Raw genomic sequence first — 228,876 nt, forward strand, 5'->3', positions numbered from 1 at the left:
GTTACTTTGTTTGGCATATGGGTCGCCGCCATCTCGGGCATTCTTCTGAAATGCTTCTTCCCCGGGCGGTTCGATCGCCTGACCATCCTGCTTTATCTCGCCATGGGCTGGAGCGGTGTGATGGTGGCAGATCGCCTGTCCTACCATCTGCCGCCCGTCAGCCTGTGGCTCATCGTCATCGGCGGCATCATTTATTCCATGGGCGTCATCTTCCATGTGTGGGAACGCCTGCGGTTCCAGAATGCCATCTGGCACGGCTTCGTCGTGGTGGCCGCCGCCGTGCATTACACCGCCGTCATGACCAGCTTCAGCATGACCCCCATCACGGCCTGACACCTGGTACGACGTAAAACCGCTACACAGTTTCGCGACTTGCTTTATGCTGGCCGTGAAATTGATTTGCAGCGGATATCAAGCATGACCATCGAACTACGCGACGCCACCGTCGACGATCTTCCCGGCATCATGGAGATTTACAACGACGCGGTGCTGAACACGACCGCCATCTGGAACGAGATTCTGGTTGATCTGGACAATCGCAAGGAGTGGTTCAAGGCCCGTAAGGACCGCGGCTTCCCGGTCATCGTCGCTATCAAGGATGAAGCCGTTGCCGGATACGCCTCATACGGAGACTGGCGCGCTTTCGATGGTTACCGCCACACCCGCGAACATTCCATTTATGTCCACAAGAATGCCCGGGGTTCAGGCCTCGGCAGGCAGTTGATGCAGGCGCTGATCGACCATGCCAAAACCAATGACGTCCACGTCCTCATCGGCGCCATCGAATCTGAAAACACCGCCTCCATCCGCCTCCACGAAGCCATGGGCTTCCGCGTCGCAGGCCAGTTTTCCGAGGTTGGAAAGAAGTTCGGTCGTTGGCTCGACCTGACCTGTATGGAACTCAAGCTTCCATCAGCGTGAGGTTTCTCGCCCCAAAGCGTTCGCGGTAGGCCGCAGGCGTGGTGGAAAATTGCTGGCGGAAGTGGTGACGCAGATTGGCGGCACTGCCTAGCCCGCTGGTTTCCGCAATGGCCTCAATGCCGAGTTGGGACGTCTCCAGCAGGTCTTTGGCCTTGGAAAGCCGTTGCAGGAGGAGCCATTTGGCGGGCGTCGTCCCAGTCGCGGCTTCGAACCGGCGCAGGAATGTGCGGCTGCTCATGCCTGCCATGTTCGCCAGCCGCGCAACGGTATAATCCTCCGTCAGTTGTGCTTGCATGGCATCCAGCAGCGGGCCAAGCCGCGCCTTCTCATGCGGTTCGGGAACGGCCTTGTCGATGAATTGTGCCTGCCCGCCATCGCGGTGCGGCACCACGACAAGCCGTCGCGCCACCATATTGGCAGCCTTGGTGCCGAAATCGCGGCGGATCAGATGCAGGCAGAGGTCTATGCCCGCCGCACTTCCAGCCGCCGTCAGCACGGTGCCGCCATCCACGTAGAGCACGTCAGGCAACACTTCGATTTCGCTAAACCGCGCTTTGAGACTGTCGGTATAGCGCCAATGGGTGGTGGCCTGCCTGCCATTCAAGAGACCTGCCGCCGCCAGCACGAAGACGCCGGAACAGAGCGACAGAACCCGCGCGCCGTTGTCATGCGCTTTGCGCAAGGCCATGCACAGAGCCTCCGGTACCGGTTCATGAATGCCACGCCAGCCCGGCACGATGATGGTGCCCGCCTGCTCAAGCAAATCCACCCCGCCATCCGTTACGAAACGCACGCCGCCTGCGGCCCGCATCTCACCCTCATCCACGGCGGCCACGGCAAAGCGATACCAGTCCTCTCCCATTTCCGGGCGCGCCAGACCGAAGATTTCAACGGCAACGCCGAACTCGAACGTGCAAAGCCCGTCATAGGCGAGAGCAACGACAAGACGGTTCGGCGCGGGGGCTTTCTGCGGTTTTGGCATGATGTTTACGATATATGGCAATTGTGCCATCTGCCAGTCTTTTTATGTGCGGCGTAAAGTTCGGCTATAACCCTGAAAGGAAAAGCCCATGAGCTACGTATCGGACATTCCCGCCGCATCGTCACAGGTCGTCATCGACCATTTCACACGTCGGCTCTCGGTCGAGACGGATTGCGCGGATGTATCAGCGTCCATGAAAAAAGGAGAGCAGGATTTCGTTCTCCTGCATGTCGTCGGGTCTGCGGAAGCCTTCGCCCGCAAGCATATTCCCGGCGCCATCTATCTGCGTCACGCGGATATGACCGCAGACTGCATGGCGCGGTGGCCTGATGATACGCTGTTCGTGGTCTATTGCGCCGGACCTCACTGCAATGGTGCCGACCAGGCCGCGTTGAAGCTCGCGCGTTTGGGGCGACCAGTGAAAATCATGATAGGTGGCATCACGGGATGGGAGGATGAGGGATTTGCGTTTGCTTCCGGTGAGGCTGAGGCGGCGTGATCGCATCGCCAACATTAAAAGCCACGCCATCCGTAAGGGTGACGTGGCTCTGTTCATCTGTCTACCAGACGCTCAATCCTGAGCTTCGAACACCATCGAGTGGCCATTGATGCAGTAACGCAGGCCTGTCGGTGGTGGGCCGTCGGGGAAGACGTGGCCAAGGTGGCCGCCGCAGTTGGCGCAGCGAATTTCCGTGCGCACCATGCCGAAAGCGTTGTCGCGATGTTCGGTCACGGCATCGGCTTTCACCGGTTCGAAATAGCTCGGCCAGCCGCACCCGGCATCGAATTTCGTGTCCGAGATGAACAGCGGCTCATCGCAGGCGGCGCAGCGGTAGAGGCCTTTTTCGGTGCTGTTCCAGTATGGACCGGTAAAAGGGCGCTCCGTGCCGTGTTCGCGCAGAATGTGAAACTGCTCGGGCGTCAACTCCTCGCGCCATTGTGCATCGGACTTGGTGATTTTGGGTGATTTGAGATCGCTCATCAGGAGATCCTTTCGTTTGTCCCCAAGATAGTGTCTCAGCTTCCCTGTTAAAAGAGCCTGCGGCTTTAACAGGGGATAAAGACCTTGTTATCGTCTGCGCAATCGAAAAGAGTTGAGGCATATGTCGCCTTGCCCTAATTGAGAAACAACAAAACAAGGCCGCAAAAGCGGCGGGGCTGGGAGACGAGATGATTGCCAATGTCACGCTGTTGACATTTATCGTGCTGTTTTTGCCGTTCATCACGGCATTATGCGCGCCCCTGGTTGTCGCGAAACTGGGCTCCAATGCTGCCTGGCTGCTGGCGCTCGCACCCGCATTGGCCTTCGCCCATTTCCTTGGTTTCATCCCGGCAATCGCGGCAGGTGAGGTCGTCACCGGCGGTTATATCTGGGTGCCCAGCTTCAATCTCAGCTTTTCCTGGTTCATCGACGGTCTGTCTCTCACCTTTGCGCTGCTCATCACCGGCATCGGCACGCTCATCGTGCTCTATGCGGGCGGCTACATGAAGGGCCATCCGCAGCAAGGCCGTTTCATGGCCTTTCTGCTGCTGTTCATGGGCGCGATGCTGGGCGTGGTGGTGTCGGACAGTCTTCTGATGCTGTTCGTCTATTGGGAACTGACCTCGATCACCTCTTTCCTGCTGATCGGCTTCGATCATCGCCGCGAAGCCTCGCGCCGTGCCGCCTTGCAGGCGCTGGTGGTGACGGGTGGCGGCGGGCTGGCGCTTTTGGCAGGCCTCATCTTCATCTGGAACATCAGCGGCACGACACAGCTTTCTCTTTTGGTGCATGGCAATGATGTGCTGCGCCAGAGCCCGTTCTATTTCGCCACGCTGCTATTGGTGCTGGGCGGAGCCTTCACCAAATCGGCGCAGTTTCCGTTCCACTTCTGGCTGCCCAACGCCATGGAAGCGCCGACCCCGGTCTCGGCCTATCTGCATTCCGCCACCATGGTCAAAGCTGGCGTCTACCTGCTGATGCGGCTCAACCCGGTCATGGGTGAAACGGCGGCATGGGAAATCCTGCTGCCTTTCTTCGGCGGGCTGACGATGCTGACCGGCGCATTCCTTGCCATCCGCCAGAGCGATCTCAAGCTGATGCTGGCCTATACGACCGTCTCGTCGCTCGGCCTGCTGGTCATGCTCACGGGCTTCGGCACTGAACATGCCATCGAGGCGGCGGTGCTGTATCTCGTCGCCCATTCGCTTTTCAAGGGCGCACTGTTCATGGTCGCGGGCATCATCGATCACGAGGCGGGAACGCGTGATGTGACGAAGCTCGGCGGTCTGCGCAAGGCCATGCCCATCACCTTCATCGCGGCCATGGCAGCGGCCATTTCCATGGCGGGCCTGCCGCCGTTCCTCGGCTTTCTGGCCAAGGAAGAAATCTATTATGCGCTGGCGCACGCCAATCCGCGCGCCATTCTCTTCACCGGCATCGCCATCATTGGCAATGCGCTGATGCTGGCGATCGCCTTTGCCGTGGCGCTGAAACCCTTTGTCGGGAAGCTGAAGAACACCCCGAAACACGCCCATGAAGGCCCGGTTCTGCTGTGGCTCGGCCCCGCCGTGCTGGCGTTGTGCGGTCTTCTCGCCGCGTTGTTCTCAGGCACGTTCCACGCAGGCATCTCCACACCCATGGCCTCCGCCATCGCGGGCGAAAACCGTGGCGTGGAAATATCGCTGATCCCGCATATCGGCGTTCCCCTGGCGCTCTCGCTCTTTACCGTGGCGCTCGGCGTGATGGCTTATACGAGGCTCGCTACCGCACGCCACCTCATGGCCCGCTCGCTGGCTGCCGCCGGGCCGGGGCCTGACAAGGCCTTCGATGCCGTCATTTCCGGCCTCGTCAAACTGTCCTTCCAGGTCACGCGCATGATCCAGCCGGGCAGGCTGGAGTTTTACGTCACCGCCACCTTCGCCATCATCGCGCTGGTTCTGCTGGTGCCGCTGTTTGCCTATGGTGAGCTACCCGCCATGCCCGCCTGGCCAGCCGATATCCAGCTGCACGAACTCACCTTCATCGCCATTGCCATCATCGGCCTCATTGCGGTGCTGACGGCGGCTAGCCGCCTCACCGCCATCGTCGCGCTCGGCATTCAGGGATTTGCCGTCGCCGTGCTGTTCCTGCTGTTCGGTGCGCCGGATCTGTCCTTCACCCAGTTCATGGTGGAAACGCTCTCCGTCGTCATTTTCACGCTGGTCATGACCCGCCTGCGCCTTTCGCCTTCCGATCACCGGGGTCGGGGCCAGAAACTGCTGGACGGCACCATTGCCCTTGCCTGCGGCACGGGCTTCGCCCTGATGTTGCTAAAGTCCACCCAGCAGCCCTTCGATACCAGCCTCAGCGATTTCTTCGGCGCCTATTCCAAGCTCATCGCCCACGGAAACAACGTGGTGAATGTCATCATCGTGGATTTCCGCGGCACAGATACGCTGGGCGAAATCGCGGTGGTCATGATCACCGGTCTTGCCATTCTGGCGCTGATCCGCATTCGCTCGAAGCCCGCGACGCGTAGTGACAAGGAGGGCAGGGCATGAACACGCTCATCTTCCGCACCGTCGCGCCTGTCATCACCAGCCTCATGCTGCTGTTTTCCATTTTCGTGCTTCTGCGTGGCCATAACGAACCCGGCGGTGGCTTCATTGGTGGGCTGATCGCGGTCTCGGCGCTCGCCGTTTACGGCATTGCCTTCGGGGTGGAAACCGTGCGCCGCGCTATCGTCTTTCACCCGCTGTCGATTGCCGGTTTCGGCCTGCTGCTCGCGATGCTGTCGGGCGTGATATCCGTCTTTTTCGGCGTGCCGTTCATGACCGGGCTTTGGGTCTATCCCAGCCTTGCTGGCGTGGAAGTGCCACTGGCTACCGTCATCTCCTTCGATATCGGCGTCTATCTCGTCGTGGTCGGCGGCTTTACGTCCATTGCCCTGGCATTGGAAGAAAGGGAGCGCGACTGATGGAAGCGGTTTTCTCCGGTCTCGTCGGCATATTCTTTACCGTGGCCATCTATCTCATGCTGTCGCGCCACAGCGTGCGCCTGCTGCTGGGCATTGCCATCCTCGGCAATGCCGTCAATCTGCTGCTGTTTACCGCTGGCAGGCTGACACGCGAGGTGCCGCCCATCATCGGCGCAGGGGAAGATGTGCTGGCGACCAATACGGCCAATCCGCTGCCGCAGGCTCTCATCCTCACGGCCATCGTTATTTCTTTCTGCTTTTTCTGTTTCCTCGCCGTTTTGGTCTGGCGGGCGTTTCAGGAATTGAAAACCGACGACACGAACGAGATGCGCGCAGCAGAACCGCCGCGCGAACCGCTTCCGCCGCTCGGTTATTGAGAAACGGATCAGACACATATGGCCGCCTCCGCTTCTCCTTCCATCGACCTCACCTCCGCACTCGTCATGCAGCCTACGGCGCTTGCCGACTGGCTGATCGTGGCCCCCGTCGCGCTCTGCATCAGCGTCGGCGCGATCCTGATGATGGTGCGTCACTCCACCCGCCTTCACGCTGGCATCGCCATCTTCGGCCTGTTTCTGCTGGTCGTCATCGATGCTGCGCTGCTGTGGAAGGTGGCAACGCATGGCCCCTTCACCATGGTCATGGGTCGCTGGCTTCCGCCCTTCGGCATTGCCTTCACGGCGGATTTGACCGGAGCCGCCCTCGCATTGGCCGGTGCCATCGCCGCCCTTGCCTGCGCCCTGCATGCCAGCGCGGATGTGGACGACAGTGGTAGGCGCTACGGCTTCTACCCGTTTCTGATGCTGCTCATGGCCGGTGTCAGCGGCGCGTTTCTGACTGGCGATATCTTCAACCTCTATGTCTGGTTCGAGGTGCTGCTGATCTCCTCCTTCGGCCTCATCGTGCTGGGCTCTACCAAAGAGCAGATCGATGGTGCGCTGAAATATGCCGTGCTCAACCTCATCGGCACCACGCTGTTTCTGATCGCGGTCGGCTATCTCTATGCCGTCACGGGCACGCTCAACATGGCCGATATCGCCGGACGTGTGACGGCGGCAGACAGCGGAGCGCCGTTGATGACGCTTGCTGCACTCTTCACGCTCGCCTTCGCCATGAAGGCAGCGGCCTTTCCCGTCAATTTCTGGCTACCCGCATCCTATCACACGCCGAAAATCGTCGTGTCCGCCCTGTTCGGCGGTCTCTTGACCAAGGTTGGCATCTACGCACTGCTGCGCGTCATGATCATGCTGTTCCCGGTGCAGCGGGACGAATTGAGCTTTATCATCGCCATTGTCGCGGCGCTGACCATGATCCTGGGTGCCATGGGCGCACTGGCGCAAAACGATCTCAGGCGCATGCTGGGTTATGTCGTCATTTCCGGCATCGGCACCATGCTCGCCGGCGTCGCCATCGGCTCTCCCTCTGCCGTGGGTGGCGTCGTCTTCTACGCACTGAACTCCGTGGTGCTGATGACGGCGCTCTATCTCACTATCGGCCACGCTGCCCGCATTGGCGGTGCCTGGACATTGTCGGATTTGAGCGGCCTTTACACCAGGGGCCCTTGGTTTTCCGCCATGGCGCTGGCGCTGTTTTTCGCAGGCTCCGGCCTGCCGCCGTTTTCCGGCTTTTGGCCCAAGGCCATGCTGACCAAATCCGCCATCGATATCGGCGCATGGTGGCTCGCCGCATCCATTCTGGTTTCCGGCTTTCTCTGCACCATTGCCTTTGCCCGCATCTTCCTGCTCTGCTTCTGGCGGCCATCGCCTGCGGGCATGAAGGCGGTCGTAGCGGTTGCCAACCCGCCGAGCCTTGCACCCATCGTGGCGATGACGGTCCTCATCATCGGTGTCGGCCTGTTTCCCGAACAGGTCATGAAGCTCAGCCAGCAGGCGGCTGATGGTCTGGCCGACCCGACTGCCTATATCCGCTCCGTCTTTCCGGAAGGAGCCACCAGATGAGCCTCTATATCCTCGGCGCACTGTTCATCCTCATCTGGCTCGCCATCTCAGGCAGCTATACAATTCCCAACCTGCTCTTTGGCATGGTGGTCGCGGCCATGTCGCTTGGCGTGATTCGTCATCAGTGGGTGCAAAGCACCACGTCCTTTAGGCGCATCCCGGCCATTCTTTCTCTCGCACTGCTCTTCCTCAAGGAACTGGCGCTTTCCGCCTGGACCGTCGCCATGCTTGTCATCAGGCCGAAGTTGGAACTGAAGCCGGGAATATTCGCCTATCCGCTTGCGGTAAAATCCGATTTCGAGATCGCCCTTCTCGCCAATCTCATCACGCTCACTCCCGGCACGCTGTCAGTGGATGTCTCGCCAGACCGAACAATGCTCTTCGTTCACGCGCTGGATTGCGCTGATGTGGAGGCGACCAAGCGGTCGATTGCCGATGGTTTCGAGCGCAAGATCATGGAGGCGTTTCGCTGATGACACCTGAAACGCTGATTTCCGCCGCCACGATTGTCGCCACCGCGATTCTCTCCGTCGCCTTCCTGCTCACGGTCTATCGCGTAGTGGTTGGGCCGACGCTGCCGGACAGGGTGGTGGCGTTGGATATGCTGGTTGGCATCGCCATCGGCTTTCTTGCCGTCATCGCCATCCGCACTGGCTTTGATCTTTATGTGGATATTGCCATCGCCCTTTGCCTCGTCGGCTTTCTCGCGACGGTTGCGTTCGCACGCTTCATTCTGTCCAGAACAGCTGAGCCGGGACAACGGAAAAAAGAGGTGCTGGACGGTACGGATGTCTTGCCCAAAGCCGCTAAGCCGCAGGGCGTGAAGCCGAAGAAAAAGACAGGGAGGAAATCTCGCAAATGAGCTGGGTCGTCGCCATTCCGGTTGCATTGCTGGTCGTCGCAGGTGCGTTGTTTTCCCTCACCGCCGCCATCGGTATCAACCGTTTCCCCGATCTCTATACTCGCATGCATGCCGCTTCCAAAGCGGGAACAGTGGGGTCGGGACTTCTTCTTCTTGGTGTGGGCCTCAATTCACTTGAGATTTCTATTTTTGCGCGTTCTTTGGCTGGATTTTGTTTTGTTGTTTTGACTGCCCCAGTATCTGCACATTTGCTTGCCAAAGCTGCGCATCAGGTCGGTTATCGCTTGTCGCCGATAAGCGTAATAGATGAGCTGGAAGCAGACCCTAAGTTGAACTGACGTTACTGTACCTTTGTTAACTTATGTAAATTTCCGACATACATTCTTATTTTGTTACCTGTGATTTTTTATAGGTAGAATAAGCTGTCTCTGCTCTGAATTATTCCAAAATAATAATTGGACTTTTTTTGGTTTGGTGCTATCCACGACAGGTAAAGTAGATGATGTTGATTTGCGTCCTGCGTTATTGAAAGTCCGGTTAGGCATTTTACTGATGGCTAATCTAGTTCTGATGTAGAATATCCGGACATCTGTTTCGTTTTACGCAGTTGCTGCAAGAAGTTTCTTCCCCATCTGTATACGTCAGCAAGGGGAGTTGATCTTGCCGCAAACGCAGATCAGTGGGCTTGGGGTTAACTTCGTTTCACTGGCAGACGGGCTGGACCGATGCTGGTGGAGACATGAACAGGAGACATGTAAATGACGGAAACTACATACGGCGGCGCTCAGGATCTGCTTGTCGAGCTGACTGCGGATATCGTTGCTGCCTATGTTAGCCACCACGTCGTTCCGGTTACGGAGCTTCCCGGCCTTATTTCCGATGTGCACACGGCACTCAGCGGTACTTCTGCCCCAGTGGTAGCCGCAGTGAATGTCGAAAAGCAGAAGCCTGCGGTTTCTGTTCGCAAGTCGGTTCAGGATGATCAGATCATCTGCCTGGAATGTGGCGGTTCGTTCAAGTCGCTCAAGCGTCATTTGACAACACATCACAGCATTACTCCGGAAGAATACCGCGAAAAGTGGGATCTGCCGGTGGATTATCCAATGGTTGCCCCTGCCTATGCAGAAGCGCGCTCGCGCCTCGCCAAGGAAATGGGCCTCGGCCAGCGCCGCAAGTCCGGCCGCTGATTGTACCGAACAGAAATGCAAAAAAGCCGGTCCCTGGGGCCGGCTTTTTTATGTCTGTCATCTGGTGGAAACAATCGCTTGCTAGGACTGTAACAGTCCGCAAGATGTGGGGTCAGTGACCCCGTCCAGCCATCAAGCGTTCAGCGCGCGCTGCATGTCGCCAATGCGGCGGTAACGGTCCCGGCGGCTGTTTTCGCCCTTTTGGGAAAGCGAATGCAGCATGAATTCGGTGATCGCCACCAGCTGCAACATGCTGTGCCCACCATTCTGGCCAAGCGGAATCGTCAGACAAATGTCAGCGCTATCAGGACCCCACTCGTAAAAGCGGGTGGTGATAAGAACGGTCTTGTAACCGGCCTTCATCGCCATTTTTGCCAGACGCTGCAAAGCGGCAAGATTGCCACCGCAATCCATCAGAATGAGCAATGTGCCTTCCACCGGCTCATCCATCAGCGCGATATAGCTGGAGCCGTCGCGTTGCAGGTAATGCACGCGTTCGCGACATTCCAGAAGCTTTGTGTAGAAGTAACGGCAGATGCCGAAACCTTCTGCCGAGGATGCGACGAAGACTTCCTTGCTTTCGGCAATGTTGCCCAGCGCGGTCTTCCAGACGGATTGACCGGCCAGATCATAGACCGCCTGAACCGCCTGGATTTGCTGCAACATCAGCGAAGACAAGGGGGTCTGCGGGGCTTCCGGCGCTGCGGCGGGAGCCGCTTCCGGCACCTGTGCTTCGTCGCGCAGATGTTCGCGAATGTCGCTCAGCTGCCGATAACCGAGCGAGCGCAGAAAGCGGCCTACCGTCATCGGGCTAAGGCTCAGTTTCTCGGCCAGTGTGGCTGCAGTCTCAAACGGCAATTCTGCCAGATGTTCGATCAGATATTTCGCGATTCGCCGTTCCGACGGTGTGCCGGTCTTGAGCGAGCGGGTGAGATCAATCAGCAATTTTTCCAACGACGCCTCTTATTTTTGTCTTTAGCGGACGATGGTACTCGAGCGAGGTTTCTCGCTGCCATTCGTGACGACTAGGTTGTACAAAAGGCCAAGTGACATTTCGTTGATCCCCACGACGACGAAAATATACGACTTTTTGCCTGTTTGTTTTTATAGTTTAGTGGTTGCTTTTCTTCAAGCACAAAATAGCCGGTTGTGTTTTTTTCTTGTATTTAACACGGGTCATTTCTTGTTACGGGTCGCAGAACGCCCTATTTGCCAGCTCTGACGGATGCTTTCTCGATCCACGCTAAATTGGCCTAAATGGAGGCGACTCAATGATTTTTGACGCTGCGCGGCATGCTTTCAGCAATCTTTTTGCGCCCGAAACACGCTCGGTGTTCTGGAAGTCTCTTGGGCTGACGATTTTGGTGCTGATTGGGCTCTGGTTTGCCATTCGCAGCGTTTTTATCTGGCTGGCATTGCCCTGGCTTGATTCGCTTGTTCCCGGCATGCCGGAATGGGCGGGTTGGATGAGCTTCGTTTTTGCCATCCTCGCAGGCATCGGGCTGGCGCTGGCGCTCGCCTTGTTGATCTCACCGGTCACGGCCATCATCGCTGGTCTGTTTCTGGACGATGTCGCCGAGGTCGTTGAAAAAAAGGACTACCCCAACGACCCTCGGGGCACCGCCATGCCGCTGACGGAAGCCATCCCGTCATCGCTGAAATTCTTTGGCGTCATCATCGTCGGCAACGTCATTGCGCTGCTGTTATTGCTCGTACCCGGCGTCAACCTCATCGCGTTTTTTCTGGTCAACGGCTATTTGCTGGGTCGGGAATTCTTTGAGTTTGCCGCCATGCGGTTCCGGCCTGTGGCGGAAGCGCGGGCGTTTCGCGCAAAGCATGGCACGAAGGTTTTCATGGCCGGTCTGGTGATTGCGGCTTTCCTCGCCATCCCCTTCCTCAACCTGCTGACGCCGCTCTTTGCCGCATCGCTGATGGTGCATCTGCACAAATCCATCAGCCGTCGCGATCCGTCATTCACCCACCAGCTGGGCCGGTAGTTCCACCAGCGGGGCGGGAATATCCCAGGTCTTTTCCGGGGATTTGCAGATATCGGCAATCACGCAGCGCTCGCATTCCGGCTTGCGCGCCTTGCAGCAGTATCGCCCGTGCAGGATCAGCCAGTGATGCGCGTGGAACAGATATTCGTCGGGAATGATCTTCACCAGCCGCTCTTCCACCTCATCCGGGGTTTTCCCCGGTGCCAGACAGAGCCGGTTGGCAATGCGAAACACATGTGTATCGACCGCCAGCGTCGGAATACCGAAGGCCATGGACATCACCACATTGGCGGTCTTGCGCCCCACGCCCGGCAGCTTGATCAGCTCTTCGCGCGTGCGCGGCACCTCGCCACCGAAATCGTCGATCAGCATCTGCGATAGCGCAATGACGTTTTTTGCCTTGTTGCGGTAAAGGCCGATGGTCTTGATGTAGCCGATCAGCTGCTCCTCGCCCAAATCCAGCATCTTCTGCGGCGTATCGGCCACCGCAAACAGGCCGCGCGTTGCCCGGTTGACGCCAACATCGGTCGCCTGCGCTGAAAGTGCCACGGCAACCACCAGCGTAAACGGGTTGGAATGTTCCAGCTCGCCCTTGGGCTCTGGCCGCTGAATGGAGAAGCGGCGGAAGATTTCCTTCAACTCGTCCTGCGAGTAGAGCGTCTTGACGCGTATCGGCTTGCGACGCGCTGTCGGATTTGACTTTTTCAACGTTTGGGCGCTGGATCGTTTCTTGATGATTGTCATGGTCAAACTGTGTTTCGCGCTATTGAGGACAGCAAGGTGGACAGCGTTAACGAGCAGCCGGTTTTTGCAGCGGAACTTGTTCCCCATCGCTCCCTCGGACGCAAGGGATTTCGTGTTCTCCTAGCGCTTACGGGTGCCGTCTGCCTTCTCTACGGCGTCTTTTTCATGGTCAGTGGCGCATGGCCCATCGGCCTGTTTCTGGGGCTCGATTTCCTCCTGCTCTATATCGCCTTCCGGGTGAACTACCGGGCCGCGAAGGCGCGCGAAGAAGTCACGGTGTCGCGTACCAACCTCTCCATCCGCAAATTTTCGCCGGCTGGCCGTATGGTAGAGCATCGCTTCAACCCGTTCTGGGCACGCTTCCGGGTCAATCGGCACGAGGAAATCGGCATTCTCTCCATGTATGTCTCAGGCGAGGGGCGCACGACGGATATCGGCTCCTTCCTCAACCCGGATGATCGGGAAAGCTTCGCCAAGGCCTTTCGCGGGGCGCTCGCGACGGTGCGGCAAAGAATCTAGCAGCAACAGGCAAGAAACGGGTGGAGATGGACGACGCGGCGTGGTTTCTTGCGTCTTCAAGGAGATACGCCATGAACGCCAATATCATGCTGAAGGAAGACATCACCCCCATCGGCTCGGACTACGAGACCGTGCGACGGGTCATCGAAATCCTGACGGTGGAATACCGCGATCAGCCGTCACTTGAAACCATTGCCGCCAAGCTTTCGCAATCGCCCACGCAGTTGCAAAAGACCTTCACCCGCTGGGCCGGTCTCTCGCCCAAGGCCTTCCTTCAGGCCGTCACGCTCGATCACGCCAAGCGCCTGCTGCGCGATGAGAGCCTGCCGCTTCTAGAAGCTTCCATCGAAGTCGGCATGTCCGGCCCAGGTCGTCTTCACGATCTTTTCGTCACCCATGAAGCCATGTCGCCAGGCGAGTGGAAGGCCAAGGGATCCGGCCTCTCCATCCGCTACGGCTTCCACCCATCGCCCTTCGGTCTGGCTCTGATCATGATCACCGATCGCGGCCTTGCCGGTTGTGCCTTTGCCGATCCGGGCGAAGAAAAAGCCTGTTTCGAAGACATGGCGCGACGCTGGCCCAATGCCGATTACTCGGAGGACAGCGCCGCCACCGCACCCTATGCATCTCGCATTTTCGATGCGGACAAATGGAAAAGCGAACAGCCCCTGCGCGTCGTCCTGCTCGGCACCGATTTTCAGGTCCGAGTCTGGCAGAGCCTATTGAAAATCCCGCTCGGCAAAGCCGTCACCTATTCCCACGTCGCCAAAGACATCGGCCAGCCCACGGCATCGCGCGCTGTCGGCGCCGCCATCGGCGCCAACCCCATCTCCTTCGTGGTGCCTTGCCACCGTGCAGTGGGCAAAAGCGGCGCGCTCACGGGATATCACTGGGGGCTGACCCGCAAACGGGCGATGCTGGGGTGGGAGACGGGGAAGGTTTGATTTCAAGACCGAGCCGCAACGTGATGCCACATTAAATGTAACGCGGTGAAACGAACGAATGAAAAGCAAGATTGATCTGCCTCAGAATTCAAGACGACGCAGTGATAGTCGGTCTATTGCTTGGCAGGAGCAATGGATTGCCGGCGTAAAAGCCGGAATCGAGGATGCAACAGAGGTGATTTCGTCAGCGAAGAGGAGATCACGAGGGTACTGGCGCGATATGATAAGGCGTAGACATTCTTTACCGTCATCCCGCACTTGATGCGGGATCCAGCTCGATCAAGCCCTTGATCGAAAAAGACTCTTTCTCACCGCAGACGCGGTGCTGCTAGACCCCGCATCGAGTGCGGGGTGACGGAGGTTGGGAAGTGCCTCATCCCAATTAAGCGTCCAGTTAGCATCGCCCGCTCGTTCAGTGGCTGCCTTCAGCTTCCCCCATCTCCAACAACGCCCGCGCCGCTGCCTCATCCGTAATCAGCGTATTGCACCCAATGCGTTTGATCGTAGCACGGATGGCCGTAGCGCGGTGGGCGCCGCCGGAGGCCAGCACGATGTGCTTGGCTTTTTTCAGCGTGTCCAAGCCAATCGCCATGGCGCGCTGGTTGATGGGGTGGTCGACGGAGCGTCCATCGGCGTCGATGAAGTTGAACATGGTGTCGCAGACGCAGCCTGCCGCCACCAGCTCGTCATGGGTCTGTTTGGAAATGAAGCCTTCCGACAGCGAGGTGGAATGCGGTCCGATATCGCCGCAGCTGACAATGGCGAGGTCGAGATTTTCGGCGAGTTCGAACAGCGTGTTCAGCCCGCATTTCTCGATCAGCGCGCGGCGGGTCTCTTCGGAATCCACCAGCAGCGGCGCAAGGAACATATAGCATTCTGCTCCCAGCGCGCTCGCCAGCCGCCATGTGTAATCCAGCGGGTTGGTCTGGTGCACGGCGACGATGCCGCCCAGAAGCGAGACGACTTTGCAGTTTTCCCGGCGCGGCGGGCGGAAGCTGGAAAGCGAGGCCGTCATGGTGCGGCCCCAGCCGACGCCGATGGTGGCATTGTCCGGCACGGCCTCTGACAGAAACTGTCCGAGCGCCAGACCCACGGCCTTGGCGATGTCCTCTGCCTTCGATGATGCGGAGGGGATGATGATCGCCTCATCCAGCCCGTAGGCACCCTCCAGCTTGATCGCCAGTTCAACGAGGTCTTCGATGCCCTCATTGATCCAGATCTGCACCTCGGAGCGCTTCATCGCCTCGTCCAAAAGCCGGATGACGGTGGAGCGGCTGATGCCGAGTTTTTCCGCCACATCCTTCTGCGTCATCCCCTGATTGTAGTACAGCCACGCCGCCCGCAGCCGCAGGGATGCCGCTTCCGAATAGGCCGTGTGAGTGTCTCTTCGCAGTTTTGCCACTGTTTTCGCCATAATTTCACTGAAGGGCGAGTATGGCCGCTGTGAAACTTATGTCAATTGCATTGCGCAAATGTCTTGACTTTGCGCTTTGCGCCGCGCGATACTCCCACCATCGAAAACATCCGGTTTCATTGTCGCGCCCGCGTGTGGAACGGAACCCGGCTGAAGCAGTTTTCAAGAGATCACGAGGATCAAACGGCATGACGTCCAAACTTGACCAACTCCGCAAAATCACAACGGTTGTTGCCGATACCGGCGACATCGAGGCGGTCGCACGCCTGAAGCCGGTGGATTGCACCACCAATCCATCGATCATCTTGAAGGCGCTTGGCACGCCGATGTTTGCCGATACGGTCAAGGAAGCCATTTCCTGGGGTAAAAAGCAGGGTGGTGACTCCGATGCCGTGGTTGGCGCGATTGCGGACCGTCTGGCTATTTCTGTCGGCGCAAAGCTCGTAGAACTCGTTCCTGGCCGCGTCTCGACCGAAGTCGATGCCGACCTCTCCTTCGATACCAAGGCATCCATTGCCAAGGCGCATCAGATCATCGCGGCCTATAAGGAACGCGGCATCGAGCGTGATCGCATCCTCATCAAGCTCGCCTCCACCTGGGAAGGCATCAAGGCTGCCGAAGTGCTGCAGGGCGAAGGCATCGATTGCAATCTGACACTGCTGTTCTCGCAGGCTCAGGCCATTGCGTGTGCGGAAGCCAAAGCCTTCCTCATCTCGCCTTTCGTAGGTCGTATTCTGGACTGGTACAAGAAGTCCACGGGCGAAGACTACATAGCGGAAACCGATCCGGGCGTGGTTTCCGTTCGCAAGATTTACAATTACTACAAGGCCAACGGCATCTCTACCGTCGTCATGGGAGCGTCTTTCCGCAATGTCGGCGAGATTGAAGCATTGGCCGGTTGCGACCGCCTGACCATCAGCCCGGCGCTGCTGGAAGAGCTGGACAAGGACACCGGTACGCTGGAGCGCAAGCTCTCTGCCGACGATGCCAAGGCCGAGCCTTTGCAGTCTCTTGATGAGAAGGCCTTCCGCTGGCACCTTAATGAAGATGCCATGGCAACGGAAAAGCTGTCGGAAGGTATTCGCCAGTTCGCCAAGGATCTGGAATCCCTGCGAGGCATCATTCGCAAGCAACTGGCCGCTTAAAGAATTCTGGAACCTTCGCGATAGTTGCTCGTTATTAAATTATAATACCTCCAGTCAAGAAAACGCGATCGGTCCCCTGCCGATCGCGTTTTTTATTGCCCGGCGGCAATTTCGGAGATTTGTCGCGCAGCCTCACTAATGAGTTCGACGCAGTCCTCAGCGCTCGGCGCATCGCTGTTGAGCGGCGTGATGTAGGGGCAGGTGATGGCCGCCAGCGCAGTGCCATCCAGCGTCAGAACCGGCGCAGAAATGTTTCTGATGCCAGCGGTCTGCAAACTGTTCATGCTTTCGAAGCCATTGGCCCTGATCTGCTCCAGACGCTTCAGCAACCCCTCCGGTAGAGATGTCTCGTCGCCACGAAGCTGCTCGGCAATCATGATCTCCCGTTGCGCCTCGGTCTGGAACGCCAGCAGCACATGGCCGGAGCCGGTGTTGAACAGGCTCATCTGCGCCCCGACACGGATCGAAAGAGCCCAGTAAGTGGACGAATCCTGTTGGGCAATCACGGCCACCACGCCGCGATCATAGACAGCCAGATGGCAGGCCTGCCGCGCTTTGTTGGAAAAGTCCCGCATGACGGGGGCGGCGAAGGACACCAGCCTTCGCAATGGTGCATGAAAATGCGCAAGGCCGAAGAGTTTCAGCGTCAGGAAAAACCGGTCGCCATCCTGCCGCTGCACGTAACCGCGCCGCACAAGCCGGTCCAGCATGCGGTAGAATTCGTTCGGGCTTTTGCCGATGGCCTTGGCGATTTCCACCTGCGTCAGGCCGCCATCGGTGCTGGCCAGAAGCTCGAGAATGTCGAGACCCTTGTCGAGCGCGGGCGCGCGGTATTTCTCACTGTCGTCTTCGAGCATCCGGCCTCTGCGTCGGTAGCGGGCGGGCAGGTGGTCTGCCATCCCGTTCAAGTTCACTTGACGTGATATAAATACACTGTTTACATATGAATTGTCGATCCATATTCGATTTTATGGCGCGTTTCACGCCGGGAGGAGCTTAGATATGGCGCAGGATTTCAGCGGCCAGACAGTCGTCATTACTGCCGCGGGGCAGGGCATTGGCCGTGCAACGGCGGAGCGCTTCATCGGCCTCGGCGCACGCGTCATCGCAACCGACATCAACGAGGCGGCCCTCGCCACGCTGAGCAATGCAGAAACCCGCGTGTTGAACGTGCTGGACGGCGATGCGGTAAAAGCCTTGGCGGCAGATATCGGCCGCGCCGATGTGCTGTTCAATTGCGCAGGCTTCGTCCATGCTGGCACCATTCTGGACTGCGAAGAGAAGGACTGGGATTTCTCCTTCGATCTCAACGCCAAGGCCATGTACCGCACCTGCCGCGCCTTCCTCCCCGCCATGCTGGAACACGGCAAGGGCGCCATCGTCAACATGTCCTCGGTCGCGTCAAGCGTGAAAGGCGTGCCCAACCGCTTCGCCTACACCGCCTCGAAAGCCGCCGTCATCGGCCTGACAAAATCAGTAGCCTCGGATTTCGTGACCAAGGGCATTCGCTGCAACGCCATCTGCCCCGGCACGGTCGACAGCCCCTCCCTGCACGACCGCCTGCGTGCCACCGGCAATTACGAGCATGCGCTGGCCGACTTCATCGCCCGCCAACCCATGGGCCGCATTGCGATCCCAGAGGAGATTGCAGCGCTGGTGACGTACCTTGCGTCCGATGAGGCGGGTTTCACGACCGGGCAGATTCATGTGATCGATGGGGGATGGACGGCTTAAGTTCACCACGCCCTCCTTCGTCATCCTCGGGCTCGTCCCGAGAATCTAATCACGTCGAAGAAATTGCAACATCGGCAGATGCTCGGGACAGGCCCGAGCATGACGGAAGTCTTTGGTATAGCACAACAAAAAACGGCGGGCCTTTCGACCCGCCGTTTTCCAATTCTATCAGTCCTATCAGAGGATCGCCTGACCAGCCATCAGTGCAAGCACCAGGAAGATCAGGAATACGACCACGGCGATAAAGAACAGAATACGGGCGATGCCCGCTGTTGCCGCCGAGATTCCCGTAAAGCCGAAAACACCGGCAATCAGTGAGATAACGAAGAATATAAGAGCCCACTTCAACATGGCCGTACCTCTTTGCGTCAATTGATGCGGTCGAGCGCCCACGCTTCAACCTGCATATATGACGCTAAACCAGCGCATGTAGTTCCGCAGATTCTGAAATAATCTTTTCAATTGCGGACAATTGGCTTTTACGCGGCCTTTTCCACCCGGTTGGCGGCACGCGCCTTCACCGTGTTGCGGACAAAGGCCAGAATGAAGAAGCCGCTCATGATGAGAACGATGGTCGGCGCGGGCGCGCTGTCGATCAGGAAACTGGCCCAGATGCCGATGATGGACGACGTCACAGAAACCGCAATGGCGGCGATCATCATGCTAGAAAAGCGGCGCGTCAGCAGAAAGGCGATGGCACCCGGTGCCACCAGCATGGCGACGGATAAAATGATGCCGATGGCCTGCAAGGCGCCCACCACCGTCAGCGATAGCACCGCCAGCAAGCCATAATGCAGCAGGCGTACCGGCAGGCCGATGGCCTTGGCGTGTTGCGCATCGAAGGCATGGACAAGAAGGTCCTTGCGCAGCAGCACCAGAAACAGCGTCGCCGCCAGCGCAATCAGTCCTGTCTCGATGATATCACTGACAGCAACGCCCAGCATGTCGCCGAACAGAATATGGTCCAGATGTACATCACTCTGCACCTTCACATAGAGAACCAGCCCCAGCCCGAACATGCCGGAAAAGACGATGCCGAGAACCGTGTCTTCCTTGATGCGGCTGTTTTCCTTGAGGAAGCCGGTGCCGAGCGCGCAGATCATGCCCGCAATGAAAGCGCCGATGGAAAAGGGAATGCCGACGATATAGGCGATGACAACGCCCGGCAGCACGGCGTGAGAGACGGCATCCCCCATCAGCGACCAGCCCTTCAGCACCAGAATGCAGGAGAGCATCGCCATCGGCACCGCGATCATCAGCGTGATGACGAAGGCATATTGCATGAAAGGCAGTTGGAACGGCAGGATGGCCAGTTGCAGGTTTTCGCTCATTGCGTGGTTTCCAATGCAGCCTTGGCCTTGGCGCGGGAGGCGAGATAGCCATGCTTGGGCGCAAAAACGAAGGCGGTCAGGAAGATCAGCGTCTGCAACACCACGATAATGCCGCCGGTCGCGCCATCCAGGAAGTAGCTGAGGTAAGCGCCGACGAAACTGGTGCCAGCGCCAATGCCGAAACTCATGCCGATCAGCCGTTCGAACCGATCTGTCAGAAGATAGGCCGTGGCACCCGGCGTTACCACCATGGCAACCACCAGAAACGCGCCAACCGTCTGCAAGGCGGCAACGGTGGAGGCGGCGAGCAGGGTGAAGAAGATGATTTTCAGCAGATCGGGATTCAGGCCCACGGTGCGGGCATGGTTTTCATCGAAAAACACCACCATGAAATCCCGCCACTTCACCGCCAGCACCAGCAGACTGATGCCGCCGATCAGCGCCAGCTGGATCGTATCTTCGGTCGTGATCGCCAGAATATTGCCAAGCACAATGGTCTGGATGTTGATGGAGGTCGGCGACAGCGACACCATGAACAGGCCAAGACCGAAAAAGGAGGTGAAGATCAGGCCGATGATCGCGTCTTCCTTCAGCCGGGTCTTCTGGTTCAGAAACAGCATCGAGCCCGCCGCCAGCCCGCCGGAGATGAAGGCGCCGAGCGAAAAGGGCAGGCCCAGCATATAGGCACCCGCCACACCCGGCACGATGGCGTGGGAGAGCGCATCGCCAATCAGCGACCAGCCCTTCAGCATCAGATAGGAGGAGAGAAAGCCGCAGACGCCACCCACCAGTGCACTGACCCAGATGGCGTTCAGCATATAGGAATAGGTGAAAGGTTCGAGAAGAGTCTCAATCATGGCTCTTCGCTTTCGGGGTCGCTGTGGCCGTGCCGTCCTTGCTGTAGATCACGAAAGGACGCTCGTCATCGGTGATGACCTTCAGATGGCGCGGGTCGGCATCGTCATGCAGGTCGGTTCCACCCAGAATGAAGTGACGCAGGCTGCCGCCAAAGGCTTTTTGCAGGTTCTCTTCGGTAAAGGTATCTTCGGTTTTGCCCGACGCAATCACCGTTCCCTTGACGAAAACGGCACGGTCGCAAAACTCCGGCACGCTGCCGAGATTATGGGTGGAAACCAGCATGATGCGGCCTTCGTCGCGCAGCGCTTTCAACAGCGCGACAATCTGCTCTTCGGTGTTCACATCGACGCCGGTAAACGGCTCGTCCAGCAGAATGACCTGACCTTCCTGCGCCAACGCCCGGGCCAGAAACACCCGCTTTTTCTGACCGCCGGAAAGTTCGCCGATCTGGCGCTTGCGGTAGTCCACCATGTTGACGCGGGCCAAGGCTTCATCCACCATCTGGTGGTCGCGTTTGGTCGGAATGCGCAGGAAATTCATGTGGCCATAGCGGCCCATCATCACCACGTCTTCCACCAGAACCGGGAAGCTCCAGTCCACCTCTTCGGCCTGCGGCACATAGGCGACGAGATTCTTTTTCAACGCATCGCGGGCGGGTTGATCGAAGATCGAGACGGCGCCCGCCGCCAACGGTACGAAGCCCATGATGGCCTTGAAGATGGTGGATTTACCCGCACCATTGACGCCGACAAGCGCCGTAATCGTGCCGCGCGGAATGGAAAAACTGGCGCTGCGCAGCGCCGTGTGGCCATTGCGATAGGTCACGGTCACATCATCAACGGTTAGTCCGGTTTCCGTGCCCTTTCGCTTTCCCATCATCATTTGGACAGACCTTTCACGATTGTTTCCGTGGTCACGCGCAGGAGGTCGAGATAGGTCGGCACGGGACCATCCGCTTCGCTGAGTGAATCCACATAAAGAATGCCGCCATAGGCAGCGCCCGTTTCCTTGGCCACCTGCTTGGCCGGGTCAGGAGAAACAGTGCTTTCGCTAAAAATGACCTGAATATTGTGCTCGCGCATCGCATCGATCACGCCGCGCACCTGCTGCGGGGTGCCCTGGCTATCGGCATTGACCGGCCAGAGGAAGAGTTCCTTCAACCCGAAATCACGGGCGAGGTATGAGAAAGCGCCTTCGCTCGTCACCAGCCAGCGCTTGCTCTCCGGCAGGGCAGCGATGGCATCGCGCATCGGCTGTATTTCCTGTTTGATCTTGTCGGAATAGGCCTTGGCATTTGCCGCATAGAGATCGGCATGGGCGGGGTCGATCTGCGCCAAAGCTTTGCGGATGTTTTCGACGTAGATGAGGGCGTTGTCTGGAGACATCCAGGCATGCGGGTTGGGCTTGCCCTGATACGCCCCGCCGCTGATCGACATCGGCTGCACGCCTTCGCTCACTGTCACATTCGGCACGTCAGCAAGGTTGGCCAGAAATTTCTGGAACCACAATTCAAGATTGAGGCCATTCCACAAGACCAGATTAGCATTGCGGGCTTTCAGAATGTCACGCGGGGTGGGCTGGTAATTGTGAATTTCCGCACCGGGCTTGGTGATGCTGTCCACCTCTGCCGCGTCACCCGCCACGTTGCGTGCCATATCCGCGATGATGGTGAAGGTGGTGACGACCTTTGGCTTCTCAGCAGCCGCTGCCGCGAAAGGCAGGAAAAGCGTTGCAACACAGAGGATGGAACGAAGCGCCAGTGATTTCATAAGACTATAAAACTCCTAATGCGATTAATTCGCAATATCAATTTGGGTCGAGATTTGTTTTTTGTCAACGCTATTGCAAATCATTTGCAACAAAGATCGTTCCACCATGCCCAAGCGATTTTTTCGCGGAGTCCAAAAATGGTTCAGTTGAGCATGTGGATTTTAGCGCGAGTTAAATCTTCTTCAACGAGAACACGTCAGAATTGATCTCTGCACGGACGCAGCTTTGCCTGCCCCGCGCTAAGTCATTTCGCAGTTCTGCTGCTTTGGCGATCTGCAGATGACGGGCATTGAACGGGGTAATGGATGTCGGGACGTTTGACTTGAAAGCAGTGTTCAAGAGAATACGGTTTTCTCGCAAGTTCGTATTGATTGGTAGCGGAATCCTCCTTCTCGGGGGAGCATCCGGCGTTGCCGCTATTGTCGTGGGCAAAGAACGCCTGTTCGGCCCCACCTACGCATCCGTAAACGGCCTTGAATGCAAGATGGTGCAGACCGTCAACATCAAGAAAAACGGCGCCGTCTGGATTCGCAAATTCATCCGCACTGATGGCGGTGATGGCACGGAGCGGGTGAAAACCGCGCTGCGCGTGGCCAAAGCCGTTTATGACAAGCAAAAACCCGATCTGGTGCAGGTCTCCGTTCTCGATGAACACGGCCCCACCATGCGCTCGGATATGCGCGGTCGTGCCATTGCCGCACAGGTCGTTTTCATTCCCGACGTGAAGAAGCTGCCGGAAGACGCCGACGCCAAGACCTATTCCGCCTTTTATTATGATGGTGTGCCCAATGGCGATGGCCTCTTTTACGGTTTGAGAATCGATCTGCCGCTTGAAGACACCGAACAGCTCTCCGCCAACCTCAAGGACTTTACAGATTGCAGCGACCCAGCCGCCGAGGCCCCTGCTGACGCGCATGGCTCTGCTGCAAAGGGTCACGAAAAATCCAGTGGGCATGGAGAAAGCGGCGGCCATGGCGACAGCGGTGGTCACGGCGAAGCCGCACCCGCAGAAGCCGAACATGGCAGCCCGGCACCGGAAGCTGCCCATGATGGCGGACATAATGGCGAGCCTTCCGCAGAAGGTGGCCACTCCGCGGCCGATGATCCGCAGCTTCTTACCTCAACGCCTGAGCATGATAGCGGTAGCATATTCAGTTTCTCTTATATTAAGTCGCTGATCTTCGGAAAGGGTTCTACTGTGGCTGTCGCGGCAGAGCCGGTGCACGAAGCACCAGCCAATGCGCCGCCTGCCCATACGCCGGCGGTCACCGAACCGGCAGAGGCTGCCAAGCCCGAACATTGATCATCGAGGCTACCAGCACCGCCTCCATCTTTTCGATTTGGTTGCCTTTTCTCCTATTTTGAACGGCATGAAAAAATTTTAAAATTTTTTCGTCCACACGCTTTTGGTCTGCCGCATAATGCGGGTGCTTTAGAAGCAAAGGGGTGCAACGCGCGGCACTCTTGCGGTTTGAAGGCCGGTATCGACAAGCGGTCACTTAACAAAAGGGCCGTTTCCGCGAACCCACCTCTTGCCACTGGCCAGGCAAGAGACCGGGCGTTCCGATAGATATCGTGAAAGTGCCATTACATCAGGTCCGGCAAATGCAAGACCTTACCCATACCAGCCAATGCAACACGCATTTGCCGGGCATTCATCATCCCTCCGGTTCGCTTTTCGAAAAAAGCGGGCCGGAGAGGATTTCGCGTGGTTACTTCCCTGTGCCTTCTTGTGTGCACCGCAACATGACCTATCTGTGTTGGGTTTTGTGCTGGACCCGGCGCGGCGCATGCGTGCCATGTCCTAGGGTCTGCCCCCAAGGAGATTGCTATGCTGATCGAGAAATTGAACTGGCGTTATGCCACCAAGAAAATGGACCCGTCCAAGTCCGTGTCCCAGGACAAGGTAGACCGCATCGTTGAAGCGGCTCGTCTGGCGCCGACATCGAGCGGCCTTCAGCCCTTCGAAATCATCGTCGTCACCAACCCGGAAACCCGCGCCAAGATTCAGGAAATTTCCTGGAATCAGGCGCAGGTCACGGAAGGTTCGCACCTTCTGGTGTTTGCCGCCTGGGACAACTACACCGCAGACCGCATCAACCACATGTTCGATCTGACCAATGACGAACGCGGCTTCAAGAACGAAGGCTGGGAAAAATATCGCCAGTCGCTGCTATCTTCCTATCCGCAGCGTGACGCACAGGTCAATTTCGAACACGCCGCCCGTCAGGCCTATATCGGCTTCGGAATGGCCGTTGCGCAGGCTGCTTTCGAAGGTGTGGACTCCACGCCGATGGAAGGTTTCGACCCTGCCAAGCTCGATGAAATCCTCGGCCTGCGTGAAAAGGGCCTTCGCTCTGTCACCATCCTGCCTTTGGGTTATCGTCAGGAAGACGGCGACTGGCTGGTCAACCTCAAGAAGGTCCGCCGCCCGCTGAACGAGTTCGTCACCACGGTCGAGTGATTTTGCGATAAAATGAGGTCGATTTTTCCATCGCTCGCCGATAATTGAAAAATCATACCTATAAAATAGTATCGCAGACAGGCATGTTTGCGATACACAAAGGCCGATCCCGGCTTTCACCAAGGAAAGTTCAACGTAATGCTCCGGAACGTCTTCCGTTGTCGAATGTGCCAGTTGGTTGCATGAGCAAACGCGGCTAACCTTGCCGCCGGGTTTTCGACCAAACAGACACAGTCCGAAGAGCATTTTATGACACGTCAAAATTCAGCGGCCAACTCCGTGCCCGCCGGTCAAGCGAGCAGCGACCCGATGGTCGTGTTCGAGGCTGTGACCAAGACTTTTGGCGACCCCAAAAGCCAGACCTCCTTCACCGCCCTTGCCGGTGTAGATTATGTCGTGCCACGCGGCTCGATCTCTGGCATCATCGGTCGCTCCGGCGCAGGAAAATCCACCCTCATCCGCCTCGTCAATGGTCTGGAGCGTCCAAGCGCCGGTAAGGTTGTCGTTGATGGTGTGGATGTCGGCGCGCTGGATCAGGCCGGGCTTCGCACCCTGCGCCGCTCCGTCGGCATGATCTTCCAGCACTTCAATCTTCTGTCTTCGCGCACGGCTTATGACAATGTTGCCCTGCCATTGGAGATCGCTGGCGTATCGCGCGCTGAGATCAGCCGCAAGGTTGGGCCGCTGCTCGATCTGGTCGGGCTGGGTGACAAGGCCAACCGTTATCCTGCAGAGCTTTCCGGCGGTCAGAAGCAGCGCGTCGGCATCGCCCGTGCGCTGGCAACTGAGCCAAAGCTGCTGCTGTCTGACGAAGCCACGTCTGCACTCGACCCGGAGACCACGCAGTCCATTCTGGAACTGCTGAAAAAGATCAATGCCGAGCTCGGCCTGACCGTCCTTCTCATCACCCATGAGATGGAAGTGGTGAAAACCATCGCCAGCCAAGTAGCGGTCATCGACAAGGGACTGATTGTCGAGCAGGGTAGCACCTTCGATATCTTCACAAATCCGCGCCATGAAACGACCCGCAGCCTGCTGTCCTCAGCCGTCGGTGTGAAGCTTCCGCATTGGGTCACCGCCGGTTTGAAGCCGGATGCAGCGCCCGGCGACCGCGTGCTGGTGCGTCTCGTCTTCTTCGGCGATACGGCTTTCCAGCCGCTCACCGCAAGACTGGTCGCGGAAATCGGTCCTGATGTGAACATCCTCGCCGGCACCATCGAGGAAATCTCCGGCCAGCCTTTCGGCTCGCTGGTGGTGTCCTATCCGGCAACGCCAGAGGTCACGGCCCGTGCCAACCGTTTCTATGCCGATACCGGCCTGACCACGGAGGTCCTCGGTTATGTCGCCTGATATGCTTTTTGCTGTTCTCTGGAAGGGTCTGATCCAGACGCTCCACATGGTCGCCGTTTCCGGTCTCGTCGGTTCGGCTCTCGGCCTGCCTATCGGCATTTTCCTCGCCACCAGTGGCAAGGGCGAGCTGTTCGAAGCGCCCATGGTCAACCGTGTCATCGGCCTTATCGTCAACGCCGCCCGCTCCACACCCTTCATCATTCTGGTCGTGGCCATCATCCCGTTTACGCGGCTCGTCGCTGGCACCTCCATCGGTACTTCTGCCGCCATCGTGCCGCTGACGGTGGCGACCGTTCCCTTCGTTGCCCGTCTGGTGGAAGCTGCCATTCGCGAGGTCGACAAGGGCCTGATCGAAGCGGCGCGTGCCATGGGTGCAACCCCGCTTCAGATCGTCACCAAGGTCCTGCTGGCGGAAGCCAAGCCCGGCATCACGCTCGCCCTGACGCTGACGCTCGTCAGCCTCATCGGCTATTCGGCCATGGTCGGCGCTGTCGGCGGCGGAGGTCTCGGGGATCTCGGCATTCGCTATGGCTATCAACGCTTCATGCCTGACGTGATGCTGGTCGTCGTCGTCGTTCTCATCGTGCTTGTCCAGATCGTGCAAAGCGCCGGTGACGCGCTTGCCCGCAGCTTCGACAAGCGCAATCGCAAAAACTAAAAACTAAAAAACTCGTCTAGGTAAAGGAGACATCTCATGAAAAAACTCATCATCGCGGCTTCGCTCGCAGCCCTGTTTGCAGGCAGCGCACTGGCTGAAACCATCAAGATCGGCGTCACGCCTGCCGAACATGCGCAGATCATGGAGCAGGTCAAGAAGGTTGCTGCCACCAAGGGTCTCGACCTCGAAATCCTCGAATTCTCCGATTACGTCGTGCCGAACCAGGCGCTGGCCGATGGCGAGCTTCAGGCCAATTCCTTCCAGCACCAGCCTTACCTCGACAACCAGGTCGCAGACCGCAAGTTCGATCTTGTCAGCGTCGGTACCACCATCACCACCCCGATGGGCGTTTATTCCAAGAAGGTGAAGAGCCTTGACGAGCTGAAGGACGGCGCAACCGTTGGCATTCCGAACGACCCGACCAATGGTGGCCGCGCGCTGCTGGTTCTGGCTTCCAAGGGTGTGCTCAAGGTCAACCCGGATGTTGGCCTCAAGGTCACGCCTGCCGACATCACCGAAAACCCGAAGAACATCCAGATCGTTGAACTCGACGCTGCCCAGCTGCCGCGTTCGCTTGACGATACCGACGCTTCGGTCATCAACACCAATTACGCAACGGCTGCGGGCCTGAACCCGAAGAAGGACGCCATCGCCATCGAAAGCGAAAAGTCCCCTTACGCCAATGTCATCGCTGTGCGTGCGCAGGACAAGGACAAGCCTTGGGTGAAGACGCTGGTCGAATCCTACCACAGCCCGGAAATCAAGACCTTCATCCTTGAGAAGTACAACGGCACGGTCATTCCGTCCTGGTAATCTGACCTTTCGATTGATCGGTTCATTCAAGCCTCTCCCATGATAATGGGGGAGGTTTTTTTACGTCTGGTTAGCCGTAATTGAAAAGCCCGCGGCTTTTGCCATCTGCTCGCCGCGATTGAGAAAAACCGGCCCTGTATCTTAATATCTTTTGAAGATTTCACGCAGAATATGCCATCTTCAGGGGAAAAAAGATGCAGTTCAGCGATGCCGCGTAAAGTTGCCAGGGGACGGTCGATCGGTCAGAGCACCGTCGTTGCCGGCGTTCTCTTTGCGCTTGCGGCCGTGGTCGTCATCGTGACGGTTCTCATCCTGTCCGCGCTTGGCAATGTGGCTGAAAACACCAATGCGCTCGATGAAAAGCGCTCTTTGGAAACGACATCCGGCGCGCTGGCGACATTTCTCAACCAACTCAATTCGACGCTCAACGATTATGCGGCCTGGGACGATGCGGCCCAATATGCCTATGCCGCTGATGGCATGCCTTGGCTGGTCGGCAATTACGGCGACATGACCGTCAACAGCGATCTGTTCGACACCGCTGTTCTCATCGATGCCGACGACCGTGTCCTGTTAGCCTATCGCAACGGTGCCGCCGAAGATTGGCCGCTTCCAAGCTATTTCGGCAATGGCCTCGCCAACCTCATACTCAAGGCCCGCTCGGCGCCATCAGGCCAGGCGCCGGAAGCATCCGGTTTCCTCAAAACGCGGGATGGTATCGCCGCTGTCGGCGTCGCTCTGGTTCGCCAGAAATCCGGCCTGCTAAGTGTTCCAGAAGACGCGAGACGCTACCTGATCTTTGCCCGTCATCTGACGGCTGAGAAGATCGATATGCTGGCCCATACTTACGTCGTCAACGGACTTTCCCTCCAGTCTCCCGATACGCATCCGGCCTATTTCGTCAGCATCATTGATCCGATGGGCGAGGTTCTCGGCCATCTGACCTGGCGTTCGCAGATGCCGGGTGATGTCAGCCTTGAAGAAGTGCGCCCGCTGGTGCTTGGGGCAAATGCCATCACGCTTCTGTTTTTTCTGGCGCTTGTGGCCATCGGCAGCACCGCGCTTAAAAAGCTGAAACGGGATGAGGCGTCTGCCCGCCGCGAATTGCTGCGCGACCGGCTGAGCGGGCTTCGCAACCGGCCCGGTCTGTTCCTTGGATTGAAGCGCCTATTGGCGGATTCGCGGCAGGATAATTCCTACGTCAAACTCATCTATCTCGATCTCGATGGCTTCAAGGAAGTCAATGATTCCTTCGGTCACGGGGCGGGCGACCTTCTGATCAAGGGTGTTGCCGCCGCTTTGCAGGTGCTGGCCGCAGACAGGCTGCTGGCGCGTCTGGGCGGCGATGAATTCGCCATCGCGCTGCAAGGTCCGAATGCCCGCATCGAAGGCCGCAAGCTGTGCGAGGATTTGCTGACCCTGTTTTCCGAACCCTTCATGATCGGCGACCGCGTCGCCTCGATTGGTTGCAGCATCGGTACAGCCGTGGCCAAGGGTGGCGATATCGACGGCGAGGAACTTTTGCGCCGCGCCGATATGGCCATGTATGAGGCCAAGGAGAGCGGTCGCGGGCGGTTCATGGCCTATGAAGCCTATATGGACACGCGTCGCGAAGAGAAGAACCAGCTCGAAGCCGATCTCAAATATGCCATCGAAAACGACGAGATCACGGTCGTCTTCCAGCCGGTGGTCAATACGCTCACTCGCCGTATCACCGGGGTGGAGGCGCTTGCCCGCTGGAACCGTGCCGGTTATGGCCCGGTCTCACCGGATATCTTCATTGCGGCGGCGGAAAGCAGCGGCATGATCGACCGGCTCGGCCTTTCGGTTCTGCGCAAGGCCTGCCACGCCGCAGCGGAATGGCCAGACATCAAGCTCGCCGTCAACATCTCGCCGGTGCAGTTCAGAAATCCGCTCTTTGCCGCTCAAGTCCTGTCCATCCTCGAAGAACACGGCATCGCGCCTGCACGGGTGATGTTGGAGATGACCGAGGGCTATTTCATTCACCACCCGGAACGGGCTGGCACGGCCATCGAAAAACTCAAGCAGATCGGCGTCAGCATCGCACTCGACGATTTCGGCTCCGGCTTTGCCAGCATCGGCTATCTGCGCCGCTTCGGCTTCAACCGCATGAAGATCGACAAATCGCTGGTCGTCGCACTGGACGAGGGCGGTCGCTCACTGGAAATGCTGACCGCCACCGTCGCTCTTGCCCGCTCGCTCGGCATCCCCGTCACGGCAGAGGGCATCGAAACGGAAGACCAAGCCGCCATTCTGCAACTGTGCGGCTGCGACGAATTGCAGGGCTACCTGTTTGCCAAGCCGATGCCTGCGGAACAGGTGTGCGGACTTTTGGCAGAGCAGGATGCGCCGGTAAGGCAGTTGAAGGTTTCTTGAGGTGGGGGTTGGCACGGCTGGATTATCTCTCCCCCTGTGGGAGAGGAAGAAAAATCATGATCTTAGCTGAAAGCTAAGTCATAGATTTTTCAGGTGAGGGGTTTGCCGCTTGCGCCGAGGGGAAACCCCTCACTTGCGATTTCTAACACTTAGCCTTTGGCTAAGGTGTTGAAATCGCTTTCTCTCCCACAGGGGGAGAGATAATCCCTGCGCGCTCACCGACCGATATGCTTCTCACCGCGCTGCTTCGCCAGATCGATCTGCTTCTGGCGATTGCGGAAACGCTGGCGGTCTTCTTCGGTGCGGTCGTCGTAGCAGCTGGGGCAGGAGACGCCTTCCTCGAACTTGGGGGACAGACGAACTTCCGGCGTAATCGGGTTGCGGCAGGCGTGGCAGAGTTTGTGGTCGCCTTCGGCCAGGCCATGAACCACCGACACACGCTCATCAAACACGAAGCAGGCGCCTTCCCACAGGCTTTCTTCTTCCGGCACCTCTTCCAGATATTTCAGGATGCCGCCCTTGAGGTGATAGACCTCATCGAAGCCCTGCTCCTTCATGAAGGCCGTAGCCTTTTCGCAGCGGATGCCGCCGGTGCAATACATGGCGATCTTCGGCTTGTTATGCAGGCCGGGATTGTTCTGCACCCAGCCCGGAAACTCGCGAAACGTCTTGGTCTGCGGATCGACCGCGCCCTTGAAGACGCCGATGGCGGTTTCGTAATCGTTGCGGGTGTCGATGAGAATGGTGTCCGGGTCGGAAATCAGCGCGTTCCAATCCTTCGGATCGACATAGGTGCCGACGATCTGGTTCGGATCGATATCCGGCACGCCCATGGTGACGATTTCCTGCTTCAGCTTCACCTTCATGCGCACGAAGGGCATCTTGGAAGCGCGGCTTTCCTTGTGTTCCAGTGCGGCAAATTCCGGCTGGGCGCGCAGATAGGCAAGCACGTTGGCAATGCCCGCATCGGTTCCGGCAATGGTGCCGTTGATGCCTTCAGCCGCCAGAAGCAGCGTGCCCTTCACGCCATTTTGCTGGCAGAGCGTGAACAGCGGCTCGCGCACGCTTTCGAACCGCGGAAAGCGGGCGAAATGGTAAAGCGCTGCCACGAGGAACTCTCCGGTGGCTTCCGGGCGGGGTAGGGTAGAGGTGTCGGTCATGGCGGCTGAAATACAGCCAGACGGGCCTTTACGCAATCTTATTTCGCTTGGATGCAGACCTTGCCTTGAAGTTTTGAATTTTGTCAAAACCGCCACAGGCCCTAGCTGGCAGCGTCTTTCCACAAAAGCCCGATGATTTTGCTTTCGCTCTTGGCGGATTCGGCAAACACATGGTCGGCCAGATCGAGACATTCCTGACGCGCCGCCTGCTGGCGGTGGATGATCGCTTCCCGCAACGGGGCAAGCGTGTCGCCATCCGCGAAACGCTCCGCCTCGTGGTCGGCGGTGGTGGCCAGAACCGAGAGGTCGTGTTCATGGCCCAGCAGATCGACCAGCCGTTTGGCATCAATCTTCTTGGCGCGCAGAGCCGATGGCCAGAGCCGCCGCATCAGCGCCAGATGGATCCAGTAAACCTGTCCGCTTTTGCGCAGATCGTGGAAATCCTCGTCATGAGCCTGTGCGTGACATTGGCTGAGCGCCTTGAGTGCCTTCCTGCGCTGCTTGCGCCATGTCTGCTTCACCAGCTTTTCAGCCGTTTTTGTGGATGTCGGCAAGGATAGATGCTTCAAGGCGTGCTTGCCCTTTTCGCATTCCATCAAAGCGTCCCGGATACGGGCGGGCAGGTCGCCATCGTCACCAGTCATCGCATCGCGGCGGTTTGCAAGAGCGTCATGGGCAGAGGCGAGCGCCTGGCTTTCGGCGTCCGAACGGCTGAAGTGCTGGAGGTAATGGATGCTTTCCACCAGAGCAGCGGCCTCGCGGGCCTGCGACAGCGAGCGGGCAATATCGCGAAAGCGCTCGTTTTCAGCCTTGCGAAACGCCGGTTCTTCGCTTTCCACGAAGCGGTAAAGGGCGCGCAGCCGCTTGAACTTCTTGCGCGCCTCATGCACGGCCTTGTGCGGACCTTCCGGCTGCTGCGACAGAGCCGCCATGGCATCGTCGATCAGTTCGCTACCGATCCGCTGCAACTCATCGCTAAAGGGCTTTTTCGGGTCAATCCTGAATGACATGGCATAGCTCGGTGCTGAGATCGTCTGTCGCGAGATATTGGTTGGAATATCGACGGTCGCCGGTGACTTCCGGGCCCAGCCATTTCGGCAAAGCCGGCTGGTCGGTTTCGGCAGCCAGTTCCACCTCGGCAACCGTCAGACCGCGATAGATACCATCGAACACATCGACTTCCCACACGAAGCCTTCATGCTCCACGGTGTAGCGAATTTTTTCGATGATGAAGCCGGGGGCGGAGGTCAAAAGTTCTTCGGCATCGGAAACGGGAATGTCATATTCATATTCGTCGCGCACGAGACCGCCGACCCCGATCTTGATGGTCAGGGTCGCGGCATCGTCCCCCTTGATGCGCACGCGCACGGAACGGTCTTCCAGCGAGACGATATAGCCTTGGCGAAACCGCGTTCGCGATGCGATTTCCTCGCGCCAGCTCTCATCTGCCACCAGAAACTTGCGTTCGATTTCTTTTGCCATTCAACAACCTGCCCGATTTCGGCCACCGTAGCCTATGCAACTGTCATGAAAAAGTAATGAAACTGAAATATTTCGTTTTGCCTCGACAGATCAGGCGTTGCGCGCTAATTGAATGCGCAATTCAATCGATTCAATAGAGGAGACACCATCATGGCCCAGGATTCCGAAAAGCTGCTTTCCATCCTGAAACTTCAGCCGGTGGTGCCTGTCCTTATCGTGGAGGATGTCGCCTCTGCCGTGCCGCTGGCCCGCGCGCTGGTGGAAGGTGGCCTGAAGGCCATCGAAATCACCATGCGCACGCCCGTTGCGCTCGATGCCATCCGCGCTGTTGCCGATGAAGTCGAAGGCGCGCATGTGGGTGCTGGCACCATTCTCAATGCCAAGGATTTCGAGGCGGCGGCCAAGGCTGGCTCCACCTTCATCGTCAGCCCCGGCATCAACAAAAGCGTGCTGGAAGCGGCCAAGGGTTCCAAGGTTCCGCTTCTGCCGGGCGCGGCAACGGCCAGCGAAGTCATGCATTTGCGCGACAAGGGCTACAAGGTTCTGAAATTCTTCCCCGCCGAACAGGCCGGTGGTGCGCCTTACCTCAAGGCGCTGTCGTCGCCGATTGCCGATGTCATGTTCTGCCCAACTGGCAGTGTTTCGCTGAAAAACGCCAAGGATTATCTGTCTCTGCCGAACGTCGTTTGCGTTGGCGGTTCCTGGGTTGCGCCGAAGGAATTGATTGCCGCCGGTGACTGGGCTGGCATTACCAAGCTTGCTGCCGAAGCGGCAGCGTTGCGCGGCTGAGTGCGAGCGTTCACGACGCCGTGAACGTTGCGGCCATTTGTATTCGCATCCGGACTTCCTATCTCCTGTTTCACGATTGATTGACACAGGAGATTTGAATGTTCGACGCGAAAAAGCTTCTAGACCAGTTTTTGGGTTCGCAGGTGCCGGGCCTGTCGGGAAGCGTGCGTGACCGGGCCGGACAGGCCACCGAAATCGCGAAGAACAATCCGATGAAGACCGGCGCCATTGCCGCCGCCATTTTCGGCACCAAGACCGGACGCAAGCTGGCAGGTAATGCCGCAGCCGTTGGCGGCATTGCCGCCATCGCAGGTCTTGGCTATCTCGCCTACAAGAACTACCAGTCCGGCAAGACGCCACAGACGGCACCCCAGCCGCAGCCGACGCAGGAACTTCTGCCGCCGCCCACGGACTCGCCGTTTCATCCGCAGTCGGAAACGCTTTCCAACAATTTTGCGCTGACGCTGGTGCAGGCCATGATTGCCGCTGCCAAGGCAGACGGCCATATCGATGAAGCCGAGCGCGCCCGTATCATGGAAAAGGTGCAGGTGTCCGAACTGGATCAGGAAGCGGGTGCCTTCATCGAAAAGGAACTGGCCGATCCGCTGGATATCGACGCACTGGTGGCCGCTGCCAAGACGGAAGAGCAGAAGGTGGAACTCTACACCGCCTCGCGCCTGACCATTGAACCGGACAGCCGCGCCGAGCGTGGATATCTCGATCTGCTGGCTGGTCGTCTCGGCCTGCCGGATGCGCTGGTGGAGCATATCGAAGCGACAGTGTCTGCCGCCAAGGTGTGATGCTGTGCGGGGAGGGGCGCTTTGCCTCTTCCCATAAAGCCGTTGCAGGACGAGCAGGTGATCTCGCGTCGCTTATCGACAGCCCATCACCTGATCGCTTGCAAAGGTTTCAAAAGGGGAGGTTTCTCCCCTTTCGGTTTTTAGACGTAGCGGTTGACCACGTTCTCAAGATATTCCTGACGACCGGACTTTGGCTCAGGGTTGATGTTGTCGCGCTCGACCATCGCCGCGATCTCATCCAGCTTCAGCTCGCCGCGCAGCAGCTTCTGGGCGTCTGCCGAATCCCACTTGGCGTAACGGTCTGCCAGTGGCTGCGACAGGGCCTTGTCCTCGACCATCTTGGCGGCTGCCTTCAGGCCACGGGCGCAGCAATCCATGCCACCGATGTGACCGATCAGCAGGTCGGCTGGATCGAGCGACTGACGGCGCAGCTTGGAATCGAAGTTGGTGCCGCCATTCTTGAAGCCGCCACCTGCCAGCACATGGTAATAGGCCAGCGCCATTTCCGGCACGTTGTTGGGGAACTGGTCGGTATCCCAGCCGGACTGGTAATCGTTGCGGTTCATATCGATGGAGCCGAAAATGCCGAAGGCGTTGGCCATGGCCAGTTCATGCTCGAAGGAGTGACCGGCCAGAATGGCGTGGCCCTGTTCGATATTGACCTTCACTTCCTTGTCCAGTCCGTGCTTTTGCAGGAAGGCGTAGACGGTGGCGACGTCGTAGTCATACTGGTGCTTGGTCGGCTCCTGCGGCTTCGGCTCGATCAGGATCGTGCCTTCGAAACCGATCTTGTACTTGTATTCCACCACCAGATTGAGGAAGCGGCCAAGCTGATCCAGCTCACGCTTCACATCGGTGTTGAGCAGGGTCTCGTAGCCTTCACGACCGCCCCACAGAACATAGTTCGCGCCGCCTAGCGTCTTGGTGGCATCCATGCAGGTCTTCACCGTCGCTGCCGAGTAAGCAAAGACATCCGGGTCCGGGTTGGTGGCGGCACCGGACATGAAGCGGCGGTTGGAGAACAGGTTGGCGGTGCCCCAGAGAAGCTTGACGCCGGTGTCAGCCTGCTTCTGGCCGAAATAATCCACGATCTCGTTCAGGTTCTTCGTGTTCTCGGCGAAGGTCTTGCCTTCCGGGCGCACGTCCGCATCGTGGAAGCAATAAAACGGCGAACCGAGCAGCGAGAAGAATTCGAAGGCGACATCAGCCTTCAGCTTGGCCGCCTGCATGGTGTCTTCAAACCACGGACGCTCGAAAGTCTGACCACCGAACGGGTCGCCGCCCGGCCATGTGAAGGTGTGCCAGTAGGCCACGGCAAAGCGCAGATGATCTTCCATCCGCTTGCCGCCGACGATTTCATCGGGGTTGTAATGGCGGAAGGCCAGCGGATTGGTGCTGTCTGGGCCTTCATATTTGATTTTCTGGATGTCGCCGAAAAAGCCTGTGGTCATGGTTCTCTCCCTAGTTTGCATAGTGGTAAAATGGTGAAGTCGTTTCTGGGTATAGTCGCTTGTGTTGGCGGGTGGGGCTTACCCCCCCTCTGCCCTGCCGGGCATCTCCCCCACAGGTGGGGAGATCGACTCGTGGAGACCTCCCGCCCATCTCAACGGCTGCGGATAAAGCGAGGAGCAAGCGTCTAGCCAATCTCCCTCCTTGTGGGGGAGATGTCCGGCAGGACAGAGGGGGGTAAGCCCCACCCACCGGCCCATCAATGCGACAAACCTCTAATCGCCGGATAAAGCGCCCGATAGCGCCCATAAGCCTCCTCATAGGCATCCCCCAGCGCTGCCACCGGCTCGATCGTCTCCTCCGTTTCCGGCTGCGAGCACACAGCAACCGGGTCTGCCCCCGTTGCCGCAATCAACCCCAGACGCGCTGCGCCAAACGCCGCGCCGAAGTCGCCTTCCGCCGGAATATCGACGGGGACACCGAGTGATGTGGCGATGGAGGCCAGCCAGTAGCGCGAGCGCGAGCCGCCGCCGATGGCGGTGACGCGGTCGATCGAGGTGCCTGCGGATTTGAGCGCTTCGAGATTGTCTCTGATGGCGAAGGTCACGCCTTCCATCACGGCCTGTGTCAGCGCCTTGCGGTCGCTTTCGTGTGACAGGCCAATGAAGGAGCCGCGAATGGCCGCGTCATTGTGTGGGGTGCGTTCGCCCGAGAGGTAAGGCGCGAAGGTGACGCCGGTCGGGGCCTTCAGTTCGTCGCCCAGTTCTGTCGAGAGGTCGGCTGCGGATTTGCCGGTAATGCCGGAATACCAGTTCAGCGCGTCGGTGGCCGAGAGAATGACGCCCATCTGGTGCCAGGTGTTGGGCAAAGCGTGGCAGAAGGCGTGGACGGCGCTTTCGGGCTTTGGCAGATAGGAGGCGTTGGCAGCAAACAACACGCCTGATGTGCCCAACGAAACGAAGGCATGGCCTTCCGACACCGTGCCCATGCCACAGGCGGACGCGGCATTGTCACCCGCGCCACCGGCGACCACGACCTTGCCCGAAATGCCCCAGGCGGAGGCGAGTTCAGAGCGCAGCGTTCCGGCCTCTTCCGTGCCTTCGACAAGCGATGGCATATGTCCTTCCGTCAGGCCGGTGGCCTCCAGCAGCTCGGATGACCACTTGCGCGCGCCGGTATCGAGCCACGAGGTGCCTGCGGAGTCGGACATTTCCGAGATGTATTCCCCCGTCAGCCAAAGGCGCAGATAATCTTTCGGAAGCAGGACCTTGGCGACCTTGGCGAAAATCTCCGGCTCGTTGTTGGCGACCCACACCAGCTTCGGTGCAGTGAAACCCGGAAACACGATGTTGCCGGTGATCTTGCGGAAGCGCGGGTCGGCGTCCAGCTTTGCCGCTTCTGCATAAGAACGGGTGTCGTTCCACAGAATGCAGGGGCGCAGCACATCGCCCGCCGCATCCACCAGCGTTGCGCCGTGCATGTGACCGGAAAGGCCGATACCTTTGACGGCAGCCAATTCCTGAGGGTGCTTCGCCTTCAGACCAGCAATCGCCGTTTCCGTTGCTTTGATCCAGTGTGACGGGTCCTGTTCCGACCAGCCGTGGTGCAGGCGCGAAACGTCCAGCGCGCCATTGGCCGAACCGATGACGTTTTGATCACCATCAATCAGCAGCGCCTTGACGCCGGATGTTCCCAAATCGAGACCGAGATACATGTTTCCTCCAGTGCTATGTCAGTGTCAGGGGAGATTATCCCGCAAGAATATGTCGATACGGATGCGCTCCTGCGCTTCGATGACGGCAAGACCATCGGCACGAGCTTTGAGGACGCGGATGGCGCTGCGCACTTCATGGCCCGCATCCTGGTTCAGCACCGCATCCAGCACGCCCTCGGCCAATCCGTTGGCGGTGTTTTCGGTCAGTTCGTGGGCGATGACGCACGGCGAGGACGGCTGGCGCGATGATTTCAGCGCCTTGATGAGACCGCGATTACCGGCGCCCAGACTGTAGAGGCCGAGAAGATCAGGATTGGCGTTGAGGCATTCCGAAACCAGCTGCTCCACAGTTTCAGGGTCGTCACGTCCTTCTAGAACCGGCAGAAGGCGAAGATCGGGGAATTCCTCGTCTATCACGGAGCGGAACCCGGCCAGCCGCTCACGGTGGTCCTTGACCAGCATGGAGCCTGCCAGAACCGCGACATCACCGCCTTTTTCCGGCAGAAACCGGCCCATCAGGCTGGCAGCGGTTCGCCCGGCGGCGACGTTATCGACGCCCGCAAAGTGGTCGCGCCGGGAGCCGGTGATATCGGAGACGAGAGTAACGGCGGCAATGCCGCTATCGGCCAGCCGATCCGCCGCTTCCACCACATCCTCGGCATCGATGGCGACGAAGGCGACGCCCGAGGGCTTTTCCTGCCGCGCCACATCCAGCGCCTGCGCAAGTGCCGCCGCATCGAAAGGCGGTACTTCGATGATGCGGATGGAAGTGCGCTCCAGATAGGAGCGCGAGGCAGCGGCCCGCACCTCGGCGCGAAGACCGGCCATAAAGGAATTGTCGTTGTTGGGCAGAATGAAGACCAGCGCATAGCTGCGGCCCTTGGCCAGATTGGCAGCCGCCATATCGCGCACATAGCCCAGCTCCAAAATCGCCGCCTCGACCTTGGCACGGGTGACAGCATGCACCCCAGGACGCAGGTTGATCACCCGGTCAACTGTGGCAAGGCTGACGCCCGCTTTCGAGGCAATATCGTGAACTGTCGGCTTCATGCTTCCTCCCGGGAGGATTCCATAAAGAAGTTTTTGAGGTACGTAAATCAGAAAATGACGTACGTACCTCAAAATCGATTTTATACAATCGTTCCTCAGCAACCGGCAATGAAACTATAGAAAAAAACGAGCAGATCGTTTATGGGATTATTGTGACTTTAAACGGAGTAGATGCTGTGAGCATCGTGGCACAAAATTTTGGTGGACGTATTATCTCCTCCGAAAAATTTCCCGAACTGAAAACGTTGCTTGCGCGTATTCAGGACGCCTACGATCCCATCGACGTCGTTCTCTACGGCAGCCAGGCGAGGGGCGAGGCGACTGCGCAAAGCGATTGGGACCTGAAGATCATCGTGTCTGATGAAGCGTCCGAAAACCTTTTTTCACCGATGTTCGGATGGCGCGTCCAGGAAGGGTCAGGCGTTTACGCGGACCTATCCTGCGTGCGCGTGTCAGACTTCCAATCGGATCTGGCCGTTGCGAACTCTGCAGCAAGCCACATTGTTGACGACGGAATTGTGCTCCGTGTCGGCTGAACTGCATATCGCGAATGCCCTGCGTTTGGCTCATGCAGACCTGGAGGCAGCGGAAATGCTGGCTGCCAAACAGAACAGAAACGATGCCTACCATGCCCAGCAGGCAGTGGAGAAAATTCTCTTGTCGCTGTTGACGTCGGAAGGCATCAGGGCGGAAAGACGCGACTCCCATCGTCTCGATGTTCTGCGCGATCTTTTGCCGGACGAAAATCCTTTCAAAGAGAGATTTCGGTCACTGACCTTTCTGACCATCTATGCCACGACTTACCGCTATCCCAAGGATGCCGGCCGTATGCCTGCGAGAGCGGAAAAGGATGATCTCGATTTCGCCATGAAAGCTGTCGGAGAAATATTGGCCGAGGTTGCCGTCCACTTCGGTGTCATGCTCGCTGACTCCGATAAAGTTCCCGCTACGATATCTGCTGCACCTCGAAAGTAAGTCTGTTGGGACGCTATCAAAACAAAGGGCCGCCATTTCTGGCGACCCTTCAGCGCTGCGGTGGAACTTTTTGAACTTAGTGGCCAGCGTCCGGGGGTGGGACGGCTTTGGGTTTGTTGATCAGCAGGGTAAGCAGGATCAGGCCGCTGAACAGGATGGTCAGTGCCAGGAACACATCGGCAAAGGCCTGAAGCCAAGCCTGTTGTGAGACAACGCCGACGAGTTTCTTGACGGCGACGGAGGTACCGTCCATGCCATAGGAATCATAGTTGGCGCCGACGCTGTTCAGCCATTCCAGTGCTGCCGGGTTGCTGAAATTTACATGTTCGGCAATGCGGAAATAGTGGTCGTCCGTGCGCTGGCTGAGCATGGTGTTGATGACCGCAAGACCAACCGCGCCACCGAGGTTACGGGTGAGGTTGAAGAGGCCGGACGCATTCTTCATGCGGGCGGGCGGCAGGGTGCCGAGTGCGATGTTGTTGATCGGCACCATGCACATCATCAGCCCGAATCCGCGCAGGATTTGCGGGATCAGCAGCTCGTAGAAATCCCAGTCTGCGGTGACGTGGGTCATGATCCACGTTCCCGAACCGAAACTGATGAAACCGACGGCCATCATGAAGCGGGGATCGAGTTTGGTGGAGAGCTTGCCCGCAATCGGCGCGGTAAAGAACATGGCCATGCCCGAAACGAACATGGTTTCGCCGATCATCAGCGCATCGTAACCGCGAATGCGCCCCAGATAGAGCGGGTACATGTAGGTCAACCCGTAAAGACCGATGCCCATGACGAAGGAAAACAGCGAGCCGATGGAAAAGTTTCGGTCGGCAAAGGCCTTCAGATCCACCACCGGGAAATCCACCTTGAAGGCACGCCAGAAGAACACGACACCGCCAATGGTCATCGCAACTGCGCCGATGACGATATTGGTGTCGTTGAACCAATCGTTGTTGTTACCCTCTTCCAGGATATATTCCATCGAGCCCAGGAATACGCCCATTGACAGCAGGCCCCACCAGTCGAACCTCTTCCACAGCGAAAGCTCCGGCTTGTCGAAATCGATGAAATTCCACGTCACCAAAGTGACGATGATGCCGGGGATGATGTTGACGAGGAACAGCCAGTGCCAGGAGAAGGCATTGGAAAGATACCCACCGACCGTTGGGCCGATGGTGGGTGCCAGCGTCGCCACAAGACCGATGATGGGCGACACCACCGAGCGCTTGGAGGGTGGGAAAATGGTGAAGGCGGCGGCAAAGACGGATGGGATCATGCCGCCGCCTATGAAGCCCTGAATGCAACGATAGACGATCATCTGGTCGATGTTCGTCGCGGTCGCACACAGGGCGCTGGAAATGGTGAAGCCAGCGGCGCAGGTGGCAAACAGCACCCGCGTCGACAGGATACGCGCCAGCGTTCCCGACAGCGGAATCATGATGACTTCCGCAATCAGATAAGAGGTCTGTACCCAGGCGATTTCATCGGACCCGGCACCCAGACCGGCCTGAATTTCCGCAAGGGATGCCGACACGATCTGGATATCGAGGATCGACATGAACATGCCGAACACCATCGCGAAGAATGCGATGAGGCGTCTGCGATCCATCGGGGGATCGACCGCCGCGGCGTTGCCGCCCGCCATATTGGCTGTTGCCGCCATGATCTTGGTCCTTAGAGCAGTTCCGGCAAAAGCGTGATACGGCTTTGGCTGCGGAACTGCGTGAAAACAACGTTACTTCGACTGGGCCTGCGCCGTTTGGCTATTGTCAGGTGCTGTGCGGGTATCGACATCGACAACCACGCTCAGACCAGCGCGCAGCTTGTGCTTGGCCAGATCTTCCTTGGAGAAGACGATGCGAACCGGCACGCGCTGAATGACCTTGGTGAAGTTGCCTGTGGCATTTTCCGGTGGCAGCAGCGAGAAGACCGAGCCGGAGGCTGGCGAAATCGACTGAACCGTGGCTTGAATGTCGTGGTCACCGAAGGCGTCGACATGGACGCGCACCTTGGAGCCGGGCTCGATCTTGGCGAGCTGCGTTTCCTTGAAGTTGGCGTCGATATAGAGATCATCCATCGGAACCAGCGATGCAAGGCGCTTGCCGACGGAGACGAGATCACCCGTCTGGACGGCGAGATTGCCGATGACGCCATCATAAGGAGCGCGCAGAACGGTGAAGGACAGGTCGCGGGCTGCCTTGTCGCGGGAAATTTCCAGCGACTTGACCGAGCCTTCGGCTTCCTTGCGCTGGGCTCTGAGAAGGTCGATATTGGCCTGCGCGGATACGACGCTGGCTTCACCGGCAACCAGATTGGCCTTGGCCTGTTCCATGGCGATCTGGGCATTGTCCGTCGATGCGACGGTGCCGACAGCCTTGGACTGGAGTTCGCTGGCGCGCTTCAGATTGATGTCTGCGCCGCGCAGGGCGGCATCCAGAGAACCCTTCTGGGCAACGGCTTGCGCAAGAGATGCTTCGGCCCCGGCGATTTGCGCATCGATACGGTTGAGCGAAAGCTGTTGTGTCTGAAGCTGGGCTTCAGCCTGCTCCAGAGCATTGCGATAATCGCCATCATCCAGCGTGACCAGCGTGTCGCCTGCCTTCACTTCCTGGTTGGCGACGACATCGACCTTTGCGACGTAGCCGGAAACCTTGGGCGCGATGACGGCAATGTCACCCTGCACATAGGCATCGTCAGTGGAAATGAGGAAGCGGCCGTCCGTCCAGTATTGATAGCCATACCAGCCACCGGCGGCCAAAAGTGCAACGGCCACCACGGGCAAGACGAAAGATCTGCCCTTCTTCTTTTCAGGCGCGGCGGGCTGAGCGGGCGCAGCAGGCTGCTGGGCCTCTGCTGGCTTTGCCTCGTCAGCCCGGGCTTCGGTTTCATCTGGCGAATTCACTGCGCGGACTGCACCGCTTTTCTGGGCCGACATGGTAACACCACTTACTGTGAAAAAAGAGATAACTTCGAACTGAACCGTTCGGTTCGATTGACTTAATCTTTTTTCTATCACATATCAAGTGACATCGAACCGATTGGTTCGATATATTGAATCGAATCTAAAACCGATTGGCGGATCGACGCGTGACCGAAGATAAGACCATGGAGCACATCTGTCCCGCTTCCCCTGCGGGACGCTTTGCTGCGGGCGAAGACCCGGCCAAGCGCGAGCAGATTCTGGACGGTGCATGGCGGGTGTTCAAGCAAAAGGGCTTCGATGCCGCCAGCATGAACGATATTACCCGCGAAGCCTCTGTTTCCAAAGGCACAATTTACGTCTACTTCCAGAACAAGGACGAACTTTTCGCCGCCCTGATCGACAGGCACCGGGCGGAGTTTGCCCATTCCATGCGCGATATTCTGGCTGGCACCGAAGAGGTGCGCGATGGGCTTTGGCAGTTTGGCGACGCGTTTATTCACAAAGTGACATGCACTGACATGATACCTGCCATGCGCTCCGTGCTTGGCGTGATCGACCGCATGCCGAAGCTTTCACAACGATTCTTCGTGGCGGCACCGAATAATGTGCGTGTGGTGCTGCGCGATTTTCTGCAGCATCATGTCGATCAGGGCACGCTCGTGACCGATGATGTAGACCTTGCAGCGCGCCAGTTCATAGAGCTCGCGACCGGAACATTCTTTAAAATGCGGCTTTTCGGGGAATTGCAGGGCGAAGCGCCGCCCGAAGAAGCCAACCGTGTCCTTTCCAGCGCCATCGACGTTTTTATGGCGGCTTACGGAACCAAGACCTCCTGAAGCCATTCAGCATCCGGGTTTCTCGCAATGCGCGTAATTTCGAGGAAATAAAGCGAAACAGAATTGTCACACGCTTGTTTCTCGCGCATTCGAATATAAATCTACTTTGTTTCGAATTGTCGAAGCCGGATAGCTGAAAAGGAAAACAGGCCCGATGGACTCCATTGTCCCTCTATTGACAGACCCCGCCGCATGGGTGGCGCTCGTCACACTTATCGTCATGGAGGTCGTGCTTGGCATCGACAACCTGATTTTCATCTCCATCCTGACCAACAAGCTGCCTGAAAACCAGCGCGAGAAGGCCCGCAAGATCGGTATCGGTCTGGCGCTGGTCATGCGTCTTGGCTTGCTCGGCACCGTTGCCTGGATCGTTCAGCTCACCGAACCCGTGTTCGAACTCTTCGGCCAGGGCTTCTCCTGGAAGGACATCATCCTGATCGTCGGCGGCCTGTTCCTCGTGTGGAAGGCCACCAAGGAAATCCACCACAATGTCGATCCTGAAGACCACAAGGAAGACATGGTCGGCGGCGCTGCCATCACCAGCTTCTCGGCTGCCATCGTCCAGATCCTGCTGCTCGACCTCGTCTTCTCCGTGGACAGCATCATCACCGCAGTCGGCATGACCCCGCACGTGCCGATCATGGTCGTGGCTGTTGTCTTTGCCGTCACCGTCATGCTTTTGGCTGCAACGCCGCTGGCCAACTTCATCGAGAAGAACCCGACCATCGTCATGCTGGCGCTGGCCTTCCTGCTGATGATCGGTACGACGCTGATTGCCGAAGGCATGGGCTTCCATGTTCCAAAGGGCTACGTCTATGCCGCCATGGCATTCTCGGCTTTGGTGGAAGTGCTGAACATGGTGTCGCGAAATGCGCGGAAGAAGAAAAAGGGCACAGTGCATTAAGTGCGCTGAGCCAATCTGAGACTATGAAAGGCCCGTGTCATGCGGGCCTTTTTGCATTCACGGTGATAGAGTGACTGCGGAGGTGACGCATGGCCTTTGTCATCAAGACGGACATACCAGACTCGAGCGCGAAGACATTCACATTCCCGGCGCAGAAAACCATGTATGGCGGCAAGCATATTGCCAAAGGCGACACGGTGTTTCTGTTCGCGAGCGAGAACGAAGGCGGTCATGGGCTGGTCGCCAAGGGCATCGTTGAGAGTGCAGAACCCGTTGCCAAGCGGCCTGGCGTTGACCGGCAGACACCGCGCGTGAGCATCACCGTGAGGTGCACGGCAAGGGCGACGCAGCCTCTGGGCCGCGCGCAACTCAGGCCGTTCAACGATTGGGACGATGGCAAGCCGGAGACGGAACTGAATTTCAAACTCTATCGGCAGGCGACCAACAAGATCGTCGGGATTTCGGAACAGGCCACCGTTTTGCTCGATGGCTTCTTCGTTGAAAATGCTGCAAAAACCAAAAGATGACGTCGAGAATAAAACATCCCCGCCGAGCAGGAACTGGCGACGAGGTCTTGCGTTCTTGATCTCACATCATGCAAGGGAAGACAGGCTTTTCGTTTTCCGCTTCCGAAAGTAAATCCGCCACATGACCATCGAGCAGATCCTAGCCTTTAGCGTGATCGCCGGAATGATGGTCGCATTCATCATCGACAAGTTCCGATACGACGTGGTGGCATGCAGCGCGCTGTTGATTGCAGTGGCGCTCGGCGTCGTTCCGTTCGACAAGGCATTTTCCGGTTTCTCGGATGATATCGTCATCATCGTTGCCAGTGCGCTGATCGTCAGCACCTCGGTGGCGCGGTCCGGCATCGTCGATACGACGATCAAGAAATACTTCCCGGAAATGCGCTCCAAACACCTGCAACTGGCCTTTCTGATGATCGTGGTCGCCGTGATGTCGGCCTTCATCAAGAATATTGGTGCGCTGGCAATCATGATCCCGGTTGCTTTCCAGTTCGCCCGCAAATCCGGCAGCCCTGTTTCCTATTACCTGATGCCCATGGCGTTTGCCGCTTTGCTGGGCGGGCTGATGACGCAGATCGGCACCTCGCCCAACATCGTGGTGTCGCGCCTTCGCGAGGAAATGACCGGGCAGAGCTTTTCCATGTTCGATTTCACGCCGGTGGGCGCAACGCTGGCCGTGGTTGGCATCGCCTTCCTGACCTTCGGCTACAAGCTGCTTCCGGCCCGCGCCAAGGATGGCACCTCTGTCGAGGATATCATGGAAGAGGCGAGCTATGCCGCGGAAGCCACGCTGCCTGCGGAGAGCCTGATGATCGGCAAGACGCTGGGCGATCTGCTCAAGCAGGCCGATGGTGACGTGATTGCCAATACCATCATTCGCGGCCACCGGCGTGTTTCGCCCTTTCCCGATGTGACGCTGAAAGCAGGCGACACCATTCTTCTGGAGGGGACGTCCGAAGGTCTTGACCGCATCGTTTCCAATGCCAAGCTGACACTCTCCGGCAAACCGATTACCGAAAACGGCCAGAAAACCGTCGATCTCATCGCCATGGAAGCCGTGATCAGCAACGAATCCCTTTTGAGCGGATTGTCGGCCCGCGAACTGGCGCTGTCCTACACGCGCGGCGTCAACCTCATCGCGGTAAGTCGACGCGGCCATCGCGTCAATGAGCGGTTGAGCGACCTGACGCTGAAAGCGGGCGATGTGATCGTGTTGCAGGGATCGCGCAAGACTCTGCCGATGGTGCTGCGCGAGTTTTCGCTTCTGCCCCTGGCGCAGCGTGAAATTCTTCTGGGCGTGCAGCGGCGCGCCTTCATTCCCGTCATCATTCTGGCAGCGGCCATGCTGGCGGCGGCAACCGGTATTGCGCCGGTGGCGGTATCCTTCTTCGCTGCCGCTTTTTTGATGATCCTCGTCGGCGCCATACCACTGACGGAGGTCTATAAATCCATCGACGGGCCGATCCTTGTCATGCTGGCGGCTCTCATTCCCGTCAGCGATTCCCTTCGGTCATCCGGCGCCAGCGACCTGATTGCAGGATGGCTTGGCCATGCCGCGCAGGGCCTGCCGCCCTTCGCAGCACTCGGCATGATCCTGCTGACGGCCATGGCCGTCACGCCGTTCCTCAACAACGCCGCAACCGTGCTGGTCATGGGGCCGATTGCGGCAGGTTTTGCAACGACGCTGGGTTTTCGCCCCGAAGCCTTCCTGATGGCGGTTGCCATCGGCGCTGGCTGCGACTTCCTCACCCCCATCGGCCACCAATGCAACACGCTTGTGATGGGACCGGGCGGTTATAAGTTCAGCGACTATCCGCGCCTTGGGGCTCCGCTGTCGATCATGATCGTCATCGTTTCCATTCCCATGCTGCTCTATGTCTGGCCAGTCTAAAGACCAGTCTAGGGCAGGCCAAAACAACCTAATTTTCTTGACGCATGCGGCTGAATGTGGCCTAAGCCATCACAACAGGAAACTGTGGGATGGCAGCGTCTTCAGCCGTATTTCCGCTTTTTCCATGCATTCAACAACACATCAGTGACACGTGGCTTGCCGCGTATCACGCTGCGTCAGCACGAGTGAATTCAATGACCACTTCCGGCGTCCGCGTCCGTATTGCACCTTCCCCCACCGGCGAGCCGCATGTCGGCACAGCTTACATCGCGCTTTTCAACTACCTGTTTGCCAAAAAACACGGTGGGGAATTCATTCTGCGCATCGAAGATACCGATGCCACGCGCTCCACGCGCGAATATGAAGACAAGGTGCTGGAAGCGCTGAAATGGACCGGGCTGACATGGTCTGAAGGTCCTGACGTGGGCGGCCCTTACGGCCCTTACCGTCAGTCCGACCGCAAGGACATGTACCAGCCTTTCGCCGACGAGCTGCTGGAAAAAGGCCATGCCTTCCGCTGTTTCTGCACGGCCGAGCGCCTGACGGAAATGCGCGAGGCGCAGCGCGCCGCTGGCAAGCCACCGAAATATGATGGTCTGTGCCTGCATCTGAAGGCCGAAGAAGTTACGTCTCGCATGGCGGCTGGCGAAGCCACCGTCGTGCGGATGAAAATCCCGACCGAAGGCTCCTGCGATTTCACCGATGGCGTCTACGGCGATGTTTCGATCCCTTGGGATAGCGTCGATATGCAGGTTCTGATGAAGGCCGATGGCATGCCGACCTATCACATGGCGAACGTCATCGACGACCATCTGATGAAGATCACCCATGTGGCGCGCGGCGAAGAATGGCTGGCATCGGTGCCGAAGCACATTCTGCTGTACCGTTATTTCGGTTGGGACCAGCCGACATTCATGCATCTTTCCTTGATGCGCAATGCCGACAAATCCAAGCTGTCGAAACGCAAGAACCCGACCTCTATCTCGTACTACTCCGCCCTCGGCTATCTGCCGGAAGCGCTGATGAACTTCCTCGGCCTGTTCTTCATCCAGATCGGCGAAGGCGAAGAGCTTTTGACCATGGACGAGCTGGCGGGCAAGTTCGACCCGGAAGCTTTGTCCAAGGCCGGTGCGATCTTCGACATTCAGAAGCTGGATTGGCTGAACGGTCGCTGGCTGCGTGAAAAGCTGACACCGGAAGAGTTCATTGCGCGGACGCTGGAATGGGCGATGGAAAATGCACGCCTGACCGAAGGCCTGAAGCTTTCGCAGAGCCGCATTTCCAAGCTGGGCGATCTGCCGAACCTTGCTGGCTTCCTGCTGTCGAGCGATGTCGGCCTGACACCTGCTTCTTTCGCTGGCCTGAAGAGCAAGCCGGAAGAAATCCACGAAATCCTGACCACGGTTGCCGCTGATCTGGAAAAAATGCCAGACTGGACGCTGGAATCTATCGAAGCGGAATTGCGCGATGTGGCTGAGCGGACCGGCAAAAAGCTGCGCGTGGTGACGCCGCCGCTGTTTGTTGCGATGTCCGGTTCGTCGCGTTCGCTGCCGCTGTTTGACAGCATGGCGGTGCTGGGCCGTTCTGTGGTGCGCCAGCGGTTGAAGGTGGCGATTGCGGTTGCGGCAACAATGGTTGGCGCTGGAAGCTAAAGGCGACGGGCGGTTTCCATTTGGCTCCGCCCACCCCCACGGTCGTCATCCTCGGGCTTGACCCGAGGATCTACGCCGGGTGCTCAGGCATCGACCTTGAGAAAGCCGCACGGTGGTTAGATCCTCAGGTCAAGCCCGAGGATGACGACCGAGAGGCCCAAGGATGACGACGGTGGGCGAATAGCCCAAGATAACGATGCGGAGAGTGTGGGCGCGCAGGCAAAGACGACCGCACCAAACAGAACAACACAGCCCGAAAAAGGCCCCGATGATGACCGACAAGACACCCGAAACGACCGCCCTTTCCTCCGACGTAACCGAAGTACGCCGCCAGAAACTGGCGATGCTGCGCGAGAAGGTTGGCGATGTCTATCCCGCCCATTTTCACCGCACGCTGACCAATGCCGAGCTGGCGGAAAAATATGCCGACATCGAGCCTGATGTCGAAACCGGCGATACGGTAACCGTTGCGGGTCGTGTTTATTCCAACCGCAATTCCGGCATGTTCATGGATATCCATGACGCCTCCGGCAAGGTTCAGATTTTCTCCCACAAGGACACGACGCCGCAAGAGGCCCGTGATCTGCTGCCGATGATCGATATTGGTGACATCATCGGTGTGACCGGCAAGGTGCGTCGCACCAAGCGTGGCGAGCTGACCATCAATGCCGAAGAAATCACCATGCTGACCAAGTCTCTGCTGCCAATGCCGGAGAAGTGGAGCGGGATTTCCGATATCGAAATCCGTTATCGCAAGCGCCACCTGGATATTCTCTCCAACGAGGAATCCAAGCTGCGCTTCCAGCAGCGGTCCAAGATCATTTCCGGCATTCGCCGTTTCATGGAAGAGGAAGCTTTCCTCGAAGTTGAAACGCCGATGTTGCAGACCGTCTATGGCGGCGCGACGGCCGATCCGTTCAAGACCTTCCACAACACGCTGAAAATGGACATGTATCTGCGCATCGCGCCGGAATTGTTCCTGAAGCGCGTTCTGGTGTCGGGCCTGTCGGACAAGGTGTTCGAAATCAACCGTAACTTCCGCAATGAAGGTGTTTCCACCCGGCACAATCCGGAATTCACCATGATGGAATGCTACTGGGCCTATGCCGACTACGAAGACATCATGGGTCTCGTGGAACGCCTGTTCGAAACGCTCGCCATTGCCATCCACGGCACGACCGAGCTTGAATTCCAGGGCAAGATGATTTCCTTCAAGGGTCCGTTCAAGCGCGTGCCGATGCCGGATGCAGTGAAGGAAGCAACAGGCATCGACTTCCTGGCCATCAAGACCGACGAGGAAGCCCGCGCTGCTGCCAAGGCCGCCGGTTTCGAAGTCGAAAAAGATGCGACATGGGGTGAATGCCTGGCCTTCATCTTTGAAGAAAAGGTCGAGGGAACGCTGATCCAGCCAAGCCACGTCACGCATTTCCCGAAAGACATTTCGCCCTTCGCCAAGGAAGTGCCAGGCGAGCCGCGTCTGGTCGAGCGTTTCGAGAGCTATTGCAACGCCTGGGAAGTGGGCAATGCGTTCTCCGAGCTGAACGACCCGGAAGAGCAGCGCAAGCGCATGGTCGAACAGCTGGAGCAGGCTCATGCCCGCGGCGAAAAGGACAAGCAGCTGGACGACGAGTTCCTCGACGCGATCGACCAGGGCATGCCACCCGCCGGTGGCCTCGGCATCGGCGTGGATCGTCTGATCATGCTCTTGACCAACGCACCGTCCATCCGCGACGTCATTCTCTTCCCGGCCCGTCGCCAGAAGGCGGATTGATCAGCTTGTAGGCTTTGCCATTGATGAGGACAGGAATGCGCGATCTTTCTACATTCACCGGATGCCCGGCACCACAGCCAGTGACGCTGGAAGGCCGGTTCGTGACGGCGGTGCCGTTTGATCGCGCGGCCTATCTCGAAAAACTGTGGGACGCCCTTGGCGGGCTCGGCATCAATGATCTGCTGAAATATTTCCCGCAGGATGGCTTTCTCAATTCGCAGGCTTTCGGCGACTGGATCGAAGGTGCGCAGAGCGCCTTCGGCTGGGTAACACTGGTCTTCATCGAAAACGCCACCGGCGATCTGGTGGGCATGGCCAGCTACATGCGGCCAGACCCGAAGAACGGTGTGGTGGAAGTGGGCTCTGTTGCGCATGGCGCAAAGATGAAGCGTTCGCCGCTGGCAACCGAAGCACATTATCTCATGGCGCGCCATGTGTTCGATGATCTCGGTTATCGCCGCTACGAGTGGAAGTGCCACAATGAAAACGAGGCTTCAAAGGCGACTGCCAAGCGTTACGGCTTCCTGTTCGAAGGCGTGTTTCGCCAGCACATGATCTCCAAGGGAGCCAACCGCGATACGGCGTGGTTTTCGATGATCGACAGCGAATGGCCGCTGATCAGACAATCGTTCGAGGCATGGCTGGCGCCTGAGAATTTCGGGCCGGAAGGTCTCCAGAAGCAGAAGCTGGAAGACATCCGCGCAGGGCTTGCGGCATGAACGGTTCCGGTACCAACAAATCCGCCGCCATCGCCGCCATCGCCATCATCCTCGGCTTCGGTCTGCTGTTCTTCATCCTGCCGACCGTGACGCTATGGCTGGCCAACCACTATTCGGTCTGGGTGGCGGCAGTGTTCGATGCGGTTGCCGTGCTGGCATTTTTCCTGATCTTCTGGCTGCGGGCACGGTATCAGCGGCGGCATCGCTAAGACGGCCCCAGGAAATAGCCGAAAAACAACCCATAGAAAAAGCCGGAAGAAAGTGCTCCGCCGATTTTAACGCGGGGATTACGTCCTGCTTGTTTGAATGACATATAGAGCTCGACGACTGTGAGCATGCAATAGACGATTGCGATGGCCGCAATCACCCAAATGCCGATCATGAAAAGCATGGCAAGAATTCCGCAAATGGCGATAAGGACCGCCACGCCTCGTTCGGCCCTTTGATACTCATCATCGGTTCGCTCGCCTCTGAAACGGCTTTCGACAGCTGCGCGGAGCGTCGTGACGACGGGTGGTGTCTGGGGTGAGGGAGATGGCTTCGTGAATATGCCGAGCAGATATTCTGAGATCAATCCAACGACAAAGGCGGCACTGATAAGCGCGGTTATTATAACCCACCGTTGGCCGTAAGTTGACGGTGGTTGAAGGCTTTCATCAAAAAATGCGCTTCCCAGAACGAAACCCAGCGCTGCGCAGGCAATTGCGACAAGGATGAAGCCGCTCTGCTTTATCGAATTACTGCTGACAAACGGCACAGTGCACTCCAGATATCCAATCTGGACACAACCTATGGCTTAATGCGCTCAAATGGTAGAGTGAAGTTGCGCTCAAATCTGCAACGACGCACCCAGCAACGCAAGGCCCATTAGCAGCACGAACAACGCGCCTGCGATCTCTATGCCGTGGGTGATGCGTGATGCCTTGGTGCTGCCGGAGCCGGCGAGGCGAACGGCGACGTCTTTTGCTTTCACGGCCAGAATGGCGAGAGCCGAAACGGTGATGGCGGTGCCGATGGACATGGCCAGCACCGACAGCACGCCGCCCACCAACAGGCCGTTCAACACGGAAAAGCTCATGACAATGATGGCGCCGGAGCAGGGGCGCAGGCCGACGGCGATGATGGCCGACCATGCTTCTGCCAAGCTGAAATTGCGCGATTGCAGCAGCGACGGGTCTGGCGCGTGGGCCTTGCCGCAGGCGTTGCAGATGTCACCGCTGCCGCTCTGTTCGTGATCGGCAAAGACGGGCTGGCCCTGAAAGCGAAGGCCGCTGCCCATTCCGGTTCTCAATGATGCTGTTCTGGCAGGGGCTGCGGTTTCGAGCGCGAGTGCAGGGGCCGGTTCTGCCCTCACCATCAGGCTGCGCAGCTTGCGAAACAGCAGCCATGCGCCAAACAGAGCCACCATGGCAAAGCTTGCGATTTCCATGGCCTGCGTGGCCTTGGTCATGGTGATGGAGGTGCCGCGCAGCACCAGATAGGCCGCGCCGACAAGTGCAATGGCGACAGCGCCTTGCAGTATGGCCGAAATAAACGAAATGACGATGCCGCGTCTCAGCTGCGTCTCATTGGCAATCATATAGGACGAGATGACCGCCTTGCCGTGACCGGGGCCTGCGGCGTGGAAAACGCCATAGGCAAAGGACAGGCCGATCAGCGAGGTCAACGCCCAAGGATCTTCCCGCATCGCCTTCAGCGCGCCGGTTAGCGCCCGGTAGAAGGTCTGCTGGTGGACATTGATCCACTGGAAGAGTGGGGCGAGCGGCCCGCCGATGGAGATGGAGGGTTCTGCCGAGCCGATGCCGAGGGGGGACTGGGCGTGGGCGGTGGAGAGGGTGAGGAAAAATACTGCGCACAGGATGAGAAGAAAGCGAAGGTTCTTAAATTCTTCCCCGGAAACGCGGAGTCCGGAGCTTACCCCCCTCTGCCCTGCCGGGCATCTCCCCCTCAAGGAGGGAGATTGACTCGTGGTAACCCAATTGCCCATCTTAAACGGTGCGGATGACGCGAGGCGCGCGCTTCTTGCCGATTTCCCCACCTGTGGGGGAGATGCCCGGCAGGGCAGAGGGGGGTGGCCATTGGCGCTGACGAACACTTGCGCGCGAAACGCACGTATTACCCTCAGCATGTCAGCTCCAGCCGTGTCGCGAACAGTTTCGTCATGTCGGTGCCGGTGGGGTCGTTGAAGAAGGCGTCGGTGAGGTTGTTCTGGTTCTGGGCGATGATCTCATCCGGGTCGGGGCGCACGACCTTGTGCTTGCAGGCAGCCAGATGCGGGCCCTTGACCACGATGTCGGTGTCCTTGGCGAAGTCGATGGCCGTGTACATGGTCGGGTCCCATGCGCCGAAGGTAAGCGTGCCCTTGACCGGCAAAGGCTTCTGCGGCTTGACGGAGAAGAACATCAGAATCTGATTGTCCTTGTAATCGACATGGATGGCGTCCGGCTTGCCGAAATCCACCGCTTTGCCGTTCTGGGTGATGAAGGTGTAATAGGAAAATTCGGCGAGCGACTCATGGACGGTATTGCCGATTTCGGTCAGCTCTTCCTTGTCCAGCTTGGCATCGCTGTTCTTGTCGTAATCCAGCACCACGCTTGCGGAAAACATTTCATCGAAGCGCCAGATATTGCGCACTTCCTGTATGGTGCCGTCCGATCCCTCGATGATTTCCATGCGGGCTTCGGCAAAGATGTGAGGGTGCGCCATGGCGGAAAAGGGTGCAAGGCAGGCGGACAGGCATGCAGCCAGTGGGAAGATCACGTTTTTCATGGATGTCTGACTGTCTCGACTATCGAATCTGGTTTCTGATTTTAGCGCCAAATGGGACCGAATTTCGGCTTAGCTCAAGATCGGCTCCAAGATCACGCGTTCTTCCGGAACCAGTTGGCGAGATAATCCACGAAGCTGCGCACCTTGGCGGGCAGGTAGCGACGGTGCGGATAGACGGCGTAGATGCCGCGATCGCGGGAGATATAGTCGTCGAACAGGGTCACGAGTTCGCCGGACTGGATATGCGGTTTGGCGATGAAGTCAGGCACGATGGCAATGCCGAGGCCGGAGCGCGCGGCGCGCAGCGTGGCTTGCGGGCTGTTGACTTCTATCGGGCCGGTAATCGCCACCGAATTGGTGCCGCCGCCGGGTTCGAAATAGCGGATGTGGTTCTGGAAGCGGGAATTGGTATCGACTATGCATGGCACCTTGCCCAGATCCTGCGGCGAATTCAGCGGGCCATGGCGATCCACGAAGTCGGGTGTGGCCACCGCATAGACCCGGAAGTCGGCCAGCTTCTTGGCAATCATGCCGGAATCTTCGAGCTTTGTGATGCGGATCGCCATGTCGAAGTTTTCTTCGATCAGGTCCACGAATCGATCCTCCGCGACGATCTCCATCGAAAGCTCCGGGTTCTCCTTGGCGAAATCAATCAGGCTCTGGCCGATTTCCGCATCGATGAAGGTACGTGGCACCGATAGCCGCAGCTTGCCTTTCAGGTCCGCATTGTTCTCGCGCACGAGGTCGGCGAGGTTGTCGATTTCCTTCAAGATGTCTGAGGCGGTGCGATAGTAGGTGTGACCCGCTTCGGTCATGGAAAACTGCCGGGTGGTGCGGTTGAGAAGCAGCGCGCCGAGATCATCCTCAAGTTCCCGCACATATTTCGACAAAAGTGCCTTGGAGCGCCCGGTCTTGCGGGCGGCGGCGGAAAAACCTTCCGCTTCGACAACATCGATAAAGGCTCTGATGCGGGTGAGGGTGTCCATCGAAGTCTCCTGTTTGTTCCACATAATTGAACGCTTGAGCCTCATCGTTCAAGAATAAAATAGTATGCTGAAAAAATCCGCATCATGATGAAAAATTCCCTTGATTATGACTGCGAATATTCTTATCTCCCGGTTGCCCAAAGTCGCACGTGCCCATGTGTGTCCGCCGACCCTCGATGTGGTGAGGAAATCGGTAAGGTACCTGGAATTAACCCCTCCAGTCGCTATTCCGGCCAACCGGAAAATGCGAGGACATACGAAGCAACGACGGTGCGGGCCTTTCTGGTTCTCTGCCGGCTTTCCATCAGCCGGGGTACTGAAGAGGCACACCATCATTGCCGTAAGTGCGGTTGGGAATATTCCCTCCAATCCCATGGCAGACAAAGCCGAATAATGCTCTGGCAGGGCGTTGTTCATATTTGCGCCTTGAGCGTATGCAAATGATTCTGCGCCTCCACCGGCTGAATCGTTCTGCATATCTTGAGCGCCCTTTGTCCTCCGGAATTTCTCCGGAGTCGGAACATTCGAGGGAATATAACGATGACGACTGCACGCATCCTCGACTTCATCAAGACCCGCCGTCCAGAAGGTCCCTGCCTTGTGGTTGACCTCGACGTCGTGCGCGATAACTTCCACGCGTTCCGGCACGCCCTGCCAAACAGTGCGATCTATTATGCCGTCAAGGCAAACCCGGCCCCTGAAATCCTGAAGCTGCTGGCTGGCCTCGGCTCCAACTTCGATTGCGCCTCCGTGGCTGAAATCCAGATGGCGCTCGATGCCGGTGCGACCTCCGACCGTATTTCCTACGGCAACACCATCAAGAAGGAACGCGATGTTGCGCGCGCTTTTGCGCTCGGCATCGATCTCTTCGCCGTGGATAGCCATGAGGAAGTCGAAAAGGTTGCCCGCGCAGCCCCTGGCGCCCGCGTATTCTGCCGCGTTCTGACCGATGGTGAAGGTGCCGAATGGCCGCTGTCGCGCAAGTTCGGCTGCGTACCGCAGATGGCTGTCGATGTTCTGGTCTATGCTCATCAGCTGGGTCTGGAATCCTACGGCGTGTCCTTCCATGTGGGTTCGCAGATGATGAACCTCGACGCATGGGATGCGGCTCTGGCCGATGCCAAGCGCGTGTTCGGCTCGCTGGCCAAGCAGGGCATCCACCTGCAGATGGTCAACATGGGCGGTGGCTTCCCGACGAAATATCTGCGTGACGTTCCTGCTGCCGAAGAATATGGCCATGCCATCGACACGGCGCTGCGCAAGCACTTCGGCAATCAGATTCCGAAGACCATCATCGAGCCCGGCCGCGGCATGGTCGGCAATGCCGGTGTCATCAAGGCGGAAGTCGTGCTTGTTTCGCGCAAGTCCGACAACGACAACCACCGCTGGGTGTTCCTCGACATCGGCAAGTTCGGCGGTCTGGCCGAAACCATGGACGAAGCCATTCGCTACCCGATCCGCACCGAGCGTGACGGCGACGAGATGGAGCCTTGCGTTCTGGCCGGTCCGACCTGCGACAGCGCCGACGTGCTCTATGAGAAGAACATGTACCCGCTGCCGGTTTCGCTGAGCATCGGTGACGAAGTTCTGATCGAAGGAACGGGCGCCTACACGACCACCTATTCGGCGGTCGCCTTCAACGGTTTCGAGCCGCTGAAGTCCTATGTGATCTGAGGAATTGCCGCCTGTCTGGGGCAGGCGGCTTTCGACCAGATCCTCCCGTTCCGGCTTTGCCGATAGCGCTTAGGCGCAAACCCTGCTTGCCGCATCCTCTGTCCAGCCGAGGAAGACGCGTTTAAGCGGGCCGGAACGGTCACATTCATTGTTTATCGCATGTCGTCATTGCAGAAGCGCTCAAGATTTTTGCGCGACGTGTTTTCATTTTAGGGTGCCGCTTTCGTGGGCGGCTTGGTAACGGGAGGCCGGGATGGCCGCTGTTCTCAACACTGTACGTGCATTCTTCACGCCGCAGACATTTCATATCGACGCTGAAAATCCGGGCGATGTCGTGGCCCGCGAAACGCTGCTAGACCGCGTCATGGGTCCGGGCCGTCGCCGCAAATCGTCTGAAAAGCTGCGCGCTGGCCGCGTTCCCGCCGAAGGTCTGGCCCTGGTGGCCCGCGATGAGGACGGCCATGTCATCGGCACCGTGCGCCTGTGGAACGTCCAGGCTGGCGTGACCCGCGAAGGCCGCGCCGTCGATGCGCTGCTGCTCGGCCCGCTTGCCGTCGATTGCGCCCATGAGGGCAAGGGCATCGGCTCTGCACTGATGCGCGCCGCCATCGCAGAAGCCGCCAAGCGCAACCACGGTGCGATCCTGCTGGTTGGCGATGCGCCTTACTACGAGCGCTTCGGCTTCTTCGCCGGCCACACCCAGCACCTCGTCATGCCCGGCCCGTTCGAGCGGTCCCGTTTTCTGGCGCTGGAACTGAAGAAGGACTGGCTGGACGGTGCTGCCGGAATGCTAGTGGCCAACGGGCGCAAGCTTTCCTGAGGCGATGCAGGGTGTGGGGCAGGGTGAGGGGTAATGCCCGTGCCCTCCCGGCCCGGATATCCGGGCAATTTATAATGCTGAAAATATCCCGGTGATGCGCTCTGCGCACGCACCTGTCGCAAAACGGTCGCTTTGATCGGCAATTTTGCGACAGGGCATTGTTCATTGGAGTTGATCTGATGATGACACCGGATGAATTGAAAATCGTGCGGCGCGCTTATGCGAAGCAGATCACGGCTGCTGTGAGAGTTGCCGACGAGCGTATCGAAGCTGCCTTTGCAGAGGTTCCGCGAGAGGATTTCCTCGGTCCCGGCCCGTGGCCAATCTTCCGGATGCGGCAGGCCTATGTTCCGACCCCAACGGCTGATCCGGTCTACCTTTACACCGACGACATCGTTGGCATCGTGCCGGAGCGCCATATCAACAACGGGCAACCGTCCCTTCATGCCTACCTGCTTTCGCAGGCCGCACCGCGAACAGGCGAACATATCGTGCATGTAGGCGCTGGTGCCGGTTACTATTCTGCGATCATGTCGAAGCTCGTTACCCAATCCGGCAGGGTAACGGCCATTGAGTTCGAACCGGATCTGGCTGCTCGGGCACACGAAAATCTTACTTCCTGTCGGAATGTTTCCGTCATTCAGGGTGATGGCAGTTCTGTGGCCGTCGATGCAGCCGATGTGATCTATGTCAACGCTGGCGCAACGCGACCGGCGGATGTCTGGTTGGACCAGCTCAATGATGGTGGAAGGTTGATCCTGCCACTGACGACCGATCTTGGATTTACCGGCAGCAATTGGAGCAACATGCACCGTCGCGGGGCGGTGTTTCTCGTGACGCGCAGAGGTGAGGAATTTCACGCGAAATGGATTTCGCCCGTGTCGATCTTTCCCTGTGAAGGGATGCGTGATGTTGAATCAGAAAAAGCGCTGGCGACGGCATTTGACAGCGGGGAATACAGGAAGGTCACGCGGCTGTATCGTGCCGACGACGTGCCATCCGACCAATGTTGGGTTCGAGCTCCCGGCTGGTGCCTCGCCTATGCTTAAGCGATGGCATTGACTGAGCCGTTTCGTTCTATCTGCCAACAAACTGCCGTTCGATCTCGATGAGTTTCTGCTTCCGCCATAGCCCGCCGCCGTAACCGGTGAGCGAGCCGTCTGCGCCCACCACGCGGTGGCAGGGGATGATGAGGGCAATCTGGTTTGCGCCGTTGGCGCGTGCGACGGCGCGGGTTGCGGATGGTCTGCCGATGGCGCGTGCGATTTCGCTGTAGCTGCGGATTTCGCCAGCCGGAATGGCGCGTAGCACATCCCATACGTTGCGGGAAAAGTCACTTCCATGCAGGGCCAGAGGCACGGTGAAGTCCGCCGATGTGCCGGAGAAATAATCGGCCAGCTGCGCTTCGAGGATCGCGTGCGGGTCAAGCTTGCCCACGCCGAGTTGACCCTTGGACAGGTCGAACAAATTTCTCAATTCGCTGGAAAGTGCCTTGCGATCCGTAAATTCGAGGAGATGGATCGCGCGTTCGTCGGCGACTGCAATCATCGTTCCAAGCGGTGTCAATAGCCAGTGGGCCTGCAACAGGGCATTGTCCGCCAGCCGTCCCGGTGTCTGCCCGATGAGGCGGGAAAAGGCGGTGCGGAAGGCGGATGGGGAGGAGAAGCCCGCATCCTGCTGGGCATCGATCACCCGTCCGCCATCGCCAAGCGTCTCGAAGCCCCGCCGCAGGCGTTCCAGCCGTGCCATTTCCAGAAAGGTCATGCCGAAGTGGCGTTTGAAACTGCGCCTGACAGTGGAGGGGTCGAGGTTCATTTTCTCCACATCCTGCTCGCTCCAGCGCCGCTCGGGCTGCTTTGAGAGGGCGTCCAGAAGCGTTGCTACGGCCGGGTCGGCATTGGCGGCGGGGGCGAGCGGGTGGCACTTCAGGCAGGCGCGAAATCCGGCCTCCATACATTCGGCCACGCTGCAGAAGAAGCGGCAATTTTCCGGCTTCGGCTTTCGTGCGGGGCAGGTGAGGCGGCAGAAAACGCCGGTCGAGGTGACGCCGACATAGGCGCGGCCATCATAGGACTGGTCGCGGGCGAGCAGCGCTTCGTAAAGAGTGGTTGTATCTGGCAGAGCGAACATCATGCCTCTTTCTACAGGCTCCCCTGCGCCAAGGCAGACGGAAATCGGGCGTCTATTGAAATAAATGCCGTATGGTCATGGCTTTTGAAATCACCGATTTGCAATCGTCAAATCCGCCGTGTCGGGCGTGCAACAGTGTGTCTTACAGCGCTTTGATGTTGATCTATCTCAAACCGGTTTTTCCATGAAATCGGATAGTCCGGGCGAAAGACTATTCGATCAAGGAGAGACTATGATGAAAAACTGGAACCGGCATATCGCCACCCTGATGGCAACTGTGGCGTTGATCGTTGCTGGCACGTCTGCCATGGCGGCTGATGTGGCGCCGCTTGCACCCGCACCCACTGCGGAAGAGGCGATTGCGGCGGCCAGCCCCTGGATGATCCGCGTGCGTGGTCTGGGTGTCATCACCCATGATAGCGGCACGATCAATGGTGTGCCGGGTGCGGGGCTTGCCTATTCGGATACGGTCATACCGGAATTCGACGTCAGCTACTTCTTCACCGACAATATTGCCGCCGAACTCATTCTCGGCACCACTTTTTCCAAGATCAAGACGACGGGCGCGCTGGGCGAGATCGATGTGGGCAAGACATGGCTTCTGCCGCCAACTGTTACCCTGCAATATCACTTCACCAATTTCGGTGCCTTCAAGCCTTATGTCGGCGCTGGCTTGAACTACTCGCTGTTCTATCATCAGTCTGAGAAAGCCGGTTTCAGCAATCTCGACGTCAAGAATGATTTCGGTGCCGCCCTTCAGGTGGGTTTCGACTATATGGTGACCAGGAACTGGGGCGTGAACTTCGATGTGAAGAAAATCTTCCTCGAAACCAAGTGGAGCGCCGATATGGGTGGCACGCCGATCAGCGGCAAGGCCAAGCTTGATCCATGGCTGATCGGTGCGGGTGTGACCTATCGCTTCTAAGCGTTGCTAGAAGCTGCCGCTGAAGCGGGTTGAAATCGTGCTGCCGCGATACGCGGCAGTCTCGTCATGTTCATCATGCAACAGGCGCGAGAATTCCACTTCCAGCTTGCGATCATGGCCCGCATCATAGGCCAGCGTCGCGACGAGGCGTCTTTCGCTGCTGTTGTAATCGTAGAAAATCCAGTCCTTGTGGGTCCGCTCGAAAGACAGGTCGAAGCCGAGTTTCGGGGTGAGCTTGGTTTTCATGACCGCTTTCCAGCGACGCTGAAATTCGCCGAGCGAATCGTCCAGATCGTAGAGCGCGTAATCCTGCGAGAAGGCGGCGGCGAAGGCCAGCTTGTCGTTGAGTGCCCATTCGGCTTCGGCGCGCAGATAGGGGCGGGTGCGCTTGACCTTGTCGCCGATCTCATCCCCCGCAATGGTCGTCAGGCCAGCTTCCATCAGGATGGCGAGATTTTTGCCGAACTTGCGGCCATAGGCCAGTGAACCGCGAAGATTGGTAGCGGGGAAGCGGTCATAGATTTGCTGCTGGCTATCGGGAATCAGGCTGGCATTATAGGCAAGTGTTGCCCCCACTTCGCCGCCGCCAAGCGCGCGGACGTGCTCCGCCTTGAGACCGAGCAGTGCTTCATTCGCTTCCAGCCTCCCGGGCAGGAAGTAGGCGGGGCGAAACCGCGCCTTGCCCTTCATGAGGCTGGTGTAGCTTGCCGTCAGCGTATTCTTGCCGCCAAAGGCTTCCAGCGTGGCTGAGGTGGAAAAGTCGAGCTTGTGATCGAGACGGCGATAGCCGATGATCTGATCCGACAGCTTGAGAAATATATCGCCCGCATCGCTGCGCGTGCCACGCATTTGCGCGCTCCATTCCAGCCGGTCGGAGAGTTTCTTCGTGAGCGTGAAGTTCACCCAGCTATTATGCTCGTTGGCAAAGCCATAACGGGGAACGCGCACTTCCTGATGGTTGAAGGAATAGCCGAATTTGGTGCCGTCCCTGTCGATCTCGCCATCGACACCCAGCGTCGTGCGCAGGCTGAAGGCAGCTATTTTATGGGTGTCACTGAAATAGTTGGTGTCATAAGTAGCTTCCGTATTGTAGGTGATGCCGGGGTCCGCAGCCGCGATGCGCGTGCAGGCGCCACAGATGAGCAACGCAACAACGATGCGCAGGACCATATGTATCTCCAATAACTAATTGAGGGATATCTTATAGATAGATGGTTAACAACATGTCGCATCGGTGAGTGAGGAGTGCTGGCGCGTCGTGGCGTTGCCATCGGAAGTCGTTGTGAAGTCTTCATTCCAATCTTCATTAAAATTGAAACTATTAATATTAACGATTTATTATAACATTAGCATATGCTTGCATTAGATAATCCTAATTGTACTGTCTGACCACGCCGGAGGGCGTTGTTTTACAGATCATAGGAGAGAGAAAATGCTAACGAAAATCGCGTGTGCTACCATCGTTCTTACCGTTGCTTCCATGGCTCCTGCCCATGCAGGCGGCCTGCTGGGTGGCCTTCTTTCGGGCAACAGCAACAAGGGTGGCCTGATCAACGTATCGCCCAATGTCGACCTCGGCGTCGGCAACATCTTGTCCGGCAATGGCATTCTGAACGGCAACAAAACCGGCCTGCTGAGCGGCATTCTCAACGGCAACAGAACATCGGTCGATGCCATCGGCAGCGGCAATGACAATGATCGCGGTTATAACAAGAAGAAGCGTCGTCACTAGGACCAACTCAATCTGCCAGCGAAGCGCGCCACGACCTGTCTCGGCACGCTCGGTCTTGTCCCGACCATAGGATGGTCCCTGCCGTCCAATGCAGTCGGGTCCCCGGCAAGAACGAAGGTGACGAAAGAGGGCGTTGTCACGCTCGATGCCAGATGAAAGGAGAGCTGAAAGGCTCTCCTTTTTTCGTGCTAAGCGCTCTAAACCGGTCGTTTGACGAAAACAGGCGGATCGGCTAAAGAATGGCTTCGGGCGAGAGTCCCGGCCGTCCGCAAGTCCTCAAAGGCTCTGGTGAAACTCTCATCATCTATCCGACACGGTCATCCCCCTACGGGCATGTGATACGGCGGCAATGCGGGCTCCCTCCTGAAATGCGCATGCCAGTGACGGAGAACCGCCATGCGGAATCACATAGAATTACCGAGCCTGGACAGTTTGAAAGATCAGGCCAAACGGCTGCGTGCAAGTCTGGCGCAGGAAGGCCAAACGATCAGCCATTCACGCGCACTGGAACTGGTTGCCGTGCAATTCGGCTACCGTGACTGGAACACGCTCCACGCTGCGGTGGGCAACCGACCGCCCTTCAACCCATACATGCTGGGCTCGCGCGTCAGCGGATTTTATCTGGGACAGCCCTTCACGGGTTCGGTTCTGGGTGTGCAGTCGCTGGGTGGCGATCCGGAACGCTACCGACTGACACTGCATTTTGATGATCCCGTCGATGTGGTGACCTTCGACAGCTTTTCTTCCTTCCGGCAACGCGTTCATTGCAATGTCGATACAACTGGATGCACGGCGCAGAAGACATCGAACGGACGTCCGCAGGTGGAACTGGTCTGGTAATGGATAGATGGCGGCGTTTTTGACGCCGCCGTTCCGTCGCTCAGTGCTTAAGCGGAAATATCGATGATGCCGCAATCGCCCGCTTCGGAGGCGAAGGCGAGAAGGCTGCCGCCGGCACTCCAGGACATGGAGGTGATTGCGCCCTTGCCGGGGCGGCGCAGCAGGGCTTCCTTCTGGTCGGCCACGCGCACGCCCAGGATCATGCCATCGGCAAAACCGATGGCCAGCACCTCTTCGATGGGGTGGAAGGCGACATTGGTGACCATGATATTGGCGCGGGTGCCGAGTTCCAGCGGCGCCTTGCCCATCGGGCCATCCTTGCCCGAGAAGGGCCAGACGATGGCGGCAGGCGCACCTGAGGATGCCAGCCATTTGCCCTTGCTGGACCATGAGATGGATTTGACCTTGGCGGGATAACCGGTCATGCGCATGTGGCGCGTTTCCATGCCGCCCTTGGTGGCTTCCATCTTCCAGCCGTGCAGGGCATTTTCCTGCATGGTGGTGACGAGGAATTTTCCGTCTGCCGAGAAGGTGACGCCGGTATGTGCACCCTTCCAGTCGAGATCGATCGGGTCGCCAGCGCTTGCCACCCAATGCAGGGTCACGCCATTATAGCGGGCAGCGGCAATGCGCAGACCCTTGGGCGCAAAGGCAATCGCCTCGACCGTGCGCTCTTCGGTGAATTCCTTGACCGTACCATCGCTCAGCCGCACGAAGCTGGACTTGCCAACGCCGTAAGCCACCGCATTTTGCGGGCCGCCTGCAATGACGCTGATCCACTTGCGCGGCACATGGGCCAGTTCCACGGCAGAGCCATCATGGCTGACGCGCAGAACCTTACCGTCTTCACCGCCGGTCAGAAGCGTGGTGCTGTAGGGGTCGCGAATGCAGGTCAGCAGACCCTGATGCACCTCGGTGACCTTCTCACCGCCATCAAGCCGGTGAATGGTGCCGGCGGCGGTGGCAAACATTGCGATATCGCCCAGAAAATGCGTCGCAACGACGTGGCCTTCGAGGTCAAGAGGGGCAACGGTGGGCATAGGTAAAGGGTCTTTCGTATGTTTGTAACGAGGTAGCAACGGCTGTGTTGGGATTATGTTTCCCTATCCGTCGTCATGCTCGGGCTTGTCCCGAGCATCTGCGGACTCCCGAGGGTGGAGAGGTGCTTAGATCCTCGGGACAAGCCCGAGGATGACGCCAGTTCCTGGCCTTAAAGCCGATCGTATCAAGCCGCAGCGAGGCAGGCGTTGAAGCTGTTTTCCAGCTTCTCGCGGTCGAGGTTGCGGCCGATGAAGACGAGGCGGGACTCGTGCTTTTCGCCGTCTTTCCACGGACGCTGATGGTCGCCTTCGATGATCATATGCACGCCCTGAACGACGTAACGTTCCGCATCATCCTTAAACGCGATAATGCCCTTGAGGCGCAGAATGTTCGGGCCATCGGTCTGGGTGACCTTCTGAATCCACGGGAAGAAACGCTCCGGGTTCATCTCGCCGCCGCGCAGGGACACCGACTGAACCGTGATGTCATGGATGGCAGAGACTTCGCCATGATGGTGATGATGGCCGTGGTCATGGCTGTGATCATGATCGTGGTGATGATGGTCATGGTCATGGTCATGATCATGATGGTGGTGATCGTGACCGTGGTCATGGCCGCAATCGGGACCGCAGACATGGTCGTCATGGCCGTGTTCGAGGAAATGCGGATCGTTTTCCAGCGCACGTTCCAGATTGAACGCACCCTGATCCAGCACGCGGGCGAGATCGACGCCGGAGCGGGTTGCCTTGTAGATGCGGGCAGACGGGTTGATGGCGCGGACGATGTCTTCGATGACAGCCAACTCTTCCGGTGTCACGAGATCGGTCTTGTTGATGATGACGACATCGGCAAAGGCGATCTGGTCTTCGGCTTCGCGGCTGTCCTTGAGGCGTAGCGGCAGGTGCTTGGCATCCACAAGCGCAACGACGGCATCGAGTTCGGTCTTGGCGCGGACGTCATCATCCATGAAGAAGGTCTGGGCGACGGGAACCGGATCGGCAAGGCCTGTGGTTTCCACGATGATGCCATCGAAACGACCCGGACGGCGCATCAGGCCTTCAACGACGCGGATAAGGTCGCCGCGCACGGTGCAGCAGACGCAGCCATTGTTCATTTCGTAGATTTCTTCGTCCGATTCGACGATGAGATCGTTATCGATGCCGATTTCGCCGAATTCATTGACGATGACGGCGTATTTCTTGCCGTGGTTTTCCGACAGAATACGGTTGAGAAGCGTGGTTTTTCCCGCTCCCAGATAGCCCGTCAATACGGTCACAGGGATTGGCTTGATGGTTGCTGCTGCTTCGGTCATGAGAAACCTCTGAAGATGATGAGCCGCGACGCGGCTTTGAAAGCGTTGTCGTTCATATAGGCGTGTGGCGGAATGAGTTCAAAGAGAATCTGCCGAAGTTTTTTGAACCGAGCTTTCAAGCAAATTCATGTCGAAGGAAGAGACATCTTCTAAAAGCTCCAGCAATCCGGTAACGGCATGGGAGATGATCGCCTCTCCCTTTTCAGCGCTCGCGGCGGCGGCGTTGCCAGCAACGCCCTGCGGGTTCAAATCCGACATGCGCCAGCCGAAGGCGTGCTGTCCATAGGCACGCAGATGTTTGAAGCGCTGCGCAAACTCCGACTGTTTCGACGCGAAGTTCTCCGCCTTCTCCATCCGCACCAAATCTGGCCGGATGGCCAGCATAACCGAGGTTTCGATATCGCCACCGTGGATATCGATGGCTTTATCTTCAGGAGAGATGACGCCCGGCGGCATGCCGAAGCGGCTCCAGCTGGTGGCGACCGCCAGCATGCCGAAGCGCACCCGCGCTTCCGTGGCGACGATGGTCATCAGCGGGGAATTGCCGCCATGGGCGTTGAGCATCACGAATTTTCGAATGCCCTTATGGTGCTGCTCTTCGGCCAGCCCCAGCCAGCGGTGGACCGCTTCATCGAAGGACAGCGTCCTCGTGCCTGATACATCCATATGTTCGATGGAGTAGCCGACCGGCTCTGCGGGCAGAAAGTGCACCTGCGTCTTTGCGGGCAGGGCCTGTTTCAGGCGCGCGACGATGCCCTCGACAATCAGCGTGTCCGTCTCGAATGGCAGGTGCGGGCCGTGCTGTTCATGGGCGCCCAGCGGCAGCACGGCGATGACATCGTTTTGCGGTTGCAACGGCGATGTTACGTTGTTGTCGTGAAAATGCGTATATGTGTCTGGCATCTGGCGATCCGCGCCTGCATTCGTTAAGTGTTACCAAGAACATATCGTTGTCCGGGACTTCAGAAAAGGCATTTGCTGATGAGCAAGGATAAGCTGGCCAAAAAGAACAAATCCGAGAAGAAGGCGAAGTCCGGCAAAAAGAAGGATTTGCCGTTCAGCCCGGATGAGCTTGCCCAGTCCATTACCCAGGCCGCCCGCTCCATGCGCACGGCACTGAGCCACAATCTTTCAGCCAGCGGTCTTTATGCCGGTCAGGACGGTGTGATTCTGGCTCTGGCGCAGGAAGGCAGCATGACGCCGGGGCAGATTGCCCAGAAGCTGGGCGTCAAGGCGCCGACCATGACGCGCACCATCGGTCGCATGGAAGCGCAGGGCTTTGTCGAGCGCAGTGCTGGCGACGGCGATGGTCGCCTGACCATGGTCAAGCTGACCGAGTCTGGCCTGAAAAGCGTGGAGCATATCAATGCCTCTCTGGCGGATTGTAACGCGCGTGCGGTCGAAGGTCTCTCTGCCAAGGAGATCAAAACCGTGATGAAATTACTGCGGACCATCGACGCCAATCTACAGTCATTTGAATTAATCGATTAAAATTTCGCATAACCAATCTTGGCTATGGTTGAAATCCTTAAAACAGTTGCGCGTTTTGTTTAAATTGTTTAGTCACAATTTAAACGCCGCCAGAAGCGGCTTGCGTGACCGTAGGAGGGGTCCGTGGCGCAAAAGATCAAATTATCGACCATTGCCGAGAGCCTTGGGCTTTCCACCGCGACCATATCGCTGGCGCTGCGTGACAGCCCGCTGGTGGCTGCCGATACGCGCGAGAAGATCAAGGAACAGGCGCGGGCTCTCGGTTATATTTATAACCGTCGCGCTGCCAGCCTGCGCACGTCCCGTTCCGGCATTATCGGTGTTGTGTTCCACGATGTGATGAACCCGTTTTACGGGGAAATTCTCAAGGCCATCGAAAGCGAGCTGGACCGCAGCCGCCAGACCTTCATTTTGTCCAACCATTACGATTCCGTCGAAAAGCAGCGCACCTTTATCGAGACGCTGCTGCAGTTGGGCAGCGACGGCATCATTATGTCGCCTGCCATCGGTACACCGCTGGAAGACATGACGCTTGCCGAAGAGAACGGTATGCCCGCCATTCTGGTGGCGCGCTCCATGGACGGCGTGGATATGCCGACCTATCGCGGCGATGACAGCTACGGCATCTCCTTGGCCACCAACCACCTCATCAGCCTTGGTCACCGCACCATCGCCATGGTCGGCGGTACCGACCAGACATCCACGGGCCGCGACCGTTATCAGGGTTATGTCAATGCGCTGCGCAAGGCGGGCATCGAGGTTGACCCGAACCTGCGCATTCCCGGTGCACGCTCCAAACAGGGTGGCTTCGAGGCGGCGGTGAATTTCCTGTCCCTGCCGCAAAAACCGACCGCTGCCGTATGCTGGAACGACCTCGTCGCCATTGGTCTGATGAACGGCATTTCCCGCGCTGGCTTCGTGCCCGGCAAGGATATCTCCGTCACTGGTTATGACGATCTGGAGGAAGCGGCCATCGCCACGCCTGCGCTGACGACGGTGTCCAATGGTCAGGCGGAAGTGGGGCGGCTGGCGGCGCGGGCGCTGCTGGACAGGCTGGCGGGCAGCCATGAGCCTGACGGTATTCACTTGATCAAGCCGGAAATGCGCATCCGCCAATCGACCAGCCCCGTCGTGCCGCGCAGTTGAATATTTGACCCCATTGTTGTTTCGAATGCGGGTTTCGCTTTGTAAATCGATAGTCTAGCTTGGTCTCACGCATAGCAGGAGGATACCAACGCATGTCAGATAGCAAAGCCGTCGTTCTCGTTCCGGGCAAAATCCACCCACGCGTTCTCGAGCGCTTCGAAGGCAAGGTGGAGGTCGTCAAAGCGCCTGCGGGGCCTGAGCCTTCGCTCTCTGCCGAGGATGCGCAGCGTATTACGGCTGTTGCCGTCTCGGGTGGCCTCAACGCGAAATGGATGGATGCGTTGCCCAACCTCGAAGTCATCGCTAATTTCGGCGTTGGTTATGATGGCGTGGATGTAAAACACGCGGCCTCTCGCGGCATCATTGTCACCAACACGCCTGACGTGCTGAACGACGAAGTGGCAGACACGACGATTGCGCTTCTCATCAATACCGTACGCCGTTTCTATCAGGCCGAGACTTACCTTCGCGAAGGAAAATGGGCAGCCGAAGGCCCGTTTGCACTCTCGCCCTTTTCGCTGCGCGGCCGCAAGGTCGGCCTGTTCGGCATGGGCCGCATCGGCCAGGAGATCGCCAAACGGCTGGAGCCGTTCAAGCTGGAGATCGGTTATCACACGCGCAGCAAGCGCTCTGAACTTTCCTATACCTATTACGGCTCGCTAAAGGAGATGGCAGAGGCAGTCGATATCCTCATCTGCATCGTGCCCGGCACGCCGGAAACCCACAAAGTCATCAATGCCGACATTCTCTCCGCACTGGGCTCCAACGGCGTGTTCATCAATGTCGGGCGCGGTTCCAGCGTGGACGAGGACGCGCTGCTGAAGGCGCTTCAGGATGGTACGCTGGGCGCGGCTGGTCTCGACGTGTTCTATGAAGAGCCGAAGGTGCCGGAAGCGTTCCTCTCCCTGCCCAACGTAACCCTGCTTCCGCATGTAGCATCCGCATCGGTGCCGACCCGCAACGCGATGGCCGATCTGGTGGCGGATAATGTGCTGGGTTGGCTGAGCGAGCGCAAGGTGGCGACGCCGGTGCCGGAAACGCCTGTTAAGGGGTGAGGGTTGATGCAACGGGTGCTATCTCTCCCCCTGTGGGAGAGAAAGCAATTTCAACATCTTAAGCTTGCTTAAGTGTTAGAAATTGCAAGTGAGGGGTTTTTTCTCGGCGCAAGCGGTAAACCCCTCTACCCAAGAAAATCTAAGACTTAGCTGAAGCTAAGATCGTGATTTTCTGTCCTCTCCCACAGGGGGAGAGGTACCCAGCCGCACGCTCCTAGCTCGATCACACCTTACGATCCCGATACTCACGCACAGCGCGCCCAAACGCCTCGAACAGCGCACGGGACGGCGCGTCCGACTCGGCCCAGTATTCCGGGTGCCATTGCACGCCGACGGCGAAGCCTTTGGCGTCGATGACGGAGACCGCTTCGATGGTGCCGTCTTCGGCTGTTGCTTCGACCTGAAGTCTGGGGGCGGTTTTGGCGATGGCTTGGCGGTGAAGGGAGTTGATCTGGACTTCGCCTGTCATGCCGAGATGCTGGGCAATGCAGGAGCCTTCGCGGATATAGACCGGCTGACGGATGGCGTAGGCCTTGTCGCGGTCGATGTCGTCTGGTTTGCGGTGGTCCCAGATGCCGGGCTGTTCCTGAATTTCGCTGGCAAGCGTGCCGCCCAGCGCGACGTTGAGTTCCTGAATGCCGCGGCAAATGGCCAGCATCGGGATGCCGCGTTCAATGGCGCGGCGGATCAGCGGCAGGCTGGTGGCGTCACGGGCGGGATCGAAAGGACCATCGCTTTCCTTGGCTTCCACGCCGTAAAGCGAGGGGTGGACGTTGGTGGCAGAGCCGGACACCAGCAGGCCATCCACTCGGTCCAGAATGACGTCGATATCGTTGCCTTCCTCGAAAGCCGGGATGATGAAGGACATGACATCCGCGACATTCAACGCTGCGGAAAGATACTGTGTCTGGGCTGCGTGCCAGTTTGCGCCATCAAGGCTTCTGATGTCTGCGGGAATGGCGATGATGGGTCTGGACATGGTGGCTCCGGCTTGATTTCCCGCCTGTTTTGCGACCGGAACGGGCTGTTCGTCAAGCGCCGTGTTTGGCAGATCAATAAGGTTTCTTCGCCTAAAGTATAAGCGTCGGGGCCTTTATTTCAGTTGATTATATTTCTTGACGTAAACCCATCCGAAATGGCGGTTCGCCAGGGGTTTATTCTTTGCAGGCCCGCTTGTCAGCAGACTGGACCCGTGCTTTCTTCTTGCCATGCTCGGTTGCGGAGGGGAATTCAGCCGCCGGCAAGATTCGTATCTGGGAGGATATTTATGGATCGTCGTTCGTTTATCAAAAAAGGCGCCGTTTCCGGTGCCGGGGCTGCGGCTGCAACCGTGCTGGCAGCACCTGCCATCGCGCAACAGAATACCAAAATCACATGGCGTCTGACATCGTCATTTCCGAAATCGCTGGATACGATTTTCGGCGGTGCGCAGGACATAGCCAATCACGTTTCTGCCGCGACAGATGGCAATTTCAACATTCAGATTTTCGCCGCGGGTGAAATCGTGCCGGGCCTTCAGGCGGCGGATGCGGTGTCGTCAGGCACTGTCGAAATGTGCCACACCTGCTCCTATTATTATGTCGGCAAAGACCCGACCTTTGCGATTGGCACGGCCATTCCGTTCGGTCTCAATGCGCGCCTGACCAACTCATGGTTCTACGAGGGCAATGGCAACAAGCTGCTGAACGAGTTCTATGCCAAGCATAATCTCTACGGCATGATTTCCGGCAATACCGGCGTGCAGATGGGCGGCTGGTTCCGCAAAGAGATCAACACCGTCGATGACTTCAAGGGCGTGAAGATGCGCATTGCCGGTCTCGCTGGCAAGGTCGTCGAAAAGCTCGGCGTCGTACCGCAGCAGATTGCCGGTGGCGATATTTATCCGGCGCTGGAAAAAGGCACCATCGATGCGGCGGAGTGGGTTGGCCCCTACGACGACCACAAGCTGGGCTTCCAGAAGGTGGCCAAGTTCTACTACTACCCGGCCTTCTGGGAGGGCGGCCCGGTCATCCACTCCTTCGTCAATCTGGACAAGTGGAACAACCTGCCGAAGCAATATCAAGCCGTGCTGCAAGATGCCTGCGCCTTCGCCAACACCAATATGATGGCGAAATACGATGCCAAGAACCCGACCGCGATCAAGCAGATCGTCGCCGAAGGAGCAACGTTGCGGCCTTTCAGCCAGGATATTCTGGATGCATGCTACAAGGCTGCACTGGAAGTCTACGCCGAGATTTCGGCCACCAACCCGGATTTCAAAAAGGTCTATGACGATCAGGTCGCGTTCAAGCGCGAGGGGTATCTGTGGATGCAGCTTGCGGAATACACCTTCGATACGTTCATGATGATCCAGCAGCGTAACGGCAAGCTCTGATCGTCATCTTAGGTGAATGGTGACAGCGGAACCCGGATCGAAAGGTCCGGGTTTTGTGCGTCTTATGGTTGAAATCCACTCGACAAAACGAGCGATCATTTTATGATGGGAAAGTTCAGAGCAGAAGCAGCTCGCGTCCTACCAGCAGGACGTATTGGCGGAGATGGGCCCCGTCGACCGTGGTAACGGCCTTGCTCTCGAATCGTGGAGGTAATGTGATGTGGAAACCACTGAGCATTACGTTTTTGATTAGGAAAAGCCGGACAGGCTGGTCAATAGCTGTCCGGCTAACATTTCTGAGCAAGTAGTAAACGGAAGGCAGAGTTCCCGCTCTGCTTTCCACTTCACCAATATAATCCGTTTCTACACACGTAACAAGTGTTTCCCTTATGGGCCGATCTTCGGTGGCTCGTTCAGGTTTGGCATGCCGGGCAGTCCGTTTCCGCCCGGCTGGGCCGGGGCGCCGTCCATGGGTGGCAGGCCGAAATTCGGCATTGTGTTGCCACCGCCGTTGCCGAAGGCGGGGACTTCGATCTTGATGGTGTTGAGATCGACCTGCGGTGTCTTGTCCAGCCAGTAGGTGACGGATTCCGGCCAGAAGATGACGATGGCGACGAGGATGAGCTGCATGCCGAGCCACGGAATCGCGCCCATGTAGATGTCCGACGTTTTGACAGATCTGGGCGCGATGGAGCGCAGGTAGAACAGCGCAAAGCCGAAGGGCGGATGCATGAAGCTTGTCTGCATGTTGATGCAGATCAGCACGCCAAACCAGATGAGATCGATGCCGAGGGACTGGGCAATCGGCGCCAGCATCGGGATGACGATGAAGGCGATCTCGAAGAAATCGAGGAAGAAGGCCAGGAAGAATATGAAGATGTTGACGAAGATGAGGAAGCCAATGGGGCCGCCGGGGATGCCGGACAGCATATGTTCGATCCAAAGCGAGCCATCCATGCCCTGAAAGACGAGGCTGAAGCATGTCGCGCCGACGAGGATGAAGACCACCATTGACGTGATGTGCATGGTGGAATGCATGCCCTGCTTGACCAGATCCCATGTCAGGCGGCGGTGAGCGGCGGCCAGCGCCATGGCACCGATGACGCCGAGCGCACCGGCTTCCGTGGGCGTTGCAAGGCCCATGAAGATGGTGCCGAGCACGAGGAAGATCAGCACGATGGATGGCACCATGCCAGCCAGTACCTTGAAGACCAGAGCGCGGTTGAGTTCTCCACGCGCTTCCGGGGGAAGGGCAGGCAAATCCTTCGGTCGGACTATCGACATGAAGAGAATGAACAGCATGAAGATCACGACCTGCAGGATCGACGGGCCGATGGCGCCGAGATACATATCGCCCACGGATTTGCCGAGCTGATCGGCCAGAACGATCAGCACCAGCGATGGCGGAATGACCTGCGTGATGGTGCCCGATGCGGCGATGACGCCAGTGGCAAGGCGCGGATTGTAGCCATATTTCAGCATGATGGGCAGCGAGATGACGCCCATGGTGATGACCGAAGCCGCAACCGTACCGGTGATGGCGCCGAGGATCGCGCCCACGAGAATGACAGCATAGGCAAGGCCACCGGGAATGGCGCCAAATAGCTTGCCTGTGCCTTCCAGCAAATCTTCCGCAAGCCCGCATCGTTCAAGGATTGCGCCCATGAAGGTGAAGAAGGGGATAGCCAGCAGCAGATCATTGGAGATGATGCCGAAAATGCGCAGAGGCAGAGCCTGCAGGAAGGCGGGCGAAAAATGCTCTGTGAAAATGCCGATGACGCCGAACAGAAGCCCGACGGAGGCAAGGGAGAAAGCCACGGGGAAACCGTAAAGCATGAAGATGATCATGCCCAGGAACATCAGCGGCGGCAGAATACCGTATTCGAACATGGAAATATCCTTAGCGATCAGCGCCTGATTTACTGGAGCGGTTTTTCGTATTTGGTGTCGAGCTGGTAGAGCCCGTTCAGCGCACCGATGCGCTTCACCAGTTCGGATATTCCCTGAAGAACGAGCAGGGCAAAGCCGGCGAAGATGATGAATTTCACCGGCCAGCGGATGAGCCCGCCGGCATTCGAGGAAATCTCATTCTGCGCCAGCGACAGAGTAAACATGGGCCAGCTGAGCCAAGCCAGAACGAAACAGGCGGGAAGTAGGAAGAGGGTGATTCCGATGATATCGACCCAGAGCCGCGTGCGCGCCGAAATCGCGCCGTAGATAATATCGACGCGGACATGCTCGTTCATGCGCAGTGTGTAGGATGCGCCGACCAGAACGATGAAGGCGAACATGTACCACTGGATTTCAAGCCAGCCATTGGAACTATAATTGAAAACATAACGCACGATGGCGTTGCCTGCGCTGACGAGGCAGCAGATCAGGACCAGATAACCGGCGAATTTGCCCATGGCCTCACTGAACCAGTCAATAAGGGCGCTTAATTTTAGAAGAGCCTGCATTCTTTTCCCCTCCTCGTTCCCTTTGCGGGTTTTGTGTGGGAGGCATAGTACCGATGGCCCGCATATAACTATGCTGACGCTTGCTCGATCAAAGCTTCGGACTTCCTCCACACTATTTCGTGTATGAGGTGCTTCTTTGAAATGCAACTGCTCTACTGCAATGCAGGGTGTAAACAGGGTGTTTGTGAAGAATTGCGCGCGCCGATGTTGCTTGGCTGCACAGTTTTGACGTGGGTGTTCGACGCGGTTTTATCAGAAGAGATTGTTGCAGACCGCGTCGCGCGGCAGCTTCGTCCGTTGCGCTTTTCGATGATTCCATGTTAGGTCTTGCCGCGGAGTGTTCCGCATTATCATGTTGCGTGAGGGACGCCGCCATAGGTGGCTGGAGTAACGGGCAGGGTTGCGGTTCTTTTAAGGGGAAATGGCATGAGTGAACACCATACGGGTCCAGTCGAAATCGGTGCGCCGATGAATTATTCCGAGCATGAAAAGACCTATGACGGCTTTCTGACCGCTGCCAAATACGGCACCATGATGGTTTGCGTGCTGTTGCTGGCCATGGTCGTCGGATTTTTCACCACAGGCGGTTTCTTCGGCGGTCTGCTGGTGTTCCTGATACTCACGGTTGCCGGTTTCGTTCTGCTGCGCTGATGCGCAGCATTCATCTTTTCGAGCCACTACCGACAATGGAGCGCGCCCACCGGGCGCGCATTCTAATGTCTGTCTGAGATATCCGCGAGTATCAGATTGCGAGCCCGCCAGCGATATCCACAACACCACCGGTCATATATCCTGAATTTGGTCCAGCCAGGAAGCTGACGAAGGCAGACACTTCTTCGAGTGTCGCGATCCGGCGGATCGGGTGCATGTCGAGAAACGCATCCGGTGCCACTTTACTTCCCAATGCTTCAACCATCATGTCTGTGGGCATCGCGCCCGGCTGAACCACGTTGACCGTGATGTTGCGTGCGCCGAGATCGCGGGCAACGCCTCTTGCATAGCCATTGATAGCGGCTTTGGTGCCCGCATAGTCGGCGACGCCTGGTATGAGTGCATGGGTGCCATTCAGCGAGCCGATGAAGATGATGCGCCCGCCATCGGAAAGAACAGGGGCTGCTGCACGCGTGGTTGCTATGGCGCCCATGACGTTGATCTGCCACTGGCGGTCAAGCGCGGCTGTATCCAGATCAGGATCATCAACCGTCTGGCCCTTTGCCACAACTGCCGCATTGTTGATGAGGATATCGAGCTTGCCGAAATGTTCGATCACCTTCTTGACCATCGGCTTTGCGGTTGCCATCTCGGCCTGATCGCTTTGGATGGCGATGGCGCGAACGCCCTTCGATTTCAGCTTTTCAACGACGGCTTCGGCCTTTTCGGCAGAGGCAACATAGGTAATCGCGATATCCGCGCCTTGATCTGCCAGCGTTTCCGCAATGTTCGCGCCTAGCCCGCGCGATCCACCGGTAATGAGCGCGACCTTACCCTGCAATGTTTTCGACATGTCTTTTCCTGTCTGGAAATTTGCCCACCCGGTCATTCAGATGAAGGCGTAATTATCGTAACAATCGTTACAATAACGAACGTTATTGAATGTAGACATTCCCTGTCAAGCGGTTTAATAATGCTCGTTATGAAAAGCATGGAGAATGCGGATGGGCCGTCATCGCGAGTTTGATGTGGAAAAAGCGCTGGATGGCGTCCTGTGCGTGTTCTGGCGCAAGGGTTTCGAAGGCGCGTCCTACACGGACCTGACCGACGCGGCGGGTGTCGAGCGGCCTGCACTCTATTCCGCTTTCGGTAACAAGGAGGCCATGTTCCGCAGGGCGCTGGATCGCTACTATGCGCGTTATATGGACTATATTCCAAAGGCTCTGGAACTACCGACAGCCCGCGAGGCCGCCTCACATTTCCTGAAAGAAACGGTGGATTTGAACACACGGTTTCCGACGCATTCCGGCTGCCTCGGCATTAATGGCATGCTCGCGGGCTCAGACGATGCGGAGCCCGTTCGACAGGCCCTGATCGAGTTTCGAGCTGAAGGCCAACGGCAGTTTCGCGAGAGGTTCGAACGCGCAAAGCGGGAAGGGGACTTGCCGGAGACGGCAAATCCCGACGCATTGGCAGCCTTTATCCTGACTGTTGCGCAAGGCGTGGCGGTGCAAGCCAAGGCGGGAACGAGCCGAGACGTTTTGCATGAAGTCGTCGGTCAGGCCCTATCGACGTTTCCCTGAGCTGCGTCATGAGCGCCTGCCTAACGCATTTCACTCAGCAGGAGTGCACAATGAAAAAAGCCGGAAGCGATGCTCCCGGCTTTTTTGAAAGAATGTGCGTGCCGCTTAAGATGCGCCAGCGCCACGGGTGCGGGCGAGGCCGTCCACGGCGGGTTTGTACTTAGGGTCGAGGCGGGCGGCGTGGCCGTAGGATTTGGCGGCCTTGTCTTTTTCACCGCGGCGCTCATAGACCAGCGCCTGGTTTGCCCAGGATTCAGCCAGATCGCCGTTGAGGGCAATCGCGTGGTTGAAGTCTGCGAAGGCATTTTCGTCGTCGTTGAGGGCGACGTAGGAGATGCCGCGACCATTATAGGGCTCAGGCGAATTCGGCGACAGCGAGATGGCTTTCGAGAAGTCTTCGATGGCCTGTGCATGCTGGTTGCGCAGCTGGTAGATCAGGCCGCGATTGTGCCAGGCGCGCCCGTCGGTCGTGTCCAGATTGATGGCGGCGGAGAAGTCGTTGAAGGCTTCGTTGACGCGGCCCGTCTGGCGATAAAGATTGCCGCGACCGATGAGTGCCACATCATAGCTTGGGTTGATCTGCAGCGCGCTGTTGTAATCCTGCAAAGCCAGTTGCTGCTGTCCGCTGTTGCGGTACACGAGAGCGCGGTTGGCATAGGCCTGATAGAAGCGCGGATTGAGCTGAAGTGCGCGCTCGAAATCTGCGATGGCGCGCTTGGAATCACCGGCGCGACCGTAGGCAGAACCACGAACGTTGTAGCCTTCAGGGTCTTGCGGATTGGCGTTGATGACCGAGGTCAGCGACGTGATGTTTTCCGTCGAGCCCTGGGCGCGGTCGAGCTGGAAGACGTCATTCGTTTGGGTGGTGGTGGCGCAGCCGGATAGAGCCGCAAGCACACCGCAGACGATCAGTGAGGAACGAAACCGCATTTTATCTCTCTGGGATACACCGCTTGAAAACGGATTTCTGGAATCACGGGTATCAACAGCGTTCATGCGATATGGGTTCCCTCTAACAGGCCGGTTCCACGGTCATAAACTCAAAGAGCGGCGGCGAAAAATTCGCCCCCGCCCCATAAGCATTCAAAAACGTCGAAAAGACGACCTATCAGCGTGCCGGAGCGCGCGGGCCAGCAATCAGACCTTCGCGCTGCATGCGCTTGCGTGCCAGCTTGCGAACGCGGCGAACGGCTTCAGCCTTTTCGCGAGCGCGCTTCTGGGAAGGCTTCTCGTAGTAATCGCGCATCTTCATTTCGCGGAAAATGCCTTCGCGCTGCATCTTTTTCTTGAGAGCGCGAAGCGCCTGATCAACGTTGTTGTCGCGGACTAGTACCTGCACGTGAATCCCGTTCCTTTGGTTGGTTATTTTGCCGTGTGAATAATGGCATTCGCAAGCAAACAAAAAATCGTTCGGTTGGCCGTATGGCCGCGCGATTGGTGACGTGCAATATCAGATCATTTTTGCGAAGTCCAGCCGTTAACGCCAACGCGCAAGGGAAAATGCACGTTTACGACCGATTATTGTGCTTTAAGACGAGCCAGTCCCTGCTGGCTGGTGGGGGTGTCGGGTTCTTTTGCGAGAACCGCACGATAGTCGGCGATAGCTTTGTCTCGTTGCCCGGTTGCCTCCAGAATATGGCCTCGTGTGTCCAGTGCTGCCACATAGTCTGGGGCTATCAGGAGAGATTTTTCGACGTCAGCAAGGGCTTCCTGGTGACGCCCTAGATTGTAGTAGGACCAAGCCCGACCGTTCCATGCCGGTGCCTGGTTAACGCCGCCATCTATAGCAGCGCTATAGTCCTCAATAGCCTTCTGATACAGGTCCATCCTTGAGAAAGCGAATGCTCTGAAAAGATGAGTGAGGGGACTTTCGGGTTCTAGGGCTAATGCCTGATCGTAGTCGGAAATTGCGCCTTCGTAGTCTGCGCGCGAAGCTAGGAGCGATCCTCGCGCGAGGTGAACGCTGGCAACGCTGCCGTCCAGTTCGATGGAGTGATTGTAGTCTGCCAACGCCTCGTCGGTTTTGCCCAGTGCTTGGAATGCGGTCGCTCGCATGTGGAATTCTTCTGCATTCGCTGGTTCAAGTTCGATGATATCACGATAGCCGTTTTCCGCTGAAGCTGTGTCGTTGAGGCGCTGCTGGGCGTCTGCCCTGTAATATCTGATGGGAATGTTGGCCGCGTCTTTTTCTACGAGGATGTCATATACTTTTATCGCCTCGTTGAAGCGCGACAGCATAAAAAGGCTGGATGCCTTGAAATAAAGCGTTTCAAAAGAGGGGTCGATGTCAGCCGCTGTGTTTAAATCCTGCAAGGCTGCTTCCCAATCTTGGCGGGAATAGCTCTGGTTGGCCCGTACCAAAAGAGAAGCCCCATCCTTTGGAGATTGCCGAATTTTCTCATCCAGTTCCGCAGCCCGTCTTGCCGTCAGGCGGGCGTCATAGGCCGGGCGATTTTCTGCCGCGAGGTAGGTTGCCCATGTGCCTTGCGAAAGATTGACGGCAAGAAACGCGCCGACGAGCGCCATGCAGGCCAGTGCAGCCTTCGAGCGGAAAAACGGGGTCGTCTCGCCTTTTGCCGGACCGAGGACCAACCCGGCAGCAAGGCCGCCTATCAACCCGCCAAGATGTCCGGCATTGCTGATGTTTTCAGAAAGCGTGACGCCGAATGCGAAGTTCGCTAAGACCCAGAGCAATTCCGCCTTGACCGGTGCCCAGCGTGCAGGATCGTCGCTGCGGATACCGTAAGCGACCATTGCTCCGTACAGGCCCAAAACACCGCCGGATGCACCCAGAGAATACATCTCGCCAGTTGCCGCCGACAGCAGCGCGCCTGCGATGCCTGCGATGCCTGCGGCTGTATAGATGACGAAGGTTTTCGACTTGCCATATTGCTGGCTGACGACAGGAAAGAACGCAAAAAGGCACAGCGCGTTGAGCACTATGTGCAGGATATCGAGATGCAGATAGGTCGACGTTATCAGCGACCAGATATTCAACTGATGCAAGGGCAGGCTGCCGCCCATGCCCATATCGATCAGCGTTTCCTGAGAGGGCTCGAACAGGAACCTCACCCACGGCTCGCCAGCGGGTGCCGCGACCATGCTCAAGCCTGCCGACAGGAGATAGATGGCGGCGCATGCGCCGACCACAGACCATGCAAGTTCATCAGTGGGCTTTCGAAACAGGCGCATGATAATCTCAACTCTGGCAAGAATTTCTGATGTTGATATACCGATAGTGAAAGTTTTTGGTCCCGACAATATGTGAGGCGGGTCAGCCGGAAAAAGGCGTTTCGGGCAGTCCTTTTTCGCGCGTTTATGGCAATGTCGATACTTTATGTCGCCGCGTCGCAAAACGGACATTACTGTCGTTCTTCATTTGCGATGTGTAAGGTTCTGCCGGAACGGTCCCGCCGGTTTTCAAGGAGTGGTTCGCGAATGCGCAAATTTTCGGTTTTTGCCGTGGCTCGCGAGGCCTTGCGGGCGCATAAGGGATGGGAGGCGCAGTGGGCCTCTCCCGAACCGCGCAAGGAATACGATGTCATCATCATCGGTGGTGGCGGGCATGGGCTGGGCGCGGCTTATTACCTTGCCAAGGAACATGGCATTACCAACGTGGCGGTGCTGGAAAAAGGCTGGATCGGCGGCGGCAATACTGGGCGCAACACCACCATCATCCGCTCCAACTATCTCTATGAAGAGAGCATGGACATTTACGAGCACTCCCTGAAGCTGTGGGAAGGCTTGAGCCAGGACCTCAATTACAACACCATGTATTCCGCGCGCGGCGTAATGATGCTGTCGCACAATGTGCATGACCAGCAAAGCTTCAAGCGCCATATCAATGCCAACCGCCTCTATGGCATCGATAATGAATGGCTGACGCCGGAACAGGCCAAGGCCTATTGCCCGCCGCTCGATATTTCCGCCAATGCCCGCTACGCCATCAACGGCGCTGCACTTCAGCGTCGTGGCGGCACGGCGCGGCATGATGCGGTGGCCTGGGGTTATGCCCGTGGCGCATCGGATCGCGGTGTTCATATCATCCAGAATTGCGAAGTGACTGCCATCAGGCGCGGACCGGATGGTGCGGTGACGGGTGTCGAGACGAACAGGGGCTTTATCGGCGCCAAGAAGATCGGCGTTTCGGCGGCGGGGCATTCCTCCGTCATTATGAACATGGCCGATGTGCGCGTGCCGCTGGCTTCCAACCCGTTGCAGGCGCTGGTTTCCGAGCCTTTGAAGCCGATTTTCCCCTGTGTGGTCATGTCCAACACGGTGCACGCCTATATCTCGCAATCCGACAAGGGCGAGCTTGTGATTGGCGCTGGCACGGACCAGTACAATTCCTATTCGCAGACCGGCGGTTTGCAGATCATCACCCACACGCTGGATGCGATCTGCGAGCTGTTCCCGATTTTCCGCCGCGTGAAGATGATGCGCCAATGGGGCGGCATTACCGACAACACGCCGGATCGTTCCGCTATTCAGAGCGTGACGCCGGTGCCGAACCTGTTCGTGAATTGCGGCTGGGGCACGGGCGGGTTCAAGGCGACGCCGGGGTCTGCGCATCTGTTTGCGCATCTGATCGCTCGGGGTGAGCCTCATAAGCTGGCGGAAGGTTTGACGCTGGAACGGTTCCGTTCTGGACGGCTGATCGATGAGGCGGCGGCTGCGGCGGTGGCGCATTGATGGTGCCGAGCGCACTTCTGGCGGCTGCCGTGGCAACCGCACCAGTACAGGTCAACAAGCTTGTGCCGGAAGTAGAAGATTTCCGCATGCAGACGATCCGCAAGGCGCAGGGCGAGACCGGCTGGCCGTTCGCGGCGAATAAGGGAATTCTGCTCTGCGCGCCCATTATCGGCGACAAGGCGGTCTATTTCGTCGCGGAAAAAGAGGATGGCGGGCAGGAAGAGCCGGTCATTCTCAACATCAACCCGATGATGATGGCGATCATCAACCTCGGCAAGACCAAGGTTTTTCGCGCTTTTACCAGCGTCGATGAACTGATGAACAGGCTTTACCCCTATATCACCATGGGGAAGCGCCTGTGTGACCAACCCGCCGGAACCATCGTTCCGGAAAGCTCTCTTTGAGGCAAGAATATGCTGCTGATCCGTTGTCCCTATTGTGAAGAAGAGCGTTCCGAGCTGGAATTCCGCTGGGCGGGCGAGGCGCATATTGCGCGGCCCGAAAACATTGCCAGGATTTCCGATGAGGAATTTGCCGAATATTTCTTCATGCGCGACAATGACAAGGGCATGGTGTTCGAGCGCTGGCGGCACATTCATGGCTGCGGGCGGTTCTTCAATGCGGCGCGCCATTCCGTGAACGACAAGATTTACCTGACCTATAAGGCAGGCGAGCCGAAGCCGGATGAGGCGACGATTGCCGCCGGACATGAAGGAGCAGCCCGATGAGCGGCGCCTATCGCATCAAGGGCGCTGGCCGCCTGACGCCTGCGCGCACAGCGCGCTTTACCTTCGATGGCAAGATTCACACGGCTTTGCAGGGCGATACGGTTGCCTCTGCCTTGCTGGCGGATGGCGTGCATCTGATTGGCCGCTCGTTCAAATATCACCGTCCGCGCGGCTTTCTCTCCGCCGGGCCGGAAGAGCCGAATGCGCTGATCGATGTGTCGCGCGATAGCAGCCGCAAACAGCCCAACGTGCGGGCAACGGTGCAGGAAGTGTTCGATGGGGCAATCGTGTCCTCGCAGAACCGCTTTCCTTCGCTGTCTTTCGATGTGGGCGCGGTGAATGATTTCCTCTCGCCCCTATTCGTGGCGGGGTTCTACTACAAGACCTTCATGTGGCCGAAGGCTGCTTGGGACAAGCTGTACGAGCCAATCATCCGCCGTGCGGCGGGTTTGGGCAATGCGCCGAAGGAAGGCGACAGCGACCATTATGCCAGCCGTTATGCCCATTGCGACGTGCTGGTGGCTGGCGGCGGCGTGGCCGGTTTGACGGCGGCGTTGGCTGCTGCAAAGACCGGTGCCAAGGTTATTTTGGCGGATGAGAATCCGGAGCTTGGCGGCGCGCTTCGCTTCGATAGCGGCACGACCATCGATGGTGTGAACGGCTATGATTGGGCGCAAAAGACCTTTGCCGAGCTGAAAGCCATGCCGAATGTTGAGGTGCTGACGCGCACGACCGTTTTCGGCTACTACAACCACAATTTCATCGGCCTTGCAGAGCGTGTGACCGACCATCTGGCAACACCGGGGCATCAGCCACGCGAACGGCTGTGGCAGGTTCGTGCCAAGAAGGTGGTGCTGGCGACGGGTGCGATCGAGCGGCACATGGTGTTTGCCAATAATGACCGGCCCGGCATCATGCTGGCCTCTGCGGCGCGCACCTATCTTAACCAGTATGGCGTGACCGTGGGCCATAACGTGGCTGTCTACACTGCCCATGACTCGGCCTATGAGACCGCATTCGATCTGAAGCGGGCAGGGGTGACGATTGCGGCTATCGTGGATTGCCGCGCCAACCCGGATGCAAAGCTGCTGGACGAGGCGCGGGCGTTGGGCATCGAGGTGCTGGCGGGCCATAGCGTTTATAATACGGCTGGGCGTCTGCGGGTGTCCTCCATCACGGTGGGCCGCAATGGCGGCTCGTCCAAGCGCAAGATCAAGGTGGATGCGCTGGTGGTGTCCGCAGGCTGGACGCCATCCGTGCATCTGTTCTCGCAGTCTCGCGGCAAGCTGACATACGACACGGAAAACCAGCGTTTTCTTCCCGATGTGCATGTGCAGCATTGCGTCTCCATCGGTGCCTGCAACGGCACGGATGATCTTGCCGACGTGATTGCCGAGGCGGCTGCCGCTGGCGGTGGTGCGGCGGCGTTCTCCGGCCAGAATGCGCTGATATGGACCGGCGGCATGATCGGTGCGGCGGAAGGGGCTGGCGAAGGCGACAACGTCAAGGCCTTCATCGATTTCCAGCATGATGTCTGCGCCAAGGATATCCGCCTTGCGGTGCGCGAAGGCATGCATTCCATCGAGCATATCAAGCGCTTCACCACCAACGGCATGGCGTCGGATCAGGGCAAGATGTCCAACATGCATGGTCTGGCCATAGCCTCCGAAGCGCTGGGGCGTGACCTGCCCAAGGTGGGGCTGACGACGTTCCGTGCGCCCTATACGCCTGTCACTTTCGGCACGCTGGTGGGCCATTCACGTGGCAAGCTGTTCGATCCTGCCCGCAAGACGCCGATGCATGCGCTGGAAGAGGCCGCCGGTGCCGCCTTCGAAGACGTGGGCAACTGGAAGCGGGCATGGTTCTATCCGCGTGCGGGCGAAGACATGCACCAGACCGTGAACCGCGAGTGCAAGACGGTGCGTGAGACAGTGGGCGTGTTCGATGCGTCCACGCTCGGCAAGATCGAGGTTGTCGGGCCGGATGCGGCGAAGTTCCTCAACCTGCTCTATACCAATGCCTGGGATACGCTGAAGCCGGGCCGCTGCCGCTATGGCATCATGACCCGCGAAGATGGTTTCGTCTACGATGACGGCGTGGTGGGGCGTTTGGCGGAGGACCGTTTCCATGTGACGACGACGACCGGCGGTGCGCCGCGTGTGCTGCACCATATGGAAGACTATCTCCAGACCGAATTCCCGCATCTGAACGTGTGGCTGACATCTGCGACCGAACAATGGGCTGTCATTGCCGTACAGGGACCTAGGGCGCGTGAGGTGATTGCGCCGCTGGTGGAGGGCATCGACCTTTCGCCAGAAGCCTTCCCGCATATGGCCATTGCCGAAGGCAAGATTTGCGGCGTGCCGACGCGGCTGTTCCGCGTATCCTTTACGGGCGAACTCGGCTTCGAAATCAACGTGCCCGCCGATTTCGGCCCGGCCGTGTGGAAGGCGGTTGCCGAGCGTGCGGAGGCTGTGGGTGGTTGCCTTTATGGCACCGAAACCATGCATATTCTGCGCGCCGAAAAGGGCTATATCATCGTCGGTCAGGATACGGACGGCACGGTGACGCCTGATGATGCGGGGCTTGGCTGGGCGGTTTCCAAGAAGAAGACGGATTTCGTCGGCATTCGCGGCCTGCAGCGCCCGGACCTGAAACGTGAGGGCCGCAAGCAACTGGTGGGTCTTTTGCCGAAAAATCCGCATGATGTGCCGGAAGAAGGCGGTCAGATCGTGGCCGATCCGAACCAGCCCAAGCCAATGACCATGCTGGGGCATGTGACTTCCGCTTACTGGTCGGAAAATCTCGGCCACTCCATCGCCTTCGGTCTGGTGGCGGGTGGCCGGGCGCGCGTGGGCGAAACGCTTTATATTCCGCTGGCCGACAAGACCATCGCGGTGGAGGTGACGGACATGGTGTTCTTCGACAAGGAAGGAGGCCGTATCAATGGCTGATATCGCAATGGCAAACCGCACATTGGTTCTGGAAGGCGCACGCGCCGGTTCCGCCAATGTCTCCATCAAAATGGCAGCGCCCGCTTACCGGCTGTCGCTTCGCGCCAAGGCGGATGCTGTCAGCGAGCTTTCCCGGGCGCTCGACATCAGCCTGCCACAGGCCCCCAAGACGTCCACCACCTCCGGCCTTCGTGCCGCGCTGTGGCTCGGGCCGGATGAATGGCTGGTGATCGACCAAGGCGAAAGCAACCTAATGGACGCCTGCGCCACCGTCTCCACCCCCCACTCCGCCACCGACGTCTCCCACCGCAACACGGCCATCACCGTGTCCGGCACGGGCGCGGAAGCGACGCTGAACACGGGCTGCCCGCAGGATTTGTCGCTGGCCGTGTTTCCGGTTGGCGCGTGTTCACGCACGATTTTCGGTAAGGCGGAAGTGGTGATTTTACGCGTGGCGGAAGACACGTTCCGGGTGGAATGCTGGCGGTCTTTTGCGGAGTATGTGTTCGGGTTGCTGGAAGAGGGTTCGCGTGATGCTTGATAATGGTCAGGCAGAGCCTGCGCACTGCCTGACGTTACCTCTTTAGTTTCTGGTGCCGAGTGCCAGACGGCATGCCAAACCGGCAAATACGGTTGCCAGCAGATACTGCGGTAGCTTTGGAAACCGGCTGACTGCGGACAGGCGATTGCGGATGCTTGTACCCAAAACAATCACGGCACCGTTCACCAGAAAACCAATGCCGTTCAGAATACTGGCGAGAACCACCGTCTGGATGAGCATCGAACTGCCATTCGGATCGATGAACTGCGGAAACAGCGCCAGCACAAATAACGCCATTTTCGGGTTGAGGAGATTTGTCGCGAGGCCTTCACTGAAAATCCGTTTGGCTGATAGTCTTTTAAGACCTGCCGACGGCGCGAAAGCTGAACCTTGTGAACGAAGGGTTTTGTACGCCAGATACAGCAAATAGGCGCAGCCTGCCCAGCGCACTATTTCATGGGCAATCGGAACAGTGAGAAATAGCTGGGAAAGACCGAGAGCCGCCGCGATGGCGTGGCAATATGTTCCGGCAGCTATGCCCGCTAGGTGAGAAAACCGGCGGACCGACCCTGGCTGACACTGCGGGAGGCAATGAGCAGCATATCGGGGCCGGGTGTCGCTGTCAGCACGACGGCTGCGGCGGAAAAAAGCATGAGTGTGGAAAAGTCCGGCATATGATTTCCTTTTGAAATGGGAGCCGGAATTCCGATGTATCATCGTTGCTGGGGATTGCAACTGCGTCTGGTGACGCCCGTGATCTTTTGCGAGGAATCATACTCTACCTCCGTCATTCCGGCCTTTAGCCGGAATCCAGCAGCCGCGCGTCTGCGCGGCGTAAGAGTCTTTTGACCTGACGGACGTCAGGTCGCTGGACCCCGGCTCAAGGCCGGGGTGACAGGGAATTTGAGGTTTTCTAAACCGCCTTCTCCTGCATCCGCATGAATCCAACCGTCGCCAGCCACAACAGCACACCAATAAACAGCAGCACGCCGGCAATCGAATATTGCACCGGGTCACGCCCAGTCCATGGGCCGACGAGGAAGAAGCAGCTGACGGCGCCGATGATGGGCAGTATTGTCGGGGTGCGGAAGTGTTTGTGGGCGACCTTATCCTTGCGCAGCACCAGCACCGCGACATTGACGATGGTGAAGACGCCGAGCAGCAGCAGTGCCGTTGTACCGCCGAGTGCCGGGACGCCGCCTGCGAAGGCGATGAGGCCGATGGCGATGAGCGACGTGAAGATGATGGCGATGTAAGGCGTCTGGCGGCCTTTGTGGACCTTGCCGAGTGCGGGAGGCAGCACGCCTTCGCGGCTCATGCCGTAAATCAGGCGGCTGGCCATCATCATGTTGATGAGCGCGGAATTGGCGACTGCGAACATGGTGATGATGCCGAAAATGCCGATGGGGAAGTTGGGGGCGCCTGCGGCCACAACCTTCAGCAACGGCGTTTCACCTTCGCCCAGCTCTGCTGCCGGAACCAACGTAATGGCGGAGATGGCGACCAGAACATAGATGACGCCGGTAATGGCAAGGCCGCCGAGCAGAACTTTCGGGAAGATGCGCGAGGGCTGTTTGCACTCCTCGGCCATGTTGACCGAATCCTCAAAACCGACCATGGCGAAGAAGGCGAGAGTCGTTGCCGCGACCACGGACCAGATGACACCGTGTTCGCCCGCGGGCTCAAAGGTCCAGACGCGCGAGACATCGCCCTGTCCGTTGCCGATGGCCCAGAAGCCGATGCCGATGATAATCAGTAGGCCGGTGAGTTCCACAACCGTCAGCACGACATTCATCTTCACACTTTCGCCTACACCCCGGAAGTTGATGAGCGCGATTGCCGCGATGAAGGCAATGGCGACACCGGTAACGCCGAATGCACCAAAATCAAACCCGGTGACGGTGGTGAAGTTGGCGGCAAAGGCGCGGGAGGCGGTGGAGGCTGAGGTCACGCCCGAGGACATGACGGTGAAGGCGACGAGGAAGGTGATGAAGTGCACGCCGAAGGCCTTGTGCGTGTAAAGCGCTGCACCTGCGGCTTTGGGGTACTTCGTGACGAGTTCCAGATAGGAGCAGGCGGTGAGAAGGGCGACGCCAAAGGCGATCATGAAGGGCAGCCAGACGACCCCGCCGACTTCCGCCGCGACCTGTCCGGTCAACGCATAGATGCCGGTGCCGAGAATATCCCCCACAATGAACAGAAGCAGTAGCCCCGGCCCAATCACGCGTTTGAGTTCGGTTGTAGGCTCTGCCGAGTTGTCAGGTTGCGTCACATTTTGTGCCATTGAATTGTCCCCCATCAAGGCGTGTAGCCTTCAACGCGTGATCAGGCGCACGGGTTCCGGTGTTGGGAGAGAAAACGTTGCGCGCAATGCATATGGCCAGAAGCATGGAATGGCATGGCTTAATCCCGTACATATCCTCTGAAGAAGACGGCACGAGATGCAGATCGACGAGGCATTCGTGCTTATGCACGGAGCGTTTCGTCGATAGCGTAGCGTTGACGGATGAGGAGAAAGCTCTTCTGGCTCAACTCATCGATGAACACGGGCCGCGCTTGTCGCGGGCTAAAGCTCAGGTCTACAATGCTCGCTAAGTCGCGATTATATTGATATCCGCATCAGTGAAGCCGAAGGGTTGCATCATGGCCCGATGCTCGTTGGAACCAAGATATTGGTTCAATGCGGCATCGATTGCATTCTTCAATTCGCAGTCTGATTGACGAAAACCGAATGCGCCGAAAGCCGCATCGCGTTCCGCGGTTGGGACAGAGACAACGTCCAGATCGATATGAGGATGTTGCGCAAGATATCCTCGATGCGCCATAGCCACACTTGCATAAGCATGAACCTGTCCGCTTAGAACAGCGTTCGCGGCCTCGCTATATGTTGCGTGTAAAATGATCTGGTTTTCGGAGATGCCGGTAGCGAGAGCGGCCTGGTGCTGAACCTGATCGTGTATCGCAGCCAGCGCGCATTCGGAGTTTGCAACAATAGAGGCGTATCCTTTTAGCTTTTTAGGATTGCCCTTTCGGATGAGAAGCCCGTCCGACAATGCCCATATAGGACGGCTGAAAGCGGCTATTTTCCTTCTCTCGGCTGTATCGAAAAGGCCTGTTGTAATATCCCAACGGCGCTGCTCCAAGCCGGGGAGCAGGTCTGCAAACTCGGTTTCGATGAGCTCTACGCTTTCGATACCAATCATAGACAGGACGGTTCGCGCTAGTTCAACATCGCAGCCAGTCACAACGCCTTGATCATTGCGATAGTTAAATGGCGGCTCGATCAAATAAGCGAATTTCATGACACCTCTGTTTGTCTGTCGGCCTTCCTCAATCCTCGTTCGGCCGATCCTCAGGGTTGAACTGGCTGATCGTAGTCCACCTTGTGGTCAGGGCCGGTTTCTTTTCACCTTCGATTTCGACCGTCACGTCATAGGTGTTCATCAGCATGGCGGCGCCGCGGAAGCGGGCTTCGGCGAGGGTGAAGTGGCCGCGGATGCGGGCGCCGCTTTTGACGGGGGTGACGAAGTGGAGTTTGTCGAAGCCGTAATTGATGCCCATGGTCTGTTCGCGGATTTTGGGCAGGGCGCTGTAATTCATGGCTGATAGCAGCGAGACTGTGAGGAAGCCGTGGGCGATGGTGCCGCCGAAGGGGCTTTCTGCTTTGGCACGCTCTGGGTCCGTGTGGATGAACTGGTCGTCCAGCGTTGCCTTGGCGAAGGCGTCGATCATCGCCTGATCGACGGTGATCCAGTCGGATGTTCCGACTTCTGAACCGACAAGGCCTTTGACCTCAGCCAGAGAGATTTCCTTGGGCATGGGTTCCTCGCGACGGGACAGGGTTATGAGGGCGCTTTTGAGATGGAGCTTACAGGCCTCTGATTAAAGAACAATCGCCATTTTGCGCTGCAATATTTAGCATTGTCTATAAAACACCACGGAGCGAGCGGGCACATGGGCGGGATTGCCGAAATCCGTGCCCAGCGGTTGCCATGCGCCCGGCAGGGTGAAGCGCACGACGTCGTGGGTGCGATTGAAGAAGATGGCGAGGCGAACGGTTTCGTCGGTTTCCAGATCGCGGGTTTTCAACAGCATGGCGAGCGGCGTTCCCTCCGGTCGTTCCCAATCGGCCACGGTCATGGGCTCGCCTGTCGGTGAAAGCCATTGTACGTCATCGGTGTTGGCGGAGAAGAAGTCAGCTTCGCTGAAGACCTCGAAGCGCTTGCGCAGGGCGGCGAGGTAGGCCGCGTGTTCGATCAGCTCGGGTGAGAGCTTGGCCCAATCGACCCAGGTGATGTCATTGTCCTGGCAATAGGCGTTGTTGTTGCCGCGCTGGCTGCGGCCCGCCTCATCGCCCGCCGTCAGCATGATGGTGCCACGGGTAACGAAGAGGGTTGAGAGCAGGGATTTGACATCGGCGATGCGCGCCGCATTGACGGCGGGGTCGTCCGTCAGTCCCTCGACGCCATTGTTCCATGAATGGTTTTCGTTGTGACCATCGCGGTTGTCTTCGCCATTGGCTTCATTGTGCTTGTGTTCATGGGCCACGAGATCGAAAAGCGTGAAGCCATCATGGGCGGCAAGGAAATTGACGCTGCGGGTGGCGGTTCGGTTGTGGCGGGAAAAGATGGCGGATGAGCCGGCGAGTGCATCGGCCAGTGCGCCGGTGGTGCCGGCATCGCCGCGCCAGTATCGGCGAAGGTCATCGCGGGCGCGGTCGTTCCATTCGAGGAAGTTTTCCGGAAAGTTGCCGAGCTGGTAACCGCCGGGGCCGATGTCCCAGGGTTCGGCAATCATGATGCGGTCTTGCAACAAAGGGTCTTCGACCAAGGCGGCGAGGGTTTTGCTGGCGGTGTCGAAACCGGTGGCCGTGCGACCGAGGATCGGGGCAAGGTCGAAGCGGAAGCCGTCTATGCCCGCATGCGCCACGAAGTGCCGGAGCGTGTCGAGAACCAGCTGGCGAACTTGGGGGGGGGCGCAGGCGACGGTGTTGCCGGTGCCGGTATCGTTGACCAGCGTGCCGGGATCATCCGGCAGATGGCGATAATAGCTGAGATTATCCAGCCCGCGCAGCGACAGCGTCGAGCCGAAGAGGTCGCTTTCGCCGGTGTGGTTGAAGACGAGATCGAGAATGACGCCGATGCCGTTGTCGTGCAGGGTCGCCACGGTCTCGCGCAATTCTTCCACGCCACCGGGGCAAAGACGCGGGTCCAGCGCCATGAAGCCGACGGGGTTGTAACCCCAGCCGTTGGTGAGGCCGAGCGGTGGCAGATGGCGCTCATCGATCCACGCGGTGATGGGCATCAGCTCGATGGCATCGACGCCGATGGTTTTGAGGTGGGCGATAATGGAGGGGTGGGCAAGGGCCGCGACCGTTCCCTTAATGGCATCTGGCACATCCGGGTGCAGCATGGTGAAGGGCTTGACGGCGACTTCGTAGATCAAGCCGCCGGGCGCGAAGAGGGGCGGCTGGTGTTTTACCTGATGGTGCTGCGAGACGATGGATTTCGGCATGATGAGCGCCGTGTCGGTGCCGAAGGTGAACAGCGCCGGGTCGTGGGCGAAAGGTCGGTCGATCTGCGTGGCATAGGGGTCGAGCAGGAGCTTGGACGGGTCGAACCAGAGGCCGTGATCGGGTGCGTAGACGCCATCGGCGCGGAAGCCGTAGCGGGTGCCGATGGGGGCGTGTGTGGTGAGGCGGTGGATGTCGTTTTCATCGCGCTGCATGGGCAGGCGGGCGGTCTGGGTGGTGCCGGTTTCGTCGAAGAGGCAGAGGTCTATGTGTGAGGCGTGGCGGGAGTAGACGGAGAATGCCGTTCCGTTTTCCGAGGGGATGGCGCCTTTGGGGGAAACGGTGGGATTTGGCATCTGGGTTTCCATTTGTTGGCTGTGTGGGTGGGGTTCACCCCCCTCTGTCCTGCCGGACATCTCCCCCTCAAGGGGGGAGACAGAATTGTGGATGGCTTTCGGTCATTAGGTCGTGATAGCGCTTCTGGTTATCTCTCCCCTTGTGGGAGAGAAAGCGATTTCAACATCTTAGCGTTAGCTAAGTGTTAGAAATCGCAAGTGAGGGGTTTGCCGCACCCTCGGCGGACCCCTCACCTAGAAAATCTACGACTTAGCAAAGCTAAGATCGTGATTTTCTTTCCTCTCCCACAAGGGGAGAGGTAACCTGGCGGCATCGTCAAAAATCACGTAATAACCGTCGGAGCATCACGCCCCGTATGCTTCTTGATCCCCGCAATCGCATCCGCTGCCGAAATCAAATCCGCCAAAGCCTCCTGCGTCTCGATATTATGCCGAGACGCATCGGCCTCGTAACGCTCGACATAGAGACGCAGGGTCGCGCCCGCCGTGCCGGTGCCCGAGAGGCGGATGACGATGCGGGAGCCGCCTTCGAAGAGGATGCGGATGCCCTGGTTCTTGCTGACGGATTGATCGACCGGGTCGTTATAGGCGAAATCATCGGCGGCCTTCACTTTCAGCGCGCCATAGGTGGTGCCGGGCAGGGTGGCGAGCTTTTCGCGCAGGATGGAGACAAGCGTGTTGGCGGCGTCGCTATCGACTTCTTCATAGTCGTGGCGGGAGTAGTAGTTGCGGCCATATTCGGCCCAGTGCTTGGTGACGATGTCCTTGACGCTTTCCTTGCGGGCGGCGACGATATTCAGCCAGAACAGAACGGCCCAGAGTCCGTCCTTTTCGCGCACATGGTTGGAGCCGGTGCCGAAGCTTTCTTCGCCGCAGATGGTGACCTTGCCAGCGTCCAGCAGGTTGCCGAAGAACTTCCAGCCGGTGGGCGTTTCATACATGCCGATGCCGAGCTTTTCGGCCACGCGGTCTGCCGCCGCACTGGTTGGCATGGAGCGGGCGATGCCGGAAATGCCAGCTGCATAGCCGGGAGCGAGTGTGGCGTTCGCGGCGATGATGGCAAGGCTGTCGGATGGGGTGACGAACATGCCCTTGCCGACCACCATGTTGCGGTCGCCGTCACCATCGGAGGCGGCGCCGAAATCTGGGCCTGCTGGGCTCATTACCTCGTCATACATTTCCTTGGCATGAACGAGGTTCGGGTCGGGATGGTGACCGCCGAAATCGGGGAGGGGAACGGAGTTGTGCACGGAACCGGCGGGTGCACCGAGGCGCTTTTCGATGATCTCGACCGCATATGGGCCGGTGACGGCGCTCATGCTATCGACCACGACGCGGAAACCACCGGCGATGAGGTTGCGGATGGCGGGGAAGTCGAACAATTCTTCCATCAGCGTTGCGTAATCGGCAACGGGATCGATGACCTCAACCGTCATGCCGTCAACGTCAGCCGTTCCGATCGTATCGAGATCGATATCGGCGGCGTCGGAGATGCGATAGGTCTCGATAGCCTTGGTGCGCTCGAAAATGGCGTCGGTGATTTTTTCCGGTGCCGGGCCGCCATTGCCGATATTGTACTTGATGCCGAAATCTTCGTTGGGGCCGCCGGGATTATGGCTGGCTGACAGAACGATGCCGCCAAAGGCCTTATACTTTCGGATGATGTTGGAGGCCGCAGGCGTGGACAGAATGCCGCCCTGACCGACCAGAACCTTGCCGAAACCGGCGGCAGCCGCCATTTTGACGGCCTTCTGGATCACTTCGCGGTTGTAGTAGCGACCGTCGCCGCCGATCACCAGCGCCTGTCCGGCAAAACCTTCAAGGCTGTCGAAAATCGACTGGATGAAGTTTTCCGCGTAGTTTTCCTGCGCAAAGACAGGCACTTTCTTGCGAAGGCCGGATGTGCCTGGCTTCTGGTCCTGAAATGGTTTGGTTTGAACAGTTTTAATGGTCATTTACTGGCCTTTCGAAATAAGTTGGGCGTAGAGCGCGGCGTAAAGACCAGCGCTCTTTTCCCAGGAAACATCCGATTTCATGCCCTGCTTCTGCATCTGCGTCCACAGTTTCTGATCGTGATAATAGCGCACCGTGCGTCTGATCGCCTGGCGCAAACCTTCCGGCGTGATCGAGGTGAACTGCACGCCGGTCGCCACCTTGGCGGCAACGGCAGCGTGGTTGGCATCGATGACAGTGTCATTCAGCCCGCCGTTTCGCGCCACAACGGGAATGCAGCCATAGCGCAGGGCGTAAAGCTGGGTCAGGCCGCAGGGCTCGAAGCGCGAGGGGATGATGATGGCGTCACAGCCCGCCTGCATGAGATGCGACAGCGGCTCGTTATAGCCGATGGCGACGCCGACACGGCCGGGATGACGCGAGGCTGCGGCCAGAAGGGCACCTTCCAGCGCAATCTCGCCAGCGCCCAGCACGACGAGGCGTCCACCCATGGCGACGATATCGTCCACCACTTCGGTCACGAGGTCTATACCTTTTTGCCATGTCAGGCGCGAAATGACGCAAAAGAGCGGGCCGCTGTCCTGATCGATCCGGAAATGGCTGGCGACGGAGGCCTTGTTCAGGGTGCGCAGCTTCAGATTGGCGGCGGAGTAATTGTGGTTGACCAGATGGTCGGTGGCCGGGTTCCAGACATCGGCGTCGATGCCGTTGACGATGCCATGCATGACATGGGCGCGGCTTCTGATGACACCATCCAGCCCCATGCCGAATTCGGGTGTGAGAATTTCTTCGGCATAAGACGGGCTGACGGTACTGATGGCCGTCGAGGTCTGCACACCGCCCTTGAGGAAGCTGATATCGTTGTAATATTCGATGCTTTCGGTGCTGAAAGCATGGGCGGGCAGGCCCAGCTGGCTAAAGATATTGGCGCCGAACTGGCCCTGAAAGGCGATGTTGTGGATGGTCAGGACGCTCGGCAGTTCCGGCGTTTCCGCATAACGCATGTAGACCGGGGCCATGGCGGCCTGCCAGTCATGAGCGTGCAGCAAATCCGGCTGCCAGCCCGGCAGTTTGCCCGCGGCGATTTCGGCTGCTGCCAGTGAAAGCGCCGCGAAGCGCTTCCAGTTATCCTCGAAATCCTTGCCGGTGGAATCGAGATAGGGACCGGCGGGGCGATCGTAATAGGCGGGCACATCGAGGATCAGAAGATCGAGACCCTCGTGATGTGCTTCGAGAATATCGGCACGCTCTCCCAGCAGATCGGGCAGTTCGGCAATCTTGACCGCATCTGCCACCGCTGCCTTGACCGCAGGGTAGCCGGGAATAAGCGTGCGGGTGGTGATGCCATAGGCTTTGAGAGCGATGGGAAGCGCGCCAGCGACATCGGCGAGCCCCCCGGTCTTGATGAGTGGATAGACTTCGGACGCAACCGAAAGAACATTCATGAGGTCTACAGATCCAGCTTGTCGATCATCGATTGGGTTATCAGGCAAATGCCGCTTTCCGTGCGGCGGAAGCGTTTTCCATCGAGTTCCGGGTCCTCTCCAACGATCAGTCCTTCCGGGATGACGACGCCATGGTCGATCACCACATTGCTCAGCTGGGCGTGACGCCCGATCTTCACACTCGGCAGCACTACGGCATTCTCAAGGCGTGAGTATGAATTTGCGCGCACGCCTGTGAACAACAGGCTGCGGTTCAAAGACGAGCCGGAGATGATGCAGTCACCGGCAACGACCGAAGATGTGGCCGAACCACGACGCTTCTCATCGTCATGGACGAATTTTGCCGGTGGCAGAATTTCCGCATAGGTCCAGATCGGCCAGGATTTGTCGTAGATGTCGAGGTCGGGAACGATATCGGTAAGGTCGATATTGGCCTGCCAATAGGCATCAATGGTGCCGACATCGCGCCAATAGGGCTCGTGTTCAAAATCGGACCGCACGCAGGAGGAGGCGAAGCGGTGGGCGACGGCTTTGCCGTGCTGGACGATGTGGGGAATAATGTCCTTGCCGAAGTCGCGGCTGGAATTGGGGTCGCTGGCATCGCGGCGCAGGCAATCCATCAGGAACTTCGTGTGGAACACGTAGATACCCATGGAGGCCAGTGCGAAGTCTTCATTGCCGGGAATGCCCGGCGGATCCGCAGGCTTTTCGATGAAATTGATGATTTCATCCTTGTCGTTGACATGCATGACGCCGAAGCCGGTGGCTTCCATGCGCGGCACTTCAAGGCAGCCGATGGTGACGTCTGCACCGCTGTCCACATGCTGTTGCAGCATGTATTCATAGTCCATCTTGTAGATGTGGTCGCCCGCCAGAATGACCATATATTCCGGGCCATAGGGCTCGATGATATCGATGTTCTGATAGACCGCGTCGGCGGTGCCTTCATACCATTGCGTTTCAGATACGCGCTGGGAGGCGGGGAGAATATCGAAGCTTTCGTTACGTTCCGGGCGGAAGAAGTCCCAGCCGCGCTGCAGGTGGCGGATGAGCGAATGCGCCTTGTACTGCGTGGCGACGCCGATGCGGCGAATGCCGGAGTTCAAGGCATTCGAAAGGGCGAAATCGATGATGCGGGCCTTGCCACCGAAATAGACGGCGGGTTTTGCGCGACGGTCCGTCAGCTCCTTCAGGCGGCTGCCACGGCCACCAGCAAGCACATAGGCCATTGCGTCACGCGCCAGTGGCTGAACTCTTTTCTCACTCATAGCAGTCCTCCCATAAAATTCCCGTATGTTCCCTTGGTGTCGAAGCACCGTTTTTGGCTGTTAATTTTCCAGCTCCAGCATGATGACCGCAAGTGGCGGCAGTGTCAGCGTGGCACCGATGTTACCTCCCGCATCCACAGCCTGCACGCGACCGCCATTGCCCTTGCCGCTGCCGCCGTAAATCTCGGCATCGGTGTTCAGCACCTCACGCCAGCGGCCAGCTGTGGGCAGCGGCACGTAGAAGTTTTCACGATAGACAGGCGTCAGGTTACAGATGACGGCAACCGGCTTTTCGCCCGGCGCCATGCGCAACCAGGCAAAGACCGAGTTTTCATGGTCATCGGCAGACAGCCACTGGAAGCCCTCCGGCTCGCAATCGCGCGCATGCAGCGCACCTTTGGAGCGGTACATGAAGTTGAGATCGCGCACGAGGCGGCGCATGCCTTCATGCATATGATATTGCAGCAGGTTCCAGTCGAGCGCGGTCTTTTCGCTCCATTCGCTCCACTGCGCAAATTCCTGGCCCATGAACAGCAGCTTCTTGCCGGGATACCCCCACATGAAGGCGTAGTAGGCACGCAGATTAGCAAATTTCTGCCAGTCGTCACCCGGCATCTTGGCAATCATCGAGCCCTTGCCGTGCACCACTTCATCATGGGAAATCGGCAGCACGAAGTTTTCGCTGAAAGCGTACAGCAGGCCGAAGCTGAGTTCCTGATGGTGGAACTTGCGATGCACCGGCTCGCGCTGGAAATAGCTCAGCGTGTCGTGCATGAAGCCCATGTTCCACTTGAAGCCGAAGCCGAGACCGCCTTCATGCACCGGCTGCGACACCTTCGGCCATGAGGTGGATTCCTCGGCAATGGTCATCACGCCGGGATGGTTGCCGTAAATCAGCGTGTTCATCTGCTGAAGGAAGCGAACGGATTCCAGATTTTCGCGCCCGCCATATTCGTTGGGCACCCACTCGCCTTCCTTGCGGGAATAATCGAGGTAGAGCATGGAGGCGACGGCATCGACGCGCAGGCCGTCAAGATGGAATTTCTCGGCCCAGTAGAGCGCGTTGTTTATGAGGTAGGACATGACCTCGACGCGACCGAAATTATAGATCGCCGTGTTCCAGTCCGGGTGGAAACCCTGACGCGGATCGGCATGTTCGTAAAGCGCTGTGCCATCGAACCATTTCAGCCCATGCTCATCCGTCGGGAAGTGGGCAGGAACCCAGTCCAGAATGACGCCGATGCCGACCTTATGCGCGCCATTGACGAAACGGGCAAAGCCTTCCGGCTCTCCGAAACGCGCGGTTGGTGCGTAAAGCCCCGTGGTCTGGTAGCCCCATGACGGGTCATAGGGATGTTCGGTGATGGGCATGAATTCGATGTGGGTGAAGCCCATATCGGCGCAGTAGGGGATCAGCCGCGCTGCCAGTTCGTCCCATGACAGAAGCGAACCATCTTCGGCATGCTGCCAGGAGGATGCGTGGACTTCGTAAATGGTAATCGGCTGGCGGCGCTGATCGATGCTGGCCCAGTGCTTGCGGTGTGCCTCGTCGCTCCAGTCCTGAACCAGTTCCGGCGTGGTGACAGACGCATTCTTGGGGCGCAGTTCAGCGCGGCGGGCATAGGGGTCGGCTTTCAGCGGCAGCAATTCGCCGTGGGGGCCGATGATCTCGAATTTGTAGCTGCACCCGGAATAGACATCCGGTGCGAAGATTTCCCACAGGCCCGTATCTTTGCGGAACCGCATGACATGGCGGCGGCCATCCCAATTGTTGAAATCCCCCACCACGGACACGCGCCGGGCATTGGGCGCCCAGACGGCGAAGTGAAAGCCTTCGACGCCTTCGAGTTTCAGTGGGTGAGCGCCCAGCTTGTCGAAAAGGCGCAAATGCGAGCCTTCACGGACGTAATAATCATCCATGGGGCCAAGCACGGGGCCGAAGCTGTAAGGATCGGTTACGGCCCATTCGGCATCGTCACGCAGTGCGCGATAGCGGATAGGCTGGCGCTTGGACAGCGTGATCGGCCCTTCGAAGAAACCTTCATCATCCGTGCGGACCAATTCACCTGCAACGTTGCCGTCCAGGGTCATGGCCGTCACTTCTTCCGCACCGGGAATGAAGCAGCGCGCCACAAAGCCGTCCGGGGTCTGGTGAACACCCAGGACGGCAAAGGGGTTGGAATGCAAACCGCTCTTGATTGCCTCGATCTCAGCCTTAGCTGTAGCGCCAGTCTTTGTCTCTTCGGCAGAATTGAGCGGTTTCTTCATCAAGCTCTCCAGATTTCGGTTGCATATTGCCGGATCGTCCGGTCGGACGAGAACCAGCCCATGCGTGCCGTATTGCGCACGGTTTTTTCGTACCAGCTGTTCGTGTCGCTCCAGATGGCATCGACGTCGCGCTGTGCCTGCGCATAAGCGTCGAAGTCTGCCGCGACCATGAACCAGTCATTATTGTAGATACCGTCCATCAGGGCTGAGAAACGGGACCTGTCATCCGGCGAAAACACGCCGGATGCGATGGATGACACCGCCTGCGACAGTTCGGCGGAATTTTCGATGATGGCGCGGGGATTGTGGCCTTCGGCGCGGGCCTGGGCCACTTCATCCGCGGTCTTTCCGAAGATGACGATGTTGTCCTTGCCGACATGTTCGAGCATCTCAACGTTGGCACCATCAAGCGTACCGATGGTGAGCGCGCCGTTCAGACCGAACTTCATGTTGCCGGTGCCGGAGGCTTCCATGCCAGCCGTCGAAATCTGTTCCGACAGATCCGCCGCTGGAACCATGATCTCCGCAAGGGACACGTTGTAATTGGGAATGAATACCACTTTCAGAAGCCCGCGCACTGCCGGATCGTTATTGATGACACGCGCGATATCATTGGCGAGCTTTATGATGAGCTTTGCATTGTGATAACTCGGCGCTGCTTTGCCAGCGAAGAACTTAACGCGCGGCACCCAATCCAGTTCCGGGCGGGAACGGATTTGATCGTAAAGCGCAACCGCCTCGATGAGGTTGAGCAGCTGGCGCTTATATTCATGGATACGCTTGATCTGGATATCGAACATGGCCGATGGATCGACGCGGATGCCCATGCGCTGGGCAACCAGATTGGCAAGGCGGACCTTGTTCTGGCGCTTGATTTCGGCAAACTTCTCGCGGAAGCCCTTGTCTTCGGCAAAGCGGTCCAGCGCCACCAGCTTTTCCGCGTCATCCAGGAATTCATCGCCGATGGACTGGCGGATGAGGTCGGTGAGGCCGGGATTGCACTGCATCAACCAGCGGCGTGGGGTGATGCCGTTGGTCTTGTTGTTGATGCGCTCTGGATAAAGCGTGTGAAGGTCGGCAAACACCGTTTCCTTCATCAGTTCGGTGTGAAGTGCCGATACGCCGTTGATGGAGTGCGAGCCGATAAAGGCCAGGTTGCCCATGCGCACGCGACGCTCTCCGCCTTCTTCGATGACGGAGATGGAGCGAATCTGCTGATCGACCATCTTCTTTTCCTTGCGGGCGAAAAGAAGCGTGTTGGCGTTGATCGCATAGATGATCTGCATGTGGCGCGGCAACAGCCGCTCCAGCAGAGGCACCGGCCAGCTTTCCAGCGCTTCGGGCAGAAGCGTATGGTTGGTGTAGGAGAAGGTGCCGCGTGTGATCGTCCAGGCCTCTTCAAAATCATGTCCATGCACGTCGCACAGAAGGCGCATCATTTCGGCAATGGAAATGGCCGGATGCGTGTCGTTGAGCTGGATGGACACCTTGTCGGCGAGGTTGGTGAAATCAGGATATTGCTGCAAATGGCGGCGTAGAATGTCCTGAAGCGAGGCGGACGAGAAGAAATATTCCTGCCTCAGACGCAGTTCCTGCCCTGCCGGGTTGGCATCGGCCGGGTAAAGCACGCGGGTCAGGGCCTCGGCCTTGTTGCTTTCACGCAGCGCGCCGATGTGATCGCCCGCATTGAAGGCGTCGAGCAGGATCGGATCGATAGGCTGTGCCGACCACAGGCGCAGCGTGTTGACGCGGGTGCCGCGCCATCCAACGACGGGTGTGTCATAGGCGGTGGCGATCATGCGCTCTGCCGGTTTCCAGACGAAGCGCTGCGGCTCTTCATAACCGCCGATGGTTTCGACAGCGCCGCCGAAGCCGATTTCATAGGAGCTTTCGCGACGTTCGAATTCCCAGGGGTTGCCGTGGGCAAGCCATGTTTCGGGCAATTCCACCTGCCAGCCATCCGCCATCTGCTGGCGGAAAAGGCCGTGGACGTAACGGATGCCGTAGCCGTAAGCCGGGATATCGACGGTGGCCATGGATTCCATGAAGCAGGCAGCGAGACGGCCAAGACCGCCATTGCCAAGTGCCGCATCCGGCTCCAGACCGGCGATCACGTCGAACTCGACACCCAGCGATGTCAGCGCATCCTTGATCTCGCCCATCAGGCCAAGATTGGAGATGGCGTCGCGCATCAGGCGGCCGATCAGAAACTCCAGCGACAGATAATAAACGCGCTTGCTGTCGTTCTGATACGCCTTGCGGGTGGATTCCATCCACTTGTCGATGACACGGTCGCGGATGACGAGAATGGTGGCGGTCAGCCAGTCATGCGGCTTTGCGACCTTGACGTCCTTGCCGATGCGATAGGTCAGTCTTTCGATGATTTCATTGGCAAGAACCTCCGGCTCCGAGCTGCGTGGGGCGGGGCGGGGAAGGTCGTTGGTGGCGAGTTTGTTGATCATTGGTCGGTCAGTACCTTGGTGGGAGGAGGGGGCCTGATTCTGTCGATCCGTCATATCGTCTCGAATGCGATTTATGCATCGTTCACAGCCTCTGGCAACAGCCGATTTTGGGGAGGCAGGTATGATTTTACCGTCTGAATCCGCGGCATGGTGTTGTGCGAACACGAAAAGCCGCGGAGCCTTTGAGCTCTCGCGGCTTGTTCGCGCAATTTGCAGGGTGTTAGTTCGTTACGCGGCTGATATTGCCCGCTGCCTTTCGGGCGATATCGCCAAAGGCCTCAACGATTTCATCCATGTTGTCGGGTTCGTAAAAATTGTCATTGCTGGTGGCGCATGCCTGAAGCAGCGATTTGCCTCTGGCTGGCGCCATGAAGGCGATGGTAAAAATCTTGATGCCATCGGCTTTGGCGGTCGCGCAGGTCGAGCGGACGGCTGCGTCGATGCTGGAGTTCCATGAAGAGCTTGCGCCGGTCATTTCACCATCCGTCATCAGCACGATGTAACGCTCGAAGAAATTGTCTCCATACGTTTTACGAGCCAACGCTTCGGTAGTGTTTGAGGATTTGAGAGCGTTGTACGCTGTCGTCAATGCAGCGTTCGCATTCGTACCGCCTGTCGGATATTGCGGTATGGCCTGAACGTAAGCGTTGGTTTTCTTCGTGCCCCAATCCATGTTCTGCGCAGAAAAACTGGAGTCGTTATAGGCGACAGCAGCGGTGCGGACCAAAGTCGATTCCGGCAAGCTGCCAGCCTTGTAAGTGGGGTCGGACTTGTTGAGAGTATCGACAAGGTAACTAACCGCCGTTTTCAGCGAGGTGCTTTTGTTGACGTAGCATGGGCTGCTAGCCCTCAGATTTGGATAGGACGACCAATTGGCATCGGTATAGTTCTGACATGAGCTTTTGCTCTTATCGACGGTGTCGGTCACGAACGACATCGAACCTGAGCGGTCAAGAACAAGGTACATCGAGATCGGTGCGCCCTTGTTGTAGCTGCTCTGCGATGTGCTGGTAACTCTGAGCGTGATAGCGTCCGCACCGATAAGGCTCAGCATCGGGTTGAGCGGCATGGAATAGCTGAACGTGGTCGTGATATTATAGACGCTTCCCTTAGAAGTATCCGATTTGGTCACGACCGTACTCAGGTTCTTCTCGAAATCTTTCTTCTGCTCAGCCGTCATGCCGGTCGCCCACTCTTGCGCGCCCAGATAATTCTTAACGGATTCGGCCAATTCGTTATTGCTTTTCGCACCTTCGGCAATGCGTGCTTCAGTAGCGGCACCCAATGTTCCGCCATCGGCCGCATTTTGCAGGTCGGACTTAACCTGCATGACTCTGGTCAACTCCAGCCCAGCCCCGGCAACCCCCATCAAAAGCGGCAATGCCGCCGCTGTCATCATGGCGAAATTGCCCTGCCTGTCGCTCAACAGCGCGCGCATGCGTGTCTTCATTCCAGCCCCGTTGAACATCATGTCCACCTGTTCAATTGTGTGATGGTTTCAGCTCTACTGCCGGGCAATGTAGATTTTCCTAACGTAACGTGAGCAAATTTATCGAGTGCTCGAAACGGGACAGATTTCTGTCGTGAAACGAGGCTTTGTGCCGCTGCGGCACGTCCTTCGTTCCGTTTTGGTGCAGGCTCAGTGCTTGACGGGAATGACGTCCACGGCCTGCGTGGTCTGCTGGTTGCCATAGCTTTTCAGCACGCCGATGACGGGGGCGATGTCGGAATAATCGCGCCCGTAACCGACGACGATGTGGTCGCTGCCGGCGACGATGTCGTTGGTGGGGTCGAGTTCGATGTAACCGGTCGCTTCGCCGCACCAGACGCGCACCCACGCATGCATGGCATCTGCCCCCTCCAGCCGTTCCTTGCCGGCTGGCGGAATGGTGCGCAGGAAGCCGCTGACATAGCCTGCGGGAATGCCGAGGCTGCGCAGCGCCGATATCATGATGTGCGAGAAATCCTGACAGACGCCGCGTTTGAGTTTGAAGGCTTCCGCCGGTGTGGTGTCCACCGTGGTCGCCTCGCCATCATATTTGAAGTCCTTGTAGATGCGCTTGCACAGCGCCATCGCGATTTCGCGGATGGTCATGCCGGGCTTGATGGTCTCGCGGGCGTATGCGGCAATGGCGGCGTTCTCACCGATGCGCGGGCTGACGCCTGCCAGATGATGCGGCGATTGCGGGCCGAGCGACCAGACGCTTGCCAGTTCTGCGGGCAGTCTCGCAAGTTGCGGCGAGAAATCCGCCGTTAGCGAGGGGCTTTCCACGGAAACGCGGGCCTGCATGCGGATATCCAGCTTATCGTGCGGGGCGCGCAGGAAGACTGAGGTCGCGCTCTGCTGGAAGAAATCATCGAAGACGGTGCGCTCTTCCGGGGATGGTGTCACGCTCAGTGATCCAGCGATCAATCTCTGCTTGCCGGGGATGGACAGGGGCATGATGCGGATGATGTGGCGCGCGCCGGACGCCAGCGTATCGTAAATATAGCCCATGTGCAGCGTCAGGTCGTAAAGCATGGCCTATCCGAGATATGTCTGGGCGAGAAGGTCCGATAGATGTTCCAGATCCTGCTCCAGCTGACGGAAAACGGCGGGCGACAGGTTTTCCGGTGTCATCACTGCAAGGCCGGAGTGGATGCGCATCACTTCACGATAGAAGGGCGACATCTGGCCGTTGACGAAGGCATTGGGCAGTTGCTCAACCTCGGTGCGGATTTCGTTGAGCTGGAACAGAATGGAGCGCGGGTTGAGCGGATCGAGACCGAGCAGGTCCATCACTGTCAGCGCTGCCGTGTTGACGTTGTAGCGGCGGCGGTGGGTCATGACGCTGTCGCCGATTTCTAGCAGCATGTCGTAGGAGCCATCAGGTGCGTCCGGCCCGCTCATATGGCCGAGAAGCCGCGTGAGATGCAGGCCGCGTTCCAGATAACGACCGATGGAGAGGAACCGCCAGCCGGTGAAACGGTACATGTTTTCATGCACCAGACCGGCAAAGCCCGCGAGCTTGCGCAGCAGCACGGTCATGGCATGGGTGGCGTCATCACCGGCGGCGACCTTGCTCTGGAAGCGGCGTGCGGTCTTGGCCAGATCGTTCAGCGCCAGCCAGCCATCCGGCGAGAAACGGTCTCTTATATTGCTGGCGGAATAGATGGCGCTGTTGAGATTGGCGATCAGGCTTGCGGGAACGGCTTCCTCGACGTCGATATCGATGGTTTCGAGATAGGCGGTGACGTGGGCCAGAAGCGGCTGCTTCGGATCAGCGGATTCGGCAAAGCGGGCGTGCCATGCGCGCAGGATGCGCAGCGCCCCTTCGGCCCGCTCGATATAACGGCCCAGCCAGAACAGATTGTCGGCGGCGCGGCTCGGCAGGCTGCCGGGCATGTTGCGGATGAAATTTTCTTCGGCTGGCAGAAGCGTTGTGCGTTCCACCGGCTTGTCGGAGACGATCCAGACATCGGCAGCACTGCCGCCCGCCTGCATGGCAATGGCTGCCGTATCGGCACCGCGGCCAATGCGGGCAAAGCCGCCGGGCATGACCTGCCAGCCATCCTGCGTGCGTGCCGCAAAGACGCGCAAGCTCATGGGGCGCGGCACCAGCTTGCCGTCGACATAGGCCGGTGTTGTGGAGAGCGTGACGACTTCCTGGCCGACGAGCTTGTGGCCGTCGCTTGCCAGCCAGTCACCGATGGAATCCTTCGCCGTTTCGCGCAGAGATGAGCCGAGAACCGACTGGCCGTTATCGTCAAAGAAGGGCAGGCGCGAATAGGCCGGGCCGATGACCATGCGCTCGATGTTGCGCGCCACATGTTCGCGCTCGGACGGCTGGCCGCACCACCATGTGGCGATGGATGGCATGGCGAGCTCTTCGCCCAAAAGATGGCGACAGATAGCAGGCATGAAGGCGAGCAGCGCACGGGTTTCGAGAATGCCTGACCCCAGCGCATTGACCATGCTGAGCGAGCCGGAGCGCAGGGCCTGCACCATGCCGGGCGTGCCGATATGGGAGTTCTGGTCCAGTTCCAGCGGGTCGGTATAGGACGCATCCAGCCGCCGCCACAGCACGCCAACGGGCTTGAGGCCCGCGACGGTGCGAACCATGACGCGGTTGTTGACGACGGTAAGGTCCTCGCCTTCCAGCAGCATGAAGCCGAGATAGCGGGCGATATAGGCGTGTTCGAAATAGGTTTCGCTGGCGGGTCCGGGCGTCAGAACCGCGATGCGATCATCCGGGTGCTGGCGGTGCGACTGCAACGTATCGCGAAACGCACCGAAGAAGGAGGCGAGGCGGTGGACGTGGGTTTCGCCATAGATATCGGAAAAGGCGCGGGTGGTGGCCACGCGGTTTTCGAGCGCAAAGCCCGCGCCGGATGGGGCCTGCGTGCGGTCTGCCAGCACCCACCAGTTACCGTCAGGCCCACGGCCGATTTCGAACGAACAGAAATGCAGATAGTGGCCATCCGCCGGTTTAACGCCTGCCAGCGGGCGCAGATATTCCGGGTTGGAGGCGAGCAGCGACGGCGGCACATAGCCCTGCTGAACCAGCCGGTTTTCGCCGTAAAAATCCGCAACGATGCTTTCCAGCAGATTGGCGCGCTGGACAAGACCGCGCGACACTGCTTCCCATTCCTTCTCATCGATCAGGACAGGGATATGGGAAATCGGCCAGTTGCGCTCGGTGTTTCCCTGCGCGCTGTAATCGCGATAGAAAACACCCGCGTCGCGCAGATAACGGTCGGTGCGGGCAAAGCGCTCATGCAGCTCGCGTTCTTCCATACGGGAGAGCGCGTTGACGAAGGGTTGCCAGACGGGGCGAATGTTCCCGTGTATGTCCAGCATTTCATCGGCAATTCCGGGCATGGGGCGATAATCCAGCATGGAAGCCATGCCGGGTTTTTCGCTCATCCGTTCCAATGCCGGTGCCTTTGCCAAGTCACACTCCCTGCGGGCGTCTCAAATCAAGCGTCAGCGGAAACTCCGGCGACGCTGCTTCCGGCCACAGCGTATACTGACCGGCGGTATGTCCCCAGGGCTCGAAACGGGCAAGCCGTCTGGCTTCCGCTTCGTTTCCATTGACCGGGAACGTCTCATAGGTGCGACCGCCCGGATGGGCAACATGATAGATGCAGCCGCCGATCGATCGGTTCGACCATGTATCATAAATGTCGAAGGTCAACGGAGTGTTGACCGGCAAAGCCGGGTGCAGACCCTGCGACGGCTGCCATGCCTTGAAGCGCACACCGGCAACCGAGACGCCCGAATCATCGGTCTGCTTCATCGGCACGGCGCGACCGTTGCAGGCCACGGTGTAGCGGGACGGGTTGGAGGTTTCCAGACGCACCTGCAAACGCTCGACCGAACTATCCACATAACGCACGGTGCCGCCGATGGCACCCTGTTCGCCCATCACATGCCAAGGCTCCAGCGCCTGACGAAGCTCCAGCTTCGAGCCCTCATATTCGACCTCGCCGAAGAAGGGGAAGCGGAACTCTAGCTGCGCCGCAAACCATTCCGGCTTCACATCGAAACCATTGTCTTTTAGGTCGGCCAACACATCGAGGAAATCGGCCCAGATGTAATGCGGTAGCATGAAGCGGTCTGCCAGCGCAGTACCCCAGCGCACGAATTTGCCGCCGACAGGGTTCTTCCAGAAGCGGGCGATGATGGCGCGCACCAGCAATTGCTGGGCCAGAGACATGCGGGCATTCGGCGGCATTTCAAAACCGCGGAATTCCACGAGGCCGAGGCGACCCGTTGGGCCATCTGGCGAGAAGAGCTTGTCGATGCAGATTTCCGAGCGGTGGGTGTTGCCGGTAACATCCGTCAGCAGATTGCGGAACAGGCGGTCCACCAGCCATGGCAGCGGCGGTGCGCCTTCACCCGGCATCGGCACCTGCGCCATGGCGATTTCCAGCTCATACATGCTGTCATGACGGGCTTCATCGATGCGCGGCGCCTGGCTTGTCGGGCCGATGAACAGGCCGGAGAAGAGGTAGGACAGCGACGGGTGGCGCTGCCAGTGCAGTACAAGGCTCTTCAACAGGTCGGGACGGCGCAGGAATGGGCTGTCATTGGGGTTGGCCCCGCCCACCACCACATGGTTGCCGCCGCCGGTGCCGGTGTGGCGACCGTCGATCATGAATTTGTCGGCACCCAGCCGGGTCTGGCGCGCGTCTTCGTAAACGGCGGTGGTGATATCGACGCAATCCTTCCAGCTCGCCGCCGGGTGGATGTTGACTTCGATGACGCCGGGATCGGGCGCGACGCGGATGACATTCATGCGCTCGTCATGCGGCGGGGTGTAGCCCTCGATATGGACGGGCAGGCCGAGATCGGTGGCGGCAGCTTCGGCAGCGGCGACGAGATCGAGATAGTCCTCGATGCGCTCCACCGGCGGCATGAAGACGCAGAGACGTCCATCCCGTGCTTCCACAGACATGGCTGTGCGGACTTCGCCGTTGATGTCGCTGATGGACTGTTCGATGCGCTCCTGCGTGGCACCATCGGACGCCTGAAACGACGCTTCGGGCAACACGCGTGCGGATGGTGCCATGGCGTCTGGCAGCGGTCCACGCGGAACAGACGGGTCCGCCGGGTGGATATAGGGGAATTTCGACGGCGGAACATGGGGCAGGGTGCCGAGCGGAATGCGGTAACCCACCGGGCTGTCGCCGGGCACAAGGAAGATGCGGCCGCGCCGGGTCTTCCACTTTTCACTCATCCAGCGCTTTTCGGATGTGGCCTTGGCATTCCACGCCTGTACCGGCAGGACATAGCCGGTTGGTGTCGTGAGACCGCGCTCGAACACACGGGCGATGCGGTTGCGCTCTTCCGGGTCTTTCAGCTTGGAATTGGACGGGTCGACATTGTCCGGCAGATTGCCTTCCTTGATCAGCCATTCTGCCGGGTCTTCGTAAGCGGGCAGCACCAGTTCCGGCGCGATGCCGATGTTTGAGGCGATGTTGGTCAGAAGCTTTTCGGCATCTTCCGACGTCACGCCCGTATCGACGCCTTCGCGAGCCACCAGATCGGGATTGTGCCAGACTGACTGGCCGTCCTTGCGCCAATAGAGCGAGAAGGTCCAGCGCGGCAGGCTTTCGCCGGGATACCACTTGCCCTGACCGTAATGCAGAAAGCCGTTGGGAGCGAAGCGCTCACGCAGCTTGCGGATCAGCACATCAGCCTTTTCGCGCTTGGTCGGGCCAACGGCATCGGTGTTCCATTCGCCTGATTCGAAATCATCGATGGAGACGAAAGTCGGCTCGCCACCCATGGTGAGGCGCACGTCCTGCTGCGCCAGAACTTTGTCCACTTGTTCGCCGAGCGCATTGAGGCGATCCCAGCTTTCATCGGAAAAGGGCTTGGTGATGCGCGGGTGTTCAGCCACGCGGGTGACCTTCATGTCGAAGGCGAATTCGGTGTTGGCCTCACCGTAATAACCGCCGGAAATGGGGGCGGCATTGCTGAAATGCGGCGTTGCAGCAAGCGGCACATGGCTTTCGCCGGTCAGAAGCCCGGAGGTCGGATCAAGACCCACCCAGCCCGCACCCGGCAGATAGACTTCCGCCCAGGCGTGCAGATCGGTGAAATCGACCTCGGTTCCCGAAGGGCCGTCGAGCGCCTTGAGGTCCGGCGTCAGCTGGATGAGATAGCCCGACACGAAGCGGGCGGCAAAGCCGAGATGGCGCAGGATCTGCACCAGCAGCCAACTGCTATCGCGGCACGAGCCTCTGGCGGTTCCCAGCGTTTCCTCCGGTGTCTGCACACCGGTTTCCATACGGATGACATAGCCGATTTCGCTTTGCAGGCGGGCATTGAGACCAACGACCATATCGACGGTCGGCTGGCCCTGCGTTCTGTCGATGGTTTGCAGAAAGGCCGACAGCAAAGGGCCTGCTGGTTCTGGCGTCTTGTAAATCGACAGATCGTCTTTCAGCGTTTCCGGATATTCGAAGGGCCATGCAATGGCGCTTTCTTCCACGAAGAAATCGAACGGATTATAGACCGTCATATCCGCGACGAGATCGACCTCTATTCTGAACTCGGTGACAGGGTCGGGAAAGACGTAACGCGCCAGAAAATTGCCGTAGGGGTCCTGTTGCAAATTCACGAAGTGGTTTGCGGGCGTCACCTTCAGCGAATGGCTGATGACATGGGTGCGGGAATGCGGCGCAGGCTTCAATCGTATGATCTGCGGTCCAAGGCGGATCGGTCTGTCGTATTTGTAATGCGTCAGATGATAGATGCTGGCTTTGATAGACATGCGTTCCCTTGCCCGGTTTTCCGGTTTGCGCGGATGGTGCCGCCCCTCTTTTATTGCTGCGACTTTGTGCAATGCACGCGAATAAAGCAAGGAACATTTCAAGCCCCCTTCGCATTCGAACGGGTGGCGTTTTGCGGGTTTCGCGTCGCTGGTGGACAAGCTTCAACGGAATGCTATTGCTGTGAGCGCGGGTGCAAATCACCGTTGCCTGCGCAAAGGCCCGGATTTCGGAATTTCAGGAAATGGCAAGGTACTGATGGCGCAAGGTAATCTGTCCACAGAGACGATCAATTACCCGTCTTTCGATCTGACGTTCAGATCGCAACTGGGCATGATGGGCAGTGCGTTTTGGACCTCGCGCGTTCGCGGCAAGCTCATTCTGTTGATGTGCGCCCTGCTGACCATCATTCTGGTCACCGCTTACGGGCAGGTCAAACTGAACGAGTGGAACGCGCCTTTCTACAATGCGCTGGAGCGGCGTGATCTGAACTCGTTTCTACACCAGCTTGAAGTCTTTGCGATGATTGCGGGCTCGCTGCTGCTGCTCAACGTCTTCCAGACATGGCTGAACCAGATGACGGCGCTGAACATGCGCGAAGGCTTGGCAAAGGACATGGTGGACGAGTGGTTCAAGCCTGGCCGTGCCGCAAGGCTTGCGGGCTTCGGCGCCATTGCCGTCAACCCCGATCAGCGTCTGCATGATGATGTGCGCAATCTGGCCGAAAGCAGCACGGCGCTCGCCATCGGTCTCGTCAATGCCACCATTCTGCTTGTCAGCTTCATCGGTGTGCTGTGGGGACTATCTGCGGGATTTGCCATCGAAATCGGTGGCAAGATGGTGGCGATACCGGGCTATATGGTCTGGGCGGCGCTGATCTATGCGGGCTCGGCCTCGCTGCTGAGCAACCTCGTGGGTTACCGCTTGGTGCCGCTGAATGCGGAACGCTATTCCAAGGAAGCGGAACTGCGCTTCTCGCTGATGCGGGCGAGTGAAAACCTGACGGCGATCACGCTGGCGCGTGGCGAGAAAAACGAACGCCACCGCATTGGCGAGGATATCAATGCGGTGCTGGGTGTCATCCGTGGCCTTGCCATGGCGCTGACGCATCTCACTTGGGTTTCATCCGGTTATGGCTGGCTGGCCATCGTTGCGCCCATTCTCATTGCCGCTCCGGTCTATTTCTCTGGAAATCTGAGTTTCGGCGGGTTGATGATGGCCGTCGGTGCCTTCAACCAGGTCAATGTCGCCCTGCGCTGGTACATCGACAATTTTGGGCCCATCGCCAGCTGGAAAGCCACCTTGCAGCGCGTCTCGGTGTTTCGCAACGCGCTGATCCAGATGGATAGCGTGGAGCGGCACGGCAATGCCATCGACATCGAAAAAACCGCATCCGGCCCCATCAAGCTGACTGCGGTGGAGATCTGCCCCGAGGCAGGCGGGCAGGATATGTCGCGCATCTTCCGCCTGCGCGAGGCGCCGGTTGAGATCAATGTCGGGGACCGGCTGATGGTCAATGGCGATCAGGGCGTGAACCGGCGGCTGTTTTTCGCAGCCATTGCCGGGCTGTGGCCCTGGGGTCGCGGTAACATCACCATGCCGCCCCGCGAGGAAACACTGTTCATTGCCCAGCACGGCTATTTACCGGCGGCGCCGTTGCGGGAAATTCTCTCCTATCCACGCAGCCCGCAGAAATTCAAGGAACAGGAGTTTCTCGACGCCATGGAGCAATGTGGCCTTGGCCACATCATTCCGCGCATGGAAGACAATATTCGCTGGGACAAGAAATTCGATTCCGACGAGCAGGCCTGCGTGCGGGTTGCCAACGCGCTGTTGCTGAAGCCGCGCTGGCTGTTCATCGACGATCTGCTGGAAGGTCTGGAGACGGAAACCGTCGATAGGCTGGCGGCAGTGCTTGCGGGCATGAAGGACACGGCGATTGTCTATATTGGCCGGTCCGAGACCATTTTGCAGGTGCTGTCACCACGGGTGCTGCATCTGGATCTGGTCAAATCCTAATCGTCAGGTTTTCAACGGCGCAGGGTTGATGTGGGTCGCCGTTGTTTCGATGATGCTTGCCGGTGGTGCGCTGTGCATCATGGCGAGCGGCATGATGGTGATGAACAGCGCCAGTGCCACGATGGCAACGATGACGACCCAGTCATCGCGCTGCTGTTTGACGGTATTCCCACTCCAGTCATATGCCATAGCGGTCCTCGCTTATATCAGTATATGAAGATGAAAGAATTCAACGTCAGAGTGCCGCAGTATGGTTAACCAACACTTAAGCTCACGTGCTATTCTTTGCGGGTGCGTGTAGCATTGCCTGGAAGACGAATATGTTTTCCAGCATTTATCCTGACGTAAGGGGAGGTCGCCCTGTGTCTGTGTTCGGCACAGGCGGGTTGGACGAGCTAATCTCGCCCATTAAAAACAACTAAGGCGCGCAGCGATCTGGATGGATCGCAACGCGCCGTGATGTCTTGTTCGTTTGTCTGGGGTGCGGCTTAGAGCGCTTCCTTGTTAAATGGAAACGTTCTGCCGGAGCAGATTTTCGTCAGGGCTAAGGCGATCGGCGAAGGGCATACCCAAAGGTACGGTCAAGCCGATCGCCTTAGCCCTGGCGGAAATATGCCCGGCCCTTCGGGTTGGTTGAAACGGGCCGTCTGCTTGCCCGGACGGCTTGGCCGTATGCTGAGGCTACGGCACGCGCCGTCCGGACAAGCAGTCGATCCCGTTTGAACCAACAGAACTGTTTCCATTTAACAAGGAAGCGCTCTAAAGGCCCGAGAGAATGGCCAGCGCCTGTTCGTGAATGGCCTTGCTGCCAGCTGCCAGAATGCGGCCTGCGGCTTCCGGTCTGCCGCCTTCCCAGTTGGTGATGACGCCACCGGCCTGCTCGATGATGGGAATGAGCGCGCCAACATCATAGGGCTTCAGTCCGGACTCGATGACGAGATCGACATGGCCGCCCGCCAGCAGGGCATAGGCGTAGCAATCCACACCGTAGCGGAACAGGCGCACCTGTTGCTCGACCGTGTGATAGCGCTCGGCTTCTTCGGTGGTGAAGATGTGCGGCGAGGTGGTGAAGAGGATTGCGTCGGACAGGGTCTCGCAGTTGCGCGTGCTGATCTGCCTGTCGCCGCCGGGGCCGAAATACCAGGCTTTCTCGCCATCGGCAAAATAACGCTCGCCCGTAAATGGCTGATCCATGACGCCCATGACGGCGCGGCCAGAGGACTGGAAGCCGATCAAGGTGCCCCAGACGGGTACGCCGGATATAAAGGCGCGGGTGCCATCGATGGGGTCGATGACCCAGACATGCTCGCGATCGGTTCCGACACTGCCATGTTCTTCGCCCAGAATGCCGTGGTCCGGGAAGCGGTCGGTGATCAGCGCGCGGATGGCCGTTTCAGCGGCCTGATCGCCCTCTGTGACGGGATCATACCCGCCAGCCTGCTTGTTGGCGACGGCCACACCGCTGCGGAAGCGGGGCAGGGTCTCTGCCTTTGCGGCATCGGCAAGACGAAAGAAGAAATCGCGATCGGGCAGCATCAAAACCTCACCATTCTAAAATCCCAAAAGGACATAGCGCGCTTCAGGCAACTTCGTCCACTCGCTATGTGCAGGAGATATGAAAAGCCAAAACAAATGCAGATTTTTATGAACGTCGCGCGAATATCAGGCAGATTGACAAAAATTGAGCAAATTATAGGCAATAACAAAAATGATTGACAAATGAGCATTGTCGTCGTAGCTTCATGTCACAGTCTTTGACTGTAAATACCCTCCTTGGGTGTTTCCTCCCTAGACTTGACCGCGCCAAGGCGCGGTTTTTTTTGCCCGCAAGCGTAGCTGCGGTGTGTTCGTCTCATCATTTCAGTGGGTGTTATTCGGCGGCGAAGGCCATGTCGGTGGCATATTCGGATACGAACATCGACAGCTGGCGCATGAACGTGTCCAGCGCGGATTGCACGGCGTAAAATTCCGGCGTCTTCAGAAGCGTTTTCTCATCCACATAAAGCGCCCGGCTGATCTCGATCTGCAAGGCGTGCAGCGAGCGGATGGGGCGGCCGTAATGTTCGGTGATGAAGCCCCCGGCATAGGGCTTGTTGCAGACGGCGGTAAAGCCGAGTTCTTCGAGAAAATGCAGGGCCGCGCGGGAGATTTCCGCCGAGGCGCTGGTGCCGTAACGATCGCCAATGATGATATCGGGCCGGATGTTGGAACTGGCAAGGCGGATATTGCCGGGCATGGAATGGCAGTCGATCAAAACTGCCATGCCGAAATTGGCGTGGGTGCGAGAAATGAGCTTTCGCAGGCAGGCATGATACGGCTTGTAGATGTTTTCGATGCGGTTCAGCCCCTCGTCCACCGGAAGACGGTGGGCGTAGATATCCATATTCTCGGCCACGATACGCGGCACGGTGCCAAGCCCGCCCGCCACGCGCATGGAGCCGATATTGGCATAAGATGGCAAGGCGCCATCGAACATGCGCGGATCAAGCTCGTAAGGCTCGCGGTTCACATCCAGATAGGCGCGCGGAAAATTGGCTTTGAGCAGGGGTGCGCCGATATCGACCGCGCTGGAAAACAGCTCATCGACATAATGGTCTTCCGAGCGGCGGATTTCGTAGGAGCTCAGGCGCGATGATTCGAGGAAGGAAACCGGATAACAGCGACCGCTATGGGGGGAGTTATACACGAACGGAATGCTGTGAACGGCTGGTTCGTGCACTTCGAAGAGTTCGTACTCGCCCGTAACCCAGTCCATTCCGCCCCGTTTACCATGTCATAATTCTGCCAGAAGCATCATGTTGCCAGTTAAGGCAGAGCAAGTCCATACTGCGCACCAGTCGCCCGAGTCATGATTCTACCGTTCACATGATATTTACTGAAAATGCGGTATGATCGGGATAAGGTATTCCAATAAATCAGAAGTTACGGTCACTTAAATGGTACAGAAAATTCTTCTCGCTGAAGATGACAATGACATGCGACGCTTTCTCGTGAAGGCGCTGGAGAAAGCCGGATACAAGGTTTCCTCCTTCGATAACGGCGCAAGCGCCTATGACCGTCTTCGTGAAGAGCCTTTTTCGCTTCTCCTCACCGATATCGTCATGCCGGAAATGGACGGCATCGAGCTTGCGCGCCGCGCCACCGAGCTCGACCCGGACCTCAAGGTTATGTTCATCACCGGCTTCGCAGCCGTGGCGCTGAATGCTGATTCGAAGGCGCCGAAGGATGCGAAGGTGCTTTCCAAGCCTTTCCACCTGCGCGATCTCGTCGATGAAGTGAACAAACTCCTTGTGGCGTAAGGCTTGTAAAAAAGCTTTCACAAAACCGCAAAAAAGCAGTTGACGCTTCATCCGGTTTCGTGATTTATGCGCCGCAACGGAGGGCGTGTAGCTCAGCGGGAGAGCACTACGTTGACATCGTAGGGGTCACAGGTTCAATCCCTGTCACGCCCACCATCCGAATTCTTAAGTATCAAAGCCTTGCGAGAAAATCGCGAGGCTTTTTTGCTTTTTGGCTCGACGTGCCATCCATCTTTTTTGCGGGCCATACAGCACCGAAATGCACTCTCCGGCGCTGGCTGAGCGCGGCTTAAATTTTCAGCAATCTTTTGGCTTGTTGCGGCGGTGCTACAGCTTTTTTCCTTGGTTGGAGTACCTATGGCAACCACACAACCAAGGTGCCCGAAATGAGAAAAATCGTCATTGCCGCAGCTTTTATCCTGACCGCGTCCACCGCCATGGCTGCGGATGCGGTCTATGAGGCACCGCAGGCGCCCGTGGCGATTTCCGGGCAGGCATTCTCATGGACGGGCTTCACCGCCGGTGTGCAGGGCGGATATGCCTGGGATAATCAGGACATTTCCGGCATCATCGCGGGAACACCGCTGGAAGCCAATTTCAATGGCGGCGTTCTGGGTGCGTTTGCGGGCTATAACCACCAGCTGAGCAACAATTGGGTCCTTGGCGTGGAAGGCGATTTCGACGGCAACTGGGGCGATGGCACTCTGACCATTCTCGCGCCAGACCACTACGAGTATGGACTGGACTGGCAGGGCTCCGTCCGTGGCCGCGTTGGTTACGCATTCGACCGGGCGCTGGTTTACGGCACGGCAGGCTGGGCTGTTGGACGCGGTTATCTGGTCACGCCGGGCTTCCCGAAAAACAAGGAAACCTTCAACGGCTACACGGTCGGCGCCGGCGTGGATTACGCCTTCACCGACATGATTTTCGGCCGTATCGAATACCGCTACACCGACTTCGGCGACAAGAACTACGATTACGGCCCGATCAATCCTTTGCTGAATGGCGATATCGACCAGCACGCCGTGCGCGTTGGTTTGGGTGTGAAGTTCTAGGCAACGTTAAGGGGCGCTGCCTGGCGATATGTATCTTGCGGCGATACATTTTTTCTTGACGGCGACGTGTATCGCGTTATGATACATTCCTGACAAAGAGGTCTGATTTGATCCGATCTTTCAAGGATGCGATGACCGAGGCGGTGGCGGGCGGAAAGGTACTCAAAGGCTTTCCTGCGGATATCGTGAAAGTCTCCATACGCAAACTGACAATGCTCAATGCGGCTCACGATTTGGAAGACCTTCGTTCCCCGCCTGGCAATAGGCTGGAGGCATTAAAGGGCACCCGTGTGGGGCAGCATTCAATTCGGATCAACGACCAGTGGCGCATATGCTTCGTCTGGAAGGACGGCGGCGCTGACGATGTCGAAATCGTGGACTATCACTGAAGGGAGCTGACATGACCAATATTTTAGCCCCGGCCCATCCCGGCGAAATTCTTCGTGAAGAATATCTCGTTCCGCTCGGAATGAGTGCGGGCGCGCTTGCCAGAAAGCTGAATGTGCCGCGCACTCGTATCGAGCGGTTGGCAACAGAACAGGCTTCGGTGACACCAGACACCGCGCTTCGCTTGGCCAAGGTCTTCAAGACCTCGCCAGAGTTCTGGATGAACATGCAGGCGAGCTATGATTTGAAGATCGAAGCCACACATCTGAAAGACACGCTCGACAAGATTTCAGAAATCGATATCGCGTCAGCTTCGTAATTACCGTCACAACGGGCGTGCGGGCGAATGCGCTGGCGGAATTGACAGCAGATTACGCGACCTTTGAGGCCTCACCCTGCACCGCTCTTGGGTTGCCGGCATCATCCACCGCGACCATGATGAAAACCGCTTCCGTGACCTTGTCGCGGGATTGTTGGGAGTGGCGGCGGGTCCAGGCTTCTATTTTGAGGGTGATGGAGGTGCGTCCGACTTTTTCGATGCGGGTGTAGACGCAGAGCGTGTCGCCGATCTTCACCGGTTTCTTGAAGACGATTTCGTTGACGGCGACCGTGACGGTGCGTCCGCCCGCGACATCATTGGCGCGCACGAAGGCTGCCAAGTCCATCTGCGACATGACCCATCCACCAAAAATATCGCCTGCCGGGTTGGCATCGGCGGGCATGGCGAGAGTGCGCAGGGTCAGTTCCATATCTGCGGGTGGCTGCAATTCCATTGTTGAAAACCTTTGTCTGTGTCGCTGGCAATAGGGAATGCTTACAGCATCGACAGCGAAATCAGCATTGATTTTCCGGAAGATATGAGATGCGCCAGTTGCATGGTGCAGTGCAGCATGACGTGGCGATATTCTATAAAAGCCAACCGATTGCAAAAGCGTTAGGCAGGGAGCCCACCTTTTATCAGTTCGGCACTTGCTCCACTGTCAGGGTGCGGCCGTGAGCAGATGAGATGCGCACGCGGGCACCGGCAGGTGCGTCTTCGCCTTGGACAGGCCACCATGTGTCATCCAGCTTGATGCGACCACGACCTTCGGTAATTGGCTCCTGCAGCGTGGCTGTGCGGCCAATGAGGCTGGCTTCGCGCTGGTTGAGGAAGGGTTCGTCGCTCTTGGCATGATCCTGGCCGTAATATCGGCGGCCAAGAAGCGCAAAGACGACGGAGAGCAGGGCAAACAGCAGGAGCTGCAACTGCCAGCTCCAGAGTGCCGTGTTCCAGAGCGCCAGCGAGATGGCACCGATGACGAGGGCGGCGGCTCCGATCCAGATGAGGAACACGCCGGGGGCGACGAGTTCCGCTGCCAGCAGAATGGCGGCCAGAATCCACCAGCTCCAGGGGCCAAGATCGGTGACGAGCCTTGCAATCATCTTACTTCTCCGAGGATGAAGCGAACGGATTGTTGGGGATCGTCACATTGATGGTCTGGCCGCCGGGGCGGCTGGATGAGGGCGGAACGGAGCTGCGCTTCCTTGCGGCGGCAGGTGCTTCCGGCGCTGAGGTCGCATCGCCACCTCTGCCGAAGACCTCCTTGGCGATGGCGCCGATACCGCCGAGCGAACCAATCAGCGAGGACGCTTCCATCGGCATCAGCACGATTTTGGAATTCTTCGCAGTGCCGATCTGCGCCATGGCTTCGGTGTATTTTTGCGCGATGAAGTAATTGATAGCGTGGATGTCACCGGCTGCGATGGCCTCAGACACCATGCGCGTGGCATTGGCTTCGGCTTCCGCCAGACGTTCGCGCGCCTCGGCGTCGCGGAAGGCGGCTTCGCGCTGGCCTTCGGCCTCGAGAATGGCGGATTGCTTGGCACCTTCGGCGCGCAGGATCTGTGCGGCGCGCGAGCCTTCCGCTTCCAGAACCTGTGCACGTTTCTCTCGTTCCGCCTTCATCTGGCGGCCCATGGATTCCACGAGATCCTTTGGCGGTGCTATATCCTTGATCTCAATGCGGGTGACTTTGATGCCCCAAGGCCCCACCGCCTCGTCGACAACACGCAGGAGGCGCTCATTGATGGCATCACGGTTGGAGAGAAGCTCATCGAGATCCATAGAGCCCATGACAGAGCGAATGTTGGTCATGGTCAGGTTCTGGATGGCATTTTCCAGATTGGAAATCTGATAGGCGGCCTGCGCTGCGTTCAGCACCTGATAGAAGGCAACGGCATCTGCGGTGACGCTGGCGTTATCGCGGGTGATGACTTCCTGGCGTGAAATATCCAGCACCTGCTCCATAACATTCATGCGCGTTCCGATGCTTTCGATGAATGGAACGATGATGTTAAGGCCGGGTTCGAGAGTACGGGTGTAGCGTCCGAAGCGTTCGACCGTGTAACGATAACCCTGCGGAACCGTCTTGATACCGGCAAACAGCGTCAGAATGACGAGGCCCACCACGACTATGACGACAATGTCGAAACCACCCAGATCAATCATCCCAATCTCCCTCATGCATTGTTAGGTACTATATGGGGTGGGTTTTAGACCCAGCCCTGCAACTCCCTGCGTACAACCTTTTCGAGAACCCGCATACCCTCTGAGCTATCGTTCAAGCAAGGTATATGTGAAAACTTCTCGCCACCGTTGTGGTGAAAGATTTCACCAGCCTCGCCCGCGATTTCTTCCAGTGTTTCCAGACAGTCGGAAACGAAGCCCGGATTCATTACCGCTATGCGCTTGACGCCTTCCTTGGCCAGTCGTTCCACCGTCTTGTCGGTGTAGGGCTGCAACCATTCTTCCGGCCCGAAACGGGACTGGAAGGTGATCATGAAACGGTCTTTGTCCAGCCCGAGTTTCTCGCGCAGCAGACGACCTGTCTTCATGCACTGGCAGTGATAGGGATCGCCCTTCTTGAAGTAGGATTGCGGAATGCCGTGGAAGGAGGCGATGATTTTTTCCGGTTCCCAGTCCAGCGTCGCCAGATGGCTCTTCACGGAGTTGGCGAGGGCATCGATATAGGTCTCGTCATCATGATAGGGCGGCACGGTGCGAAGCGCAGGCTGCCAGCGCTGCTTCATTAGATATTCGAAGGCCTTGTCGTTGACGGTGGCCGTGGTTGCCGCCGCATATTGCGGGTAAAGCGGAAACAGCAGGATTTTTTCGCAACCCTGCGCCTTCAGCGCGTCCATGCGTTCGGCAATGCTCGGCTTGCCATAGCGCATGCCCCAGTCCACCACCACGTTCGGCAAGTCGGTCAGCATCTTGCCAAGCGCCTCGCCCTGATTGCGGGTGTAGGTGCGCAGATAGCTTTCGTTCAGCTCGTGGTTCCAGATTTCCTCATAGGCCTTGCCGACCTTCTGCGGGCGCTTGTTCAGCACGATGCCGTAGAGAATCGGATACCAGAACAGCCGCGACCACTCGATCACCCGCTTGTCGCTCAAAAACTCCGCCAGATAACGGCGCATCGACTTGTAGTCCGTGCCATCGGGCGTGCCAAGATTAACGAGGAGAACGCCGACCTTGCCAAAGGCGACCTTCGGGTGATCTGCGGGGAAATGCGCTGGCTGAAGTGTGGCGTTATCTGCGATCATAAAATCGTCCTGAAATCTCTAAGGGGTGCGCGTGGCTCTACGTCCGCACATGTGTCATGGATCAACTTGTAGAGCATTGATCCGCCAATCTGAATTGATTTTTGATAGAACCTGCGCGGCATTTCAACGCGTGGTGATGGCTGAGTGATATGGTGATGCAGCAAAGGTCAGTCTGCGTGGCCCACCCCCCTCTGTCCTGCCGGACATCTCCCCCTCAAGGGGGGAGATCGGCAAGGCGAGAGACCTTCGCTAAAACGATCGATGCTGAAGATGGCCGCAACCTTGCGGCATATCGATCTCCCCCCTTGAGGGGGAGATGTCCGGCAGGACAGAGGGGGGTGAGCCACACCCACTGACCTCTGCTGCAAACGGCAATTATGCTCCGGCGATCAAAAATGAAGTCTTCTATCGAAGCCCGTCACCGAGCAGGCTTCGATAGAGTGATGTTGAACGATTACTTCGCCGGAACGTTCAGCTCTTCACCAACTTCGATATGGTTTGGACGCTTCAGCGCGTTGGCCTCGGCAATCTTCTTCCACTCAGCGCCGTTGCCGTATTTCTCGGCAGCGATTTTCCAGAGCGAGTCACCGCGTGCAACCACGTATTTCCCAGCGGCGGCTGGTGTCGTGGCAGGGGCCGAGGTGGTGGTTGCCGGTGCTGGGGAAGCTGGGGCCGTTGCGGCTGGGGCCGGAGCAGCAGGTGCGGTGGCGGCTGGAGGCGTTGCGTTTGCAGGAGCCTGCGCCGTCGTTGCCGGGGCAGGCGTTGCTGGCTTGGCTTCCTTCGGAGGTGCCACGTAGTCGGCTGGGGTCACATCCGTCACGCGGCCATCGGTGTAGGGCTTGTAGGGGCTGTTTGCGCCGATATAGGCGGCTACAGCGTCTTCAAGGCTTGGTCCGAAGTCGTAAGGGTTGATGGCCTTGGTTGCGAAGGTCTTGAAGCCATCGCCGCCGGTGCGGGTGTAGTTGTTGGTGACGACGCCGTAGGTCTTTTCAGGGTCGAGCTTGACGAAGTTGTCGCCTTCCTTGACCTCGACGGAGACGATACGGCTGCCCGCTGGTTTGGAGCGGTCGAAGCTGTATTTCAGGCCAGCCGTCTGCACGAAGCGGCCTGCGCCTTCTTCGATCTGGCTGGCACCATTTTCAAGGGCTGCGACGAGATCGACGCCCTTGATCTGGAACGTAGCGACGGAGTTCTGGAACGGTAGAACCGTCAGCACTTCGCCCATGGTCACCGGACCGGCGTCGATGGAGGCACGCAAGCCGCCGCCATTCTGGATGGCGATGGTGATGCCCTGATCCTTCACGCGGTCGAGAAGCGCGTCGGACACCAGGTTACCCATGGTGCATTCCTTGGCGCGGCACACTTCACGCGAGCCATCGATGGCAGCTTCGCTGACGCCGATTTCCTTCTTCTTCATCTCCTCCAGCGGGGCGGCCAGTTCAGCCACGCGCTTGGTGAAGCCTTCGTCAGGCGTCACGGAGGCGTCGAGCAGCTTCGGTGCGCCGCTGGTGGACTTGACCACGCCGTTATCATCGAAGGTAACGGTCAGATCGCCGAGATATTTGGAATAGGCATAGGCTGTGACGATTGGCACGTCGACGCCGGATGGGTTCTTGACCAGCGTGGGGTAAGGGCCAGCAGCCTTCGGATCGGTGCTGGAGAGCAGCGTGTGGCTGTGTCCGCCGACGATGACGTCGATACCATCAACGGAGCGGGCGATTTCCTGATCCTTGACGTAGCCGACATGCGACAGCACGACGATCTTGTTGACGCCCTGATCCTGAATTTCCTTAACGGCACCCTTGAGATACTCGATTTCGTCTTCAAACGTCACCTTGTCGCCGGGCGAAGAGGTTTCGTTGGTGTCGGTTGCCAGCACGGAAACGACGGCAACCTTCTGGCCGCCCATGTCCTTGATGATGTAGCCTTTGAACTTGTCTTTCAGCTCGGAGCCGTCCGCAACCTTGGTGTTGCCGGAAATGATCGGGAACTTGACGGCGTTGATGAGCTTGAGCAGTTCTGCCGGGCCATCATCGAATTCGTGGTTGCCGATGGCCATGGCGTCAAAGCCGATGCCGTTCATGAATTCGGCAACCGGGCCGCTCTTGTACTGGGTGTAAAACAGCGAGCCCTGAAACTGGTCGCCGGCATCCAGAACGAGGATATTGGCATTTGTTCCCAGTTCGGTACGGCGCGCGTCAATGGCGCTTTTCAAGCGGGCGATGCCGCCGAAGCACTCGTTCTTTCCGGCTTCCGCAGCAGAGCAGGTCGAGTCGAATTTGTTGATCGCTTCGATGCGCGAATGCAGATCGTTGATGTGGAGAATATTGAGTTGGTAATCAGCCAGAGCCGCACCAGCCGAAAGCGAAAGGACCGAAGCGGTCATCAGGCCAAATCTCAAAATCCTGTTCATCGTCTTATCTCTCCTGTTTTACCCAATACGAAGCCGGGAGGCTCGTCCTGCCGCCATAGCTACTGCGAAATCATGACAGTGGTTCAAAGGCGATGTTTTCATCTCGCGGCATCTGCCGCAAGTAGAATTATGACAGGGTTGTGCAAATAAAAAACGCGCGCTGCACGCGCGCGTTGAAATAAACAGGAACCGTTCGGCTGAAACGCAATCAGCCCTGACGCGTCAGCGTGAACTGGCTGTTGGTATCGGTGGTGCAATTCAGCTGCGAACGGGAGATGAGCGCGCAGTTGACGCGCGACTGGGTGTTGCGCACCAGCGATGTCATGTTGATCTCGTACAGCGTCGGCGAAATGGTGACGTAAGTGCCGGACGCCAGCAGCGTGTTGCTATCCGTGGAGCGGGTGGAGAATGCGCCCGCCTGGAATGTCGAGACGATGCCGTTCTTGTCTACCCAGCGGCCATCTACAGCCGGGCCCTGCGGCATGGCGGATGCCATGGGGCGCGGCGATGGCGCGGAAGGAGCGCACGAAGAGGCAGCAATTGCGGCCAGAACCAAGGCGGCGCCTGTCTTGAAATTCATCTTGTCTGTCTCCTGCGATTCTTCTCGATCTTCGAAAAAGACCATGGATTGAAGTTGGCTTTATTGCAAGCGAACGACGACCTCTATGCACCGGTTCCAGGCGTGTCCGACTAAAGTGACGGCGTTGCAAACCGGCACCAGAGAGTTGTCCGGGGCCGGTTTGCGAGATCGAACGTCGCTTATCCGCGAACCAGAATGTTGCGGAACTGCCAAGGATCGTCCGTGTCGATATCCTCAGGGAACAGACCCGGCCTGCCGTCCAGTGGTGTCCAGTCGGTATAATGTCCTTCGACCGGGCCGAGATAGCGGCGCTGAATGTTGAGGCAGCGGCGGTAATCCAGCTCGTCGGCTTCAACGATGCCGGCTTGCGGATTTTCCAGAGCCCAGACCATGCCCGATAGCACAGCCGAGGAGACCTGAAGGCCGGTGGCATTCTGGTCGGGCGCGAGCTTGCGTGCCTCTTCCAGTGTCAGGCGTGAGCCATACCAATAGGCATTCTTCTCATGGCCATAAAGCAGGACGCCGAGTTCGTCTGCGCCATCGGTCAGTTCGCTTTCGGTCAGAACATGCTGCACGGGCTGGGCAATGCCGCCATTGCCGAACATCTCATAGAGCGACAGAACCGCGTCGTTGCAGGGATGGTAGGCATAATGGCAGGTGGGGCGGAACTCCACATGGCCGCGCTTGTCGCGCACGGTGAAGTAATCCGAAATCGAAATCGCTTCATTATGCGTGACCAGCAGGCCGTACTGGGCACCAAGTGTCGGGCACCATGTGCGCACGCGGGTGCTGGCGCCGGGCTGGTCGAGAAAAATCGCGGCCTTGGTGCCTTTTTTCTGCTTCTTCGCGTTTTTCGGCATCCATTTTTCATGGCTGCCCCAGCCGAGTTCTGCCGGTTGCAGACCTTCGGCAATGAAGCCTTCCACCGACCATGTATTCCAGAAGGTGTTGAAAGGTTTGGGATCCTTGGCGCGCTGGGTGTCACGCTCGGCGATGTGTACGCCCTTGACGCCCAGCGTCTGCATCAGCTTTGCCCAGCCTTCGCGATCATCGGCGGCCGGTTCATCGAATTCAAGATTGGTGTCCTTGGCCAGATTGACGAGGGCCTGCTTGACGAACCAGGAGACCATGCCGGGATTGGCACCGCAGGTGGAAACCGCCGTCGTGCCACCGGGGCGCTTGGCCTTTTCCTTCAGCATGGTTTCGCGCAGCGCATAATTGGTTCGCGCGGCATTGTCGGCATCGGTATCGAAATAAAAGCCCGGCCATGGCTCCACCACCGTATCGATGTAGAGCATGCCATATTTGCGGCACAGCTTCATCAGATCGACCGAGGAGGCATCCACGGAAAGATTGACGCAGAAGCCCTGTCCCTCGACATTCTTGACGAGCGGTTTCAGAACGTCCTTGTAGTTATCCTTGGTCAGATGCGCGCGGATGTGGCGAATGCCGCGGCCATCCAGATATTCGGCAATATCCTCACGCGGATCGATGACGACCAGTCGCGACAGGTCGAACTTGAAGTGCCTTTCGATCAACGGAAGCGTACCGCGCCCGATGGAGCCGAAACCGATCATGATGATGGGACCGGTAATTTCGCCGTAAATCGGGTATTCAACTTCCGTCATTCTCAATTTCCTCTTTGAAGACAAGGCTTAAGCTAGATGATTAGGCCTCAACAATAAAGGGTAGCCGGATGACGGGCGTATGAAGACTGTGAGAAAGGTAAACCGATCCACCCCGCTTCATCATAAAATCATCGGTATAGCTTCGGACTACGCATTTCCAATTCATCAACTATAATGATGCGGATCAGAAGTTGTGTTCGTGTTTTAGGGGGGCAGATATCGTGCGTCAGGAGACTGCCAGTTTGGATAGTCTTATAGAGCGCGTCATTGCGCTGCAGGACATGACGCCTGTTTTTATCGCCCTTTACGACACGGACGACAGGCTTCGCCACGCCAACCGCGCCTTCCGCCAGGCCTTCAATCTCAGCGATGATGCGTTCCCCACATGGGCGGAAATCATCCGCGCCAATTATAATGACCGCAAAGGCCTGATCATCACCACCACGGATTTCGAGGCTTGGTTCCTGTCGGCGCAGTCGCGTCGCGGCAAGCTGCCTTTTCGCGGGCTGGAACTCGACATGCATGACGGTCGCTGGATCTGGATGACCGAAACCGTGCAGGACGATGGTTGGATGCTGTGCGTGGGCAACGACATCACGGCGCTCAGGCAAAACCAGCGCAGCCTGCGGCAGGACCGCGACATTGCCCTACGCGCAGCACAAACGGATGAGCTGACCGGAACCGCCAACCGCCGTTTCGTCTTCACCAAGCTCGGCGTTCAGATCGAAAATGTCCAGAAGGGCATTGAAAGCTCGTTCGGGCTCTGCGTGATGGATATCGACTTCTTCAAAAGCATCAATGACCGTTTTGGCCATCAAGGTGGCGATACGGTGCTGCGCGATTTCGTCAAGATCGCCCATTCCACCATCCGCCGTTCCGACACCTTCGGGCGCGTCGGCGGCGAGGAATTCGTCCTCATCATGCCGCGCACGATCCTTTCGGAGTGCATCGGTATCGTGGAACGGCTATTGGAGAAGGTGCGGACGTCCTGCCCATTTCCGGGCGCCGCGGATTTTTCCTACAGCTGCTCGGCGGGGCTTTCGCTGTTCCGTTGCGGGGAAAGCGCCAGCGAGCTTTACCAGCGGGCCGACCGTGCGCTTTACGAGGCGAAGCAGCGGGGACGGGCTCGGGTGGAGTGGGTGTTGGAGTAATAGGCGGGATGTTGGGCGGTTGTGGGTGTGGCTCACCCCCCTCTGTCCTGCCGGACATCTCCCCCACAAGGAGGGAGATATGCTGGGCGCGCTGGCATTCCTTCAATCTCAACGTCAAAGGTGATTGAGGGGTCGCTGCGAGTCGATCTCCCCACCTGTGGGGGAGATGCCCGGCAGGGCAGAGGGGGGGTAAGCCACACCCAGTGCCCTCTACAAGACCCGCCTCAAACCAACTCCGCAGCCACCAACCCATGCAGCGAATTGCCAACAAACAGCTTTCTACCCGCCAAGTCTGCTAGCTTCAGCGCCTGTCCGCGCGCCTTGCGCTCACGAATAAGGTCGGCGCGCAGGACGCCGGGGAGGATGCCGCTGTCGAGGGGTGGTGTCAGAAGCTGGCCTTCGGCACCTTCCACAAAAACGCTTGTGGTCGAGCCTTCGCAGATTTCGCCGCGTTCGTTCAGCAGCAGAACCTCGTCCGCTTCCGTGGTGGAGAATTCGGCACGGGCGGCTTCGTAAGGTTCGCGACGGGACGATTTGTGGCGGTAGAAGGTGTCGCTGGAATCCAGACGGGTCTTTTCCGCGATCTTCACCCGCCAGACCGCGCCATCACACAGGGGCACGAAAGGCTCAGAGGTGATGTCGAGTTCGCCCTTGTAGTTCATCACCACCCGCACGGTCATCGGCGCGTCGCCGCTGATCGCAGCTTTTAGCGCCTTGACCGTATCTGCGGGTGCGCGAAAACCGAGTGCGTCCGCAGAGCGCAGCAGGCGGCGCATGTGCTGCTCCAGCCGCTGAAAACCGGTGCCCGGTTCCCAGCGCAACGTTTCCCTCAATGTCAGATCAGCGGGTTTGCGTTTCATGGTCAGCGTCCATCATGCGATTCACGTAAGGTGAGGCATAAGAACCGGCGAAGCTTGTCCGAAATGGGAGCCTCGCCGTTTTTTTATTCTTTATCGAGTGCTTCCAGCTCGTCGATCAATCCCTCGATCATCGACAGACCCTTGCTCCAGAAGGAGGGGTCGGTCGCATCGAGGCCGAAAGGCTTCAGCAATTCGGAGTGGTGCTTGGTGCCGCCTGCCTTGAGAAGCTCGAAATATTTGTCCTGAAAGCCGCTATCGGCATTCTGGTAGACCGCATAGAGCGAGTTCACTAGGCAATCGCCAAAGGCATAGGCGTAGACATAGAAGGGCGAATGGATGAAGTGGGGGATATAGGTCCACCAGCTTTCATAACCTTCGGAAATCTTGATCGCCGGGCCGAGGCTCTCTTCCTGAACCGACAGCCACAGCTCGCCGATCTGCTCCGCGGTCAACTCACCGTCTTTGCGGGCCGTGTGGACCTTGCGCTCGAATTCGTAAAAGGCAATCTGGCGCACGACCGTATTGATCATGTCTTCGACCTTGCGGGCCAGCATCGCCTTGCGTTCTTTGCCGTCACTGGTGCCATCCAGAAGCTTGCGGAAGGTCAGCATTTCGCCGAAAACCGATGCGGTTTCGGCAAGCGTCAGCGGCGTTGCGCACATCAGCGCGCCCTGTCCACCGGCCAGAACCTGATGCACGCCGTGGCCAAGCTCATGCGCCAGCGTCATAACGTCCCGTGGCTTGCCGAGATAATTGACCAGCACATAGGGATGTGCGGACGGTACCGTGGGATGCGCGAATGCGCCGGGCGCCTTGCCGGGACGGGCGGGGGCATCGATCCACTCCTCATCGAAGAAGCGGCGGGCGATATCGGCCATTTCGGGGGCGAAATCGCCATAGGCTGAAAGCACCGTATCCTTTGCGTCTTCCCATGGAATGACGGCATTGGACGTATCGGGCAGCGGCGCGTTGCGGTCCCAATAGTTCATCTGCTCCATGCCGAGCCACTTGGCTTTCATCTTGTAATAGCGATGAGACAGGCGCGGATAGGCTTCGGTAACAGCCTGCGCCAGCGCATCCACCACTTCGCGCTCGACGCGATTGGCCAGATGGCGGCTGTCGGCAATGTCTTCGAACTTGCGCCAGCGGTCGGAGATTTCCTTGTCCTTGGCCAGCGTGTTGGTGATCAGCGTAAAGACGCGCAGATTGTCCTTGAAGGTCGCGCTCAGCGCCTGCGCTGCCTTTTCGCGGGTCTCCGGGTCGGGGTCCTGAAGGAGATTGAGCGTTTCTTCCAGCGCAAGGCTCTTGCCATCCAGCTCGAAGCGCAAATCCGTCATGGTCTCATCGAAGAGACGATTGAAAGCGGCGGCACTGGTCATGGATTTTTCGAGGAACAGCTGCTCCAGGCTGTCATCCAGCTGGTGCGGCTTGTCCTTGCGCAAATCCACGAGCCACGGCTTGTAGTGGCCGGTCAGGGCATCATTGGCGATGGCGGCGTCGATGGTCGCATCATCAATGCGGTTCAGTTCAAGAGCGAAAAACAGGAGATGCGCCGACATCTCCGTCAGTTTCGACTGGGCATCACCGTAAATCTTGCCATTGGCCGGATTGGACGTGTCGGAGAAATAGGTGAGGCCTGCGAAAGAGCCGATGCGGCCGAGAAGGTCATCCAGCGCTTCATATTCCTTCAGCGCGGCCCCGAGACCCTGATCACCGGAAAGCTTGGCGGCGGCTTCCAGCTTGCCCTTCCACTTCGCCTCAAAAGCCTTTGCATCGCTGGCCGCTTTTTCCAGTGCCTGCTTGTATTCGGATGAATCCGCGGAGGGGTAGAGGTCGGACAGCTTCCATGTCGGGAGGTCACCGAGGGCGGCAGCCCCTGCGCTATCGGTCGAAAAGGCGGGCAGGGGGATCGATGTCTTCAAGGTCATGTCAGGCTTTTCCTCTTTATCTCTTTGCCCAAGCATATGGGGGCTGTGTTTCCCGTGGCAATGCTTAAAATGCAAGCAAATCTCAAAACTGGATGTTCAAGCCTTCCGTGTCACATTCGGCTCAAAGGCCTGCATGAAGCAGGTCCATAAACCGGAAACCGGAGCCTGACATGACAGCGCAAGTACTCGTTATCGATGACGATCCAGTTCAGCGCCGCCTGCTTAAACAAGCGGTGGAGCGTTATGGACACCACCCGATCCTTGCTGAAAATGGCCGGGTGGGGCTGGAGCTCTTGAAACAGCACAGTGGCGATATCAGCGTGATCGTCCTTGATCTGATGATGCCGGAAATGGACGGTCTGTCCTTTTTGAAAGCCGTTGGAGAGCTGGGAACGGATGTCCCTGTCATCGTACAGACGGGGCAGGGCGGCATCGATACGGTGGTGCAGGCCATGCGCGCAGGTGCCTTCGATTTCGTGGTCAAGCCCGTGTCGCCGGAGCGTATTGGCGCTGCCATTTCCAATGCGCTGAAACTCGACCAGCGTGAGGCGAAAGCCCGCACGGGACGACGCTCGCGCAACCACGCCGTCAATTTCACCGATATCGTTTCGGCAAGCCCCGCCATGCTGCGGGTCATCGAACTGGCGCAGCGGGCGGCGCAATCGAACATTCCCGTGGTGCTGGAAGGGGAATCCGGCGTCGGTAAGGAAATGATCGCGCGTGCCATCCAGTCCGGCAGCGACCGTGCGGGCAAGCCTTTCATCACCGTCAATTGCGGGGCAATCCCTCACAATCTGGTCGAAAGCATTCTCTTCGGCCATGAAAAGGGTGCCTTTACCGGTGCGACGGAAAAGCACATCGGCAAATTCATGGAAGCCGATGGCGGCACGCTGTTTCTCGATGAGATCGGAGATCTGCCGCTTGAGGTGCAGGTCAAGCTTCTGCGCGCCGTGCAGCAGGGCGAGATCGAGACCGTGGGGTCTGCCAAGGTCCAGAAGGTCAATGTGCGGCTGATTTCGGCCACCAACAAGGATTTGATCGAAGAGGTGAAGGAAGGTCGTTTCCGCGAAGACCTTTATTATCGCCTCAACGTCTTCCCCATTACCATTCCGGCTCTGCGCCGCCGCAAGGAAGACATTCCCTATCTCGCGCGCGTATTTGCAGAACGTTTCTCCGTCGAGCAGAAATTGCCGCATGCGCTGGGCGTCAGCGCCGGTGCGCTGGCCTTGCTGACCGCTTATGACTGGCCGGGCAATATTCGCCAGCTGGAAAATGCGGTGTTCCGCGCCGTCGTTCTGGCGCAGGGCGATGAACTCAGCGAAACGGACTTCCCGCAGATCGCGCTTCAGGTGCCGGAATTTGCCGGTGACGTTGCCGACCATGAAGTCCAGCATCGCCCAACCGAGCGTTCGCTTTTGGTCGCGCCACCGCCTGTTGAAAGCAGAAGCAGTGCAGCAGACATTATGTCGGTGATGGAAGCCATGGCCAGTGAAGAAGAGCGTTCACCCACCTCCGTCTTTCCGGGCGGCAGCCTGATTGCCAGCACGGATGAAAGCGGCGATGTCCGAAAGATCGCGGATATAGAAGAAGAGCTGATCCGTTTTGCCCTGCGCTTTTACCGCGGCCAGATGAGCCAGGTGGCCCGTAAACTGGGGATCGGACGCTCCACACTATACCGTAAGTTGAAGGATTATGGCATTGATCCCGATGATCCGCTGCGCGACGCCGCATAAGGCTGGCGTTACCGGCTTAGATTAGCAAATACGATATTTGTTAACTCCTGGGCAAGGATATTCACTTACGGTCTATAAACCTCTTGTTAGTGGAGCGTTCACTATATAGAGGATGAATGTCCATGTGTGGCAAAATTGCCATCGTGTGACCGTAATTGAGGTTCATGTGGGACAATCTGACGAATTGTCTGCCAGGCGGGGATCAAATTGCCTTATCTGCATCGGAATATCGCGCTCTCGGGCAAGATAGCGCGCGGCTTGATCAGAAATGTATGCACGAAGCTGTCGGCACGCGTTGTCACTTGCGTGTGCCTGCTGATGGCCGCCATGCCCGCTCTTGGCGTTTCGGCGACGGAAGCTGCCGCCGAAACACGTAGTCTCAAGCTCTATTATATCCATACCAAAGAAAAAGCCGTCATCACATTCAAGCGAAACGGCAAGTACGACCAGAAGGGTCTGCAGGAGCTGAACCGCTTTTTGCGTGACTGGCGTCGCAACCAGCCGACCAAGATGGACCCGCGTCTGTTCGATCTGGTGTGGGAAGTCTATCGCCGTTCCGGCGCAAACGAATATATCAACGTCGTCTCGGCTTTCCGCTCGCCGGAAACCAACGGCATGCTGCGCTCTCGCACCAAGGGTGTGGCCAAGAGCAGCCAGCACACGCTGGGCAAGGCCATGGACTTCTACATTCCCGGCGTCAAGCTGACACGTCTGCGCGAAATCGCCATGCAGATGCAGATCGGCGGCGTTGGTTTCTACCCAACATCCGGTTCTCCCTTCGTCCACCTCGATGTGGGCAATGTGCGTGCCTGGCCGCGTATGAGCCGTCAGGAACTCGTGCGTATTTTCCCGAATGGCAACACCATTCATCTGCCCGCCGATGGCAAGCCTCTGCCGGGCTATGACCAAGCGCTGGCGGACTACAAGAAGCGCGTCAGCTCTTCTTCCATTCAGGTCGCCAGCACCGCCGGTTCAGGCCCTGCATCCTCTTCTTCAGGCGGTGGCAAGCGCAAGACTTTGCTGGCAACCCTGTTTGGCGGTGGGGATGAGGATGAAGATGCCGAAGGCATTGCATCGCCAGAACCCGCAGCCCGGCCTTCCGCTCCTGCCCCTGTGGCGCAGGAACCGGAAGAAGCCCCAGTTGCGGTGGCCTCTGCCCAGCCTCTGCCCGGCGTAAGCGCACCGTTGCCAACGGCACGCCCGGCCTTCCGCGATCAGGAAAATCCGAACGGCCTTGCAACGGCGCTTTATTCTCCAGCGCGCAATGCTGCGCAGGATGCGCTTCAGGCAGCCACCACGCCAACGCCGACTGCGGCACCCGCAGAACAGCAATTTGCCGATCTGGCGCAATATTCCATTCCCGTGCCGACCCTGCTTGGGCCGCGCCGTATGAAGGGTGATGCGGATGGGTCGGTCATGACGGCTGCCCTGGGCTCTGAAGACATGCCGGGCGACGCACTTGCCGCACATGTGCCGGTCCCTGCCAATCGCCCAGCCGTTGCCGAAGCCTTGCTTGCTTCTGCCAATTCGGATGTCGAAGGTCAGGAAGACGAAGCCGAACAGGCAACACTTTCGCCGGTGGTTGTCGCTGCACTCGAGCAGAGCGGCCAGGATGCCCGTGCCTCCTTGACAGCAACTGCCATGCCAAGTGCTGCGCAGTTCCCGGCTTCGATCAGCCACAGCGCCTCTGCCCGTCCGGCCACGAAACCTGTTGAAACAGCCATGGCCTCACCATCTGCCGCCATGCAGGATGAGCCGGTTGGCGATGCATTCGATCTCAAGCCGCGCGCCGCGAGTAGCGGTCTCAGCGCCGGTCTGCCCACCAAGGGTGCGCGTCCAAGCAAGCAGGATGCAGCCGTTGCCGAAAAAGCCATGGTTAGCGGTGGTCGTCTGACGCAGGAAGCAATCTCTGACTGGGCTTTGAGCCAGGACAAGGGTGCAACGGGCCGTGCAGTCAAGGCGCCTCGCGTCGTCAACAACCGTATGCTCAGCCACGACATGTCGGCTTCTGCCGCGACCGCAAGCTTCCGCCCGGGCGCTGCCGCAATCGACTCCAGCCGCTTCAGCACGCCAATAAAGATGCACTAAGGCGGGCATTGACCACGCTTTTGTTTTCATAATTATCGCGCCCCGTCCTCAAAAGACGAGGGCGCAATTTTTGTTTTGGCTGAGTAGAATTTTTTGCGCATGAAGCTGCTGATTGAATAATGACGAGATCATTATCTTGACGCGCAATATTGATGCTGTTACTTTGCGAAGCAGTTTGTATACTCATGTAGTCCGATAGTTTCGCGTAAAAGACCGCATTTTGATGACGCATATGTTGTCCATGGCGCAAGGCAGTGTTTGAAATCAGCACTGTACGCATGAAGCTTTTTCATTGCGCCGGTTCTCGCGAGCCATGTTCCCTTTAAATTCGCTGTTTGCGTGACGTTTGTCTGACTTTGCCTTTTTCCGGTTTTGTCAGGCACTTCGTATCGATTGGCTTTTACCGATGTCTGCGGTGGGGTATGGTGTCGATATGGCTTCGTTGGGTGAACATCGATCTTGTATTTGACGGTGTCGCGCGCCCATGACCTCAATTGCCAATCTTCCGACGAAGCAGATTGCCCAGCTTCCGAACTCCACAATCGCCTCGTTGACAAAGAATGATCTGGAAGAGCTGAAGTCTTCGCAAATCAAGGTCCTGTCGGCCAGCCAGGTAAGCGCGCTCGACACGGGCGTCGTTTCTGCACTGAGTGCGAAAGTGATCAGTGCTATTGCGCCGAAATCGATCACAGGATTAACGCTGAACCAACTGACTGCAATTGGCACCACGCAGGTTTCCGGTCTGACGACCAGCCAGGTCAAGGCGCTTTATGCAAGCCAGCTCGACGGATTTTCATCGTCGCTGATCGAGGCTTTGGACAGTAAACAGGTTTCTGCGCTTTCGAGCCAGCAAGTCGCGACGTTGTCGGCAGCTGAACTCAACAGCTTCACTGCGGGCGAAATCGCCTCCATCAAAAAGACATCGCTGTCCGGCTTGCTGACATCGTCGCTCGCAGGTCTTGCGACAGATAAGATCACTGCTTTTACCACAACTCAAATCGCGGCTTTCTCTTCGAATCAAATAAAGGCGCTGACCTCCGACCAACTTTCCGCACTGACGCCAACCCAGTTTGCCGCCCTGACGACAAAGCAGCTTTCCGGCCTGTCATCACAGGCGATCGCTTCTCTCAGCAGCGACAAGCTTGCGGCCATGACCACCAAACAGGTCTCCGCCCTTTCGTTGGAACAGTTCAACGCCCTGACCTCGACCAGCCTTGAGGGCTTGACAAAGACACAGGTCATGGGGCTGACGTCCAAGCAGGTGGCAACGCTCACGGCTGATGAACTCAACAGCTTTACCGGCGAAGAAATTGCATCGATTAAGAAGACAGTGATTTCCGGGCTGACGACGTCGACCCTTGCTGGCCTTGCCACCGATAAGATCGCGTATTTAACGACGTCACAGGTCGCGATGTTGTCGTCGGATCAGATGAAGGTGCTCAGTTCGGATCAGCTAGCAGCCTTGGAACCTGGTCAGTTCGCAGCGATGACGGCCAAGCAGATCTCTGGTCTCTCGACCAACGCCATCGCAAATCTTGACAGTTCTCAAGTGGGGGGCCTGACGTCGAGGCAGATCGCCTCGCTGACAACCACGCAGTTTGAAGCCCTGACGACCACCGGTATCGAAGGTTTGACGACCAAGCAGGTCGCGGGGCTTAAATCGCCGCAGATCGCGACCTTGACCGCTGACGAGCTGAACACCTTCACCGTCGAGGAAATTGCCGCCATCAAAAAGACGTCGATTACCGGCATTTCCACGACTGCGCTTGCGGGGCTGACCACGGACAGGATTGCGGCGCTCACCACGAGCCAAGTCGCGTCCTTGTCGTCGGATCAGATGAAGGTGCTGAATTCTGCTCAACTCGCGGCCTTGGAACCCAATCAATTCGCGGCGATGACGATCAAACAGATTACCGGGCTTTCCACCGAAGCCATGGCCAATCTGAGCAGTTCCAAGCTCTCTGCCCTGACGACAAAGCAGATAGGCGCGTTGACGACCACGCAGTTTAGCGCCTTGACGTCCAGCAGCATCGAAGGCCTGACGAGCAAGCAGGTCGCAGGGCTAAAATCACAGCAGGTCGCGACGCTGGATGCTAATGAGCTGAATACTTTCACCGTTGAGGAAATTGCGTCTCTGAGCAAGTCTTCCATCATCGGTCTGACAACGTCTGCGCTTGCCGGTCTGAGCACAAACCGGATTGCTGCGTTGACCACGACGCAGGTTGCCGCCTTGTCAACGGAACAGGTGAAAGCGCTCAGTTCGGATCAACTCGCGGCGCTGGAACCCAGCCAGTTTGCTGCCCTGACAGCGAAACAGATTGCTGGTTTGGCGACTTCCACCATCGCCAATCTCGACGGCGATCAAGTGGCTGCCCTAACGGCGAAGCAGATCGCGGCTTTGACGAGTGCACAGTTTGATGCCCTTACCTCCGCAGGTATCGAAGGTCTGACAACCAAGCAGGTGGCAGGACTGAAATCGCAGCAGGTTGCTGCGTTGAGCGCGGACGAGCTGAACACCTTTACCCTTGAAGAGATCGCGTCATTGAGCAAGTCTGCAATTACAGGCTTGACGACCAGCGCGCTTGCGGGTCTGAGCAATGACAGGCTCGCTTCGCTAAAACCGACGCAGATTTCGGCCCTGTCGGCGCAGCAGTTGCAGGCTCTCAGCTCGTCTCAGTTTGCGGCGCTGGAGCCAAATCAGTTTTCTGCCATGACGGCAAAACAAATCTCCGGTCTTTCGACAACGGTCATTGCAAGCCTGGACGGCGACGACGTTGCAGCTTTTACCACAACGCAAATCAAAGCTTTGTCGACAACCCAGTTTCAAGCGATGAACCTCGGCAGTATCGAAGCTCTCGATAGGAGACAGGTGGCCGGATTGACCGGTAAGCAGACTGCGACATTGTCTGCAGAAGAGCTGAACAGCTTTACCGGCGAAGAAATTGCAGCGCTGAAAAAAGATGCGATCAGTGGTTTGACGACCTCTACCATTGCCGGCCTTTCGGAAGATTTGCTTACGGCGATGACGACCACACAGATCGCTGGTCTGTCATCAACGCAGGTAAAGGCGCTGACTCCGAGCCAGTTTTCAGCGCTGACACCCCAGCAGTTCGCTGCTTTGGGAACCAGGCAGCTCGCCAGCCTCTCGACCGAGACGATTGCCAATCTCGACAGCGCTCGTCTCAATGCCATGACCACGAAACAGCTCGCCGCACTGACGCCGGAGCAGTTCAACGCATTGAGCCCAGAGAGTATTGAAGCGCTGAGCCAGACGCAGGTTGCATCATTGAGCGCCAAGCAGGTTGCAACACTGGATGGAAGCGAACTCAACTCCTTCACCACATCGGAGATCGCCTCGATCAAGAAAGCTTCGATTTCTGGTCTGGCGACCTCCGCACTGGCCGATCTTTCCGACACTCATATCAAAGCCTTCTCAACAGCGCAGATTCAGGCCATGAGTTCTGCTCAGGTGAACATCGTCGTCATGGCCTATCAGGACGTCTAGTCGGCCTCATCGGTAAAACAAAAAAGGCGCAGCCGATGCTGCGCCGTTTTTGTTGAGCTTTGAAAAGCGGCAGCGAAGACATGCTTTGCTGCCGTTTCCTTTTAAACGCCACTCTGGCCGTCAGATCCGATATAGGCGATGCGGACCATGTTGGTCGCGCCGGGTGTGCCGAGTGGAACACCGGCGGATATGATAATGCGGTTGCCGGGTTTGCCGAAACCTTCGTCCACCACGATGCGGCAGGCGCGGTTGACCATGTCGTCCAGATCGCTTGCGTCGCCAGTGACGACACAGTGCAGGCCCCAGACCACGGAAAGGCGACGGGCCGTCTGGATGATCGGCGACAGCGCGATGATTGGAACCTGTGGCCGCTCACGGGCGGCACGCAGACCGGTGGTGCCGGAGGACGTGTAGGTGACGATGGCAGACAGGCCGAGCGTTTCGGCAATCTGGCGTGCTGCCAGCGAAATGGCGTCGGCACCCGTTGCTTCCGGCTGGGCGCGCTGCGCGTAGATAATGCTGGAGTAATGCGGGTCCTGCTCAACCGTGCTGGCAATCGAGGCCATGGTGGAGACGGCTTCGACCGGATAGTCGCCGGAAGCGGATTCGGCAGAGAGCATGATGGCGTCAGCGCCTTCGAACACGGCGGTTGCCACGTCGGAGACTTCGGCGCGTGTGGGCACGGCTGCGGAAATCATCGATTCCAGCATCTGCGTGGCAACGACGACTGGCTTGCCGGCTCTGCGACAAGCGCGGGTCAACTGCTTTTGAATGCCAGGAACGGCTTCCAGCGGCATTTCAACGCCAAGGTCGCCACGGGCCACCATCAGCGCGTCGGAAAGGGCGATGATTTCCTCGATGCGCTCGACAGCCTGCGGCTTTTCGATCTTGGACATGAGGCCAACGCGATTACCGGCGATCTTACGCACTTCCACCAGATCTTCCGGGCGCTGCACGAAGGAGAGCGCGACCCAATCGACATCATCAGTTGCCAGAACGGCATCCAGATCGACGCGGTCCTTGTCCGTCAGAACACCAACGCCGAGAAGGGTATCGGGAAGGCTGATGCCCTTGCGGTCGGAAATCTTGGTGCCGGACACGACGGTTGTCACGATGCTCTTGCCGTCGCATTTTTCAGCGCGCAGATGCAGCTTGCCATCGTCGATAAGCAGGCGGTCGCCCGGCTTTACGGCTTCGAGAATTTCTGGATGCGGCAGGAAGACGCGGTTCTTGTCGCCCGGTGCTTCATTGTTGTCGAGTGTAAAGGTCTGACCTGCGACGAGATCGACCTTGGTGTCTGCGAACTTGCCGACGCGAAGCTTGGGGCCCTGAAGGTCGGCCAGAATGCCGATGGGACGGCCAACGCGGCTTTCGACCGAGCGAATGCGCTGGATCAGCGTGCGCATCAGGTCGTGGCTGGCATGGCTCATATTGATGCGGAAAAGATCGGCGCCAGCCAGATGGAGCTTCTCGATCATTGCCTCGTCGGATGATGCCGGGCCGAGAGTTGCAAGGATTTTGACTTTGCGATTACGCTTCATCAGTTCTGACTTTCCTGTGTACCTGGCGTGTCCGAAAGCTGGACCATCCAGCTTCCCTGTCGACCCGTATCGTATTCCTTGAAACCCATTCGCTGGAAACTACGGGCATAACAATCGTCCACGCCGTTGATCTTGAACTCGTTTTCCGCGACGCACATGTTGACGTCGCCGGTCCAGCGGCCGCCACGGGCGGCATCTTCGGCGTAGAGATAATAATAGCGCGACTGAAGCTCACCCTCGATCAGAGTGGCGCAGGTGGAGGCAGGAACCTGCCACCAGCCTTCCGAAACCCAGCCATCCTGCGCACGGTAGCCAATGGCGACGCCGACGAGGTTCTGCGTGCTGTTGCAAACGCGGAAATCCGCCAGAGCCGGTTCTGCAAGAAGAAGCGGGGCGGTGAACAGGGCGGCTGCGGAGAAAAAGCGTAACGCGCGCCGGTGTTTTTCAAGGAGGGCGGAGAATGTGTGTGGCACGGCTTCCATCCGGATTCCATGGTTATAAAATGAAAACACTTCTTGGCGCGGACGCCCAAGAAAGTCAACGCGACTTCAATCGATTATATTTCCGTAGGATCCCGTGTGCGGTGCTGTGAGTGGCTGTGATGCCGTCTTAACTTGCGCGTGGCGGCGAGCCATGCCATCAAGCGTCTCTCCCTTATCGGCCTTAGAAATCAAACATGTCAGACTTCCAGCCATACGAAATCATAGAAGGCGATTATGACAAAGGCATGGTTCTGCTTGCAGATCACGCCACGAACCTTCTGCCCCAAGCTTACGGTAATCTCGGCTTGCCGCAAGCCGCTTTTCAGCGTCACATCGCTTTCGACATCGGCATTGAAGGCCTGACGCGAAAGCTTGCCGCGCAATTGCGCGTGCCAGCGGTGATGAGCCGGTTCTCCCGCTTGCTGATCGATCCCAATCGTGGGGAGGACGATCCCACTCTCATTATGAAGATTTCCGATGGCGCGATCGTTCCCGGCAATCATCCCATCACCCAAGACGAGTGGGATTTGCGGCTGAGGACCTTCCACAGGCCTTATCACAATGCCGTGGGGTCGGTGTTGGACAAGGTGGCCGATAAATCAGGCCAGGCGCCGCTGGTCTTTTCGCTGCATTCCTACACACCGTTCTGGAAAGACGTGCCCCGCCCTTGGCATGCGGCGGTTTTGTGGGACACCGACCACCGCGCCGTGACGCCCCTGATTGGGCGCTTGCGGGCCGCGGGCGACATTCTGGTGGGGGATAATGAACCCTATGACGGAGCGCTCAAGGGCGACACCATGTATCGTCATTGCATGGTCAAGGGCATTCCCCATGCACTTCTGGAAGTGCGGCAGGATCTGATCGGCGATGAGGCCGGGATTGCCGACTGGGCGCAGCGCCTTGCTCCCATTTTTGCCGCAATGAATGATGATCCCACACTGCACCAATACCAGCAGTTCGCCTCGCGGACCGGACCTTACTAGAGCGGAGAGTACGATGAGCGAAGTTGGCGATATCAACAAGACAGAGTTGGAAGCAGCGGCTTTTCGCAGGCTGCTCAAGCACTTGCGCGAGCGTAGCGATGTGCAGAACATCGACCTGATGAACCTTGCCGGTTTTTGCCGCAACTGCCTGTCCAACTGGTATGCGGATGCGGCAAAGGATGCGGGCCACGAGATCAGCAAGGATGCCGCCCGCGAGATGGTCTATGGAATGCCCTATGATGTGTGGAAAAATCTGCATCAAAGCGAAGCGAGCGATGCCCAGAAAGTCGCATTCGAGCAAAACAAGCCCAAGGAATAAGGTCGCAAGATCGGAAACGGCTTGACGCGGCGGCTTTGGGCGGGCAGTTCACCATCCTGAAAAATTAGGCTGCCTGTGCGGCTACGGGCTTCGGCCTCCACCAGTTTTGAATCATGAGGCTCCTTGTAAAAGAGCCCCACCCGTGAAGGAAAAGATAATGGACGAAACAGCCACAACCGAAACCGTTGCCGCCGCCGAACTGCGCCAGTTTATCGAGCGCATCGAGCGTCTCGAAGAAGAAAAGGCCGCGATTTCGGGCGACATCAAGGACGTGATGGGCGAAGCCAAGGGCCGTGGCTACGACACCAAGGCCATCCGCACCATCATCCGTCTGCGCAAGAAGGACGCCAACGAGCGTATCGAAGAAGAAACGATTCTGCAGACCTACATGGCTGCACTTGGCATGGAGTGACGAGCACTCGTCCTTTTGTCGCTTTGAACATCGCTGGCGGCCGCAACCCTGCCGCCAGCCTTATGCCTTCGCTTCGCGACAGGGCTGACCGCAGCAATCTGCTTGCGTCTGGTCTTCTTCAGGTGAACACCGATATGTGATCGGATCCTCAAGCTTTTGTCACCCAATCGGGCTCGGCAAGCTTGTTCCAGCTGAAACTTAATCCTCCCCGGCACGTAAGAGTCACCATGACGCGATTTTCAAAGCGGAGGTGATGATTATGGACAGGCGCGATTTTCTTGTGGCCGGTGCGGCGGTCTTTACAGCGGGTTATCTTTCTGGCGGTGTTCGACCCATTCTGGCTGCATCGTCCAAGAGTTTTGCCGTTACCCATACGGACAGTGAGTGGCGCAAGCTGCTGACGCCTGCGCAGTTCAACGTGCTGCGGCAGGAGGGAACGGAATTTCCGGGCAGCAGCCCGTTGCTGGCGGAACATCGCAAAGGTACGTTTTTATGCGCCGCCTGCGATCAGGCGCTGTTTTCATCCGACACTAAATTCGAAAGCGGAACCGGCTGGCCGAGTTTCTGGAAGCCTCTCGACAATGCTGTCGGCACCACACGCGATGCATCGCTGGGCATGGAGCGGGTGGAGGTCCACTGCGGCAAATGCGGCGGGCATCAGGGCCATGTGTTTAACGACGGGCCAAAGCCGACAGGGTTGAGATACTGCATGAATGGCGTTGCCATGACATTCAGGCCAGCCTCCGCTTGATGCGCTGGTTATCATCAGATTTTTTTGAATGCTGGCTTCCAGTCATGCATTCCACACCGGTTGAGGAGGCCGTTATGCGCAGAGCATTTCCACTATCCAAGTCAGTGAGAACGTTTGCCGGGGCTGGCCTGATTGTCGCTGCGCTGGCATCTTCCACCAACATCGCATCCGCGCAGGAAGGGCTTAAAATCCCCGCGCCTGCGGTGGATGAGAAAAGTTCAGCAGCAACGGAAACGGCCATATTTGCCGGTGGCTGTTTCTGGGGCGTGCAGGGCGTGTTCCAGCATGTTGCGGGCGTAGAGAACGCCGTTTCGGGTTATGCGGGCGGCGCAAAGGATACCGCCAGTTACGAGACCGTGAGCGGCGGCAAGACCGGCCATGCGGAATCCGTCAAGGTTACCTTTGATCCGCGCAAAGTGAGCTACGGTCATCTGCTGCAAATCTATTTTTCGGTGGCGCATGACCCGACGGAACTGAACCGGCAGGGGCCTGACACCGGGACGCAATACCGCTCGACACTGTTTCCAACCGATGCTGAGCAGGCGCGTGTGGCCAAGGCCTATATCGAGCAGCTGAACAAGGCGCATATCTACAATGCGCCCATTGTCACGACGATAGAGCCGAACAAGCCGTTCTATCCTGCGGAAGGCTATCATCAGGATTTTCTGACCAGCAATCCGACCTATCCCTATATCGTCTATAACGACCTGCCGAAGATCGAAAATCTGAAGAAGATGTTTGCGGCAGATTACCGTGCGCAGCCGGTTCTGGTTGCCAAGGCAGGCATTGGAAACTGACCGATGTGCCGGGCGCCAGCCCGCACTCTTAAGCTTCCGGCGCAAAGAAAGCGTCTATCGCGGCCAGGGCCTGGTTGCGATAGACATCGCGCTCCAGAAAGAGCTCGTGCCGTGCGCCTGTGACCGGGATGAGTTGTGCCGCACGGAAATTTCGCGATAATTGCTCCTGCGCCGCATAGGGCGTCAGTGAATCGCGCATGGGTGCCAGAAGCAGGGTCGGCACGGTGATGTTGGTCAGATGGTCCTGTTTCGTGACCCAGGGCATTGTTTTCAGCACTTCGAACAGCCAGCGTGCCGTCGGCGCACCGATGAAAAGTTCCGGATGCTCTGTGCCGATTGCGAGATTGCGGGCAAAGCGGGCAGGGTCGGATGTCAGCGGATTGTCATCGAAAGACCGTTCGCGCTGGTCCTTGCCGAGTTGAACGCCGCCGAGACCGATCAGGCTCAGCGATGTCGCGACGAGCTTGATGAACCAGCTGGGCAGGGATTGCCCGCCCAACGTGATGAAGGGCGCGCTCAGCACCATGCGCTCGATGCGGTTGGACAGCGCTGGCCCCATGGAAAGGGCGGCAAGCCCGCCGGTGGAATGGGCCAGCAAAAAGAAGGGCAGGCGCGTGTCCGGCAGGACGACCTGTTCCAGAAACAGCGAAACATCCTTCTGATAATCCGAGAAGCGCCGAACATAGCCCGCATGGGCTTTTTTCAGCATCCGGTCCGATCCGCCCTGTCCGCGCGTGTCGAAGGTCGCGACCCAGAAGCCCTTGGCTGTCAGATCGTTGATGGTCTCGAAATATTTTTCGATGCATTCGTTGCGGCCATGCAGCAATACGATGGTGCCGCGTGCCACGGAATGACTGGAGCGGAAAATCGCGTAACGCAGCTTTTTGTTTTTATGACCGGTGAAATAGCCCGCGATATGGTTCTCGGGCACGGGGTTGCCCTTGGTCGCGTATAATATGGCTTCGGTCATGGATGGGGTTTCCGACTTGGCACTGACGAGATGGTTCAGAACGGGATAAGTTGCGCGTCCTCACTCGTCAAAGGAAAAGTCTTGGCACGTCGAAGGAAAAATTGCCGGAACCGTCGGGCTTAGCAGTCGCGGTTCCGGCGAAGATGACAGAAGAAGAAGGGACGTTACACTTCTGCCGCCGGAGATGGCCTCCGATGTGTCGATTCATATCGCCGCCAAACTGAACGATTTCAGAACCATTCGTTCAGTTGTCGTTCAGGCGCATTCCGGGTCGCTAAAACTCTTGAACTTGCCCAAATGCCTTCCCATCTCTTTGTCACGGTCGCCAGAACGGGACCGTGTCCGGCCACTCATCGCCAGTACGGGGTGAGGGCCATAACCGCAAACAGTCGCTCATAAGGAGGACACCATGCGTCACGTTGATTTTTCCCCACTCTACCGCTCCACGGTCGGTTTCGACCGTCTCTTCTCCATGCTCGATGGCCTTGGCCAGCCCGAACAGGCACAAGCCTACCCGCCCTATAACATAGAGCGCACCGGCGAGAACGCCTACCGCATCACCATGGCGGTGGCCGGTTTCGATGAAAACGAACTCAGCATCGAATCCCGCGCCAATGTTCTGACCGTCAAGGCTGAAAAGGCTGATGAGACCAAGGAAAGCGAAGGCGAATTCCTCTATCGCGGCATTGCCAAGCGCGCCTTCGAGCGCCGCTTCCAGCTTGCCGACCACGTAGAGGTGCAGAACGCTTCGCTGAAGAACGGCCTGCTGCACATCGATCTTCTGCGCAACATTCCCGAAGCCATGAAACCGCGCCGCATTGCGATTGTTTCAGACGTGACGGACGAGCCAAAGCAGATCGAAGCGCAGGTAACGCCTGCTCAGGTCAACTAAGCCCTCCGGCATAGCCTGACGAAACGGCCCTCATTGCAGGGCCGTTTTTGTTTGTTCCGATGCCAGTGCGATCTCGGCGGCTTTCTTCGTTTCGATGTCTTTGGCTTTGTTCGCATAACGCTGCGCAATCACGGCGCAGGCCATCAACTGTATCTGGTGAAACAGCATCAGCGGCAGCACGATGGCACCAATGCTCTGGCCTGCAAAAATGGCACCTGCCATGGGCACGCCACTCGCCAGGCTTTTCTTGGAGCCACAGAAGGTGATGGTAATTTCGTCTTCCTTCTTGAAGCCGACGAGACGGCTGCCGAACATGGTGATGCACAGGACGAGGATGAGCAGGGCCATGTCGATGCCGATGACAACGCCGATGTCGCGCAGCGTAAACTGGTGCCAGATGCCTTCGATGACTGCTTCACTGAAAGCCAGATAGACGACCATCAGGATAGAGCCGCGATCAACCGGTGCCAGTAGCTTTTTGCGCGCACGAATCCAGTCGCCGATCCATGGCTGCAAGGCCTGACCCAGAATGAAGGGCAGCAGCAATTGCAGGAAGATTTGCGCAAAGGCATCCAGTGAAAATCCGCCGCCATGGCCGCCGACTGTAAACAGAAAGCCAACGAGCAGCGGCGTCAAAAACATGCCGAAAATATTCGATGCCGACGCCGCGCAAATCGCCGCCGGAACATTTCCGCCCGCCATGGAAGTGAAAGCGATGGAAGACTGCACGGTGGATGGCAGCACGCACAGAAACAACACACCCATGTAAAGCGGGGCAGGCAGAATGCTCTGCGGAATGTAACCCAGGCCGACTCCGATCAGCGGAAACAGGCCGAAGGTGACCAGCAGAATGACCAGATGCAGACGCCAGTGCAGAACACCTGCAATCACCACATCCCGAGATAGCCTTGCGCCATGCAAAAAGAACAGAAGCGCAATTGCACATTTGGTGGCGATGCCGAAGTAATCGGCGGCTTGCCCGCTGACAGGCAGGAGCGAAGCGATAATAACGGTGGCGACCAGCATCATGGTGAAGCGATCGGGCAGGAAGCGGCTCATGGCGGCGTGCTTTCGTTTTTCCGGTTTTGTATTGAACTGGCGTGCAGTATCGCTCATCATGAAATGAGATGCAAAAACTAACAGTTATCACAATGTGAGATAACGATGCTCAATCTTCAGCACCTTGCCAGCTTCGTAACGCTGGAACAGACCATGAGTTTCACCCATGCCGCCGAGCGGTTGGGCATCGGCCAATCGACGCTCAGCCAGCATATTCAGCGGCTGGAGGCCTTTCTCGGTCAGCGATTGATCGCGCGTGACACCCACCGTGTTCGCCTGACACCGGAGGGCGAGGCGCTGCTGGGGTATGCCCGCAACATGCTGGATATCAACAACAAGGTCTCAGCCCTTTTCGGGGAAAGTAGGCTGCGTGGCCGTCTGCGTCTCGGCGTCTCCGAAGATTTCGTCGCAAGCCGCCTCACGGTTATTCTGGAAGAGTTCACACGGCTCTATCCGCTGGTCGATCTGGAGCTGACGGTGGCGCTGAGCGGCTCTCTCTACGAAATGCAGGACAATGGCGAGCTGGATGTGGTGCTGGCCAAACGGCGGCTGGGCGACCAGCTCGGCCACTTCCTCTATCGCGAACCTCTGGTGTGGCTGGCAAAAGACCCGGATGCCGTGCTGTCCCGCGAAAACGCCCTGCCACTCATCGCCTTCCCACCGCCCAGCATCACCCGCAAGGCAGCTCAAGAGGCGCTCGACCGCGCCGGTGTCGCCTGGCGCATCGTCTGCACCTGCGCCAGCCTCAGCGGTTTGACTGCCGCCGCGCGCGCGGGGATGGGCGTTCTCGTGCAGCCGCGCAGCATGGCGCCTTCGGGATTGCGCGAACTGCCCAAGGGCGCGCTGCCGGTGTTGGAAGATGTGGAGTTCGTGCTTCAGCCCAGGAAAGGCGCGGATGCGGAACTGGTCGAGGCGCTGTCGAAGCTGGTCATGGCGAAGGGCATGGTGCCGGGCGTTTAAGCTGCTGTGGCAGATGATGGACGTTTGCGGGGACGTTTTTCCGTCGATGGCGTCTCACTGTCCTCTCCAAAACCGGCCAGCACGACAGGGTCGTGTCCTTCAAAACGGATAACAAGGTCCAACTCGCCGCCGAGTGCGCGCACATACCCGCGCAGGGTGGACAGCAGAAGGTCGGAGCGCTTTTCCAACTGTGCGACGGACACTTGCTTGGTTCCCATCTTCTTGGCGACGGTTTCCTGGGTCAGCGCGCGCGCCTTGCGCAGTTTTTGCAAGGTATCGTATTCGTCGAGCAGTTCCCGCGTCCGGCGGTCTGAAGCTTCGATCTCATCGGGTGACATGGTCGCGTTGAAAACGTCGTCTGCGGAAATGGGCATAGCCTTTTCTCACTCTTTTTTCAGCCGCTGCAAATGCGCGTCGAAACGCATATCGGCTGTCTTGATCAGCTTTTTATAGAAACGCCGCTCGCTGACGCCGGATTTGTCTCCGGCCACGAGAAAAACGGCGTTTCGGGATGGATCGAAAGCAAAGGCAACTCTCCAGACGCCGTCTGCAGCATCGAACCGCAATTCCTTCATATTGGCGTGTTTGGAGCCTTTCAATGTATCGACCCGTGGCCGCCCATAGGAGGGGCCATGGATTTTTAAAACATTCACCTGCGCACGAAGCTCGATTTTCACCTCCGCTTCGAATGCGCCGAACTCGTTCGCGAAATCCTCGTCAAATTCCACACGCCACGTCATGAAATATAACTTTCAAATTATATAACTTCAAGCCTATATTTGAATTTGACGAAGGGAGTTTTTACGAAGCCCCGCAAATCCGCAGGAAATCATCCACGTCATTTTCCAGCGTCGCAAAGCTGGTGACGAGGCGGATGAGCTGTTCGTTGTCGCCGAGGGGTTCCGGCATGTCGTGTGGAACGGGCCAGTCGTAGAAGCTGGCACCCGCCTCTTTGGCAGCCTTTGCCTTGTCCTTGTTCAGCACCACGAAAAGCTCGTTGGATTGCGTCGGCCACGCCAGCCGTGCGCTGTTGGAGGCCGACAGGCCGTCGCGCAGGCGCGTCGCCATGGCGTTGGCGTGGGCGGCCAGTTCCAGCCAGAGGTCGTCCATGAAATACGCATCGAATTGCGCGGCCATGAAGCGGGTCTTGGAGAAAAGCTGGGCCGAACGCTTGCGGATGAAGGGCAGGTCTTCTGCCGTTTTCGGGTCCATGTAGACGATGGCTTCCGCGCACCAGCAACCGTTTTTCGTCGCGCCGAAGGAGAGAATATCGACGCCGCGCTTCCAGGTCATTTCGGCGGGCGTTGTGCCCAGCGCCATCATGGCATTGCCGAAACGTGCGCCGTCCATGTGCAAGGGGACACCGGCATTTTTGGCGATTTTCGAGATGGCGTCGATTTCATCGAGTTCGTACACGGTGCCTTGCTCTGTCGCCTGCGTCAGCGTGACCAGCATGGGCTGGCCCTGATGGATGGAGCCGGGCGGGAAGCGACCGATGGCAGCTTCGAGGTTCTTCGGCAGCATCTTGCCGTTGGGTCCAGCGACAGGCATCAGGCGCGAGGCGTTGGAAAAATAGACCGGCGCCCCGCATTCGTCTTCGATAACGTGGGCTTCGGAGTGGCAAAAAGCGATGCCGCCGGGACGGGCAACGCTGGCCATGGCCAGTGAGTTGGCAGCCGTGCCGGTGCCGACGAAGAAGACGGCGACTTCGCGTTCGAAAATTTCGTTGAAGCGCTTCTCGATGGCGCGGTCCAGTTCGCTAGTGCCATAGGCGGCGGCAAAGCGGGTGGATTCCTTCATCAGCCGCTCATTGATGGCGGGGTGGGCGCCTGCCCAATTGTCGGAAGCAAAAAACATGGGTCTGCACTTTCGATGAGTTGACGATGGGCGGGAGTGGCTGTCGTGCCAAACGATTGTCGTTTTATGGCCTTATCGTCGGGAACGCAAATCAGGCAATGAAAGCAATGATTTCGTCTTTTTGCTGGAAGAAAATTGCGCAAAGATTCCTGCTCGAGACATTTAGCGTCATTTTGTGTGTTTATAAAATGGTGCGGTGGACTTGCAGAGCGCGGTCGTTTCTGTCAAAATCCAACCGAAATTGAGACAGTATTGCTGTCCTAAATTGACAAGCGGACGCGAAACCTCTAGTCGGAAACGGAGGGGAGGTCGAGTGTCCGCCTCACTGCGTGAAGCCATGCAACCTGTTGCAGGAGGGACGAAACATGACGATCAAGCTGGAAGGCGAAAACGCCGCGGCGATGTTGACCAACGACTGTCCGACGGACGCTCAGCCGCAGGCTGCTGCTCCGCGCGCAACGATTGGTGGTCTGCCTGAAAAGCAGGGTCTTTATGATCCGCGCAAGGAACATGATGCCTGCGGCGTCGGCTTCGTGGCGCATATGAAGGGTCAGAAGTCCCACCAGATCGTCAAGGATGGCCTGTTCATTCTCGAAAACCTGACCCACCGTGGTGCTGTCGGTGCCGATCCCCTGATGGGCGATGGCGCGGGCATTCTGGTGCAAATCCCCGACAAGTTCTTCCGCGAAGAAATGGCAAAGCAGGGCGTAACACTGCCTAAGGCTGGCGAATATGCCGTCGGCCATATCTTCATGTCGCGTGATGCAGCCCAGATCGAGCACTACAAGAAGGTCATCATCGATGTGATTGGCGAGGAGGGGCAGCAGTTCCTCGGTTTCCGAGATGTGCCGGTCGATAACTCTTCGCTCTCCAAGGCGCCCGACATTGCCGCGACCGAGCCGCACCATGTTCAGGTCTTCATTGGTGCCGGCCGTGATGCCGCGACCAATGCCGAGTTCGAGCGGCAGCTGTTCCTGATCCGCAAGGTTCTGTCCAACCGCATTTATGACGCTGGCGGCGGCAAGGAAGCGCAGGATTTCTACCCGGTTTCGCTGTCGTCTTCGACCATCGTCTACAAGGGCATGTTCCTGGCCTATCAGGTCGGCGCCTATTATAAGGACCTGGCCGATCCGCGCTTCGAGTCTGCCGTGGCGCTCGTCCACCAGCGTTTCTCGACCAACACCTTCCCATCCTGGAAGCTGGCACACCCATACCGCATGGTTGCCCATAACGGCGAAATCAACACGCTGCGCGGCAATGTCAACTGGATGGCGGCGCGTCAGGCTTCCGTTGCCTCGCCGCTGTTCGGCGAAGACATTTCCAAGCTCTGGCCGATTTCCTATGAAGGACAGTCGGACACCGCCTGCTTCGATAACGCGCTCGAATTCCTCGTGCGCGGCGGCTACTCCATGGCGCATGCCGTGATGATGCTGATCCCCGAGGCGTGGGCTGGCAACCAATCCATGTCGCCGGAACGCAAGGCATTCTACGAATACCACGCAGCGCTGATGGAGCCATGGGATGGCCCGGCTGCCGTTGCCTTTACCGATGGCAAGCAGATTGGCGCGACGCTGGACCGTAACGGCCTGCGTCCAGCCCGTTACCTCGTCACCGACGATGACCGCATCATCATGGCGTCCGAAGCTGGCACCTTGCCGGTGCCGGAGGAGCGCATTATCAAGAAGTGGCGCTTGCAGCCGGGCAAGATGCTGTTGATCGACATGGAAAAGGGCTCCATCGTTTCCGACGAGGACGTCAAGCACGAGCTTGCCGCCAAGCATCCTTACCGCACATGGCTGGACCGCACCCAGCTGATCCTGGAAGACCTGAAGCCCGTCGAGCCGCGCGCGCTGCGTCGTGACGTGTCGCTGCTCGACCGTCAGCAGGCCTTTGGTTATACCAGCGAAGACACCAAGTTGCTGATGTCGCCCATGGCCACCACCGGTCAGGAAGCCATCGGCTCTATGGGCACGGATACGCCGATTTCGGCCATGTCGTCCAAGTCGAAGCTGCTTTACACCTATTTCAAGCAGAACTTCGCGCAGGTCACCAACCCGCCGATCGACCCGATCCGCGAAGAGCTGGTGATGAGCCTGGTGTCTTTTATCGGTCCGCGCCCGAACATTCTCGACCACGAAGGTGCCGCCCGCGCCAAGCGTCTGGAAGTGCGCCAGCCTATCCTGACCAATGGCGATCTGGAAAAGATCCGCTCCATCGGCCACACGGAAGACCGCTTCGATACCAAGACGCTGGACTTCACCTATGATGTGGAGCGCGGTGCCGAAGGCATGCCCGAAATGCTGGACCGCCTGTGCGAGCGTGCGGAATCCGCTGTTCGCGGCGGTTACAACATCATCGTTCTCTCCGACCGTCAGCTCGGGCCTGACCGTATCGCGATCCCCGCGCTGCTGGCAACCGCTGCCGTCCACCACCACCTCATCCGCAAGGGTCTGCGCACCTCGGTCGGCCTCGTCGTCGAAACCGGCGAGCCGCGCGAAGTGCACCATTTCTGCCTGCTAGCCGGTTATGGTGCCGAAGCCATCAACCCCTATCTCGCCTTCGATACGCTTCTGGATATGCACAAGCACAATGCGTTTCCGAAGGAAGTCTCCGACGATGAAGTCGTCTATCGCTACATCAAGGCAGTCGGTAAGGGCATTCTCAAGGTCATGTCCAAGATGGGCATTTCCACTTACCAATCGTATTGCGGCGCGCAGATTTTCGACGCCATCGGTCTGTCCTCTGAGTTCATCGAGCAATATTTCTTCGGCACCGCCACGCAAATCGAAGGCGTTGGCCTGACGGAAATTGCCGAGGAAACCGTATCGCGTCACACAGACGCCTTCGGCAAGGACCCGATCCTCGCCAGCACGCTGGATATTGGTGGTGAATATGCCTACCGCATGCGTGGCGAAAGCCATGCCTGGAGCCCGGATGCGGTTGCCACCCTGCAGCACGCCGTGCGTGGCAACAGCCAGGAGCGTTACCGCGAATTCGCGGAGATGGTGAACGACACCAACCTGCGCATGAACACCATTCGCGGTCTGTTCAAGGTGAAGGGTGCAGAAGCGCTGGGCCGCAAGCCGATCTCTGTCGATGAGGTCGAACCTGCCGTCGAAATCGTCAAGCGCTTCTCCACTGGTGCCATGTCCTTCGGCTCCATCAGCCGCGAAGCGCACACGACGCTCGCCATTGCCATGAACCGTATCGGCGGTAAGTCGAACACGGGTGAGGGCGGCGAAGAATCCGACCGTTACCTGCCGCTGCTGAACGGTCAGCAGAACCCGGAACGCTCCGCCATCAAGCAGATCGCATCCGGTCGCTTCGGTGTAACGACGGAATATCTCGTCAATGCCGATATGCTGCAGATCAAGGTCGCGCAGGGTGCCAAGCCCGGCGAAGGCGGACAGCTGCCCGGCCACAAGGTGGATGCAACGGTTGCCAAGACCCGCCACTCCACACCGGGCGTCGGCCTCATCTCGCCGCCACCGCACCATGACATCTATTCCATCGAAGATCTGGCGCAGCTGATCTACGACCTGAAAAACGTCAACCCGGAAGCTGATGTTTCCGTGAAGCTCGTCTCCGAAGTCGGCGTCGGCACGGTTGCGGCTGGCGTTGCCAAGGCGCGTGCGGACCACATCACCGTCTCCGGTTTCGATGGCGGTACGGGTGCGTCTCCGCTCACCTCGCTCAAGCACGCCGGTTCTCCATGGGAAATCGGCCTTGCCGAAACGCAGCAGACGCTTGTCATGAACGGTCTTCGTTCGCGCATTGCGCTGCAAGTGGATGGTGGCTTGAAGACGGGCCGCGATGTCATCATCGGCGCGTTGCTGGGAGCCGACGAGTTTGGCTTTGCAACGGCTCCGCTGATTGCGGCTGGCTGCATCATGATGCGCAAGTGCCACCTCAACACCTGCCCGGTGGGCGTTGCCACGCAGGATCCGGTTCTGCGCAAACGCTTCAAGGGCACGCCGGAACACGTCATCAACTACTTCTTCTTCGTGGCCGAAGAAGTGCGCGAAATCCTGGCCTCGCTTGGCGTATCCAAGTTGGACGAGATCATCGGCGCTTCCGAACTGCTCGAAAAGGATGAGATGCTCGCCCACTGGAAGGCCAAGGGGCTCGATTTCAGCCGTATCTTCCACAAAGTCGATGCGCCGAAGGAAGCCACCTACTGGACCGAGCGCCAGAAGCACCCGATTGACGATATTCTTGATCGCAAGCTGATCGAGAAGTCGATGCCATCTCTCGAAAACCGCGAGCCGGTTGTTTTCGAAGTACCGATCAAGAACGTCGACCGCTCTGCCGGTGCGATGCTTTCGGGCGCGCTGGCTAAGCGTTGGGGCCATAAGGGCCTGAAGGACGATACCATCCACGTGCTGCTGCGCGGCACGGCTGGTCAGTCCTTCGGCGCGTTCCTTGCCTGCGGCATCACCTTCGATCTGGTGGGCGACGGCAACGACTATGTCGGCAAGGGTCTGTCAGGTGGCCGTATCATCGTCCGTCCGCCGGAAAATGCCCGTATCGTTGCGGAAAACTCGATCATCGTTGGCAACACCGTTCTTTATGGTGCCATCACCGGCGAGTGCTATTTCCGTGGCGTGGCGGGTGAACGTTTCGCCGTGCGCAACTCCGGTGCCATCGCCGTTGTCGAAGGCGTGGGCGACCATGGCTGCGAATATATGACGGGCGGTATCGTCGTTGTCTTGGGTGAAACAGGCCGCAACTTCGCAGCTGGCATGTCCGGTGGCGTGGCCTATGTGTTGGATGAGCAGGGCGATTTCGCCAAGCGGTGCAACATGGCCATGGTCGAGCTGGAGCCGGTGCCGGAAGAAGACGACATGCTGGAAAAGCTGCACCATCACGGCGGCGACCTCATGCACAAGGGACGTGTGGACGTCTCCGAAGACATGACGCGCCACGACGAGGAGCGCCTCTACCAGATGATCTCCAACCACTTCCACTACACCAACTCCAACCGCGCCAAGGACATCCTCGACCGCTGGAGCGAGTTCCGCCCGAAATTCCGCAAGGTCATGCCGGTCGAATACCGCCGTGCGCTTGAGGATATGGAACGGATGAAGATGGGCGTGGCGGCGGAGTAATCCGCCGCATGAGAACACTACACCGACTGATCTCGTTGATAATTGCGGTCGCCGTTCCTGCGGCGACGTATTGGGCGAATGGCGAGATCAGACTTGAGTTCATCGTACTGGGAGCAGCCGTGGGCGGCGCTTATTGGTACTGGGGCCCGACGGGTGCCCTGCTTTGATGTGAGGATATAACATGGGCAAGGTTACAGGTTTTCTGGAGATCGATCGTCAGGTTGGCAAGTATCAGCCGGCGTCGGATCGTATTCGCCATTTCCGGGAATTCACCATTCCCATGTCGGACCCGGAAGTGCAGAAGCAGGCGGCGCGCTGCATGGACTGTGGCATTCCCTATTGCCATGGCCCGACCGGTTGCCCGGTTCACAACCAGATCCCCGACTGGAACGATCTGGTCTATAACAACAACTGGGAAGAGGCGATCCGCAACCTTCATTCCACCAACAACTTCCCGGAGTTCACCGGCCGTGTCTGTCCCGCACCCTGCGAGGAAGCCTGCACGCTGAACCTCGAAGATGCACCGGTTGCGATCAAGACGGTCGAGCAGGCCATTGCCGACAAGGCCTATGAGCTTGGCTTCATCGTGCCGAAGCCTGCAACGGTTCACACCGGCAAGAAGGTCGCGATCATCGGTTCGGGCCCGTCCGGTTTGGCCGCTGCCCAGCAGTTGGGTCGTGCGGGCCATGATGTCCACGTCTTCGAGCGTGAATCCAAGGCCGGCGGCTTGCTTCGCTATGGTATTCCAGACTTCAAGATGGAGAAGAACTTCATCGACCGCCGTGTCGAGCAGATCAAGGGCGAGGGCGTCACCTTCCATTACGGCGTCAATGTCGGTGTCGATATGACGGTCGAAACACTGCTCGCCGACCATGATGCCGTGCTTTATTGTGGCGGCTCGGAAACACCGCGTCCGGCTGGCATTGGCGGCACGGAATTCCATGGCGTTCACGATGCCATGCCCTATCTCGTGCAGCAGAACCGCCGCGTTGGTCGCGAAAACATCGACAGCGTTGGTTGGCCATCGGACCCTATCCTGGCCGGTGGCAAGCATGTCGTCGTCGTCGGTGGTGGCGATACGGCATCGGACTGCGTCGGCACGGCGTTCCGTCAGGGTGCGGTCAAGGTCACCCAGCTCGACATCCGCCCAATGCCGCCTGAGAAGGAAGACAAGCTCGCCGTCTGGCCCTATTGGGCCACCAAGATGCGTACGTCCTCCTCGCAGGCAGAAGGTGCCGCCCGCGAATTCCAGGTCGCGACGCTCGAATTCGTCGGTGACGAGGATGGCGTGCTGACAGGCGTGAAGTGCTGCCAGGTGGATGATCGCCGCAAGCCGATTGCTGGCACGGAATTCATCATCAAGGCCGATCTCGCTTTCATCGCCATCGGTTTCTCCGGCCCTGCCACCGATGGCGTTTTGAAAGAGATGGACGGAAAGCTGACGCTCAACACCGACCGTCGCGGCTCCACCAACGTCGTTGCCAATGACAAGGACTACAAGACCTCGGTCGACAAGATGTGGGTCGCAGGCGACGTCCGCCGTGGCCAGTCGCTCGTCGTATGGGCCATCCGAGAAGGCCGTCAGGCAGCGCGCGCCATCGATGAAGCCTTGATGGGCAGCTCCGTGCTGCCGCGCTGAATATGACAAAGGCGGCCAAATGGCCGCCTTTTGTTCTCACTATGATCCCGCCAACAAACGGGGATCATTCAAACGAAAAAATCAATGCTTGTCTTTGTGGCTCTGCTGACCGGCCTTCATCTGCTGGTCGTGAGAGCCGCCTTGTTTGCCGCTCTTCATGTCAGCGCCGGAAGTGGATGATGCGCTTTTGGTGTCGCTGGTTTTGCCGGATTTTTGACCAGCTTTGCCATGCTGCTCGTGTGTACCACCTTGGTGGGCCATGATGTTTACTCCTCATATCCATCATTTCGAGGCGTCATGCCTCGCGCGGAGTTAACATTAGCCGCCTAGGGATCGTTCCGGCTTTAATATTTCGTGATGAAGGATCAGGCCGCTTTCGATGCTTTCAGCACGAAATCGGCTTCTATTTCATCGAATGGCACAAAGATTAGTTCGCTTTCGTTTTTTTCAACGAGTCCCCATTCCATAAGAGAGGAGATATCCTCGTGAACACGCTTTACATCCCGCTCCAGGGAACGGGCGACCCCTCTGATCGTACTCGGCCCAATCTTTTGCAATTTCTCGATGAGTTCCCATCGTTTCGGCGAGATAACACTGAAGAGTTGGGCCGGTGACGAGAAGGTCAAGACAGAGACTGGTTCCTGTCGCGTTCCGGTTTTCCAGGCATCCACGAACCGTTTGCCCATATCCGCGATTGCCGCGAGTTCATCATCATCTTTCCGGATTTGAATGAGTGCTTTGTTCATGACGTCAGCCTCTTCGTTACTTCTGCGAGAAAATCGTTTCGCAATTGTTCAACGCTTGTGAATGCGTAGGGTTTTTCGCGGCCATCCAGGTGACAATGATCGCCTTTTCCGCGCTCATTGTCGAAGCAAACAATACGCACTCCGTTTTTGCCGAAAAATAAGCGGTATTTGTAAATGTGCTCACTTCCAATAACGGGTGATGGCAGCTTCCAGACGATCATTTCAATGATCGAGCCGTCTCGTAAAATGCGTTTGCCATGCAGCAATTTTTCGGCCTTCATGTTGGCAATTATGCCAACATGAAGTGTGAAGAGTCAATGCGATTTTTAGATTGCGGTTCTACTTCGCCGCGGTCTCAGCAGGGGCTGGCATGCGGTAATCATCCACGCGGCCAAGTGGGGCGTCGTCCATCAGGCCGCGTTTGGTGAGCTTTTCGCGGGGGGATTCGGTGACGGTGAGTTTGGGGGGCGTTTTGCCGCCTAGCAGGACGTCTCCGCCGTCGAGGTCAGGGTCTGTCAGGCTGATGGGCTGGGTGCGGACTTGTTGGGCGTCGATGCCAAGCGCTGGAAGCGAGGTGAGGGCGGGCAGGTTGCTGCCGTCTAGCTTCATCAGGTCGGGGCCTGCGCCATCCAGATGGCGGCGGACGAATTTTTCCACATAGAAGGCGAGCTTCTGCTTGCCGGCCTGGGTCATGCCGATGCCATCGGCTTCGCGCAGGCGCGCTTGCTGACCGTTGACGTCGTAGCCTGTCGTTACGAATTTACCCGCCTCATCCACGAAGCCGTCCCAGACATCCACGAATTCGCCGCCCGCCTTTTCAATATGGCTGCGGTAAAGGCGGTTGAAGCCGACGAAGTCTGCGGTGAGCGATGGAGACTGGAAGGCTGGCAGGCCGACCCAGAGGACGGGCACCTGTTGGCGCTTGGCGAGCGCGATAAGCGCATCGATGCGGCGCTCATATTCCTTGAACCAGATATCGCTGCCGTATTTTTCCTTAGTGTCGCCAATCACCATCTGCTGGCGATCGTTGGAGCCCATCATGATGACGATGGTGGCCGGGCTGGTTTCTTTCAGGAATTGCGGCAGGTTGGCGAACCAGTCGTAATAATCCGTGCGGACAAGGCCTGAAGAGCCGTTGGAGCGGACATCCACGGTGATGGCAGGTGAGCTCTGGAAGGTGGAGACCAGCGCTTCGCCCATGCCGCCCGCGAGAAAGTCACCGATGACCAGAACGCGGCGGGCATTTTCCAGCTTTTCCACCGGGGCTGGCGGTGTCGTGCGCATCTGCACCACGGATGGGGTCTTGCGTGGTGTTTGCGGGCGAATGACGGCGCGGCTGTCCCTTGGCGGCTGCTGTCTGCGCATTCTCGGCTGGCTGCGGTCGGGTGCATACATGCGGTCATCCCGCATATTCGGGCCGCCAAACAGCATGTCGAACAGGGTGCGCCGCTCTCTGGCGTCCTGCGCATATGCGTTATCGGAAACGATAGGCAGGCAGATGACAAGCGAGAGGGCCACCGCCGCGCCACGCCGTGTAAATAGCCTGAAGCTTGCTGCCCATGGAGTGCCGATCCTCGGGGCGAACCCGAGGATGACTGAGGAGCGCTTGTCCTCTTTCGATACGAGACGACCGGCTCCGTTGCTCGGCATATTGCCAATCGTAATCTTCACCACGGCGTGAACCTCCCGGACGGTTCTTTATGTTTTTCTAATTCTGGTCCCGCCCGCGGGTCCTGTCAATTGCGCAGGGCGCGCAGCAGCCTGCGGGATGGTTCGCCGTCGTTTTCCATGCCCATGCGCTTCTGGATGGCGCTGATGGCAGCCTTGGAGCCGGAGCCGAAATTGCCATCGACCTCACCATCATAATAGCCAAGTTCCTTCATGCGCGTCTGCAGCTCGAATTTTTCCTTGATGTCGAGCGTGTTTTCCGGACGTGGCCAGGATTGCTGCATGCCGCCAAAACCGGCGATCTCGTCTGCCAGCAGACCAACGGCCAGCGCGTAGCTGTCGGAGGCATTGTATTTCTTGATGGTGAAGAAGTTCTTCGTCATCAGGAAGCCGGGGCCATTGGATCCGCCCTGCATCTTCAGCATGGCGCGGTCGGAGCCGCGTGGAAAGCCCTTGCCATTGGGGCGGGCGAAGCCCAGCTTCTGCCATTCGGCCATGGATTTCGTCTGGCCCTCATAGCGTGCGCCGCCATTGGGAACAGCCGTTTCATAACCCCAGGTTCTGCCTGGCTCCCAGCCATTCTTGGCCAGCAGGTTAGCAGCGGTCGCCAAGGCGTCCGGAATGGAGTGCCAGATGTCGCGCTTGCCATTGCCATCCGCATCCACCGCGTAAAGCAGGTAGCTGGTGGGAATGAACTGCGTGTGGCCCATGGCGCCAGCCCAGGAGCCGGTCAGTTGCTTTGGCGTCACGTCGCCATTTTGAAGAATCTTAAGCGCTGCAATCAGCTGTGTGCGGGCAAATTTGCCGCGCTTGGGGTCGGAATAGGCAAGCGTTGCCAGCGCCTGCGGAATGTTGTGCAGGCGTTCCGGCTTTTCCAAAACCGCACCGTAATTGGATTCCATCGACCAGATGGCGAGGATGATGTGCTTGTCCACCTTGAAGTTCCGCTCGATCCAGTTGAGCGTGGTGGCATGCTTCATCTTCATTTCACGGCCGATCCGCACCGTGTAAGGGTTCACGCGGCTATCGACGTAATCCCAGATCTGGGTGGTGAATTCGGGCTGGAAGGTGGCTTTGCGCAGGGCGTCCGGGTCCGGCTCGGTCACACCGGCAAATGCCTTCTGGTAGGTGGACTGGCTGATGCCTTCCTTGGCGGCCGTGGCATAAAACTGGTTGATCCACTGTCGGAAACCGGCATCCGCATTGGCGGGTGCAGGCGCAAGGGCAATCGCGATACCCGCAAATGCCATGCAGCCAAATTTGCGGACGTACGAGCGGATGGGGGAAAGGATCAGCTTTTTCATCGGCAGTCTTTCGTTTCTCTCGAATTTCATTTCGATTGCGAGATACGCATCGGGCTTCACGATGTAATACCAACTCAAAGTCAACAAATTCTTTACCATTAACCAAAGGTAACGTCACTCTTTACAAAAGTTTGCCACTTTTGACATAACAAAGTCGTGGGCGAGTTTTGATCCAGTTGAGTCTCTCAGGAGGAATGTGTGGTAGAACAGAAGAAAATTCGGAAAGCGGTTTTCCCGGTGGCGGGTCTTGGAACGCGTTTCCTGCCTGCAACAAAGGCTGTTCCGAAGGAAATGCTGACCGTGGTCGACAAGCCGGTCATCCAATATGTGGTGGATGAAGCCGCTGAGGCCGGTATCGAGCATTTCGTGTTCGTAACAGGTCGTGGAAAAGCGGTGATCGAAGACTACTTCGACATTCAGTTCGAACTGGAGCAGATGTTGCGTGAGCGCAACAAGAATGCCGAACTGACCCTGCTTGCCGGACTTTTGCCCAAGGCGGGCACGGCCAGCTTCACGCGCCAGCAGGTGCCGCTCGGCCTTGGCCACGCGGTATGGTGCGCACGCGATATCGTCGGCGACGAGCCGTTCGCTGTGCTCTTGCCTGACATGATCATGCATTCGCAGAAAAGCTGCCTCAAGGGCATGGTCGATCTTTACGACCAGACCGGCGGCAACGTGATTGCGGTGCAGGAATGCGCGCCGGACCAGACGCATAAATACGGCATCGTCGGTGTTGGCGAAACCGTTGGCGAAGGCTTCAAGATCACCGAAATGGTGGAAAAGCCTGCCAAGGGAACAGCGCCATCGAACTTCTACATCAACGGCCGCTACATTCTGCAGCCTGAAATTTTCGACATTCTCGAAAATCAGGAACGTGGTGCCGGTAACGAAATCCAGCTGACGGACGGCATGCTCTCGCTTGCCAAGAGCCAGGAATTTGCCGGTTACCGCTTCGATGGCGAAACCTTCGACTGCGGCGCCAAGGACGGCTTCATTCTCGCCAATCTGGCCTTCGCTCTGGAACGTGCAGACATTCGCCCGTCCATCGAAGAGCCGTTGAAGGCGCTGGTTAGCCGCTTGAAGTGATTGGTTGCCGCCTGACCGCAATCCAGACCGCACAGGGGACTGGGTTCATATGGCAGCATCCAGAATCTCCGTCATCCTCGGGCTTGTCCCGAGGATCTGACCACGTCGGATCTTGTGGTTCGTTAGATCCTCGGCACAAGGCCGAGGATGACGTCCAGCAAGAGTTGAAGCTGTGTCTTCCCTGAATCCCGGCCTCGTGCCGGGATTTTTCGTTTTAGCGCTTCAGGGTCAGACCCGCGCCGATCCGCCATGTGCTGTTGTCGGTCACGGGCGTGGTTTCGTAGGTGATGTCGGTGGTCAGATCGAGGTAGCGGTTGATGCTCCAGGTCAGTCCAGCGCCCAGCGCATATTCCGTCTGGTCCTCGATAGAAGAGGTGAGGTAGGAGCGGCGCTCCAGACCGGCGGTCAGTTTGGCCACCAGATCGCTACGCAATTGCTGGGTCAGACCGACGATCAGTTCACGCGAAATCCAGCCGCCGATGGGGCCGCCCGCGAAATCTTCGATGGTGGTGCGCAGGCCAAGGCTGACATCGGTGCCGCGTTGCGGTGACCAGACGAGCGTGCTGTCCAGCGACAGAGCATTGATGGCGGACAAGCGGTTGTCGTCATATTCCTTGCGCAGATAGCCGACGGCAGCTTCGCCCTTCAGCTTTTCGCCGAGATCGATCTGCGCGCCGACCTTTGCACCATAGGTCTGGGACGAGCGCTCATAGCCGGTATTGTCCCGCGTCTGGTCATAATTGGTGAGCGACGCCGTCGCTTCCAGAAAAGGTATGAGGGCAGGGGAAAGCTCGTAACCCAACCGGCCACGCAAGCCAGCGCCGTAACGGTCGCGGTCGCTGAGGCTAATCGATTGGCCGTTTATGCCTTTGGCATCCGTATAGACGGTGCGCGACAGGTCGAGCGCGGCGAGCGCTTTGAGGATGCCGACATTGCGCTCGACGGACGCGCCGCCGGTGAAAATATGTTCGCCGCCCTGCACGGACGCGCCGGAAACGGCGTTCGGATCATTGGTGTCCTCACGGCTGAAGGCATAGCCCGCCGTCAAATTGGCTTGCGTGCCATCGCCGAGATCGAGACGCAGGTCGGCGGCGATATTGGCGGTCGGCTCTTCGCCAGCACTACTGCCACCCAGGTTGCGCTGGTAGGCACCGTCGCCGGTGATGGTCAAAGCGTGGCGGGCCCAGTCACTGGTCAGCGTTCCGCGAATGCCCGTCGTCAGATAATCGCGGCTGGTCGATCCGCCAGGGAACGACTTGCTTTCATGGTTCACCGTCTGGCTGATGGAGGGGCGCAGCGTCAGCGTGCCGATGCGAATGCCGGGCGTCTGGGTCGGGTCGTTGACCGTGACGTTCTCGCCGCCATCGACGGTCGGTTCATAGGGGTTTTGCGGGTCTTCGTAATTGACCGTCGCCTCATCACTCGGCTGCGAAATGTCTTCGTTCAGATTGGATGTGGTGCGCAGGCTGCCGGTGGTGACCGCGTCCGCAGCAGTGGGCTCAGCGGGCGTAACCGGCTGGCGGCTGACGCTGTCGGGATCGATAACGGAAAGATCGTTCTGGCCAAGATAGGGGTCGGCGCTGGTCAGCGTTCGGGGCGTACTCGTGGCCGCTGGCGGGGTGGTGGATTGCGCGAAACTCAATGCCGCAGGGCACAGCATGGTACAGGCCAGCAGCAGAGTGGCTGCTTTCCGCCACGTCATTAGACGTCTTGCGGTGCTCTGATGAACCATGCTTGCTGTTACCTGGGTCTGTTCAAATCGTTACCCGAAAGTAAAAGCATAGGGTTAATAACTTGTTGACCGCGCCTGCAAAGGCCGGATGTATTTATCGGCCTTGCTGGCAGTTTTGCCGGATAGACATATTTTGCCGAAAAGAGTATCTGTCCGGACATGATTACGAGAGCTGTCACACTGGTTGAAAACCACGCCATCGAATCCGCTTTGCGGACCGTTTCCATCGAAAAAAACGGTCTGATCGCGCTGGAAAAAGCGCTGATGGGCACGCTGGGCGATGATTTTTGCAAGGCAATTGATGTCATCGGCAAGTCCGATGGCCGGCTGATCATTACCGGTGTCGGCAAAAGCGGGCATATCGGCTCCAAGCTCGCCGCCACCTTTGCATCGACAGGAACGCCTGCCTTTTTCGTGCATGCGGCGGAAGCCAATCATGGCGATCTGGGCATGATCGGCGGCAATGATGTGGTGCTGGCCATCTCCAAGGGTGGTGAAAGTGCCGAGCTTCGCAGCATCATCAATTATACGCGCCGTTTTTCCATTCCGCTGATTGCGCTGACCTGCGCCGAGCAGGGCTCGCTTGCCAAGTCATCGGATATCGTTCTGCTGGTGCCGGATGAGCAGGAAGCCTGCCCGCATGGTCTGGCTCCGACGACATCGACCATGATGCAGCTGGCTCTTGGCGATGCACTGGCGATTGCGCTGCTTGAAGCGCGCAGTTTTACCGCCGGTGATTTCCGCGTGTTCCATCCCGGCGGCAAGCTGGGTGCGAGCCTTGCGCTGGTTGGCGATATCATGCACACGGGTGAGCGTCTGCCGCTGGTGCCAAAGGGCACCTCCATGCAGGAAGCCATCGGCGTTCTGGCGCGCAAACATTTCGGCTGCGTTGCGGTGCTGGATGATGACGGGCGTCTCTGCGGCATCGTCACCGAGGGTGATATGGCGCGTAATCTGACGCGCAATCTCTCTGAATTGGTTGTCGATGACATCATGACCACGAAGCCGAAGACGGTGGCGAAAAGCGTGCTGGCAACGGCAGCCCTGGCGACGCTTGAAAAGCATCACATCGGTGCACTGATCGTGGTGGATGAAGACAACCGCCCTATCGGCCTCGTGCATTTCCACGATCTATTGCGCATCGGCGTGGCGTAACCGCCACTCATCACTACAGGTTAGCTGCGTGTTCCGGCGAGCTTTTCTGAAAGGTCGCTGGCTTCCTTCTGCGCTTCCTTATCTGCCGGGTAGAGCGCCAGATATTGCTCCCAGACTTTCAGCGCCAGTTCGTTGCGCTCCGTGCTTTCGAGAATATTGGCTAGGCTTGCCAGCGCCGGGAAATAGCGCGGCTCTTTTTCCAGAGTCTGGTTGAGGTCCGACATGGCCTTGCGGGTGTCGCCATCGGCAAAATGGACGAGCGCGCGACGATACCAGGCCTGGGCGTAGTCCGGATCGAGCAGAATCGCCTGATCGAGAAAATCGTAAGCTGCGGCCTTACGTTTCTCGTCGGCGGCCTCTTCGGACCACTTCATCAAAAGATTGATGGTGGCACTGCCGGAATCATTCCATTCGCCGACGATTTCGTTGGCGATCACGCGCGCTTTCTGGGCGTCACGCTCTTTCTTCAGATTGGCAAACAGGTTGCCGACAGAATCACCGGGGATCGCTTGCGGCTGTGCCGCGCTGTTACCAGCTTTGGTTTCCGTCACGGGCTCTGCGGCGTGAAGCGGAGAAAAACCGGCGGAGGTCAAGGCGGTCAGGCCAAGCACGGCAGCGAAAAGGGCGTGGAAATGAAATTGGCGCATGCGAATAGAGTAATCCGCCTGCGCCAATTATGGAATCAAATTCTGTATGCTATCAACAATGTGATCCGCCTTTAGCAGACGGAACGCCTTGCGATCCACGATCAGCCCTGACGAGCCTTGAAGCGTGGGTTCAGCTTGTTGATGATGTAGACGCGGCCCTTGCGGCGAACCAGACGGTTATCGCGGTGACGGGCCTTAAGCGCTTTGAGCGAGTTCTTGATCTTCATTTTTCTGGTCCGCAGTTTGGCGCGACGTCTTTTGCCACGCGTAGCTAAACAATCAAAAGCGCGCTACGAGGGCGCGCCTTTTTCGGTTGGCAGGCAAATACCTCGTCAGTCTTTGCCTGTCAACACGTCAAGGAGTCTTTTGCCGGGAAAGACTTGGTTTTCCGGGGTTCGTCAGCTGTGTGACGTGGCCCATCTTGCGGCCCGCACGCGCTTCGGTCTTGCCGTAGAGATGCACGAGGCAATCAATTTTCGAAAGCCATTGCGGCACGTCATTTATGTCGTCACCGATCAGATTGGTCATGACGCAATCGGAATGACGATGGGTTGCGCCGGGTGAAAGCCCGGCCACGGCGCGAATATGCTGCTCAAACTGCGAAACCACACAGGCGGCTTCCGTCCAGTGCCCGGTATTGTGCACGCGCGGCGCCATCTCGTTGGCCACCAGCAATCCATCCGGCAGGACGAAGAACTCGATGCCGACGACACCGACATAATCCAGCGCGGCCAACAGCTTTTCAGCTGATTCCGTGGCCACCGACGTTGCCTGCTCTGAAAGCTGTGCCGGGACAGTGGACGTGTGTAGAATGCCGCCTAGATGCACGTTTTCCGCCGGGTCGTAGCAGGTGACAGTGCCGTCCTGAAAACGTGCGGCAATGATGGAGACTTCACGCTCGAAGGCCACGAAGCTTTCGAGGATCAGCGGCACGCCGCCCAGCGCGTCGAATGCACCGGTCAGGTCTTCGCCGCCCTTGAACACGCGCTGGCCCTTGCCATCATATCCCATGCGGCGGGTCTTCAGCACGCCCTTGCCGCCAAAATCGGAAAGCGCTGCTTCCAGCCCGGCCTGATCGTCCACCTGACGGAAATCGGCGGTGGGAATGCCGCAATCATTGAGGAACCGCTTTTCCGTCAACCGGTCCTGCGAGGCATTCAAGGCCTGTGCCGGTGGATAGACGGGAACGGAAGCGGCCAGCGTCTGCGCGGCGACGACGGGCACGTTCTCGAATTCATAGGTTACGACATCGCAAACGCTTGCGAGTTCCGCCAGCGCTTTTTCGTCGTCATAGGCAGCAACGATCTGGCGGTTGCAGACCTGCGATGCCGGACAGTCGGCCTGTGGCTCCAGAACGATGGTGCGGAAGTTGAGGCGGGCAGCCGCCATGGCCAGCATGCGGCCAAGCTGGCCGCCACCGATAATGCCGATGGTTCCAGACTTCATTGCGGGGTGTCCATGGGGTATTCGGCAATGGCCGCCGTCTGGCGGGCGCGATATTCATCCAGCCGGTCGGCCAGATCTTCGTCAGAGAGCGCCAGAACCGCAGCGGCCAGAAGGGCTGCGTTGATTGCACCGGCTCTGCCGATGGCAAGCGTGCCAACGGGAATGCCGGCGGGCATCTGCACGATGGAATAGAGACTGTCCTGCCCGGACATGGTTTTGGATTGCACGGGAACACCGAACACCGGCAGTGGCGTCAGCGCCGCCGTCATGCCCGGAAGGTGGGCCGCACCACCGGCACCCGCGATGATGACCTTGAAGCCTTCGTCGCGTGCACCGCTGGCAAAGCTGAACATCCGCTCTGGTGTGCGGTGGGCGGAAATGATGCGCGCTTCATATTCCACATCAAGCGCGTCCAGCGTATCGGCGGCGTTTTTCATGGTTTCCCAGTCGGACTGGCTTCCCATGATGATGGCGACGGGCGGTGTCTCTGTGCTCAACGGTCTCTCCGTCTCAGGCAATGATATCGGGGATGATCTGGTCTTCGATCTGGGTCATCTTGTCCTTGATGACCAGCTTTTTCTTTTTCATGCGTTGAATGCGCAATGCTTCGCAGTTGGTCTGGATCATCGCATTGATTGCCGCATCGTAGTCTTCGTGCTCTTGCCGCAGTCTTGCCAGCGCAAGCCGAACATCAGCATGGTCCTGATCGGGCATCTCTCTATCCCCATATGATACAACCGGACCGCTATCCGGCCATTTTGTTGTCGGTCTTCGTGCCTGTACCACCAAATCACGGTAACGGGAAGTTTCCCTTGCGACCATTTTGCCCAACTATTGCCTTGATTCCTCCTTCGACAATCGCGGCGTTCCATGTCACATTGCCGTCGTAAACCTGAAACTCCAGCGATGGAGCGCTGGAGGTAGGTTCAACAAGGAAGGACGTGCCGCATGACCATTCAGGCTCATATTGCATCGCTCGAAAAGAAACACGGTGCTCTTGAGGAGGAGCTCGAAGATATTCTTGCTTCCCCCTCCTCAGATGATCAGCAGATTGTGGACTTGAAACGCAAAAAACTGCGCCTGAAGGATGAGATGCAGAGGCTACAGGCCTCGACAAGGCATTAATTGACAAAATGTCTGCCAGCTTCACGATTGAAGCGGCTTGAAAATTCGGCCCTGGTTGCTCTCGCGATCAGGGCCTTTTGATGTCTAGGGATTACGGGTCTCAGATTGGCAGTCCGTCCCATAAAAGTTTCAGCGCCGCCATGAAGGCCATGGCGTACATCAGCGGGTAGAACACGGCTGGTTTCATGTATTTCACGACTTTTGCCCCGGCAAAGGTCGCAATCATGGCCACCGGCAACAGCATGGCGGATGTTGTCAGATTGGTCGCGTCCAGCGCGCCAAGGGCGAAATAGGGTATGAGTTTGATGGCGTTCATGATCGCGAAAAAGCGAACGCTCATGCCGGTATAGACCTTCGGGTCCAGTTTTAGCGGCAGCACGTAAATCTGGAAGGGCGGGCCACCCGCATGGGCCACGAAGCTTGCGTAACCCGAAAGACTGGACCAGATGGTGGCCAGGACCGGACGTTGTCCTTTCGCGGGTGTTTCCTGTGCGCCGCGAGCGGTTTTGAAGGCCTCGTAGAAATAGCGCAGGACGAAAATGATCGTCACGCTTGCCACAACGAGGCGCATCGCATCCGGCGAAATCATGCTCGACATCGCCCAGCCCAGCGTTATTCCGGCAATGGCGCCGGGAAGCATGATCAGCAGGGTCTGGCGATGGTTATATTTGCGCCAGGCAATCAGCGCCACAATATCCATCACCACCAGAATGGGCAGAAAGATCGCGGCGGCCTGTACCGGCGGCACGGCGAGCGCCATCAAAGGCACGCCCATCAATGCCAAAGCGCCGCCCAGCCCGCCCTTGGAAAGGCCGACGAGGATGACTGCGGGAATGGCGACGAGAAAGAAATGGAAATCAGTCAGCATGGATGGACAGTTGATCCTTTCGCCTGTCCGGTCTATCGGAATTAGAACATGAAAACGAGTGCAGATTGCGCGCGAAGCGTCCTCTCTGCGGAAAATGGATAATTCGATGAGTGCACCTGAAGATCGCTGCCGCCTCGTTCTGATCGTTCCAGCAAACGACGATGCTGCAAATCAGGCCAAGACTCTGGAAGATGCGCTGCGCGGCGGCGACGTCGCCTCCGTCATCATTCCGCAATATGGGCTGGATGATGGCGCTTTCCAGAAACTGGTCGAGACGCTAGTTCCGATCGTTCAGGAAGCCGGTGCTGCAGCGCTGGTGGCAGGCGACAGCCGTGCTGCAAGCCGTTCCAAGGCAGATGGCCTGCACGTCGTCGGCAATGCCGAGGCGCTTTCCGAAGCCGTGGAGAATTTTTCACCCAAGCTGATTGTTGGCGGCGGCAATGCGGATGATCGCCACAAGGCGCTGGAGCAGGGCGAGTGTACGCCCGATTACATGTTCTTCGGCAAGCTGGAAGGCGATATCAAGCCGGAAGCGCACCCCAAGAACCTCGCGCTTGGCGAATGGTGGGCTTCGATGATCGAAATTCCGGCCATCGTCATGGGCGGTTCGGATGTCGCCTCTGTTGTTCCCGTTGCCGAAACCGGTGTGGAATTCGTGGCGCTTCGTCTGGCCGTATTCAGCCATGTCGGTGGGGCCGCCCAGGCGGTTGCAGAAGCGAATGCGTTGCTTGACGAAAAAGCGCCACGGTTTGGCGGTTGATACAGGCGATGATCGCTCGCTCTTTGTCTTTTCGTTTGTCCGTCTCTGCCCTTGCCATCGTCTGGGCAGCGATGCCGCATGTGGTGTTGGCGCAAAACCCGCAGCCGCAGCAGCCGGCTCTTTTGCCCGGTCTTGAGAATCAGGCCCCGGCAGGCGATGTGACACCGACGGAAGACGATACGGATTTTGGCCCCGCGGCTCCGGCTGGCCCGGAGGTGCTGTCGCGCCCGTCGGATGAGAATGCGGAACCAATCCGCAAGGGGCGAGTGATTTCTGAAGAGCAGAAGGATTTGCAGCCATCTGGAGGCGTCAATGTCTACCAGCGCATGGGTGCCGATCTTCCCGCTCTTCCGCCCGAGAAGAAATTTACCGGCAAGGTCGATGAGGCTTACGGCCACTACCAGCGCGGCGAATATGTGCAAGCGCTGGACAAGGCGCTGGCCCGCGCCCAGAACGGTGACGCCGTCGCTCAGACACTTGTCGCCGAAATGATGTCGCGCGGCTTCGGCATTGCCCGTGACGATAAAACCGCAGCCTTCTGGTACGAGCAGGGGGCAAAGGGCGGCGATGCCGTTGCCATGTTCAAATATGCCTTGCTGTTGATGGAAGGCAAAGTCGTCAAGCACGACAAGACGCTGGCCGACGACTACATGCGCCGCGCAGCGGAAGCGGGCAATGGCGAGGCGGAGTTCAACTGGGCGCAAATCCTCGTCTCACAGACCCCCGGACCTGCCGGTTTGCATGCCGCCCTGCCGTTTTATGAAAAATCCGCCGAAAAGGGCATTGCCGACGCGCAATATGCCGTGTCGCAAATCTACTGGAACCTCAAAGACATTCCCGCCGATAAAAAGGCGAAAGCCCGCGATTGGCTGACCCGTGCGGCGAAGGCCGGTTTCGACACGGCGCAGGTCGATCTCGGCATCTGGCTGGTCAATGGTGTCGGTGGTGAGCGCAACCTGGAAGAGGGTTTCCGCTGGCTCTACGGTGCCGCCCAGCGCGGCAATGTCGTTGCCCAGAACAAGGTTGCGCATCTCTATATTCAGGCGCTCGGCACCAAGCCTGATCCTGTCGAAGCGGCCAAATGGTATGTGCTGTCACGCCGCGCGGGCCTCAAAGACCCGGGCCTTGAGGATTTCTATCTCGGCATCGAAGAGGAACAGCAGAAAAAGGCCATCGAGGCCGCTAACCGCTTCCGCCCGGCCTGAGCCAAGGCGGTTTACGGCTTTTTGCCTTGAATTGCAGCGCGTTTTGTGGTCTTGAACCGCAAACTTTCCATCAGAAACCATATCTGCGTGCCTGCCAGACTTTTGGCTAGCAGGTTCAGCCACCTTTCAGGAACATCTTCATGGCCCGTTCAGCCCTTCTCAATGTCATGGTTCAGGCCGCGCTCAAGGCGGGAAAATCTTTGGCGCGTGACTTCGGTGAAGTGCAGAACCTTCAGGTTTCGGTCAAAGGCCCCGGCGATTTCGTTTCGCAGGCAGATATTAAAGCCGAGAAAATTGTCCGTGACGAGCTGATGAAGGCCCGCCCGACCTATGACTTTCTGGGCGAAGAAGGCGGCGAGGAAAAGGGTTCTGACGGCGCGCATCGCTGGATCGTCGATCCCCTGGATGGCACCACCAACTTCCTCCACGGCATTCCGCAGTTCGCCGTTTCCATCGCGCTGGAGCGCAATGGCGAAGTCGTGGCCGGTGTGATCTTCAATCCTGCCACCGACGAACTCTTCACCGCTGAGCGTGGTTTTGGCGCGTTCCTCAATGATCGCCGCATTCGCGTGGCAGCCCGCAAGCAGATCACCGATTGTGTCGTCAGTTGCGGCGTGCCGCATCTGGGACGTGGCAATCACGGCAAATTCCTGGTCGAGCTTCGCCACGTCATGGGTGAAGTCGCCGGTGTGCGCCGCTTCGGTGCCGCTTCGCTCGACCTTGCTTACGTCGCCGCTGGCCGTCTGGACGGTTATTGGGAAACCGATCTTGCACCATGGGACATGGCCGCTGGTCTCATCATCATCCGTGAAGCGGGTGGCTTCGTCAGCGAGATGAGCGGACAGCAGGATATTCTCAACCAGGGCAACGTCGTTGCCGGAAATGAATATATCCACAAAGCGCTGATGGAAATCGTCAACCGCCCTGTTCCTGGCCGCTAAGGTCGGTTTTTCGCTGAATAAACTGCAAGAGAGGTGCCTTGAAACGCCTCTCTTGACATAAGGTGTAAAAAGCCTTGCTGCCTTACCGGCTTTTCACTTCAATTCGTCGTAATTTTCTACTAGCTTCCGGTCGGAACCGCGATCACGCCTGCCATAAACCCTTCAAGGTTTTCGCGCGGGCGTTGCGGCAATGCCAGAGGGAATGAGAATTATGGCGGATACGGAACGGCTCGATGTTGGCATCGAAAAACCGGTGACGAAACAATATCATCACAAGCTGTCGAGCCCCACGCCGTTTTTGTGGACGATGGTCATCTTCCTCATCATCGTCGCCTTTCTTGCCGCCATTCTCTTCCGGCAGGCACAGACTGCTTTCATGACCAATCCGGGCCTCAACGGCTTCATTCTCGGCGTTCTGGTCATCGGCATCATTCTGGTTTTCACGCAAATCCTCTCGCTCCGCCCGGAAGTGCGCTGGTTCAACGGTTTTCAGGCCGCCGGCACGGTGGACAAGGCAGGCCGCTCGCCGAAGCTCCTGGCACCCATGCGCTCCGTCATCGGCAAGCGTGGTGAGGTGCGCCTCTCCACTGTCACGCAGCGCTCCATCCTCGATTCCATCGCCACGCGGCTGGACGAATCGCGCGATACGTCCCGTTACCTCATCGGCCTTCTGGTGTTTCTCGGCCTGCTCGGCACCTTCTGGGGCCTGATCGGTACGATTGGTGCCATCAGTGATGTCATTCAGGGGCTGGACCCCACGGCGGGCGATAGCACCGATATTCTTTCTTCGCTGAAATCCGGTCTGACGGCACCGCTCTCCGGCATGGGCACGGCGTTTTCCTCGTCACTTCTCGGTCTCTCCGGCTCGCTCATTCTTGGCTTTCTGGATTTGCAGGCCGGTCGCGCACAGAACCGCTTTTATACGGAACTGGAAAACTGGCTGTCTTCCGTGACCGATCCGGGCACGGATGCGAGCGGCGAGGCGCGTGGCAGCGGTTACGGCACCGTTGGCACCGAGCGGTCGCTGGCTGCCATGACCAGCCTTGCAGAGGGAATTCAGGGGCTGGTCAAGAATATGCGCGGCGAGCAGCAGATGTTGCGCGACTGGATCGAGGCACAGCAGGAGGAATCGCGGGCGCTGCGGCGCACGCTCGACCGTCTTTCTGCCCGCATTGATGCCGAGCAGAAAACTGCCCCCCGTCCCATCCGCCACGATAACGGGAGCGAGTGATTATGGCGCTTGCGCGCAACCGCCGCCGCGACCGGGGTGTCGATTACTGGCCGGGCTTCGTTGATGCCTTGTCGACCCTGCTTATGGCCATCATGTTCCTGCTCACGGTTTTCGTGCTGGCGCAGTTCATCCTCTCGCGGGAAATTTCCGGCAAGGATGAGGTGCTGAACAGGCTGAACAACCAGATTTCGGAACTCACTGAATTGCTGGCACTGGAGAAGGGCAGTAAGCAGGATATCGAGGACACGCTGGCCAACCTGCAATCCACGCTCGCCGTGTCGGAAAGCGAACGCTCGCGCCTGCAATCGCTGCTCGATTCAGGTGCTGGTAACAGTTCCGCCGCCAATGCGCGTGTGGGCCAATTGTCGGGTGAACTCGAAGATGCGCGTCAGGCCGGTCAGCGGGCCTCGGCCCAGATCGATCTTCTGAACCAGCAGATCGCGGCCCTTCGTGCCCAGATATCATCGGTGGAAGCTGCCTTGCAGGCATCCGAAGCCAAGGATTCCTCCTCGCAGGTCAAAATCGCCGACCTTGGTCGTCGCCTCAACGTGGCGCTGGCGCAGCGCGTGCAGGAACTCAACCGCTACCGTTCGGATTTCTTCGGGCGCCTGCGGGAAATCCTGTCCGACCGCGAAAACATCCGCATCGTCGGCGACCGCTTCGTCTTTCAGTCCGAAGTGCTTTTCCCCTCGGGCGGCAACGACCTGAACCCGGAAGGCCAGGCCGAAATGGCAAAGCTTGCCACTGCCATCATCGATCTCGCCAAGGAAATCCCGGCGGAGATCAACTGGGTACTGCGCGTGGATGGCCACACAGACAACGTCCAACTCTCCGGCTCCGGACGCTTCCGCGACAACTGGGAACTCTCCTCAGCCCGCGCGACTTCCGTCGTGAAATACCTCATCTCCAAAGGCGTGCCCGCCAACCGGCTTGTTGCCGCAGGCTTCGGGGAATATCAGCCGCTGGCCGAGGGTGACACGCCGGAAGCACGCTCGCAGAACCGGCGGATCGAGTTGAAGCTGACGGAGCGGTAGGGGATGCTGCTTCGGTAGCAATCCCCATCCTGAGGCGGGAGCGAAGCGACCCTCGAAAGACGAGGGTTGCGGTCTTGGGGAGTATGCTTTGATTTCTGGCCAAAGCGCTTCAGCATGAGGATGGAAGTACGGCTTCTATATTTGCTCGCCTTTAAGGCCGCAACAACAGCACCAGCGTCCAGATCACGAAGGCAGCAATGGCGATCTTCCAGCAATCCCCGCGCTTGCGAAGCCCCGGCAGGCCGAGCGGGCGGATGAGCTGGATGCACATGGCCAGAAGCAGAAAAAGCCCGATTGCTTTCGTCATCGTTAGAGCCTTTCTGGGGCAGATAAAACCGTTCTGCGGGAGCAGATTTTCGGCAGGGCAGAGGTGATTGGTGAAGAGCATATCCGCAGATATGGTCGAGACGAGCGTCTCTGATCCTGATGGAAATATGCCCCGTAGAATGGTTTCATTTGCTCCCGAAAGACTCTAAACCTTTTGGCTTTATTGAACCAGCGTCACAGGCTGGACATTTTTAATGTTCACCAATGACCGGCAACCTATTCGCGCGTCGTCGACTTAGATCTACACCTTGAATCGCTTAGCATGAGAGTGGCTTATGAGCAGAAACCTTCTACCCGTATTCGCTCTTTTATCCAGCACCTTGTTTCTGTTTCTGGGCAATGGCCTGCAAGGCCTTCTGCTTCCCGTGCGGGGATCGGCGGAAGGGTATTCCAACGAAGTTCTCGGCTTCCTCGGCACCTCATGGGCGGCGGGATTTGTTATCGGTTGCTTTGTAGCACCGGCCATCGTGCGGCGTGCGGGCCATATTCGCGCTTTTGGCAGTTTCGTCGCCCTCATCTGCCTGACCGTGCTTTTGACCGGTCTGTTCATCGATGACGTTGCCTGGGTCACGTTGCGCGCGCTCACCGGCTTCTGCACTGCCGGGACGTCGATGATCATCGAAAGCTGGCTGAACGAACGCGCCACCAATGAAAGCCGGGGCGCAATTTTCTCGCTCTACATCGCCATCACGCTGTTCGGCGTCGTCGCAGGTCAGCTCGTTGTTCCCTTTGGTACGGTCAGCGGCACGTCGCTCTTCATGGTCTGCGCCATCATCTATTGCGTCGCCATCATGCCCGCCATGCTGTCCAAGGCGGAAAGTCCGCAGCCTTTGAAAAAGGTGAAGCTCGATTTGCCCGCCCTTTACCGAACGTCGCCTGTGTCTTTCGTCGGCATTTTGCTGATCGGCATTGCCAACGGTGCTTACGGCACGCTGGGTGCCGTGTTCGGTGCCCGCGCCGGGCTGGACCCGACGACGATTGCCATCATGGTCAGTGTCACCATCTTCATCGGCGCGCTGGCGCAGTTTCCGGCCGGAAAGCTGTCCGACCGTATCGACCGTCGTTTCGTGCTGGCTGGACTCTCGGGGGTCGCGGCTTTTGCGGGTCTTGCCGTCACGCTCATCCAGCCGAGCCATGTGTATATGCTGATCGGTATGATCGCGGTTTATGGTGCAGCCGCCAATGCGCTCTACCCGATTGCGGTTGCCCACGCCAACGACTTCGCCTCTTCGGAAGACTTCGTCAAAGTCTCCGGCGGCCTGTTGCTGCTCTATGGTATTGGCACCATTATCGGCCCCACGCTTGGCGGCCCGATCATGACCTCCTTCGGCCCCTATGCCCTGTTCATGGTCACGGCGGTTTCCCACCTTCTCATCAGCGCTTATGCTATATTCCGCTCCAGGCAACGTGCAGCCCTGCCAACGGCAGAGAAGGATAACTTCTCCACGGCAGCCGCAGCACCGCTGGCGACGCCTGAAAGCGTGTCGCTCGACCCGCGCGCACCTCACTATCCCGAGGACGAGGCGGAACTGGAAAAAGGAGCTGGCATATGAGTGTTTTCGAAGAAGAACCGCTGAAACAGCAGGCCACGACTCACGTAGTGGGTGGCGATCTCAGCCTGCTTTCCGTAGACGAACTGACCGGTCGCATCGCTATTCTACAAACCGAGATCAAAAGGCTGGAAGCCGAGCGTGAGAAGAAGTCCGCAGGTCGCAAGGCCGCAGAAAGCCTTTTTCGGTCTTGAGGCGGCAAGAAACGCTTCATTAACGTTACGGCGCGGTGCAGCTTTTCGTTTACCATTAACGAAAAATTAAGCTTTTTGAGCGATTACTATACATGTCCAGTTCTTCTGGACCTCAGGCAGTTTCTCCTATCGGCGAATTGGTCTGATTTTTCTCCCTGTTTTACCTTGAGAGCCGCTTTTGCGGCTCTTTTTTTATCCCTTAACAATATTGCCAAAACTGTGGGTATTAACCTTTCTTTAATAATCAGCTTGCGCATTTGCGTTATTGATATCATCCTGAAAATACAAAGAGGCCGGAACTATTAAGCCTCTATCCCGTTGCCAGTAGTATGGTGCGTAAGCAGGATTTGGAAAAATGTCAGAACAGGTTTTGAATACCATCAGTTTTGCTGGCCGTGCTGCAGCATCCAACCAATTTAAGACTCTCTATTCTGAGGGTATGACTTTGGTGGAGGAAACGGCGACCTATCTGGACGGTTCCGGACGCGCCGCCTCCAAGGTTCTGCCCCGCATGGCATCGGTTCTCTACGCAGCGGAATCCATGCGCCTCACCACCCGCCTGATGCAGATGGCATCCTGGCTTCTTCTCCAGCGCGCCGTCAACAATGGCGAGATGAGCCGCGACCAGGTTCTCAGCGAGAAGAACAAGGTCCGCCTCGACAACTTCAACGTCGATCGCAACGCACCGGGCTGGAACGACCTGCCGGAATCCTTCCGTGATCTGGTCGAGCGTTCGCTCCGCCTCCAGAACCGCGTTGCCCTTCTTGACCGCGAAATCTATCGTCCGACGGAAGCTGCGAAGGTTCCTGATAACGAGAACAGCGTTCAGGCCCAGCTCAACCTGCTGCGCACGGCTTTTGCCGGCAACTGAGTTTCAGTCAAATTGCGAATGATGAAAGCAGGCTTCCGCCTGCTTTTTTTGCTTTGCAAAAGAATTTGGCGACATCGCTGGTGGCTACCCCCCTCTGTCCTGCCGGACATCTCCCCCACAGGTGGGGAGATTGGCTGGGCGCTCCCGCTCGCCTCATCTGCAACGTTTAAGATAGGTGAGACATGGCCACGATTCGATCTCCCTCCTTGTGGGGGAGATGCCCGGCAGGGCAGAGGGGGGTCAGCCACACCCACCAACGTCAGACACCCAAACAACAAAAAACCCCGGATTGCTCCAGGGTTTTTGTATTCAACAGTATCAACAGGATTAGAGGCCGAGGCCGCCGAAACGCTTGTTGAACTTGGAAACGCGGCCGCCGCGGTCCATGAGCTGCTGGTTGCCACCAGTCCATGCTGGGTGCGACTTAGGGTCGATTTCGAGGTTCATGGTCTGACCCTCGGAGCCCCAGGTGGAGCGTGTTTCGTATTCTGTGCCATCAGTCATGACCACTTTGATCACGTGATAGTCGGGATGAATTTCAGCCTTCATGACAATCTTCCTGCTTTAGTGACATGCGGACCATTTGCCGCAATTGCGTCAACTGAGCCAATTCAATAATGAAGCTCTAGACCATTTGGCCATGGCTTCCCAATTCGATGCGGAGCCTATACATGAAGGTCGCCGAGATAACAAGTGCCTGCCGATGCTTGGGCCCATAGTTGGTCACACATCTGACATGACACATTTGAGATTGCCGCAGGCTGGCGAAAACCCGGCCTTATGCTGGCAAATGCAGGAGTAGAACGTGGCAGACATTCAGGAACAGAAATCGGCAGGCCGCAAGACGCCAAAGCCGCTGGCCAGCCTCTTTCCCTATCTGAAGCGCTATCGCGGGCTGGTCGCAGCCGCGCTGTTTGCCCTCGTTCTCTCGTCCGCGACCACCCTTGCTTTGCCGCTGGCCGTTCGCCGCATTATCGACCATGGTTTCGAAGGCGCCGATGGCGCGATGATCAACAGCTATTTCGCCGTGCTTCTGGCCATCGCCGTCGTTCTCGCACTGGCCAGCGCCATGCGCTATTACTACGTCATGACAATCGGTGAGCGGGTCGTTGCCGATCTTCGCCGCGACGTTTTCGCGCATCTGACGTCTCTGTCGCAGGCCTTTTTCGACGTCAACCATTCCGGCGAACTGACATCGCGCCTGACAGCCGACACGGTGCAGATCCGCTCGGCCTTCGGTTCATCCGCATCTGTCGCCCTGCGCAACATTCTGCTCTGTCTCGGCGGCGTAGCGATGATGGTCTATACCAGCCCCAGCCTTTCCGGCCTTGCGCTGCTGGCCATTCCGCTCATCGTCTTCCCGCTCATTGCCTTTGGCCGCTCCGTCCGTTCCCGCTCGAGAACCACGCAGGATACGCTGGCCGCATCCGCTGCCTTTGCGGCAGAGACCATTTCCGCCAGCCGCACCATCCAGTCTTTTAACGCCGAAACGCTGGCCAATGCCCGCTATAATGAGGCGGTGGAAAAGGCCTATCACGGCGCTCGCGCCGCCATCAGCGCCCGCGCGGTTCTGACCGCCGTCGCCATCAGCTTCGTCTTCGGCAGCGTTGTGGCCGTTCTGTGGTATGGCGCCCATAGCGTGCTGGTCGGCACGATTTCCGCCGGTACGCTCAGCCAGTTCGTTCTTTATTCCGTCATCGCCGCCAGCTCGCTTGGCCAGTTGTCGGAAGTCTGGGGCGAGCTTTCGCAAGCGGGTGGCGCGGCAGAACGCCTGTCTGAACTGCTGAACGAAAAATCCCCGGTCGAAAATCCGGCGACACCGCTTTCGCTGCCCGTGCCAGCCCGCGGCGAGGCAAGCTTCGAGACGGTTGCCTTCCATTACCCGCAAGGCGACCACAAGCCGATCATTTCGGACCTGTCCTTCAAGGTCGCAGCGGGCGAAACCGTTGCCATCGTCGGCCCATCGGGTGCGGGCAAGAGCACGGTCTTTTCGCTGCTGATGCGCTTTTACGATCCGCAAGCCGGACGCATCACCGTCGATGGCACTGATATCCGCTCGGTCACGCTGGAAGAGCTGCGCTCGCGGCTTGCCATCGTGCCGCAGGATGTGGCGATTTTCGCTTCCTCAATTCACGATAACATCGCCTTCGGCAAGCCCGGCGCGACCCGAGATGAGGTCCGCGCCGCTGCCTTAGCCGCGCAGGCCGATGGCTTCATCTCCAGACTTTATGATGGCTATGACACCGTTGTCGGTGAACGCGGCGTTACCCTTTCCGGCGGCCAGCGCCAACGCATCGCCATTGCCCGCGCCATTCTTCGCGATGCGCCGATTCTGTTGCTGGATGAAGCAACGTCGGCCTTGGATGCCGAAAGCGAAACGCTGGTGCAAAAGGCGCTGGATCAGCTGATCAGCAAACGCACCACCATCGTCATTGCCCACCGTCTCGCCACCGTGCTGAAGGCCGACCGTATTCTGGTCATGGATGAAGGCCGCATCATCGAGGAAGGCACGCACCAGAGCCTGTCGCGGCAGGGAGGCCTCTACGCCAAGCTCGCCCGCCTGCAATTCGAAACGGGCAGCGATGACGTGGTGCCACTGGTGAAGACCAGCTAAGCACCGACGCTGCGGCCCGCAACCCGTCCGGAAAACAGGCATCCACCAAGAAACGTGCCTTCCAGTGCGTTGTAACCGTGCATGCCGCCACCGCCAAAACCGGCAACTTCGCCCGCCGCGTAAAGCCCTGGCACCGGCGCGCCGCTACCATCCAGCACCCGCCCGTTGAGGTCGGTATGCAGACCGCCCAGCGTCTTGCGGGTGAGGATGTGCAGCCGCACGGCAATCAGCGGCCCGGCGGCGGGGTCCAGCAGGCGATGCGGCTTGGCCGTGCGCATCAGCTTGTCGCCGAGATAATTGCGCGCGCCTCTGATGGCCGTGATCTGCGCATCCTTGCTGAAGCCATTGGCAAGCTCTCGATCCCGCGCTTCGATCTGCGTACGGATGTGGGAGACGTCCAACCGCTCCTCGCCGGTGATTGCATTCATCGCCTGCACCAGTTCTTCCAGCGTATCGCGCACGGCGAAATCCTCGCCGCGCTCCATGAAGGCCTTTACCGGCCCCGGCGGCTCCTTGCCCAGACGTTTCAGCAGCAGGCGAATGTTCTTGTCGGTCAGATCCGGGTTCTGCTCCGAGCCGGAAAGCGCAAATTCCTTCTTGATGATCGCCTTGGTCAGAATAAACCAGCTGTAATCGCTATTTCTCTCCCGCAGGATTTTCAGCGTACCGAGCGTATCGAAACCCGGCATGGCAGGCGCCGGTAGTCTCTCGCCATTGGCATCGCACCAGAAGGATGACGGGCCGGGCAAAATACGGATGCCATGGTTTGGCCAGATCGGATCGTAGTTCTTCACGCCCTCGGTGTAATGCCACATACGGTCCCGGTTGATGACGGAGCCACCCGCTGCTTCAGTAATGCCAATCATCCGGCCATCCACATGGGCTGGCACGCCGCAAACCATATCCGCAGGCGGCTGGCCCAGCCGCTCCACCGGCCAGTTCTGGCGTACCAGATCATGATTACCACCGATGCCGCCAGAGGTGACGATGACGGCGGCCGCCTCGTATCGAAATTCTCCCGCAACAGCCCGGCTGCTTTGCTCCCCACGTTGAACAGAATCGGTTTCCAGCAATGTGCCGGACACGCCGGTAATAGCGCCATCTGCGGTTTCTAGGGCATCGACCTGATGGCGGAATTTGAAGGTGATCCGCTCGCTCTCTGCATAGGCTCTGGCTTTTTTGACGAAGGGGTCCAGAACGCCCGGTCCGGTTCCCCATGTGACATGAAAACGCGGCACGGAATTGCCGTGACCATGGGCATGCGCGCCGCCGCGCTCCGCCCATCCAACGACGGGGAACCAGCGCATGCCAAGCCCATGCAGCCATGCCCGCTTTTCACCCGCCGCAAACTCAAGATAGGCTTCGGCCCACCGGCGCGGCCAATGATCTTCAGAGCGGTCAAAACCGGCGGAGCCCAGCCAGTCCTGACGGGCGAGATCGAGACTGTCACGAATGCGCATGAAGCGTTGTTCGGGACTATCGATGAAAAACAGCCCACCCAGAGACCAGAAAGCCTGCCCCCCAAGGTTCTGCTCTCCCTCCTGATCAAGGACGCAAACCCTCAACCCCCGCTCCGCAGCCTCCGTCGCCGCCACCAGTCCGGCAAGCCCCGCACCTACGACAATAACGTCAAATCTCTCCATCAACCCCTCCCGGTGGATTCGGATTACTTTTACGCAAACGTCAATGGGTTGCAACGGGTGTGGGTGGGAATGTGGGTGGAGGGGGTGGTTTGGCTTTTGGAGAGGGGCGGGGAGTTGCTTTTGGATGATGCCAACTGGGAAGGGTGGTTAGCCCGTTCCGCCCTGCCGGGCATCTCTCTCCGGGCAGAGGGGGGCGGGCTTGCTCTGCGTGTCAACGGAGGCCGGCCACACCCACCGCCCTCATGCTGAGGTGCTTTGGCCGAAGGGCAAAGCCTCGAAGCATCCGCTGCATACTCTGCCCCGGGCACGCACTGCTCCGAGCCCGCAACCCTCGCCCTTCGAGGCTCCGGCTGCGCCTGCGCACCTCTCCTTCGACAGGCTCAGGATGATGGATGAGGGTTGCTGTTGTCGCACCCCGCCTGTAGCCTCCAGCCTATTACTCTGCACTATCAAAAGGCGGCCCGCCACACCCGCCGCCCTCATGCTGAGGTGCTTTGGCCGAAGGACAAAGCCTCGAAGCATCTGCTGCGCATTCTGCCCTGAGCCCGCACTGCCGCAAGCCCGCAACCCTCGTCCTTCGAGGCTCCGGCTGCGCCTGCGCACCTCAGGATGAGGGTTGCTCCGTTGTGCCCCGCCTGCCGCGTCCAACCACTCACTCCGCCCTCTCAAAAGGAGGCCCGCCACACCCGCCGCCCTCATGCTGAGGTGCTTTGACCGAAGGGCAAAGCCTCGAAGCATCCGCCGCATACTCTGCCACAAGCCCGCACTGCCCCAAGCCCGCAACCCCCGTCCTTCGAGGCTCCGGCTACGCCTCCGCACCTCAGGATGAGGTTTGCTGCGTTGTGCTGCGCATCCAACCACTCACTCCGCCCTCTCAAAAGGCGGCCCGCCACACCCACCGCCCTCATGCTGAGGTGCTTTGGCCGAAGGACAAAGCCTCGAAGCATCCAGCCACAACCTCCAAAATCCAATCCTGTCAAAAAACCCGGCCTGCTCGTGCCCAAGATTCGCCGTTCACGCGGCAGCATCTGCCCGTGGTATGCTTTACTCTCAGGTCCCATCACCATCAACGGCCATGGGTATGTCGGACGGGGCGCTGTAAGCTGCCTCGTTGGGTAGTCTATAAATGGCACCTCGCAGCGCCCCGTTCGGCTTTTTTGGCCAAACAGCAATCCACTTGCCACGGCTGGCAGAAACCGGATGGCGAAGGCGATACCTTGCCGGAGAACCGGTCGGACATTTTTCAAGGTCCGACCCTTCCCATCCGGGTGGTGCTGCTTCCTTGCGGAAGACGCACCCTGCCAGTTCGGCCACACCTGCCTTCGATTTGCTTCCGCGCCGATAATCCAAGGGGCGGGAGGATCGATCCGTTTTTCGCAAGGGCTTGCCGCATCCACAATGGCTGCGGCAAACGCCTTGTGATCCGTCCGCGCCGTTTCACAACGGTACGGGGCAGATGCAGCGTGTTCCTGTGTACCGCCTGACTTTCGCCTCTCACCCCATGGTCGCGTTCGACCAGAGGACGATGAGCTGTCGGTACACCCGGCGCTCAGATCGGGCATCGGGAGAATGACACTGGCCGGTCCGAAACCGTGTCACGCTCCTCCCGTTGCCGCCGGGGGGATTGCTGCTCAACCCCGATGGTCAAGAGGTTGCGTAGCCTCTCACCCATCAGCGCCGGTCCCGCCTCGCCGCAACGCCTTGCGGTGTATCCGAGGGCGGAACGGGGCCATTGTCGTTGAGGTCTGGAGGCTGTGAATGAAATTTTGCGGATTTTTTTGCGGAGGTAGCGGATTTTGGGTAAGGTGTTGATTTGGTTTCGATGTTTTTATTATTTTAGGTTTTTGGGTGGGGTTCACCCCCCTCTGCCCTGCCGGGCATCTCCCCCTCAGGTGGGGAGATTGGCTGGGGGTGAGCTTGCTGGCCATCTTGAGCGTTGTGGACGGGGGAAGCAGATTCTGCCGGTTGCCATCACTCTGACGGCTACGATTGGAGCGAGGAGCGTGCCTCTTGCCAATCTCCCCACCTGAGGGGGAGATGTCCGGCAGGACAGAGGGGGGTGAGCGGCTGGCTCTGACCTCATGCTGCAATGCGCGCCCTGAAGGCAGTTGCCGCATGGCATAAGCTTGAAAAGAAAACCGCCCGCAACGGGGTTGCGAGCGGTCTCATAAGACGGTCGTTGAAGCGCTTGGCTTAAGCGGCCTTCTCCAGTTCCTGCTTCCAGTTGCCGAGTGCGGCAAGCGTGTTCATCTCGGCGCGGTGGCGGAAGGCGCGTTGGCCGGCGGCGACGTTTTCAGGCTTGCCACCCCACGCATTGAGAGCGGCTTCCTGCAAAGCGCGGCCATAGGAATAGGTGAGGGGCCACGGCAGGTCGTAGCCGCTGTTCATGGCGGAGAGGTGGGCGGTGGCTTCTTCCGAGGACTGGCCGCCGGAGAGGAAGGCGATGCCGGGAACGGCGGATGGCACGGTGGCCTTGAGAACCTTGACGGTTTTTTCGGCCACTTCGGCAACCGATGCCTTGCGGGCATTCTTGCCATCGATGACCATGTTCGGCTTCAGGATCATGCCTTCAAGGTTGACGCGGGCATCGTAAAGATCGGTGAAGACGGTGCGCAGAACCCATTCGGTCACTTCGGCACAGCGATCGATGTTGTGCGTGCCGGGCTCGCCATCCATCAACACTTCAGGCTCAACGATGGGCACGATGCCTGCATGCTGGCAGAGGGCGGCGTAGCGGGCCAGCGCCTGCGAATCCGCCTTGATGGAGCCCCATGTGGGCAGGCCATCACCGATATTGATGACACCACGCCACTTGGCGAAACGCGCACCGGCATCGTAATATTTCTTCAGGCGCTCAGCGAGGCCATCGAGACCTTCGGTGACGGTTTCGCCGGGGAAGAAAGCCTGTGGCTTTGCGCCCGTGTCCACCTTAATGCCAGGAATGGAGCCTGCAGCCTTGATGATATCCACGAAGGGCGTGCCATCGGCAGCCTTCTGGAACAGGGTTTCTTCATACAGAATGACGCCGGAAATGCACTTCGTCATCGCTTCGTCTGTGCGGAACAGCATTTCGCGATAATCACGACGGCTTGTCTCCGTCGATTCCAGATTGATGGTGTCAAAACGCTTTTTTATCGTGCCGGTGGATTCATCCGCAGCCAGAAGACCCTTGCCATCGGCAACCATTTTCAATGCGATATCTTCAAGACGCTCAGTCATTTTTCAATCTCCCTTGGCATAATGATTTTTGGGTACCAGAAGTTCCAAGGCGAGAAAATGGCACGCTAACTCATTGAAACGATTGAAATGATTTCAATCGTTTGAAACTTTAGGAAATTTTTAAAAAAATTTAAATGCGAAATGGCCTTCTGCAACAGGATTGTATGTTTGTAGTTTTTATACTACAAATCATTCATGATCGAGCTAAGGCAGACGACCGTATTCGCTAGATGGCAATCCCGGATCAGGGACAAGCGTGCCAGAACCCTCATCGCGGCGCGATTGATGCGGCTGGCGGCAGGGTTGCCCGGTGATGTTGAGCCAGTTGGTGAGGGCGTCAGTGAATTACGAATTCACCATGGGCCGGGATATCGCGTGTATTTTCAGCAGCGCGGAAATCTCCTGATCGTCTTGCTCTGTGGTGGAGACAAGGGATCTCAGGCCCGCGACATTGCTGCTGCCAAGAAACTTGCCAAGGAATGGAGTTTAGATGATGAGTGAAAAGCTTTCCACTTATGACCCGGCCGCCGCACTGGTGGATGATGAAGAAATTGCCGCTTTCATGGCCGATGCCTTTGAAACCGGCGATGCGGCCTATGTTGCCAAAGCCCTAGGCGTAGTAGCACGCGCCAAGGGTATGACTGAAATATCCCGCAAGACCGGGCTGTCGCGTGAACAGCTTTATCGGTCCTTCAGCGAACGGGGAAACCCGACGCTCAAGACAACGCTGGCTGTCATGCGTGCGCTTGGCGTCGATATGACCGCCAAGGCGCATTCGGCACAGTAATTTTTGAGCGATTACTTCTGTTCGTTGAGGATCGCTACACCTGGAAGAACCTTGCCTTCCATCCATTCCAGGAAGGCACCGCCTGCGGTGGAGATGTAGGTGAAGTCATCTGCAACGCCGGCGTGGTTGAGGGCTGCCACCGTATCGCCACCACCGGCGACGGAGACGAGCTTGCCGGACTTGGTGCATTCGGCAGCGTGCTGGGCGGCGGCGACGGTTGCCTTGTCGAAGGGGGCGATTTCGAAGGCGCCGAGGGGGCCGTTCCAGACCAGCGTTTCGGCGCGGGAAATCCAGCCCTTGATGGCTTCGACGGATTTGGGGCCGACATCCAGAACCATCGCGTCTTCGGGAATTTCGTTGATGTCAACGACATGGTTTTCGGCATTGGCTTTGAACTCGCGGGCGACGACGCCGTCTTCCGGCAGCACGATGGCGCAGCCTGCGGTCGCAGCTTCGATCATGATCTGCTTGGCGGTTTCGGCCAGATCATGTTCGCAGAGCGATTTGCCGACATGGGTGCCGCGTGCGGCCAGGAAGGTGTTGGCCATGCCGCCACCGATGACGAGAGCATCGACTTTCTTGACGAGGTTCATCAGCAGATCGATCTTGCTCGATACCTTTGCGCCGCCGACGATGGCAACGACCGGGCGGGCGGGTGCGCCGAGGCCCTTTTCCAGCGCTTCAAGCTCAGCCTGCATGGTGCGACCTGCATAGGCAGGCAGGTGTCGGGCGAGGCCTTCCGTGGAGGCGTGGGCGCGGTGGGCGGCGGAGAAGGCGTCGTTGACGTAGATATCGCCGTTCTTTGCCAGTTCGGCCACGAAGGCGGCATCGTTCTTTTCTTCGCCCTTGTGGAAGCGGGTGTTTTCCAGAAGCAGGACATCGCCGTTCTGCATCTTGGCGACCGCATCGGCCGCCGGTGCGCCGATGGCTTCCGCAGCGAAATGGATGGAGTTGCCAAGCACCTCTTCAACGGCTGATGTGATGAGGGAGAGCGACATATCGGCGACCGGCTCACCCTTCGGGCGACCGAAATGGGCCAGCAGAATGACTTTTGCGCCCTTTTTCGACAGTTCGAGAATGGTCGGAGCGACGCGCTCGATGCGGGTCTTGTCTGTGACCTTGCCGTCAGCAACCGGCACGTTGAGATCGACGCGGACGAGAACGCGCTTTCCGGTGATGTCGGTGAGGTGATCGAGGGTCTTGAAGGCGGGCATGTATCGATCCTGTAACGTTGAACGGAATGACTTGGGGCGCGACCATACTATGCCTGACCGGCGGTGCAAGTCGCTCAGTGATCATTTTCTGCGTGACCGGTGGCGTCTGCCGAAGCCGGTATCTTGCTACCGGCGGCAGCGGCTCTGCGCGCCCGCCGTTTTTGGGCGAAATGGTTGCGGGTGCGATGGACGATTTCCTTGAGGCTGATGAAGACGGGCAGCGCCATGGCTGGCTCCACCGGCTCCAGCGAAATGCCCACGCTGGATATTGCGTGGTTTTCATCGAGGTCACGGACGATGAGGATGAGCGAGCCGAGGCGGACGCGGTCGGCATATTCCGCTTTTCCACCGAACCTGTTCTGGATGAGTTCTCCGACTGTCATCGACAGTTCCTGCTGCGACAGCAGGCCGGGGCCGTAGGACGCATCGAGTTCCTTTGCCGGGCCTTGGGGCGAAATGGCGAAGGTGCCGAAAATGTCCTCGTCATCCTTGGTGACCGGTTTGGCGCTGGCAAACAGCCGGTCCAGCAGGCGGGCATAGCTGGGCATGACGAAGAGATAGACCAGATCGTTTTCGCGCAGGCGACCGGCATATTGATAGCGGATGGATTTGCCATCGCGCACCACCAGCGAAGGCATGGCCCAGCGGGGAATGCGCTCGCCCTGAAGCACGGCGCTGCCTTTGGCGACGCGGTAGGAGATGAGTTCGTGGTTGGCGGTGCCGGGCAGGTCTACCTCCAGCTTGTCCACATCGCCCATGCGCGGCGGCACGATGAGGCCAAGGCGAGTAGCGACGGGCTTGATGGTCCAGCCTTGCAGCAGCAATGACACCAGCACGATGATGAAGGCGGCGTTGAAATAGGTTTCAGCGCCCTCAAGCCCTCCGAGAGCTGGAAGGATGGCCAGCAGAATGGAAACAGCACCGCGCAGGCCGACCCATGCGACGAAGGTGGTTTCCTGCTGGGTATAGTTGAACGGCATGAGGCTGAGCCAGACGGCGAGCGGCCTTGCGATGAAGATGAGAAACAGCGCCAGCAGCACCGCAGGCACGATGATGGCAGGGAATTGCGAAGGCGTGGCGAGAAGGCCAAGCATCAGGAACATGATGATCTGGGCGAGCCACGTCATGCCCTCGTGGAAACGGCGGATGGCACCCTTGGCGAAAATCTTGCGATTGCCCGCCACGATGCCCGCGACGTAGACGGCAAGGAAACCGCTGCCATGTAGCGCGCCGGTGAAGGAAAAGACCAGCAGCGCCAGCGCCAGAACGAGAATCGGCACCAGCCCGCGATCCACCTGAAAACGGTTGACGACATTGACGATCATCAGGCCGCCCAAGACGCCGAAGATGACGCCGAGGCCCATTTCTTGGATGAAGAGCAGCAGGAAGCTGGCATCGATACCCGCTAGCCCCTGACCTTTCGACACGATTTCCACCAAGGCCACGGTGAGGAAGATCGCCATCGGATCATTGGTGCCGGATTCGACTTCCAGCGTGGAGCGGACCTGATCGCGAATATGGATGCCGCCGATGCGCAGCAGGAAGAACACCGCCGCCGCATCTGTCGAGGCGACGATGGAGCCGAGCAGCAGGCCTTCCAGCCATGAAAAGCCGAGCAGCAGGGCTGCGGCACCGGCGAAAAACACCGAGGTCAGCACCACGCCAACAGTGGCAAGCGAAATGGACGGCCCGGCAGACAGTTTGAAGGACTGGATGGAGGTGCCGAAGCCGCTATCGAACAGGATGACGGCCAGCACCAGCGAACCCAGCATATAGGCGAGCGGATTGTTGCTGAAATGGATGCCCAGCCCATCCGTGCCAGCGGCAAGGCCGATCATCAGGAAGAGCAGCAACAGCGGAGCGCCGAAGCGGTAGGCAATGAGACTGGAAAAAGCGGCAACGAGAACGAGGACGGTGGCGACCAGCAGCAATAAATAAAACGATTCCACGCACACGTCCTTTTCATGAAAGGCCGCGTGGCACACATGCTCCCGCACGTCAGCAGTCAATGCGCCACGTTTTGGACGGCCACCGCGCAGGGGTTTCGCGCAGCAGACAGGGCAAGGCGAGGTGTATCGAATGATACGGCAGGGCACGATGCGCAATAGAGCGCGACCGAATCCCTAGGTTGGATTTTTCCGTATCAAAATGGACCAGAGCAAGGCGAGCGGGAAGGAAAATGACGCTTTTGCCCATCGATTTGACGTTACGTAAGCTGGGCATCGAGTGTATAGCGTAGCTTGACACTTTTCGCTCTGTTGGGTAGTTCTAACCCATGAAAATCCGAAACGTGATCCATAAGGGTTTGCGCCGTTTGATTGAGGACGATGACGCGTCCGGCTTGCAAGCCGCCGTGGTGCCTAAATTGCTCCGCATCGTTTCCTTTCTGCAGGATATGGAACGCGAAGATGAATTGCGCACGGTGCCGAGCTGGAAGGCGCATCAGCTGACCGGTGATCGTAAAGGCACTTGGAGCCTGTTCGTCACCAAGAACTGGCGGATTACACTGCGGATCGATCAAGCGGAAATCGAGATTGTCGATCTGGACTATGAAGATTACCACTAGGAGGTGGCTATGAATGCGATGCAAGGCATCCGTCTGAAAAACCCCGCTCACCCCGGCGGTTTCATCAAAAGTGAGATCATCGAACCGCTAGGCCTTTCGGTGACGGCTGCGGCGCAGGTTCTCGGCGTCACGAGAGCGGCCTTGTCGGCTCTGCTGAATGAACGCTCGCATCTCTCCTCGGAGATGGCGTTGAGAATCGAGAAAGCCTTTGGTGTGTCCATGGACACACTGATGAGGATGCAGAACAGTTTCGATATTGCGCAGGCGCGTAAGCGGGAAGGTGAGATCAACGTCGCGCCGTTTCAGGGCACGCAATCAATCGTCTCGCCGCATTGAAGTGATCTTGAAAGCCACAAAACACAAAACCCGGCAGGATCGCTCCAGCCGGGTTTCGCTTATTCGCTCTCTGCGAACAATCAGATGGTCTTGGCCAGTGCTACTGCCGTGTCGGACATGCGGTTGGAGAAGCCCCATTCGTTGTCGTACCAGGTGAGGATACGCACGAAATTGCCTTCCATGACCTTCGTCTGGTCCGTTGCGAAGATCGAGGAGTGGCTGTCGTGGTTGAAGTCACGGCTTACCAGCGGCTCGTCGGTGTAGCCAAGGATGCCCTTCAGCTTGCCGTTGGAAGCAGACTTGATGGCTTCGTTGATTTCTTCGACGCTGGTTGCCTTCTTGGCCACGAACTTGAAGTCGACGACCGACACGTTTGGTGTTGGAACGCGGATCGAGGTGCCGTCGAGCTTGCCCTTGAGGTGCGGCAGCACGAGGCCGACAGCCTTGGCAGCGCCGGTCGAGGTCGGGATCATGGACAGCGCTGCGGCGCGGGCGCGGTACAGGTCCTTGTGCATGGTGTCCAGCGTCGGCTGGTCGCCCGTGTAGGAGTGGATCGTGGTCATGAAGCCGTGGTCGATGCCGACTGCATCATCCAGAACCTTGACGACAGGCACCAGGCAGTTGGTGGTGCAGGACGCGTTGGAGATGACGAGGTGTTCGCTCGTCAGCTGGTCGTCGTTGACGCCGAAGACGACCGTGAGATCAGCACCTTCAGCCGGAGCCGAGATGATGACGCGCTTTGCGCCAGCGGTCAGATGCGCCGCTGCCTTGTCGCGGGCGGTAAAGATGCCCGTGCATTCCAGAGCGATATCGACGCCGAGTTCCTTGTGCGGCAGCTGGGCTGGATCGCGCACGGCTGTAACCTTGATCGGCTTGCCGCCAGCAACGATGATCGTGTCGCCTTCGACCTTCACGTCTGCCGGGAACTTGCCGTGGATGCTGTCGTAGCGCAGCAGGTGAGCATTGGTTTCAACCGGGCCGAGGTCGTTGATGGCAACGACTTCGATGTCGGTGCGGCCGGATTCCACAATGGCGCGAAGGACGTTACGGCCGATACGGCCAAAACCGTTAATGGCAACTTTCACAGTCATTTACATACTCCCTATCAATATTTTCGAACGTGATTGGAATGGTGACGGTCTGGCGCGGCGAGATCGGTTCCGCCGCACCAGATTGAAGAATTCGTCAGCCGAGCTTCGCTTCTGCGGCGGCAACGACGGCTTCCGCCGTGATACCAAAATGCTTGTAGAGATCCTTGGCCGGGGCAGATGCGCCGAAGGAATGCATGCCGACAAAGGCGCCGTCATTGCCGATGAAGTAATCCCAACCCTGACGGATGGCAGCTTCAACGCCGATCTTGACCGGCGAATTGCCGATGATGGCTTTGCGGTACGTCTCTGGCTGCTCCTTGAAGAGTTCGAAGCAGGGAACGGAAACAACGCGGGTGGAGATGCCCTTGACCTTGAGGTCGGCGGCGGCCTTCAGCGCGATTTCGACTTCCGAACCGGAGGCGAAGATCGAGACCTTGGCATCGCTTGCCGAAACCAGCTCGTAAGCGCCGTAGGATACGAGGTTCTTTTCCTCATATTCCTTGCGGGCCGGTGCCAGGTTCTGGCGGGTGAGCGCCAGCGCCGACGGGCGGTGCTTTTCATGCAGGGCGATCTGCCAGGATTCCGCGGTTTCCGTTTCGTCCGCAGGGCGGAAGACCAGAAGGTTCGGAATGGCGCGAAGCGCTGCAACCTGCTCCACCGGCTGGTGGGTCGGGCCGTCTTCGCCGACGCCGATGGAATCATGCGTCAGAACATGAACGACGCGGATGCCCATGAGAGCGGCAAGGCGGATGGACGGACGGCAATAATCCGAGAAGATCATGAAGCCGCCAGCGTAAGGAATAAGACCGCCATGCAGCGCAATACCGTTCATGGCAGCTGCCATGCCGTGTTCGCGAATGCCGTAATGCAGGTAACGGCCCGAGAAATCGGTCGGCGTGATCGACTTCATCTGGCTGGTCTTGGTGTTGTTTGAAGGCGTCAGGTCGGCAGAGCCGCCGACTGTTTCGGCCAGCACGCCGTTGATGACTTCAAGCGCGTCTTCTGAAGCCTTACGGGTGGCAACTGTTGGGTTGTCAGCGGCAACCTTCTTCTTGAAGGCATCGATGGAGCTGTCGAAGTTGCCGGTCAAGTCACCAGCAAAGCGGCGCTTGAACTCGGCCTTCTTGTCGGCATCGGTTGCGTCGAGGCGGGCTTCCCATTCCTGACGGGTCTTGGTGGAGCGAAGACCTGCCAGACGCCATGCGTCGAGCACATCTTCCGGTACTACGAAAGCGTCGGCTTCCCAGTTCAGGGCCTTGCGGGTCGCGGCGATTTCTTCAGCGCCGAGCGGAGAACCATGAACCTTGTGCGTACCGGCCTTGTTTGGCGCGCCGAAACCGATGGTGGTCTTGCAGGCGATGAAGGTCGGGCGGTCGGATGTCTGCGCGGCTTCGATGGCGCTTGCAATCGCTTCCGGATCATGACCGTCAACTTCGATGGTGTTCCAGTGAACGGCCTTGAAACGGGCAACCTGATCGGTCGAATCGGACAGGCCAACTTCACCATCGATGGTGATGTTGTTGTTGTCCCAGAAGAGAACCAGCTTGTTGAGCTTCAGGTGGCCAGCCAGCGCAATGGCTTCGTGGCTTATGCCCTCCATGAGGCAACCGTCGCCGCACAGCACATAGGTAAAGTGGCTCTGCAGATCGGAGCCGAATTCTTCTTCCAGCTTGCGCTCGGCAATCGCCATGCCCACGGCATTGGCAATGCCCTGACCAAGCGGGCCAGTGGTGGTTTCGATGCCGGTGGCATGACCATATTCCGGGTGACCGGCGGTCTTGGAACCGAGCTGACGGAAACGCTTGATTTCGTCGATCGTCATGTCCTCATAACCGGTGAGGTAGAGGAGCGAATAAAGCAGCATGGAGCCATGACCGGCGGACAGCACGAAGCGGTCGCGATCTGGCCACTGCCATGCCTTGGGATCGAATTTCAGGTAACGTGTAAAGAGAACCGTGGCCACATCCGCTGCACCCATAGGCAGGCCTGGGTGGCCGGAATTGGCCTTCTCCACTGCATCCATGGCAAGAAATCGGATCGCATTGGCCATCCGGTCGTGTTTATCGCGAGAAATCATGGCTTTTCCGTCTGTTCCGGGTGATAGGAGATAGCCATTATGACTATCCAAAAAGCGGGTTGATCCATAGCAGGTAGGACGGGTGAGTCAATAAATCCGGGCCGGTTTGCGGTTCGATCGGCAACAAAAATCGTTTCGTATTCCGGCAATATTTAGGCGACGGCCATCTTGGCGCCGTTCCGGTGCTGCATTCATCCACAGCGCAAAGTGCTTGAATGTATTGGTTTGATTGACGTGGCTGTGAAACGGGTAATATCGTGGCACGGCCCTGATTGACACCAAGCAATAACGATTCGGCTTGGCTCATGCGGTTTGGAAGAAACGATGACGGCGGAAAAAACCATACAAGTCGCTTTGTCGGAGCTCAGCTCCGCCATCAACAGTCTTGAGAACGCGATCGATATGCGGATCGAGCGCCAGCGGGAAAATGGCGAGGTCGAAAGCGAAGTGAAGCGTGTGCATGTGGACCGTGCACGGCTGGCGCAGGAGCTTGACCAGTCGCAATTCCGCGCCAACCGCCTCGAAGAAGTCAACCGCGAGGTTTCCCGCCGCCTCGTAACCGCGATGGAAACCATCCGCGCCGTGCTGGATCGATAAGGACTGTAATTCATGGCTCAAGTGACAGTGATGATCGATGGCAAGGCCTATCGTATGGCCTGCGAAGCGGGGCAGGAGGTGCATCTGACCGATCTCGCCAGCCGTTTCGACCAATATGTCGGCCATCTGAAAAGCCAGTTCGGCGAAATCGGCGACCTGCGCCTGACTGTCATGGCGGGCATCATGATCACCGACGAAATGTCGGAGCTCTCCCGCAAGATCGAAGCACTGGAAAGCCAGGTCGCATCCTTGCAGCACAACCGCGATGGAATGGCCGAAAGCAAGGCCAAGACCGAGGAATTGCTGGTGGACGCGATTTCCGATCTTTCTGCGCGACTGAACGGGATTACCGAAAAGCTGGTGGCGCGACCGAAGCCGGTTGTGAACTGACGGCGTCAGCCGTGTTTCGCCTGTCGTGTCACAAAACATCTGGATAGTTTTGTGACAGCCGCTTGGGCGCAACATTCTCGCCTTCGCCCCCCTTCCGCAATTCACAGAACCACCCTATATACGAAGTGCGTTCTGCGCTTCTCGACAGGAACCACAATCCCTGGGGCCATACTCGATCCAAAGGGAGCTGTCCCTGGCCAGGCCCGTGGGCTTGGACATATGGCGCCCACCTACGTTTGTAGGCACCCAGGATCGTAAACCTCCATCGGTTGCCGCGGATCGCACTTTTTAGATTTAGTTGCCATTGCACGCCTGCCTTTTATGCCAGCCCAACAGCGGCATTAATGGCGGCAAGTATCAAGCTTACCAGGATTGTTCCGAGGAAGACCCTGTGTGCGGTAGCTTTGTCTTTATTTTCATCAAGTATGTTTACTGGAAACGCCCACTTGATGTACCAAAAAAGTGTCCTGTAAGCGAACATGTACATCCCTACAGTGTACAGAAAAAACGCTATTTTAAGCGATATTTTTCCACTGCCTTCTGGGAATAACTTTTCCGTATAAATGCTTATCCAGTATAAACCATATGGCAAAGCCAAAAACCATAGAGCGATATCGTACACAAACTTTGCGTGTATAAATGAATACCATAGTTTTTTTGAATTAAGCTTAGTTGCGGCTATGTTTTGTACGGCGCGAAAAAATACAACATCTTTAGCCGTTATTTGTAATTTGCTTGCATTTGGTGTTGGCTCGGAAACGACATTGTTTGTGTCGAAGAGCGGTGGTTTGTCGAAGTTGAGCCAAACCGAAAATCGGTTTTCCGGTTGATTTCCACTCGCGTGCCGTCTGAATGCGTTTATGTTAGTGAAGTATATTGTCCTAATCGGGATAGGCAGATTCTTTGTATCAAAAACATCCTCTGTTTCCCCATAAACCGTTTGGCCATCAAAGCCAATTATTGATATCGTTAGTCTGAATGCATCGTCAGCTAAGAAAGCATTACGCTCCTGAAATTCAGCGTCGTCCATATCTTCAGGCTTTGTAAGCCCAGATATTATATCTTTACCGTCTTTTTTTATAAGGGTTGTAAGTTCACGGTAGGCTAACCTAACTTGAGAAAGAGCAAGGTTACATCCCCGAATGGCGATTTCTTCTTCATACCATATTATGTCGTGATCATTCTCGTTGGTAAGTGAATTCGCTGACATATGTTCCCGCGGAATTTTCATTTGAATAGTGCGAGACTACACGATTCTCTAATGGTTGGGCTATCTTCTAGTTTAGGTATGAGCTTGCTTTGCTTTGGTATCGACTTAAGTCGTGATTGAAGCGTGCGCATCCAACTGAGAAGTTTTTAGACGAGTAGTCATTGCATTGGTGGAACAATTCCCTATTATCCGTGTTGGTATGTCCGCTCCCGCTCTCAACTATAGCGATTGTGGTTGCAGCCGCGACATGCCGTTCAACAGCCCAAAAAGAGCTAAACTTGTTTACTGAAATTATGATCGTGGTTCTGCTCACCGTACTCAACGGTGTGCTTGCCATGTCCGAACTTGCCGTTGTCTCCTCCAGACCGGCGAGGCTTAAAGTGCTTGCCGCTCAAGGCAGCAGAGGCGCCACCATGGCGCTCACTCTTTCCGAAAACCCCGGACGCTTTCTCTCCACCGTGCAGATCGGTATCACGCTGGTCGGCGTTCTCTCCGGCGCGTTTTCCGGTGCCACGCTGGGTGCCCGTTTCACCGCCTGGCTTCTGGAACAGGGCGTGCCGGACCGCGCTGCCGATGCCATCGGCGTCGGCGTCGTGGTTGTCGCCATCACCTACCTGTCGCTGATCGTCGGTGAGCTTGTGCCAAAGCAGATCGCGTTGCGCGACCCTGAAAAGGTTGCCGTGCGGGTGTCGCCTGCCATGGTGATGCTGTCCAAGATCGGTGCGCCCATCGTCTGGCTGCTGGATCGTTCGGGCAAGCTCGTTCTGGCCATCCTCGGCCATAGCGGTGAGTCCAACGCGTCTGTGACGGATGATGAAATTCGCACGGTTCTGGCCGAAGCGCACAGTGCTGGCGTGATCGAGACGGAGGAATCCGCCATGATCACCAGCGTCATGCGCCTTGCAGACCGCAATGCGCGCGGCCTGATGACACCGCGTCGCGACGTGGAAGTGGTGGATATTGAAGATACGGCGGAAGAAATCCGTGAGCAGCTTCGTGGCACCCAGCGTTCGCGCCTGCCGGTGCGCAATGGTGCTTCCGATGAAATTCTCGGCGTGCTTTTCGCCAAGGACGCCTTCGATGCGCTGGCCTCCGGCAAGGAGTTGAATGTCCGTGAGCTTCTGCGTGAAGTGCCGGTTGTTTCCGATCTGACCAGCGCCGTTGACGTCATCCAGTCATTGCGCCGTTCCACGGTGCATATGGTTCTGGTCTACGACGAGTACGGCCACTTCGAAGGCATCATCAGTTCCGGCGACGTTCTGGAAGCCATTACCGGCGCGTTTCAGGAAGATGATGGCGAAGAGCCAGCGATGGTGGAGCGTGAGGATGGCAGCTTCCTCGTGGCCGGGTGGATGCCCGCCGACGAATTTGCCGACCGCATGGGTTTCCAGATTTCCGACGATGCCGAATTCGAAACCGTGGCCGGTCTGGTGCTGGATGAGTTCCGTCGTTTGCCGGAGCTTGGCGAACACGTCACCCGCAATGGCTGGCGCTTCGAAGTCATCGACCTTGATGGGCACCGGATCGACAAGGTGCTGGTCAGCCGGGCGGCTTGATGACGCCGGGCGACCTCAGCAAAGCCCAACTTCGTATCGAGCGTCTCGCCCTGCGGGACGCTCTTTCCGTTGAGGAACGGGGTGAGAAAAGTCTCAGTATCGCCGCCAAGGGTGCAGACGCGCTGACGTCTGTTGCGGGAAAAATAGTCTCCGGTTTTGTGCCCATTCGCTCGGAGGCCGATCTGCGGCCCTTGATGGAGGCGCTGCGCGACATCGGTGCGCGCCTGTGCCTGCCGGTCATTCTCGACCGCGAGACCATTGTGTTTCGTGAATTTGCCAAGGATGTACCACTGGTCAAAACCGGCTTCGGCACGACGGGGCCTAATGAAGGTGCCGCTGTGCTGGACCCTGATATTCTGCTTGTACCGCTCTCTGCATTCGATGCCAAAGGCCACCGGATTGGCTATGGAGCGGGCCATTATGACCGCGCAATCGCCAAACTCCATGCAAAAGGTCTTGATACAACCCTCATCGGCATTGCATTCGACTGCCAGGAAGTGCCATCAGTGCCCGCGGAGCCGCACGATGTGGCGCTGGATGCCGTTCTGACCGAGAGCGGTATGCGGTATTTCAATGACAAGATGGCGGGCAGGACGGCGGAATGAGATTACTGTTTCTCGGGGATATGGTTGGCAAGACGGGCCGCACGGCGGTGTGGGAGCGTCTTCCGGGGCTGATCTCCGATCTCAAGCTGGACTTCGTCATCGTCAATGGCGAGAACGCCGCTGGCGGCTTCGGCATCACCGAAGAGATCTATCTCGAGACGATCAATGCCGGTGCCGATGTGGTGACGACCGGCAACCATGTCTGGGACCAGAAAGAGGCCGTTTCCTTCTGCGAACGGCACGACCAGTTTCTGCGGCCTGCCAATTACCCCAAAGGTACGCCCGGCAAGGGCTCCGGCCTGTTTTATGGCCGCAATGGCGCGCGCATTCTGGTTGCCAACATCATGGGCCGCGTCTTCATGCACCCGGAACTGGACGATCCCTTCAGCTCGGCGGAAAGCATTCTGGGTGCCTGCCCACTGGGTGAGCAGGCCGATGCGATCGTGTTCGATTTTCATGCCGAAGCGACAAGCGAGAAACAGTGCTTCGGCCATTTCGTCGATGGCCGCGCCAGCTTCGTGGTGGGAACCCACACCCATGTGCCGACGGCGGATGCGCAAATCCTGAATGGCGGCACGGCCTATATGTCCGATGCCGGCATGTGCGGCGATTACGATTCCTCGCTCGGCATGGAAAAGGAAGAACCGATCAACCGGTTTATTTCCAAGATGCCGAAGGGCCGTTTCGAAGCGGCGAGCGGTCCGGCGACGATTTGCGGCGTTGGTGTAGAGATATCGGATCGTACCGGGTTGGCGGAGAAGATCGCGCCGTTGCGGATTGGGCCGAGGTTGGCGGAGACGGTTCCGGCGTTTTGGGTTTGATGCGTGTTGTTAGTTAGATGGCGGCGGGTGGGGTTTACCCCCCTCTGTCCTGCCGGACATCTCCCCCTCAAGGGGGGAGATCGGCTGGGCGCTCCGACATCGCTTCATTTTCGACATCTGAAGTGGGTGGGAGGTCGCCGCGAGTCGATCTCCCCACCTGAGGGGGAGATGCCCGGCAGGGCAGAGGGGGGTAAGCCACACCCAAAAACCTCAATATCTAAAAACGCAATGACGACATTGTGAGCGCCATCCACCTCTTGCGTCTGGACGATCCACCACCCTTGCCGCATCCTGCCCGCACTCATCTCGTTTCTGGGAGTGGTGTTGATGCTTCGCATGCTCATGCTCGCATTGTCAGGGCTTTTGGTGGCCGCTGCCGCATCGGCCCAGCAACAGCCTAGCCGTCCTTCCACAGCTCGCCCGCCGATCAGCCAGTGCCAAGCCATTGCCCAGACCATGCCGGGCGCGACCTTTGCCAGCTTTCAGCCGTCCGATGTTCAGATGGCGCAGGCGAGTGCGAAGGAAGAGGTGCAGATTCAATATATCGGCCATTCGACATTTCTGATCACCTCGCCTGAAGGCGTCACCATAGCTACCGATTATAATGGTATTTACCGTCCGCCCGTCACGCCCACTGTGGTGACCATGAACAATGCGCATTCCACGCATTATACGCTGCATCCGGACCCGGCGATCAAATATGTGCTGCATGGCTGGAGCGATGTGCCGGGCGAAAAGGCCGTTCATAAATTGCAGGTGGGTGATGTCTATATCCGCAACGTCACCTCGGACATCCGCAACCGCTGGGGCGGCGGCGGGTTGTTGCAGAAGGATGGCAATTCGATCTTCATTTTCGAAGTCGCGGGCCTCTGCATTGGGCATCTGGGTCATCTGCATTACGAGCTGACGGAAACGCAATATGCCGAAATCGGGCGTCTGGATATTTTGATGGTGCCGGTCGATGGTGGTTTGACGATGGGGGCTGATAGTATGAGCCGCATCGTGAAGCGGCTACGGTCGGCTCTGATCCTGCCGATGCACCAGCCGAGTGCTCTGGAGCAGTTTCTGGTCACGTTCGGCCCGCAATTCAAAATCGCTTATGCCAATGACCCGGTTATCAGGGTGTCTATGAGAAACCTTCCCCGCCAGCCGCAAATTCTGGTGCCGCAAGGCATGTGAACCGGCGACGGGCGGGAAAGGGAATTTTCAGGCGAAAGCCAGATGCTGTCTGACGCCGACATCCGGCACCTTATGGTCAGACATGTTTGCCTTGGCGATTTCCCAACCAAATTTCAGGGTGCTGTCCGTCGATGCCCAGATATCGGCATCATCCACGTGGAGGGCCAGCATCGTCAGATCAGGGTCGCTCTTGCCGTGTTCATACCAGGCGGCGGTGACGGAATTCCAGTATTCGTCCAGCTTTGCCTTGTCTTCGCGAACTTCCAGCTTGCCGGAGAGGCAGGCGTGGTAGTCATGATCCTTGCCGATGACGCAGAAGTGGGCGCGGGAGCCGGACTTTAAAGTCTGAACAAGATCGGCGCTCTTTTTGGTGAAAAACCAGATCGTGTTGGTCTTCGGGTCGGCGTGGGGTGCCATGGGCTGCATATGGCTGTGAAGGCCTTCAAGGCCCAGCATGCCCGCATGGACGGAATTGATTTCGTCCCAAAGCTGACGGGCGGGGGCATCGCGTGCTTCACTCAAGCTGACCATTTAGGGGTCTCCTTCACGTTTCTCGTTATCCTCACGATCAACGGACAAAGCTGCCCGCTTTCGTACTGGTAACCAAACGAAGAGAGTAGATTTCAGTTCCCTAAAGCGTTTCCTTGTTCACGGGAACGGGTTTGCCCAGCATCTCGTCGTCAGGATCAAGGACAGAAACCTAGCCGGCAGACGCTTCGATGCGTTGCGAGAAGAGTGGGCATGTGGGCTTGAACAGCCGGGCCATCGCACTTATAAGCACCGCAATCCAAACAAACGATCCGATCAGGGGTGCCATGGCTGGCCATTCACAGTTCAAGAACATCATGCATCGCAAGGGAAAACAGGATTCGATCCGTTCGAAGATGTTCTCCAAACTCGCGCGTGAAATCACCGTTGCTGCCAAGTCCGGTCTGCCGGATGTGAGCATGAACGCGGCGTTGCGTCTGGCAGTGCAGAACGCCAAGGCACAGTCGATGCCAAAGGACAACATCGACCGCGCCATCAAGAAGGCGTCCGGTGCAGATGCTGAAAACTACGATTACGTGCGTTACGAAGGCTACGGTCCGGGCGGTACGGCGGTTATCGTCGAAGCGCTGACCGACAACCGCAACCGCACCGCTTCCAATGTCCGCTCCATCTTCACCAAGGCTGGCGGCGCGCTGGGCGAAACCGGCTCTGTTTCGTTCTCCTTCGACCGCGTCGGTGAAATTACCTACAAGGCCTCTGTTGGTGACGCCGACAAGGTTATGGAAGCTGCTATCGAGGCGGGTGCCGACGACGTTGAAAGCAATGAGGATGGCCACACCATCATCTGCGGTTTCGAAGCGATGAACGAAGTGTCCAAGGCACTGGAAGCCGTTCTCGGTGAAGCCGAAAGCGTCAAATCCATCTGGAAGCCGCAGAACACGGTTCCTGTCGATGAAGAAAAGGCACAGTCGCTGATGAAGCTCATCGGCAACCTTGAAGACGATGACGATGTGCAGAGCGTCTATTCGAACTTCGAAGTGTCCGAAGAAATCATGGCCAAGCTTTCGGCCTGATTTCGAGGCCCCGACGCATGTGAAAGCCTCCGGCAGAAATGCTCGGAGGCTTTTTTTATTTAGCTAGCGTCTGCGGAGAGGTGATCAGGCGGCTAGTTTCAGGCCGCTTCTGACTTCGGCGAAGACCTCGACCGAACGAAGTCGTTTCTGAATGTCGTGAACGGGCATGGAGATGATCAGCTCATCCGCGCCCGTTTCCGACAGGAACTCGCCCAGTCTATGTTCGACTGTGGCATGCGAGCCGACCACCGCATATCTGAGCGTGTGTTCGACCGTGATGCGCTCCATGTCGCTCCAGTAATCGTCCATGGTTTCGACGGGACGTGGGAACTGGGTGCGGACGTTCTTTCGCAGATTGACGAATTGCTGCTGGGCGGAGGTGAAGAGGTGTTGTGCTTCTTCATCCGTATCTGCACCCACACCCATAACGCCAACCATGACATAGGGCTTTTGCAATGTAGCCGATGGCTGGAAGCGTTCGCGGTAGATGGCGATGGCGTCCATCAGCATATCGGGCGCGAAATGCGAGGCGAAGGAGTAGGGCAGGCCAAGTGCTGCGGCCAGATGGGCGCTGTATATGCTGGAGCCCAGAAGCCAGATCGGCACATTGGAATGCATGCCGGGCACGGACAGAATGGCTTGATCCGGTTCCGGCGCGCCGAGGTAGCGCTGCAATTCAACAATATCATGCGGGAAGTTTTCAGCGCCCGCATCCAGATTGCGGCGCAGCGCGCGGGCGGTGCGCATATCCGTTCCCGGCGCGCGGCCAAGACCGAGATCGACGCGACCGGGCAGAAGCGCTGCCAGTGTACCGAACTGTTCGGCAATCACGAGAGGCGAGTGGTTCGGCAGCATGATGCCGCCGGAGCCGACGCGGATGCGTGTGGTTGCCGCACCGACATGGGCGATGACGAGTGAGGTTGCGGCGCTGGCAATGCCCGGCATGCCGTGATGTTCGGCAAGCCAGATGCGTTCATAGCCCTGCTCTTCAGCCTTGATGGCCATGCGGCGCGAATTCTCCAGCGCCTTGCTCACGTTCTCGCCTTCACCAATGGGCGACAGATCGAGAATGGAAAAAGGGATCATCGGACGCTCCTGTTGGGATTTTTCAGATTTTACCCGATGTAAGTTGCAGTGCGGAATTTGCCAGAGCAGTCGCGCCGAATTGATCGATGCATCAAAAAAACTGGTCCAACTTTGCGACGCTTGGGCGTGAGAGCCGCGTTCAGGCGTAGAAGCTGTGCGCAAATGACGGATGTTGTCGTTTTGTTCACTTATCGCTGGCAGGTTTTGCTGCTGAACGGTAGGGTGACACATGCAAAATGCGATTCGAATTATCGGGATTGATCCCGGGCTGCGGCGAATGGGCTGGGGTATCATCGAAACCCTCGGCAACAGCCTGCGTTTCGTGGCCTCCGGCACAGTGACGTCGGACGGCGATATGGATCTGGCCTCGCGCCTGTGCCAGTTGCATGACGGCCTGTCGGAAATCGTGCATTCCCATCAACCGCACGAGGCGGCGGTGGAGCAGACCTTCGTCAACAAGGATGCGGTGGCAACGCTGAAGCTGGGTCAGGCGCGCGGAATTGCCATGCTGGTTCCGGCCCGTGCCGGTCTGCCTGTGGCGGAATATGCGCCCAATGCCGTCAAGAAAGCGGTGATCGGCGTGGGCCACGGTGAAAAGCAGCAAATTCACATGATGCTCAAAATTCTGATGCCCAAGGCCGAGTTCAAGGGCAATGACGCTGCCGATGCGCTTGCCATCGCCATTTGCCACGCGCACAACCGGGCAGGCGAGCGCATGCGCCGCGTGCTGGCGGCAAGCTGATTTCCTCATTTCACAGGCGTTACCATGATCGGAAAACTCAAAGGCACCATTGAAGAAATTGGCGACGACTATGTTCTCGTCGATGTGCATGGCGTCTGTTACGTGGCCCATTGCTCGGCCCGCACGCTTTCGCGGCTTGGCTCGCCGGGCGAAGCCATCGTCCTTTTCATCGAGACCTATGTGCGCGAAGACCAGCTGAAACTGTTCGGCTTCCTGACGGCGCTGGAACGGGAATGGTTCAACCTGCTGCAGAGCGTGCAGGGCGTGGGTTCCAAGGTTGCGCTGGCGGTGCTTTCAACGCTGACGCCATCTGAACTCGCCAATGCCATCGCGCTTCAGGACAAGGTGGTCGTTTCGCGTGCGCCTGGCGTGGGCCCGAAGGTCGCGGTGCGCATCGTCACCGAGTTGCGTAATAAGGCCCCGGCCTTTGCGGGCGAGGCCTCTGCCTCCATCGGTCTTAAGCAGGAACTCGGTGAAGGGGTGGCCTCTGCGCCCGTTGCCGATGCTGTCTCGGCGCTCACCAATCTCGGCTATTCCCGCGACCAGGCCGCCAATGCGGTTGCTGCGGCGCTGAAGAATGGCGGCGAGGGGGGCGATAGCGCCAAGCTGATCCGGCTGGGGCTGAAGGAGCTTTCGCGGTGATGTCAGATTGATATTCCGTTGGAGAGATGATAAATTTTCCTACGATTATGATTTTCTCGGAAGGCTTTCGATTTGGGATGGGAATTGACACTTTCGTCTAAAGGGCAGGTGACTCTTCCGAAAGAGATGCGTGAGGCTTTGAATCTTCGCCCCGGGGACCAGATTGTCTACTCGATCATTGACGGCGAAGTGGTGTTGACACCCAAAAACGTCGATTTCAACGATCTGGCAGGTCTGCTGGGTAAGCCGCCAAGAGGACGCGCGACATTGGAAGAGATCGATGAGTCTGTACTGAAAGCTGGCGGCGGCAATGTTATCGACACCGACGAAGAGAGCTCGGAAGCTGCCGCATGAATATGTTTGGTCTTGATACGAATGTGGTACTGAGACTTTTCGTAGGGGATGACCCGAAGCAGCATCAGGCATCATTGCGTTTTGGTGCCGAAATCGGGAAAAGCCACACTGTCTTTGTCACCCTCATAACGCTTATAGAGCTCGATTGGGCGCTGCGATCCCAATATGGATACGATCGAAAGCAGGTTATGATCGCCGTACAAAAGCTGTTGAACACCCGGGGGCTTTTTGTCGAAGGTCACGACCTTGTGGTCAAGGCATTGCGCTTGGTCGAGAAGAACAATGCGGACTTTACCGATGCGTTGATCGCGTGTCGGTCCGCGAGCGAAGGCTGCACAGTGACCTACACATTCGACCAGAAAGCAGCCCGAAAAATACCCGGAATGGAACTTCTGACATGAGCGAGGCGGCACGGCTGATTTCTTCGGAAAAGCGCGGCGAGGATATCGATACGACGCTGCGTCCGCAGACGCTGGATGATTTTACCGGTCAGGCGGAAGCGCGGGCCAATCTGAAAATCTTCATCGAGGCGGCGAAGAACCGGGGCGAGGCGCTGGACCATGTGCTGTTCGTTGGTCCTCCCGGTCTGGGCAAGACAACGCTGGCGCAGATCATGGCCAAGGAACTGGGCGTCAACTTCAAGTCCACATCAGGGCCCGTCATTGCCAAGGCAGGCGATCTGGCGGCCCTTTTGACCAATCTCGAAGAACGCGATGTACTGTTTATCGATGAAATCCACCGTCTGAGCCCGGCTGTGGAGGAAATTCTCTATCCGGCGATGGAGGATTTTCAGCTGGATCTGATCATCGGTGAAGGGCCTGCGGCGCGGTCGGTGAAGATCGATCTGTCGAAATTCACGCTGGTTGCCGCCACCACGCGGCTTGGGCTTTTGACCAACCCGCTGCGGGATCGCTTCGGTATTCCAGTCCGCTTGTCTTTCTATACCGTCGAAGAGCTTGAACTGATCGTGCGGCGCGGCGCGCGCATCATGGGATTGCCGATGACGGAGGAGGGCGCGCGCGAAATCGCGCGTCGTTCGCGTGGCACGCCGCGCATTGCCGGGCGGCTGTTGCGCCGCGTGCGCGATTTTGCCGAAGTGGCAGGGGCGGAATCTGTGACCCGTCAGATTGCCGATGAGGCGCTGACGCGGTTGCTGGTGGACAATATGGGCCTCGACCAGTTGGACATGCGCTATCTAACGATGATTGCCGTCAATTTCAGTGGTGGGCCGGTGGGGATCGAAACCATTGCGGCTGGATTGTCCGAACCGCGCGATGCCATCGAGGATATTATCGAACCCTATATGATCCAGCAGGGCTTTATTCAGCGCACGCCGCGCGGACGTATTTTGACCGCAACGGCGTGGAAACATCTGGGCATGCAGCCGCCGAAAGACATCGAGGCTGCGCAGTTTCGCCTGACACTCGAGGACGATTGATCGTGATTACCCGCCGCGCTCTGCTCAAGACTGCTGCCACAATGGCGGCGGGGTTGGTCTCGTTGGGTGCCTATGCGGGCGGCATCGAGCCTCTGGCCCGGCTTTCCACCACACGCTATCGCATCAATCCGCCCGGCTGGCCGAAGGGACAAAAACTGCGCATCGTGGCACTTGCGGATTTCCACGCTTGCGAGCCATGGATGCCTGCGGAGCGGATCGCCAAAGTCTGCGACTACGCCAATACGCTGGGCGGCGATATCATGCTGCCTCTGGGCGACTACATGTCCGGCATGAAACTGGTGACCGGCGTTGTGCCGCCGGAAGACTGGGCGAAGGCACTCTCCGGCCTGAAAGCGCCCTATGGGGTACACGCCATTTGCGGCAATCACGACTGGTGGCAGGACCCGGAGGCGCAGCGGCTGCGACTGAAAGAAACGGTGGCGCACCGCGCCTTGCGGGCCGTCGGTATTCATGTGCACTCCAACGATGCGGTGCGAAGCGGATCGCCGGAGCAGCCGTTCTGGATTGCCGGTCTGGAAGACCAGTGGGCCTATCTCCAGGGACGTCGAAGGACCGGGCTGGACGATTTGCCGGGAACTCTGGCGCAGGTGACGGACGATGCGCCGGTTATTCTGCTGGCGCATGAGCCGGATATTTTTGTCTCCGTTCCTGACCGTGTGTCCTTGACGCTTTCGGGTCATACCCATGGCGGGCAGGTCAATCTGTTCGGCTGGCGACCGGCGGTTCCTTCGCGGTTTGGGGAGCGCTTCGCTTACGGCCATGTGGTCGAGGATAACCGGCATCTGGTGGTGTCCGGCGGGCTCGGCTGTTCCATCGCCCCCGTCCGCTTCATGTCGCCGCCGGAGGTGGTGGTGATCGAACTGGGAGAGGCGTGAGGAACCATTGGTGGCGCGAGGTCATTTGCCGTTTTTAAGGAGCGTCACATGACCAAATTCCGCAAAGGTGCCAAGGTTCAGTGGAAATGGGGAACGGGCAAAGGCGAGGGCAAGATCGCCGAGACCTTTACCGAGGATGTCGAGCGCAAGATCGAAGGCTCCGTCATCAAACGCAAGGCGAGCGCAGAAGAACCGGCCTATCTGATCGAGCAGGAAGATGGCGGGCGTGTTCTGAAAAGCCATTTAGAACTGGAAAAGGTGGATTGATGGCCCAAAGGATGGCCGCTCCTCTGTTCTGACAATCGAAAATGAGCGGGAGAGCCCATGAGTTACGATCCCTGCCGCGTGGTCAGAAAGCTGGCGCGCAACAATCGCTTGGCGAATCTGAGACTTCACACGGCCTGTCTGCGGCTCTCGCAGGCGGAATTCATCGCTCTCCGCACCAGCTTCTTTCCAACGATCCTCGCAACGCTCAATCATATCTATCTGGTCGACCTGTTTTATCTCGATGCCTTAAAGGGCGGCAGGTTGGGATATGCCGCATTCGCTGCAGAAGAGCCCTTCGGGGACATGCTGGCTTTGCAGCAGGCGCAATCGCAACTGGACGAAAACCTCATCGCATTCGTTGATGTGTTGAGGCCTGACGATTTGGCCGCGACCGTTCAAGTGCATCGGGCTCAGCGAATACAGCAGGACCGGTGCGATGATATTCTGACGCATCTCTTTCAGCATCAGACGCATCATCGCGGTCAGGTGCATGCGATGCTGTCGGGCACATCCGTAACACCACCGCAACTGGACGAATTTATCGTCGGCGACGATGCGGGGGTTCGCAAAGTGGAACTGGACGCGCTAGGTTGGTCGGAACGTGACCTCATGTTCCCGGAAGAAAAATCATATGACTGAAGACACCCGCATCCGCATGAAATTCAAACCCAAGCGCATTTTCCAGATGCGTGTGGCAGGCATCGCCTTTCGCGATGGCCATGTGCTGGTGCACCGGGCAACGCATGAGAAGTTCTGGAGTTTTCCCGGCGGTCGTGCCGAAATGGGCGAGCAGTCGCAGGAGACGCTGGCGCGGGAAATGGTCGAAGAACTCGGCGTAGAGGCCAAGGTCGGGCGGTTGCTGTGGGTGGTCGAGAACTTCTTTCACTATGAGGGCAAGGACTGGCACGAGCTGGGATTTTATTACCTGATGGACCTGCCCGAGACGTTCCCCTTCCACGAAGAAGACATTGTCCACCGCATGCAGGATGGGAAACACCCGCTGGAGTTTCGCTGGGCAAGAGCGACCACCGAAGCCTTGACGCAGTTGGACATTCCCCCCTATTTCATCGCCGGTGAGATTGAGAACCTTCCTGCTTCCGTTCAGCACGTCGTGTGGGATGACCGCAATCTGGATGACAAATGAGGATTCCTCTCGTCCCTCATTCCTGTGCTTGTCACAGGAAACCAGTCGTCGCGCGTCTGCGCGGCGGTATGACTCTTTTCAGCCCATAGACATGGACTGGCTGGATTCCTGTGACGAGCACAGGAATGAAGGAGGTAGCAGTGGTAGTGCAGCCCTCTAAAGCATAAAATTTCTCCAAGGACTTTCGCATGACTGACCTCACCGTATCCCTCTCCGGCGAACTTATTGAACACGGCCATCGCCTCACGCAGCGTGTCTATTACGAAGACACCGACTTTTCCGGCCTCGTTTATCACGCCCGCTATCTGCATTTCCTCGAGCGCGGACGCACGGATTATCTGCGTTGCCTCGGCTGTGAGCAGAGCGCTTTGCTGACGGCGGATGAGGAGGGGCTGGTTTTCGTGGTGCACCGCATGGAGATCGACTTCAAGTCGCCAGCGCGAATGGATGATATATTGACCATCACCACGCTGACCGAGAAGGCAGGCGGGGCGAAGATGGTTCTCAATCAGGAAATCCGGCGGGGGGATACACTTCTGGTTGCCGCGAAAGTGATTATTGCCGTGATCAACGCCAAGGGAAGACCGCGCCGTTTGCCCGATACCATTGCCGAAAAATTTTTAAAGTAAGAAACGGGAAATCCGGGGTCCCTATTTAAAGTGTCCATTTCGTAACACTCCCTTAACCATAATGTAGTCTTACTTAACCATCCGGTATTTGTAAGCCGCACGCCTTCCTTTTACCAAATTTACCGGCAAGTAAGGCGTAATGGCAATATCGGGGCATGGCTCAAGGGGTTTTCGGCGGTTGTCGCAGGACTTCAAGCGTTGATGCGCGTTTAAATCGCCCGGTCATGCACCGGGCGTTTGGATTCGGGGATTGGATATTTATGGAACAGGCAGGTTTGGCAGCGGCAACGCACGACGTAAGTCTTTGGGCTCTGTTCATGCAGGCTGGCCTCATCGTCAAGCTGGTTATGATCGGTCTTATTGCCGCCTCGGTTTGGACGTGGGCCATCGTCATCGACAAATACGTCGCCTTCGGCAAGGCAAGACGCCAGTTCGACCAGTTCGAGCAGGTGTTCTGGTCGGGTCAGTCGCTTGAAGAACTGTATCGCACGCTGGCGGAACGTCAGAATACTGGCCTTGCGGCGATTTTCGTGGCCGCCATGCGCGAGTGGAAGAAGTCCTTCGAGCGCGGCGCCCGTTCGCCCATCGGCCTTCAGATGCGTATCGACCGTGCAATGGACGTAACCATGGCGCGTGAGGGCGAAGGCTTCGAAGCACGTCTCGGTTCGCTGGCGACCATCGGTTCGGCTGGTCCGTTCATCGGCCTGTTCGGTACGGTTATCGGTATCATGACCTCGTTCCAGGCGATTGCCGGTTCCAAGTCCACCAACCTCGCGGTCGTGGCCCCAGGTATCGCCGAAGCGCTTCTGGCGACAGCCATTGGTCTGGTCGCCGCTATCCCTGCGGTTATCGCCTACAACAAATTCACAGCCGATGCGGGCAAGCTCTCTTCGCGCATGGAAGGTTTTGCGGATGAATTCTCCGCCATCCTGTCGCGTCAGATCGATGAGAAGCTGCAGACACGTCAGGCCGCGCAGTAAGCGCGCACTGAAGCGAGTGGAGTAAAGACTATGGGAATGTCAGCAGGTGGCGGCGGCGGTGGTTCCGGTGGACGCCGGGGCCGGGGACGCCGCAGAGGCGGCGCGATCAGCGAAATCAACGTGACGCCACTCGTGGACGTCATGCTGGTGCTGCTCATCATCTTCATGGTGGCCGCACCGATGATGACGGTCGGCGTGCCGGTCGATCTGCCGCAGACATCCGCCAATGCGCTGAATTCCGATACGCAGCCGATTACCATTTCGGTGAATGCGGATGGCGTGATCCATTTGCAGGAAACGCCGATCCAGGCCGCTGAAGTAGCCGACAAGCTGCAGGCGATTTCGAGCACCGGCTATAATGAGCGCATTTTCGTGCGCGCGGACTCGGTTGCCGCTTACGGCATCGTGGCCGATGTCATGGCGCGTATTCAGGCCGCGGGCTTCAAGAATATCGGCCTCGTAACACAACAGAAACAGGACAATTGATCTAAGCATGAAGGGCAGCGTCACCACATCTGCGATTGTGCACGCCTCGCTTCTGGCCTTTGCCCTTGTGTCTCTGGGCTCGCCAGCGCCGCTCGAGGTGTCTCAGGCCGAGTCGATGCCTGTTGATCTCGTATCTGTGGAAGAGATGACGCAGATCCAGCAGGGCGACAAGAACGCGCCCAAGGCTGAAAAGTCCGCGCCTGTGCCCACGACCCGTCCCGACATTGTCGCAAATGCCCAGAACACCGGCAACAACACGGCTGATCTGGAAGCGCCACCGACACCGACCACCAAGCCGAACAACAATGAGAGCGCCGCTGCCCCGCCCAAGCAGGAAAAGCCGGCACCCGTTGTCGATACAAAGCCGAACGATGTGAAAGACATCGTCAAGGAAGAAACATCTGCGCCGAAGCCGATGGAAACGGCGTCGCTTCCTATTCCGAAGCCGGAAATAGCGACGCCGCCAACGCCGACACAGCCGCCAGCAGAGCAACAGGCGCAGGAGCCTCCGCCGCAAAATCAGGAACCGGCAGAAATTCCCGTGCCGCCGAATGTGCCGCGTCCGAATTCGCGTCCGCAGCCTCCGGAGCCCAAGCCGGAGCCGCCTAAGCCTGAGCCGCCCAAGCAGGCAGAACAGAAGCCTGCGGAAAAGCCCGCCGAGAAGAAGCCGGATCAGGCCAAGTCGACTGAGAAACCGTCCGACAAGAAGCCAGCAGACCGCAAGCAGGAAACGGCAAAATCCGCCGCATCCCAGGCCAGTGAGTTCAATGCCGACGATATCTCGAAGCTCTTGAACAAGCAGGCTCCATCCGGTGGTGGCGCTAAGCGCTCTACCGAAACGGCATCGCTGGGCGGCAAGAAGACGATTGGTACGGGGCTGAGCGCCAGTGAAATCGACAATGTCAGAGGCCAGATCGAAGGCAACTGGGCCATGGCTTCCGGCTTGACTGGCGTTGCCGAGGTGCGTGTCGTCGTTCGCGTGTCGCTCGACCAGAACGGCAATATCGTCGGCCAGCCAGAGGTAACCGCGACAGGTGGTCCGGAAGGAACACGGCGTGCCGTCGAAGGCAGCGCGCGCCGCGCGATCTTCAGGTCTCAGCCGCTGAAAAACCTGCCGCCCGAAAAATATGAAGGCGAAAAGGGATGGAACACGATGGTCCTGAACTTCGACCCGTCCGAGTTTGCGATTTAAACCGACAGTTTTGGGACCGATGACAACACCCACACCCAAATCGATGTCCAATTTTTGTATGAAGCTGAAAGGCTTGTCTCAATGATCAAGTTCTCTCTCCTGCGCGCGATGGTGGTTGCCTCTGGCATGCTGTTCTCGTTTGTCGCGGTTACACCGGCCAATGCTGAAGTTCAGATCAACATCAACAGGGGTAACGTCCAGCCGCTGCCCATCGCCATCACCGACTTCATGTCGACTGACGGCATCGGTGCGCAGGTCTCGCAGGTTATCGCCGCCGATCTTCAGCGCTCCGGCCTGTTTGCGCCGATCAACAAGAACGCCTTCATCGAAAAGATCAGCAACCCGGATCAGCAGCCGCGTTTCGAAGACTGGAAGGTCATCAATGCACAGGCACTGGTCACCGGTCGTGTGACGAAGGAAGCCGATGGCCGTCTGCGCGCAGAGTTCCGCCTGTGGGACACGTTTGCCGGTCAGCAGATGAGCGGCCAGCAGTTCTTTACCCAGCCTGAAAACTGGCGTCGTGTTGCCCATATCATCGCCGACGCGATCTATGAACGCGTGACCGGTGAAAAGGGCTACTTCGATACCCGCGTCGTCTTCGTTTCCGAAAGCGGCCCAAAGACAGACCGCAAGCGCGCTCTGTCGATCATGGACCAGGACGGCTTCAACGTTCGCAACCTGACCAACACCAAGGACCTCGTTCTGACACCGCGCTTTTCGCCAAGCCGTCAGGAAGTGACCTACATGTCGTTTGAAGGCCAGCAGCCGCGCGTTTACCTGTTGCAGCTGGAAACCGGACAGCGTGAAGTGGTCGGCAACTTCCCCGGCATGACGTTCTCGCCACGCTTTTCGCCTGATGGTCAGAAGGTCATCATGAGCCTTCAGCAGGAAGGCAACGCCAATATCTACACGATGGACCTGCGTTCGCGCACCACGACGCGTCTGACGAACACCGGCGCTATCGATACGGCACCGTCCTATGCACCGGATGGCCAGCGCATCGCTTTCGAAAGCGACCGTGGCGGTCGTCAGCAGATTTACGTGATGAATGCCGATGGCTCCGGCCAGACGCGTATTTCCTTCGGTGATGGTTCCTATTCCACGCCGGTCTGGTCTCCGCGCGGCGATCTGATTGCCTTCACCAAGCAGTCCGGCGGCAAGTTCTCCATCGGCGTGATGAAGCCGGATGGTTCGGGCGAGCGTATTTTGACCTCGGGCTTCCACAATGAAGGACCGACATGGGCACCGAATGGCCGCGTGCTGATGTTCTTCCGCCAGGCAGCCGGTGCCGGTGGCCCGCAGCTCTACTCCATCGATCTGACCGGCTATAACGAACAGCTGATCAAGACACCGACATTCGCATCCGACCCGGCATGGTCGCCGCTTCTGGATTGATCAAACCATTATGGCGGTGCAGTTGCGCCGCCATGTTTTCTACGCATGCCATCGGGAATTGCCCTGCTTTCTTGCTGCAAATGTTGTGAGGGAGCAAAAAAGGCGGGACATTTCCTTTCTGTTAACCATAATTGTTTGGGGGCAATTAACTGCAATCGGTTATTGTCTGGCAACGTTACTGAAATTCTAAGGAGAGACCGGCGATGAGCCGTACACACACCTCGGCACTCAGCCCAATGCAGAAAATCGCCCGTAACCCTGCTGTTCTGGCTCTGACGCTCGCGCTTGCGCTGGCTGGTTGCGCCAACAAGAAGAACATGCCGAACAGCGCTGGCGAACTCGGCCTTAACGGCGGTGCCGGTTCTGCGACACCGGGTTCTGCACAGGACTTCACTGTCAATGTCGGCGACCGTATCTTCTTCGACACCGATAGCACATCCATCCGCGCAGACGCCCAGCAGACATTGCAGCGTCAGGCACAGTGGCTGGCCCGTTATCCAAACTACGCCATCACTGTTGAAGGCCATGCCGACGAACGCGGCACGCGCGAATACAACCTAGCGCTGGGTGCACGCCGTGCGGCCGCCACCAAGGAATTCCTCGCTTCGCAGGGTGTTCCTGCAAACCGCATGAAGACGATTTCCTACGGCAAGGAACGTCCGGTCGCCGTTTGCGACGACATTTCCTGCTGGTCGCAGAACCGTCGCGCCGTTACCGTTCTGGGTGGCGCAGGCATGTAATTGCCTCGCAACGACGTGATCAGAATTGTAAGGCGGTCCTCGGGCCGCCTTTCTTTTTTTCCATAGTTTGGCCGAAGTTAAGTTGCTTTTTCACGCCAGATGGAAAAAATCCGGTTTTGCGTCGTTGGGGCGCAAATCAACCAGACAGGACGCAACATGAAGAAACTTGTCGTGGCGGGGATGCTGGGGCTTGCAGCCTGCACCGGCTTGAGCGGCACCGCCGTTTCAGGGCCGTTGTTCGGTTGGGGGGGCTCGAGCACGGGCAACGCACATCAGCCACCGGTGATCAACGTGCAGGCGAATGAAACCTATCGCGTGCAGCAACTCGAAGAGCAGATCCGTCAGCTCAATGGCCGCATCGAGGAAATGAGTTTCCAGCTGCTGCAAATGCAGGAAACCATCCGCAAGGCTCAGGAAGACAACGAATTCCGTTTCCAGGAGCTTGAAGGCGGAAAGGCTTCCGCACCAGCCGCACCGAAGAAGAAGGCCGAGGCCGACATTCCTTCGGCAACGGGTGGGCAGGATGACGTCGCAACCATCATTGAAACGCCGTCCCAGGGCGGCGCTTCAATGGGTGGTGCAGCACCGGGTGCTGGCCAGATGGCGACGGCACCGCGCAGCAATGCAGCACCGGGTGAATCCACGCTCGGCTCCATTGAACTCGATTCGCGTGGCCTGCCGGTGGGCGGCACGCTCAACCCCAACGTCAACAACTCCGCTGGCGCCTTGCCGGGCGTGCAAACGGGCCGCACATCAAGCCCTGATCCTGTCAATACCGCAGCCTTGACCAGCGAAAACGACATTTATCAGGCCGCCTACAGCCATGTTCTGTCTGGCGACTACAAGGCTGCGGAAAAGGGTTTCGAGCAGTATATCCAGGGCTACCCAAAGGGTGCGAAGGCAGCGGATGCGAATTTCTGGCTGGGCGAAGCGCAATATAGCCAAGGCAAGTTCACGGATGCGGCAAAGACCTTCCTCAATGCGCACCAGACCTATAGCAAGTCCCCCAAGGCACCGGAAATGCTGCTGAAGCTCGGCATGTCTCTGGCTGCTCTCGACAACAAGGAAACCGCCTGCGCGACACTTCGTGAAGTGCCGAAGCGCTACCCAACCGCATCCAAGACCGTTCTGGGCAAAGTGACCAGCGAACAGAAGCGTTTGAGCTGCCAGTAAGTGGCATCCGTGGCCGAGACCATGTCGTCTTCCGTGACGCTGGCCCCTCTCATGTCGATTGCGCCCCTTGAGGCTGCGCGGCAGTTCATCGACAAAATTTCTAAGCCCGCCTGTATTCTCGTCGCCATTTCAGGCGGCAGCGATTCCACCGGATTGCTGTTTGCCCTTCGCACGGTTCTGCGCGATGCGGGCAGAGACGACATCTCCCTTCAAGCCGTCACCATCGACCACGCGTTACGTCCGGAATCCGCAGAGGAGGCGCGGGGTGTCGCAGCCCTTTGCGCGAAACTCGACATTCCCCATCATTGCCGCCGCTGGGATGCGGAAAAACCCAAGACCGGAATTTCAGCTGCGGCACGGCTTGCGCGCTATGCGCTGATCGGCGCGGTTGCGGAAGAGATCGACGCGGACATGATCGTCGTCGGCCATACGCTGGGCGACCAGCAGGAAACCATCGCCATGCGCGGTGCCCGCAGCCAGCGTCCAGACAATCTCGGCCTTGCGGGCATGGCGGATGCTGTTCTCTACAATGGCCGCCACTGGATCATGCGACCGTTTCTGAATGCGACCCGGCAGGACATTCGCGATTTCCTCATCAGGGAGGGTGTGTCCTGGTACGATGATCCGAGCAATGACGACGCCAAATATGAGCGCGTGCGAACACGCAATGCTCTGCCCGAGATGGCAGAGATTTTGATTGATCGCTCAATCAACCGTTTCGAGCTTTCAGCGCGAGCGGCGCAATTCATTGAAAACCATGTCGAATCCTTTCTTGATTGCCTGATCAATATCCGCGTTGAGGATCTGTCCGAAGAACCGATCGTTTTGCGCCACGCGCTTTCGGCGCTCGCTTCAGTCATTGGCGGGCGGCGCTTTGCCATGGCGGCTGATAGCATGGACAAGGTCATGGCCTTCGTGGCGCAGGCTGAGCCCGGACGGATGACGGCAGGCCGGGTGGTGTTCGACCGCCGCAAGGATGGCCTCTATCTCATGCGCGAAAATCGCAACATCGTGCCAGTGGCGATAAGGGCTGGCGAGACGACGATCTGGGACGAGCGATTCGAGATCACCAATGCGTCCGATAACGATCTGCTCGTGCATGCCTTGGGCTCAGAACTGCGGGCGGATATTCTCGGCAGTTTTCCAGCCTCGGCTCCGCAAGGTGTTGCCAAGCGCGCGGTGCAGGTCATGCCCGGCACCAGCGGTGACGGGCGCACGCAAATGTTATCCACGCTGAAAAACGTCGAAATCCGGCCTCTACTTGCCCCTTACGATCTGTTTCTTCCGCATTTCGATCTTGCATTGGCCAACAGCATTGCGCGGCTTTTCGGTCGTACTGCCTATACTCAGCCCATGGTTTGAGTGGATCGGCTTTTTCAAATCGATTTTTCTCAGAGTTTTTACCTCAAATCGCAACTGATCTTCCCGCCTGCCTTGGCAACGGCAACTGTCCTCCTTATGTTAGGGGCTACATAATGGCGGGCGCGCATTTGCCCGTTGGAGTTCGGGGAGTTCGATGAACCCAAATTTTAGAAATTTCGCCTTGTGGGCAGTGATCGCTCTGTTGCTGATCGCATTGTTCAGCATGTTCCAGACATCGCCGTCACAATCGGCTTCGCGTGAGATTCCCTATTCGCAGTTCATACGCGATGTCGATGCCGGGCGAGTGCGTGACGTAACCGTCACCGGCAACCGGGTTCTCGGCACCTATACGGAAAACAGCACCGCCTTCCAGACCTATTCGCCTGTGATTGACGATGCCTTGATGGAGCGCCTTCAGAGCAAGAATGTCAGCATCGTTGCGCGTCCGGAAAGCGATGGTTCCTCTGGCTTCCTCAGCTACCTCGGCACCTTGCTGCCCATGTTCCTCATCCTCGGCGTCTGGCTGTTCTTCATGCGGCAGATGCAGGGCGGATCGCGTGGCGCGATGGGCTTTGGCAAGTCCAAGGCCAAGCTTTTGACCGAAGCGCATGGCCGCGTGACCTTTGACGATGTTGCCGGTGTGGACGAAGCCAAGCAGGATCTGGAAGAAATCGTGGAGTTCCTCCGCGACCCGCAGAAATTCCAGCGTCTGGGCGGTAAAATTCCGCGCGGCGTGCTGCTCGTCGGTCCTCCCGGTACGGGTAAGACGCTTCTGGCACGTTCCGTTGCAGGTGAAGCAAATGTTCCGTTCTTTACGATTTCCGGTTCTGACTTCGTGGAAATGTTCGTCGGCGTTGGCGCAAGCCGCGTGCGTGACATGTTCGAACAGGCGAAGAAGAACGCACCCTGCATCATCTTCATCGACGAAATCGACGCCGTCGGTCGCCATCGTGGCGCCGGTCTTGGCGGCGGTAACGATGAACGTGAGCAGACGCTGAACCAGTTGCTGGTCGAAATGGACGGCTTCGAAGCCAATGAGGGCATCATCCTCATCGCTGCGACCAACCGTCCTGACGTTCTTGACCCCGCACTCCTGCGTCCAGGCCGTTTCGACCGTCAGGTCGTGGTTCCGAACCCGGATATCGTCGGTCGTGAGCGCATTCTGAAGGTTCATGCTCGCAACGTACCGCTGGCACCGAATGTCGATCTCAAGGTTCTTGCCCGCGGCACACCCGGTTTCTCCGGTGCCGACCTGATGAACCTCGTCAACGAAGCAGCCCTTATGGCCGCGCGCCGTAACAAGCGTGTCGTCACAATGGCGGAATTCGAAGACGCCAAGGACAAGATCATGATGGGTGCGGAGCGCCGCTCCTCTGCCATGACTGAAGCCGAAAAGAAGCTGACGGCTTACCACGAAGCCGGCCACGCCATTACGGCTCTCAAGGTTGCCGTGGCTGACCCGTTGCACAAGGCCACCATCATCCCCCGTGGCCGCGCGCTGGGCATGGTCATGCAGCTGCCGGAAGGCGACCGCTATTCCATGAGCTACAAGTGGATGGTTTCGCGCCTCATCATCATGATGGGTGGTCGTGTTGCGGAAGAACTGACCTTCGGCAAGGAAAACATTACCTCCGGTGCGTCATCCGATATCGAGCAGGCCACCAAGCTTGCCCGTGCCATGGTCACACAATGGGGCTTCTCCGATGCGCTCGGTCAGGTTTCCTACGGTGAAAACCAGCAGGAAGTCTTCCTCGGTCACTCGGTTTCGCAGTCCAAGAACGTCTCGGAAGCCACCGCGCAGACCATCGATACGGAAGTTCGCCGTTTGATCGATGAGGCCTATACGGAAGCACGCCGTATTCTGACCGAAAACCACGATGGCTTCGTTGCCATTGCGGAAGGCCTGCTCGAGTACGAAACGCTGACCGGCGAAGAGATCAAGGCGCTGATCCGCGGCGAAAAGCCTGCCCGTGATCTGGGCGACGATTCTCCGAACAGCCGTGGTTCTGCTGTGCCGAAGGCTGGCACGAAGAAAGACGGCCCGAACGAGGCCAAGGGCGACGGCGAGGCCGAAGGTGGCATGGAGCCGCAGCCGCACTAAGGTTTGTGGAATGCGATGAGAGAAGGCCGTTCCGAAAGGAGCGGCCTTTTTGTTTTGGTGAGGTGTGTTTGAGTGTTGGTGGGTGTGGCTCACCCCCCTCTGCCCTGCCGGGCATCTCCCCCACAGGTGGGGAGATCGACTCGCGGAGAGCTATCGGCAAACTCTGTCGTTGAGATTGAAACGACGTCGGCGCGTCTTGCCGATCTCCCTCCTTGTGGGGGAGATGCCCGGCAGGGCAGAGGGGGGTGAGCCACAAACGCCGACGCTCATGATGTCTTAGTTTCCTGTTGAGAACCTTTGCCCGGTAACGACATATATTGGGTTTTTGCGGTAATTTACGTGCTGTATGCTGGCTTTTATGGCATCTAGCCTGAAAGGGCTGTGGTGCATCCGGGTGGTGCAGGCTACGCACGGGACAAATTCTGGAGTTCACATGACACGTCGCTATTTCGGAACCGATGGTATTCGCGGGCAATCCAACGTCTTCCCGATGACGCCTGATCTTGCGATGCGTGTGGGCATTGCGGTTGGTACGATCTTCCGGCGTGGCCATCACCGTCACCGTGTCGTCATCGGCAAGGATACGCGTCTTTCCGGCTATATGCTGGAAAATGCGCTGGTGGCCGGTTTTACCGCCGCCGGGCTGGATGTGTTTCTGCTGGGACCGATCCCGACACCAGCTGTTGCCATGCTGACACGCTCGCTGCGCGCCGATATTGGCGTGATGATCTCGGCTTCGCACAACCCCTTTGCCGATAACGGTATCAAGCTTTTCGGCCCGGATGGTTACAAGCTGTCCGATGAGCTGGAGCTTGAGATCGAAGATCTGCTCGACAAGGACATTTATGCGCAGCTGGCCAAGCCGCATGAGATCGGTCGCGCCAAGCGTGTGGATGGCGATATCTATCGCTACATCGAATTCGTGAAACGCACTTTGCCGCGTGATGTGACGCTGAGCGGTTTGAGGATCGCCATCGATTGCGCCAATGGCGCGGCTTACAAGGTTGCTCCGGCAGCGCTGTGGGAACTGGGCGCAGAGGTCGTGACCATCGGCAATGAGCCGAACGGCACCAACATCAACTTCGAATGCGGCTCCACCCATCCTGAAGCCCTTCAGAAAAAGGTGCATGAGGTGCGTGCAGACATCGGCATCGCGCTTGATGGCGATGCGGATCGTGTCATCATCGTGGACGAGCGCGGCCAGATCGTCGATGGCGATCAGCTGATGGCAACCATTGCCGCCAGCTGGGCTGATGACAAGATTCTGCGCGGCGGCGGCATCGTCGCGACTGTCATGTCCAATCTCGGGCTCGAGCGCTTCCTTGATGACAAGGGCCTGACGCTGGCCCGCACCAAGGTCGGTGACCGCTACGTAGTCGAACATATGCGCAACCATGATTTCAATGTCGGTGGTGAGCAGTCCGGTCACATCGTTCTGTCCGATTACGGCACCACGGGCGATGGTCTGGTGGCCGCGCTTCAGGTGCTGGCTCGCGTCAAGCGTTCCGGCCGCACGGTGAGCGAAGTCTGCCGCAAATTCGATCCCGTGCCGCAGCTGTTGAAGAATGTCCGCATATCCGGCGGCAAGCCGTTGGAAAATCCAGTGGTACAGCAGGCCATTGCCGATGCGGAAAGCGCTCTGGCCAATAATGGCCGCCTCGTCATCCGCCCCTCCGGCACGGAACCGCTCATTCGCGTTATGGCGGAAGGCGATGACAGCGCGCAGGTTGAGCGGATCGTCAACGATCTCGTGGGCGTGATTTCCAGTGCGCGGACGGCGGCGTAAGGCATGTCTGGCCACTATGCTCACTTCATAAAGGTTTAGCGTCATCCTCGGCCTTGTGCCGAGGATCTAACGAACCACAAGATCAAACGTGGGCAGATCCTCGGGACAAGCCCGAGGATGACGTCGAAAACGCGTATACGGTTATCGATAAACTAAACCTTATATATCCGCGTCCACGCAGGCACTAAGCCTCGCGATACACACGAAAATCCGACGCCGTTTCCAATGCCAGATAACCAGCAACCGCCTTGTCTTCGATGGGCCGGGAGAACAGATAGCCCTGCATGAAATTGCCGCCGAGATGCGTGATAGCCGACATTTCCGCGTCGGTTTCCACGCCTTCCACGATGGCATCGAGGCCCATTTCGCGGCTGAGGGTCAGCACGGAGCGGACGATTTTTTCGCTGGCGGGATTGTTTTGAATTTCGTGGACGAAGCTGTGGTCGATCTTGATTTTGGTCAGCGGTAGCGAGTGAAGCGAGGTCAGGCTGGAATAGCCTGTGCCGAAATCATCCAGCGAAATACCGCAGCCGATCTGCCGCAGCATTTCCACGGATTGCCTTGCCTGCCGCGTATCGTGGATGAATGCCGTTTCGGTGATTTCAAGATCAAGGCGAGTCGCATCGAAATCGCTGGTTTCGATAATGGCGATCAGTGCGATCACGGCTTCCGGGCTGTTCAAGTCCTGCGCCGAGAGATTGAAGGACAATCGGATGTCGTCGGGCCATTGGCTGGCGGCAGCGAGTGCCTTCTTCAGAAGTGTTCGGGTCAGGCCGCCGATGATGCCCGCGCGTTCGGCAATGGGAATGAACTGGCTGGGCGAGACCGGCCCGAGCGCGGGGCTGTTCCAGCGCGCCAGAGCTTCAAAACCTGCTGTTTTCCGGGTTGAGACATCCACGATAGGCTGGAAGAGCACCGAGAGTTCGGTGACGAGATCCGCCTGTTTCAGCGTCTGCTCAATGCGCGCATCGCGGTGGATTTCCTCCACATGGCGGGTGGTGAACAGCGTGCTGTTGCCGCGCTTCTGGCGCTTGCCGTGATAGAGCGCGTAATCGGCACGGTCGAACAGTTCTTCCGGCGATGCGGCAAGGTCAGGATAAACAGCGATGCCGATGGAGCCGGAAATCATGATCGTCGCATCCGGCAGGGTGAAAGGGGCGTGCATATGCGCGCACATGCGGTTGCATTCGCTGACCACATCCCGGTCGTTGGCGACATCGGAAATGACGAAGGCGAATTCGTCTCCGCCAAGACGGGCCAGAAACAGATCGGTAGAGGCGAAATATTGGGTGAGGCGGCTGCTGACTTCCATCAACAAACGGTCGCCGGAGGAATGGCCGTAAAGATCATTGACGGGCTTGAAGCCATCGAGATCGATGACGCCGACGGCCAGCCGCGTCTGCTCGCGCGTGGCAGTGTCGAAAGCTTCGGTCAGATGGTTGAAGAAGGCGCGACGGTTCGGCAGTCCCGTCAGGCTGTCTATATTGGCCAATCGCAGGTTTTCGTTGCTCAGGGCTTCCGTCTGCTGCTGGGCGACGATCATGCGTTCGAAATTGCCGTAATTCACCATCAGCACCGCCAGCATGCCGAAGGTGACCAGAAGAATATTGACCGCAATGGCAATAAACGTCGCTTGGCCGGTGGCCATGAAGAACACCACGAAGGCGCCATTGACGATGACGGCGACGGCAAAGGCTGCCGAGCGAATATGCATCATGCAGAAGATGCAGGAGATGACCGTAATCGCCATGTAGAAAGCGACATGGGACTGCTGGTAAGCGCCGCCATAGGGGTAGAGCAGAAACGACCAGGTCGTGAAAGCCGTGGAAATGCAGACGGCCAGCCGCTGCGTTCGTTTCAGCGCGGCAAGGGCTTCCTCGGTGGAGGGGGCGTGATCACGCGACTTCCACCAGAAAATGACGCGGATGATGGTGATGGCCGTAAAGACGGACGGGATGCCGATGGTCAGCCAGGCCGGAGCGACGGACATATGTGTTGCGGCCAGCGCCCATGTGCTTGATATCAGAATCAAATACATGACCGGCATCTGCCTGCAGAAAGCGCGATATTTGGCTTTCAGCAAATCCGGATTGTGAACGGGAATTCGGATGAATTCGATAAGGTGCTTCAACTGGATGGTCAACGAGGGAAAATCCTGGACGATTCTGGACGGACAGCGACAGATAAATCGTGCTGCGGGAATGCGCGGGAGAGGATTTCCCTTACGATCAGCACCTCATGTCTGACCTCATATCATTCGCTTGCGTGGACATTCGCAATCTATACTGATCATGGGCCAATGTTGTTTCGATAAGGACAATAATGTTGGCTAATAAAATATTATTCCATTGAGGGGTTGAATCGCGCTTTAGTGTCGAGAAGTCGCCAAAATACCCGCATTCCGGGAGTTTATTTTTCCACGCGAGCAGGATTTGGTTTCAGGCAGTCGTAAAATATTAACCGTGATCGTTAGTAAAGATCACCCGACTACTAAGAATTTTAAGATGGATTTAACCATTTTCCTTCAGGCTTCGTAAATGAAGAATTTCACGGGTATTGCCGCGTTTGACGCCTGTACCGCTTAGGGAGCCGCCGTAATGAAAAAGAGCCTGATCGGTGTCGTCGCCGCATTGATGGCATGCCAAACCGCTTTCGCAGCCGATTTGTATCAGGCTGCACCACCTGCCTTCATCGACACGCCACCGGAAGTGGCTGTTCAGGAAGCCAGTGGCTGGTATCTGCGCGGTGACGTTGGATATTCGTTCAACAAGGCACGCAGCTTTGAATTTTCGCGTGTGGTCAGCGGTTCAAACGAGTTCGCTCATTCAAGCACAGAGTCGACCAAGGATAGTTTCCTCTTCGGCGCGGGTGTTGGTTATCAGATCAACAACTACCTCCGCACGGATTTGACCTTCGATTACATGGCGAAGTCCAATTTTCGCGGAACAGCGACGAATGCGGCAGGTACGGGCGATGACAATTTCCGCTCATCGCTGCGTGCCTATAGCTTGCTGGCCAACGCCTATGTCGATCTTGGAACATACGGACGCATAACACCTTACCTGGGTGCAGGTATCGGTGGCGCGCACGTCAAGTGGGACACTGTTAAGCTCGACAGCGGTTGCTGCGAGTTTGAAGGTAAGGGCGACTGGCGCTTTGCTTACGCACTGATGGCCGGTGCATCGATTGACGTGACGTGCAATCTCAAGGCCGACGTCGGTTATCGTTTCCGCCAGATCGGCAGCGGTGAAATGTTTGGTGGCCGTGGTGCCGTCAGCACGGGCCGTGACAAGGGTCTGACCTCGCACGAAGTGCGCGTCGGTGGCCGTTACGTCTTCAACGGTTGCGATACCGCCCAGTACATTCCGCCAGCTGACATTCCGCTTCAGCCTGCGGTTTACAAGTAATCTGAAAACTATCACGAATAAAACACCGCCCGCATCAAGACTGATGCGGGCGGTTTTTCTTTTATGCCTCTGTCAGAACTGCTTTTTCAGCAGGCACTTGTCTATCGACCAGTATCCGCCGCCAAAGGCTGCGAAGAGGGCGGCGCCGCCTGTCCAGAACAGCGAGGCCAATTCGGCCTTGGTCTGCACCTGTTCAAGGAAAATCGTGCCGCCATCGGCAAGCCGCTTCAGGCCTTGCGGTGTGAGCAGGGTCTGATTGGCCGCTTTCAGCGCTTCCATGCCGGCATCCGTCAACAGGGCGTGGCCGTAAGGGTTGGCGAAGTGGAACCAGAGCGTGATCGCCAGCATCACCGCATTTGCCAGGGCAACGGGGCGGGTGAAAAGGCCGAGCGCGATGAAGATACCGCCGAAAAACTGCATGGCAGCCAGCGTCGGCGACCACAGCCAGCCGGGATAGAAGCCCAGATTTTCGACAAAGCCGACCTGTGCGAAGGGTGCCAGTATTTTGGGATATCCTTCCAGGGTCAGCATACCGCCTATGGCGACGCGAAGCGCTGTCCAGGCGAGGGGTTGGGCAAATTTCTCATAGAACCCGGACAGAAAAGGGATGATGAGAACATTGCGATCGGTTGAAAAAGGAGCCTCTCTATTCATGTCAGTATCTTTCTTGGGTTGATGATCATCAACTTGCACCCGTTGGGGCGTGATGTGTTTGACCTGTGTCAAGACGCTCGCAGAACGGGACTGGCCTGCCTGTTGGGTGGTGCCAGTGATGACGCAGACGGGCCAAAATTTCTGTCGGCTGCGACATATTCCCCTTGACTGTGACGGCCGACAGGCATAGCACCGCTGTCAGGACACTCCACCCTAACGTGGAGCGCCTATCTGAAAGGGTAGTCAAATGACAGATATAGTGAAACCGGACGTTCGTCCGGGCAATGCGCATTTCTCTTCTGGTCCCTGCTCGAAGCGCCCCGGTTGGTCGCTCGACGCTCTCGCCGATGCACCGCTTGGTCGTTCGCATCGCGCCAAGGTTGGCAAAGCCAAGCTGAAGCAGGCCATCGATCTCACCCGCGAAGTCCTGAACGTTCCCGCCGATTATCGCATCGGTATCGTTCCTGCATCCGACACCGGTGCCGTTGAAATGGCTCTGTGGTCGCTGCTCGGTGAACGTGGCGTTGACATGGTTGCGTGGGAAAGCTTCGGTGCCGGTTGGGTGACCGACGTCGTCAAGCAGCTCAAGCTGAAGGACGTTCGCAAGATCGAGGCCGATTACGGCGTTCTGCCAGACCTTTCCACGATCGATTTCGACCGTGACGTGGTCTTTACCTGGAACGGCACCACATCGGGTGTTCGCGTTCCCAATGCTGATTTCATTCCTGCGGATCGTAAGGGTCTGACCATTTGCGATGCGACATCTGCTGCCTTTGCGCAGGACATGGACTTTACCAAGCTAGACGTTACCACCTTCTCCTGGCAGAAGGTTCTGGGCGGCGAGGGCGGCCATGGCGTCATCATTCTGTCGCCACGCGCTGTAGAGCGTTTGACGACCTACGTGCCTGCCTGGCCGCTGCCGAAGATTTTCCGCATGACATCTGGCGGCAAGCTGATCGAGGGCATCTTCACCGGCGAAACCATCAACACGCCATCCATGCTTTGCGTCGAAGATTATATCGATGCGCTGCTGTGGGCGAAGAACCTCGGTGGCCTCAAGGCCCTGATGGCGCGGGCCGATGCAAACGCCAAGGTCATTTTCGACTTTGTGACTGAGCATAACTGGATTGCCAATCTGGCCGTTGTCGATGAGACGCGCTCCAACACCTCCGTCTGCCTTAAGATCGTCTGCAAGGACGTTGCCGCTCTTGATGCTGCAGCCCAAGCCGATTTCGCCAAGGGTATGGTTGCCCTTCTCGGAAAGGAAAATGTAGCGCTCGATATCGGTGCTTACCGCGATGCGCCATCAGGCCTTCGCATCTGGGCCGGTGCAACCATCGAAACGGCAGACATGCAGGCCGTCATGCCCTGGCTGAAATGGGCATTCGAAACGCAGAAGGCCGCGACTTTCAAGGCTGCCGCCTGATTGATTCCGGCCCTGCGAGTGCAGGGCCGTTCATGCCTCATTCTCAAGAATAAACCCATTTCAAGGAGCCCACACCATGGCACCTCGCGTACTCGTATCTGACGAACTGTCGGAAACTGCCGTCCAGATTTTCCGTGATCGCGGCGTAGAAGTCGATTTCCAGCCGAAACTCGGCAAGGACAAGGACAAGCTGGCCGAAATCATCGGCAATTACGATGGTCTGGCCATCCGTTCCGCCACCAAGGCGACGGAAAAGCTGATCGAAGCCGCAACCAACCTCAAGGTCATCGGCCGCGCCGGTATCGGTGTGGACAATGTCGATATCCCCGCTGCCTCGCGCCGCGGTATCATCGTCATGAACACGCCATTCGGCAACTCCATTACGACTGCCGAACACGCCATTGCGCTGATGTTTGCCGTTGCCCGCCAGCTTCCGGCAGCAGATGCCTCCACGCAGGCCGGTAAGTGGGAAAAGTCTAAGTTCATGGGCGTTGAAATCACTGGCAAGACGCTGGGCGTCATCGGTGCGGGCAACATCGGCGGTATCGTCTGCTCGCGTGCGCTTGGCCTCAAGATGAATGTTCTCGCCTACGACCCCTTCCTGTCGCCAGAGCGTGCGCAGGAAATGGGCGTGACCAAGGTCGAGCTGGACGAGCTTCTGGCCCAGGCCGATTTCATCACGCTGCATGTGCCGATGACGGACAAGACACGCGGCATTCTGGGCGCTGAAAACCTTGCCAAGACAAAGCCCGGCGTTCGCATCATCAACTGTGCCCGTGGTGGTCTGGTGGATGAAGCAGCACTTGCCGAAGCCATCAAGTCCGGCCATGTTGCCGGTGCCGGTTTTGACGTGTTCGAAGTCGAGCCTGCCACGGAAAGCCCGCTGTTTGGCCTGCCCAACGTCGTCTGCACACCGCACCTTGGCGCTTCGACCACCGAAGCACAGGAAAACGTGGCCCTTCAGGTTGCCGAGCAGATGTCTGACTATCTCGTCAAGGGTGCCGTTTCCAACGCCATCAACATGCCGTCCATCACCGCTGACGAAGCACCGCGCTTGAAACCCTTCATCAAGCTGGCAGACGTTCTCGGCTCCTTCGTCGGTCAGGTGCAGGAAAGTGCCACCAAGGAAATCGAAATCCTTTATGATGGCGCAACCGCCAACATGAACACCAAGGCGCTGACCTCGGCACTTCTGGCCGGTCTCATCCGCCCACAGGTGGCTGACGTGAACATGGTTTCCGCGCCGATCATGATCAAGGAAAAGGGCATCATCCTTTCCGAAGTCAAGCGCGACAAGACCGGTGTTTATGACGGCTTCATCAAGCTGACCGTGAAGACCGAAAATCAGGTCCGTTCGGTTGCCGGAACGGTGTTTTCGGATGGCAAGGCCCGTTTCATCCAGATCAAGAACATCAACATGGATGCCGATGTCGGTCAGCACATGATCTACATCACCAACACCGACGTTCCCGGCATGATCGGCTTCATGGGTACGACGCTGGGTGAAGCTGGTGTCAACATCGCCAACTTCCAGCTGGGTCGCGAAAAGGAAAGCGGCGACGCGATTGCGCTTCTTTACGTTGATGGTCCGGTGTCGGAAGACGTGCTGGACAAGCTGCGCGCCAACCCGGCCATCCGTCAGGTCAAGTCGCTGTCTTTCAACATCGACTAAGCTGTTTCTGGCTATCTTCGACACATGAAAATCACCCGGCACAGGAGAAATCCCGTGCCGGGTTTTTTGTGTTTACGACCATATATTTACTCAAGGTTGCATATCACGAAAATTTTTATGCCATTCCTCTAAAAATGATGATCCATAGTTGCTATATCGACCAAGACAGGCCGCTCAATGGGAGGGCGGTGCAACAGGAGAAGACGATGTTTGCTGCCATTAGGCGCTTTAGGGGTTTGTTTGCGGTTGCCGCATTGGGCATTGCCGTTTCATTCATTGCTGTGGATATGGCCGAGGCACGGCGCGCAAGCGGCGGTTTCGGTAGCCGTGGCACGAGAACCTTTTCCGCGCCGCCTGCAACAAATACGACGCCGGGTCAGGCAGCTCCGATCAATCGCAGCATGACGCCCAATACCAATCAGGCGACGCCGGGTGCAGCACAGCCTGCGCGCCCGAATGCACAGGCACCGCAGCAGAGCCGCGGTATGTTCGGTGGCATGATGGGCGGCCTTATGGGTGGTTTGCTGATGGGCGGCCTGTTCGGCATGCTCATGGGCGGCGGCTTCGGTGGTATGGCCGGTTTCTTTGGCATGCTGCTGCAGGGTCTTATCATCGGTGGTCTGATCATGCTCGCCATGCGCTTTTTCGCATCGCGCCGTCAGGGCAAGCCTGCATTCGGCGGTGCGGCTGGCAACAGCTCAGCACGAAATGACTATTCTGCGCCGCAGGGCAACCAGAACTCGATCGGTGGCTTCAAGATTCCGCAGATGGGTTCCAAGGCCGGTTCCTTCGGTGGTGCCGCCGCAGCAACGGCTGCTGCTGCTCCTGTCGCGCCAAAGCCGACGCCGCATGAAAATGCCATGTCGGAAGGTGATGAAATCGGCGTGACGCAGGTCGATCTGGAAACCTTCCAGAAGACGCTGGAGAACGTTCAGGCTGCCTATGCCGCCGAGGACTACAGCGCACTTCGCAAGCTGACCACGCCGGAAGCCATGTCTTATCTGGCCGAGGAACTGAGCGACCACGCCACCAGCGGCGTCAAGAACGACGTGCGCGACGTGACCTTGTTGCAGGGTGATGTTGCAGAAGCCTGGCACGAAGAAGGCAAGGACTACGCCACGGTCGCCATGCGCTACTCTGCCATTGACGTGATGCGTGATCGCAATACCGGCAAGATCGTTGAAGGCAACGAGCACGAGCCGGAAGAATCAACCGAGCTGTGGACATTCGTTCGCCAGGACGGTTCGGAGTGGCAGGTCGCCGCCATCCAGGCCGCAGCCTGACAGGTTGAAAAAAACTGAATGAAAATATGGCCGGTGCAGAGCAAGTTCTGCACCGGCCATTGTCGTTCCAGAGGCCCTGTGTTTCAGGCGCTCGCGGTGTTTTGGGCGCTAAGCCCTTGTTATGGTTCGCCGCAGTTCATCCACGCAATCGCCATTTTTCATTCATCCAGCGTTCAGTCAGGGAGCTTTACCCAAGGGCGCAACACAGCAATGTGAAATCAACGCGAGCGGTAAAACGCTGTTTTTGGCGGAACCGCAGCCTTAAAACCGCGTTCACGATCCAAGTTTGGATGGTATCCCAAGAACCATCCTGTCGTTCGGATCAGGCAACCTTGGCTCAGAGGTGCCTGCGATTATGGAGAGCAAGCCAGATGAAACGCTTTGACCTGATCGATGGGATGCGCGGGTATTTTCTCGTCTTCATGCTGATCAACCACCTCGTCTTCGCTGGCGGCCTGTGGCTGATGGAGATCAACCACCGGCAGTTCGCTTTCGTAGAAGATGCTCAGGGCTTCGTCTTCCTGTCGGGTCTTCTGATCGGCATGGTCTATGCCCGCAAAATGATGAAGTACGGCTATGAGATGGGCCGTGACCTCATCTGGGCGCGTGCGTTGGAACTGTATAAATACGCCATGGGCCTCGTCATTGCGGTGCTCTTTGTCCGCATGATTATCCCGCATGCACCTTACATCTGGTACAACTGGCTCGGCATGACGTCGTTTGACGATCCGCTGCGTCTGGCTGCAATTGCGACCTTCCTGTTCCAGCCGACATTCATGGACATTCTGCCGCAATATATCGTCTACATGATTTTTGCGCCGTTCCTCGTCAAGCTGTGCCTTGATGGCAAGTGGGCCTATGTCATGGCGGGTTCGCTGCTGGTGTGGATGGCCGGTCAGCTCGGTTTGCAGCAGCTGTTCACCACGCCGGTCAACGAACTGGTGAAGGGCGCAGACGAGCAGGGCATTCGTGTCAGCTTCAACCTGTTCGGCTGGCAGCTGGTGTTCTTCTCTGCACTGGTCATGGGCGCCATGACGGCGCAGAACAAAATCGCCTGGACGAAAATCTTTTCGCCGCAGCGTAGCTGGATTGCCAAGGCGGCGCTCATCGTCTGCCTGTTCTTCGTGCCGCTGCGTATTGCAACGGCGTGGAACCTGATGCCGGAATTCATGCTCGGCAAGTTCTCGACCATGGAAATTCGTGCTGACTTTGGCCCGGTCTATCTCATCAACTTTCTCGCCGTCGGCGTTGGCCTGACATGGTTGCTGATCGCTGGTCCCAAGCACCATAATCCGCTGGTGCAGAAGGCCGCTGCCGCTGTCACTTGGGTTCTGTCGCTGAAATTCCTTCAGCTTCTGGGGCGCCACTCGCTTCAGGTCTATGTCTGGCACGTCGCTATCGTCTACGGCATCTACTACCTCGATGGCCGGACCGCTGAGCTGACGCAGGTGGAAAAGACGATCATCGCACTTGTTGGTGTCGCCATGCTGGCTCTGCCCGCTCTGTGGAGAGAACGCGAAAAGTGGCTGGGCGACGGTCAGAAAACCGCCGGCGCCTGACGTCATCCATCCAGAACCAATGAGTAGAGGGCGGTCCACCGCCCTCTACTTGCGTTTTCAGCCATTTTTTTCTATATGCAGCACCTTCATTCCGGTTGAACCGGAGACGACAGGCGGCGGGGCCTTGAACCCCGGTATGACTGACGATTGGAAAACACGTGAACACGCTCGACTTTGATAAGAAGCCGGAAGATACCCGGATTGTCGTCGCCATGTCCGGCGGCGTGGACTCCTCCGTTGTGGCGGGAATCCTCAAACGTGAGGGCTATGACGTCCTCGGCATAACCCTTCAGCTTTACGATCACGGCGCTGCCGTCCACCGCGCGGGCTCCTGCTGCGCGGGGCAGGACATCGACGACGCGCGCCGCGTATGCGAAACGCTGGGCATTCCGCACTACGTGCTGGATTATGAAGCCCGCTTCCGCGAAACCGTGATCAATCCCTTTGCCGAAGCCTATGCCATGGGCGAAACGCCTGTTCCCTGCGTTGCCTGCAACCAGACGGTCAAGTTTGCCGATCTCTTGGCCACCGCGCAGGAGCTGGGTGCGGATGCGCTGGCGACCGGCCACTATATCCGCTCGCGCCTTAACCCTGTTTCCGGCCATCCCAATCGCCGTGCGCTCTACCGCCCCATCGATAGCGACCGCGACCAGAGTTGGTTCCTGTTTGCGACCACGCAGGAGCAGATCGATTATCTGCGCTTTCCGCTGGGCGGTCTCTCCAAGGCGCAAACGCGCGAGCTTGCCGAAGAGATGGGTCTCGTCGTCGCCAAGAAGGCTGACAGCCAGGACATCTGTTTCGTGCCGCAAGGCAAATATACCGATATCATCAACAAGCTGAAGCCGAACGCCGCATTGGTAGGCGATATCGTCCATCTCGATGGCCGCGTTCTGGGCCGTCACGATGGCATCGTGCATTACACCATTGGCCAGCGCCGCGGCATTGGCGTTGCGACAGGTGAGCCGCTTTACGTCGTCCACCTTGATGCCCGTGGCCGCCGCGTTATCGTTGGCCCGCGTGAGGCGCTGGAAACGCACCGCGTCTACCTGCGCGATATGAACTGGCTGGGCGACGGCAATCTTCTGGACGATGCGCGCAACGGCTTTGCCTGTTTCGCCAAGGTCCGCTCCACACGCCCGCCAGGCGAGGCCATGCTGCATGCGGATGAGAAGGGCGTTTATGTCGATCTCGCCATCGGTGAGGCCGGTGTAGCCCCAGGACAAGCCTGCGTCCTTTACTCCGCCCCCGGCGCCGACGCCCGCGTCTATGGCGGCGGTTTCATCGAACGCTCGGAGCGTTCAGCAGATGCCGAAGCGTCGCTGAAAGCCCTGTTGCAAAACCCGGTCGCGGCCTGAAACCATTCAGGTTTTTACCGCAGTATAGAAAGCGACGTTTTTGCGCATCTTGCGCTTGACACTTTAGGGAGCGGCACCTTATAAGCCGCTCATCCTGATGGAACGGGCGGTTACAAAACTGTCACGTCCCTCTGTGGCGGGGTAGCTCAGGTGGTTAGAGCAGCGGAATCATAATCCGCGTGTCGGGGGTTCAAGTCCCTCTCCCGCTACCAAATTTTCCCGAATTTGAGACACCAGTCAGCACATCAGCAAGCGGCGCATATACGTCTCTTCCCTCACCCCCGAACTTCGCTCCCAACAACCCATTCTCACACGCGCGGTCGTCGTCCCAGCCGGGGTGGTTGACGATGGGGTAGAGGCAGATGCCTTCGATGGGGACACCCTGTTTCATGGCGGCGGTAACTTCCTGGTGGATGTAGGACATCCAACTGGCGCGGCGGTCGCCTTCTATGCCGGTTTCGGCGATGAAGATGGGTTTGCCGTAGCGGGCGTAGGTCTCGGTGAGGATGGTTCGGAAGGGTTTGTAGAGCGGGTGGTCCATGTCGATGGGTGGGCCGCCGTGGATCCATTGGTTGTTGTGGTAGTAGTTGACGCCGACGATATCGAGATATTTGTCGGCGCCGCCGATCTGCGGCCACATTCGGCCAGATAGCAGATCCCAACCCTGAAATTGTGATTGACGATGGCCTTCGGCCACGCCGCGCTCCCATGGGCGGGAGGGGTCGGTGATGACGTTGATGACGGGGTCGCAGTGGACGAAGCGCGCTCTTGGCTCGACGTCGATGATAGCATCCATGGCGGCGATCGCGGCGTGGGCCAGTTGCACTTTCAGCTCGAAACCACGCCCATGGGCGAAGGGGTTGAGATAGGCGGCATCACCACCGCCCCATGAGAAGAACGAGATTTCATTGACGGGCGAATAAAAGGGGATGGCGTCAGTCTGGTCTTTCACTACCTTTGCGGCGGCGGCGGCAAAGCGGGCGAAGCGTTTGACGAAGTGGGGGGACCAGATGTCGATATCGTCAGGCCAGCCGTAATGCAGCAAATCCCAGATGACTTGCGTTCCCGTATCGCTTGCGGCCTTCAGCATGGGAGTGAAGCTTGACCAGTCGTAATGTCCGGGCGTGTTTTCGATGAGATGCCAGCGCAGACCATCCCGCATGGTGCGGATGTTGTGGGATGCGAGCTGGCGGTAATCAGCGGCGGTGTGGATATCATGATCCGTCGCCGCGATGACGTCGAGGCGCTTGCCCTTTGCCTCTCCCTCTCGGGTGCGCAGACGGTGGGTGGAGCACTCGAAGCCACCTTGCAGAAAGGACTGGAACAGTCCGGTCGGGCCGGAGGCGGGGCGTTCCTGCATGACGGCCTGGATGAGCTTTTCCCATTGCGGGACGATGGCGGTGGCGGAGTAGCTGGTTTCCACCTTGCGGCGAAGCGCTTGGCCAAGCTGGGTGCGCAAAGTGCCGGATGCAATCAACCGTTCCATTGCATCGGCGACGGCTGAGGGATCGTTATAGGGAACGAAGAGCCCGGAAACCTCGTCTTCGATCTGTTGCATGGCGCCATTGTCGGGCGTTGCGATCACGGGCAGTCCAGCGGCTCCGGCTTCGGCAATCACATGCGGCATGCCTTCGCCCTTGGAGAGCCAGACGAAAATATCCATCGCAGATAGAAGGGCAGGGATATCCTTGCGGTCTCCGAGGAAGCTCAGAACATTGTCGAGTTTCCTGGTTTTGGCCAGCGCCCGCAGATGAGTGGCATAATCTGGCATGAAGGCGTCCGGGCCGCCGATGACAAGGAAACGCGCATCTGGATTTCGCGCATTGACGAGCGACGCCGCTTCAATGAAGTCTTCGACGTTTTTCTTTGCGTCCAGCCTGCCGACCCAGCCGATGAGCATTGTGTCATCACCTACGCCGAGAGAGGCGCGGATGGAGTGGCGCTGGCTGTGTTCGAATTCGGAGAGATCGACCATGGAGGGGATTTCGATGACGTCGCTGTCTCGGCCCGGCATGATGGATTTGGCAGCATCGCAGATGGAGCGGCAAACGCCGACATAGCGACTGGTGAAATGCTTAGGTCCGGCCAAAGCTTCGGACACCAGCCCGCCATGCTCGATGAGCGGTGGACGCCAGTGCAGGCGCTCCAGTGCGGGGTAGATATCGGCGACGTTCTGGCAAGAGATGACGACATCATAGGCGGCGATCTTGTTTGCCAGATAGGCGACCGTATCTTCGAAGGATAGGCCATAAGGCGTCGTATCGACATCGACGCCGAGTTCAGTCAGTTGCTCATGGGTCTGCGGTGGCATGTTGGGTTTGTGGAAACAGGCAACCACGTCGAGACGGTAGCGGGCGCGATCAAGATTGCGGGCGAGGAGCCGGACTTCCGTTTCCTCCCCACCAACAACAAGCCATGCAAAAACGAAGAGAATGCGTAGAGGCGGTTCGTGGGGCGTCATGCTTCGACCTTGAAAACGATCTGCAGAAATTCCGGACGGTTGGCGACGAGATCAGCCAGAAAGGCCGGGCCATCCTCGAAGGGCACGATATGGGTAATCATCTGTTCGCGGATGATTGGCCCATGGCTTTTCAGCAGGCTGATCGTTTCATGGGCAAGGCGACGCCTGTCCCACTGGCTGCCGAGGCCGCGCGGGACGCGGTTGATCTGGGCGCAGCGGATGTTGAGGCCGTTATGGTGAAACTCCTCACCCAGCCGCAGCCGGTCTGCACCGCCCTGATAGAAGGCAAGGTCGATGACGGTACCCTGCGGGCGCAAGGCTTTGAGCGCGGCATGCAGGCTTTCCGCATGGGCACGGGTCTGGAAGACGATATCCGCGCCGCGGTCGCTGCCGCCATTGTGCCAGCGTGCCTTGGCGTGCTGCCATGCCGCGTCTTCCGTCATGGCCATGAGCCCCATGGCTTCGGCCTTTGAACGCCGGAACTCTGACGGGTCGGCGATGATGACGCCGAGTGCGCCAGCCTTCTGCGCAAACAGTGCCGTCATCAGCCCGACCGTGCCTGCGCCGATGATGATGACATTGCGTCCGGCAATGCCTGCACCGAAGGAGGCGATGTTGGTGCCGAGTGCATCCGCGTCTGCATGCAGAATGCCATTGGCGGCAATCGGTCCCATCTGGGCGACGAGGACGCCGAGCACCGGGTCTATATCGCTGGGCATTGGGACCAGCACGTCATGGAAGGGATTGGCGGTGTGGCCGCTTTTGTGCGCGTAGGTGGTTGCCAGAACGTTGCCCGGGTTGAAATCGCCGCAACGGGATTCGGTGACGCGTGCCACTTCCATATAGCCTAGGAAGGGCACGGGATAATGCAAATCCGGCTCGTTTTCTAAGAACACGCCGCGCCCGGCATCGAAACGGGAATGGAAGTAAGGGTTGGTGTTCTTCATGAAGGTCAGTTCGGTGCCAGCCGAAAAACCGGTATAGAGAGTTTCCAGACGGATCTGGCCATCGCTGGGTGGACCTTCCTCGTAATCGAAGAAGTAGGCTCTGCCGGGTGCTTCGATGCCCAGTGAGCGGATGATGCGGTGGCCGGGAGCAAGGCCCTGCGGCGGTGCCTCTTCACGGGGCAGGAAGCGTAAGGGTGCCTGCGGGTTTCGGTCGAGCAGCGGCTGTTCCAGCGTCACCGCTTCGCCATTGTCTGCCGATGTTGCCACGGCCAGTGCGACACGGTGGGTGG

The 228,876-nt window shown here is 58.1% G+C and carries 211 protein-coding genes, 2 tRNA genes, 1 other RNA gene and 3 pseudogenes (2 of these 217 only partly in view); 121 read left to right on the forward strand and 96 right to left on the reverse strand.

The features are described from left to right. Together trhA and AC27VJ_RS13205 are read left to right on the forward strand one after the other, a co-directional pair. Positions 1-333, forward strand: partial view of a PAQR family membrane homeostasis protein TrhA gene (gene trhA / locus AC27VJ_RS13200; RefSeq protein ID WP_113089821.1) — the end only. Its footprint begins 336 nt before the window's first position; only the last 333 of its 669 coding nucleotides appear in the window; the start codon falls outside the window, past its left edge; it ends in the stop codon at positions 331-333. Between the two features lie 84 nt (positions 334-417). After that, entirely contained in the window at positions 418-921 is a 504-nt protein-coding gene (locus AC27VJ_RS13205; protein ID WP_488684435.1) for a GNAT family N-acetyltransferase, read from the forward strand. Here AC27VJ_RS13205 and ftrA read toward each other — a convergent pair. Further along, positions 902-1,933, reverse strand: a complete 1,032-nt coding sequence (ftrA, locus tag AC27VJ_RS13210; RefSeq protein ID WP_488684436.1) for a transcriptional regulator FtrA — start codon at positions 1,931-1,933, stop codon at positions 902-904. The genes AC27VJ_RS13205 and ftrA overlap by 20 nt on opposite strands. A gap of 58 nt (positions 1,934-1,991) precedes the next feature. Between ftrA and AC27VJ_RS13215 the strand changes: the two genes are divergently transcribed. After that, positions 1,992-2,402, forward strand: a complete 411-nt coding sequence (locus AC27VJ_RS13215) for a rhodanese-like domain-containing protein (protein ID WP_488684437.1) — start codon at positions 1,992-1,994, stop codon at positions 2,400-2,402. A gap of 72 nt (positions 2,403-2,474) precedes the next feature. Here the strand turns inward: AC27VJ_RS13215 and msrB (AC27VJ_RS13220) are convergent, their stop codons facing one another. Beyond that, the gene (msrB, locus tag AC27VJ_RS13220) at positions 2,475-2,885 is read right to left on the reverse strand and encodes a peptide-methionine (R)-S-oxide reductase MsrB (RefSeq protein ID WP_113089825.1); all 411 of its coding nucleotides are present in this window, start codon (positions 2,883-2,885) and stop codon (positions 2,475-2,477) included. Positions 2,886-3,073: 188 nt separating this feature from the next. Between msrB (AC27VJ_RS13220) and AC27VJ_RS13225 the strand changes: the two genes are divergently transcribed. The 8 genes from AC27VJ_RS13225 (at position 3,074) to AC27VJ_RS13260 (ending at position 9,848) form a co-directional block, all read left to right on the forward strand. After that, on the forward strand, positions 3,074-5,425 hold the full coding sequence (locus AC27VJ_RS13225; RefSeq protein ID WP_488684438.1) for a putative monovalent cation/H+ antiporter subunit A: 2,352 nt from the start codon (positions 3,074-3,076) through the stop codon (positions 5,423-5,425). Then, complete coding sequence (locus AC27VJ_RS13230; protein WP_488684439.1) at positions 5,422-5,841, forward strand: Na(+)/H(+) antiporter subunit B; 420 nt, start codon at positions 5,422-5,424, stop codon at positions 5,839-5,841. The genes AC27VJ_RS13225 and AC27VJ_RS13230 overlap by 4 nt, the downstream gene beginning before the upstream one ends. After that, positions 5,841-6,218: a Na+/H+ antiporter subunit C gene (locus AC27VJ_RS13235; RefSeq protein ID WP_488684440.1), complete on the forward strand. Its 378-nt coding sequence runs from the start codon at positions 5,841-5,843 to the stop codon at positions 6,216-6,218. Before AC27VJ_RS13230 ends, AC27VJ_RS13235 begins: the two co-directional genes overlap by 1 nt. Positions 6,219-6,236: 18 nt before the next feature. Further along, complete coding sequence (locus AC27VJ_RS13240; protein WP_488684441.1) at positions 6,237-7,799, forward strand: Na+/H+ antiporter subunit D; 1,563 nt, start codon at positions 6,237-6,239, stop codon at positions 7,797-7,799. Continuing rightward, positions 7,796-8,272, forward strand: coding sequence for a Na+/H+ antiporter subunit E (locus AC27VJ_RS13245; protein WP_488684442.1), 477 nt, complete (start codon positions 7,796-7,798; stop codon positions 8,270-8,272). Before AC27VJ_RS13240 ends, AC27VJ_RS13245 begins: the two co-directional genes overlap by 4 nt. Beyond that, on the forward strand, positions 8,272-8,661 hold the full coding sequence (locus AC27VJ_RS13250; protein WP_488684443.1) for a cation:proton antiporter: 390 nt from the start codon (positions 8,272-8,274) through the stop codon (positions 8,659-8,661). Before AC27VJ_RS13245 ends, AC27VJ_RS13250 begins: the two co-directional genes overlap by 1 nt. Continuing rightward, entirely contained in the window at positions 8,658-8,999 is a 342-nt protein-coding gene (gene mnhG, locus AC27VJ_RS13255) for a monovalent cation/H(+) antiporter subunit G (RefSeq protein WP_113089832.1), read from the forward strand. The genes AC27VJ_RS13250 and mnhG overlap by 4 nt, the downstream gene beginning before the upstream one ends. 420 nt (positions 9,000-9,419) lie before the next feature. After that, the gene (locus tag AC27VJ_RS13260; protein ID WP_113089833.1) at positions 9,420-9,848 is read left to right on the forward strand and encodes a Ros/MucR family transcriptional regulator; all 429 of its coding nucleotides are present in this window, start codon (positions 9,420-9,422) and stop codon (positions 9,846-9,848) included. Between the two features lie 132 nt (positions 9,849-9,980). On the opposite strand, the gene AC27VJ_RS13265 is transcribed toward AC27VJ_RS13260, so the two are convergent. Continuing rightward, entirely contained in the window at positions 9,981-10,802 is an 822-nt protein-coding gene (locus AC27VJ_RS13265) for a MurR/RpiR family transcriptional regulator (RefSeq protein ID WP_353577863.1), read from the reverse strand. A gap of 317 nt (positions 10,803-11,119) precedes the next feature. Here AC27VJ_RS13265 and AC27VJ_RS13270 point away from each other — a divergent pair, with 317 nt between their 5' ends. After that, complete coding sequence (locus AC27VJ_RS13270) at positions 11,120-11,845, forward strand: sulfate transporter family protein (protein ID WP_353577862.1); 726 nt, start codon at positions 11,120-11,122, stop codon at positions 11,843-11,845. Here AC27VJ_RS13270 and nth read toward each other — a convergent pair. After that, a complete protein-coding gene (gene nth, locus AC27VJ_RS13275) occupies positions 11,819-12,589 on the reverse strand; it encodes an endonuclease III (RefSeq protein ID WP_113089836.1) in 771 nt (256 codons plus the stop codon). The genes AC27VJ_RS13270 and nth overlap by 27 nt on opposite strands. Positions 12,590-12,625: 36 nt before the next feature. On the opposite strand from nth, the gene AC27VJ_RS13280 reads away from it, so the two are divergent. Continuing rightward, on the forward strand, positions 12,626-13,108 hold the full coding sequence (locus AC27VJ_RS13280; RefSeq protein WP_488684444.1) for a DUF2244 domain-containing protein: 483 nt from the start codon (positions 12,626-12,628) through the stop codon (positions 13,106-13,108). Between the two features lie 71 nt (positions 13,109-13,179). Then, the gene (locus AC27VJ_RS13285) at positions 13,180-14,052 is read left to right on the forward strand and encodes a methylated-DNA--[protein]-cysteine S-methyltransferase (protein ID WP_488684445.1); all 873 of its coding nucleotides are present in this window, start codon (positions 13,180-13,182) and stop codon (positions 14,050-14,052) included. A gap of 412 nt (positions 14,053-14,464) precedes the next feature. On the opposite strand, the gene AC27VJ_RS13290 is transcribed toward AC27VJ_RS13285, so the two are convergent. Next, entirely contained in the window at positions 14,465-15,454 is a 990-nt protein-coding gene (locus tag AC27VJ_RS13290) for a sugar-binding transcriptional regulator (protein WP_488684446.1), read from the reverse strand. A gap of 200 nt (positions 15,455-15,654) precedes the next feature. Here AC27VJ_RS13290 and tal point away from each other — a divergent pair, with 200 nt between their 5' ends. Next, entirely contained in the window at positions 15,655-16,611 is a 957-nt protein-coding gene (tal, locus tag AC27VJ_RS13295) for a transaldolase (RefSeq protein WP_488684447.1), read from the forward strand. Between the two features lie 92 nt (positions 16,612-16,703). Here the strand turns inward: tal and AC27VJ_RS13300 are convergent, their stop codons facing one another. After that, positions 16,704-17,468, reverse strand: coding sequence for an IclR family transcriptional regulator (locus tag AC27VJ_RS13300; protein ID WP_488684681.1), 765 nt, complete (start codon positions 17,466-17,468; stop codon positions 16,704-16,706). A gap of 145 nt (positions 17,469-17,613) precedes the next feature. Here AC27VJ_RS13300 and AC27VJ_RS13305 point away from each other — a divergent pair, with 145 nt between their 5' ends. Continuing rightward, positions 17,614-18,345: an SDR family oxidoreductase gene (locus tag AC27VJ_RS13305; protein ID WP_488684448.1), complete on the forward strand. Its 732-nt coding sequence runs from the start codon at positions 17,614-17,616 to the stop codon at positions 18,343-18,345. Between the two features lie 177 nt (positions 18,346-18,522). On the opposite strand, the gene AC27VJ_RS13310 is transcribed toward AC27VJ_RS13305, so the two are convergent. The 5 genes from AC27VJ_RS13310 to AC27VJ_RS13330 all read right to left on the reverse strand — a co-directional run bounded on the left by AC27VJ_RS13310 (position 18,523) and on the right by AC27VJ_RS13330 (position 22,303). Then, positions 18,523-18,696, reverse strand: coding sequence for a DUF1328 domain-containing protein (locus tag AC27VJ_RS13310; protein ID WP_045228307.1), 174 nt, complete (start codon positions 18,694-18,696; stop codon positions 18,523-18,525). A 128-nt stretch (positions 18,697-18,824) separates the two neighbouring features. Further along, entirely contained in the window at positions 18,825-19,676 is an 852-nt protein-coding gene (locus tag AC27VJ_RS13315) for a metal ABC transporter permease (protein ID WP_488684449.1), read from the reverse strand. Then, positions 19,673-20,533 (reverse strand): metal ABC transporter permease, encoded by an 861-nt coding sequence (locus AC27VJ_RS13320; protein ID WP_488684450.1) that lies wholly within the window; start codon positions 20,531-20,533, stop codon positions 19,673-19,675. The genes AC27VJ_RS13315 and AC27VJ_RS13320 overlap by 4 nt, the downstream gene beginning before the upstream one ends. After that, positions 20,526-21,413, reverse strand: coding sequence for a manganese/iron ABC transporter ATP-binding protein (locus AC27VJ_RS13325; protein ID WP_488684682.1), 888 nt, complete (start codon positions 21,411-21,413; stop codon positions 20,526-20,528). The genes AC27VJ_RS13320 and AC27VJ_RS13325 overlap by 8 nt, the downstream gene beginning before the upstream one ends. Then, the gene (locus AC27VJ_RS13330; protein ID WP_488684451.1) at positions 21,413-22,303 is read right to left on the reverse strand and encodes a metal ABC transporter substrate-binding protein; all 891 of its coding nucleotides are present in this window, start codon (positions 22,301-22,303) and stop codon (positions 21,413-21,415) included. The genes AC27VJ_RS13325 and AC27VJ_RS13330 overlap by 1 nt, the downstream gene beginning before the upstream one ends. A gap of 344 nt (positions 22,304-22,647) precedes the next feature. Here AC27VJ_RS13330 and AC27VJ_RS13335 point away from each other — a divergent pair, with 344 nt between their 5' ends. From AC27VJ_RS13335 to AC27VJ_RS13360, 6 genes are all read left to right on the forward strand, one after another. Continuing rightward, on the forward strand, positions 22,648-23,607 hold the full coding sequence (locus AC27VJ_RS13335; RefSeq protein ID WP_488684683.1) for a hypothetical protein: 960 nt from the start codon (positions 22,648-22,650) through the stop codon (positions 23,605-23,607). Between the two features lie 528 nt (positions 23,608-24,135). Next, entirely contained in the window at positions 24,136-24,768 is a 633-nt protein-coding gene (locus AC27VJ_RS13340) for an NAD(P)H-dependent oxidoreductase (RefSeq protein WP_488684452.1), read from the forward strand. Between the two features lie 309 nt (positions 24,769-25,077). Then, the gene (locus tag AC27VJ_RS13345; protein ID WP_488684684.1) at positions 25,078-26,118 is read left to right on the forward strand and encodes a methionine ABC transporter ATP-binding protein; all 1,041 of its coding nucleotides are present in this window, start codon (positions 25,078-25,080) and stop codon (positions 26,116-26,118) included. After that, the gene (locus tag AC27VJ_RS13350; RefSeq protein WP_488684453.1) at positions 26,108-26,776 is read left to right on the forward strand and encodes a methionine ABC transporter permease; all 669 of its coding nucleotides are present in this window, start codon (positions 26,108-26,110) and stop codon (positions 26,774-26,776) included. Before AC27VJ_RS13345 ends, AC27VJ_RS13350 begins: the two co-directional genes overlap by 11 nt. Positions 26,777-26,812: 36 nt before the next feature. Next, entirely contained in the window at positions 26,813-27,589 is a 777-nt protein-coding gene (locus AC27VJ_RS13355; RefSeq protein ID WP_488684454.1) for a MetQ/NlpA family ABC transporter substrate-binding protein, read from the forward strand. A gap of 207 nt (positions 27,590-27,796) precedes the next feature. Further along, positions 27,797-29,986, forward strand: coding sequence for a putative bifunctional diguanylate cyclase/phosphodiesterase (locus AC27VJ_RS13360; protein ID WP_488684455.1), 2,190 nt, complete (start codon positions 27,797-27,799; stop codon positions 29,984-29,986). 215 nt (positions 29,987-30,201) lie between these two features. On the opposite strand, the gene trhO is transcribed toward AC27VJ_RS13360, so the two are convergent. The 3 genes from trhO to AC27VJ_RS13375 all read right to left on the reverse strand — a co-directional run bounded on the left by trhO (position 30,202) and on the right by AC27VJ_RS13375 (position 32,628). Continuing rightward, the gene (gene trhO, locus AC27VJ_RS13365; protein WP_488684456.1) at positions 30,202-31,146 is read right to left on the reverse strand and encodes an oxygen-dependent tRNA uridine(34) hydroxylase TrhO; all 945 of its coding nucleotides are present in this window, start codon (positions 31,144-31,146) and stop codon (positions 30,202-30,204) included. 101 nt (positions 31,147-31,247) lie between these two features. Next, positions 31,248-32,156: a CHAD domain-containing protein gene (locus AC27VJ_RS13370; RefSeq protein ID WP_488684457.1), complete on the reverse strand. Its 909-nt coding sequence runs from the start codon at positions 32,154-32,156 to the stop codon at positions 31,248-31,250. Next, positions 32,140-32,628, reverse strand: coding sequence for a CYTH domain-containing protein (locus AC27VJ_RS13375; RefSeq protein WP_353577847.1), 489 nt, complete (start codon positions 32,626-32,628; stop codon positions 32,140-32,142). The genes AC27VJ_RS13370 and AC27VJ_RS13375 overlap by 17 nt, the downstream gene beginning before the upstream one ends. A 150-nt stretch (positions 32,629-32,778) precedes the next feature. Between AC27VJ_RS13375 and AC27VJ_RS13380 the strand changes: the two genes are divergently transcribed. Next, entirely contained in the window at positions 32,779-33,417 is a 639-nt protein-coding gene (locus AC27VJ_RS13380) for a 2-dehydro-3-deoxy-phosphogluconate aldolase (RefSeq protein ID WP_488684458.1), read from the forward strand. A gap of 98 nt (positions 33,418-33,515) precedes the next feature. After that, a complete protein-coding gene (locus tag AC27VJ_RS13385; protein WP_353577845.1) occupies positions 33,516-34,217 on the forward strand; it encodes a tellurite resistance TerB family protein in 702 nt (233 codons plus the stop codon). 140 nt (positions 34,218-34,357) lie between these two features. On the opposite strand, the gene xylA is transcribed toward AC27VJ_RS13385, so the two are convergent. The 3 genes from xylA to AC27VJ_RS13400 form a co-directional block, all read right to left on the reverse strand. Beyond that, a complete protein-coding gene (gene xylA, locus AC27VJ_RS13390) occupies positions 34,358-35,668 on the reverse strand; it encodes a xylose isomerase (RefSeq protein ID WP_488684459.1) in 1,311 nt (436 codons plus the stop codon). Between the two features lie 257 nt (positions 35,669-35,925). Continuing rightward, positions 35,926-37,380, reverse strand: coding sequence for a xylulokinase (gene xylB, locus AC27VJ_RS13395; protein WP_488684460.1), 1,455 nt, complete (start codon positions 37,378-37,380; stop codon positions 35,926-35,928). Between the two features lie 24 nt (positions 37,381-37,404). Continuing rightward, entirely contained in the window at positions 37,405-38,430 is a 1,026-nt protein-coding gene (locus AC27VJ_RS13400; protein WP_488684461.1) for a LacI family DNA-binding transcriptional regulator, read from the reverse strand. Between the two features lie 176 nt (positions 38,431-38,606). Here AC27VJ_RS13400 and AC27VJ_RS13405 point away from each other — a divergent pair, with 176 nt between their 5' ends. Together AC27VJ_RS13405 and AC27VJ_RS13410 are read left to right on the forward strand one after the other, a co-directional pair. Next, positions 38,607-38,966: a nucleotidyltransferase domain-containing protein gene (locus tag AC27VJ_RS13405; protein WP_488684462.1), complete on the forward strand. Its 360-nt coding sequence runs from the start codon at positions 38,607-38,609 to the stop codon at positions 38,964-38,966. Next, positions 38,956-39,405 carry a HEPN domain-containing protein gene (locus AC27VJ_RS13410; RefSeq protein ID WP_488684463.1) on the forward strand — a complete coding sequence of 150 codons (450 nt, stop codon included), beginning with the start codon at positions 38,956-38,958 and terminating at the stop codon, positions 39,403-39,405. Before AC27VJ_RS13405 ends, AC27VJ_RS13410 begins: the two co-directional genes overlap by 11 nt. A 76-nt stretch (positions 39,406-39,481) precedes the next feature. Here AC27VJ_RS13410 and AC27VJ_RS13415 read toward each other — a convergent pair whose 3' ends face one another. Then, positions 39,482-41,065 carry a DHA2 family efflux MFS transporter permease subunit gene (locus tag AC27VJ_RS13415; RefSeq protein WP_488684464.1) on the reverse strand — a complete coding sequence of 528 codons (1,584 nt, stop codon included), beginning with the start codon at positions 41,063-41,065 and terminating at the stop codon, positions 39,482-39,484. A gap of 72 nt (positions 41,066-41,137) precedes the next feature. Beyond that, positions 41,138-42,337, reverse strand: coding sequence for an HlyD family secretion protein (locus AC27VJ_RS13420; RefSeq protein WP_353577839.1), 1,200 nt, complete (start codon positions 42,335-42,337; stop codon positions 41,138-41,140). Positions 42,338-42,507: 170 nt separating this feature from the next. Between AC27VJ_RS13420 and AC27VJ_RS13425 the strand changes: the two genes are divergently transcribed. From AC27VJ_RS13425 to AC27VJ_RS13460, 8 genes are all read left to right on the forward strand, one after another. Next, a complete protein-coding gene (locus AC27VJ_RS13425) occupies positions 42,508-43,161 on the forward strand; it encodes a TetR/AcrR family transcriptional regulator (RefSeq protein WP_488684685.1) in 654 nt (217 codons plus the stop codon). 154 nt (positions 43,162-43,315) lie between these two features. Further along, positions 43,316-44,065: a TerC family protein gene (locus tag AC27VJ_RS13430; RefSeq protein WP_488684465.1), complete on the forward strand. Its 750-nt coding sequence runs from the start codon at positions 43,316-43,318 to the stop codon at positions 44,063-44,065. An 89-nt stretch (positions 44,066-44,154) separates the two neighbouring features. Beyond that, the gene (locus tag AC27VJ_RS13435; RefSeq protein ID WP_488684466.1) at positions 44,155-44,592 is read left to right on the forward strand and encodes a hypothetical protein; all 438 of its coding nucleotides are present in this window, start codon (positions 44,155-44,157) and stop codon (positions 44,590-44,592) included. 121 nt (positions 44,593-44,713) lie between these two features. Next, entirely contained in the window at positions 44,714-46,483 is a 1,770-nt protein-coding gene (locus AC27VJ_RS13440) for an SLC13 family permease (protein ID WP_488684467.1), read from the forward strand. Between the two features lie 194 nt (positions 46,484-46,677). Next, positions 46,678-48,135 carry a glutamate--tRNA ligase gene (gltX, locus tag AC27VJ_RS13445; RefSeq protein WP_488684468.1) on the forward strand — a complete coding sequence of 486 codons (1,458 nt, stop codon included), beginning with the start codon at positions 46,678-46,680 and terminating at the stop codon, positions 48,133-48,135. A 271-nt stretch (positions 48,136-48,406) separates the two neighbouring features. Next, positions 48,407-49,906 (forward strand): lysine--tRNA ligase, encoded by a 1,500-nt coding sequence (gene lysS, locus AC27VJ_RS13450; protein ID WP_488684686.1) that lies wholly within the window; start codon positions 48,407-48,409, stop codon positions 49,904-49,906. Between the two features lie 35 nt (positions 49,907-49,941). Next, positions 49,942-50,625 (forward strand): GNAT family N-acetyltransferase, encoded by a 684-nt coding sequence (locus tag AC27VJ_RS13455; protein ID WP_488684469.1) that lies wholly within the window; start codon positions 49,942-49,944, stop codon positions 50,623-50,625. Then, positions 50,622-50,834: a hypothetical protein gene (locus tag AC27VJ_RS13460; protein WP_488684470.1), complete on the forward strand. Its 213-nt coding sequence runs from the start codon at positions 50,622-50,624 to the stop codon at positions 50,832-50,834. The genes AC27VJ_RS13455 and AC27VJ_RS13460 overlap by 4 nt, the downstream gene beginning before the upstream one ends. Here AC27VJ_RS13460 and AC27VJ_RS13465 read toward each other — a convergent pair. The 4 genes from AC27VJ_RS13465 to AC27VJ_RS13480 form a co-directional block, all read right to left on the reverse strand. Beyond that, positions 50,831-51,382 (reverse strand): hypothetical protein, encoded by a 552-nt coding sequence (locus tag AC27VJ_RS13465; RefSeq protein ID WP_488684471.1) that lies wholly within the window; start codon positions 51,380-51,382, stop codon positions 50,831-50,833. The two genes, AC27VJ_RS13460 and AC27VJ_RS13465, sit on opposite strands and share 4 nt — an antisense overlap. A 72-nt stretch (positions 51,383-51,454) precedes the next feature. Next, a complete protein-coding gene (locus AC27VJ_RS13470; RefSeq protein ID WP_488684687.1) occupies positions 51,455-52,486 on the reverse strand; it encodes a nickel/cobalt transporter in 1,032 nt (343 codons plus the stop codon). Positions 52,487-52,746: 260 nt separating this feature from the next. Beyond that, on the reverse strand, positions 52,747-53,394 hold the full coding sequence (locus AC27VJ_RS13475) for a DUF1007 family protein (RefSeq protein ID WP_488684472.1): 648 nt from the start codon (positions 53,392-53,394) through the stop codon (positions 52,747-52,749). A gap of 92 nt (positions 53,395-53,486) precedes the next feature. Beyond that, complete coding sequence (locus tag AC27VJ_RS13480; RefSeq protein ID WP_113089344.1) at positions 53,487-54,380, reverse strand: LysR family transcriptional regulator; 894 nt, start codon at positions 54,378-54,380, stop codon at positions 53,487-53,489. Positions 54,381-54,920: 540 nt separating this feature from the next. On the opposite strand from AC27VJ_RS13480, the gene odc2 reads away from it, so the two are divergent. From odc2 to AC27VJ_RS13495, 3 genes are all read left to right on the forward strand, one after another. Beyond that, on the forward strand, positions 54,921-56,054 hold the full coding sequence (odc2, locus tag AC27VJ_RS13485; RefSeq protein ID WP_113089345.1) for an ornithine/lysine decarboxylase: 1,134 nt from the start codon (positions 54,921-54,923) through the stop codon (positions 56,052-56,054). Positions 56,055-56,307: 253 nt separating this feature from the next. After that, entirely contained in the window at positions 56,308-56,874 is a 567-nt protein-coding gene (locus AC27VJ_RS13490) for a GNAT family N-acetyltransferase (RefSeq protein WP_353577832.1), read from the forward strand. Positions 56,875-57,053: 179 nt separating this feature from the next. Continuing rightward, positions 57,054-57,923, forward strand: coding sequence for a protein-L-isoaspartate O-methyltransferase family protein (locus tag AC27VJ_RS13495; protein ID WP_488684473.1), 870 nt, complete (start codon positions 57,054-57,056; stop codon positions 57,921-57,923). A gap of 28 nt (positions 57,924-57,951) precedes the next feature. Here AC27VJ_RS13495 and AC27VJ_RS13500 read toward each other — a convergent pair whose 3' ends face one another. Next, the gene (locus AC27VJ_RS13500) at positions 57,952-59,007 is read right to left on the reverse strand and encodes a bifunctional transcriptional activator/DNA repair enzyme AdaA (protein WP_488684474.1); all 1,056 of its coding nucleotides are present in this window, start codon (positions 59,005-59,007) and stop codon (positions 57,952-57,954) included. Positions 59,008-59,272: 265 nt separating this feature from the next. Between AC27VJ_RS13500 and AC27VJ_RS13505 the strand changes: the two genes are divergently transcribed. Next, complete coding sequence (locus tag AC27VJ_RS13505; RefSeq protein WP_488684688.1) at positions 59,273-59,929, forward strand: OmpW/AlkL family protein; 657 nt, start codon at positions 59,273-59,275, stop codon at positions 59,927-59,929. Between the two features lie 6 nt (positions 59,930-59,935). Here AC27VJ_RS13505 and AC27VJ_RS13510 read toward each other — a convergent pair whose 3' ends face one another. After that, the gene (locus tag AC27VJ_RS13510) at positions 59,936-61,099 is read right to left on the reverse strand and encodes a hypothetical protein (protein ID WP_488684475.1); all 1,164 of its coding nucleotides are present in this window, start codon (positions 61,097-61,099) and stop codon (positions 59,936-59,938) included. Between the two features lie 262 nt (positions 61,100-61,361). Between AC27VJ_RS13510 and AC27VJ_RS13515 the strand changes: the two genes are divergently transcribed. Continuing rightward, positions 61,362-61,661, forward strand: coding sequence for a hypothetical protein (locus AC27VJ_RS13515; RefSeq protein ID WP_113089349.1), 300 nt, complete (start codon positions 61,362-61,364; stop codon positions 61,659-61,661). 396 nt (positions 61,662-62,057) lie between these two features. Then, on the forward strand, positions 62,058-62,501 hold the full coding sequence (locus AC27VJ_RS13520) for a glyoxalase superfamily protein (protein WP_488684476.1): 444 nt from the start codon (positions 62,058-62,060) through the stop codon (positions 62,499-62,501). Positions 62,502-62,548: 47 nt separating this feature from the next. Here AC27VJ_RS13520 and AC27VJ_RS13525 read toward each other — a convergent pair whose 3' ends face one another. The 3 genes from AC27VJ_RS13525 to AC27VJ_RS13535 form a co-directional block, all read right to left on the reverse strand. Beyond that, positions 62,549-63,541 carry a WD40 repeat domain-containing protein gene (locus AC27VJ_RS13525; RefSeq protein ID WP_353577826.1) on the reverse strand — a complete coding sequence of 331 codons (993 nt, stop codon included), beginning with the start codon at positions 63,539-63,541 and terminating at the stop codon, positions 62,549-62,551. Between the two features lie 185 nt (positions 63,542-63,726). Continuing rightward, complete coding sequence (locus tag AC27VJ_RS13530) at positions 63,727-64,854, reverse strand: CobW family GTP-binding protein (protein WP_488684477.1); 1,128 nt, start codon at positions 64,852-64,854, stop codon at positions 63,727-63,729. 78 nt (positions 64,855-64,932) lie between these two features. Beyond that, positions 64,933-65,757 carry a creatininase family protein gene (locus AC27VJ_RS13535; protein WP_488684478.1) on the reverse strand — a complete coding sequence of 275 codons (825 nt, stop codon included), beginning with the start codon at positions 65,755-65,757 and terminating at the stop codon, positions 64,933-64,935. Positions 65,758-65,835: 78 nt separating this feature from the next. Between AC27VJ_RS13535 and AC27VJ_RS13540 the strand changes: the two genes are divergently transcribed. The 3 genes from AC27VJ_RS13540 (at position 65,836) to AC27VJ_RS13550 (ending at position 68,546) form a co-directional block, all read left to right on the forward strand. After that, on the forward strand, positions 65,836-66,345 hold the full coding sequence (locus AC27VJ_RS13540) for a MarR family winged helix-turn-helix transcriptional regulator (RefSeq protein WP_488684479.1): 510 nt from the start codon (positions 65,836-65,838) through the stop codon (positions 66,343-66,345). A 123-nt stretch (positions 66,346-66,468) separates the two neighbouring features. Then, positions 66,469-67,491, forward strand: coding sequence for a LacI family DNA-binding transcriptional regulator (locus tag AC27VJ_RS13545; RefSeq protein ID WP_113089354.1), 1,023 nt, complete (start codon positions 66,469-66,471; stop codon positions 67,489-67,491). A 92-nt stretch (positions 67,492-67,583) separates the two neighbouring features. Continuing rightward, positions 67,584-68,546 carry a 2-hydroxyacid dehydrogenase gene (locus AC27VJ_RS13550; protein WP_488684480.1) on the forward strand — a complete coding sequence of 321 codons (963 nt, stop codon included), beginning with the start codon at positions 67,584-67,586 and terminating at the stop codon, positions 68,544-68,546. Between the two features lie 223 nt (positions 68,547-68,769). On the opposite strand, the gene AC27VJ_RS13555 is transcribed toward AC27VJ_RS13550, so the two are convergent. After that, positions 68,770-69,525: a gamma-glutamyl-gamma-aminobutyrate hydrolase family protein gene (locus AC27VJ_RS13555; protein WP_488684481.1), complete on the reverse strand. Its 756-nt coding sequence runs from the start codon at positions 69,523-69,525 to the stop codon at positions 68,770-68,772. 288 nt (positions 69,526-69,813) lie between these two features. Here AC27VJ_RS13555 and AC27VJ_RS13560 point away from each other — a divergent pair, with 288 nt between their 5' ends. Continuing rightward, positions 69,814-70,920, forward strand: coding sequence for a TRAP transporter substrate-binding protein (locus AC27VJ_RS13560; protein WP_113089357.1), 1,107 nt, complete (start codon positions 69,814-69,816; stop codon positions 70,918-70,920). Positions 70,921-71,307: 387 nt separating this feature from the next. Here AC27VJ_RS13560 and AC27VJ_RS13565 read toward each other — a convergent pair whose 3' ends face one another. Next, positions 71,308-72,810: a TRAP transporter large permease gene (locus AC27VJ_RS13565; protein WP_488684482.1), complete on the reverse strand. Its 1,503-nt coding sequence runs from the start codon at positions 72,808-72,810 to the stop codon at positions 71,308-71,310. Between the two features lie 29 nt (positions 72,811-72,839). Further along, complete coding sequence (locus AC27VJ_RS13570; RefSeq protein ID WP_113089359.1) at positions 72,840-73,379, reverse strand: TRAP transporter small permease subunit; 540 nt, start codon at positions 73,377-73,379, stop codon at positions 72,840-72,842. A 426-nt stretch (positions 73,380-73,805) separates the two neighbouring features. On the opposite strand from AC27VJ_RS13570, the gene AC27VJ_RS13575 reads away from it, so the two are divergent. Then, positions 73,806-74,030, forward strand: coding sequence for an aa3-type cytochrome c oxidase subunit IV (locus AC27VJ_RS13575; protein ID WP_113089360.1), 225 nt, complete (start codon positions 73,806-73,808; stop codon positions 74,028-74,030). A gap of 91 nt (positions 74,031-74,121) precedes the next feature. On the opposite strand, the gene AC27VJ_RS13580 is transcribed toward AC27VJ_RS13575, so the two are convergent. Next, complete coding sequence (locus tag AC27VJ_RS13580; RefSeq protein ID WP_488684483.1) at positions 74,122-74,883, reverse strand: SDR family NAD(P)-dependent oxidoreductase; 762 nt, start codon at positions 74,881-74,883, stop codon at positions 74,122-74,124. A 151-nt stretch (positions 74,884-75,034) separates the two neighbouring features. Here AC27VJ_RS13580 and AC27VJ_RS13585 point away from each other — a divergent pair, with 151 nt between their 5' ends. Next, complete coding sequence (locus AC27VJ_RS13585; RefSeq protein ID WP_488684484.1) at positions 75,035-75,613, forward strand: TetR/AcrR family transcriptional regulator; 579 nt, start codon at positions 75,035-75,037, stop codon at positions 75,611-75,613. 105 nt (positions 75,614-75,718) lie between these two features. Here the strand turns inward: AC27VJ_RS13585 and AC27VJ_RS13590 are convergent, their stop codons facing one another. From AC27VJ_RS13590 to AC27VJ_RS13600, 3 genes are all read right to left on the reverse strand, one after another. Beyond that, positions 75,719-76,543, reverse strand: coding sequence for a tetratricopeptide repeat protein (locus AC27VJ_RS13590; RefSeq protein ID WP_353577816.1), 825 nt, complete (start codon positions 76,541-76,543; stop codon positions 75,719-75,721). Between the two features lie 178 nt (positions 76,544-76,721). Beyond that, positions 76,722-76,952, reverse strand: coding sequence for a 30S ribosomal protein S21 (rpsU, locus tag AC27VJ_RS13595; RefSeq protein WP_045228355.1), 231 nt, complete (start codon positions 76,950-76,952; stop codon positions 76,722-76,724). Between the two features lie 179 nt (positions 76,953-77,131). Continuing rightward, positions 77,132-78,976: a rhomboid family intramembrane serine protease gene (locus AC27VJ_RS13600; protein ID WP_488684485.1), complete on the reverse strand. Its 1,845-nt coding sequence runs from the start codon at positions 78,974-78,976 to the stop codon at positions 77,132-77,134. 75 nt (positions 78,977-79,051) lie between these two features. Here AC27VJ_RS13600 and AC27VJ_RS13605 point away from each other — a divergent pair, with 75 nt between their 5' ends. The 5 genes from AC27VJ_RS13605 to soxG are packed head-to-tail and all read left to right on the forward strand — an operon-like array spanning position 79,052 to position 84,528. Then, positions 79,052-80,305, forward strand: a complete 1,254-nt coding sequence (locus AC27VJ_RS13605; RefSeq protein WP_062452148.1) for a sarcosine oxidase subunit beta family protein — start codon at positions 79,052-79,054, stop codon at positions 80,303-80,305. Then, positions 80,305-80,709 (forward strand): hypothetical protein, encoded by a 405-nt coding sequence (locus tag AC27VJ_RS13610; RefSeq protein WP_488684487.1) that lies wholly within the window; start codon positions 80,305-80,307, stop codon positions 80,707-80,709. Before AC27VJ_RS13605 ends, AC27VJ_RS13610 begins: the two co-directional genes overlap by 1 nt. 9 nt (positions 80,710-80,718) lie before the next feature. Further along, positions 80,719-81,033 carry a sarcosine oxidase subunit delta gene (locus tag AC27VJ_RS13615; RefSeq protein WP_488684488.1) on the forward strand — a complete coding sequence of 105 codons (315 nt, stop codon included), beginning with the start codon at positions 80,719-80,721 and terminating at the stop codon, positions 81,031-81,033. Further along, a complete protein-coding gene (locus AC27VJ_RS13620) occupies positions 81,030-83,987 on the forward strand; it encodes a sarcosine oxidase subunit alpha (protein WP_488684489.1) in 2,958 nt (985 codons plus the stop codon). Before AC27VJ_RS13615 ends, AC27VJ_RS13620 begins: the two co-directional genes overlap by 4 nt. Next, positions 83,980-84,528, forward strand: a complete 549-nt coding sequence (gene soxG, locus AC27VJ_RS13625) for a sarcosine oxidase subunit gamma family protein (RefSeq protein ID WP_488684490.1) — start codon at positions 83,980-83,982, stop codon at positions 84,526-84,528. The genes AC27VJ_RS13620 and soxG overlap by 8 nt, the downstream gene beginning before the upstream one ends. Positions 84,529-84,570: 42 nt before the next feature. Here the strand turns inward: soxG and AC27VJ_RS13630 are convergent. The 14 genes and pseudogenes from AC27VJ_RS13630 to AC27VJ_RS13695 form a co-directional block, all read right to left on the reverse strand. Beyond that, positions 84,571-85,202, reverse strand: a pseudogene (locus AC27VJ_RS13630) (LysE family translocator). A 239-nt stretch (positions 85,203-85,441) separates the two neighbouring features. Further along, positions 85,442-86,812 carry an APC family permease gene (locus tag AC27VJ_RS13635; RefSeq protein WP_488684491.1) on the reverse strand — a complete coding sequence of 457 codons (1,371 nt, stop codon included), beginning with the start codon at positions 86,810-86,812 and terminating at the stop codon, positions 85,442-85,444. A 307-nt stretch (positions 86,813-87,119) separates the two neighbouring features. Next, positions 87,120-87,830, reverse strand: a complete 711-nt coding sequence (locus AC27VJ_RS13640) for a transporter substrate-binding domain-containing protein (protein WP_488684492.1) — start codon at positions 87,828-87,830, stop codon at positions 87,120-87,122. Between the two features lie 28 nt (positions 87,831-87,858). After that, complete coding sequence (locus tag AC27VJ_RS13645; protein WP_488684493.1) at positions 87,859-88,347, reverse strand: MaoC family dehydratase; 489 nt, start codon at positions 88,345-88,347, stop codon at positions 87,859-87,861. A 96-nt stretch (positions 88,348-88,443) separates the two neighbouring features. Beyond that, positions 88,444-90,396 carry a glycogen debranching protein GlgX gene (gene glgX, locus AC27VJ_RS13650; protein ID WP_488684494.1) on the reverse strand — a complete coding sequence of 651 codons (1,953 nt, stop codon included), beginning with the start codon at positions 90,394-90,396 and terminating at the stop codon, positions 88,444-88,446. 323 nt (positions 90,397-90,719) lie between these two features. Continuing rightward, positions 90,720-92,351, reverse strand: a complete 1,632-nt coding sequence (locus AC27VJ_RS13655) for an alpha-D-glucose phosphate-specific phosphoglucomutase (protein ID WP_488684495.1) — start codon at positions 92,349-92,351, stop codon at positions 90,720-90,722. Next, positions 92,352-93,794, reverse strand: a complete 1,443-nt coding sequence (gene glgA / locus AC27VJ_RS13660) for a glycogen synthase GlgA (RefSeq protein ID WP_113089375.1) — start codon at positions 93,792-93,794, stop codon at positions 92,352-92,354. Positions 93,795-93,799: 5 nt separating this feature from the next. Next, on the reverse strand, positions 93,800-95,062 hold the full coding sequence (glgC, locus tag AC27VJ_RS13665) for a glucose-1-phosphate adenylyltransferase (protein ID WP_113089376.1): 1,263 nt from the start codon (positions 95,060-95,062) through the stop codon (positions 93,800-93,802). A 60-nt stretch (positions 95,063-95,122) separates the two neighbouring features. Beyond that, positions 95,123-97,330: a 1,4-alpha-glucan branching protein GlgB gene (gene glgB / locus AC27VJ_RS13670; RefSeq protein ID WP_113089377.1), complete on the reverse strand. Its 2,208-nt coding sequence runs from the start codon at positions 97,328-97,330 to the stop codon at positions 95,123-95,125. After that, the gene (locus AC27VJ_RS13675) at positions 97,330-99,792 is read right to left on the reverse strand and encodes a glycogen/starch/alpha-glucan phosphorylase (RefSeq protein WP_113089378.1); all 2,463 of its coding nucleotides are present in this window, start codon (positions 99,790-99,792) and stop codon (positions 97,330-97,332) included. Before AC27VJ_RS13675 ends, glgB begins: the two co-directional genes overlap by 1 nt. A gap of 220 nt (positions 99,793-100,012) precedes the next feature. Continuing rightward, positions 100,013-101,242, reverse strand: a complete 1,230-nt coding sequence (locus AC27VJ_RS13680) for a TadE/TadG family type IV pilus assembly protein (RefSeq protein WP_113089430.1) — start codon at positions 101,240-101,242, stop codon at positions 100,013-100,015. 189 nt (positions 101,243-101,431) lie between these two features. Further along, positions 101,432-102,313: a transglutaminase family protein gene (locus tag AC27VJ_RS13685; protein WP_488684496.1), complete on the reverse strand. Its 882-nt coding sequence runs from the start codon at positions 102,311-102,313 to the stop codon at positions 101,432-101,434. Between the two features lie 3 nt (positions 102,314-102,316). Then, positions 102,317-104,725 carry a circularly permuted type 2 ATP-grasp protein gene (locus AC27VJ_RS13690; protein ID WP_488684497.1) on the reverse strand — a complete coding sequence of 803 codons (2,409 nt, stop codon included), beginning with the start codon at positions 104,723-104,725 and terminating at the stop codon, positions 102,317-102,319. Between the two features lies 1 nt (position 104,726). Further along, positions 104,727-108,056 carry a transglutaminase family protein gene (locus AC27VJ_RS13695; protein ID WP_488684498.1) on the reverse strand — a complete coding sequence of 1,110 codons (3,330 nt, stop codon included), beginning with the start codon at positions 108,054-108,056 and terminating at the stop codon, positions 104,727-104,729. Positions 108,057-108,312: 256 nt separating this feature from the next. On the opposite strand from AC27VJ_RS13695, the gene AC27VJ_RS13700 reads away from it, so the two are divergent. Next, positions 108,313-110,073 (forward strand): ABC transporter ATP-binding protein/permease, encoded by a 1,761-nt coding sequence (locus tag AC27VJ_RS13700; protein ID WP_488684689.1) that lies wholly within the window; start codon positions 108,313-108,315, stop codon positions 110,071-110,073. 3 nt (positions 110,074-110,076) lie between these two features. Here AC27VJ_RS13700 and AC27VJ_RS13705 read toward each other — a convergent pair whose 3' ends face one another. From AC27VJ_RS13705 to AC27VJ_RS13715, 3 genes are all read right to left on the reverse strand, one after another. Then, positions 110,077-110,262, reverse strand: a complete 186-nt coding sequence (locus AC27VJ_RS13705) for a hypothetical protein (protein WP_488684499.1) — start codon at positions 110,260-110,262, stop codon at positions 110,077-110,079. A 570-nt stretch (positions 110,263-110,832) separates the two neighbouring features. Next, positions 110,833-111,609, reverse strand: a complete 777-nt coding sequence (gene hisN, locus AC27VJ_RS13710) for a histidinol-phosphatase (protein ID WP_488684500.1) — start codon at positions 111,607-111,609, stop codon at positions 110,833-110,835. Between the two features lie 334 nt (positions 111,610-111,943). Beyond that, positions 111,944-112,828, reverse strand: a complete 885-nt coding sequence (locus tag AC27VJ_RS13715) for an N-formylglutamate amidohydrolase (RefSeq protein ID WP_488684501.1) — start codon at positions 112,826-112,828, stop codon at positions 111,944-111,946. A gap of 181 nt (positions 112,829-113,009) precedes the next feature. Here AC27VJ_RS13715 and cpdR point away from each other — a divergent pair, with 181 nt between their 5' ends. From cpdR to AC27VJ_RS13740, 5 genes are all read left to right on the forward strand, one after another. Continuing rightward, the gene (gene cpdR, locus AC27VJ_RS13720) at positions 113,010-113,372 is read left to right on the forward strand and encodes a cell cycle two-component system response regulator CpdR (RefSeq protein ID WP_027675545.1); all 363 of its coding nucleotides are present in this window, start codon (positions 113,010-113,012) and stop codon (positions 113,370-113,372) included. Between the two features lie 81 nt (positions 113,373-113,453). After that, positions 113,454-113,528, forward strand: a tRNA-Val gene (locus AC27VJ_RS13725). A gap of 230 nt (positions 113,529-113,758) precedes the next feature. Then, positions 113,759-114,427 carry an outer membrane protein gene (locus AC27VJ_RS13730; protein WP_488684502.1) on the forward strand — a complete coding sequence of 223 codons (669 nt, stop codon included), beginning with the start codon at positions 113,759-113,761 and terminating at the stop codon, positions 114,425-114,427. 107 nt (positions 114,428-114,534) lie between these two features. Beyond that, positions 114,535-114,816: a type II toxin-antitoxin system RelE/ParE family toxin gene (locus AC27VJ_RS13735; RefSeq protein ID WP_488684503.1), complete on the forward strand. Its 282-nt coding sequence runs from the start codon at positions 114,535-114,537 to the stop codon at positions 114,814-114,816. A gap of 11 nt (positions 114,817-114,827) precedes the next feature. After that, complete coding sequence (locus AC27VJ_RS13740) at positions 114,828-115,133, forward strand: HigA family addiction module antitoxin (RefSeq protein WP_488684504.1); 306 nt, start codon at positions 114,828-114,830, stop codon at positions 115,131-115,133. A gap of 52 nt (positions 115,134-115,185) precedes the next feature. Here AC27VJ_RS13740 and AC27VJ_RS13745 read toward each other — a convergent pair whose 3' ends face one another. The 7 genes from AC27VJ_RS13745 to AC27VJ_RS13775 all read right to left on the reverse strand — a co-directional run bounded on the left by AC27VJ_RS13745 (position 115,186) and on the right by AC27VJ_RS13775 (position 123,017). After that, positions 115,186-115,587 (reverse strand): acyl-CoA thioesterase, encoded by a 402-nt coding sequence (locus AC27VJ_RS13745; RefSeq protein WP_113089386.1) that lies wholly within the window; start codon positions 115,585-115,587, stop codon positions 115,186-115,188. Positions 115,588-115,771: 184 nt separating this feature from the next. Next, positions 115,772-116,236 (reverse strand): NfeD family protein, encoded by a 465-nt coding sequence (locus AC27VJ_RS13750; RefSeq protein WP_488684505.1) that lies wholly within the window; start codon positions 116,234-116,236, stop codon positions 115,772-115,774. Position 116,237: 1 nt separating this feature from the next. After that, entirely contained in the window at positions 116,238-117,302 is a 1,065-nt protein-coding gene (locus tag AC27VJ_RS13755) for an SPFH domain-containing protein (protein ID WP_488684506.1), read from the reverse strand. Positions 117,303-117,346: 44 nt separating this feature from the next. Further along, a complete protein-coding gene (gene hemH / locus AC27VJ_RS13760) occupies positions 117,347-118,396 on the reverse strand; it encodes a ferrochelatase (protein ID WP_488684507.1) in 1,050 nt (349 codons plus the stop codon). Positions 118,397-118,850: 454 nt separating this feature from the next. Next, a complete protein-coding gene (locus AC27VJ_RS13765) occupies positions 118,851-120,809 on the reverse strand; it encodes a 5'-nucleotidase C-terminal domain-containing protein (RefSeq protein WP_488684508.1) in 1,959 nt (652 codons plus the stop codon). A 208-nt stretch (positions 120,810-121,017) separates the two neighbouring features. Next, on the reverse strand, positions 121,018-121,389 hold the full coding sequence (omp10, locus tag AC27VJ_RS13770; RefSeq protein ID WP_113089432.1) for an outer membrane lipoprotein Omp10: 372 nt from the start codon (positions 121,387-121,389) through the stop codon (positions 121,018-121,020). 179 nt (positions 121,390-121,568) lie between these two features. Then, positions 121,569-123,017: a homospermidine synthase gene (locus AC27VJ_RS13775; protein WP_488684509.1), complete on the reverse strand. Its 1,449-nt coding sequence runs from the start codon at positions 123,015-123,017 to the stop codon at positions 121,569-121,571. A 242-nt stretch (positions 123,018-123,259) separates the two neighbouring features. Between AC27VJ_RS13775 and AC27VJ_RS13780 the strand changes: the two genes are divergently transcribed. Beyond that, complete coding sequence (locus tag AC27VJ_RS13780) at positions 123,260-124,168, forward strand: sensor domain-containing diguanylate cyclase (RefSeq protein WP_488684510.1); 909 nt, start codon at positions 123,260-123,262, stop codon at positions 124,166-124,168. A gap of 224 nt (positions 124,169-124,392) precedes the next feature. Here AC27VJ_RS13780 and AC27VJ_RS13785 read toward each other — a convergent pair whose 3' ends face one another. Continuing rightward, positions 124,393-125,028: an aminotransferase class IV family protein gene (locus tag AC27VJ_RS13785; protein ID WP_488684511.1), complete on the reverse strand. Its 636-nt coding sequence runs from the start codon at positions 125,026-125,028 to the stop codon at positions 124,393-124,395. A gap of 83 nt (positions 125,029-125,111) precedes the next feature. Beyond that, a complete protein-coding gene (locus AC27VJ_RS13790; protein WP_488684512.1) occupies positions 125,112-126,956 on the reverse strand; it encodes a M3 family oligoendopeptidase in 1,845 nt (614 codons plus the stop codon). 170 nt (positions 126,957-127,126) lie between these two features. On the opposite strand from AC27VJ_RS13790, the pseudogene AC27VJ_RS13795 reads away from it, so the two are divergent. The 3 genes and pseudogenes from AC27VJ_RS13795 to AC27VJ_RS13805 form a co-directional block, all read left to right on the forward strand. After that, positions 127,127-128,315 (forward strand): annotated as a pseudogene (locus AC27VJ_RS13795) (sigma-54-dependent transcriptional regulator); the annotation flags it as partial. A 173-nt stretch (positions 128,316-128,488) separates the two neighbouring features. Beyond that, positions 128,489-128,689 (forward strand): annotated as a pseudogene (locus AC27VJ_RS13800) (helix-turn-helix domain-containing protein); the annotation flags it as partial. A 207-nt stretch (positions 128,690-128,896) separates the two neighbouring features. Beyond that, a complete protein-coding gene (locus AC27VJ_RS13805) occupies positions 128,897-130,777 on the forward strand; it encodes a peptidoglycan L,D-endopeptidase MepK (RefSeq protein ID WP_488684513.1) in 1,881 nt (626 codons plus the stop codon). On the opposite strand, the gene AC27VJ_RS13810 is transcribed toward AC27VJ_RS13805, so the two are convergent. Then, positions 130,752-131,057, reverse strand: a complete 306-nt coding sequence (locus tag AC27VJ_RS13810) for a hypothetical protein (RefSeq protein WP_488684514.1) — start codon at positions 131,055-131,057, stop codon at positions 130,752-130,754. The genes AC27VJ_RS13805 and AC27VJ_RS13810 overlap by 26 nt on opposite strands. A 204-nt stretch (positions 131,058-131,261) precedes the next feature. Between AC27VJ_RS13810 and AC27VJ_RS13815 the strand changes: the two genes are divergently transcribed. Then, entirely contained in the window at positions 131,262-134,282 is a 3,021-nt protein-coding gene (locus tag AC27VJ_RS13815) for an ice nucleation-like protein (protein ID WP_488684515.1), read from the forward strand. Between the two features lie 101 nt (positions 134,283-134,383). On the opposite strand, the gene pyk is transcribed toward AC27VJ_RS13815, so the two are convergent. Together pyk and AC27VJ_RS13825 are read right to left on the reverse strand one after the other, a co-directional pair. Then, positions 134,384-135,823 carry a pyruvate kinase gene (gene pyk / locus AC27VJ_RS13820; RefSeq protein ID WP_488684516.1) on the reverse strand — a complete coding sequence of 480 codons (1,440 nt, stop codon included), beginning with the start codon at positions 135,821-135,823 and terminating at the stop codon, positions 134,384-134,386. After that, the gene (locus AC27VJ_RS13825) at positions 135,823-136,305 is read right to left on the reverse strand and encodes a DUF1036 domain-containing protein (RefSeq protein ID WP_488684517.1); all 483 of its coding nucleotides are present in this window, start codon (positions 136,303-136,305) and stop codon (positions 135,823-135,825) included. The genes pyk and AC27VJ_RS13825 overlap by 1 nt, the downstream gene beginning before the upstream one ends. A gap of 194 nt (positions 136,306-136,499) precedes the next feature. On the opposite strand from AC27VJ_RS13825, the gene AC27VJ_RS13830 reads away from it, so the two are divergent. The 5 genes from AC27VJ_RS13830 (at position 136,500) to msrA (ending at position 139,567) form a co-directional block, all read left to right on the forward strand. Beyond that, complete coding sequence (locus AC27VJ_RS13830; protein ID WP_488684518.1) at positions 136,500-137,288, forward strand: N-formylglutamate amidohydrolase; 789 nt, start codon at positions 136,500-136,502, stop codon at positions 137,286-137,288. Positions 137,289-137,301: 13 nt separating this feature from the next. Continuing rightward, positions 137,302-137,607 carry a DUF1244 domain-containing protein gene (locus AC27VJ_RS13835; protein WP_113089400.1) on the forward strand — a complete coding sequence of 102 codons (306 nt, stop codon included), beginning with the start codon at positions 137,302-137,304 and terminating at the stop codon, positions 137,605-137,607. Positions 137,608-137,761: 154 nt separating this feature from the next. Further along, on the forward strand, positions 137,762-138,019 hold the full coding sequence (locus AC27VJ_RS13840; protein ID WP_103089095.1) for a DUF2312 domain-containing protein: 258 nt from the start codon (positions 137,762-137,764) through the stop codon (positions 138,017-138,019). A gap of 259 nt (positions 138,020-138,278) precedes the next feature. Beyond that, positions 138,279-138,770 carry a peptide-methionine (R)-S-oxide reductase MsrB gene (gene msrB, locus AC27VJ_RS13845; protein WP_488684519.1) on the forward strand — a complete coding sequence of 164 codons (492 nt, stop codon included), beginning with the start codon at positions 138,279-138,281 and terminating at the stop codon, positions 138,768-138,770. A 74-nt stretch (positions 138,771-138,844) separates the two neighbouring features. Beyond that, positions 138,845-139,567 carry a peptide-methionine (S)-S-oxide reductase MsrA gene (gene msrA / locus AC27VJ_RS13850; RefSeq protein WP_488684520.1) on the forward strand — a complete coding sequence of 241 codons (723 nt, stop codon included), beginning with the start codon at positions 138,845-138,847 and terminating at the stop codon, positions 139,565-139,567. A 28-nt stretch (positions 139,568-139,595) separates the two neighbouring features. Here msrA and AC27VJ_RS13855 read toward each other — a convergent pair whose 3' ends face one another. After that, positions 139,596-140,537, reverse strand: a complete 942-nt coding sequence (locus AC27VJ_RS13855) for an alpha/beta fold hydrolase (protein ID WP_488684521.1) — start codon at positions 140,535-140,537, stop codon at positions 139,596-139,598. Between the two features lie 409 nt (positions 140,538-140,946). Between AC27VJ_RS13855 and AC27VJ_RS13860 the strand changes: the two genes are divergently transcribed. Next, positions 140,947-141,429, forward strand: coding sequence for an Hsp20 family protein (locus AC27VJ_RS13860; protein ID WP_113089403.1), 483 nt, complete (start codon positions 140,947-140,949; stop codon positions 141,427-141,429). Between the two features lie 30 nt (positions 141,430-141,459). Here AC27VJ_RS13860 and AC27VJ_RS13865 read toward each other — a convergent pair whose 3' ends face one another. Then, the gene (locus AC27VJ_RS13865; protein WP_113089435.1) at positions 141,460-142,488 is read right to left on the reverse strand and encodes a bile acid:sodium symporter family protein; all 1,029 of its coding nucleotides are present in this window, start codon (positions 142,486-142,488) and stop codon (positions 141,460-141,462) included. A 105-nt stretch (positions 142,489-142,593) separates the two neighbouring features. On the opposite strand from AC27VJ_RS13865, the gene AC27VJ_RS13870 reads away from it, so the two are divergent. Then, positions 142,594-143,448: a LysR substrate-binding domain-containing protein gene (locus AC27VJ_RS13870; RefSeq protein ID WP_488684522.1), complete on the forward strand. Its 855-nt coding sequence runs from the start codon at positions 142,594-142,596 to the stop codon at positions 143,446-143,448. Here AC27VJ_RS13870 and AC27VJ_RS13875 read toward each other — a convergent pair. The 3 genes from AC27VJ_RS13875 to AC27VJ_RS13885 form a co-directional block, all read right to left on the reverse strand. Further along, positions 143,445-143,822: a helix-turn-helix domain-containing protein gene (locus AC27VJ_RS13875; protein ID WP_488684523.1), complete on the reverse strand. Its 378-nt coding sequence runs from the start codon at positions 143,820-143,822 to the stop codon at positions 143,445-143,447. The genes AC27VJ_RS13870 and AC27VJ_RS13875 overlap by 4 nt on opposite strands. 9 nt (positions 143,823-143,831) lie before the next feature. Beyond that, positions 143,832-144,188, reverse strand: a complete 357-nt coding sequence (locus tag AC27VJ_RS13880; RefSeq protein WP_488684524.1) for a type II toxin-antitoxin system RelE/ParE family toxin — start codon at positions 144,186-144,188, stop codon at positions 143,832-143,834. A 61-nt stretch (positions 144,189-144,249) separates the two neighbouring features. Then, positions 144,250-145,305, reverse strand: coding sequence for a threonine aldolase family protein (locus AC27VJ_RS13885; protein WP_488684525.1), 1,056 nt, complete (start codon positions 145,303-145,305; stop codon positions 144,250-144,252). Between the two features lie 365 nt (positions 145,306-145,670). Here AC27VJ_RS13885 and gltB point away from each other — a divergent pair, with 365 nt between their 5' ends. Both gltB and AC27VJ_RS13895 read left to right on the forward strand, forming a co-directional pair. Further along, the gene (gltB, locus tag AC27VJ_RS13890) at positions 145,671-150,413 is read left to right on the forward strand and encodes a glutamate synthase large subunit (protein WP_488684526.1); all 4,743 of its coding nucleotides are present in this window, start codon (positions 145,671-145,673) and stop codon (positions 150,411-150,413) included. Between the two features lie 181 nt (positions 150,414-150,594). After that, positions 150,595-152,052 (forward strand): glutamate synthase subunit beta, encoded by a 1,458-nt coding sequence (locus AC27VJ_RS13895; RefSeq protein WP_488684527.1) that lies wholly within the window; start codon positions 150,595-150,597, stop codon positions 152,050-152,052. A gap of 81 nt (positions 152,053-152,133) precedes the next feature. Here AC27VJ_RS13895 and AC27VJ_RS13900 read toward each other — a convergent pair whose 3' ends face one another. From AC27VJ_RS13900 to AC27VJ_RS13920, 5 genes are all read right to left on the reverse strand, one after another. Continuing rightward, complete coding sequence (locus tag AC27VJ_RS13900) at positions 152,134-152,313, reverse strand: hypothetical protein (RefSeq protein ID WP_488684528.1); 180 nt, start codon at positions 152,311-152,313, stop codon at positions 152,134-152,136. Positions 152,314-152,417: 104 nt separating this feature from the next. Next, complete coding sequence (locus tag AC27VJ_RS13905) at positions 152,418-152,798, reverse strand: HVO_A0114 family putative DNA-binding protein (RefSeq protein ID WP_488684529.1); 381 nt, start codon at positions 152,796-152,798, stop codon at positions 152,418-152,420. Then, complete coding sequence (locus AC27VJ_RS13910; RefSeq protein WP_488684530.1) at positions 152,795-153,079, reverse strand: toxin-antitoxin system TumE family protein; 285 nt, start codon at positions 153,077-153,079, stop codon at positions 152,795-152,797. The genes AC27VJ_RS13905 and AC27VJ_RS13910 overlap by 4 nt, the downstream gene beginning before the upstream one ends. A gap of 58 nt (positions 153,080-153,137) precedes the next feature. Next, complete coding sequence (locus tag AC27VJ_RS13915; RefSeq protein ID WP_488684531.1) at positions 153,138-154,472, reverse strand: SGNH/GDSL hydrolase family protein; 1,335 nt, start codon at positions 154,470-154,472, stop codon at positions 153,138-153,140. 62 nt (positions 154,473-154,534) lie between these two features. After that, the gene (locus tag AC27VJ_RS13920; protein ID WP_488684532.1) at positions 154,535-155,770 is read right to left on the reverse strand and encodes a lytic murein transglycosylase; all 1,236 of its coding nucleotides are present in this window, start codon (positions 155,768-155,770) and stop codon (positions 154,535-154,537) included. Positions 155,771-155,968: 198 nt separating this feature from the next. Between AC27VJ_RS13920 and galU the strand changes: the two genes are divergently transcribed. Next, positions 155,969-156,856: a UTP--glucose-1-phosphate uridylyltransferase GalU gene (galU, locus tag AC27VJ_RS13925; protein ID WP_353577770.1), complete on the forward strand. Its 888-nt coding sequence runs from the start codon at positions 155,969-155,971 to the stop codon at positions 156,854-156,856. Between the two features lie 214 nt (positions 156,857-157,070). Here the strand turns inward: galU and AC27VJ_RS13930 are convergent, their stop codons facing one another. Next, complete coding sequence (locus tag AC27VJ_RS13930) at positions 157,071-158,588, reverse strand: surface lipoprotein assembly modifier (RefSeq protein WP_488684533.1); 1,518 nt, start codon at positions 158,586-158,588, stop codon at positions 157,071-157,073. Between the two features lie 159 nt (positions 158,589-158,747). Between AC27VJ_RS13930 and AC27VJ_RS13935 the strand changes: the two genes are divergently transcribed. Then, positions 158,748-159,743, forward strand: coding sequence for a KpsF/GutQ family sugar-phosphate isomerase (locus AC27VJ_RS13935; protein WP_488684534.1), 996 nt, complete (start codon positions 158,748-158,750; stop codon positions 159,741-159,743). Positions 159,744-159,763: 20 nt separating this feature from the next. Here the strand turns inward: AC27VJ_RS13935 and AC27VJ_RS13940 are convergent, their stop codons facing one another. The 5 genes from AC27VJ_RS13940 to AC27VJ_RS13960 all read right to left on the reverse strand — a co-directional run bounded on the left by AC27VJ_RS13940 (position 159,764) and on the right by AC27VJ_RS13960 (position 162,550). Beyond that, the gene (locus tag AC27VJ_RS13940; protein ID WP_488684535.1) at positions 159,764-160,390 is read right to left on the reverse strand and encodes a tetratricopeptide repeat protein; all 627 of its coding nucleotides are present in this window, start codon (positions 160,388-160,390) and stop codon (positions 159,764-159,766) included. 101 nt (positions 160,391-160,491) lie between these two features. Further along, complete coding sequence (gene ykgO / locus AC27VJ_RS13945; protein WP_062584498.1) at positions 160,492-160,617, reverse strand: type B 50S ribosomal protein L36; 126 nt, start codon at positions 160,615-160,617, stop codon at positions 160,492-160,494. A 127-nt stretch (positions 160,618-160,744) separates the two neighbouring features. Continuing rightward, positions 160,745-161,836: a 5-(carboxyamino)imidazole ribonucleotide synthase gene (locus AC27VJ_RS13950; protein ID WP_488684536.1), complete on the reverse strand. Its 1,092-nt coding sequence runs from the start codon at positions 161,834-161,836 to the stop codon at positions 160,745-160,747. Beyond that, positions 161,833-162,300, reverse strand: a complete 468-nt coding sequence (purE, locus tag AC27VJ_RS13955; RefSeq protein ID WP_045228442.1) for a 5-(carboxyamino)imidazole ribonucleotide mutase — start codon at positions 162,298-162,300, stop codon at positions 161,833-161,835. Before purE ends, AC27VJ_RS13950 begins: the two co-directional genes overlap by 4 nt. Before the next feature lie 46 nt (positions 162,301-162,346). Further along, positions 162,347-162,550, reverse strand: coding sequence for a YdcH family protein (locus tag AC27VJ_RS13960; RefSeq protein ID WP_067650819.1), 204 nt, complete (start codon positions 162,548-162,550; stop codon positions 162,347-162,349). Positions 162,551-162,784: 234 nt separating this feature from the next. Here AC27VJ_RS13960 and AC27VJ_RS13965 point away from each other — a divergent pair, with 234 nt between their 5' ends. After that, complete coding sequence (locus AC27VJ_RS13965; protein WP_488684537.1) at positions 162,785-162,961, forward strand: YdcH family protein; 177 nt, start codon at positions 162,785-162,787, stop codon at positions 162,959-162,961. 100 nt (positions 162,962-163,061) lie between these two features. Here AC27VJ_RS13965 and AC27VJ_RS13970 read toward each other — a convergent pair whose 3' ends face one another. Continuing rightward, entirely contained in the window at positions 163,062-163,829 is a 768-nt protein-coding gene (locus tag AC27VJ_RS13970) for a sulfite exporter TauE/SafE family protein (RefSeq protein WP_488684538.1), read from the reverse strand. A gap of 106 nt (positions 163,830-163,935) precedes the next feature. Here AC27VJ_RS13970 and AC27VJ_RS13975 point away from each other — a divergent pair, with 106 nt between their 5' ends. The 5 genes from AC27VJ_RS13975 to AC27VJ_RS13995 all read left to right on the forward strand — a co-directional run bounded on the left by AC27VJ_RS13975 (position 163,936) and on the right by AC27VJ_RS13995 (position 169,000). Beyond that, positions 163,936-164,589, forward strand: coding sequence for a thiamine phosphate synthase (locus AC27VJ_RS13975; protein ID WP_488684539.1), 654 nt, complete (start codon positions 163,936-163,938; stop codon positions 164,587-164,589). A gap of 8 nt (positions 164,590-164,597) precedes the next feature. Continuing rightward, entirely contained in the window at positions 164,598-165,794 is a 1,197-nt protein-coding gene (locus AC27VJ_RS13980; RefSeq protein WP_488684540.1) for a tetratricopeptide repeat protein, read from the forward strand. 140 nt (positions 165,795-165,934) lie between these two features. Continuing rightward, positions 165,935-166,735, forward strand: a complete 801-nt coding sequence (locus AC27VJ_RS13985) for an inositol monophosphatase family protein (protein ID WP_488684541.1) — start codon at positions 165,935-165,937, stop codon at positions 166,733-166,735. Positions 166,736-166,946: 211 nt separating this feature from the next. After that, the gene (locus tag AC27VJ_RS13990; protein WP_488684542.1) at positions 166,947-167,966 is read left to right on the forward strand and encodes a flagellar motor protein MotA; all 1,020 of its coding nucleotides are present in this window, start codon (positions 166,947-166,949) and stop codon (positions 167,964-167,966) included. 2 nt (positions 167,967-167,968) lie between these two features. Next, the gene (locus AC27VJ_RS13995) at positions 167,969-169,000 is read left to right on the forward strand and encodes a peptidoglycan -binding protein (protein ID WP_488684543.1); all 1,032 of its coding nucleotides are present in this window, start codon (positions 167,969-167,971) and stop codon (positions 168,998-169,000) included. A gap of 151 nt (positions 169,001-169,151) precedes the next feature. Here the strand turns inward: AC27VJ_RS13995 and AC27VJ_RS14000 are convergent, their stop codons facing one another. Continuing rightward, positions 169,152-169,307 carry a hypothetical protein gene (locus AC27VJ_RS14000; protein ID WP_488684544.1) on the reverse strand — a complete coding sequence of 52 codons (156 nt, stop codon included), beginning with the start codon at positions 169,305-169,307 and terminating at the stop codon, positions 169,152-169,154. A gap of 295 nt (positions 169,308-169,602) precedes the next feature. Between AC27VJ_RS14000 and AC27VJ_RS14005 the strand changes: the two genes are divergently transcribed. The 3 genes from AC27VJ_RS14005 to rcdA all read left to right on the forward strand — a co-directional run bounded on the left by AC27VJ_RS14005 (position 169,603) and on the right by rcdA (position 171,942). Next, positions 169,603-170,880, forward strand: coding sequence for an MFS transporter (locus AC27VJ_RS14005; RefSeq protein WP_113089424.1), 1,278 nt, complete (start codon positions 169,603-169,605; stop codon positions 170,878-170,880). Continuing rightward, positions 170,877-171,071 (forward strand): DUF1192 domain-containing protein, encoded by a 195-nt coding sequence (locus AC27VJ_RS14010; RefSeq protein ID WP_113089425.1) that lies wholly within the window; start codon positions 170,877-170,879, stop codon positions 171,069-171,071. The genes AC27VJ_RS14005 and AC27VJ_RS14010 overlap by 4 nt, the downstream gene beginning before the upstream one ends. 355 nt (positions 171,072-171,426) lie before the next feature. Then, positions 171,427-171,942: a protease adaptor protein RcdA gene (rcdA, locus tag AC27VJ_RS14015; protein WP_488684545.1), complete on the forward strand. Its 516-nt coding sequence runs from the start codon at positions 171,427-171,429 to the stop codon at positions 171,940-171,942. Between the two features lie 327 nt (positions 171,943-172,269). On the opposite strand, the gene rpmE is transcribed toward rcdA, so the two are convergent. Next, a complete protein-coding gene (gene rpmE / locus AC27VJ_RS14020) occupies positions 172,270-172,491 on the reverse strand; it encodes a 50S ribosomal protein L31 (protein ID WP_488684546.1) in 222 nt (73 codons plus the stop codon). A gap of 256 nt (positions 172,492-172,747) precedes the next feature. Here rpmE and AC27VJ_RS14025 point away from each other — a divergent pair, with 256 nt between their 5' ends. Continuing rightward, positions 172,748-174,556, forward strand: a complete 1,809-nt coding sequence (locus AC27VJ_RS14025; protein ID WP_488684547.1) for an ABC transporter transmembrane domain-containing protein — start codon at positions 172,748-172,750, stop codon at positions 174,554-174,556. Here AC27VJ_RS14025 and AC27VJ_RS14030 read toward each other — a convergent pair. Together AC27VJ_RS14030 and AC27VJ_RS14035 are read right to left on the reverse strand one after the other, a co-directional pair. Then, on the reverse strand, positions 174,553-176,199 hold the full coding sequence (locus tag AC27VJ_RS14030) for an FAD-binding dehydrogenase (RefSeq protein ID WP_488684548.1): 1,647 nt from the start codon (positions 176,197-176,199) through the stop codon (positions 174,553-174,555). The two genes, AC27VJ_RS14025 and AC27VJ_RS14030, sit on opposite strands and share 4 nt — an antisense overlap. Positions 176,200-178,392: 2,193 nt before the next feature. Then, positions 178,393-179,418: a class I fructose-bisphosphate aldolase gene (locus AC27VJ_RS14035; RefSeq protein ID WP_488684549.1), complete on the reverse strand. Its 1,026-nt coding sequence runs from the start codon at positions 179,416-179,418 to the stop codon at positions 178,393-178,395. A 195-nt stretch (positions 179,419-179,613) separates the two neighbouring features. On the opposite strand from AC27VJ_RS14035, the gene AC27VJ_RS14040 reads away from it, so the two are divergent. Both AC27VJ_RS14040 and AC27VJ_RS14045 read left to right on the forward strand, forming a co-directional pair. Continuing rightward, complete coding sequence (locus AC27VJ_RS14040) at positions 179,614-179,919, forward strand: type II toxin-antitoxin system RelE/ParE family toxin (protein WP_488684550.1); 306 nt, start codon at positions 179,614-179,616, stop codon at positions 179,917-179,919. Beyond that, positions 179,912-180,205 carry an addiction module antidote protein gene (locus AC27VJ_RS14045; protein ID WP_062452080.1) on the forward strand — a complete coding sequence of 98 codons (294 nt, stop codon included), beginning with the start codon at positions 179,912-179,914 and terminating at the stop codon, positions 180,203-180,205. The genes AC27VJ_RS14040 and AC27VJ_RS14045 overlap by 8 nt, the downstream gene beginning before the upstream one ends. 11 nt (positions 180,206-180,216) lie before the next feature. Here AC27VJ_RS14045 and AC27VJ_RS14050 read toward each other — a convergent pair whose 3' ends face one another. Continuing rightward, the gene (locus AC27VJ_RS14050; RefSeq protein ID WP_488684551.1) at positions 180,217-181,419 is read right to left on the reverse strand and encodes a phosphoglycerate kinase; all 1,203 of its coding nucleotides are present in this window, start codon (positions 181,417-181,419) and stop codon (positions 180,217-180,219) included. A gap of 74 nt (positions 181,420-181,493) precedes the next feature. Continuing rightward, on the reverse strand, positions 181,494-183,368 hold the full coding sequence (locus tag AC27VJ_RS14055; RefSeq protein ID WP_488684552.1) for a potassium/proton antiporter: 1,875 nt from the start codon (positions 183,366-183,368) through the stop codon (positions 181,494-181,496). A 326-nt stretch (positions 183,369-183,694) separates the two neighbouring features. Between AC27VJ_RS14055 and AC27VJ_RS14060 the strand changes: the two genes are divergently transcribed. After that, the gene (locus AC27VJ_RS14060) at positions 183,695-183,985 is read left to right on the forward strand and encodes a type II toxin-antitoxin system RelE/ParE family toxin (RefSeq protein ID WP_045228457.1); all 291 of its coding nucleotides are present in this window, start codon (positions 183,695-183,697) and stop codon (positions 183,983-183,985) included. 9 nt (positions 183,986-183,994) lie between these two features. Beyond that, the gene (locus AC27VJ_RS14065; protein ID WP_488684553.1) at positions 183,995-184,321 is read left to right on the forward strand and encodes a HigA family addiction module antitoxin; all 327 of its coding nucleotides are present in this window, start codon (positions 183,995-183,997) and stop codon (positions 184,319-184,321) included. 80 nt (positions 184,322-184,401) lie between these two features. Here AC27VJ_RS14065 and gap read toward each other — a convergent pair whose 3' ends face one another. Beyond that, positions 184,402-185,412 carry a type I glyceraldehyde-3-phosphate dehydrogenase gene (gene gap, locus AC27VJ_RS14070; RefSeq protein WP_488684554.1) on the reverse strand — a complete coding sequence of 337 codons (1,011 nt, stop codon included), beginning with the start codon at positions 185,410-185,412 and terminating at the stop codon, positions 184,402-184,404. A 94-nt stretch (positions 185,413-185,506) separates the two neighbouring features. Then, entirely contained in the window at positions 185,507-187,489 is a 1,983-nt protein-coding gene (gene tkt, locus AC27VJ_RS14075; protein WP_488684555.1) for a transketolase, read from the reverse strand. A gap of 324 nt (positions 187,490-187,813) precedes the next feature. Here tkt and AC27VJ_RS14080 point away from each other — a divergent pair, with 324 nt between their 5' ends. The 3 genes from AC27VJ_RS14080 to ssrS all read left to right on the forward strand — a co-directional run bounded on the left by AC27VJ_RS14080 (position 187,814) and on the right by ssrS (position 188,761). Further along, a complete protein-coding gene (locus AC27VJ_RS14080) occupies positions 187,814-188,086 on the forward strand; it encodes a DUF4164 domain-containing protein (protein ID WP_062584532.1) in 273 nt (90 codons plus the stop codon). A gap of 12 nt (positions 188,087-188,098) precedes the next feature. Then, entirely contained in the window at positions 188,099-188,476 is a 378-nt protein-coding gene (locus AC27VJ_RS14085; RefSeq protein ID WP_488684556.1) for a cell division protein ZapA, read from the forward strand. Between the two features lie 126 nt (positions 188,477-188,602). Further along, a non-coding RNA gene (ssrS, locus tag AC27VJ_RS14090) (6S RNA) lies at positions 188,603-188,761 on the forward strand. 34 nt (positions 188,762-188,795) lie between these two features. On the opposite strand, the gene AC27VJ_RS14095 is transcribed toward ssrS, so the two are convergent. After that, positions 188,796-189,686 carry a hypothetical protein gene (locus AC27VJ_RS14095; RefSeq protein ID WP_488684557.1) on the reverse strand — a complete coding sequence of 297 codons (891 nt, stop codon included), beginning with the start codon at positions 189,684-189,686 and terminating at the stop codon, positions 188,796-188,798. Positions 189,687-189,979: 293 nt separating this feature from the next. On the opposite strand from AC27VJ_RS14095, the gene AC27VJ_RS14100 reads away from it, so the two are divergent. The 4 genes from AC27VJ_RS14100 to AC27VJ_RS14115 all read left to right on the forward strand — a co-directional run bounded on the left by AC27VJ_RS14100 (position 189,980) and on the right by AC27VJ_RS14115 (position 193,847). Continuing rightward, positions 189,980-191,242 (forward strand): hemolysin family protein, encoded by a 1,263-nt coding sequence (locus tag AC27VJ_RS14100; RefSeq protein WP_162727928.1) that lies wholly within the window; start codon positions 189,980-189,982, stop codon positions 191,240-191,242. Continuing rightward, the gene (locus AC27VJ_RS14105) at positions 191,242-191,847 is read left to right on the forward strand and encodes a 5-formyltetrahydrofolate cyclo-ligase (RefSeq protein WP_488684558.1); all 606 of its coding nucleotides are present in this window, start codon (positions 191,242-191,244) and stop codon (positions 191,845-191,847) included. The genes AC27VJ_RS14100 and AC27VJ_RS14105 overlap by 1 nt, the downstream gene beginning before the upstream one ends. Continuing rightward, positions 191,844-192,668, forward strand: coding sequence for a TIGR00282 family metallophosphoesterase (locus AC27VJ_RS14110; RefSeq protein ID WP_113090064.1), 825 nt, complete (start codon positions 191,844-191,846; stop codon positions 192,666-192,668). Before AC27VJ_RS14105 ends, AC27VJ_RS14110 begins: the two co-directional genes overlap by 4 nt. A 324-nt stretch (positions 192,669-192,992) precedes the next feature. After that, a complete protein-coding gene (locus AC27VJ_RS14115) occupies positions 192,993-193,847 on the forward strand; it encodes an MBL fold metallo-hydrolase (protein WP_488684559.1) in 855 nt (284 codons plus the stop codon). Between the two features lie 27 nt (positions 193,848-193,874). On the opposite strand, the gene AC27VJ_RS14120 is transcribed toward AC27VJ_RS14115, so the two are convergent. After that, positions 193,875-194,378: a pyridoxamine 5'-phosphate oxidase family protein gene (locus tag AC27VJ_RS14120; RefSeq protein WP_113088934.1), complete on the reverse strand. Its 504-nt coding sequence runs from the start codon at positions 194,376-194,378 to the stop codon at positions 193,875-193,877. A 284-nt stretch (positions 194,379-194,662) separates the two neighbouring features. Between AC27VJ_RS14120 and AC27VJ_RS14125 the strand changes: the two genes are divergently transcribed. Beyond that, positions 194,663-195,409, forward strand: a complete 747-nt coding sequence (locus tag AC27VJ_RS14125) for a YebC/PmpR family DNA-binding transcriptional regulator (RefSeq protein WP_353579130.1) — start codon at positions 194,663-194,665, stop codon at positions 195,407-195,409. A gap of 84 nt (positions 195,410-195,493) precedes the next feature. Here the strand turns inward: AC27VJ_RS14125 and AC27VJ_RS14130 are convergent, their stop codons facing one another. Continuing rightward, positions 195,494-196,495 (reverse strand): LLM class flavin-dependent oxidoreductase, encoded by a 1,002-nt coding sequence (locus tag AC27VJ_RS14130; RefSeq protein WP_488684560.1) that lies wholly within the window; start codon positions 196,493-196,495, stop codon positions 195,494-195,496. 229 nt (positions 196,496-196,724) lie between these two features. On the opposite strand from AC27VJ_RS14130, the gene ruvC reads away from it, so the two are divergent. From ruvC to glmM, 19 genes are all read left to right on the forward strand, one after another. Then, on the forward strand, positions 196,725-197,237 hold the full coding sequence (ruvC, locus tag AC27VJ_RS14135) for a crossover junction endodeoxyribonuclease RuvC (protein ID WP_243255139.1): 513 nt from the start codon (positions 196,725-196,727) through the stop codon (positions 197,235-197,237). 24 nt (positions 197,238-197,261) lie between these two features. Continuing rightward, positions 197,262-197,879 carry a Holliday junction branch migration protein RuvA gene (gene ruvA, locus AC27VJ_RS14140; protein WP_488684561.1) on the forward strand — a complete coding sequence of 206 codons (618 nt, stop codon included), beginning with the start codon at positions 197,262-197,264 and terminating at the stop codon, positions 197,877-197,879. Positions 197,880-197,963: 84 nt separating this feature from the next. Next, a complete protein-coding gene (locus tag AC27VJ_RS14145; RefSeq protein ID WP_488684562.1) occupies positions 197,964-198,233 on the forward strand; it encodes an AbrB/MazE/SpoVT family DNA-binding domain-containing protein in 270 nt (89 codons plus the stop codon). Further along, positions 198,230-198,634, forward strand: coding sequence for a type II toxin-antitoxin system VapC family toxin (locus tag AC27VJ_RS14150; protein WP_488684563.1), 405 nt, complete (start codon positions 198,230-198,232; stop codon positions 198,632-198,634). Before AC27VJ_RS14145 ends, AC27VJ_RS14150 begins: the two co-directional genes overlap by 4 nt. After that, positions 198,631-199,671 carry a Holliday junction branch migration DNA helicase RuvB gene (gene ruvB, locus AC27VJ_RS14155; RefSeq protein WP_488684564.1) on the forward strand — a complete coding sequence of 347 codons (1,041 nt, stop codon included), beginning with the start codon at positions 198,631-198,633 and terminating at the stop codon, positions 199,669-199,671. The genes AC27VJ_RS14150 and ruvB overlap by 4 nt, the downstream gene beginning before the upstream one ends. 2 nt (positions 199,672-199,673) lie before the next feature. Further along, complete coding sequence (locus tag AC27VJ_RS14160) at positions 199,674-200,567, forward strand: metallophosphoesterase (protein WP_488684565.1); 894 nt, start codon at positions 199,674-199,676, stop codon at positions 200,565-200,567. 48 nt (positions 200,568-200,615) lie between these two features. Continuing rightward, positions 200,616-200,834, forward strand: coding sequence for a hypervirulence associated TUDOR domain-containing protein (locus AC27VJ_RS14165; protein WP_488684566.1), 219 nt, complete (start codon positions 200,616-200,618; stop codon positions 200,832-200,834). Between the two features lie 57 nt (positions 200,835-200,891). Continuing rightward, complete coding sequence (locus AC27VJ_RS14170) at positions 200,892-201,473, forward strand: DinB family protein (protein WP_488684567.1); 582 nt, start codon at positions 200,892-200,894, stop codon at positions 201,471-201,473. After that, positions 201,466-201,978, forward strand: a complete 513-nt coding sequence (locus AC27VJ_RS14175; protein ID WP_488684568.1) for an NUDIX hydrolase — start codon at positions 201,466-201,468, stop codon at positions 201,976-201,978. Before AC27VJ_RS14170 ends, AC27VJ_RS14175 begins: the two co-directional genes overlap by 8 nt. 188 nt (positions 201,979-202,166) lie before the next feature. Then, positions 202,167-202,607 carry a tol-pal system-associated acyl-CoA thioesterase gene (ybgC, locus tag AC27VJ_RS14180; protein ID WP_488684569.1) on the forward strand — a complete coding sequence of 147 codons (441 nt, stop codon included), beginning with the start codon at positions 202,167-202,169 and terminating at the stop codon, positions 202,605-202,607. A 260-nt stretch (positions 202,608-202,867) separates the two neighbouring features. Continuing rightward, on the forward strand, positions 202,868-203,587 hold the full coding sequence (tolQ, locus tag AC27VJ_RS14185) for a protein TolQ (protein ID WP_113088925.1): 720 nt from the start codon (positions 202,868-202,870) through the stop codon (positions 203,585-203,587). 30 nt (positions 203,588-203,617) lie between these two features. Beyond that, complete coding sequence (tolR, locus tag AC27VJ_RS14190) at positions 203,618-204,073, forward strand: protein TolR (RefSeq protein ID WP_113088924.1); 456 nt, start codon at positions 203,618-203,620, stop codon at positions 204,071-204,073. Positions 204,074-204,080: 7 nt separating this feature from the next. Next, the gene (locus tag AC27VJ_RS14195; protein ID WP_488684570.1) at positions 204,081-205,265 is read left to right on the forward strand and encodes a hypothetical protein; all 1,185 of its coding nucleotides are present in this window, start codon (positions 204,081-204,083) and stop codon (positions 205,263-205,265) included. A gap of 81 nt (positions 205,266-205,346) precedes the next feature. Beyond that, positions 205,347-206,660, forward strand: coding sequence for a Tol-Pal system beta propeller repeat protein TolB (gene tolB / locus AC27VJ_RS14200; RefSeq protein WP_113088922.1), 1,314 nt, complete (start codon positions 205,347-205,349; stop codon positions 206,658-206,660). A gap of 203 nt (positions 206,661-206,863) precedes the next feature. Then, entirely contained in the window at positions 206,864-207,400 is a 537-nt protein-coding gene (pal, locus tag AC27VJ_RS14205; protein ID WP_113088921.1) for a peptidoglycan-associated lipoprotein Pal, read from the forward strand. Positions 207,401-207,556: 156 nt separating this feature from the next. Beyond that, positions 207,557-208,573, forward strand: a complete 1,017-nt coding sequence (ybgF, locus tag AC27VJ_RS14210) for a tol-pal system protein YbgF (protein ID WP_488684571.1) — start codon at positions 207,557-207,559, stop codon at positions 208,571-208,573. 9 nt (positions 208,574-208,582) lie between these two features. Continuing rightward, on the forward strand, positions 208,583-209,935 hold the full coding sequence (gene tilS, locus AC27VJ_RS14215; protein ID WP_488684572.1) for a tRNA lysidine(34) synthetase TilS: 1,353 nt from the start codon (positions 208,583-208,585) through the stop codon (positions 209,933-209,935). 154 nt (positions 209,936-210,089) lie between these two features. Then, positions 210,090-212,036: an ATP-dependent zinc metalloprotease FtsH gene (gene ftsH, locus AC27VJ_RS14220; protein ID WP_113088920.1), complete on the forward strand. Its 1,947-nt coding sequence runs from the start codon at positions 210,090-210,092 to the stop codon at positions 212,034-212,036. 433 nt (positions 212,037-212,469) lie between these two features. Continuing rightward, a complete protein-coding gene (gene glmM, locus AC27VJ_RS14225) occupies positions 212,470-213,822 on the forward strand; it encodes a phosphoglucosamine mutase (protein WP_488684573.1) in 1,353 nt (450 codons plus the stop codon). Positions 213,823-214,006: 184 nt separating this feature from the next. On the opposite strand, the gene AC27VJ_RS14230 is transcribed toward glmM, so the two are convergent. Beyond that, positions 214,007-215,860, reverse strand: a complete 1,854-nt coding sequence (locus AC27VJ_RS14230) for a putative bifunctional diguanylate cyclase/phosphodiesterase (protein ID WP_488684574.1) — start codon at positions 215,858-215,860, stop codon at positions 214,007-214,009. Positions 215,861-216,419: 559 nt separating this feature from the next. On the opposite strand from AC27VJ_RS14230, the gene AC27VJ_RS14235 reads away from it, so the two are divergent. Continuing rightward, positions 216,420-217,229, forward strand: coding sequence for an outer membrane protein (locus AC27VJ_RS14235; RefSeq protein WP_353577517.1), 810 nt, complete (start codon positions 216,420-216,422; stop codon positions 217,227-217,229). A 72-nt stretch (positions 217,230-217,301) separates the two neighbouring features. Here AC27VJ_RS14235 and AC27VJ_RS14240 read toward each other — a convergent pair whose 3' ends face one another. Beyond that, on the reverse strand, positions 217,302-217,883 hold the full coding sequence (locus tag AC27VJ_RS14240) for a DoxX family protein (RefSeq protein WP_488684575.1): 582 nt from the start codon (positions 217,881-217,883) through the stop codon (positions 217,302-217,304). Positions 217,884-218,130: 247 nt separating this feature from the next. Here AC27VJ_RS14240 and AC27VJ_RS14245 point away from each other — a divergent pair, with 247 nt between their 5' ends. The 6 genes from AC27VJ_RS14245 to AC27VJ_RS14270 all read left to right on the forward strand — a co-directional run bounded on the left by AC27VJ_RS14245 (position 218,131) and on the right by AC27VJ_RS14270 (position 225,390). Continuing rightward, positions 218,131-219,309: a phosphoserine transaminase gene (locus AC27VJ_RS14245; RefSeq protein WP_488684576.1), complete on the forward strand. Its 1,179-nt coding sequence runs from the start codon at positions 218,131-218,133 to the stop codon at positions 219,307-219,309. Between the two features lie 76 nt (positions 219,310-219,385). Continuing rightward, entirely contained in the window at positions 219,386-220,981 is a 1,596-nt protein-coding gene (gene serA, locus AC27VJ_RS14250) for a phosphoglycerate dehydrogenase (protein ID WP_488684577.1), read from the forward strand. A gap of 206 nt (positions 220,982-221,187) precedes the next feature. Next, entirely contained in the window at positions 221,188-222,264 is a 1,077-nt protein-coding gene (locus AC27VJ_RS14255; protein WP_488684578.1) for a Tim44 domain-containing protein, read from the forward strand. A 371-nt stretch (positions 222,265-222,635) separates the two neighbouring features. Beyond that, positions 222,636-223,823: an OpgC domain-containing protein gene (locus AC27VJ_RS14260; RefSeq protein ID WP_113088914.1), complete on the forward strand. Its 1,188-nt coding sequence runs from the start codon at positions 222,636-222,638 to the stop codon at positions 223,821-223,823. Positions 223,824-223,981: 158 nt separating this feature from the next. Beyond that, positions 223,982-225,178: a tRNA 2-thiouridine(34) synthase MnmA gene (gene mnmA / locus AC27VJ_RS14265; protein WP_488684579.1), complete on the forward strand. Its 1,197-nt coding sequence runs from the start codon at positions 223,982-223,984 to the stop codon at positions 225,176-225,178. Between the two features lie 135 nt (positions 225,179-225,313). Beyond that, positions 225,314-225,390: transfer RNA gene (locus tag AC27VJ_RS14270), tRNA-Met, on the forward strand. Here AC27VJ_RS14270 and AC27VJ_RS14275 read toward each other — a convergent pair. Together AC27VJ_RS14275 and AC27VJ_RS14280 are read right to left on the reverse strand one after the other, a co-directional pair. Beyond that, entirely contained in the window at positions 225,369-227,639 is a 2,271-nt protein-coding gene (locus tag AC27VJ_RS14275) for a glycosyltransferase family 4 protein (RefSeq protein ID WP_488684580.1), read from the reverse strand. The two genes, AC27VJ_RS14270 and AC27VJ_RS14275, sit on opposite strands and share 22 nt — an antisense overlap. After that, on the reverse strand, positions 227,636-228,876 hold the 3' portion of the coding sequence (locus AC27VJ_RS14280; protein ID WP_488684581.1) for a glycosyltransferase. 1,948 nt of this gene lie beyond the right edge of the window; only the last 1,241 of its 3,189 coding nucleotides appear in the window; its start codon lies beyond the right edge, outside the window; its stop codon occupies positions 227,636-227,638. The genes AC27VJ_RS14275 and AC27VJ_RS14280 overlap by 4 nt, the downstream gene beginning before the upstream one ends.

The sequence above is a fragment of the Agrobacterium sp. 20P9.1.2 genome (genome assembly GCF_057799395.1).

Coding starts and splice junctions, on each gene's coding strand:
- AC27VJ_RS13480 (WP_113089344.1), bottom strand. CDS start 54,380: ATGGACACCCTCACCCGCATCAGAGCCTTTATCGATGTTGTCGAAGCG.
- msrA (WP_488684520.1), top strand. CDS start 138,845: ATGCGCAGAGCATTTCCACTATCCAAGTCAGTGAGAACGTTTGCCGGG.
- AC27VJ_RS13715 (WP_488684501.1), bottom strand. CDS start 112,828: ATGGACTGGGTTACGGGCGAGTACGAACTCTTCGAAGTGCACGAACCA.
- AC27VJ_RS13495 (WP_488684473.1), top strand. CDS start 57,054: ATGATGACACCGGATGAATTGAAAATCGTGCGGCGCGCTTATGCGAAG.
- AC27VJ_RS13980 (WP_488684540.1), top strand. CDS start 164,598: ATGATCGCTCGCTCTTTGTCTTTTCGTTTGTCCGTCTCTGCCCTTGCC.
- AC27VJ_RS14060 (WP_045228457.1), top strand. CDS start 183,695: ATGAAAATCCGAAACGTGATCCATAAGGGTTTGCGCCGTTTGATTGAG.
- AC27VJ_RS13970 (WP_488684538.1), bottom strand. CDS start 163,829: ATGCTGACTGATTTCCATTTCTTTCTCGTCGCCATTCCCGCAGTCATC.
- AC27VJ_RS13375 (WP_353577847.1), bottom strand. CDS start 32,628: ATGGCAAAAGAAATCGAACGCAAGTTTCTGGTGGCAGATGAGAGCTGG.
- AC27VJ_RS13300 (WP_488684681.1), bottom strand. CDS start 17,468: ATGCTCGAAGACGACAGTGAGAAATACCGCGCGCCCGCGCTCGACAAG.
- AC27VJ_RS13990 (WP_488684542.1), top strand. CDS start 166,947: ATGGCGGATACGGAACGGCTCGATGTTGGCATCGAAAAACCGGTGACG.
- AC27VJ_RS14100 (WP_162727928.1), top strand. CDS start 189,980: ATGATCGTGGTTCTGCTCACCGTACTCAACGGTGTGCTTGCCATGTCC.
- purE (WP_045228442.1), bottom strand. CDS start 162,300: ATGGGAAGCCAGTCCGACTGGGAAACCATGAAAAACGCCGCCGATACG.
- AC27VJ_RS13895 (WP_488684527.1), top strand. CDS start 150,595: ATGGGCAAGGTTACAGGTTTTCTGGAGATCGATCGTCAGGTTGGCAAG.
- AC27VJ_RS13600 (WP_488684485.1), bottom strand. CDS start 78,976: ATGTCCGTTTTGCGACGCGGCGACATAAAGTATCGACATTGCCATAAA.
- AC27VJ_RS13765 (WP_488684508.1), bottom strand. CDS start 120,809: ATGAACAGGATTTTGAGATTTGGCCTGATGACCGCTTCGGTCCTTTCG.
- AC27VJ_RS13215 (WP_488684437.1), top strand. CDS start 1,992: ATGAGCTACGTATCGGACATTCCCGCCGCATCGTCACAGGTCGTCATC.
- AC27VJ_RS13730 (WP_488684502.1), top strand. CDS start 113,759: ATGAGAAAAATCGTCATTGCCGCAGCTTTTATCCTGACCGCGTCCACC.
- AC27VJ_RS13455 (WP_488684469.1), top strand. CDS start 49,942: ATGCGCGATCTTTCTACATTCACCGGATGCCCGGCACCACAGCCAGTG.
- pyk (WP_488684516.1), bottom strand. CDS start 135,823: ATGAAGCGTAATCGCAAAGTCAAAATCCTTGCAACTCTCGGCCCGGCA.
- AC27VJ_RS13330 (WP_488684451.1), bottom strand. CDS start 22,303: ATGAAATCACTGGCGCTTCGTTCCATCCTCTGTGTTGCAACGCTTTTC.
- soxG (WP_488684490.1), top strand. CDS start 83,980: ATGGCTGATATCGCAATGGCAAACCGCACATTGGTTCTGGAAGGCGCA.
- AC27VJ_RS13580 (WP_488684483.1), bottom strand. CDS start 74,883: ATGTCGAAAACATTGCAGGGTAAGGTCGCGCTCATTACCGGTGGATCG.
- odc2 (WP_113089345.1), top strand. CDS start 54,921: ATGACGACTGCACGCATCCTCGACTTCATCAAGACCCGCCGTCCAGAA.
- AC27VJ_RS13885 (WP_488684525.1), bottom strand. CDS start 145,305: ATGTTTTTTGCTTCCGACAATTGGGCAGGCGCCCACCCCGCCATCAAT.
- AC27VJ_RS14245 (WP_488684576.1), top strand. CDS start 218,131: ATGACAGATATAGTGAAACCGGACGTTCGTCCGGGCAATGCGCATTTC.
- AC27VJ_RS13400 (WP_488684461.1), bottom strand. CDS start 38,430: ATGAAGCCGACAGTTCACGATATTGCCTCGAAAGCGGGCGTCAGCCTT.
- AC27VJ_RS13830 (WP_488684518.1), top strand. CDS start 136,500: ATGTCAGACTTCCAGCCATACGAAATCATAGAAGGCGATTATGACAAA.
- hisN (WP_488684500.1), bottom strand. CDS start 111,609: ATGCTGCCCGATCGCGATTTCTTCTTTCGTCTTGCCGATGCCGCAAAG.
- AC27VJ_RS14035 (WP_488684549.1), bottom strand. CDS start 179,418: ATGACTGAGCGTCTTGAAGATATCGCATTGAAAATGGTTGCCGATGGC.
- tolQ (WP_113088925.1), top strand. CDS start 202,868: ATGGAACAGGCAGGTTTGGCAGCGGCAACGCACGACGTAAGTCTTTGG.
- AC27VJ_RS13570 (WP_113089359.1), bottom strand. CDS start 73,379: ATGCAGGCTCTTCTAAAATTAAGCGCCCTTATTGACTGGTTCAGTGAG.
- AC27VJ_RS13230 (WP_488684439.1), top strand. CDS start 5,422: ATGAACACGCTCATCTTCCGCACCGTCGCGCCTGTCATCACCAGCCTC.
- AC27VJ_RS13825 (WP_488684517.1), bottom strand. CDS start 136,305: ATGGAAGCCGTGCCACACACATTCTCCGCCCTCCTTGAAAAACACCGG.
- AC27VJ_RS13225 (WP_488684438.1), top strand. CDS start 3,074: ATGATTGCCAATGTCACGCTGTTGACATTTATCGTGCTGTTTTTGCCG.
- AC27VJ_RS14275 (WP_488684580.1), bottom strand. CDS start 227,639: ATGACGCCCCACGAACCGCCTCTACGCATTCTCTTCGTTTTTGCATGG.
- rcdA (WP_488684545.1), top strand. CDS start 171,427: ATGTCAGAACAGGTTTTGAATACCATCAGTTTTGCTGGCCGTGCTGCA.
- AC27VJ_RS14255 (WP_488684578.1), top strand. CDS start 221,188: ATGTTTGCTGCCATTAGGCGCTTTAGGGGTTTGTTTGCGGTTGCCGCA.
- AC27VJ_RS13245 (WP_488684442.1), top strand. CDS start 7,796: ATGAGCCTCTATATCCTCGGCGCACTGTTCATCCTCATCTGGCTCGCC.
- AC27VJ_RS13680 (WP_113089430.1), bottom strand. CDS start 101,242: ATGAAGACACGCATGCGCGCGCTGTTGAGCGACAGGCAGGGCAATTTC.
- AC27VJ_RS14170 (WP_488684567.1), top strand. CDS start 200,892: ATGAGTTACGATCCCTGCCGCGTGGTCAGAAAGCTGGCGCGCAACAAT.
- AC27VJ_RS14045 (WP_062452080.1), top strand. CDS start 179,912: ATGAGTGAAAAGCTTTCCACTTATGACCCGGCCGCCGCACTGGTGGAT.
- ykgO (WP_062584498.1), bottom strand. CDS start 160,617: ATGAAGATCAAGAACTCGCTCAAAGCGCTTAAGGCCCGTCACCGCGAT.
- AC27VJ_RS14000 (WP_488684544.1), bottom strand. CDS start 169,307: ATGACGAAAGCAATCGGGCTTTTTCTGCTTCTGGCCATGTGCATCCAG.
- AC27VJ_RS13935 (WP_488684534.1), top strand. CDS start 158,748: ATGATTACGAGAGCTGTCACACTGGTTGAAAACCACGCCATCGAATCC.
- AC27VJ_RS13515 (WP_113089349.1), top strand. CDS start 61,362: ATGCTAACGAAAATCGCGTGTGCTACCATCGTTCTTACCGTTGCTTCC.
- lysS (WP_488684686.1), top strand. CDS start 48,407: ATGACCGACAAGACACCCGAAACGACCGCCCTTTCCTCCGACGTAACC.
- msrB (WP_488684519.1), top strand. CDS start 138,279: ATGGACAGGCGCGATTTTCTTGTGGCCGGTGCGGCGGTCTTTACAGCG.
- AC27VJ_RS13555 (WP_488684481.1), bottom strand. CDS start 69,525: ATGTCCAGACCCATCATCGCCATTCCCGCAGACATCAGAAGCCTTGAT.
- tkt (WP_488684555.1), bottom strand. CDS start 187,489: ATGATTTCTCGCGATAAACACGACCGGATGGCCAATGCGATCCGATTT.
- mnhG (WP_113089832.1), top strand. CDS start 8,658: ATGAGCTGGGTCGTCGCCATTCCGGTTGCATTGCTGGTCGTCGCAGGT.
- AC27VJ_RS13380 (WP_488684458.1), top strand. CDS start 32,779: ATGGCCCAGGATTCCGAAAAGCTGCTTTCCATCCTGAAACTTCAGCCG.
- AC27VJ_RS14125 (WP_353579130.1), top strand. CDS start 194,663: ATGGCTGGCCATTCACAGTTCAAGAACATCATGCATCGCAAGGGAAAA.
- AC27VJ_RS13835 (WP_113089400.1), top strand. CDS start 137,302: ATGAGCGAAGTTGGCGATATCAACAAGACAGAGTTGGAAGCAGCGGCT.
- AC27VJ_RS13550 (WP_488684480.1), top strand. CDS start 67,584: ATGTCAGATAGCAAAGCCGTCGTTCTCGTTCCGGGCAAAATCCACCCA.
- omp10 (WP_113089432.1), bottom strand. CDS start 121,389: ATGAATTTCAAGACAGGCGCCGCCTTGGTTCTGGCCGCAATTGCTGCC.
- AC27VJ_RS13250 (WP_488684443.1), top strand. CDS start 8,272: ATGACACCTGAAACGCTGATTTCCGCCGCCACGATTGTCGCCACCGCG.
- ybgC (WP_488684569.1), top strand. CDS start 202,167: ATGACTGACCTCACCGTATCCCTCTCCGGCGAACTTATTGAACACGGC.
- AC27VJ_RS13975 (WP_488684539.1), top strand. CDS start 163,936: ATGAGTGCACCTGAAGATCGCTGCCGCCTCGTTCTGATCGTTCCAGCA.
- AC27VJ_RS13240 (WP_488684441.1), top strand. CDS start 6,237: ATGGCCGCCTCCGCTTCTCCTTCCATCGACCTCACCTCCGCACTCGTC.
- AC27VJ_RS13755 (WP_488684506.1), bottom strand. CDS start 117,302: ATGATTGATCTGGGTGGTTTCGACATTGTCGTCATAGTCGTGGTGGGC.
- AC27VJ_RS13785 (WP_488684511.1), bottom strand. CDS start 125,028: ATGAAACGCAAACCCGCTGATCTGACATTGAGGGAAACGTTGCGCTGG.
- serA (WP_488684577.1), top strand. CDS start 219,386: ATGGCACCTCGCGTACTCGTATCTGACGAACTGTCGGAAACTGCCGTC.
- AC27VJ_RS13350 (WP_488684453.1), top strand. CDS start 26,108: ATGTCGCCTGATATGCTTTTTGCTGTTCTCTGGAAGGGTCTGATCCAG.
- AC27VJ_RS14150 (WP_488684563.1), top strand. CDS start 198,230: ATGAATATGTTTGGTCTTGATACGAATGTGGTACTGAGACTTTTCGTA.
- AC27VJ_RS13640 (WP_488684492.1), bottom strand. CDS start 87,830: ATGAAATTCGCTTATTTGATCGAGCCGCCATTTAACTATCGCAATGAT.
- AC27VJ_RS13205 (WP_488684435.1), top strand. CDS start 418: ATGACCATCGAACTACGCGACGCCACCGTCGACGATCTTCCCGGCATC.
- AC27VJ_RS14005 (WP_113089424.1), top strand. CDS start 169,603: ATGAGCAGAAACCTTCTACCCGTATTCGCTCTTTTATCCAGCACCTTG.
- pal (WP_113088921.1), top strand. CDS start 206,864: ATGAGCCGTACACACACCTCGGCACTCAGCCCAATGCAGAAAATCGCC.
- AC27VJ_RS14050 (WP_488684551.1), bottom strand. CDS start 181,419: ATGCCCGCCTTCAAGACCCTCGATCACCTCACCGACATCACCGGAAAG.
- AC27VJ_RS14095 (WP_488684557.1), bottom strand. CDS start 189,686: ATGTCAGCGAATTCACTTACCAACGAGAATGATCACGACATAATATGG.
- AC27VJ_RS14085 (WP_488684556.1), top strand. CDS start 188,099: ATGGCTCAAGTGACAGTGATGATCGATGGCAAGGCCTATCGTATGGCC.
- AC27VJ_RS13355 (WP_488684454.1), top strand. CDS start 26,813: ATGAAAAAACTCATCATCGCGGCTTCGCTCGCAGCCCTGTTTGCAGGC.
- AC27VJ_RS13585 (WP_488684484.1), top strand. CDS start 75,035: ATGGGCCGTCATCGCGAGTTTGATGTGGAAAAAGCGCTGGATGGCGTC.
- AC27VJ_RS13415 (WP_488684464.1), bottom strand. CDS start 41,065: ATGGCGGCAACAGCCAATATGGCGGGCGGCAACGCCGCGGCGGTCGAT.
- rpmE (WP_488684546.1), bottom strand. CDS start 172,491: ATGAAGGCTGAAATTCATCCCGACTATCACGTGATCAAAGTGGTCATG.
- AC27VJ_RS13270 (WP_353577862.1), top strand. CDS start 11,120: ATGATTTTTGACGCTGCGCGGCATGCTTTCAGCAATCTTTTTGCGCCC.
- AC27VJ_RS13745 (WP_113089386.1), bottom strand. CDS start 115,587: ATGGAATTGCAGCCACCCGCAGATATGGAACTGACCCTGCGCACTCTC.
- AC27VJ_RS13425 (WP_488684685.1), top strand. CDS start 42,508: ATGGAGCACATCTGTCCCGCTTCCCCTGCGGGACGCTTTGCTGCGGGC.
- AC27VJ_RS13520 (WP_488684476.1), top strand. CDS start 62,058: ATGCGGAATCACATAGAATTACCGAGCCTGGACAGTTTGAAAGATCAG.
- AC27VJ_RS13235 (WP_488684440.1), top strand. CDS start 5,841: ATGGAAGCGGTTTTCTCCGGTCTCGTCGGCATATTCTTTACCGTGGCC.
- ruvB (WP_488684564.1), top strand. CDS start 198,631: ATGAGCGAGGCGGCACGGCTGATTTCTTCGGAAAAGCGCGGCGAGGAT.
- AC27VJ_RS13950 (WP_488684536.1), bottom strand. CDS start 161,836: ATGAAGTCTGGAACCATCGGCATTATCGGTGGCGGCCAGCTTGGCCGC.
- cpdR (WP_027675545.1), top strand. CDS start 113,010: ATGGTACAGAAAATTCTTCTCGCTGAAGATGACAATGACATGCGACGC.
- AC27VJ_RS13705 (WP_488684499.1), bottom strand. CDS start 110,262: ATGGCATATGACTGGAGTGGGAATACCGTCAAACAGCAGCGCGATGAC.
- ftsH (WP_113088920.1), top strand. CDS start 210,090: ATGAACCCAAATTTTAGAAATTTCGCCTTGTGGGCAGTGATCGCTCTG.
- AC27VJ_RS13775 (WP_488684509.1), bottom strand. CDS start 123,017: ATGACGGAAGTTGAATACCCGATTTACGGCGAAATTACCGGTCCCATC.
- glgA (WP_113089375.1), bottom strand. CDS start 93,794: ATGAATGTTCTTTCGGTTGCGTCCGAAGTCTATCCACTCATCAAGACC.
- glgC (WP_113089376.1), bottom strand. CDS start 95,062: ATGAGTGAGAAAAGAGTTCAGCCACTGGCGCGTGACGCAATGGCCTAT.
- AC27VJ_RS13985 (WP_488684541.1), top strand. CDS start 165,935: ATGGCCCGTTCAGCCCTTCTCAATGTCATGGTTCAGGCCGCGCTCAAG.
- AC27VJ_RS13900 (WP_488684528.1), bottom strand. CDS start 152,313: ATGGCCCACCAAGGTGGTACACACGAGCAGCATGGCAAAGCTGGTCAA.
- AC27VJ_RS13920 (WP_488684532.1), bottom strand. CDS start 155,770: ATGAAAAAGCTGATCCTTTCCCCCATCCGCTCGTACGTCCGCAAATTT.
- AC27VJ_RS14195 (WP_488684570.1), top strand. CDS start 204,081: ATGAAGGGCAGCGTCACCACATCTGCGATTGTGCACGCCTCGCTTCTG.
- AC27VJ_RS14165 (WP_488684566.1), top strand. CDS start 200,616: ATGACCAAATTCCGCAAAGGTGCCAAGGTTCAGTGGAAATGGGGAACG.
- gltX (WP_488684468.1), top strand. CDS start 46,678: ATGACCACTTCCGGCGTCCGCGTCCGTATTGCACCTTCCCCCACCGGC.
- AC27VJ_RS13510 (WP_488684475.1), bottom strand. CDS start 61,099: ATGGTCCTGCGCATCGTTGTTGCGTTGCTCATCTGTGGCGCCTGCACG.
- AC27VJ_RS14235 (WP_353577517.1), top strand. CDS start 216,420: ATGAAAAAGAGCCTGATCGGTGTCGTCGCCGCATTGATGGCATGCCAA.
- AC27VJ_RS13995 (WP_488684543.1), top strand. CDS start 167,969: ATGGCGCTTGCGCGCAACCGCCGCCGCGACCGGGGTGTCGATTACTGG.
- AC27VJ_RS14260 (WP_113088914.1), top strand. CDS start 222,636: ATGAAACGCTTTGACCTGATCGATGGGATGCGCGGGTATTTTCTCGTC.
- AC27VJ_RS14030 (WP_488684548.1), bottom strand. CDS start 176,199: ATGGAGAGATTTGACGTTATTGTCGTAGGTGCGGGGCTTGCCGGACTG.
- AC27VJ_RS13860 (WP_113089403.1), top strand. CDS start 140,947: ATGCGTCACGTTGATTTTTCCCCACTCTACCGCTCCACGGTCGGTTTC.
- AC27VJ_RS13310 (WP_045228307.1), bottom strand. CDS start 18,696: ATGTTGAAGTGGGCTCTTATATTCTTCGTTATCTCACTGATTGCCGGT.
- AC27VJ_RS14080 (WP_062584532.1), top strand. CDS start 187,814: ATGACGGCGGAAAAAACCATACAAGTCGCTTTGTCGGAGCTCAGCTCC.
- AC27VJ_RS13575 (WP_113089360.1), top strand. CDS start 73,806: ATGAGTGAACACCATACGGGTCCAGTCGAAATCGGTGCGCCGATGAAT.
- AC27VJ_RS13930 (WP_488684533.1), bottom strand. CDS start 158,588: ATGGTTCATCAGAGCACCGCAAGACGTCTAATGACGTGGCGGAAAGCA.
- AC27VJ_RS13905 (WP_488684529.1), bottom strand. CDS start 152,798: ATGAACAAAGCACTCATTCAAATCCGGAAAGATGATGATGAACTCGCG.
- AC27VJ_RS13880 (WP_488684524.1), bottom strand. CDS start 144,188: ATGACGTGGCGTGTGGAATTTGACGAGGATTTCGCGAACGAGTTCGGC.
- AC27VJ_RS13260 (WP_113089833.1), top strand. CDS start 9,420: ATGACGGAAACTACATACGGCGGCGCTCAGGATCTGCTTGTCGAGCTG.
- AC27VJ_RS13525 (WP_353577826.1), bottom strand. CDS start 63,541: ATGCCCACCGTTGCCCCTCTTGACCTCGAAGGCCACGTCGTTGCGACG.
- ybgF (WP_488684571.1), top strand. CDS start 207,557: ATGAAGAAACTTGTCGTGGCGGGGATGCTGGGGCTTGCAGCCTGCACC.
- AC27VJ_RS13460 (WP_488684470.1), top strand. CDS start 50,622: ATGAACGGTTCCGGTACCAACAAATCCGCCGCCATCGCCGCCATCGCC.
- xylA (WP_488684459.1), bottom strand. CDS start 35,668: ATGACCACAGGCTTTTTCGGCGACATCCAGAAAATCAAATATGAAGGC.
- xylB (WP_488684460.1), bottom strand. CDS start 37,380: ATGTATCTCGGTCTCGATTTGGGAACATCCGGCGTCAAGGCGCTGCTG.
- AC27VJ_RS13870 (WP_488684522.1), top strand. CDS start 142,594: ATGCTCAATCTTCAGCACCTTGCCAGCTTCGTAACGCTGGAACAGACC.
- AC27VJ_RS13340 (WP_488684452.1), top strand. CDS start 24,136: ATGCTGATCGAGAAATTGAACTGGCGTTATGCCACCAAGAAAATGGAC.
- AC27VJ_RS13325 (WP_488684682.1), bottom strand. CDS start 21,413: ATGATGGGAAAGCGAAAGGGCACGGAAACCGGACTAACCGTTGATGAT.
- AC27VJ_RS13940 (WP_488684535.1), bottom strand. CDS start 160,390: ATGCGCCAATTTCATTTCCACGCCCTTTTCGCTGCCGTGCTTGGCCTG.
- AC27VJ_RS14120 (WP_113088934.1), bottom strand. CDS start 194,378: ATGGTCAGCTTGAGTGAAGCACGCGATGCCCCCGCCCGTCAGCTTTGG.
- ftrA (WP_488684436.1), bottom strand. CDS start 1,933: ATGGCACAATTGCCATATATCGTAAACATCATGCCAAAACCGCAGAAA.
- AC27VJ_RS13700 (WP_488684689.1), top strand. CDS start 108,313: ATGGCGCAAGGTAATCTGTCCACAGAGACGATCAATTACCCGTCTTTC.
- trhO (WP_488684456.1), bottom strand. CDS start 31,146: ATGACCGACACCTCTACCCTACCCCGCCCGGAAGCCACCGGAGAGTTC.
- AC27VJ_RS13635 (WP_488684491.1), bottom strand. CDS start 86,812: ATGGCACAAAATGTGACGCAACCTGACAACTCGGCAGAGCCTACAACC.
- AC27VJ_RS13855 (WP_488684521.1), bottom strand. CDS start 140,537: ATGACCGAAGCCATATTATACGCGACCAAGGGCAACCCCGTGCCCGAG.
- AC27VJ_RS13535 (WP_488684478.1), bottom strand. CDS start 65,757: ATGCCAGACACATATACGCATTTTCACGACAACAACGTAACATCGCCG.
- AC27VJ_RS13865 (WP_113089435.1), bottom strand. CDS start 142,488: ATGAGCCGCTTCCTGCCCGATCGCTTCACCATGATGCTGGTCGCCACC.
- nth (WP_113089836.1), bottom strand. CDS start 12,589: ATGACAATCATCAAGAAACGATCCAGCGCCCAAACGTTGAAAAAGTCA.
- AC27VJ_RS13500 (WP_488684474.1), bottom strand. CDS start 59,007: ATGATGTTCGCTCTGCCAGATACAACCACTCTTTACGAAGCGCTGCTC.
- AC27VJ_RS14130 (WP_488684560.1), bottom strand. CDS start 196,495: ATGATCCCTTTTTCCATTCTCGATCTGTCGCCCATTGGTGAAGGCGAG.
- AC27VJ_RS13965 (WP_488684537.1), top strand. CDS start 162,785: ATGACCATTCAGGCTCATATTGCATCGCTCGAAAAGAAACACGGTGCT.
- AC27VJ_RS13675 (WP_113089378.1), bottom strand. CDS start 99,792: ATGATCAACAAACTCGCCACCAACGACCTTCCCCGCCCCGCCCCACGC.
- AC27VJ_RS13610 (WP_488684487.1), top strand. CDS start 80,305: ATGGTGCCGAGCGCACTTCTGGCGGCTGCCGTGGCAACCGCACCAGTA.
- AC27VJ_RS14105 (WP_488684558.1), top strand. CDS start 191,242: ATGACGCCGGGCGACCTCAGCAAAGCCCAACTTCGTATCGAGCGTCTC.
- hemH (WP_488684507.1), bottom strand. CDS start 118,396: ATGATCGCAGATAACGCCACACTTCAGCCAGCGCATTTCCCCGCAGAT.
- AC27VJ_RS13815 (WP_488684515.1), top strand. CDS start 131,262: ATGACCTCAATTGCCAATCTTCCGACGAAGCAGATTGCCCAGCTTCCG.
- gltB (WP_488684526.1), top strand. CDS start 145,671: ATGACGATCAAGCTGGAAGGCGAAAACGCCGCGGCGATGTTGACCAAC.
- gap (WP_488684554.1), bottom strand. CDS start 185,412: ATGACTGTGAAAGTTGCCATTAACGGTTTTGGCCGTATCGGCCGTAAC.
- AC27VJ_RS13615 (WP_488684488.1), top strand. CDS start 80,719: ATGCTGCTGATCCGTTGTCCCTATTGTGAAGAAGAGCGTTCCGAGCTG.
- AC27VJ_RS13360 (WP_488684455.1), top strand. CDS start 27,797: ATGCCGCGTAAAGTTGCCAGGGGACGGTCGATCGGTCAGAGCACCGTC.
- tolB (WP_113088922.1), top strand. CDS start 205,347: ATGATCAAGTTCTCTCTCCTGCGCGCGATGGTGGTTGCCTCTGGCATG.
- tal (WP_488684447.1), top strand. CDS start 15,655: ATGACGTCCAAACTTGACCAACTCCGCAAAATCACAACGGTTGTTGCC.
- AC27VJ_RS13645 (WP_488684493.1), bottom strand. CDS start 88,347: ATGCCCAAGGAAATCTCTCTGGCTGAGGTCAAAGGCCTTGTCGGTTCA.
- AC27VJ_RS13490 (WP_353577832.1), top strand. CDS start 56,308: ATGGCCGCTGTTCTCAACACTGTACGTGCATTCTTCACGCCGCAGACA.
- AC27VJ_RS13475 (WP_488684472.1), bottom strand. CDS start 53,394: ATGAAAAACGTGATCTTCCCACTGGCTGCATGCCTGTCCGCCTGCCTT.
- ruvA (WP_488684561.1), top strand. CDS start 197,262: ATGATCGGAAAACTCAAAGGCACCATTGAAGAAATTGGCGACGACTAT.
- AC27VJ_RS13430 (WP_488684465.1), top strand. CDS start 43,316: ATGGACTCCATTGTCCCTCTATTGACAGACCCCGCCGCATGGGTGGCG.
- AC27VJ_RS14040 (WP_488684550.1), top strand. CDS start 179,614: ATGATCGAGCTAAGGCAGACGACCGTATTCGCTAGATGGCAATCCCGG.
- AC27VJ_RS14175 (WP_488684568.1), top strand. CDS start 201,466: ATGACTGAAGACACCCGCATCCGCATGAAATTCAAACCCAAGCGCATT.
- AC27VJ_RS13530 (WP_488684477.1), bottom strand. CDS start 64,854: ATGACCGAAGCAGCAGCAACCATCAAGCCAATCCCTGTGACCGTATTG.
- AC27VJ_RS13305 (WP_488684448.1), top strand. CDS start 17,614: ATGGCGCAGGATTTCAGCGGCCAGACAGTCGTCATTACTGCCGCGGGG.
- glgX (WP_488684494.1), bottom strand. CDS start 90,396: ATGCCAAATCCCACCGTTTCCCCCAAAGGCGCCATCCCCTCGGAAAAC.
- AC27VJ_RS14230 (WP_488684574.1), bottom strand. CDS start 215,860: ATGTATTTGATTCTGATATCAAGCACATGGGCGCTGGCCGCAACACAT.
- AC27VJ_RS13810 (WP_488684514.1), bottom strand. CDS start 131,057: ATGCGTACAGTGCTGATTTCAAACACTGCCTTGCGCCATGGACAACAT.
- AC27VJ_RS13590 (WP_353577816.1), bottom strand. CDS start 76,543: ATGCGGTTTCGTTCCTCACTGATCGTCTGCGGTGTGCTTGCGGCTCTA.
- glgB (WP_113089377.1), bottom strand. CDS start 97,330: ATGAAGAAACCGCTCAATTCTGCCGAAGAGACAAAGACTGGCGCTACA.
- AC27VJ_RS13420 (WP_353577839.1), bottom strand. CDS start 42,337: ATGTCGGCCCAGAAAAGCGGTGCAGTCCGCGCAGTGAATTCGCCAGAT.
- AC27VJ_RS14010 (WP_113089425.1), top strand. CDS start 170,877: ATGAGTGTTTTCGAAGAAGAACCGCTGAAACAGCAGGCCACGACTCAC.
- AC27VJ_RS13695 (WP_488684498.1), bottom strand. CDS start 108,056: ATGTCTATCAAAGCCAGCATCTATCATCTGACGCATTACAAATACGAC.
- ruvC (WP_243255139.1), top strand. CDS start 196,725: ATGCAAAATGCGATTCGAATTATCGGGATTGATCCCGGGCTGCGGCGA.
- msrB (WP_113089825.1), bottom strand. CDS start 2,885: ATGAGCGATCTCAAATCACCCAAAATCACCAAGTCCGATGCACAATGG.
- AC27VJ_RS13875 (WP_488684523.1), bottom strand. CDS start 143,822: ATGCCCATTTCCGCAGACGACGTTTTCAACGCGACCATGTCACCCGAT.
- AC27VJ_RS13560 (WP_113089357.1), top strand. CDS start 69,814: ATGGATCGTCGTTCGTTTATCAAAAAAGGCGCCGTTTCCGGTGCCGGG.
- AC27VJ_RS13435 (WP_488684466.1), top strand. CDS start 44,155: ATGGCCTTTGTCATCAAGACGGACATACCAGACTCGAGCGCGAAGACA.
- AC27VJ_RS14110 (WP_113090064.1), top strand. CDS start 191,844: ATGAGATTACTGTTTCTCGGGGATATGGTTGGCAAGACGGGCCGCACG.
- AC27VJ_RS13685 (WP_488684496.1), bottom strand. CDS start 102,313: ATGCTTTACGACCTGACGCTGCACATGGGCTATATTTACGATACGCTG.
- AC27VJ_RS13385 (WP_353577845.1), top strand. CDS start 33,516: ATGTTCGACGCGAAAAAGCTTCTAGACCAGTTTTTGGGTTCGCAGGTG.
- glmM (WP_488684573.1), top strand. CDS start 212,470: ATGACACGTCGCTATTTCGGAACCGATGGTATTCGCGGGCAATCCAAC.
- AC27VJ_RS13620 (WP_488684489.1), top strand. CDS start 81,030: ATGAGCGGCGCCTATCGCATCAAGGGCGCTGGCCGCCTGACGCCTGCG.
- AC27VJ_RS13370 (WP_488684457.1), bottom strand. CDS start 32,156: ATGTCATTCAGGATTGACCCGAAAAAGCCCTTTAGCGATGAGTTGCAG.
- AC27VJ_RS13910 (WP_488684530.1), bottom strand. CDS start 153,079: ATGAAGGCCGAAAAATTGCTGCATGGCAAACGCATTTTACGAGACGGC.
- tolR (WP_113088924.1), top strand. CDS start 203,618: ATGGGAATGTCAGCAGGTGGCGGCGGCGGTGGTTCCGGTGGACGCCGG.
- AC27VJ_RS13960 (WP_067650819.1), bottom strand. CDS start 162,550: ATGCCCGATCAGGACCATGCTGATGTTCGGCTTGCGCTGGCAAGACTG.
- AC27VJ_RS13540 (WP_488684479.1), top strand. CDS start 65,836: ATGAGCAAGGATAAGCTGGCCAAAAAGAACAAATCCGAGAAGAAGGCG.
- AC27VJ_RS13790 (WP_488684512.1), bottom strand. CDS start 126,956: ATGACCTTGAAGACATCGATCCCCCTGCCCGCCTTTTCGACCGATAGC.
- AC27VJ_RS14240 (WP_488684575.1), bottom strand. CDS start 217,883: ATGAATAGAGAGGCTCCTTTTTCAACCGATCGCAATGTTCTCATCATC.
- AC27VJ_RS14065 (WP_488684553.1), top strand. CDS start 183,995: ATGAATGCGATGCAAGGCATCCGTCTGAAAAACCCCGCTCACCCCGGC.
- AC27VJ_RS13285 (WP_488684445.1), top strand. CDS start 13,180: ATGAACGCCAATATCATGCTGAAGGAAGACATCACCCCCATCGGCTCG.
- AC27VJ_RS13345 (WP_488684684.1), top strand. CDS start 25,078: ATGGTCGTGTTCGAGGCTGTGACCAAGACTTTTGGCGACCCCAAAAGC.
- AC27VJ_RS13605 (WP_062452148.1), top strand. CDS start 79,052: ATGCGCAAATTTTCGGTTTTTGCCGTGGCTCGCGAGGCCTTGCGGGCG.
- AC27VJ_RS13740 (WP_488684504.1), top strand. CDS start 114,828: ATGACCAATATTTTAGCCCCGGCCCATCCCGGCGAAATTCTTCGTGAA.
- AC27VJ_RS13315 (WP_488684449.1), bottom strand. CDS start 19,676: ATGAGCGAAAACCTGCAACTGGCCATCCTGCCGTTCCAACTGCCTTTC.
- AC27VJ_RS13565 (WP_488684482.1), bottom strand. CDS start 72,810: ATGTTCGAATACGGTATTCTGCCGCCGCTGATGTTCCTGGGCATGATC.
- AC27VJ_RS13505 (WP_488684688.1), top strand. CDS start 59,273: ATGGCAACTGTGGCGTTGATCGTTGCTGGCACGTCTGCCATGGCGGCT.
- AC27VJ_RS13655 (WP_488684495.1), bottom strand. CDS start 92,351: ATGACCATTAAAACTGTTCAAACCAAACCATTTCAGGACCAGAAGCCA.
- AC27VJ_RS13750 (WP_488684505.1), bottom strand. CDS start 116,236: ATGATTGCAAGGCTCGTCACCGATCTTGGCCCCTGGAGCTGGTGGATT.
- AC27VJ_RS13440 (WP_488684467.1), top strand. CDS start 44,714: ATGACCATCGAGCAGATCCTAGCCTTTAGCGTGATCGCCGGAATGATG.
- AC27VJ_RS13320 (WP_488684450.1), bottom strand. CDS start 20,533: ATGATTGAGACTCTTCTCGAACCTTTCACCTATTCCTATATGCTGAAC.